The 188,864-nt window shown below is 55.4% G+C and carries 177 protein-coding genes, 3 tRNA genes, 3 rRNA genes and 1 other RNA gene; 88 read left to right on the top strand and 96 right to left on the bottom strand.

Annotated elements, in window-relative coordinates; genetic code table 11:
* The 4 genes from ACMWJS_RS17685 to rrf (ACMWJS_RS17670) all read left to right on the top strand — a co-directional run.
* A 23S ribosomal RNA gene (locus ACMWJS_RS17685) occupies positions 1–87 on the top strand; the annotation flags it as partial.
* A 65-nt stretch (positions 88–152) separates the two neighbouring features.
* Positions 153–268: ribosomal RNA gene (rrf, locus tag ACMWJS_RS17680) — 5S ribosomal RNA — on the top strand.
* A gap of 14 nt (positions 269–282) precedes the next feature.
* Positions 283–358 (top strand) — tRNA-Thr (locus tag ACMWJS_RS17675).
* A 43-nt stretch (positions 359–401) separates the two neighbouring features.
* Positions 402–517 (top strand): 5S ribosomal RNA (rrf, locus tag ACMWJS_RS17670).
* Between the two features lie 106 nt (positions 518–623).
* Here the strand turns inward: rrf (ACMWJS_RS17670) and ACMWJS_RS17665 are convergent.
* The 7 genes from ACMWJS_RS17665 to ACMWJS_RS17635 all read right to left on the bottom strand — a co-directional run bounded on the left by ACMWJS_RS17665 (position 624) and on the right by ACMWJS_RS17635 (position 10,041).
* Positions 624–1,382 carry an amino acid ABC transporter ATP-binding protein gene (locus tag ACMWJS_RS17665; RefSeq protein WP_014171880.1) on the bottom strand — a complete coding sequence of 253 codons (759 nt, stop codon included), beginning with the start codon at positions 1,380–1,382 and terminating at the stop codon, positions 624–626.
* Between the two features lie 7 nt (positions 1,383–1,389).
* Positions 1,390–2,493: an amino acid ABC transporter permease gene (locus tag ACMWJS_RS17660; protein WP_023309439.1), complete on the bottom strand. Its 1,104-nt coding sequence runs from the start codon at positions 2,491–2,493 to the stop codon at positions 1,390–1,392.
* A gap of 9 nt (positions 2,494–2,502) precedes the next feature.
* Positions 2,503–3,684, bottom strand: a complete 1,182-nt coding sequence (locus ACMWJS_RS17655) for an amino acid ABC transporter permease (RefSeq protein ID WP_248222439.1) — start codon at positions 3,682–3,684, stop codon at positions 2,503–2,505.
* Positions 3,685–3,751: 67 nt separating this feature from the next.
* Complete coding sequence (locus tag ACMWJS_RS17650) at positions 3,752–4,777, bottom strand: amino acid ABC transporter substrate-binding protein (protein WP_047071242.1); 1,026 nt, start codon at positions 4,775–4,777, stop codon at positions 3,752–3,754.
* Positions 4,778–5,250: 473 nt separating this feature from the next.
* Positions 5,251–5,472, bottom strand: a complete 222-nt coding sequence (locus tag ACMWJS_RS17645; RefSeq protein ID WP_008502867.1) for a lipoprotein — start codon at positions 5,470–5,472, stop codon at positions 5,251–5,253.
* Between the two features lie 304 nt (positions 5,473–5,776).
* The gene (locus tag ACMWJS_RS17640) at positions 5,777–8,890 is read right to left on the bottom strand and encodes an efflux RND transporter permease subunit (RefSeq protein ID WP_045910145.1); all 3,114 of its coding nucleotides are present in this window, start codon (positions 8,888–8,890) and stop codon (positions 5,777–5,779) included.
* 11 nt (positions 8,891–8,901) lie between these two features.
* Positions 8,902–10,041 (bottom strand): efflux RND transporter periplasmic adaptor subunit, encoded by a 1,140-nt coding sequence (locus ACMWJS_RS17635; protein ID WP_045910144.1) that lies wholly within the window; start codon positions 10,039–10,041, stop codon positions 8,902–8,904.
* Positions 10,042–10,431: 390 nt separating this feature from the next.
* Here ACMWJS_RS17635 and envR point away from each other — a divergent pair, with 390 nt between their 5' ends.
* Positions 10,432–11,151, top strand: coding sequence for an acrEF/envCD operon transcriptional regulator (gene envR, locus ACMWJS_RS17630; protein ID WP_045910143.1), 720 nt, complete (start codon positions 10,432–10,434; stop codon positions 11,149–11,151).
* On the opposite strand, the gene ACMWJS_RS17625 is transcribed toward envR, so the two are convergent.
* The 14 genes from ACMWJS_RS17625 to ACMWJS_RS17560 form a co-directional block, all read right to left on the bottom strand.
* Positions 11,067–13,148, bottom strand: a complete 2,082-nt coding sequence (locus ACMWJS_RS17625) for a putative bifunctional diguanylate cyclase/phosphodiesterase (RefSeq protein ID WP_045910142.1) — start codon at positions 13,146–13,148, stop codon at positions 11,067–11,069. The genes envR and ACMWJS_RS17625 overlap by 85 nt on opposite strands.
* Positions 13,149–13,287: 139 nt before the next feature.
* Positions 13,288–13,452 carry a DUF2556 family protein gene (locus ACMWJS_RS17620; protein WP_008502862.1) on the bottom strand — a complete coding sequence of 55 codons (165 nt, stop codon included), beginning with the start codon at positions 13,450–13,452 and terminating at the stop codon, positions 13,288–13,290.
* Positions 13,453–13,629: 177 nt separating this feature from the next.
* On the bottom strand, positions 13,630–13,926 hold the full coding sequence (gene fis, locus ACMWJS_RS17615) for a DNA-binding transcriptional regulator Fis (protein ID WP_000462905.1): 297 nt from the start codon (positions 13,924–13,926) through the stop codon (positions 13,630–13,632).
* A gap of 23 nt (positions 13,927–13,949) precedes the next feature.
* On the bottom strand, positions 13,950–14,915 hold the full coding sequence (gene dusB, locus ACMWJS_RS17610; RefSeq protein ID WP_008502861.1) for a tRNA dihydrouridine synthase DusB: 966 nt from the start codon (positions 14,913–14,915) through the stop codon (positions 13,950–13,952).
* Positions 14,916–15,245: 330 nt separating this feature from the next.
* Positions 15,246–15,986 carry a carbonic anhydrase gene (locus tag ACMWJS_RS17605; RefSeq protein ID WP_414747358.1) on the bottom strand — a complete coding sequence of 247 codons (741 nt, stop codon included), beginning with the start codon at positions 15,984–15,986 and terminating at the stop codon, positions 15,246–15,248.
* 128 nt (positions 15,987–16,114) lie between these two features.
* Positions 16,115–16,996: a 50S ribosomal protein L11 methyltransferase gene (gene prmA / locus ACMWJS_RS17600; RefSeq protein ID WP_167213204.1), complete on the bottom strand. Its 882-nt coding sequence runs from the start codon at positions 16,994–16,996 to the stop codon at positions 16,115–16,117.
* 11 nt (positions 16,997–17,007) lie between these two features.
* Positions 17,008–18,459: a sodium/pantothenate symporter gene (gene panF, locus ACMWJS_RS17595; protein WP_032650448.1), complete on the bottom strand. Its 1,452-nt coding sequence runs from the start codon at positions 18,457–18,459 to the stop codon at positions 17,008–17,010.
* A complete protein-coding gene (locus ACMWJS_RS17590) occupies positions 18,449–18,691 on the bottom strand; it encodes a YhdT family protein (protein WP_048028794.1) in 243 nt (80 codons plus the stop codon). Before ACMWJS_RS17590 ends, panF begins: the two co-directional genes overlap by 11 nt.
* A 108-nt stretch (positions 18,692–18,799) precedes the next feature.
* Positions 18,800–20,149 carry an acetyl-CoA carboxylase biotin carboxylase subunit gene (gene accC / locus ACMWJS_RS17585; protein ID WP_024906319.1) on the bottom strand — a complete coding sequence of 450 codons (1,350 nt, stop codon included), beginning with the start codon at positions 20,147–20,149 and terminating at the stop codon, positions 18,800–18,802.
* A gap of 10 nt (positions 20,150–20,159) precedes the next feature.
* Positions 20,160–20,624 (bottom strand): acetyl-CoA carboxylase biotin carboxyl carrier protein, encoded by a 465-nt coding sequence (accB, locus tag ACMWJS_RS17580; protein WP_013098992.1) that lies wholly within the window; start codon positions 20,622–20,624, stop codon positions 20,160–20,162.
* Between the two features lie 21 nt (positions 20,625–20,645).
* Positions 20,646–21,098 (bottom strand): type II 3-dehydroquinate dehydratase, encoded by a 453-nt coding sequence (gene aroQ, locus ACMWJS_RS17575; RefSeq protein ID WP_024906320.1) that lies wholly within the window; start codon positions 21,096–21,098, stop codon positions 20,646–20,648.
* A gap of 234 nt (positions 21,099–21,332) precedes the next feature.
* Positions 21,333–21,932 carry a protein-methionine-sulfoxide reductase heme-binding subunit MsrQ gene (gene msrQ, locus ACMWJS_RS17570; protein WP_024906321.1) on the bottom strand — a complete coding sequence of 200 codons (600 nt, stop codon included), beginning with the start codon at positions 21,930–21,932 and terminating at the stop codon, positions 21,333–21,335.
* Complete coding sequence (gene msrP, locus ACMWJS_RS17565; protein ID WP_048028796.1) at positions 21,933–22,934, bottom strand: protein-methionine-sulfoxide reductase catalytic subunit MsrP; 1,002 nt, start codon at positions 22,932–22,934, stop codon at positions 21,933–21,935. It abuts the gene before it with no gap.
* A 77-nt stretch (positions 22,935–23,011) separates the two neighbouring features.
* On the bottom strand, positions 23,012–23,986 hold the full coding sequence (locus ACMWJS_RS17560; RefSeq protein WP_414747357.1) for an MDR family oxidoreductase: 975 nt from the start codon (positions 23,984–23,986) through the stop codon (positions 23,012–23,014).
* Positions 23,987–24,168: 182 nt separating this feature from the next.
* On the opposite strand from ACMWJS_RS17560, the gene csrD reads away from it, so the two are divergent.
* The 8 genes from csrD to tldD all read left to right on the top strand — a co-directional run bounded on the left by csrD (position 24,169) and on the right by tldD (position 36,438).
* Complete coding sequence (gene csrD / locus ACMWJS_RS17555; RefSeq protein ID WP_414747356.1) at positions 24,169–26,109, top strand: RNase E specificity factor CsrD; 1,941 nt, start codon at positions 24,169–24,171, stop codon at positions 26,107–26,109.
* A 281-nt stretch (positions 26,110–26,390) separates the two neighbouring features.
* A complete protein-coding gene (gene mreB / locus ACMWJS_RS17550) occupies positions 26,391–27,434 on the top strand; it encodes a rod shape-determining protein MreB (RefSeq protein ID WP_000913396.1) in 1,044 nt (347 codons plus the stop codon).
* A 62-nt stretch (positions 27,435–27,496) separates the two neighbouring features.
* Entirely contained in the window at positions 27,497–28,513 is a 1,017-nt protein-coding gene (gene mreC / locus ACMWJS_RS17545; RefSeq protein ID WP_032650442.1) for a rod shape-determining protein MreC, read from the top strand.
* Positions 28,513–29,001 carry a rod shape-determining protein MreD gene (mreD, locus tag ACMWJS_RS17540; protein ID WP_023309399.1) on the top strand — a complete coding sequence of 163 codons (489 nt, stop codon included), beginning with the start codon at positions 28,513–28,515 and terminating at the stop codon, positions 28,999–29,001. The genes mreC and mreD overlap by 1 nt, the downstream gene beginning before the upstream one ends.
* Before the next feature lie 9 nt (positions 29,002–29,010).
* Complete coding sequence (locus ACMWJS_RS17535) at positions 29,011–29,604, top strand: Maf family protein (RefSeq protein WP_045910135.1); 594 nt, start codon at positions 29,011–29,013, stop codon at positions 29,602–29,604.
* On the top strand, positions 29,594–31,063 hold the full coding sequence (gene rng, locus ACMWJS_RS17530) for a ribonuclease G (protein ID WP_008502847.1): 1,470 nt from the start codon (positions 29,594–29,596) through the stop codon (positions 31,061–31,063). The genes ACMWJS_RS17535 and rng overlap by 11 nt, the downstream gene beginning before the upstream one ends.
* A 41-nt stretch (positions 31,064–31,104) precedes the next feature.
* A complete protein-coding gene (yhdP, locus tag ACMWJS_RS17525; protein ID WP_414747355.1) occupies positions 31,105–34,908 on the top strand; it encodes an AsmA2 domain-containing protein YhdP in 3,804 nt (1,267 codons plus the stop codon).
* An 84-nt stretch (positions 34,909–34,992) separates the two neighbouring features.
* Positions 34,993–36,438, top strand: coding sequence for a metalloprotease TldD (gene tldD, locus ACMWJS_RS17520; protein WP_045910133.1), 1,446 nt, complete (start codon positions 34,993–34,995; stop codon positions 36,436–36,438).
* 47 nt (positions 36,439–36,485) lie between these two features.
* On the opposite strand, the gene ACMWJS_RS17515 is transcribed toward tldD, so the two are convergent.
* Both ACMWJS_RS17515 and aaeR read right to left on the bottom strand, forming a co-directional pair.
* A complete protein-coding gene (locus ACMWJS_RS17515; protein WP_334761215.1) occupies positions 36,486–37,100 on the bottom strand; it encodes a YagU family protein in 615 nt (204 codons plus the stop codon).
* Between the two features lie 219 nt (positions 37,101–37,319).
* Positions 37,320–38,246, bottom strand: coding sequence for an HTH-type transcriptional activator AaeR (aaeR, locus tag ACMWJS_RS17510; protein WP_023309395.1), 927 nt, complete (start codon positions 38,244–38,246; stop codon positions 37,320–37,322).
* Between the two features lie 179 nt (positions 38,247–38,425).
* Between aaeR and aaeX the strand changes: the two genes are divergently transcribed.
* The 5 genes from aaeX to ACMWJS_RS17485 all read left to right on the top strand — a co-directional run bounded on the left by aaeX (position 38,426) and on the right by ACMWJS_RS17485 (position 43,405).
* Positions 38,426–38,629 (top strand): p-hydroxybenzoic acid efflux pump operon protein AaeX, encoded by a 204-nt coding sequence (gene aaeX / locus ACMWJS_RS17505; RefSeq protein WP_003860416.1) that lies wholly within the window; start codon positions 38,426–38,428, stop codon positions 38,627–38,629.
* Positions 38,630–38,636: 7 nt separating this feature from the next.
* Positions 38,637–39,569, top strand: coding sequence for a p-hydroxybenzoic acid efflux pump subunit AaeA (aaeA, locus tag ACMWJS_RS17500; RefSeq protein WP_023309394.1), 933 nt, complete (start codon positions 38,637–38,639; stop codon positions 39,567–39,569).
* A gap of 5 nt (positions 39,570–39,574) precedes the next feature.
* Entirely contained in the window at positions 39,575–41,542 is a 1,968-nt protein-coding gene (gene aaeB / locus ACMWJS_RS17495) for a p-hydroxybenzoic acid efflux pump subunit AaeB (protein WP_045910132.1), read from the top strand.
* A 90-nt stretch (positions 41,543–41,632) separates the two neighbouring features.
* Positions 41,633–43,087, top strand: a complete 1,455-nt coding sequence (locus tag ACMWJS_RS17490; RefSeq protein ID WP_090392898.1) for an NAD-dependent succinate-semialdehyde dehydrogenase — start codon at positions 41,633–41,635, stop codon at positions 43,085–43,087.
* 45 nt (positions 43,088–43,132) lie between these two features.
* Positions 43,133–43,405 (top strand): barstar family protein, encoded by a 273-nt coding sequence (locus ACMWJS_RS17485; protein ID WP_008502839.1) that lies wholly within the window; start codon positions 43,133–43,135, stop codon positions 43,403–43,405.
* Positions 43,406–43,466: 61 nt separating this feature from the next.
* On the opposite strand, the gene yhcN (ACMWJS_RS17480) is transcribed toward ACMWJS_RS17485, so the two are convergent.
* The 3 genes from yhcN (ACMWJS_RS17480) to argR form a co-directional block, all read right to left on the bottom strand.
* Positions 43,467–43,733, bottom strand: a complete 267-nt coding sequence (gene yhcN / locus ACMWJS_RS17480; protein WP_008502838.1) for a peroxide/acid stress response protein YhcN — start codon at positions 43,731–43,733, stop codon at positions 43,467–43,469.
* Positions 43,734–43,843: 110 nt separating this feature from the next.
* Positions 43,844–44,107, bottom strand: a complete 264-nt coding sequence (yhcN, locus tag ACMWJS_RS17475; RefSeq protein ID WP_045910130.1) for a peroxide/acid stress response protein YhcN — start codon at positions 44,105–44,107, stop codon at positions 43,844–43,846.
* 375 nt (positions 44,108–44,482) lie between these two features.
* Positions 44,483–44,953, bottom strand: a complete 471-nt coding sequence (gene argR, locus ACMWJS_RS17470; RefSeq protein ID WP_008502836.1) for a transcriptional regulator ArgR — start codon at positions 44,951–44,953, stop codon at positions 44,483–44,485.
* Positions 44,954–45,350: 397 nt separating this feature from the next.
* On the opposite strand from argR, the gene mdh reads away from it, so the two are divergent.
* On the top strand, positions 45,351–46,289 hold the full coding sequence (gene mdh, locus ACMWJS_RS17465) for a malate dehydrogenase (protein ID WP_045910129.1): 939 nt from the start codon (positions 45,351–45,353) through the stop codon (positions 46,287–46,289).
* A 56-nt stretch (positions 46,290–46,345) separates the two neighbouring features.
* Here mdh and degS read toward each other — a convergent pair whose 3' ends face one another.
* The 3 genes from degS to zapG form a co-directional block, all read right to left on the bottom strand.
* A complete protein-coding gene (gene degS, locus ACMWJS_RS17460) occupies positions 46,346–47,413 on the bottom strand; it encodes an outer membrane-stress sensor serine endopeptidase DegS (RefSeq protein WP_008502834.1) in 1,068 nt (355 codons plus the stop codon).
* Between the two features lie 91 nt (positions 47,414–47,504).
* Positions 47,505–48,872 carry a serine endoprotease DegQ gene (gene degQ / locus ACMWJS_RS17455; protein ID WP_045910128.1) on the bottom strand — a complete coding sequence of 456 codons (1,368 nt, stop codon included), beginning with the start codon at positions 48,870–48,872 and terminating at the stop codon, positions 47,505–47,507.
* Positions 48,873–49,043: 171 nt separating this feature from the next.
* Positions 49,044–49,442 (bottom strand): Z-ring associated protein ZapG, encoded by a 399-nt coding sequence (gene zapG, locus ACMWJS_RS17450; RefSeq protein WP_008502832.1) that lies wholly within the window; start codon positions 49,440–49,442, stop codon positions 49,044–49,046.
* Positions 49,443–49,631: 189 nt separating this feature from the next.
* On the opposite strand from zapG, the gene zapE reads away from it, so the two are divergent.
* The 10 genes from zapE (at position 49,632) to ACMWJS_RS17400 (ending at position 59,142) form a co-directional block, all read left to right on the top strand.
* On the top strand, positions 49,632–50,756 hold the full coding sequence (gene zapE, locus ACMWJS_RS17445; protein WP_045910127.1) for a cell division protein ZapE: 1,125 nt from the start codon (positions 49,632–49,634) through the stop codon (positions 50,754–50,756).
* A gap of 302 nt (positions 50,757–51,058) precedes the next feature.
* Positions 51,059–51,487, top strand: a complete 429-nt coding sequence (gene rplM / locus ACMWJS_RS17440; RefSeq protein ID WP_003860434.1) for a 50S ribosomal protein L13 — start codon at positions 51,059–51,061, stop codon at positions 51,485–51,487.
* A 15-nt stretch (positions 51,488–51,502) separates the two neighbouring features.
* Positions 51,503–51,895: a 30S ribosomal protein S9 gene (gene rpsI / locus ACMWJS_RS17435; RefSeq protein ID WP_003860436.1), complete on the top strand. Its 393-nt coding sequence runs from the start codon at positions 51,503–51,505 to the stop codon at positions 51,893–51,895.
* 308 nt (positions 51,896–52,203) lie between these two features.
* Entirely contained in the window at positions 52,204–52,842 is a 639-nt protein-coding gene (sspA, locus tag ACMWJS_RS17430) for a stringent starvation protein SspA (protein ID WP_025756674.1), read from the top strand.
* A gap of 5 nt (positions 52,843–52,847) precedes the next feature.
* Positions 52,848–53,345 carry a ClpXP protease specificity-enhancing factor gene (gene sspB, locus ACMWJS_RS17425; protein WP_045355426.1) on the top strand — a complete coding sequence of 166 codons (498 nt, stop codon included), beginning with the start codon at positions 52,848–52,850 and terminating at the stop codon, positions 53,343–53,345.
* Positions 53,346–53,792: 447 nt separating this feature from the next.
* Complete coding sequence (locus ACMWJS_RS17420; RefSeq protein WP_262781341.1) at positions 53,793–54,470, top strand: DUF1120 domain-containing protein; 678 nt, start codon at positions 53,793–53,795, stop codon at positions 54,468–54,470.
* A gap of 120 nt (positions 54,471–54,590) precedes the next feature.
* A complete protein-coding gene (locus ACMWJS_RS17415; protein ID WP_045910125.1) occupies positions 54,591–55,295 on the top strand; it encodes a fimbria/pilus chaperone family protein in 705 nt (234 codons plus the stop codon).
* A 15-nt stretch (positions 55,296–55,310) separates the two neighbouring features.
* Positions 55,311–57,725 (top strand): fimbrial biogenesis outer membrane usher protein, encoded by a 2,415-nt coding sequence (locus tag ACMWJS_RS17410; protein WP_167213225.1) that lies wholly within the window; start codon positions 55,311–55,313, stop codon positions 57,723–57,725.
* Positions 57,722–58,282: a hypothetical protein gene (locus ACMWJS_RS17405; protein ID WP_048028813.1), complete on the top strand. Its 561-nt coding sequence runs from the start codon at positions 57,722–57,724 to the stop codon at positions 58,280–58,282. Before ACMWJS_RS17410 ends, ACMWJS_RS17405 begins: the two co-directional genes overlap by 4 nt.
* Positions 58,283–58,467: 185 nt before the next feature.
* Positions 58,468–59,142: a DUF1120 domain-containing protein gene (locus ACMWJS_RS17400; RefSeq protein WP_262809152.1), complete on the top strand. Its 675-nt coding sequence runs from the start codon at positions 58,468–58,470 to the stop codon at positions 59,140–59,142.
* A gap of 65 nt (positions 59,143–59,207) precedes the next feature.
* Here the strand turns inward: ACMWJS_RS17400 and gltD are convergent, their stop codons facing one another.
* Together gltD and gltB are read right to left on the bottom strand one after the other, a co-directional pair.
* Positions 59,208–60,626 carry a glutamate synthase subunit GltD gene (gene gltD / locus ACMWJS_RS17395; RefSeq protein ID WP_014833470.1) on the bottom strand — a complete coding sequence of 473 codons (1,419 nt, stop codon included), beginning with the start codon at positions 60,624–60,626 and terminating at the stop codon, positions 59,208–59,210.
* A gap of 9 nt (positions 60,627–60,635) precedes the next feature.
* On the bottom strand, positions 60,636–65,096 hold the full coding sequence (gene gltB, locus ACMWJS_RS17390; RefSeq protein ID WP_414747354.1) for a glutamate synthase large subunit: 4,461 nt from the start codon (positions 65,094–65,096) through the stop codon (positions 60,636–60,638).
* Positions 65,097–65,783: 687 nt separating this feature from the next.
* On the opposite strand from gltB, the gene ACMWJS_RS17385 reads away from it, so the two are divergent.
* Positions 65,784–66,725, top strand: a complete 942-nt coding sequence (locus ACMWJS_RS17385) for a TIGR01212 family radical SAM protein (protein WP_414747360.1) — start codon at positions 65,784–65,786, stop codon at positions 66,723–66,725.
* Here the strand turns inward: ACMWJS_RS17385 and ACMWJS_RS17380 are convergent.
* Complete coding sequence (locus tag ACMWJS_RS17380) at positions 66,705–68,207, bottom strand: helicase HerA-like C-terminal domain-containing protein (RefSeq protein ID WP_008502820.1); 1,503 nt, start codon at positions 68,205–68,207, stop codon at positions 66,705–66,707. The genes ACMWJS_RS17385 and ACMWJS_RS17380 overlap by 21 nt on opposite strands.
* Positions 68,208–68,344: 137 nt before the next feature.
* Between ACMWJS_RS17380 and ACMWJS_RS17375 the strand changes: the two genes are divergently transcribed.
* The gene (locus ACMWJS_RS17375; RefSeq protein WP_414747353.1) at positions 68,345–69,985 is read left to right on the top strand and encodes a dihydroxyacetone kinase subunit DhaK; all 1,641 of its coding nucleotides are present in this window, start codon (positions 68,345–68,347) and stop codon (positions 69,983–69,985) included.
* 43 nt (positions 69,986–70,028) lie between these two features.
* On the opposite strand, the gene ahr is transcribed toward ACMWJS_RS17375, so the two are convergent.
* The 5 genes from ahr to pepA all read right to left on the bottom strand — a co-directional run bounded on the left by ahr (position 70,029) and on the right by pepA (position 76,688).
* Positions 70,029–71,048, bottom strand: a complete 1,020-nt coding sequence (gene ahr, locus ACMWJS_RS17370) for an NADPH-dependent aldehyde reductase Ahr (protein ID WP_045403564.1) — start codon at positions 71,046–71,048, stop codon at positions 70,029–70,031.
* An 83-nt stretch (positions 71,049–71,131) separates the two neighbouring features.
* Positions 71,132–71,635, bottom strand: a complete 504-nt coding sequence (locus ACMWJS_RS17365) for a GNAT family N-acetyltransferase (RefSeq protein ID WP_111967955.1) — start codon at positions 71,633–71,635, stop codon at positions 71,132–71,134.
* A gap of 123 nt (positions 71,636–71,758) precedes the next feature.
* Positions 71,759–74,614, bottom strand: a complete 2,856-nt coding sequence (locus ACMWJS_RS17360) for a valine--tRNA ligase (RefSeq protein ID WP_414747352.1) — start codon at positions 74,612–74,614, stop codon at positions 71,759–71,761.
* Complete coding sequence (gene holC, locus ACMWJS_RS17355; RefSeq protein WP_008502815.1) at positions 74,614–75,057, bottom strand: DNA polymerase III subunit chi; 444 nt, start codon at positions 75,055–75,057, stop codon at positions 74,614–74,616. Before holC ends, ACMWJS_RS17360 begins: the two co-directional genes overlap by 1 nt.
* 119 nt (positions 75,058–75,176) lie before the next feature.
* The gene (gene pepA, locus ACMWJS_RS17350; protein ID WP_024906344.1) at positions 75,177–76,688 is read right to left on the bottom strand and encodes a leucyl aminopeptidase; all 1,512 of its coding nucleotides are present in this window, start codon (positions 76,686–76,688) and stop codon (positions 75,177–75,179) included.
* A 266-nt stretch (positions 76,689–76,954) separates the two neighbouring features.
* Between pepA and lptF the strand changes: the two genes are divergently transcribed.
* The 5 genes from lptF to mtgA all read left to right on the top strand — a co-directional run bounded on the left by lptF (position 76,955) and on the right by mtgA (position 83,214).
* The gene (gene lptF, locus ACMWJS_RS17345) at positions 76,955–78,055 is read left to right on the top strand and encodes an LPS export ABC transporter permease LptF (RefSeq protein WP_048028830.1); all 1,101 of its coding nucleotides are present in this window, start codon (positions 76,955–76,957) and stop codon (positions 78,053–78,055) included.
* Positions 78,055–79,137 (top strand): LPS export ABC transporter permease LptG, encoded by a 1,083-nt coding sequence (lptG, locus tag ACMWJS_RS17340; RefSeq protein WP_045910114.1) that lies wholly within the window; start codon positions 78,055–78,057, stop codon positions 79,135–79,137. The genes lptF and lptG overlap by 1 nt, the downstream gene beginning before the upstream one ends.
* 135 nt (positions 79,138–79,272) lie before the next feature.
* Positions 79,273–81,606, top strand: coding sequence for an aerobic respiration two-component sensor histidine kinase ArcB (arcB, locus tag ACMWJS_RS17335; protein ID WP_048225127.1), 2,334 nt, complete (start codon positions 79,273–79,275; stop codon positions 81,604–81,606).
* A 232-nt stretch (positions 81,607–81,838) separates the two neighbouring features.
* Positions 81,839–82,492 carry an isoprenoid biosynthesis glyoxalase ElbB gene (gene elbB, locus ACMWJS_RS17330; protein WP_262790031.1) on the top strand — a complete coding sequence of 218 codons (654 nt, stop codon included), beginning with the start codon at positions 81,839–81,841 and terminating at the stop codon, positions 82,490–82,492.
* On the top strand, positions 82,489–83,214 hold the full coding sequence (gene mtgA, locus ACMWJS_RS17325) for a monofunctional biosynthetic peptidoglycan transglycosylase (protein ID WP_414747351.1): 726 nt from the start codon (positions 82,489–82,491) through the stop codon (positions 83,212–83,214). Before elbB ends, mtgA begins: the two co-directional genes overlap by 4 nt.
* 41 nt (positions 83,215–83,255) lie before the next feature.
* Here the strand turns inward: mtgA and npr are convergent, their stop codons facing one another.
* The 11 genes from npr to ACMWJS_RS17270 all read right to left on the bottom strand — a co-directional run bounded on the left by npr (position 83,256) and on the right by ACMWJS_RS17270 (position 91,175).
* Positions 83,256–83,528 (bottom strand): PTS phosphocarrier protein NPr, encoded by a 273-nt coding sequence (gene npr / locus ACMWJS_RS17320; RefSeq protein ID WP_003861872.1) that lies wholly within the window; start codon positions 83,526–83,528, stop codon positions 83,256–83,258.
* Positions 83,525–84,379: an RNase adapter RapZ gene (gene rapZ / locus ACMWJS_RS17315; protein ID WP_045910110.1), complete on the bottom strand. Its 855-nt coding sequence runs from the start codon at positions 84,377–84,379 to the stop codon at positions 83,525–83,527. Before rapZ ends, npr begins: the two co-directional genes overlap by 4 nt.
* A 45-nt stretch (positions 84,380–84,424) precedes the next feature.
* Positions 84,425–84,916, bottom strand: a complete 492-nt coding sequence (gene ptsN / locus ACMWJS_RS17310; RefSeq protein WP_008501443.1) for a PTS IIA-like nitrogen regulatory protein PtsN — start codon at positions 84,914–84,916, stop codon at positions 84,425–84,427.
* 82 nt (positions 84,917–84,998) lie between these two features.
* Positions 84,999–85,286 (bottom strand): ribosome hibernation promoting factor, encoded by a 288-nt coding sequence (gene hpf, locus ACMWJS_RS17305; RefSeq protein ID WP_013098943.1) that lies wholly within the window; start codon positions 85,284–85,286, stop codon positions 84,999–85,001.
* Between the two features lie 22 nt (positions 85,287–85,308).
* Complete coding sequence (gene rpoN / locus ACMWJS_RS17300; RefSeq protein ID WP_045910109.1) at positions 85,309–86,742, bottom strand: RNA polymerase factor sigma-54; 1,434 nt, start codon at positions 86,740–86,742, stop codon at positions 85,309–85,311.
* A gap of 47 nt (positions 86,743–86,789) precedes the next feature.
* Positions 86,790–87,515 (bottom strand): LPS export ABC transporter ATP-binding protein, encoded by a 726-nt coding sequence (gene lptB, locus ACMWJS_RS17295; RefSeq protein WP_008501446.1) that lies wholly within the window; start codon positions 87,513–87,515, stop codon positions 86,790–86,792.
* A 6-nt stretch (positions 87,516–87,521) separates the two neighbouring features.
* The gene (gene lptA / locus ACMWJS_RS17290; RefSeq protein ID WP_020883526.1) at positions 87,522–88,076 is read right to left on the bottom strand and encodes a lipopolysaccharide ABC transporter substrate-binding protein LptA; all 555 of its coding nucleotides are present in this window, start codon (positions 88,074–88,076) and stop codon (positions 87,522–87,524) included.
* On the bottom strand, positions 88,045–88,620 hold the full coding sequence (gene lptC, locus ACMWJS_RS17285) for an LPS export ABC transporter periplasmic protein LptC (protein ID WP_024906353.1): 576 nt from the start codon (positions 88,618–88,620) through the stop codon (positions 88,045–88,047). Before lptC ends, lptA begins: the two co-directional genes overlap by 32 nt.
* Positions 88,617–89,183 carry a 3-deoxy-manno-octulosonate-8-phosphatase KdsC gene (kdsC, locus tag ACMWJS_RS17280; protein ID WP_048225116.1) on the bottom strand — a complete coding sequence of 189 codons (567 nt, stop codon included), beginning with the start codon at positions 89,181–89,183 and terminating at the stop codon, positions 88,617–88,619. Before kdsC ends, lptC begins: the two co-directional genes overlap by 4 nt.
* A gap of 14 nt (positions 89,184–89,197) precedes the next feature.
* Positions 89,198–90,184, bottom strand: coding sequence for an arabinose-5-phosphate isomerase KdsD (gene kdsD, locus ACMWJS_RS17275; RefSeq protein WP_008501450.1), 987 nt, complete (start codon positions 90,182–90,184; stop codon positions 89,198–89,200).
* 13 nt (positions 90,185–90,197) lie between these two features.
* Positions 90,198–91,175, bottom strand: a complete 978-nt coding sequence (locus ACMWJS_RS17270) for a calcium/sodium antiporter (protein ID WP_045334591.1) — start codon at positions 91,173–91,175, stop codon at positions 90,198–90,200.
* 227 nt (positions 91,176–91,402) lie between these two features.
* On the opposite strand from ACMWJS_RS17270, the gene mlaF reads away from it, so the two are divergent.
* The 7 genes from mlaF (at position 91,403) to murA (ending at position 96,196) form a co-directional block, all read left to right on the top strand.
* Entirely contained in the window at positions 91,403–92,215 is an 813-nt protein-coding gene (gene mlaF, locus ACMWJS_RS17265) for a phospholipid ABC transporter ATP-binding protein MlaF (protein WP_008501452.1), read from the top strand.
* Positions 92,216–92,222: 7 nt separating this feature from the next.
* The gene (gene mlaE / locus ACMWJS_RS17260; RefSeq protein WP_010436044.1) at positions 92,223–93,005 is read left to right on the top strand and encodes a lipid asymmetry maintenance ABC transporter permease subunit MlaE; all 783 of its coding nucleotides are present in this window, start codon (positions 92,223–92,225) and stop codon (positions 93,003–93,005) included.
* A gap of 4 nt (positions 93,006–93,009) precedes the next feature.
* Positions 93,010–93,558 (top strand): outer membrane lipid asymmetry maintenance protein MlaD, encoded by a 549-nt coding sequence (gene mlaD / locus ACMWJS_RS17255; RefSeq protein WP_008501455.1) that lies wholly within the window; start codon positions 93,010–93,012, stop codon positions 93,556–93,558.
* A gap of 18 nt (positions 93,559–93,576) precedes the next feature.
* A complete protein-coding gene (gene mlaC, locus ACMWJS_RS17250; RefSeq protein ID WP_045910107.1) occupies positions 93,577–94,212 on the top strand; it encodes a phospholipid-binding protein MlaC in 636 nt (211 codons plus the stop codon).
* Positions 94,212–94,505, top strand: coding sequence for a lipid asymmetry maintenance protein MlaB (gene mlaB / locus ACMWJS_RS17245; protein ID WP_048028841.1), 294 nt, complete (start codon positions 94,212–94,214; stop codon positions 94,503–94,505). The genes mlaC and mlaB overlap by 1 nt, the downstream gene beginning before the upstream one ends.
* A gap of 126 nt (positions 94,506–94,631) precedes the next feature.
* A complete protein-coding gene (gene ibaG / locus ACMWJS_RS17240; RefSeq protein ID WP_008501458.1) occupies positions 94,632–94,886 on the top strand; it encodes a BolA family iron metabolism protein IbaG in 255 nt (84 codons plus the stop codon).
* A gap of 50 nt (positions 94,887–94,936) precedes the next feature.
* Positions 94,937–96,196: a UDP-N-acetylglucosamine 1-carboxyvinyltransferase gene (gene murA, locus ACMWJS_RS17235; protein WP_045910105.1), complete on the top strand. Its 1,260-nt coding sequence runs from the start codon at positions 94,937–94,939 to the stop codon at positions 96,194–96,196.
* Between the two features lie 61 nt (positions 96,197–96,257).
* Here the strand turns inward: murA and sfsB are convergent, their stop codons facing one another.
* Positions 96,258–96,545 (bottom strand): DNA-binding transcriptional regulator SfsB, encoded by a 288-nt coding sequence (gene sfsB / locus ACMWJS_RS17230; protein ID WP_048028843.1) that lies wholly within the window; start codon positions 96,543–96,545, stop codon positions 96,258–96,260.
* Positions 96,546–96,774: 229 nt separating this feature from the next.
* Positions 96,775–97,746 carry an octaprenyl diphosphate synthase gene (gene ispB, locus ACMWJS_RS17225; protein ID WP_061716415.1) on the bottom strand — a complete coding sequence of 324 codons (972 nt, stop codon included), beginning with the start codon at positions 97,744–97,746 and terminating at the stop codon, positions 96,775–96,777.
* 257 nt (positions 97,747–98,003) lie between these two features.
* On the opposite strand from ispB, the gene rplU reads away from it, so the two are divergent.
* The 4 genes from rplU (at position 98,004) to cgtA (ending at position 100,845) form a co-directional block, all read left to right on the top strand.
* Positions 98,004–98,315, top strand: a complete 312-nt coding sequence (gene rplU / locus ACMWJS_RS17220; RefSeq protein WP_003025032.1) for a 50S ribosomal protein L21 — start codon at positions 98,004–98,006, stop codon at positions 98,313–98,315.
* Positions 98,316–98,334: 19 nt separating this feature from the next.
* Entirely contained in the window at positions 98,335–98,592 is a 258-nt protein-coding gene (gene rpmA / locus ACMWJS_RS17215; protein WP_004385076.1) for a 50S ribosomal protein L27, read from the top strand.
* Positions 98,593–98,688: 96 nt separating this feature from the next.
* Positions 98,689–99,654, top strand: a complete 966-nt coding sequence (locus tag ACMWJS_RS17210; protein ID WP_414747350.1) for a DMT family transporter — start codon at positions 98,689–98,691, stop codon at positions 99,652–99,654.
* Positions 99,655–99,669: 15 nt separating this feature from the next.
* Positions 99,670–100,845, top strand: a complete 1,176-nt coding sequence (cgtA, locus tag ACMWJS_RS17205; RefSeq protein WP_021242261.1) for an Obg family GTPase CgtA — start codon at positions 99,670–99,672, stop codon at positions 100,843–100,845.
* 33 nt (positions 100,846–100,878) lie between these two features.
* Here the strand turns inward: cgtA and pmrB are convergent, their stop codons facing one another.
* The 3 genes from pmrB to dacB are packed head-to-tail and all read right to left on the bottom strand — an operon-like array spanning position 100,879 to position 104,017.
* Positions 100,879–101,922, bottom strand: a complete 1,044-nt coding sequence (gene pmrB / locus ACMWJS_RS17200) for a two-component system sensor histidine kinase PmrB (protein ID WP_334755480.1) — start codon at positions 101,920–101,922, stop codon at positions 100,879–100,881.
* Positions 101,919–102,581, bottom strand: coding sequence for a two-component system response regulator PmrA (gene pmrA / locus ACMWJS_RS17195; RefSeq protein WP_024906362.1), 663 nt, complete (start codon positions 102,579–102,581; stop codon positions 101,919–101,921). The genes pmrB and pmrA overlap by 4 nt, the downstream gene beginning before the upstream one ends.
* Positions 102,582–102,583: 2 nt before the next feature.
* Complete coding sequence (dacB, locus tag ACMWJS_RS17190) at positions 102,584–104,017, bottom strand: serine-type D-Ala-D-Ala carboxypeptidase (protein WP_334755479.1); 1,434 nt, start codon at positions 104,015–104,017, stop codon at positions 102,584–102,586.
* 230 nt (positions 104,018–104,247) lie between these two features.
* On the opposite strand from dacB, the gene greA reads away from it, so the two are divergent.
* The gene (greA, locus tag ACMWJS_RS17185) at positions 104,248–104,724 is read left to right on the top strand and encodes a transcription elongation factor GreA (RefSeq protein WP_014171793.1); all 477 of its coding nucleotides are present in this window, start codon (positions 104,248–104,250) and stop codon (positions 104,722–104,724) included.
* A 151-nt stretch (positions 104,725–104,875) separates the two neighbouring features.
* Here greA and yhbY read toward each other — a convergent pair whose 3' ends face one another.
* A complete protein-coding gene (gene yhbY, locus ACMWJS_RS17180; RefSeq protein WP_003861814.1) occupies positions 104,876–105,169 on the bottom strand; it encodes a ribosome assembly RNA-binding protein YhbY in 294 nt (97 codons plus the stop codon).
* A 127-nt stretch (positions 105,170–105,296) separates the two neighbouring features.
* Here yhbY and rlmE point away from each other — a divergent pair, with 127 nt between their 5' ends.
* The 6 genes from rlmE (at position 105,297) to ACMWJS_RS17150 (ending at position 110,889) form a co-directional block, all read left to right on the top strand.
* Entirely contained in the window at positions 105,297–105,923 is a 627-nt protein-coding gene (rlmE, locus tag ACMWJS_RS17175; protein ID WP_003861812.1) for a 23S rRNA (uridine(2552)-2'-O)-methyltransferase RlmE, read from the top strand.
* A gap of 102 nt (positions 105,924–106,025) precedes the next feature.
* Positions 106,026–107,960, top strand: a complete 1,935-nt coding sequence (gene ftsH, locus ACMWJS_RS17170) for an ATP-dependent zinc metalloprotease FtsH (protein ID WP_032622921.1) — start codon at positions 106,026–106,028, stop codon at positions 107,958–107,960.
* Positions 107,961–108,058: 98 nt separating this feature from the next.
* A complete protein-coding gene (gene folP, locus ACMWJS_RS17165) occupies positions 108,059–108,907 on the top strand; it encodes a dihydropteroate synthase (protein ID WP_262821035.1) in 849 nt (282 codons plus the stop codon).
* A complete protein-coding gene (gene glmM / locus ACMWJS_RS17160; protein WP_021242257.1) occupies positions 108,900–110,237 on the top strand; it encodes a phosphoglucosamine mutase in 1,338 nt (445 codons plus the stop codon). Before folP ends, glmM begins: the two co-directional genes overlap by 8 nt.
* 223 nt (positions 110,238–110,460) lie before the next feature.
* The gene (gene secG, locus ACMWJS_RS17155) at positions 110,461–110,793 is read left to right on the top strand and encodes a preprotein translocase subunit SecG (protein ID WP_023309338.1); all 333 of its coding nucleotides are present in this window, start codon (positions 110,461–110,463) and stop codon (positions 110,791–110,793) included.
* Positions 110,794–110,802: 9 nt separating this feature from the next.
* Positions 110,803–110,889: transfer RNA gene (locus ACMWJS_RS17150), tRNA-Leu, on the top strand.
* Between the two features lie 186 nt (positions 110,890–111,075).
* Here the strand turns inward: ACMWJS_RS17150 and argG are convergent.
* A complete protein-coding gene (gene argG / locus ACMWJS_RS17145) occupies positions 111,076–112,422 on the bottom strand; it encodes an argininosuccinate synthase (protein ID WP_014833433.1) in 1,347 nt (448 codons plus the stop codon).
* 287 nt (positions 112,423–112,709) lie between these two features.
* Here argG and ACMWJS_RS17140 point away from each other — a divergent pair.
* From ACMWJS_RS17140 to mtr, 12 genes are all read left to right on the top strand, one after another.
* Positions 112,710–112,786 (top strand) — tRNA-Met (locus tag ACMWJS_RS17140).
* Between the two features lie 207 nt (positions 112,787–112,993).
* The gene (gene rimP, locus ACMWJS_RS17135; protein ID WP_014833432.1) at positions 112,994–113,446 is read left to right on the top strand and encodes a ribosome maturation factor RimP; all 453 of its coding nucleotides are present in this window, start codon (positions 112,994–112,996) and stop codon (positions 113,444–113,446) included.
* 28 nt (positions 113,447–113,474) lie between these two features.
* Positions 113,475–114,977 (top strand): transcription termination factor NusA, encoded by a 1,503-nt coding sequence (gene nusA / locus ACMWJS_RS17130; protein WP_003861798.1) that lies wholly within the window; start codon positions 113,475–113,477, stop codon positions 114,975–114,977.
* Between the two features lie 24 nt (positions 114,978–115,001).
* Complete coding sequence (gene infB / locus ACMWJS_RS17125; protein WP_274454285.1) at positions 115,002–117,689, top strand: translation initiation factor IF-2; 2,688 nt, start codon at positions 115,002–115,004, stop codon at positions 117,687–117,689.
* An 89-nt stretch (positions 117,690–117,778) separates the two neighbouring features.
* Entirely contained in the window at positions 117,779–118,183 is a 405-nt protein-coding gene (gene rbfA / locus ACMWJS_RS17120) for a 30S ribosome-binding factor RbfA (RefSeq protein WP_003024988.1), read from the top strand.
* Positions 118,183–119,133, top strand: a complete 951-nt coding sequence (gene truB / locus ACMWJS_RS17115) for a tRNA pseudouridine(55) synthase TruB (RefSeq protein WP_069719909.1) — start codon at positions 118,183–118,185, stop codon at positions 119,131–119,133. The genes rbfA and truB overlap by 1 nt, the downstream gene beginning before the upstream one ends.
* A 154-nt stretch (positions 119,134–119,287) precedes the next feature.
* Complete coding sequence (rpsO, locus tag ACMWJS_RS17110) at positions 119,288–119,557, top strand: 30S ribosomal protein S15 (RefSeq protein ID WP_003861789.1); 270 nt, start codon at positions 119,288–119,290, stop codon at positions 119,555–119,557.
* A 242-nt stretch (positions 119,558–119,799) separates the two neighbouring features.
* On the top strand, positions 119,800–121,938 hold the full coding sequence (gene pnp / locus ACMWJS_RS17105; protein ID WP_045910096.1) for a polyribonucleotide nucleotidyltransferase: 2,139 nt from the start codon (positions 119,800–119,802) through the stop codon (positions 121,936–121,938).
* A 108-nt stretch (positions 121,939–122,046) separates the two neighbouring features.
* Positions 122,047–122,931: a lipoprotein NlpI gene (nlpI, locus tag ACMWJS_RS17100; protein ID WP_008501476.1), complete on the top strand. Its 885-nt coding sequence runs from the start codon at positions 122,047–122,049 to the stop codon at positions 122,929–122,931.
* A gap of 107 nt (positions 122,932–123,038) precedes the next feature.
* A complete protein-coding gene (gene yrbN, locus ACMWJS_RS17095) occupies positions 123,039–123,119 on the top strand; it encodes a protein YrbN (RefSeq protein WP_100122156.1) in 81 nt (26 codons plus the stop codon).
* A complete protein-coding gene (locus tag ACMWJS_RS17090; RefSeq protein ID WP_048028855.1) occupies positions 123,112–125,007 on the top strand; it encodes a DEAD/DEAH family ATP-dependent RNA helicase in 1,896 nt (631 codons plus the stop codon). The genes yrbN and ACMWJS_RS17090 overlap by 8 nt, the downstream gene beginning before the upstream one ends.
* Before the next feature lie 142 nt (positions 125,008–125,149).
* On the top strand, positions 125,150–126,394 hold the full coding sequence (gene mtr / locus ACMWJS_RS17085; RefSeq protein ID WP_008501478.1) for a tryptophan permease: 1,245 nt from the start codon (positions 125,150–125,152) through the stop codon (positions 126,392–126,394).
* A gap of 84 nt (positions 126,395–126,478) precedes the next feature.
* On the opposite strand, the gene ACMWJS_RS17080 is transcribed toward mtr, so the two are convergent.
* The 3 genes from ACMWJS_RS17080 to ubiU form a co-directional block, all read right to left on the bottom strand.
* On the bottom strand, positions 126,479–127,486 hold the full coding sequence (locus ACMWJS_RS17080; RefSeq protein ID WP_414747349.1) for a luciferase-like monooxygenase: 1,008 nt from the start codon (positions 127,484–127,486) through the stop codon (positions 126,479–126,481).
* A 78-nt stretch (positions 127,487–127,564) separates the two neighbouring features.
* Positions 127,565–128,443 (bottom strand): U32 family peptidase, encoded by an 879-nt coding sequence (locus ACMWJS_RS17075; protein ID WP_414747348.1) that lies wholly within the window; start codon positions 128,441–128,443, stop codon positions 127,565–127,567.
* A 7-nt stretch (positions 128,444–128,450) separates the two neighbouring features.
* On the bottom strand, positions 128,451–129,446 hold the full coding sequence (ubiU, locus tag ACMWJS_RS17070; RefSeq protein ID WP_021242249.1) for a ubiquinone anaerobic biosynthesis protein UbiU: 996 nt from the start codon (positions 129,444–129,446) through the stop codon (positions 128,451–128,453).
* A gap of 211 nt (positions 129,447–129,657) precedes the next feature.
* On the opposite strand from ubiU, the gene ubiT reads away from it, so the two are divergent.
* Both ubiT and ACMWJS_RS17060 read left to right on the top strand, forming a co-directional pair.
* Positions 129,658–130,182: a ubiquinone anaerobic biosynthesis accessory factor UbiT gene (gene ubiT / locus ACMWJS_RS17065; protein WP_045910093.1), complete on the top strand. Its 525-nt coding sequence runs from the start codon at positions 129,658–129,660 to the stop codon at positions 130,180–130,182.
* On the top strand, positions 130,176–130,679 hold the full coding sequence (locus tag ACMWJS_RS17060; RefSeq protein WP_045910092.1) for a GNAT family N-acetyltransferase: 504 nt from the start codon (positions 130,176–130,178) through the stop codon (positions 130,677–130,679). The genes ubiT and ACMWJS_RS17060 overlap by 7 nt, the downstream gene beginning before the upstream one ends.
* Here the strand turns inward: ACMWJS_RS17060 and ACMWJS_RS17055 are convergent.
* Positions 130,666–130,995, bottom strand: a complete 330-nt coding sequence (locus tag ACMWJS_RS17055) for a GIY-YIG nuclease family protein (protein ID WP_008501484.1) — start codon at positions 130,993–130,995, stop codon at positions 130,666–130,668. The two genes, ACMWJS_RS17060 and ACMWJS_RS17055, sit on opposite strands and share 14 nt — an antisense overlap.
* A gap of 14 nt (positions 130,996–131,009) precedes the next feature.
* On the opposite strand from ACMWJS_RS17055, the gene ACMWJS_RS17050 reads away from it, so the two are divergent.
* Positions 131,010–131,444, top strand: coding sequence for a YhbP family protein (locus ACMWJS_RS17050; RefSeq protein WP_008501485.1), 435 nt, complete (start codon positions 131,010–131,012; stop codon positions 131,442–131,444).
* On the opposite strand, the gene ACMWJS_RS17045 is transcribed toward ACMWJS_RS17050, so the two are convergent.
* Entirely contained in the window at positions 131,424–131,942 is a 519-nt protein-coding gene (locus ACMWJS_RS17045) for a type 1 glutamine amidotransferase domain-containing protein (protein ID WP_023333577.1), read from the bottom strand. The two genes, ACMWJS_RS17050 and ACMWJS_RS17045, sit on opposite strands and share 21 nt — an antisense overlap.
* Before the next feature lie 128 nt (positions 131,943–132,070).
* On the opposite strand from ACMWJS_RS17045, the gene ACMWJS_RS17040 reads away from it, so the two are divergent.
* Together ACMWJS_RS17040 and ACMWJS_RS17035 are read left to right on the top strand one after the other, a co-directional pair.
* Positions 132,071–132,715, top strand: a complete 645-nt coding sequence (locus ACMWJS_RS17040) for an NAD(P)H-binding protein (RefSeq protein ID WP_262790029.1) — start codon at positions 132,071–132,073, stop codon at positions 132,713–132,715.
* 39 nt (positions 132,716–132,754) lie between these two features.
* Positions 132,755–133,792 (top strand): permease, encoded by a 1,038-nt coding sequence (locus ACMWJS_RS17035; RefSeq protein WP_196346512.1) that lies wholly within the window; start codon positions 132,755–132,757, stop codon positions 133,790–133,792.
* 66 nt (positions 133,793–133,858) lie between these two features.
* On the opposite strand, the gene dolP is transcribed toward ACMWJS_RS17035, so the two are convergent.
* Genes dolP through ACMWJS_RS17015 form a run of 4 tightly spaced genes read right to left on the bottom strand, consistent with a single transcriptional unit; the run spans position 133,859 to position 137,583 of the window.
* Positions 133,859–134,434: a division/outer membrane stress-associated lipid-binding lipoprotein gene (dolP, locus tag ACMWJS_RS17030; protein WP_024906379.1), complete on the bottom strand. Its 576-nt coding sequence runs from the start codon at positions 134,432–134,434 to the stop codon at positions 133,859–133,861.
* Positions 134,435–134,443: 9 nt separating this feature from the next.
* Positions 134,444–135,034: a DnaA initiator-associating protein DiaA gene (gene diaA / locus ACMWJS_RS17025; RefSeq protein WP_003861754.1), complete on the bottom strand. Its 591-nt coding sequence runs from the start codon at positions 135,032–135,034 to the stop codon at positions 134,444–134,446.
* A 21-nt stretch (positions 135,035–135,055) separates the two neighbouring features.
* Positions 135,056–135,451, bottom strand: coding sequence for a YraN family protein (locus tag ACMWJS_RS17020; RefSeq protein WP_045910089.1), 396 nt, complete (start codon positions 135,449–135,451; stop codon positions 135,056–135,058).
* Entirely contained in the window at positions 135,409–137,583 is a 2,175-nt protein-coding gene (locus ACMWJS_RS17015) for a penicillin-binding protein activator (RefSeq protein WP_414747347.1), read from the bottom strand. The genes ACMWJS_RS17020 and ACMWJS_RS17015 overlap by 43 nt, the downstream gene beginning before the upstream one ends.
* A 61-nt stretch (positions 137,584–137,644) precedes the next feature.
* Here ACMWJS_RS17015 and rsmI point away from each other — a divergent pair, with 61 nt between their 5' ends.
* On the top strand, positions 137,645–138,508 hold the full coding sequence (gene rsmI / locus ACMWJS_RS17010; protein WP_048028870.1) for a 16S rRNA (cytidine(1402)-2'-O)-methyltransferase: 864 nt from the start codon (positions 137,645–137,647) through the stop codon (positions 138,506–138,508).
* Between the two features lie 68 nt (positions 138,509–138,576).
* Here rsmI and ACMWJS_RS17005 read toward each other — a convergent pair whose 3' ends face one another.
* The 11 genes from ACMWJS_RS17005 to kbaZ all read right to left on the bottom strand — a co-directional run bounded on the left by ACMWJS_RS17005 (position 138,577) and on the right by kbaZ (position 150,670).
* Complete coding sequence (locus ACMWJS_RS17005; protein ID WP_414747346.1) at positions 138,577–140,466, bottom strand: enterotoxin; 1,890 nt, start codon at positions 140,464–140,466, stop codon at positions 138,577–138,579.
* A gap of 16 nt (positions 140,467–140,482) precedes the next feature.
* Positions 140,483–141,655 (bottom strand): MalY/PatB family protein, encoded by a 1,173-nt coding sequence (locus ACMWJS_RS17000; protein ID WP_414747345.1) that lies wholly within the window; start codon positions 141,653–141,655, stop codon positions 140,483–140,485.
* A 12-nt stretch (positions 141,656–141,667) separates the two neighbouring features.
* Complete coding sequence (gene malX / locus ACMWJS_RS16995; protein WP_325818773.1) at positions 141,668–143,239, bottom strand: maltose/glucose-specific PTS transporter subunit IIBC; 1,572 nt, start codon at positions 143,237–143,239, stop codon at positions 141,668–141,670.
* 115 nt (positions 143,240–143,354) lie between these two features.
* On the bottom strand, positions 143,355–144,227 hold the full coding sequence (gene kbaY / locus ACMWJS_RS16990; protein WP_414747344.1) for a tagatose-bisphosphate aldolase subunit KbaY: 873 nt from the start codon (positions 144,225–144,227) through the stop codon (positions 143,355–143,357).
* Positions 144,228–144,239: 12 nt separating this feature from the next.
* Positions 144,240–145,385 carry an SIS domain-containing protein gene (locus tag ACMWJS_RS16985; RefSeq protein ID WP_111967412.1) on the bottom strand — a complete coding sequence of 382 codons (1,146 nt, stop codon included), beginning with the start codon at positions 145,383–145,385 and terminating at the stop codon, positions 144,240–144,242.
* Positions 145,386–145,631: 246 nt separating this feature from the next.
* Positions 145,632–146,765 (bottom strand): N-acetylglucosamine-6-phosphate deacetylase, encoded by a 1,134-nt coding sequence (nagA, locus tag ACMWJS_RS16980; protein WP_414747343.1) that lies wholly within the window; start codon positions 146,763–146,765, stop codon positions 145,632–145,634.
* Positions 146,762–147,196, bottom strand: coding sequence for a PTS galactosamine/N-acetylgalactosamine transporter subunit IIA (agaF, locus tag ACMWJS_RS16975; RefSeq protein WP_325818776.1), 435 nt, complete (start codon positions 147,194–147,196; stop codon positions 146,762–146,764). Before agaF ends, nagA begins: the two co-directional genes overlap by 4 nt.
* A 16-nt stretch (positions 147,197–147,212) precedes the next feature.
* Positions 147,213–148,091 (bottom strand): PTS N-acetylgalactosamine transporter subunit IID, encoded by an 879-nt coding sequence (agaE, locus tag ACMWJS_RS16970; protein ID WP_024906386.1) that lies wholly within the window; start codon positions 148,089–148,091, stop codon positions 147,213–147,215.
* Positions 148,081–148,860, bottom strand: a complete 780-nt coding sequence (gene agaW / locus ACMWJS_RS16965) for a PTS N-acetylgalactosamine transporter subunit IIC (protein WP_024906387.1) — start codon at positions 148,858–148,860, stop codon at positions 148,081–148,083. The genes agaE and agaW overlap by 11 nt, the downstream gene beginning before the upstream one ends.
* 10 nt (positions 148,861–148,870) lie before the next feature.
* Positions 148,871–149,344 carry a PTS N-acetylgalactosamine transporter subunit IIB gene (gene agaV / locus ACMWJS_RS16960; RefSeq protein ID WP_023333561.1) on the bottom strand — a complete coding sequence of 158 codons (474 nt, stop codon included), beginning with the start codon at positions 149,342–149,344 and terminating at the stop codon, positions 148,871–148,873.
* An 18-nt stretch (positions 149,345–149,362) separates the two neighbouring features.
* On the bottom strand, positions 149,363–150,670 hold the full coding sequence (gene kbaZ / locus ACMWJS_RS16955; protein WP_414747342.1) for a tagatose-bisphosphate aldolase subunit KbaZ: 1,308 nt from the start codon (positions 150,668–150,670) through the stop codon (positions 149,363–149,365).
* Positions 150,671–150,909: 239 nt separating this feature from the next.
* Between kbaZ and ACMWJS_RS16950 the strand changes: the two genes are divergently transcribed.
* Positions 150,910–151,713: a DeoR family transcriptional regulator gene (locus ACMWJS_RS16950; protein ID WP_045415290.1), complete on the top strand. Its 804-nt coding sequence runs from the start codon at positions 150,910–150,912 to the stop codon at positions 151,711–151,713.
* A gap of 45 nt (positions 151,714–151,758) precedes the next feature.
* Here the strand turns inward: ACMWJS_RS16950 and garD are convergent, their stop codons facing one another.
* Positions 151,759–153,330, bottom strand: a complete 1,572-nt coding sequence (garD, locus tag ACMWJS_RS16945; RefSeq protein ID WP_414747341.1) for a galactarate dehydratase — start codon at positions 153,328–153,330, stop codon at positions 151,759–151,761.
* 374 nt (positions 153,331–153,704) lie between these two features.
* Here garD and garL point away from each other — a divergent pair, with 374 nt between their 5' ends.
* The 9 genes from garL to ACMWJS_RS16900 all read left to right on the top strand — a co-directional run bounded on the left by garL (position 153,705) and on the right by ACMWJS_RS16900 (position 163,973).
* Positions 153,705–154,475, top strand: a complete 771-nt coding sequence (gene garL / locus ACMWJS_RS16940) for a 2-dehydro-3-deoxyglucarate aldolase (protein WP_048992584.1) — start codon at positions 153,705–153,707, stop codon at positions 154,473–154,475.
* Positions 154,476–154,496: 21 nt separating this feature from the next.
* Positions 154,497–155,387, top strand: coding sequence for a 2-hydroxy-3-oxopropionate reductase (gene garR / locus ACMWJS_RS16935; protein ID WP_069719922.1), 891 nt, complete (start codon positions 154,497–154,499; stop codon positions 155,385–155,387).
* 59 nt (positions 155,388–155,446) lie between these two features.
* Positions 155,447–155,823: RNase P RNA component class A (gene rnpB, locus ACMWJS_RS16930), an RNA gene on the top strand.
* Positions 155,824–156,513: 690 nt separating this feature from the next.
* Complete coding sequence (tdcA, locus tag ACMWJS_RS16925; RefSeq protein ID WP_414747340.1) at positions 156,514–157,434, top strand: transcriptional regulator TdcA; 921 nt, start codon at positions 156,514–156,516, stop codon at positions 157,432–157,434.
* Positions 157,435–157,534: 100 nt separating this feature from the next.
* Positions 157,535–158,524, top strand: a complete 990-nt coding sequence (gene tdcB / locus ACMWJS_RS16920) for a bifunctional threonine ammonia-lyase/L-serine ammonia-lyase TdcB (RefSeq protein ID WP_023326154.1) — start codon at positions 157,535–157,537, stop codon at positions 158,522–158,524.
* Between the two features lie 9 nt (positions 158,525–158,533).
* Entirely contained in the window at positions 158,534–159,865 is a 1,332-nt protein-coding gene (tdcC, locus tag ACMWJS_RS16915; RefSeq protein ID WP_045415282.1) for a threonine/serine transporter TdcC, read from the top strand.
* A gap of 30 nt (positions 159,866–159,895) precedes the next feature.
* Positions 159,896–161,104 carry a propionate kinase gene (gene tdcD / locus ACMWJS_RS16910; RefSeq protein WP_414747359.1) on the top strand — a complete coding sequence of 403 codons (1,209 nt, stop codon included), beginning with the start codon at positions 159,896–159,898 and terminating at the stop codon, positions 161,102–161,104.
* Between the two features lie 15 nt (positions 161,105–161,119).
* The gene (gene pflB, locus ACMWJS_RS16905; RefSeq protein WP_414747339.1) at positions 161,120–163,414 is read left to right on the top strand and encodes a formate C-acetyltransferase; all 2,295 of its coding nucleotides are present in this window, start codon (positions 161,120–161,122) and stop codon (positions 163,412–163,414) included.
* 148 nt (positions 163,415–163,562) lie between these two features.
* Positions 163,563–163,973 carry a Spy/CpxP family protein refolding chaperone gene (locus ACMWJS_RS16900; RefSeq protein WP_045371418.1) on the top strand — a complete coding sequence of 137 codons (411 nt, stop codon included), beginning with the start codon at positions 163,563–163,565 and terminating at the stop codon, positions 163,971–163,973.
* 75 nt (positions 163,974–164,048) lie between these two features.
* Here the strand turns inward: ACMWJS_RS16900 and ACMWJS_RS16895 are convergent, their stop codons facing one another.
* From ACMWJS_RS16895 to ACMWJS_RS16885, 3 genes are read right to left on the bottom strand one after another with little or no spacing between them, the layout of a single operon-like run.
* Entirely contained in the window at positions 164,049–164,534 is a 486-nt protein-coding gene (locus ACMWJS_RS16895) for an Hcp family type VI secretion system effector (RefSeq protein WP_111967420.1), read from the bottom strand.
* A 21-nt stretch (positions 164,535–164,555) separates the two neighbouring features.
* Complete coding sequence (locus tag ACMWJS_RS16890; protein ID WP_223540595.1) at positions 164,556–164,873, bottom strand: DUF1493 family protein; 318 nt, start codon at positions 164,871–164,873, stop codon at positions 164,556–164,558.
* Positions 164,874–164,875: 2 nt separating this feature from the next.
* Complete coding sequence (locus tag ACMWJS_RS16885) at positions 164,876–165,325, bottom strand: STM2901 family protein (protein WP_414747338.1); 450 nt, start codon at positions 165,323–165,325, stop codon at positions 164,876–164,878.
* 350 nt (positions 165,326–165,675) lie between these two features.
* Between ACMWJS_RS16885 and ACMWJS_RS16880 the strand changes: the two genes are divergently transcribed.
* Positions 165,676–167,007, top strand: a complete 1,332-nt coding sequence (locus ACMWJS_RS16880; RefSeq protein ID WP_045910069.1) for an amino acid permease — start codon at positions 165,676–165,678, stop codon at positions 167,005–167,007.
* Positions 167,008–167,027: 20 nt separating this feature from the next.
* On the top strand, positions 167,028–168,332 hold the full coding sequence (locus ACMWJS_RS16875) for a serine dehydratase subunit alpha family protein (protein WP_414747337.1): 1,305 nt from the start codon (positions 167,028–167,030) through the stop codon (positions 168,330–168,332).
* A gap of 80 nt (positions 168,333–168,412) precedes the next feature.
* Here the strand turns inward: ACMWJS_RS16875 and ACMWJS_RS16870 are convergent, their stop codons facing one another.
* On the bottom strand, positions 168,413–169,114 hold the full coding sequence (locus ACMWJS_RS16870; protein WP_023309295.1) for a pirin family protein: 702 nt from the start codon (positions 169,112–169,114) through the stop codon (positions 168,413–168,415).
* A 104-nt stretch (positions 169,115–169,218) separates the two neighbouring features.
* On the opposite strand from ACMWJS_RS16870, the gene yhaJ reads away from it, so the two are divergent.
* Complete coding sequence (gene yhaJ / locus ACMWJS_RS16865) at positions 169,219–170,121, top strand: DNA-binding transcriptional regulator YhaJ (RefSeq protein ID WP_008503135.1); 903 nt, start codon at positions 169,219–169,221, stop codon at positions 170,119–170,121.
* 39 nt (positions 170,122–170,160) lie between these two features.
* On the opposite strand, the gene ACMWJS_RS16860 is transcribed toward yhaJ, so the two are convergent.
* From ACMWJS_RS16860 to ACMWJS_RS16810, 11 genes are all read right to left on the bottom strand, one after another.
* Positions 170,161–170,526: a DUF805 domain-containing protein gene (locus tag ACMWJS_RS16860; RefSeq protein ID WP_023615581.1), complete on the bottom strand. Its 366-nt coding sequence runs from the start codon at positions 170,524–170,526 to the stop codon at positions 170,161–170,163.
* A 106-nt stretch (positions 170,527–170,632) separates the two neighbouring features.
* The gene (locus ACMWJS_RS16855; RefSeq protein WP_262805645.1) at positions 170,633–171,619 is read right to left on the bottom strand and encodes a glutathione S-transferase family protein; all 987 of its coding nucleotides are present in this window, start codon (positions 171,617–171,619) and stop codon (positions 170,633–170,635) included.
* A 71-nt stretch (positions 171,620–171,690) separates the two neighbouring features.
* Positions 171,691–172,083 (bottom strand): DoxX family protein, encoded by a 393-nt coding sequence (locus ACMWJS_RS16850; protein ID WP_014885331.1) that lies wholly within the window; start codon positions 172,081–172,083, stop codon positions 171,691–171,693.
* Positions 172,084–172,336: 253 nt separating this feature from the next.
* Positions 172,337–172,633 (bottom strand): YqjK-like family protein, encoded by a 297-nt coding sequence (locus ACMWJS_RS16845; protein WP_008503139.1) that lies wholly within the window; start codon positions 172,631–172,633, stop codon positions 172,337–172,339.
* Positions 172,630–173,028 carry a phage holin family protein gene (locus ACMWJS_RS16840; protein ID WP_014885329.1) on the bottom strand — a complete coding sequence of 133 codons (399 nt, stop codon included), beginning with the start codon at positions 173,026–173,028 and terminating at the stop codon, positions 172,630–172,632. The genes ACMWJS_RS16845 and ACMWJS_RS16840 overlap by 4 nt, the downstream gene beginning before the upstream one ends.
* Before the next feature lies 1 nt (position 173,029).
* The gene (locus ACMWJS_RS16835; RefSeq protein ID WP_008503141.1) at positions 173,030–173,335 is read right to left on the bottom strand and encodes a DUF883 family protein; all 306 of its coding nucleotides are present in this window, start codon (positions 173,333–173,335) and stop codon (positions 173,030–173,032) included.
* A gap of 29 nt (positions 173,336–173,364) precedes the next feature.
* Positions 173,365–173,733, bottom strand: a complete 369-nt coding sequence (locus ACMWJS_RS16830; RefSeq protein ID WP_262790016.1) for a DUF1090 domain-containing protein — start codon at positions 173,731–173,733, stop codon at positions 173,365–173,367.
* Positions 173,734–173,876: 143 nt separating this feature from the next.
* Positions 173,877–174,260 (bottom strand): EnvZ/OmpR regulon moderator MzrA, encoded by a 384-nt coding sequence (mzrA, locus tag ACMWJS_RS16825; RefSeq protein WP_045910066.1) that lies wholly within the window; start codon positions 174,258–174,260, stop codon positions 173,877–173,879.
* A gap of 2 nt (positions 174,261–174,262) precedes the next feature.
* Complete coding sequence (yqjA, locus tag ACMWJS_RS16820) at positions 174,263–174,925, bottom strand: DedA family general envelope maintenance protein YqjA (RefSeq protein WP_023309289.1); 663 nt, start codon at positions 174,923–174,925, stop codon at positions 174,263–174,265.
* 344 nt (positions 174,926–175,269) lie between these two features.
* Positions 175,270–176,046, bottom strand: a complete 777-nt coding sequence (gene exuR, locus ACMWJS_RS16815) for a transcriptional regulator ExuR (protein ID WP_023615584.1) — start codon at positions 176,044–176,046, stop codon at positions 175,270–175,272.
* A 183-nt stretch (positions 176,047–176,229) separates the two neighbouring features.
* Positions 176,230–177,528, bottom strand: a complete 1,299-nt coding sequence (locus tag ACMWJS_RS16810; RefSeq protein WP_045910065.1) for an MFS transporter — start codon at positions 177,526–177,528, stop codon at positions 176,230–176,232.
* Between the two features lie 476 nt (positions 177,529–178,004).
* On the opposite strand from ACMWJS_RS16810, the gene uxaC reads away from it, so the two are divergent.
* Together uxaC and ACMWJS_RS16800 are read left to right on the top strand one after the other, a co-directional pair.
* The gene (uxaC, locus tag ACMWJS_RS16805; RefSeq protein WP_196346525.1) at positions 178,005–179,417 is read left to right on the top strand and encodes a glucuronate isomerase; all 1,413 of its coding nucleotides are present in this window, start codon (positions 178,005–178,007) and stop codon (positions 179,415–179,417) included.
* Between the two features lie 17 nt (positions 179,418–179,434).
* Complete coding sequence (locus ACMWJS_RS16800) at positions 179,435–180,922, top strand: UxaA family hydrolase (protein ID WP_414747336.1); 1,488 nt, start codon at positions 179,435–179,437, stop codon at positions 180,920–180,922.
* An 86-nt stretch (positions 180,923–181,008) separates the two neighbouring features.
* Here the strand turns inward: ACMWJS_RS16800 and sstT are convergent, their stop codons facing one another.
* The 4 genes from sstT to ACMWJS_RS16780 form a co-directional block, all read right to left on the bottom strand.
* The gene (gene sstT / locus ACMWJS_RS16795; RefSeq protein WP_048028904.1) at positions 181,009–182,250 is read right to left on the bottom strand and encodes a serine/threonine transporter SstT; all 1,242 of its coding nucleotides are present in this window, start codon (positions 182,248–182,250) and stop codon (positions 181,009–181,011) included.
* Between the two features lie 255 nt (positions 182,251–182,505).
* A complete protein-coding gene (locus ACMWJS_RS16790; protein WP_021242367.1) occupies positions 182,506–183,471 on the bottom strand; it encodes a TerC family protein in 966 nt (321 codons plus the stop codon).
* A 251-nt stretch (positions 183,472–183,722) separates the two neighbouring features.
* On the bottom strand, positions 183,723–184,721 hold the full coding sequence (locus ACMWJS_RS16785; RefSeq protein ID WP_414747335.1) for a Gfo/Idh/MocA family protein: 999 nt from the start codon (positions 184,719–184,721) through the stop codon (positions 183,723–183,725).
* A 70-nt stretch (positions 184,722–184,791) separates the two neighbouring features.
* Entirely contained in the window at positions 184,792–185,295 is a 504-nt protein-coding gene (locus ACMWJS_RS16780) for a YgjP-like metallopeptidase domain-containing protein (protein ID WP_196346527.1), read from the bottom strand.
* A gap of 83 nt (positions 185,296–185,378) precedes the next feature.
* Here ACMWJS_RS16780 and rlmG point away from each other — a divergent pair, with 83 nt between their 5' ends.
* Complete coding sequence (gene rlmG / locus ACMWJS_RS16775; RefSeq protein WP_063622490.1) at positions 185,379–186,515, top strand: 23S rRNA (guanine(1835)-N(2))-methyltransferase RlmG; 1,137 nt, start codon at positions 185,379–185,381, stop codon at positions 186,513–186,515.
* Between the two features lie 90 nt (positions 186,516–186,605).
* On the opposite strand, the gene ACMWJS_RS16770 is transcribed toward rlmG, so the two are convergent.
* The gene (locus tag ACMWJS_RS16770) at positions 186,606–188,627 is read right to left on the bottom strand and encodes an NADPH-dependent 2,4-dienoyl-CoA reductase (RefSeq protein WP_235403231.1); all 2,022 of its coding nucleotides are present in this window, start codon (positions 188,625–188,627) and stop codon (positions 186,606–186,608) included.
* Between the last annotated feature and the right edge of the window lie 237 nt (positions 188,628–188,864).

The raw sequence follows: 188,864 nt of genomic DNA, 5'->3' as shown, positions 1-188,864 counted from the left end.
TGAAGACGACGACGTTGATAGGTCGGGTGTGTAAGCGCAGCGATGCGTTGAGCTAACCGATACTAATGAACCGTGAGGCTTAACCTTACAACGCCGAAGATGTTTTGGCGAAGAGACAGATTTTCAGCTTTGATACAGATTAACAGAATTTGCCTGGCGGCTTTAGCGCGGTGGTCCCACCTGACCCCATGCCGAACTCAGAAGTGAAACGCCGTAGCGCCGATGGTAGTGTGGGGTCTCCCCATGTGAGAGTAGGGAACTGCCAGGCATCAAATTTAGCGTGCTGATATGGCTCAGTTGGTAGAGCGCACCCTTGGTAAGGGTGAGGTCCCCAGTTCGACTCTGGGTATCAGCACCACTTTATACTTAGGTTAAAGTTCGGCAAGAAGTAAAAGAATTTGTCTGGCGGCTTTAGCGCGGTGGTCCCACCTGACCCCATGCCGAACTCAGAAGTGAAACGCCGTAGCGCCGATGGTAGTGTGGGGTATCCCCATGTGAGAGTAGGGAACTGCCAGACATCAAACAAGTGAAAAGGCCATCCGAAAGGATGGCCTTTTTGCGTTATGAATCTCGTGAAAACGGTAGGCCCGGTAAGCGCAGCGCCACCGGGCAAAAACAGCAGATTAATGAATCACCTGCGACAGGAATGCTCGCGTACGTTCTGACTTCGGATGTGCAAAGAACTCATCCGGCGGCGCCTGCTCAACAATCTCCCCACGGTCCATAAAGATCACCCGGTCGGCTACAGTTCGCGCAAAACCCATCTCATGCGTCACGCACAGCATGGTCATGCCGGATTGTGCCAGCCCAATCATGGTATCCAGAACCTCCTTCACCATTTCCGGATCGAGAGCTGATGTCGGTTCATCAAACAGCATAATTTTCGGTTTCATACACAGTGAACGGGCGATAGCCACACGCTGCTGCTGGCCACCCGATATCTGGCCAGGGAACTTATTCGCATGCTCTGCGATACGTACGCGCTCCAGGTAGTGCATTGCCAGCGCCTCGGCTTCCTTTTTCGGCATCTTCCGTACCCAAATCGGTGCAAGCGTACAGTTCTGCAGAACGGTCAGGTGCGGAAACAGATTAAAGTGCTGAAAGACCATTCCCACTTCCTGACGCACGCGTTCGATATTGCGGATATCTTCATTCAGCTCGATACCATCAACCACGATGCGTCCTTGCTGATGCTCTTCAAGATGGTTAATGCAGCGAATGGTTGTGGATTTCCCGGACCCGGAAGGGCCGCACAGGACGATGCGTTCGCCCTGCTTGACCTTGAGATTAATGTCCTTCAGGACATGAAACTGTCCGTACCATTTGTTCACGTTTTCCAGCGTAATCATCGCGTCGGCGGGTGTCATAGTTATTTGGCTCATATTTTCCTCAGTGCGGTGTACGCCCGGTGTTAAAGCGCTTTTCCAGATGCTGGCTGTAGCGCGACATGCTAAAACAAAAGATCCAGTAGATCAGGGCAGCAAAGACATATCCTTCGGTGGACATGCCCAGCCAGACAGGGTCAACGGTTGCCTGCTGCACGCTGCTAAAGAGATCGAACAATCCGATGATGATCACCAGGCTGGTATCCTTGAAGAGGGCAATGATCGTGTTGACCAGACCCGGGATGACCAGCTTGAGTGCCTGGGGAAGAATGACCAGCCCCTGCGTTTTCCAGTAGCCGAGCGCCAGTGATTCTGCCGCTTCGTACTGGCCTTTAGGCAACGCCTGCAGACCACCGCGCACAACTTCTGCAACATAGGCGGACTGGAAGAGAATTACCCCGACCAGGGCACGGATCAGTTTGTCGATCGTTGTGCCTTCAGCCATAAACAGCGGCAGCATGACCGACGACATAAACAGGACGGTGATAAGCGGTACGCCGCGCCAGAACTCAATGAAGATAACGGAGAGCACGCGGACGATCGGCATTTTTGAACGTCGCCCCAGAGCAAGTAGAATCCCCCACGGCAGAGCACCGGCTATCCCCACTGATGCGATAATCAACGTCAGCGTCAGCCCGCCCCACTGGCGTGTTTCAACACGTTCCAGCCCCAGAAAACCGCCATACAGCAGCACCCAGACAATAATCGGATAAACCACCGCCCAGACGGCAATATAGCGTCCACGGTGAGGCAGCTTTTTCCAGAACATGACTGCGACAGAGAGCAGACCGATAACCAGCGCCAGATTAATCCGCCAGCGCTGTTCATGCGGATACAACCCATACATGAACTGACCGAAGCGTTCATGGATAAACACCCAGCAGGCGCCGGCTTTTGTACAGTCTGCCCGGGTTGAACCGACCCAGTTGGCCTGTAAAAACGCCCAGTTCAGCAGGGGAGGAATCAACTCCCACATGAGCCACAGGCAGACAATCGTCAGCAGGCTGTTACTCCAGCTGGAGAACAGATTCTTGCGCGCCCAGAGAATGAAACGTCCACCTGTCGAGTTGGCAGGGCGCGAGGAGTGCGACAGTATCGCTTTTGTCATCATAAATCCTTAGCGCTCGACCAGTGCTATACGACGGTTATAGAGGTTCATCAGCAGTGAAATTACCAGGCTGATGATCAGATAGACAGACATGGTGATGGCGATGGTTTCAATGGCTTGTCCGGTCTGGTTAAGCACGGTTCCGGCGAAGAGTGACACCATATCGGGATAACCAATGGCAGCGGCCAGCGACGAGTTTTTGACAATATTAAGATACTGGCTGGTCAGAGGGGGAATGATGACCCGTAAAGCCTGCGGGATGATGACCTGGCGAAGCGTCACGGTATGGGGTAATCCCAGTGAGCGTGCCGCCTCGTGCTGTCCGTAAGGTACGGCCTGGATCCCGGCACGAATAATCTCAGCGATAAAGGCTGAGGTATAAATCGATAGCGCCAATGTCAGAGCTGCCAGCTCAGGAATTAATACCATCCCGCCCTGAAAGTTGAATCCCCGCAGATGGGGAATGTCCCAGTGCAGTGCGGCCCCAAACAGCCAGTGAGCCACCAGCGGCAGGCTAACGATCAGGACGACTGCCGTGGGCCAGGTTCTGCGAAGCTGGCCGGTTTTGATCTGATGCGTGCGGTTAAAGCGGAATATCCCAGTAGTGAGAGCAAGCGCGATCGCAATCGCGCCGATAAAAGCGTACAGACCTTCACCTGGCAGAGGAGAAGGAATGGACAGCCCACGGTTGCTCAGGAAAAAAAGCTCAAACGCGTCGACGGCCTGACGGGGGCCGGGTAGGTTACGCAATACGGCAAAATACCAGAAGAAGATCTGCAGGAGCGGGGGGATATTGCGGAACGTTTCAATATAAACAGTCGACAGCTTCCGCAGGAGCCAGTTTTCAGAAAGACGTGCCAGGCCAATAAAGAAGCCCAGTATCGACGCGAAGACGATACAAAGCGCCGATACCAGCAGCGTATTCAGTAAACCGACCACGAACACGCGTCCATACGTGTCACCTTCCTGGTAATCAATAAGATGCTGAACAATGCCAAACCCCGCGCTGCGATCTAAAAACGCGAAACCGGAGGTAATGCCGCGATTATTCAGGTTGGTGATGGTGTTATGGATGAGATACACGGCGATGAGAACAACCGCAACAATAGCAATAATCTGGAATAGCCAGGCGCGGACCGCGGGATGAGAAAAGGATAGCGATCCTTTTACGGCTGAGCGGCGATGGGACATAAAGAAACCTCAGTAACCATGACTCTGGAGTGGGCACTGCCAGAGCAGTGCCCGTTACAGCTATGACTTAACGTACTGGTGGTGCGTACTGAATACCGCCGTTGTTCCAGAGATTGTTCTGGCCGCGTTTGATCTTCAGCGGGCTTTCCGATCCCACGTTGCGTTCAAAGATCTCAGAGTAGTTGCCCACCTGTTTGATGATGTTGTAGGCCCACTTGTTATCCAGCTTCAGATCCTTGCCGAAATCACCTTCTGTACCCAGCAGGTGTGCCATATCCGGGTTGGATGGTTTAGCCGCTTTCTCATCCACGTTTTTCGAGTTGATGCCCATCTCTTCTGCGTTCAGCATGGCAAACAGCGTCCAGCGAACAATGGAGAACCAGTCTTCATCGCCACGACGTACCACCGGTCCGAGAGGTTCTTTGGAGATCACTTCAGGCAGAACAATCCATTCTGCAGGATTGCTCAGCTTAATGCGTAAGGCATACAGCTGTGACTGGTCAGAGGCCAGCGTGTCGCAACGGCCGGATTCCAGCGCTTTGGCCGACTCATCCGAGCGGTCGAATGTCACTGGCGTGTATTTCATGTTATTTGCTTTGAAATAATCGGCGACGTTCAGCTCGGTATCGGTGCCCGCCTGAATACAAACGGTAGCGCCATCCAGCTCTTTGGCGCTTTTCAGGCCCGCTTTATTGTGGGTCAGGAAGCCGATACCGTCATAATAGGTCACGCCCGTGAATGACATCCCCATCCCCGCGTCGCGGGAGGAAGTCCAGGTGGTATTACGGGAGAGCATGTCAACCTCACCGGACTGCAGCGCCGTAAAGCGTTCTTTCGCCGTCAGCGGGGTATATTTTACTTTGCTGTCATCACCAAAAACGGCGGCAGCAACGCCACGGCAGACGTCCACATCGATACCGGTAAATTTGCCGTTCGCATCGGCATAAGAGAAGCCAGGCAAACCGTCACTGATACCGCATTGAACAAAACCTTTCTTTTTAACGGCATCCAGTGTCGTTCCCGCATGGGCTTGACCGGCTACGGCAAACATCATGCCTGCAGCGGCCAGGCTGGCTATCATCGTCTTTTTCATAATGCATCCTGTGTGGCGAAATTTATCGTTATAGAGGCGTTTTTAAACGCTTTACCTGTCTGTGGCGTTGGCCAACGTTTATAAAGCAAACGTAATGCCAGTTTTGCGTTCGACAAAATAAGAGATGAGTGAACGCTTAATGCTGAGTGTAGACAGGCTTAAATAAAACGAGCGCCCTGAAACGGTGCGAAATTACAACCTGTGCCACAAATTGGAGCAAAAGTTTTGAGTCGCGCCAGGAAAAAGACAAGATAGTTTCCAGCGTGAATATTGGCAGGGTAGTCAATAATATTAATGTGTGAAAATCATCACAATAGAACCGGTAATTTAAATGAGTATACGAAAAAGATGTGACTGGTTTCAGGATGAAATGAACAGCGCGAATAAATACGGGGCTATTTTTTTACTTATATGAAAATAGTGCACTGATTAAAAGCAAAAGCGCGGCCAGAGCCGCGGGTTGTTAACAGCTGTTACTTCGTCAGGGCAACAATACCCAGCGTCAAACCTGCCACTGCGGCAGCACCGCCGGCGATAGCACCCGCAGTTTCCCAGTTATCCTGGGTGGTGCCTTTCATACAGGTATTGGTATGAACCAGTCGGCCCTGGTCGTCGTAAACCGGTACACATGGAGAGTCGTGCGCGCAACCAGCAAGCAGCGCAGCGAGTAGTGCAACGGAAATGAATCTTTTCATGATGTTACCTCAATATTATTTCTCATCCGCTATAAAGCCAGGAGGGCAATTAACGAACTGGAGGTTATTTTACCACCGGGGTAAGTCCGCGTTACACGAGGAATAATCTCAAATTATGTAGTTTGTAAAAATCGTGGAGAAAAATCGATTTCAGGACGAATTAATGGAGACATTTTGAAGCTGCAAGAGAGTATTTTTACTTAATGCAAATCATCGTGTTTTTAACATTAGTTTTGCTTAATGCCTAATTCATTGTTTATGTTAAAAATAAAAAAGGCACCAGAGGTGCCTTTTTAGGGAAATGTTAATCTTTATGGCGGGTAAAGCGTCGACGGACCACCACAAAGAAGACGGGTACGAAGAAAATCGCCAGCAGCGTTGCGGAAAGCATTCCCCCCATCACGCCCGTACCGACGGCGTTTTGCGCACCGCTCCCTGCCCCAGAGCTGATCACCAGCGGCATGACGCCCAGTATAAAGGCCAGAGACGTCATCAGGATTGGTCGAAGGCGCATCCTTGACGCCTCCAGCGTGGCCTCAATGATGCCTTTACCCTCTTTCTCCATCAGGTCCTTAGCAAATTCGACGATCAAAATGGCGTTTTTCGCTGACAGACCAATCGTGGTCAGCAGGCCGACCTGGAAATAGACGTCATTGTTTAACCCGCGCAGTGATGCTGCGAGAAGCGCCCCGATGACCCCCAACGGCACAACCAGCATGACGGAGAACGGAATGGACCAGCTTTCATACAGCGCCGCAAGACACAGGAACACCACGATCAGTGAGATGGCGTACAGTGCAGGCGCCTGGTTACCCGAAAGTCGCTCCTGGTAAGACATTCCTGTCCAGTCATAACCGATGCCGGAAGGCAGTTTTGCCGCGAGGCTTTCCATCATAGCCATGGCTTCGCCGGTACTTTTACCCGGGGCTGATTCACCGAGGATCTCCATAGAGGGCATTCCGTTATAGCGCTCCAGACGAGGTGAACCGTAAACCCAGTGAGCGTTGCTAAAGGCTGAGAACGGCACCATTTCCCCGTTCGCACTGCGCACGTAAAGGTTGTTAATATCTCCTGGCAACATACGGAATTTTGCATCAGCCTGGACGTAGACCTTTTTCACGCGCCCATGATCGATAAAGTCATTCACATAGGTGCCGCCTAAGGCTGTCGAAATCGTCTGGTTGACGTCAGAAAGACTGATGCCCAGCGCCTGGGCTTTCTCCTGGTCGACGTCCAGCTTGAACTGTGGCGTATCCTCCAGACCGTTAGGACGCACGCGTACCAGCAGGTCGGGGTGCTCTTTCACCATGCCGAGCAGCTGGTTACGCGCCTGCGTCAGCTGGGTATGTCCGAGGTTAGCCTGATCGATCAGTTCAAAGTCGAAGCCCGTGGCGGTACCCAGCTCAATAATGGCAGGCAGGTTAAACGGGAAAACAAGGCCGTCTTTAATCTGACTAAAGGCTTTCGTCGCACGACCCACAATCGCCTCGACCCCATTTTGTGCCCCAGGACGCTCCTCCCAGGGCTTCAGGCTGATGAAGGCAATACCGGAGTTCTGGCCCTGGCCACTAAAGCTAAAGCCGTTTACGGTAAAGACGGATTCAACATTCGCCTTCTCTTTATTCAGGTAGTAGTCCTGAACCTGGTCGAGGACCTGCTGAGTACGCGTCTGGGTTGCCCCCGCAGGCAGCTGAACCATCGTCATAAACACCCCCTGATCCTCTTCGGGGAGGAAGGAGGTGGGTAAGCGCAGGAAGAGCACCGCCATCCCACCGACAATAATGACGTATACCACCAGATAGCGCCCGGTTTTGCGCAAGATACCGCTCACGCTGTGACTGTAGTGCTCCACGCTCTTATCAAAAAGCGCATTAAACCAGCCGAAGAAACCCCCTTTTTTCTCATGATGATCGGCGGATACGGGCTTAAGCAACGTTGCACAGAGTGCAGGCGTCAGGATTAGCGCAACCAGTACGGACAACGCCATCGCGGAAACGATAGTCAGCGAGAACTGGCGATAGATCGCCCCCGTCGAGCCGCCAAAAAAGGCCATCGGGATAAAGACCGCCGAGAGCACCATGGCGATCCCCACCAGCGCACCCTGAATCTGCCCCATCGACTTCTGCGTGGCCTCTTTAGGCGGCAGCTTGTCCTCGACCATGACGCGTTCAACGTTCTCGACGACCACAATAGCATCATCAACCAGCAGGCCTATCGCCAGCACCATGCCGAACATTGTCAGGGTATTGATGGAGAAACCGAACGCCGCCAGAACCGCGAAGGTACCCAGCAGAACGACCGGAACCGCAATCGTCGGGATGAGCGTTGCCCGCAGATTTTGCAGGAACAGGTACATGACCAGGAAGACGAGAACGATCGCCTCAAACAGGGTCTTCACCACTTCGTGGATAGAGATTTTCACAAACGGTGTGGTGTCATAGGGGTAGACGACTTTGAGCCCCTGCGGGAAGAACGGCTGCAGTTGTGCCAGCTTGCTCTTGATGGCTGCTGCCGTATCCAGCGCATTGGCCCCGGTTGCCAGCTTAATCCCCAGGCCGGTTGCCGCCTGCCCGTTGATTTTTGTCACCATGTTGTAGTTTTCGCCACCCAGCTCAATGCGAGCCACATCCTTCAGATGCACCATCGAGCCGTCCTGGTTCACCTTGAGCGTCACGCGACCGAACTCTTCCGGTGATTTCAGACGGGTTTGCGCGATGATCGAGGCATTCAGCTGTTGTCCCGGGATGGACGGCGTCCCGCCCAACTGGCCTGCCGCTATCTGGTCGTTCTGCGTTTTCAGCTGGTTGATGATATCCAGCGGTGTCAGCTGGTATTTGTTCATCGCATTGCTGTCGAGCCAGATACGCATCGCATACTGGGCGCCAAACAGCTGCACGTCACCGACGCCAGATGTTCGGCTGATGGCATCTTTGACGTTCGAGGCGACATAGTCGGAGATGTCATCCTGCGTCAGGTTTTTGTTGTCTGATACAAAACCGGCAACCAGCAGGAAGCTGCTGCTGGACTTCTCAACGCCAATCCCCTGCTGCTGCACCTCTTGCGGCAGCAGCGGCATGGCGAGCTGCAGCTTGTTCTGCACCTGCACCTGGGCGATGTCCGGATCGGTTCCGGACTCGAAGGTCAGGGTGATCGTGACGTTACCCGCTGAATCGCTGGTGGAGGACATATACATCAGGTTATCGATACCGTTCATGTTCTGTTCGATAACCTGGGTCACGGTATCCTGTACCGTCTGGGCATCTGCTCCCGGGTAGGTCGCGGATATCGCCACGGCGGGAGGTGCAATGGTCGGATACTGTGCGACGGGAAGTTTGAGAATGGCCAGTCCGCCTGCAATCATCAAAATGATGGCAAGTACCCAGGCGAAAACCGGTCTCTGAATAAAGAAATTAGCCATGTCGTCGTCCCTTAACTGGCCGGAGCGGTGGTGGTATCAGGCGTAGCGACGACGGTTACGCCCGGTCTGACCTTCTGTAGTCCGCTGACAATCACGCGGTCACCGTTTTTCAGCCCTTCCGTTACCAGCCAGCGGTCACCAATCGCCTGTGGCGCAACGACGGTGCGAGACTCAACCTGATTTTTATCGTTCACCACCATCACGGTGGCATCGCCTCGCGGTGTGCGGGTCACGCCTTGCTGGGGAACCAGTATCGCATCCGGCTGTGTACCTTCATCAATGCGGGCGCGAACGAACATACCGGGTAACAGCAGATGTTGAGGATTCGGGAAAATGGCGCGCAGGGTAATCGAGCCGGTACTTTCATCCACCGTGACGTCGGAGAACTGCAATGTGCCTTTCAGCGGATAGGGCTGCCCGTTCTCCATCAGTAGTTCAACGCTGCTGGCGGTATCGCCTTTTTGTAGGCTCGTCTGCTTCAGACGCATAAAATCATTACTGGACTGGGTCACATCAACGTAAATCGGATCAAGCTGCTGGACCGTTGCCAGCGCCGCGGTTTGTCCGTTCGTCACGAGCGCGCCTTCCGTCACGCTGGATTTGCCGATGCGGCCATCGACGGGAGACGTCACTTTGGTATAGGCAAGATTGATGCGTGCACTTTCAACGCCCGCTTTGGCGGCGACGACGCTGGCATCTGCCTGCTGGGCCGTGGCGACGGCCTGGTCATACTCTTGCTTGCTGACATACTGTGTGCCGACCAGCGGGAGATAACGTTTCACCGTCAGGTGTGCAATATTGGCCGCCGCCTGGGCCTTCGCCAGCTCGCCTTTCGCGTTATCGTAAGCCGCCTGATAGGTAGCAGGATCAATCTGATAAAGCGAATCCCCGGCTTTTACATCGCTGCCTTCCGTGAAGTTGCGGCGCAGGATAATACCGCTAACCTGCGGACGAACCTCTGCCACGCGGAACGCATCAGTTCTGCCCGGGAGTTCAGTGGTGACAGCCAGCGGTGCGCTTTTCACAATATGCACGCTGACCTGGGGGGCCTGCGGATGTTGCGGTTGGTTTTCCTGGCCATCGCATCCTGAGAGCAGTGCAGCGCAGACAATGAAACCGGCTAAAGGTAAGCGTCTGAAATGATTCGTCATTACTGGTCCTTTAAATACCCGGAAACCGATATTTGGCGTGAATCGGTAGCAGGGGCAGCGGGATAAAAAAATAAAATGTAGCTGCGTATAATAATGAGGGTATTTAATGTTTTTTAATTTATAAGTGCGGATGACAAGGTCTGAGCAGAAAAATCAGAATCAGGCTCGGTTTATTTCTCCGTCATCTTCCGGCAAGCTAATCAGTTAAATAGCGCTTAACGTGATTTAATTATTCATGTTGTGAATTTAAACTTAAATATGTATTTAGCTAAGCTATAAATTAAGAAGATTGACTTTTTTTGTGCAAAATTAAAACGGAATTTGGTGAATACTTTCTTTCTCCTGACCCCTGTGTTACGTATAAATCTTGTGAGTAGCGAGTAGTTGTCTATGGCGCGTAAAAAGAAAGAAGAAGCTCAACAAACCCGACAGCAGCTGATTGAGGCGGCTATCGGCCAGTTTGCGACGCGTGGCGTAGCCAACACGACGCTGACGGACATCGCGGATGCCGCAAAGGTGACGCGCGGTGCCATTTACTGGCACTTCACCAGTAAAGCCGAAATATTTAATGCCATCTGGGAGCAGCAATTACCGCTTCGCGACATTATTCGCGACCGGCTTTCCCTTTCCGAAGGTGATGATCCATTGTTAATACTTCGTGAGCAATTTATTACTGCGCTGCAGTATATTGCGCGTGAGCCCCGACAATGTGCCCTTTTACAAATTCTGTATCACAAATGTGAATTTAGCAGTGATATGATTTCTGAGAGTGAGATAAGAAAACGGATTGGGTTCAATTATGACACGCTGCGTGCCACGCTGGAGGCGTGTATTTCACGTAACATCATTTCGCCAAAGGTAAATGTTGATCTGACCCTGATCGTATTCCACGGTTTTTTTAGCGGAATCATTAAAAACTGGTTAATGAATAACGACAGTTTCAATCTTTTTCAGCAGGCTCCCGCCCTGGTCGATAGCATTCTGGCGACACTGCCTGTCATTCGCGTATCGCCTCATGATGATGCTTACAGCTCAGCGCCAGGTAACATTTCCCCTCGCGCGCAAAGTGCCTCAATGGTTTGCGCGCTGACGGGTTTACCTAACAGATAACCCTGAAGGGTGTTGCAACCCAGCTCGGTTAAAAAGGCTTGCTGTGCTTCGGTTTCTACACCTTCAGCCACGACTTTCAGGTTGAGTGTTTTGGCGAGGGCCACAATCGCTGAGACAATGGTGGCATCCTCGCTTTCCCCGCTTAGCTCTTTCACGAACGCCCTGTCGATTTTCAATTCACAGGCCGGTAAGCGCTTGAGGTACAGCAGGCTCGAATATCCGGTACCAAAATCATCAATGGAGGCCTTTACGCCCGCTTCCGTCAGCTCTGTCAGCACCCGTACACTTTCATCCGGGTTGCTCATTGCCGTGGTTTCCGTCACTTCCAGGATCAACATTTCTGGTGGCACATGATGAAGTGCCAGACAGTTGAGAACCGTGTTGACCAGCGAAGGCTGTTCAAACTGCAGCGTCGACAGGTTTACCGCCATTGACCAGCTTTGATGTCCCTGAAGATGCCATTCACGCAGCTGGCGACAGGCTTCATTAATTACCCAGTTGCCGATAGGGATAATCAGCCCCGTTTTCTCCGCCAGCGGCAGGAAAAGGTCCGGGGTCAGTAACCCCTGCTTAGGATGCTGCCAGCGCAATAACGCCTCAAATCCAAGGATAGGGCCGGCGGGGGCGTGAAATTTTGGCTGGTACAGCAGGCGTAGCTCATTGCGATCGATCGCCATCCACAGATCGTTCATCAACTGAAGATGGGTCTGCGCCAGCGTATTCATCGAGGGCTGGAAAAAGTGGTAACCGTTCCGGCCCATGTGCTTGGTATGGTACATCGCCGCGTCGGCGTTAAACATGAGCTCACGTTCGGTTTTGCCGTCGTGAGGATACAGCGCGATCCCAATGCTGAGGGTCACCACCAGTTCATAGTGGTCGAGGTTGAACGGGCTATCGATCGCGCGCACCAGCGAATTCGCCAGCGATGCCGCATCGTCCGGGCCTTCTCCCTCAGCCAGCAGAACAAACTCATCACCGCCGATACGTGCCAGGGTGAACTGGCCCTTCAGGAGATGCAGCAGACGCTCCGTAACGGCAATCAGCAGCTTGTCACCAACATCATGGCCGTAAGCGTCATTGATGGCTTTAAAACCGTCGAGATCCATGAACATCAGGGCGAAATGGGTCCCTTCACGATCGGCTTTGCTGATGGCCTGATCGAGTCGGTCTTCCAGCAGGATACGGTTGGGCAGACGCGTCAGGGTATCGTGCAGGGCCAGTTGTGCGAGTTCCCGGTTAGCTTCTGCAAGTGACGAGGCCAGAAGGGCGGTACGTGCCTGAAGGCGGGCATCCAGCATTGATACCAGCAAGGTAATCCCAAGAATAGAGAGCGCGACGACGCTAACCAGCACCGCCAGCCAGCTCCCGTTGATACCCTCATGGTGAACCATTGTGGACATCGGAAACTGTGCGGCTTTCATCCCGGCGTAGTGCATCCCGGCAATGGCAATGCCCATGGTGATGGCGGCACCCGTGCGCATCAGCACGACCTGAGCGGCATCGTGACGCAGGCGGAAGGTCAGCCATAATGCAGCGAGTGAAGCGGCAAGCGCAATGGCGACCGAAATGGCCACCCAGACCTTGTCCCAGATAATCCCGGGCATCACCTCCAGCGCAGCCATGCCGGTGTAATGCATGGCAACAATACCGCTTCCCATCACCAGCGCACCGGGCAGCAGACGGCGCAAGCGTAACCGATCGCAGCTAACGAGCCAGAGCGCAAATAGTGACGACCCCACGGCGATGACCATCGATAACACCGTCAGGGTGGCGTTGTAGCTCATGCTCATGGAGAGGTCCATCGCCAGCATGCCGATAAAATGCATGGCCCACACGCCTATGCCCATTGCAATACCGCCACCAGCCAGCCAGACGCGGGCAGCGACGCCCTGACTCCCGGCGACACGTGCCGCCATATTCAGTGCGGTATATGCGGCAAGAATGGCGACAACAAAGGAGAGGACAACAAGGATATGGTTGTATTGGCTGACCAGCATGGACGGTTCTACTCGAGTGTGAGGTTACGCTAGAGCGGTTGAGAAGGGCGAGACATTATCACCGTCGGGTAATGGCTCAAAGGGATTTAAATCCCCGTTTTTAGTGGGTAATAACGGGGAGATTTGCGCAATCAGGCGATTAGTCGAGCTCTGAGCAGTTCACGAGTTTCAGGGGATTCACGGAGTTCATATTGCGACACTTATCGGTTTCGGTGCTCATCAGTTCAATCCACTGCATCAGGAGTGCATCGAAAATCAGAACGGAGATTGCAAAGACAACCAGCCACCAGTATTTACGAATCATTGTGTCATTCCGCGAGAAGAGCGCCAGTAGAGTGGGGGAAATATACACCAAAAGCAGCGGTTTTAAAGCGGGATAAGCGAAGGTTTACAAAGCGTTGACGGACTGAAGCAGGAAATAAAAAAGGCGCTTCCCCATGCCGAAGAGCGCCTTTTTAAACAAGCATTTAACTGATTAGTATCAGTTCATGCCGTATTTTTTCAGTTTCTTACGCAGAGTACCACGGTTGATACCCATCATCAGCGCAGCGCGGGTTTGGTTACCGCGGGTGTATTGCATCACCATGTCCAACAGTGGCTGTTCAACTTCAGCCAGTACCAGCTCATACAGGTCATTAACATCCTGACCGTTCAGTTGAGCAAAATAGTTCTTCAGTGCCTGTTTAACCGAGTCACGCAGGGGCTTTTGAGTTACCTGGTCCTGAGAGTTAACGGTAGAAACGGTCAGTACGTCAGAATTTACGCGTTGTTCGAACATAGTTCTGTCAGCTCTTTATTTCATTACGCAAGATTTTCGAAGTATGCCTCCAACGCCTCCAGCTGTTCGCTGGCATCCTCTATGGCGTTGAATGTGCGCCGAAACTGGTCATCTGGAGCGTGCTCCTGGAGATACCAGGAAACGTGTTTACGCGCAATTCGGTACCCTTTCGCCTGACCGTAGTGGTCATGCAGTTCCCGAACATGCGAACAAAGCAAGCGCTTAACCTCTGCCAGAGGCAGTGGAGCAAGCAGCTCTCCAGTGTCCAGATAATGCTGGATTTCCCGAAAGATCCAGGGTCTTCCCTGAGCGGCACGTCCTATCATCAGAGCATCAGCTCCCGTATAGTCGAGCACAGCTCTGGCTTTAAGCGGGTCAGTTATGTCGCCATTCGCGATAATCGGAATGGAAACTTTCTGCTTAACTGCCCGAATGCTGTCGTATTCAGCTTCACCGTTGAACAAACAGGCGCGCGTGCGTCCATGAATGGTCAGGGCCTGAATGCCACAGTCTTCGGCCAGTTGGGCAATCTCTACACAGTTACGGTGTTCCGGCGACCAACCCGTGCGAATCTTTAACGTAACAGGAACGTCCACTGCGCTGACAACCGCCGTCAGGATAGCTTTCACCTGGTCGGGGTATTGCAGAAGGGCTGAACCTGCAAGCTTGCGATTCACTTTTTTGGCCGGGCACCCCATATTGATATCAATAATCTGGGCACCACTTTCCACGTTGATACGCGCGGCATCTGCCATCTCTTCAGGCACGCTTCCGGCAATTTGCACGGTGCGAATACCCGGTTCATCAATGTGCACCATCCGAAGGCGGGATTTATCGCTTTCCCAAACCTGCGGGTTAGACGACATCATCTCGGATACGGTTAAACCGGCTCCCATCTCATAGCACAGCGTCCTGAACGGCCGGTCGGTAATACCTGCCATAGGGGCTGCGATCAGGCGATTTCTAAGCTGGTGGTGTCCGATGCGCATGAGTTAAGAAATGACCATACTGTGACTGCAAGGCGGCGTATATTACGCATTTTTTGCACGAGATGAAAGGCCAAACTTTGAACAATCCACTGTTGTAGATCAAGGAATCGCCGCTCAATCTTTCCGTTAAGAATTATTCACTATTTAAATCATTATGTTATGTGGGAATGGCTATTTTATGGGCGCTTACAATTTCCCGTAACTTCTCATCATTTCTGAATAAACGGCTTACCTCAGCGGGATAATCTGCTGTTTTTAGCAGCAGATTTTCCCTCTTCTTTGCGATCTGCGTCGCATTTTAGAACATGATCTTAAGCCTCAGGATGGGCGTTATTCGACCACAACACGCCCATGCAGAGACTGTACCGGACGGTTATTATCGTGATGCATGGTATGAGTAAATTTCTCAAGCTGTTCTGCTGAGACGGTTAACGGCTGTTTGAGCACGATCCAGGTGACCCCTTCAGAACACGGTGGCGTGGTCAACGAGCCACTAAAACGCCAGTAGGTTTTCACCTTTGGCAGCAGTTTGTTCAGGTTGAGATCCTTCTCAAGGGTTACGTTCTGTTCAGCCTGCTGCGGCATCACGCTCCACAGCTTATCCAGCTCCGGATTCGCAGCACCTTTATCAAACATGACGGCCACCACGGCCAGCTCACCCGCGCTGTTTTTATGAACCAGATGCATCTCCATCGCGTACTTTTTGCCGTGCACGGTGTTTTCGCTCGGCGCATGGAAGTGGAACTGCTGTAGCGTCCAGGTTTGCTTGTCCAGGGTGATCGTGTTGCGGGTATCTGCCTTTTCGCTGGCCTGGATGGTATGGCCATTGTTTGTCAGCCCCACTGGGCCATCAATGTAGTGCGTTTTAAGCGGGGAGAGATGGGCGTTAGCGGTTGAATCAATATTAATTGGAGACTGGTTCATTCCGCTTTGACAGGTCTTGTAAGCTTCGTCCAGTTCGCCCCAGTGTTCCGGTGAACCTTCCCCTTCGTAGCTCCAGTGTGACGCAAATGCTGAAGCCGAAACCATGCTCAGCGCCAGCAGCGCTGCCTTGCCTGTAATGTGTTTCATCATATTCTTCCGGTGAATTTTTATAATACAAATCAACATGATTTGTGTGGTTATTTTACCGAAGAATGGCAGAGGGAGAGAGGATTATCAGCGGAAGAAAGGCGTGGTCAGATGACCACGCCAAATGCTTATTTTTTACGACCGGTAATACGACACCACTCTTCTTTCTCCACCACCGGGTCGAGAGTGAAAAGATCGGCGTAGGCTTCGCACACGCTGTCCGCCTGGCTTGCCAGGATACCCGAAAGCCCCAGCAGACCGCCCTCAACGGGCAGCACGCTGATTAACGGGGCCAGCTCACGCAGTGGGCCTGCCAGAATGTTTGCGACCACCACGTCGGCTTTCATGGCTTCTGGCTGCGCATCCGGCAGATACAGCTCCAGACGATCGGAAACGCCGTTACGCTCGGCGTTGTCGCGGCTGGCCTGAATGGCCTGCGGATCGATATCGATCCCGATGGCTTTAGCCGCACCCAATTTCAGGGCGGCAATCGCGAGGATCCCGGATCCACAGCCGAAGTCGATCACCGTCTTACCGTCCAGATCGAGACCATCCAGCCACTGCAGGCACAGGGACGTCGTGGGATGGGTGCCGGTACCAAACGCCAGACCCGGATCGAGCATGACGTTAACCGCGTTTTCATCAGGAACCTCGCGCCAGCTCGGGCAGATCCACAGACGCTTGCCGAACTGCATCGGGTGGAAGTTATCCATCCACTCGCGTTCCCAGTCTTTGTCTTCCAGCTGTTCGATTTTGTGCGCAAACCCAGCGCCCAGCAGAGGGTGGTTTTCCAGAATCGCGACGACCTCTTTCATGTCGGTTTCAGCATCAAACAGGCCGATAACGTCGGTATCGCCCCACAGGCGTGTTTCGCCCGGCAGAGGCTCAAAGACCGGCGTGTCATGCGTGTCCTGGAAGGTGATAGAGACCGAGCCGGCCTCCATCAGCGCATCGCTCAGTTCCTCGGCGTTAGCGCCGGTTGTGTTCAGTTTTAGTTGGATCCACGGCATGGCAAAACTCTTTATTTATCAGTAGAAATCATAGCGGGCTGTGGGACGGGCTGACCAAAACGGTTCCCCACCACAAACGCCAGTAAACTTAGCAGTAACGAAGGCACAATCGGATGGAAGCCCAGGTACTGAATCTTAAACGTTGCGAGGACGGCGTACAGCACGCCGCCGACAATCATGCCGCTCAGCGCGCCCGCCGCGTTTGCACGCTCCCAGTAGAGCCCTAACACCAGCGGCCACAGGAATACCGCTTCAAGCCCACCAAACGCCAGCAGGTTCAGCCAGATGATCATCTCCGGCGGGCGCCATGCGGCTAACATCATCAGAATGCCGAGCACCAGCGTGGTCCAGGTCGAGATGCGTTTCAGCTTTTGCTCATTATGCATTTTAGCCGGACGCGCGCTAAGCCACAGATCTTTGATGATAGTGGCGGAAGCCTGCAGCAGGTGCGCGTTAACGTTAGACATGATGGCCGCCATCGGTGCAGCAAGGAACAAACCTGCGGCCCACGGGGGCAGTACCTGCACCATCAGCGTAGGGATCACCTGATCCGGCACGGTCAGGTGAGGTAATACGGCCCGTCCCAGCGCGCCCGCCAGATGCATACCCAGCATCAGCAGCGCGACAACGACGGTACCAATCACAATTCCCCGATGAACGGCTTTGCTGTCTTTATAGGAGATACAGCGCACGGCGGTGTGCGGCAGACCGATAACCCCGAAGCAGACCAGCACCCAGAAGGAGGTCATAAACGCGGGCGTCAGGATATCATCAGCACCATGAGGGCTGACCAGTTTAGGATCGATCTGCTCCAGCGTTTGCACCGCATTGTGTAATCCACCGGCCGCGTAGATGACGCCGACCAGCAGCACAAGGGTGCCTATCAGCATCACCATGCCCTGCATGGTATCGTTCAGCACGCTGGCGCGGAAGCCGCCAAACGCGGTGTACAGCGCAATCGTGATCCCGAAGATGAGCAGCCCGGTCTCGTACTTAATACCCGCTGCCGTTTCCAGCAGTCGCGCGCCGCCAATAAACTGAACGGCAATGGCGCCGACGAAGGCGACAATCAGGCTGATACTGGCAATCCAGACCACCGCGCGGCTCTGATAACGTGCCTGCAGCATATCGTTTAGCGTAATGGCGTTATAGCGGCGAGCGAGTATGGCAAATTTTTTGCCCAGAATACCCAGTGACAGCCAGATCGTGGGCACCTGGATCATGGCCAGCAGTACCCAGCCCAGCCCGTATTTATACGCCGCGCCCGGCCCGCCAATGAACGAACTGGCGCTCACGTACGTGGCGGTCAACGTCATCGCCAGCACAAACCCGCCCATCGAACGGCTGCCGAGGAAATATTCGCTCAGGAACGATCCGGTACTGCGTTTGCGCATGGCATAGAAAGAGAGGCCAAATACCACGATCAAATAGACAACCAGTACGGTGATGATTTCAGTTTGCATCACGATCCTCCAGCGGGAAATCGCGGAAGATAAAGCGCACCATCAGCCAGCTGAGCAAAATGAAAATCAACGGTACCAGCAGACACGCCATTTCAAACCAGTGCGGCAGGCCGGTGATACCGGAGGCTGAATTCGGTAAGTAAGCAGTTACTAACCATGCGGCGAGATAGAGAAGGGTCAGCCACAGCGCCCAGCGCGCTTCTTTATGGGCCTGAACAAAACGTTTGTCCATTTTTTGTCCCTTGTGGATGAAGAAAGCGGGGATTGTACATGATGAGGCTTTCCAGGCCCCAGAAATAAAAAAGGCCGGATAATCCGGCCTTTTCGTGCGCGCGCAGTCTTACTTCTCGTTAAGACCGAGTTTCTTCTCGAGATAGTGGATGTTGGTTCCACCATTCTGGAAGTGCTCGTCGCTCATGATACGCATCTGCAGATCAACGTTGGTTTTGATACCGTCGATGATCAGCTCCTGCAGGGCGTTCTTCATGCGGGCAATTGCCACGTCACGGTTTTCGCCGTAGCAGATGAGCTTGCCGATCATTGAGTCATAGTACGGCGGTACGGTGTAACCGGCGTAGATATGAGACTCCCAGCGCACACCAAAACCACCCGGCGCGTGGAAACGCGTGATTTTACCCGGGCTTGGCAGGAAGGTGTTCGGGTCTTCGGCGTTGATACGACACTCGATCGCATGGCCTTTCACCACAACTTCTTCCTGCTTGATGGAGAGCGGCTGGCCTGCAGCGATACGCAGCTGTTCTTTGATCAGGTCAACGCCGGTGATCATTTCGGTAACCGGGTGTTCAACCTGAATACGGGTGTTCATTTCGATGAAATAGAACTCGCCGTTTTCGAACAGGAACTCAAAGGTACCCGCCCCGCGATAGCCGATATCGACACACGCTTTGGCGCAACGCTCGCCGATGTAGCGACGCAGTTCCGGGGTAATACCCGGTGCTGGCGCTTCTTCGACCACTTTCTGGTGACGACGCTGCATGGAGCAGTCACGTTCTGCCAGATAGATCGCGTTACCCTGACCGTCAGCCAGCACCTGAATTTCGATGTGGCGTGGGTTTTCCAGGTATTTTTCCATGTATACCATGTCATTGCTGAAAGCGGCTTTCGCTTCAGCTTTGGTCATGGAGATGGACTGCGCCAGGTCGGCATCGCTACGCACAACGCGCATACCGCGACCGCCGCCGCCGCCAGACGCCTTGATGATAACCGGGTAGCCAATGCGTTTAGCATGAGCACGGTTAGCATCCATGTCGTCGGTCAGAGGGCCGTCAGAGCCTGGTACGGTTGGCACACCGGCTTTTTTCATCGCGGTGATTGCAGACACTTTGTCGCCCATCAGGCGGATGGTGTCGGCTTTCGGACCGATGAAGATGAAGCCAGAGCGTTCAACCTGCTCAGCAAAGTTGGCGTTCTCAGAGAGGAAGCCGTAACCCGGATGAATTGCCACCGCGCCGGTGATTTCAGCGGCGCTGATGATAGCCGGGATGTTCAGATAGCTTTTTACGGACGGAGCCGGGCCAATACAGACCGTCTCATCCGCCAGCAATACGTGTTTTAAATCGCGATCCGCGCTTGAGTGCACCGCGACGGTCTTGATGCCCAGTTCTTTACAGGCACGAAGAATACGCAGAGCAATCTCGCCGCGGTTGGCGATAACAATTTTATCCAGCATGTTCGCCTCGTTACTCGATGACGACCAGCGGCTCGTCAAATTCAACCGGCTGACCACTTTCGACCAGAATCGCTTTCACAGTACCTGATTTGTCTGCTTCGATCTGGTTCATCATTTTCATCGCTTCAACGATGCACAGGGTATCGCCTACGTTGACTTTCTGACCCACTTCGATGAACGCCTTCGCGTCCGGGCTCGGGGTGCGGTAGAAAGTACCAACCATTGGGGAACGTACGATGTGACCACTGATTTCTGCTGCAGCGGCAGGTGCGGCTTCAGTTGCTGCTGGCGCAACGGCTGCGGAGAGCGCAGGCTGCTGCACTGGCGCAGCATAAGCCTGCTGCATTACCGGGAAGCTAGCGGCTGGGGCTGCACGGCTGATGCGTACAGACTCTTCGCCTTCAGAAATTTCCAGTTCGGAGATGCCTGATTCTTCAACCAGCTCGATCAGTTTTTTAATCTTACGAATATCCATGAGTGGGTTCCGTACTCTTGTTTAGTGTGATTGTGACAAGCGTTTTACCGCTGTCTGTAAAGCGTATGAATAGCCGTCAGCGCCCAGTCCACAGATAACGCCAGCAGCGATATCTGACAGATAAGAATGGTGGCGGAACGGCTCTCGGGCGTGCACGTTACTCAGGTGGATCTCGATAAACGGGATACTCACCGCGAGCAGTGCGTCGCGGATAGCAACACTGGTGTGCGTAAACGCGGCCGGATTGATCAGGATATAGTCCACATTGTCTTTAGCCTGATGAATACGGTCGATGATTGCGTACTCCGCATTCGACTGAAAATGATCCAAATCCACATTCAGTGACGCTGCTTCCGTTCCCAGACGGTTAACAATTTCACTCAATGTCAGCGTGCCGTACTTCTCTGGCTCACGGGTTCCGAGCATGTTCAGGTTCGGTCCGTTCAAAACTAAGATATGGAACTTATCAGTCATTATGCCGCTATCTCCTGCGATTTTCGGGTAAAAAACAAAATATACCTTCGAAACGCAAATGTCACCTTTTCAGAGGCTTAAAACCGCTGTCAGGCGAACCAAGGTCGCACATTATAACGATTTCGTAGCATTTAGCAGCTAAATACTGGTCTTATCAGGGAAGATTATCAACCGCTATCCGAAAAAGATTTGCGGTTGACGGGGAATATGCGGGAAAACGCACAGTTTCGCGCACTATCGCAACCACTGGCGGAACTTCTTGTAACGCCATGCTAAAAGCGCCACGGCGGCCAGTGCGTACAGGACCGGCTGCGGGGAGAGGATCTTCACCGACCACAGGTAATGAATAGGGGCGAGGATCGCGACAAGATAGACGAAGTTGTGCAGCAGCTGCCAGCGCCTGCCCAGTTTTCGCTGTGCATATTGCGTGGAGGTCAGCGCTAACGCCAGTAAAATCACCCAGCTCACAATACCCAGCGTCAGATAAGGGCGTGTCACCAGTTCGCGGCCAAGCAGTGCCAGATTGTTAATTCCCAACTCCAGCAGGGCATAGCTGGTGAGATGCAGCGTCGCCCAGGCAAAACACCATAGCCCTAACAACCGACGGGTGCGTATCAATAGTGGCTGTTTAGCGTAGCGCGCCAGCGGCGAGACGAGCAAGGTGGCCAGCAAAAATTTCAGAGCCATCCGACCGGTAAAATGCTGGATATCCTTGGCCGGATCGGCGCTAAAGAGCCCCTGGCTGGCGGCCCAGAACAGCCATATAAAAGGAAGCAGCCCGGCCAGATGCAGAAGCACTTTCAGCCAGGTAATCTGTTTTGCCGTTAAACGCACTCAGAAGTTCTCCCGTAAATTGAGGCCACGGTACAGCGAGGCCACTTCATCCGCATAACCGTTAAACAGCAGCGTGGGCTGACGCTTCACGTCCAGCGCACCGCCGGAACCGATAAACCGCTCGGTCGCCTGCGACCAGCGCGGGTGATCCACATGCGGGTTAACGTTGGCGAAGAAACCGTATTCGTCCGGGGCCGCCAGATTCCAGGTGGTTGGCGGGCGCTCGCGGGTGAGCTTAATGCTGACGATGGACTTAATTCCTTTGAAACCGTATTTCCACGGTACGGTTAAACGAATGGGGGCACCGTTCTGCGGCGGAAGCGCCTTGCCGTACACGCCGACGGTCAGCAGGGTAAGCGGGTGCATCGCCTCATCGAGGCGTAACCCTTCCACATACGGATACTCAAGCCCGCCGCCAATAAACCGGTCTTTTTGTCCAGGCATCTCGTCCGGCGCATAGCGCGTCTGGAAGGCGACATATTTTGCGTTGCTGGTGGGCTCAACCATCGCCAGTAATTTATGCAGCGGGAAGCCAATCCAGGGCACCACCATCGACCAGGCTTCCACACAGCGCATACGGTAGATACGCTCTTCGAGCGGGAAACGGGTGGTCAGATCGTGATGATCCAGCGTCAGAGGTTTCGCCACTTCGCCCTCAATCTTCAGCGTCCACGGATCGGTTTTGAGGCTACCGGCGTTGGCGGCAGGATCGGCCTTGTCGAGACCAAATTCGTAGAAGTTGTTGTAGCCGGTGACTTTATCTTCTGGCGTAAGCGCGAGTTTGTTCTGCCATTGGGCGGGTTTCGTAAAGGTGAGCGGGGCGCCGGAAGGGGCCTTCGGCCGATCGTTGCCTTTAAACCAGTCGAGCAGGTCGGCGTGTGCTGCCGGCGAGAGCGAGAGCGCGGTGGCGCTGATGCCAAGCATTTTCAGGATCTGGCGGCGCTGTAACATAAAGACAGACTCAGACGTTACGTCGGCTTCCGTCAGTTTTCGGTTTTTCATGGCATCCTCCGTCATGCGTTTTCCTAAGCATGACGGAGGAGAGGGATTCGCGCGAATATGTCACGAAAATTTGAAGATTAGGCGATTTTCACCAGCGCTCGACCGTGGAACTGATTGTCGATGATCTTACTGGCATACTCCGGTGCCTGGCTGAGCGTGATCTCCGTGGCGCTCTGAGTGTAGAAGGATTCCGGCAGGTCGCGTACCAGACGTTCCCATGCCTGCGTACGGCGAGCCGCTGGAGTCATCACGGAATCCACACCCTGCAGGCGGACGTTACGCAAAATAAATGGCATCACGGTGGTGGGCAGGGCAAATCCGCCCGCCAGTCCGCAGGCGGCCACGCAGCCGCCGTAGTTCATCTGCGCCAGGACTTTTGCCAGCACCTTATCACCGACGGTATCTACCGCGCCTGCCCAGACCTGTTTTTCCAGCGGACGGGTTTCAGCGAATTCGTCACGGCTGAGAATGCGGTTTGCACCGAGCTGGCGCAGGTAATCGTGGGTGCTTTCACGACCGGAAACCGCCGCGACCTGATAGCCCAGTTTGTGCAGTAACGTCACTGCCGTGCTCCCCACGCCCCCGCTGGCACCGGTGACGACAATTTCGCCCGATTCAGGGCGGATACCCGCCTCTTCCAGCGCCATTACGCACAGCATCGCGGTAAAGCCTGCCGTGCCGACGATCATCGCTTTGCGGCCATCCATGCCTTTCGGCATCGGCACCAGCCAGTCGCCCTTCACGCGCGCCTGCGTGGCCAGCCCGCCCCAGTGATTTTCACCTACGCCCCAGCCGGTGAGCAGCACCTGCTGGCCCGGGTGGAAGCGCGGATCCTCGCTGGTATGAACCCGGCCCGCGAAATCAATACCTGGCACCATAGGGAAATTTCGGATGATTTTACCCTTACCGGTAATCGCCAGCGCATCTTTATAATTTAAACTGGACCAGTCGATGTCGACGGTTACTTCGCCTTCCGGCAGGCGACTCTCTTCTACCGCCTGCACTGAGGCAAGCGTTTTGCCGTCCTGCTGTTCTAAGATCAAAGCCTGCATACGGGGTCCTCTCGACTCATATGATTGGAAAATAATTTCTGAAGACTATACTCGCTCAGGGAAACGCAGTGCCGATTTAACGCAATAAATTGCCAGATACACCCGATTTGGTAGTATGCCGCATTCGAAATGCAAGTTAGCGCTTACTCGCTACCCCATCAACCCACGGAGTAATCTCAAGGATGCGATTAACGACGAAGTTCTCAGCTTTTATCACTTTGCTGACGGGGCTTACCATTTTTGTCACCCTTCTGGGCTGCTCTCTGAGCTTTTACAACGCCATTCAGGACAAACTGGTCAACCGGGTGCAGTCCGTCGCGTCGGTGATTGATACGCGTCTGCTGACGACGCCGCTACCGGCGCTCACCCGTGAACTCGATGAGTTGATGGTACCTGTTGATATTGTTCAAATCGACATTCTGCAGGGAAAACATCGTGTGTTAAGCCATGAACGGCCGGGAGGTTATCGGCCTGCGGGCGTGGTGAGCCAGTACCGGGAAGTGACGGTGCATTCCCTGAAAAATCCGGGGATGACCATCCACATGGTCTACCTCGATCCGATGGCCAGCTATTTCCGTTCCATGATGACCACCGCGCCGCTCACCGTGGCGGTGGCGTTTATCGTCCTGCTGATCTTTCTCGCGGTCCGCTGGCTGCGCCGCCAGCTCTCCGGACAGGAGCTGCTGGAGATGCGCTCCGTGCGGATCCTTAACGGTGAGCGCGGCCCGCATGTGCGTGGTTCCGTCCACGAATGGCCGTCACGCGCCAGCAGTGCGCTGGATACGCTGCTCTCGGAAATCCAGTTTGCCAGCGACCAGCGCAGCCGTATGGATTCGCTGATCCGCTCCTATGCCGCCCAGGATAATAAAACTGGCCTGAACAACCGCCTTTTCTTTGATAATCAGCTCGCCACGCTGCTCGACGATTCGGAAAAAGTGGGGACGCACGGGGTGGTGATGATGATTCGCCTACCGGACTTTGATCTCCTGCGCGATACCTGGGGACAGCGGGCCGCGGAAGAAAATCTCTTTACGCTGATCAACCTGCTCTCCACCTTTATTATGCGCTACCCGGGTGCGCTGCTGGCCCGCTATCACCGCAGCGACTTTGCCGTGTTGCTGCCGCACCGAACGCTGAAAGAGTCGGAAAGCATCGCCAGCCAGCTGCTGAAGGCGGTGGATGCGCTGCCGCAGAGCAAAATGCTCGACAGGGACGATATGGTCCACATGGGGATCTGCGCCTGGCGTGGCGGGCAATCGACAGAACAGGTGATGGAACATGCGGAAGCGGCCACCCGCAACGCCGTGTTGCAGGGCGCAAACGGATGGGCGGTGTATGATGACTCCCTGCCGGAAAAAGGGCGCGGCAACGTGCGCTGGCGAACGCTGATTGAGCAAATGCTGAGCCGCGGCGGACCGCGTATTTATCAAAAACCCGCGGTCATGAAAAACGGCAACGTTCATCACCGTGAACTGATGTGTCGTATTTTTGACGGTTCGGAAGAGGTTATCTCGGCGGAATATCTGCCGATGGTCCTGCAATTTGGTCTGTCCGAAGAGTATGACCGCCAGCAAATTACCCGGTTAATTCCGTTTTTATCTTTCTGGCCGGAAGAGAGCCTGGCGCTGCAGGTCACCGTGGAGTCGTTAATACGCCCACGTTTTCAGCGCTGGCTACGTGATACATTAATGCAATGCGAAAAATCGCAACGCAAACACATTATTTTTGAACTTGCTGAGGCCGATGTAGGTCAACACATCAGCCGGTTACGTCCGGTGGTACGTTTGATCAATGCGCTCGGTGCGCGTGTCGCGGTGACGCAGGCAGGTTTAACGCTGGTCAGTACCGACTGGATTAAGGCGCTGGATGTGGAGTTATTAAAGCTACATCCAGGGCTGGTAAGGAATATTGAGAAGCGTACGGAAAACCAGCTGCTGGTACAGAGTCTGGTAGAAGCATGCAAGGGAACGCGAACACAAGTATTTGCTACGGGCGTGCGCTCCAGAGGGGAATGGCAGATGTTAACAGAGCGCGGTGTCATGGGTGGTCAGGGGGATTTTTTTGCTGCCTCTCAACCGCTTGACACCAACGTGAAAAAATATTTGCAAAGATACTCTGTTTGACCTGCCGTTTACGCTGTTTTCACGTAGAATATCGCGCCTGTAGCTTTGAGTATGTCGAGCAAAAAGCCAGTGAACGACCTTAACGGGTTACAAACGTCAGTGGGGAACGCTACTGTTTACTCAGCCCTGAGGGAGTCAGGGGATGATTTTGTAACATCAGGAAACGTACTGCACAAATTTTCACCGTTGCAGATGATTTTTGCGCCTTGTCGCTGCTGCGTGTGGTTGGTAAAGTAAGCGGATTTTGTTTTCCGCCCCAGCTTTCAGGATTATCCCTTAGTATGTTGAAAAAATTTCGTGGCATGTTTTCCAATGACCTGTCCATTGACCTGGGTACTGCGAATACCCTTATTTATGTAAAAGGACAAGGCATCGTATTGAATGAGCCTTCTGTTGTGGCCATTCGTCAGGATCGTGCAGGCTCGCCGAAAAGCGTGGCCGCTGTGGGTCATGACGCGAAGCAGATGCTGGGTCGTACCCCTGGCAACATCGCCGCTATTCGCCCAATGAAAGACGGCGTTATCGCCGACTTCTTCGTGACTGAAAAAATGCTTCAGCACTTCATCAAGCAGGTTCACAGCAACAGCTTTATGCGTCCAAGCCCGCGTGTTCTGGTGTGTGTGCCGGTTGGCGCAACCCAGGTAGAGCGTCGCGCAATTCGTGAATCTGCCCAGGGTGCTGGTGCGCGTGAAGTGTTCCTGATTGAAGAGCCAATGGCGGCGGCAATCGGTGCAGGTCTGCCTGTGTCTGAAGCGACCGGTTCCATGGTGGTGGATATCGGTGGTGGTACCACTGAAGTGGCCGTTATCTCTCTGAACGGCGTGGTGTACTCCTCTTCCGTACGTATCGGTGGTGACCGCTTCGACGAAGCCATCATTAATTATGTACGCCGTAACTACGGCTCTCTGATCGGTGAAGCCACCGCAGAGCGTATCAAACACGAAATCGGCTCTGCGTATCCGGGTGATGAAGTGCGTGAGATCGAAGTGCGTGGCCGTAACCTGGCTGAAGGTGTACCACGCGGTTTCACCCTGAACTCCAACGAAATTCTGGAAGCACTGCAGGAACCACTGACGGGTATCGTGAGCGCGGTAATGGTCGCGCTGGAACAGTGCCCACCAGAGCTGGCGTCCGATATCTCCGAGCGCGGTATGGTTCTGACCGGTGGTGGTGCGCTGCTGCGTAACCTCGACCGCCTGTTGATGGAAGAGACAGGTATTCCTGTCGTAGTTGCAGAAGATCCACTGACTTGCGTCGCCCGTGGTGGTGGCAAGGCGCTGGAAATGATCGACATGCACGGCGGCGATTTGTTCAGCGAAGAGTAGTCGAGTTTGAGAGGGTAGCAATTTGCTACCCTTTCTCTCTGACGCGAGAATACGCATAGCCTATGAAGCCAATTTTTAGCCGTGGCCCATCGCTACAGTTTCGCCTCATTCTGGCGGTTCTGGTTGCGCTTGGGGTCATTATTGCCGATAGCCGCCTCGGTACGTTCAGCCAGATCCGAACGTACATGGATACCGCCGTCAGTCCTTTCTACTTTATATCCAATGGTCCCCGTGAACTGCTCGACTCCGTTTCTCAAACGCTGTCTTCACGTGACCAACTCGAACTCGAAAACCGGGCATTACGTCAGGAACTGTTGCTTAAAAACAGCGAACTGCTGATGCTGGGGCAATACAAGCAGGAAAATGCGCGTCTGCGTGAACTGCTCGGCTCGCCGCTGCGTCAGGATGAGCAGAAAATGGTCACTCAGGTGATCTCCACCGTGAACGACCCTTACAGCGATCAGGTTGTGATCGACAAAGGGAGCGTGAACGGGGTGTATGAAGGTCAGCCTGTTATCAGTGATAAAGGCGTCGTGGGCCAGGTGGTTGCCGTGGCCAAACTGACCAGCCGCGTGCTGCTGATTTGTGATGCCACGCATGCGCTGCCGATCCAGGTGCTGCGCAACGACATCCGCGTGATTGCGGCCGGGAACGGCTGTACGGATGACCTGCAGCTGGAACACCTGCCGGCCAACACGGATATCCGCGTGGGCGACGTGCTGGTGACCTCCGGTCTGGGTGGCCGCTTCCCTGAAGGCTATCCGGTTGCGGTGGTCTCTTCGGTGAAGCTGGATACGCAGCGTGCCTATACCGTGATTCAGGCGCGTCCAACCGCCGGTTTGCAGCGTCTGCGCTATTTGCTGCTGCTGTGGGGCGCCGATCGTAACGGGGCTAACCCGATGACGCCTGAAGAGGTGCATCGTGTGGCAAATGAACGTCTGATGCAGATGATGCCGCAGGTTCTCCCGCCTGCGGACTCCATGGGGCCGCCTGCGCCAGTCCCGGCGCCGGCAACCGGGTTAACGCAGCCGCTGCCGGATGCGCCGCCACCGCCTAAACTCTCTTCGGGAGGGCAGTAGTGGCAAGCTATCGTAGCCAGGGACGCTGGGTCATCTGGCTCTCGTTTCTCATTGCACTGTTGCTGCAAGTGATGCCCTGGCCGGATGACATTCTCGTTTTCCGGCCAAACTGGGTATTGCTCATTTTGCTCTACTGGATCCTTGCCCTGCCGCATCGCGTAAATGTCGGCACAGGTTTTGTGATGGGTGCCATACTGGATCTCATTAGCGGCTCAACGCTTGGCGTACGCGCCTTGTCCATGAGCATTATTGCGTACCTCGTCGCACTCAAATTCCAGCTCTTCCGTAACCTTGCGCTCTGGCAACAGGCCCTGGTTGTGATGTTGTTGTCGCTCGCTGCGGATATCGTTGTTTTCTGGGCAGAGTTTTTAGTGATCAACGTCTCTTTCCGACCGGAAGTGTTCTGGAGTAGTGTAGTAAACGGTGTGCTCTGGCCATGGCTGTTCCTGCTGATGCGTAAGGTTCGCCAGCAGTTTGCTGTGCAATAAAAGGTTTCTATGACGTCTTTGTATCTCGCTTCCGGCTCCCCGCGCCGTCAGGAACTCCTGACGCAGCTAGGGGTCTCTTTTGAACGCATCGTGACCGGCATTGAAGAAAAACGTGCTGAGGGCGAAAGTGCTCAACAGTACGTGTCACGTCTGGCGCGTGAGAAAGCGCAGGCGGGCGTGGCCAGTGTGCCACGCGATCTCCCTGTGCTGGGGGCAGATACCATCGTTATCCTGAACGGTGAAGTGCTGGAGAAACCGCACGACGCCGATCATGCAGCGCGCATGCTGCGCAAGCTGTCCGGACAAACGCATCAGGTGATGACGGCCGTTGCGCTGGCCGATCGCCAGCACGTGCTGGACTGCCTGGTGGTGACGGAAGTGACCTTCAGAGTACTTACCGACGACGACATCGCCGCTTATATTGCCAGCGGTGAACCGATGGATAAAGCAGGTGCATACGGTATTCAGGGGCTGGGTGGCTGTTTTGTCAGGAAGATTCATGGCAGCTATCACGCCGTAGTCGGCTTACCGCTGGTGGAAACGTATGAGTTGCTGAGCAATTTTAACTCACTGCGTGAGGGAAGGGATAATTATGACGGCTGAATTGTTGGTAAACGTAACGCCATCGGAAACCCGTGTGGCCTATATTGATGGTGGCATTCTTCAGGAAATTCATATTGAGCGTGAAGCGCGGCGCGGAATAGTAGGCAATATCTACAAAGGTCGTGTCAGTCGTGTACTACCGGGTATGCAGGCGGCTTTTGTAGATATTGGACTCGATAAGGCGGCATTTTTACATGCCTCCGATATCATGCCGCACACCGAGTGCGTCGCGGGCGAAGAGCAAAAGCAGTTTGCCGTGCGCGATATTTCTGAACTGGTGCGTCAGGGACAGGATCTGATGGTGCAGGTGGTGAAAGATCCCCTCGGCACCAAAGGCGCCCGTCTGACCACCGATATCACCCTGCCTTCCCGCTATCTGGTCTTTATGCCCGGCGCGTCGCACGTGGGCGTCTCACAGCGTATTGAGAGCGAAAGCGAGCGCGAGCGTCTGAAAAAAGTGGTCAGCGCCTACTGCGATGAACAGGGCGGATTTATCATCCGTACCGCCGCAGAGGGGATCAGCGAGGAGGACCTGGCGTCGGATGCGGCTTACCTGAAGCGCGTCTGGACAAAAGTGATGGAGCGTAAAAAACGCAACCAGACCCGCTATCAGCTCTATGGTGAGCTGGCGCTGGCGCAGCGCGTTCTGCGTGACTTTGCCGACGCGCAGCTCGACCGCATCCGCGTGGACTCTCGCCTGACGTATGAAGCGCTGCTGGAGTTTACCGCCGAATATATCCCGGAGATGCCAGGCCTGCTGGAGCACTACACCGGGCGTCAGCCGATCTTCGATCTCTATGATGTCGAAAACGAGATCCAGCGTGCCCTGGAGCGTAAGGTTGAGCTGAAGTCCGGCGGCTATTTGATCATCGATCAGACCGAAGCGATGACCACCGTCGATATCAACACCGGTGCGTTCGTCGGCCATCGCAATCTCGATGACACCATTTTCAACACCAATATTGAAGCGACGCAGGCGATTGCGCGCCAGCTTCGTCTGCGCAATCTGGGCGGCATTATCATCATCGACTTCATCGATATGAGTAATGAAGACCATCGTCGCCGCGTGCTGCACTCGCTTGAGCAGGCCCTGAGTAAAGATCGTGTGAAAACCAGCATCAACGGCTTCTCACAGTTGGGGCTGGTGGAAATGACGCGTAAGCGTACCCGCGAGAGCGTGGAGCATGTGCTGTGTAATGAATGCCCAACCTGCCATGGACGCGGAACGGTAAAGACGGTTGAGACCGTCTGTTACGAGATCATGCGTGAAATTGTGCGTGTGCATCATGCCTACGACTCCGACCGTTTTCTGGTCTATGCTTCCCCTGCGGTGGCTGAAGCGCTGAAAGGCGAAGAGTCACACGCGCTGGCGGAAGTGGAAATCTTTGTCGGCAAACAGGTAAAAGTACAAATTGAACCGCTCTATAACCAGGAGCAGTTTGACGTCGTGATGATGTAAGCGCAGTACGCTGCGTGACGAATGCTGACAAGGAGAGATGCGTGAGGCGATTGCCGGGGATTTTATTGCTTACAGGGGCAACGCTGGTCGTGATTGTCGCGTTGCTCGTGAGCGGGCTACGCCTCGTTTTACCGCATCTGGACAGCTGGCGTCCGCAGCTGCTGGCGAAAATCGAATCCACCACCGGCGTGCCGGTGAACGTCAGCCAGGTCAGCGCTAACTGGCAGAATTTTGGCCCGACGCTCGATGTCCGGGATATCAACGCCAGCCTGAAAGATGGCGGCTACCTGAAAATCAAACGCGTGACCCTGGCGCTGGACGTCTGGCAAAGCCTGCTGCATCTGCGCTGGCAGTTTCGCGATCTCACCTTTTATCAGCTCCAGTTCCTGACCAATACGCCGCTGTCTGGCGGCGATAGCGGTCAGGGTCTTGAAGCCAACCGCTTCAGCGATCTTTTCCTCCGCCAGTTCGATCATTTCGATCTGCGCGACAGCGAAGTGAGCTTTATTACCCTTTCCGGCCAGCGCGCCGAGCTGGCGATCCCGCAGCTGACCTGGCTCAACGGTAAGGATCGGCACCGCGCCGAGGGGCAGGTCAATCTCTCAAGCCTGAACGGCCAGCACGGCGTGATGCAGGTGCGTATGGATCTGCGCGACGATGACGGCCTGTTAAATAACGGCAAAGTCTGGCTGCAGGCCGACGATGTGGACGTCAAGCCGTGGCTGGGCGACTGGCTCCAGCAAAATATGCAGCTGGAAACGGCCCGCTTCAGTCTTGAAGGCTGGTTGACCCTGACTAAAGGCGAATTTGCCAGCGGCGATATCTGGCTCAAGCAGGGAGGCGCGAGCTGGAAAGGTGAAAACCAGCAGCATCAACTTTCCGTCGATAACCTCACCGCGCACGTGACGCAGGAGAAAGAGGGCTGGCAGTTTGCCATTCCCGATACGCGCATCACGATGGACGGCAAGCCGTGGCCGCGCGGTGCGCTGACGCTGGCCTGGATGCCGGAGCAGGACGTTGGCGGCACGGCCAGTAAACGCAGCGACGAGCTGCGTATCCGTGCCAGTAACCTGGATTTGGCCGCTATTGAAGGGCTGCGCTCGATGGCGGCAAAGCTCTCTCCTGACCTGGGCGAGATCTGGCTGGCTACGCAGCCGAGCGGAAAGATTGATTCTCTGGCGCTGGATATTCCGCTTCAGGCGACGGAAAAAACCCGTTTCCAGGCGACATGGAAAGATCTTGCCTGGAAGCAGTGGAAGCTGCTGCCGGGTGCGGAGCACTTTAGCGGCAAGCTGGAAGGCAGCGTGGAGAACGGCAGGCTGACGGTTGATATGCACGACGCCAAAATGCCTTACGAGACGGTCTTCCGCGCGCCGCTGGAAATCGAACAGGGCAACGCAGTGCTTAACTGGCTCCGTAACGACAAGGGTTTCCAGCTCGATGGCCGGCATATCGACGTCAAAGCGAAAGCGGTGCATGCGCGCGGCGATTTCCGCTATTTGCAGCCTGAAGGGGATGAGCCGTGGCTGGGGATTCTGGCCGGGATCAGTACCGATGACGGCTCACAGGCCTGGCGCTATTTCCCGGAAAACCTGATGGGGAAAGCGCTGGTAGACTATCTGAGCGGTGCGATTCAGGGCGGTCAGGCGGATAATGCGACGCTGGTTTACGGCGGTAATCCGCATCTGTTCCCGTATAAACATAATGAAGGTCAGTTCCAGGTTCTGGTGCCGCTGCATGACGCCACTTTCGCGTTCCAGCCGGGCTGGCCCGCGCTGAAAAACCTGGATATCGAACTTAATTTCCTCAATGACGGCCTGTGGATGAAGTCCGACAGCGTGGCGCTGGGCGGCGTGACGGCCAGCAACCTGACGGCCAACATTCCGGACTACTCAAAAGAGAAGCTGCTGATTGATGCCGACATCAACGGTCCCGGCAAGGCGGTGGGACCGTACTTTGAGGAGACCCCTCTTAAAGAGTCGCTGGCCGCGACGCTTCAGCAGCTCCAGCTTGATGGCGATGTGAATGCTCGCTTACATCTTGATATCCCGCTGGACGGTGAGATGACCACCGCGAAAGGCGACGTCCGTCTGAAGAACAACAGTCTGTACATCAAACCCCTTGAGAGCACCCTGAAAAATCTCAACGGGCAGTTCAGCTTTGAGAACGGTAACCTGAAGAGCGAGCCGCTGACCGCCAGTTGGTTTAATCAGCCCGTGAATATCGACTTCACGACCACAGAGGGTGAAAAGGCGTATCAGGTGGCCGTCAATCTCGACGGCAACTGGCAGCCAGCGCGAATGGATGTCCTGCCGAAACCGATTGAGGCGTCCGTGGAGGGTGCGGTCGCCTGGAAAGGTAAAGTGGCAATAGACCTGCCTTATCACGCGGGTGCCCAGTACAAGGTCGACATCGCGGGCGATCTGAAAAACCTTCACAGCCAGCTGCCTGCGCCGCTGGATAAACAGGCCGGACAGCCGCTGCCGGTGAAGCTGAACGTGGATGGCAACCTGAACAGCTTCGCGCTGACCGGCAGCGCGGGCGGGACGAACCATTTCAACAGCCGCTGGTTGCTTAACCGCAAGCTCACCCTCGACAAAGCCATCTGGACGACGGATAGCCGCTCCACGCCACCGCTGCCGGAGCAGGCGGGCATTGAGCTGAATCTTCCGCCGATGGACGGTGCAGAGTGGCTGGCGCTGTTCCAGAAAGGCGTTGGGCAAAACGTCGATGAAACCGCCCAGTTCCCGCAAGCCATTACCGTACGCACGCCGTCGCTAATGCTCGGCGGGCAGCAGTGGAACAACCTGAGCATTGTCTCACAGCCTGGCGCTAACGGTACGAAAGTGGAAGCCCAGGGCAGAGAGATCAACGGTACGCTGACCATGCGCAATCACGCGCCGTGGCAGGCGGCGATCCGCTACCTCTACTACAACCCGGCAAGCGCCGCGAGCGGGAAAGACAAACCGGCTGCGACGTCGCCGCTGAGTCAAATCTCCCGCGTCGATTTTAGCGGCTGGCCCGATCTCCAGCTGCGCTGTGCAGAGTGCTGGCTGTGGGGGCAGAAATATGGCCGCATCGACGGTGATTTTGCCATCCAGGGAAACACGCTTACGCTCTCGGGCGGCCTGGTTGATACCGGCTTCGGCCGCATGACGGCGGGCGGGGAATGGGTGAATAATCCGGGCGAGCAGCGGACGTCCCTCAAGGGCGACATTAAAGGAAACAAACTGGATGCAGCAGCCAATTTCTTTGGCATCAGCACGCCGCTGCGCGGTTCGTCATTTGACGTTAATTACGATCTTCACTGGCGCGACGCACCGTGGAAGCCGGATGAGGCCTCGCTTAATGGCATTTTGAAAACCCACTTCGGCAAAGGTGAGATCGCCGACGTGAGCACGGGGCGCGCCGGCCAGATCCTGCGCCTCCTCAGCTTTGATGCGCTGCTGCGCAAGCTGCGCTTCGATTTCAGCGATACCTTCAGCGAAGGGTTCTACTACGATTCCATCCGCAGTACGGCGTGGATTAAGGACGGCGTTCTGCATACGGACGATACGCTGGTGGATGGCCTGGAAGCGGACATTGCCATGAAAGGCTCCGTTAACCTCGTGCGCCGCGAGCTGGATATGGAAGCCGTGGTGGCACCGGAAATTTCCGCGAGCGTGGGCGTTGCGGCGGCCTTTGTGGTGAACCCGATTGTCGGTGCGGCGGTGTTTGCCGCCAGCAAAGTGCTGGGGCCGCTGTGGAGCAAGGTCTCCATTCTGCGCTACCGCATTACCGGTCCGATCGATAAACCGCAGATTAACGAGGTGCTGCGCCAGCCGCGCAAAGATGCACAGCAATGATTTGACGTGGGCAGGTAATTGCCTCACTCTCAATAAATACGATCTTTATACCGCCACGGGCGGCAACGAACGAGTAGCAATACGATGAGTCTGAACCTGGTAAGTGAACATTTGCTCGCAGCGAACGGCCTGAGCCATCAGGACCTGTTCTCCATTCTTGGTCAACTGACCGAACGCCGTCTCGACTACGGCGACCTTTATTTCCAGTCGAGCTATCACGAATCCTGGGTTTTAGAAGACAGCATCATCAAAGATGGCTCTTACAACATTGACCAGGGCGTCGGCGTCCGCGCCGTCAGCGGCGAGAAAACCGGTTTTGCCTATGCGGATCAGATTAGCCTCGCCGCACTTGAGCAGAGCGCGCAGGCGGCGCGCACCATTGTGCGTGATACCGGTGATGGACGTGTGAAAACGCTGGGAGAAGTGCAGCACTCTGCGCTCTATACCAGCATCGATCCGCTGCAGAGCATGAGCCGTGAAGAGAAGCTGGATATTCTGCGTCGCGTGGACAAAGTCGCCCGCGCGGCGGACAAACGCGTGCAGGAAGTCTCAGCCAGCCTGAGCGGTGTGTATGAACTGATTCTGGTGGCGGCAACCGACGGCACCCTGGCGGCTGATGTCCGTCCGCTGGTGCGTCTCTCCATCAGCGTGCAGGTCGATGAGGACGGCAAACGCGAGCGCGGCTCAAGCGGCGGCGGCGGTCGTTTTGGCTATGACTGGTTCCTGGGCGACGTTGACGGTGAAGCGCGCGCTGACGCGTGGGCAAAAGAAGCCGTGCGTATGGCGCTGGTGAATCTGAATGCCGTCGCGGCACCGGCGGGGTCATTCCCGGTGGTGCTGGGTGCCGGCTGGCCGGGTGTGCTACTTCACGAGGCGGTGGGCCACGGTCTGGAAGGCGATTTTAACCGTCGCGGGACGTCCGTGTTCAGCGGTCAGATCGGGCAACTCGTCTCCTCTGAGCTGTGTACCGTGGTGGATGACGGCACCATGCTTGACCGTCGTGGCTCGGTGGCTATCGACGATGAAGGTACACCAGGTCAGTACAATGTGCTGATTGAAAACGGCGTGCTGAAAGGCTACATGCAGGACAAACTCAACGCGCGCCTGATGGGCGTCGCGCCGACGGGCAACGGACGTCGCGAATCTTACGCGCACCTGCCGATGCCGCGCATGACCAACACGTATATGCTGCCGGGCAAATCCACGCCGCAGGAGATTATCGAATCCGTTGATTACGGTATCTTTGCGCCAAACTTTGGCGGTGGCCAGGTGGACATCACCTCCGGTAAGTTTGTCTTCTCTACCTCAGAAGCGTACCTGATTGAGAAGGGCAAAGTGACCAAAGCGGTGAAAGGTGCGACGCTGATTGGCTCCGGTATTGAAGCCATGCAGCAGATCTCGATGGTCGGTAACGATCTGAAGCTGGATAACGGCGTGGGCGTCTGCGGTAAAGAGGGCCAGAGCCTGCCGGTGGGCGTGGGCCAGCCAACGCTGAAAGTGGACAACCTGACGGTAGGCGGCACAGCCTGACCTGAATCGGCATAAAAAAATGGCGCTACTGATGTAGCGCCTTTTTTTTAACGTAAGTTACTCAGCGGTATCTCCGGATCCGGCTCGTGCGTGATGCGGTTACGCAAGTCACGACGAATAATTTCGATCGACCAGAACCAGACCAGATGGCCTACGATCTCTGAAACGTGTTCATACCACGGCAGCTCAAGCAGCGGTGGCGTCAGCCCCATCAGCGGGAAGGAGATCATATGCACAAAGAGCTGAGCTAACGCACCCGCCAGCAAACCCTGCCAGAGTTTAATTTTCGGGAAGACTTCAGCCACGACACAATAGCCAACAGCGAAGACGATTGAGAAAATAATATGCGTCACGCCAACCCAGTTAAATATATGTCCGGCAAATGTATAAACTGCCGCGTTAGGATCAACAACGCCCAGCCAGTCGCGTAAAAATACATAGGGAGGGTTTAAAAAATTGCGGGAACAGTCAATCTGGCTTGCGGCTCTTATTAATTGCTCGGGTCCACATGCGCCGGTGAATAAGTCGGTGGGGCTGCGTGGCGGAAGCGGTACTTCGGCTCCCCATTTGACAAACGCGGAGACAATCCCTGCAATTAAACCGATGAACGCGGCGAGTCCATAGCGCCTGCGTGAAGGCGGTGTTTGTTCAAATAGATTCATTTCTTTTCCTTGTTTAACGTCATCCTGCGGAATACATTTTATTATTCATATCAGCAACAAATTAATAACAGTCTGACGAGCAGACTGCATATAAAGTAATGGGCTGGTAGCGGCAGTGTCAATTCTCTATTCCTGATAGTGGCGAAGGAATATTCCTGAATCAACAAGGGATTCATCCTGGGAATATTCATTGCTCCTATGCGTTCAGAAATAAATTGATTATTCCTTTCTTCTTCCTCGCATCCCCTGAAACAGCTCCGCCACGTCCACAAAATACTCGGTCAGATAGTTAATACATACCTGGACTTTCAGCGGAAGCTTATCTTTTTCGGTATACAGGGCGTACACCGGACGCGGATCGGACTGGTAGCGCGGGAAGAGGATCTCCAGCACGCCGCTGTTGATCTCGTTGATCACCCACATCAGCGGCACGTAGGCGATCCCGGCACCGGCCACCAGCCAGCGCGAAATGGTCATCGGATCGTTAGTGACAAACCGTCCCTCCGGCAGCAGCCGGGTGGAGATCCCCTCCGGGGCAATCAGCTCAAATTCATTGTCGGGCCGCACGCTGTACTCCAGCCACGAGTGGTTGGTGAGGTCGGCGGGTTTCTCCGGCACACCGTACTGGGCCAGATAGCTCTTCGAAGCGCAGACGACCATCGGCATGCTGCCCAGCCGACGCGAGAACAGGCTGGAATCCTGCAGCGCGCCGACGCGGATCACCACGTCCAGACCGTCGGCTATCAGATCCGGCGCCGGGATACCCGTCACCAGATTAACGGTAAGCCCGGGATACTCTTTCAGCATATCCGCCGTCATGGCAGCGAGAACATTTTGTGCCATAGTTGAAGAACACCCGATGCGCAGCGTGCCGATGGGAGTGTTGTTGAAGGCGTAGAGCTGTTCGTGAACATCCTGCACTTCAAGCAGCATACGGCGACAGCCCTGATAGTAAATTTTGCCCGCTTCCGTCAGCCCAATGCTGCGGGTGCTGCGGTTGAGCAGCTTGACCTGAAGCTCATCTTCCAGTTTAGACACCGTCTGGCTGATGGATGAGACGCTCATCTGAAGCTGGCGTGCAGCGGCGGTAAAGGAGCCCAGTTCAACCACTTTGGCGAAGACTGACATGCGTTTTAAACGTTCCATTGTTCACTCTGGCTTAAAAGTGATTTAGATCACATATTATAGATAACAGCATAACAGTTACGTTAATATATTATTTATTACATAACGGCTGCGCCATTCTCGCCCGGCGTTTCTTGCTCTCCTGCGATGGCGTGCGCTAAAAAATTCTGAAGCCTGCACTCTCTCTAATCAAGGTCAACATGAGTCTGTTTCCCGTTATCGTGGTGTTCGGTTTGTCCTTCCCACCGATATTTTTCGAGCTTCTTTTATCACTGGCGATCTTCTGGCTGGTGCGCAAGGTGCTGGTCCCTACCGGGATCTACGATTTCGTCTGGCACCCTGCATTGTTCAATACCGCGCTGTATTGCTGCCTGTTCTACCTGATATCGCGCATGTTTGTCTGAGGTTGATGTGAAAACGCTAACAAGAAAAATCTCCCGCACTGCCATCACCATGGCGCTGGTTATCCTCGCCTTCATCGCTATTTTCCGCGCCTGGGTCTATTACACCGAATCACCGTGGACGCGTGATGCACGCTTCAGCGCCGATGTGGTGGCGATCGCCCCTGACGTGGCCGGTCTCATCACGGCGGTCAACGTACACGATAACCAACTGGTGAAAAAAGATCAGGTTCTGTTCACCATCGACCAGCCTCGTTACCAGAAAGCACTGGAAGAGGCGGAAGCGGACGTGGCCTATTACCAGGCGCTGGCTGCGGAGAAACGCCGCGAAGCTGGCCGCCGTAACCAGCTTGGTGTTCAGGCAATGTCCCGTGAAGAGATTGATCAGTCCAACAACGTGCTGCAAACCGTGCTGCACCAGCTGGCGAAAGCACAAGCAACGCGCGATCTGGCGAAGCTCGATCTGGAACGTACCGTGATCCGCGCACCGTCTGATGGCTGGGTGACCAACCTTAACGTCTATGCCGGGGAATTTATTACCCGTGGCTCAACCGCCGTGGCGCTGGTGAAACAGAACTCCTTCTACGTACTCGCCTATATGGAAGAGACCAAGCTGGAAGGCGTACGTCCGGGCTACCGGGCAGAAATCACGCCGCTGGGCAGCAACCGCGTCTTTAAAGGTACCGTCGACAGCGTCGCCGCAGGGGTGACCAACTCCAGCAGTTCGAACGATGCAAAAGGGATGGCAACGGTGGATTCCAATCTCGAGTGGGTGCGTCTGGCCCAGCGCGTGCCGGTCCGTATCCATCTGGACGAACAGCAGGGCAACCTGTGGCCTGCGGGTACCACGGCGACGGTGGTGATTACCGGTGAAAAAGATCGGGATGCCAGCCAGGACTCGTTCTTCCGTAAAATCGCCCACCGTCTGCGCGAGTTTGGTTAATCGCTATGGGCATCTTTTCCATCGCCAGCCAGCACATTCGCTTCGCCGTGAAGCTGGCGTGTGCCATTGTGCTGGCGCTGTTTGTTGGCTTTCACTTCCAGCTTGAAACCCCTCGCTGGGCAGTGCTGACGGCTGCGATTGTCGCGGCGGGCCCGGCCTTTGCTGCGGGTGGGGAACCCTATTCAGGCGCGATCCGCTATCGCGGGATGCTGCGTATCATCGGGACGTTTATCGGCTGTTTCGCGGCGCTCACCATTATTATTCTGATGATCCGCACGCCGCTGTTGATGCTGATGGTGTGCTGTATCTGGGCGGGTTTTTGCACCTGGATCTCGTCTCTGGTGAAAGTGGAGAACTCCTACGCCTGGGGGCTGGCGGGCTATACCGCGCTGATTATTATCATCACCATCCAGTCCGAGCCGCTGCTGGCTCCGCAGTTTGCGGTGGAGCGATGCAGCGAAATTGTCATTGGTATCGTGAGTGCGATTGTCGCGGACCTGCTGTTCTCCCCGCGCTCCATCAAGCAGGAAGTCGACCGTGAGCTTGACGCGCTGATTGTTGCTCAGTACCAGCTGATGCAGCTCTGCATCAAGCACGGCGACAGCGAAGAGGTGGATAAAGCCTGGAGCGGGCTGGTTCGCCGCACGCAGGCGCTGGAGGGGATGCGCAGCAATCTTAATATGGAGTCGTCACGCTGGGCCCGCGCTAACCGTCGTCTGAAAGCCCTTAATACGGTCTCGTTAACGCTGATTACCCAGGCGTGTGAAACCTATCTGATTCAGAACACGCGCCCGGAAGCGGTCACCGATACCTTCCGCGAACTGTTCGCCGAGCCGGTGGAAACGGTGCAGGACGTGCACAAGCAGCTGAAGCGTATGCGCAGGGTGATCGCCTGGACAGGGGAGCGCGACACGCCAGTAACCATCTACACCTGGGTCGGCGCCGCGACGCGCTACCTGCTGCTGAAACGCGGCGTGATCGGGAATACCAAAATCAGCGCGGCGGAAGAAGAAGTGCTGCAGGGCGAAGTGGTGATCAAGGCGGAATCCGCCGAGCGCCATCACGCGATGGTTAACTTCTGGCGTACGACGCTTGCCTGTATGCTCGGCACGCTGTTCTGGCTGTGGACGGGCTGGACGTCCGGCAGCGGCGCGATGGTGATGATTGCCGTCGTGACCGCACTGGCGATGCGTCTGCCTAATCCGCGTATGGTCGCCATCGATTTCCTGTACGGCACCATTGCCGCCCTGCCGATAGGCGCGCTCTACTTTCTGGTCATCATCCCGTCGACGCAGCAGAGCATGCTGCTGCTCTGTATTAGCCTGGCGGTAATGGCGTTCTTTATCGGCATTGAAGTGCAAAAGCGACGTCTGGGATCGCTGGGGGCGCTGGCGAGTACGATTAACATCATCGTGCTCGATAACCCGATGACCTTCCATTTCAGCCAGTTCCTCGACAGCGCGTTAGGTCAGCTGGTGGGCTGTTTCCTGGCAATGATGGTGATTCTGCTGGTCCGCGATAATTCGCAGGCAAGAACGGGCCGCGTGCTGTTGAACCAGTTTGTGTCGGCCGCCGTGTCGTCGATGACAACCAACACCGCGCGCCGTAAAGAGAACCATCTGCCCGCGCTCTACCAGCAGCTGTTTTTACTGCTGAACAAGTTCCCGGGCGATATCGGCAAGTTCCGGCTGGCGCTGACCATGATCATTGCACACCAGCGTCTGCGTAACGCACCGGTGCCGATCAACGACGATCTGTCGGCCTGGCACCGCCAGTTGCGTCGTACCGCTGACCACGTGCTTTCTGCCAGCAGTGATGACAAACGACGTCGCTACTTTACGCAACTGCTTGAAGAGCTGGATATCTACCAGGAGAAGCTTAAAACCTGGGAAGCGCCGCCACAGGTGACCGAGCCGGTAGGACGGCTGGTGTTTATGCTGCATCGCTACCAGAATGCCCTCACGGATAGCTGACCGAAGTAAAAAAACCGACGCCAAAAGCGTCGGTTTTTTTGTGGCTATACTTATTCCAGCACGTTCTTACATTTCAGGAAGGGAGGACACATGACGACCCAGGCGCTTCAGGATCACATCCTTTTTCAGACCGGTTATCTGGTCAACGGAATCTGGAAAACGCTGGACACGACCTTCGATGTGCTTAACCCCGCAACCGGGGAAGTCATCGCGAAAGTCGCCAAAGCGGGTAAAGCACAAACCGAAGACGCTATCGCAGCGGCCACCAAAGCCTTCCCGGCCTGGCGTGCCAAAACCGCGAAAGAACGCTCGGCGATTCTTTATCGCTGGTACGAACTGATCATTGAGAATAAAAACTGGCTCGGGCAGTTAATGACCACCGAGCAGGGTAAGCCGCTGAAAGAGGCCGAAGGCGAGGTGGAGTACGCTGCCAGCTTTATCCAGTGGTTTGCCGAAGAGGCCAAGCGCGCGAACGGTGAAATTATTCCGCCGATCAAACCCGGCTCGCGCATTCTGGCGACCCGTGAACCCATTGGCGTGGTCGCGGCGATAACGCCGTGGAACTTCCCGATGGCCATGCTCACCCGCAAGTTAGGCCCGGCGCTGGCTGCAGGGTGTACCGGTGTGATCAAACCGGCCAATAACACGCCGCTCAGTGCCTTTGCGCTGCTTACCCTGGCAAAACAGGCTGGCGTGCCCGACGGCGTGCTCAACGCCGTGGCCGGGAATACGCATGAAATCAGCGATGCGATCATGGCAAGCCGCGACGTGCGTAAAATCTCCTTTACCGGCTCGACCTCCGTCGGCAAAACGCTGGTGCGTAATGCTGCCGAAACCATGAAGAAAGTCTCGATGGAGCTGGGGGGAAATGCCCCGTATATCGTTTTTGAGGATGCAGACATCGACGCGGCGGTGAAGGGGGCGATTGCCAACAAGTTCCGCAATGCCGGGCAGGTCTGCGTCAGCGTGAACCGTTTTTATATTCAGGAAACCGTCTACGACAAGTTTGTGAATAAACTGGCCGATGCCGTGAAGGCGCTCAAGGTGGGGAATGGCCTTGACGAGGGCGTTGTCGTTGGGCCGCTGATTGAATCTGCTGCGGTCGACAAGGTGCGTGAGCATGTCGACGATGCCGTCTCACGGGGGGCAACCGTACTGGCAGGGGGTAAGCCCCATCCGCTTGGCGGGAACTTCTGGATGCCAACCGTGCTGGGCGACTGCCATGAAGGCATGAAGCTGGCAGAAGAAGAGACGTTTGGCCCGGTTGCGGCATGTTTCCGTTTCACCTCGGAAGATGAAGTTATCCAGCGCGCCAACAACACGCCCTATGGGCTGGCGGCTTACTTCTACACCCAGAATCTCTCACGTGTTTTCCGCGTTTCCCAGGCCATCGAGAGTGGGATGATCGGCATTAACGAGTGTGCCGTCTCCACGGAACTGGGGCCCTTTGGCGGCGTAAAAGAGTCAGGCCTGGGTCGTGAGGGCTCCGTGCTGGGCCTGGAAGAGTACCTGGAAGTGAAAACCCTTCACATCGGGGGATTATAATAGACAGGGCGGCATCTGCCGCTCGCCTGGACTGGGTGGCTGGCAATGAAAACCTATACTTTTGATTTTGACGAGATCGACAGTCAGGAAGACTTCTACCGCGAATTTATCCGGGTGTTTGATCTTGAACGGGAAAGCGTGACGAATCTGGATACGCTGTGGGACGTGGTGACCGGGAGTTTGCTGCCGCTACCGCTGGAAATTGAGTTCATCCATTTGCCCGATAAGCTGCGCAGACGCTTTGGCGCACTGATATTACTGTTCGATGAAGCGGAAGAAGAGCTGGAAGGGCAGTTGCGTTTTAACGCGCGGCACTGAATGAAAAAAGCCCCTGACCATGAGGCCAGGGGCAAGTCGTATGATGAGATACGACGAGGGTTTATTTATACAGTTCTGCAGTTGCATGCCAGTGGTCACCCTGATTCAGTTCGGTGACGCGATAGCTGCTGGCACCTGCTTTTTCAGCTTTGGCAGCCAGTTCGTGACGGATATCCATCGGAGAGCCGGTAACAGACGTCACGGAGATGCTGCCCATAGGCTGCAGATTTTGTGCCTGGTCGGCATTCACCTGCTGTACGGCTGCGCTTGCGCCGAAAGAGAGAACAGATGCCAGACCGAGGGTTGCGATGATCAATTTGGTTTTCATAGTCTTTACTCCTGAATAGGGTTTTTGCTCAACGGCGAGAAGGGTTGAACCGCTATTTTTATGCCTGGTGCCGTTGAGTGGAGATTTACGTTTTCAGTTATTGCTCAAACTTATTTGTACAGCTCAGCGGTGGCGTGCCAGTGGGCACCAGAACGCGCTTCGATGATGCGGTAGGATGACGCACCCTTTTCTTCCGCTTTTTTGTTCAGCATCTCACGCATGTCCATTGGCGATGTGCCGACCGCGCCGACAGAAACCGTACCGATGGTCTCGCGTGATTGCGCCTGATCAGCATTGATAGCGTCAGCCGCGAAAGCACCGAATGACAGGACAGACAGGACGCTCAGCGCCGCTACAGTTGATTTGATTTTCATGATTTTTACCTCGTCGAATTTTTTAGTGGGGTCTTGTTTCGTGACCCTCATCACAAAATCAAGTATACACTAATAACGGTAAAAATTAATACCAGACTAATGGTTTCTATTGTTATTACGTGTTAACCACTCATTTTTTTATAACCAAATTGCATAATATTGGGCATTTTTTGCGCATTTGTGTTGGTTATATCTAATAAAATCATATGGATATCAGCTTTTGATTTTTTGTGCGATTTTTTGATTTAGCATTCACCAGATGAATGTTAATGGGCGGTAAAAAGCACTATTTGTCAAAGTCAGGGGCAGTGGAAAAGAGGGGGAAACGGCGTGGGGGCAGAACGATCCCCGCAGCGGCGCTACGGGGAAAGGGGATTAGAGTTCCTGTTCGAACAGAACCAGAATCGCTTCGTGGAGATCTTTAACGGAGAAACCGCTAGCCGGCGTGGTAAAGATGGTGTCATCGCCGGCGATAGTCCCGAGGATGCCTTCTGTTTTACCCAACGAGTCCAGCATGCGGGCAATCAGCTGTGCGGCTCCAGGGCTTGTGTGGATCACCACAACGGCGTCGTTGTAGTCGATATCCAGAACCAGATTCTTCAGCGGGCTGGAGGTGGTCGGCACGCCAAGTTCAGCCGGCAGGCAATAGACCATCTCCATCTTGGCGTTACGGGTACGCACCGCGCCAAATTTCGTTAACATGCGGGAGACTTTCGACTGATTGATGTTATCGAAGCCTTGTTCCTGCAGCGCCTGAACAATTTCTCCCTGAGAACTGAATTTCTCTTCTTTAAGTAGCGCTTTAAACGCCTTGACTAATTCTTCTTGCTTAGACGAGCTTCGCATAAGTCACCCGGAATATGACGATAGAAACAACATTATTATGCATGTGGATGAATTTTTATGCAAATTATCTACTCAGCGCCAGGCTGAAATAATGTTATGAAAGGGAGTGATTTTATCAGAATTCGTTATCAGAAAACATGCCTGGGTCACGCCGCGCAAATAAGCTTAAAAGTAAATTAAATGTTATCAAAATGATGTTGTTTTGGTGGCGGGGCAGGGTGTATTGTAACCACCTCTTAATTCGTCGCCGTCTGTCGTCAGAGCGTCTTCTGAAGAGAGATAAAGTCGCGTGACCTCAAATTCTTTAGCTACGAAAATTGTAATTATTTACTTGCTGAATTATGGTCGCCGCAACGGATTTACAGATACTTAAGTTAACCATAATAAGGAGTTTAGGATGAAAGTCGCAGTCCTCGGCGCTGCTGGTGGTATCGGCCAGGCGCTTGCCCTACTACTGAAAACCCAACTGCCTTCAGGCTCAGAACTCTCCCTGTACGATATTGCTCCGGTAACCCCAGGTGTGGCGGTTGACCTGAGCCACATCCCAACTGCTGTAAAAATCAAAGGCTTCTCCGGTGAAGATGCGCGTCCTGCACTGCAGGGTGCCGACGTGGTGCTGATTTCTGCAGGCGTGGCGCGTAAGCCAGGCATGGATCGTTCAGACCTGTTCAACGTCAACGCGGGCATCGTGAAAAACCTGGTGCAGCAGATTGCAGAAATCTGCCCGAAAGCATGCATCGGTATCATCACTAACCCGGTGAACACCACCGTTGCTATCGCGGCAGAAGTGCTGAAGAAAGCGGGCGTTTACGACAAAAACAAACTGTTCGGCGTAACCACGCTGGATATCATCCGCTCCAACACCTTCGTTGCTGAGCTGAAGGGCAAACAACCAACAGAAGTGGAAGTGCCGGTCATCGGCGGTCACTCTGGCGTTACCATCCTGCCTCTGCTGTCGCAGATCCCAGGCGTAAGCTTCACCGAGCAGGAAGTGGCTGACCTGACCAAACGCATCCAGAACGCGGGCACCGAAGTGGTGGAAGCGAAGGCGGGTGGCGGTTCTGCAACCCTGTCTATGGGCCAGGCGGCTGCACGTTTCGGTCTGTCACTGGTTCGCGCGCTGCAGGGCGAGAAAGGCGTTGTTGAATGCGCTTACGTTGAAGGCGATGGCGAACACGCTCGCTTCTTCTCTCAGCCGCTGCTGCTGGGTAAAAATGGTATCGAAGAGCGTAAATCCATTGGCAAGCTGAGCGCGTTTGAACAACACGCGATGGAAGGCATGCTGGATACGCTGAAGAAAGATATCACCCTGGGTGAAGAGTTCGTTAACAAGTAATACGAACCGTCCCCCGGCAAAAAAACGGAGCTTATCGCTCCGTTTTTTTATGCCTGTCAGTTCGTTGCCGGGTATTCCTGAATGGTGACTTGCAGCGTCAGTTTCTTATCGTTGCGCATGACTTCAACTGGAATGATAGAGCCCGGGCGAATTTCTGCCACCTGGTCCATCGTCTCCAGCGCAGAAACCGCCGGCGTGCCGTTGACCGACACAATGACGTCATTGACCTGAATCCCCGCGTTGGCCGCCGGACCCCCTGGCGCCACCTCGTTCACCACGATGCCCTGGATCTGATCGATACCGCCGCCCTGGGTATGCATCGGCGCAATTTCGCGGCCACCGATACCGATATAGCCGCGGATCACGCGTCCGTCGCGGATCAGCTTATCCATAATTTTGGTCGCCAGCTGGAACGGAATGGCAAAGCCGATCCCTTCCGGCGTCTCACCGTCGTTACTCTTATCGAACGACAGGGTGTTGATGCCCATCAGTTCGCCCAGCGAGTTAACCAGCGCACCGCCGGAGTTACCGTGGTTGATGGAGGCATCGGTTTGCAGGAAGTTCTGCCGCCCGGAGGGGTTCAGACCAATGCGGCCGGTCGCGCTGATGATCCCCTGAGTGATGGTCTGGCCCAGGTTGTAAGGGTTACCAATCGCCAGGACGACGTCGCCTATATGCGGGGTACGTTTACGGTTGATCGGGATGACCGGCAAACCGCCCGTGGCGTTAATCTTCAGGACGGCGAGGTCGGTCAGGCTGTCAGAGCCAACGAGTAATGCCTCAAACACGCGGCCATCCTGCAGGGCGACGATGATCTGGTCGGCATCGTTTATCACGTGCTTGTTGGTAATAATGTAGCCGCGCTCGTCCATGATCACGCCGGAGCCGAGGGTGCGGATCTCCAGCTGGTTGTGGGCTGAGGTATTCAGGCCACGGTTATAGACGTTAACCACGGCAGGTGCGGCTCGGCGGACGGCCTGATTATAGGTGGCCGGTGTTTCATCCGTGCTATCGAACTGGGGAGCCGACAGTTTATTGAACTGACGTAAAGACGGCAGCGCCAGCAGCAGCAGGCCAGCGACAATCAAACCGATGACAATAGAACGTAAGAGCTTTAAAAGCATGATGCGCGTGTCGTTAAAAAAGGAACGATTTGCAGCATAACATGAGTTATCCGGACATCACACGCAGCGGTGATGTCCGGGTCGCAAATGCTTAGCGCAACAGAATATAGATAGACTCATTGCCGCGCATGACCTGCAGGGCAATAACCGCCGGTTTACTCTCCAGCACCTTGCGCAGTTCGGCAATGGACTGCACGCGATTGCGGTTTACGCCAATGATCACATCTTCCTGATGCAATCCGGCCTGAGCGGCAGGGCTGCTCTTTTCAACGGTGTCGATGCGAATGCCTTTCGTACCATCTTTCAACTGTCCATCGCTCAGCGTCGCACCCTGCAGCGCCGGGGCGATCAGCTCCGCACTGGCAGAGGAGGAGGTGCTCTTATCCAGCGTCACTTCAACGTTCAGCGGTTTACCGTCACGAATCAGACCCAGCTTCACTTTGGCGCCGGGTTCGGTGGTGGCTATCCGCGAGCGCAGCTCGGCAAAGCTGCTCAGCGGCTTGTCGTTGAGGCTGACGATCACATCGCCCGATTTGATACCTGCTTTTGCCGAGCCGGAGTTAGGCAGCACTTCACTGACAAACGCCCCGCGCTGTACGTTGATGTTGAACGCTTTTGCGATATCCGCGCTCATCTCCATACCTTTAATACCCAGCAGCCCTCGTTTGATTTCACCGAACTGAATGAGCTGCTGTGCCAGCGTTTTGGCCATATTGCTGGGAATCGCAAAACCGATCCCAATGCTGCCGCCGCCTGGGGCCAGAATCGCCGTGTTGATCCCAATCAGCTCACCGTTAAGGTTGAGCAATGCCCCGCCGGAGTTCCCGCGGTTGATTGAGGCATCGGTCTGGATAAAGTTTTCCAGCCCTTCCAGATTGAGGCCGCTACGTCCCAGCGCGGAGACGATCCCGGAGGTGGCGGTTTGCCCTAAGCCAAAGGGGTTGCCTACGGCGACGGCAAAGTCGCCGACGCGTAGTTTGTCGGAATCCGCGATGGCAATCTGGGTCAGGTTGCTCGGGTTTTGCACCTGCAGCAGCGCGATGTCGCTCTGATCATCGCCGCCAATCAGTTTGGCATCAAATTCGCGGCCATCGTTCAGTTGGACGCTGATTTTATCGGCCTGGCTGATGACATGATTGTTAGTCAGAATATAGCCTTTTGCCGCATCGATAATGACGCCAGACCCCAGGCCTTCAAAAGGCTGGGCCTGCTGGTCGGGAGACTCATCGCCAAAATACTTCTTCAATTCTTCAGGGACGCGTTGGCTTTGTACCGCCGTGCCTTCAACCTGAACGCTGACGACCGCAGGCAACACTTTTTCCAGCATGGGTGCAAGGCTTGGAATGGCCGCCTGGCCAGGCACCTGGGAGGGAATGGCGGCAAATACAGGAACGGACGCCGAGAGAGATAACCCGACACTTAACGCGATAGCGCTCAACAGCTGGTTTTTTTTCTTCATCGATGTTGACTCTCGTAACCTGGAATAAAGGAAAAACGGCCCCAAAAACACGTTGATGTTATTGAATTTTAAACCGCTGAACAATGAGGTGTTTAACTAAATGATAGCTGGGGTCATGAAGAAAGGACGGGCGCAATCGCTGCGCCCGTAAAATAAATTCAGGTTGTGCGATTAATCGCGTTTTACACCGCCGCGCAGCAGGCCGGACGCGCCGTCTGAATAGTCGCGAGGCATCTGAACGGGCGCCTGATCGTTACCGGCCTCAGAGTCTGCCAGACGGTTGCGGAACGGGTTGGTTTCCGCCGTCATTTCCGGCAGCAGGCTGCTGGAGCTTTTTGCCATATGCTGATACAGCTGACGATAGTCGGTCGCCATGTTGTCCAGCAGCTCGGCGCTACGGGCAAAATGGCTGACCAGCTCTTCACGATACTCTTCCAGCTCGGCTTTGTTCTTTTCCAGTTCGTACTGCAGTGACTGCTGCTGACGCAATTTGCGATTACCGAAACGCATGGCCACAGCACCAATGACGATGCCGACGACTAAACCGATTAGCGCATATTCCCAGGTCATGAACTTCTCCCGTTGTCTTGTTGTTCCGTAGGGTGTTGGCTCGGCTCCTGCCTGTGCCTGATAATGCCACTATAACCGCTATTTCCGTAGAAGTGGAATCCTGACGTATCATCGCGTAGTGTAGAACGGCCTTTTTTTCATCAGTCACGTCTGCTGGTGAGCGTTAATTGAAGGAATAACAATAAGATTATGCAAAACCTGTCCCCTGCATCGCGATATCAACTGGCCCTAAACGAGGGTACCCATCAGCCGGATGACGTTCAACGTGAGGCGGTAAGCCGTCTGGAGATGATTTATCAGGAACTCACGGCCAAACCCGCTGAAACCGAACAGAATGGCGGGCTAAAGGCGGCATTTGGGCGGTTGCTCGGAAAAAAAGCGCCACAGGCTCACGCGCCGGTGCGCGGTTTATATATGTGGGGCGGGGTCGGTCGCGGAAAAACCTGGCTGATGGACATGTTCTACCAGAGCCTGCCGGGGGAGCGTAAACAGCGTCTGCACTTCCACCGCTTTATGCTGCGGGTGCATGAAGAGTTGACTGCGCTGCAGGGTAAAAGCGATCCGCTGGAGATTGTGGCCGACCGGTTCAAGGCGGAAACGGACGTGCTCTGCTTCGATGAATTTTTTGTGTCTGACATCACCGATGCCATGCTGTTAGGCGGCCTGATGAAGGCGTTATTTGCCCGCGGGATTACGCTGGTGGCCACGTCGAATATCCCGCCGGACGAGTTGTACCGCAACGGCCTGCAGCGGGCACGCTTCCTGCCCGCCATCGACGCCATTAAGCAGCACTGCGACATTATGAATGTTGATGCCGGTGTCGATTATCGTCTGCGCACGTTAACCCAGGCGCACCTGTGGCTCTCGCCGTTAAATGCAGAGACCACCCGCGAGATGGATACACTCTGGCTGGCGCTGGCGGGGGCAAAACGCGAGCACGCCCCGGAACTTGAGATTAACCATCGTCCGTTGCCTACGCTCGGCGTTGAAAACCAAACGCTGGCGGTCTCCTTTACGACGCTCTGTGTCGATGCTCGTAGCCAGCACGACTACATTGCGCTTTCGCGTCTGTTCCACACCGTGATGGTGCTGGATGTACCGGTGATGACGCGGCTGATGGAGAGCGAGGCGCGGCGCTTCATTGCGCTGGTGGACGAGTTTTATGAGCGCCACGTCAAGCTGGTGGTCAGCGCCGAGGTTCCTTTATATGAGATCTACCAGGGCGAGCGGCTAAAGTTTGAGTTCCAGCGCTGCCTGTCTCGTCTGCAGGAGATGCAGAGCGAGGAATACCTGAAGCTGGAGCATATGCCATAATAAATGCCACCCTCTCCCTGAGAAGGGAGCCTTGTAGGCCGGGTAAGGCGCAGCCGCCACCCGGCATTTTCAGCCCCCTCGAAAAACCCATTCCAAATCACATTTAAGGGTCGATCTTTGACCTCAACTTCTCTATAATCTTGCGACCCCACGTTACGAGAAGGTTTTTTTCCCGAAACTTTCTATGTGTCGGCATGAGCTATTCGAAGGGGTAGGTTTGCCGGACTTTGTCGTGTGAACCTCAACTGACTAAACGTTTGGGTGTTCACCAACGTGTAACTTATTATTTGGGTAAGCTTTTAATGAAAACTTTTACAGCTAAACCAGAAACCGTACAGCGCGACTGGTATGTTGTTGACGCGACCGGTAAAACTCTGGGCCGTCTGGCTACTGAACTGGCTCGTCGCCTGCGCGGTAAGCACAAAGCGGAATACACTCCGCACGTTGATACCGGTGATTACATCATCGTTCTGAACGCTGATAAAGTTGCTGTTACCGGCAACAAGCGTACTGACAAAATGTACTACCACCACACCGGCCACATCGGTGGTATCAAAGAAGCGACCTTTGAAGAGATGATTGCTCGCCGTCCTGAGCGTGTGATTGAAATCGCGGTTAAAGGCATGCTGCCAAAAGGCCCGCTGGGTCGTGCTATGTTCCGTAAACTGAAAGTTTACGCAGGCAACGAGCACAACCACGCGGCACAGCAACCGCAAGTTCTTGACATCTAATCGGGATTATAGGCAATGGCTGAAAATCAATACTACGGCACTGGTCGCCGCAAAAGTTCCGCAGCTCGCGTTTTCATCAAACCGGGCAGTGGTAAAATCGTAATCAACCAGCGTTCTCTGGAACAGTACTTCGGTCGCGAAACTGCCCGCATGGTAGTTCGCCAGCCGCTGGAACTGGTTGATATGGTAGAAAAACTGGATCTGTACATCACCGTTAAAGGTGGTGGTATCTCCGGTCAGGCAGGTGCGATCCGTCACGGTATCACCCGCGCTCTGATGGAGTACGACGAATCCCTGCGTTCTGAACTGCGTAAAGCTGGCTTCGTTACTCGTGACGCGCGTCAGGTTGAACGTAAGAAAGTGGGTCTGCGTAAAGCACGTCGTCGTCCACAGTTCTCCAAACGTTAATCCATTCTGCTTACGCAGAACGATTGGCGAAAAACCCGCTTCGGCGGGTTTTTTTATGGATAATGCGCAGGTTATCCACAATATCCATGCATATATCTTCTCTTTTTCCACATTTCCAGAATCCCCTCACCACAAAGCCATCAAAATCTGGTAAACTATCATCCAATTTTCTGCCCAAATATCGGTGAATACTCGATTTTTGTTCGATTCTTGAACAATGTGTCTTCTCTGGGATGGGCGATACAACATCTGGCTGGCCCCTGTTGGGCTGGTAGCAGTAAAAATTCTGAATATACCTGGAGGTTTTCATGGCTGTCGCTGCCAACAAACGTTCGGTAATGACGCTGTTTTCTGGTCCTACTGACATTTATAGCCATCAGGTTCGTATCGTGCTGGCCGAGAAGGGTGTCAGTTTTGAGATCGAGCATGTGGAAAAGGATAACCCGCCTCAGGATCTGATCGATCTCAACCCGAGCCAAAGCGTGCCGACGCTGGTGGATCGCGAGCTGACCCTGTGGGAATCCCGTATCATTATGGAATATCTGGATGAGCGTTTCCCACATCCGCCGCTGATGCCTGTTTACCCTGTTGCGCGTGGTGAAAGCCGCCTGTACATGCAGCGTATCGAGAAAGACTGGTATTCGCTGATGAACGTGATTACCAGCGGATCTGCTGCCGAAGCCGACGCTGCGCGTAAGCAACTGCGTGAAGAGCTGCTGGCAATCGCCCCGGTGTTTGGTCAGAAGCCGTTCTTCCTGAGCGATGAGTTCAGCCTGGTAGACTGCTACCTGGCACCGCTGCTGTGGCGTCTGCCAACCCTGGGCGTAGAATTCAGCGGTCCTGGCGCGAAAGAGCTGAAAGGCTACATGACTCGCGTATTCGAACGCGACTCTTTCCTGGCATCTTTAACTGAACCGGAACGTGAAATGCGTCTCGGCCGAGGCTAATGACTGTGGAAATGTCACAACTTACCCCACGCCGTCCGTATCTGCTGCGCGCCTTCTATGAATGGCTGCTGGATAACCAGCTCACGCCGCACCTGGTTGTGGATGTGACGTTGCCGGGCGTGCTGGTTCCAATGGAATATGCACGTGACGGACAGATCGTACTGAACATCGCCCCGCGCGCGGTGGGTAACCTGGAACTGGCGAACGATGAAGTGCGCTTCAACGCGCGTTTCGGCGGTGTACCGCGTCAGGTTTCCGTGCCGCTGGCCGCTGTGCTGGCTATCTACGCCCGCGAAAACGGGGCGGGTACCATGTTCGAGCCGGAAGCGGCGTATGATGAAGAGGTTGCCAGCCTGAATGATGACAATGCATCTGATGAGCGCGAAAGCGACACGGTGATGTCACTTATCGATGGCGACAAACCCGATCATCACGACGACAATGACCCTGATGACGATCCGCCTCCGCGCGGTGGCCGCCCGGCGCTGCGCGTCGTCAAATAAATCCCTTTGTCGTCCGTTTATAAAAGCCAGTGATTCACTGGCTTTTTTCTTTATATCCATCAACAGCTGCAACATTTTTAAATAAGCATTGTTTATATCTCTTATTTCTTTATTGTCTGGTTAATAATTGGCTGGATTTATAAATGCCGTGAATTAATGGGGTTTAAAGTGATATTAATATGATGAGAAAAGTAAAGGTTAATTTTGAGTAATATTCTTTTTTTGATGGTAATCTCTTTTTTGAATGGGTAATTCCTTAATAAATTAAGGAAAAGATCATTTTGTGGTTATCCTTAATCGAATCGTTAATTTTGCTAAATTGCATGTATTTATAAAAACAATACTATGTGCACATGCTGACAAGCATGACGACAATCAGTAACTGGTAAAGGTATTTATCATTACTGGATTAAATATTGCAATTACTCATATGTTAAGGATTAACAAGTGAAAAAAGTTTTACTCGCAACTGCGCTTTCTCTGTGTGTGACATCAGCATTTGCTGCAGACCCTTCAGCGGTACTGAAGGTTAAAGGTACGCTGACCAATGCAGCATGTACACCCGTTCTGAGCAACGGCGGTACTGTTGACTACGGTACAATTAACCTGGGCGATCTGAGTGCGACTGCTACCAACCAGTTGGGCCAGAAAAATATCGACCTGACCATTAATTGCACCGCGGCAACAAAAGTGTCCTGGAATATGGTTGATGACCGCTCTGATTCTAATGCGAACCTGACCGTTGCAAACGCGCTGGTTGGTGGCGGATCTCTTAGCGGCGCTGGTCAAACTTACGGTGTGGGCAAAACTGCGGGTGGCGTTAACATCGGTACTTACGCTCTGATGGTTAAAGTTGACAGCGTAACGGCTGATGGTGCTGCGGTAGATCCAATCTATCAGCAGAACGCAACGGGCAACTGGACCAAGTCTACCAACGGTTCTAGTCAGGGCAGCCATATTCGTGATTTCACCGTCGCGTCTACGGGCACTCTGGACCCGCTGGCTTTCCAGACCGCGACCTTCCCGCTGGCAACCTCACTGGCTGTTCAGAACACCGCAACTCTGGCGATTACCGACGATACTCAGCTTGACGGTCAGTTGACCATCAGCCTGCGTTATCTGTAAGACTTTATTGAGTAAAAGTAATTTTAAAATAATCCAGAGAGTGAATGTTCTGCATTTACTCTCTTTTTAACAGCGCGATAAACATGGAATGTTCTGTTGGGCTATCAAGGAGATAATATTATGCAATGCGTAAAATCGAATATATTTAAAACACTTTTCACCCTCGCTTTATTTTCTACCCATTTTGCGGTTCATGCAGAAGGTATGGTGCCGGAAACCAGCCTGCTGATTATTGATGAAGCCACGCACAGCGGTACCATCAACGTAAAAAATACGGATTCACACCCATCCCTTTTATATACGAACGTGGTTGACCTGCCGGATGATCAGGGGCTTAAGCTGATCGTCACGCAGCCTGTAGTTCGCCTTGAACCCGGTCAAACGCAGCAGCTTCGTTTTATTTTGCAAAGCAAGCAACCGCTGGACGTTGAGCATTTCAAACGCGTAACGTTTGACGGCATTCCGCCAAAAAATGACGATAAAAAAATTAAAATTGGTATTAACATCCGCCAGGATATTCCAGTGCTAATACGCCCGGCTACGCTGGGGGTGGTGACGGACGCATGGAAATACCTCAAATGGTCAACCGTCGGGTCGTCTGTAAAAGTCACCAACCCAAGTAAGTACGTTGTCCGTCTGGCACAAAAAGTCGTATTACAGCCTTCAGGCGCAAACGCCACGCTTTCCAAAACTTACCTTCTGCCAGGTGAGACGATGACGGCTGCGTTGAATAAAACAACCAGTGGTGACAGCCACGTTAAATTTTTCCCGGCCAGCCGCTATGGCGTTGAAGTGCCGAGCTTTACCTCTGAATTAAATAAATAAAATAGGGATAAAACGGTGAATAAAAAAAGCCGTATTGCACTTTGTGTCCGCGCAGTTCTCTGCGGCACCTTGCCTCTGATGATGTTTGACTCCGCTTCCGTACTCGCAAGGGAAGTGACGTTTGATACGGGAGTCATGAAAACGCTGGGGTTAACGAGCGATTTGAACCATTACTTCGCTGAAGCACCGCGTTTTCTGCCCGGAACCCATTCCGTGAACGTCAAAGTGAATGGTGAAGATCGCGGCATGGCCGCCGTCCGTTTCGATAAGGACGGCGTGCTGTGTTTTGATAACGATCTGCTTGATTTCGCCGGTCTTATGCCGGTTCCGCTGAAGGCAGGCGAGGCGTGCCATGACATCCGTGACGATTACCCGAAAGCGCTAATCAACGCGTTGCCAAACCAGGAAGCCGTTGAGTTATACCTGCCGCCTGAAGCGGTAAACAGCCTGTCGTCGGATATCCGAAACTTCCAGCACGGCGGTGCCGCCGGGATGCTCAACTATTCGCTGTTCAGCACTCGTAACGAATATGGCGGTAGCGACAATTCCCGCTACTCGCAGGCTAATCTGGAAGCGGGTTTCAACGCTTTTGACTGGTCGCTTCGCAGTAATTACATCCTGACGGATGACAATGGCAAGAAAAATGCCGACAGCATTTACACCTATGCGGAGCATGTTTTTGTCCCGCAGAAGTTAACCATGCAGGTCGGTGAAATTAACGCCATGTCTAATGTGCTGAGCGGCATACCCATTACCGGCATCCAGCTTATGCCGACCAACGGGCTGACAAGAGACGGTAGCGGCGTCAGCGTGTCCGGCATTGCCCGTTCTTCCCAGGCTCGCGTGGAGATTCGCCAGAATAATCAGCTGATTTTCAGTACGCTCGTGCCCGCGGGGCCATTTACGCTGGATGACGTCCCGATTGCGCGTAACAACGTCGATTTGGACGTTTCCGTCGTGGAGTCTGACGGCTCAACGAATCACTTTATTGTTCCTGCAGCCGCCGTGAAGCAGCGCAACCTTTCACGCCCGCAGGGGCTTACCGTGTCAGCGGGTCAGGTGCGCAGCATCGACAGCGACTACAGCGATCCGCTGGTGATGAACGTGTCCGACGGCTGGCGCATTTTCCCGTGGATGAACCTTCTGGCCTCCGGTACTGCGGCTCAGGATTACCAGGCGGCTGGCGGTCGCACCGATTTTCTGATCAACGACCTCTGGTCTGTTTCCACGACGGTTGCGGCAAGTCAGGAATCGTTTGGTGACAGCAACAGTGGCCTTAAAACCGAGCTGGGAAGCGACCTTACGCTTTCCTCCCATGTCTCGCTTTCCACCAGCGCGACGCACTACAGCGGCGGCTATCGTGAGATGGCAGAAGCAATGGACGACGATTACCAGGGATACGATAACGCCTATTCCGGCAGCGTACATTTTTCATCCGATCTGGCAGGCGTTTTCTCAGCAGGCTTCAACTACAACCAGAGCAGCGGGGACTATGAGGATTCCCGCTATCTGCTGCTGTCGTGGGGTAAGACGTTCAAATATGCCAGCGTGACTGCCAACTGGCAAAGCGCTGTGGGCAACGTCGATGACGATCAGGACGATGAAATGCTGTACATCAACGTCAGCATTCCGTTGAGTCCAGGGCAATCTGTGAGCACCTACATGCGCAAGCAGGGCGACAATACCACTTACGGTGTCGCCAACAGCGGCTCGCTGGGCGACAACACGCACTACTACATCGCCGCCGATCGTGACCAGTCCTCCAGTGATAATAGCTTCAACGGTAACATTAACACCAACCTACACTATACCCAGCTGAGCGTGGGTGGCGGCACCAGCGGTGATAATCAGCGTAACTATAACGCCACCCTGGCGGGCGGCATCGCTATGCACAAAAATGGCGTGACGTTCTCGCCGTATGCGATTCGCGATACCTTTGCCATTGCCAGACTGAGCGAGAAGAAAAGCGGGGTAGAAATCGCCACGCCACAGGGTACGGTCTGGACCGATGCCTGGGGGCAGGCGGTCGTACCTTCGCTTAACGAGTGGCGCAATTCGCGTATTGAAGTGGATGCCAACAAGCTGCCGCAGAATATGACGCTGGCAAACGGCACCCGATATATCGCCGCAGGTCACGCTTCAGTCAGCGAGCTTGACTTCAGGGTGCTAAACAGCCGTCGTGTGATGCTGCGTATGAAGCAAGCCGATGGTCAGCCGCTGAAAAAAGGGCTGACGGTCGTGGATGAGAAGGGCAACTACATTGTTACGGTCGTTGATGATGGTCATGTCTTTATCAACGATGCGGATCAGCTATCGGCGCTCTACGCCATGGATGCCAACAACAATCGTCTGTGCAAACTCGATTTCGCTCTTCCAGAGAAACGCGATGAAGATGCCTTCTATGAAGAAGTAAACGGAGTATGCCGATGAATTATCAACAAACAGTTGGATTAACCGCGCTGGGGATACTTTTCTTCGCGGCGACTGCACATGCGGAAGATTGCCAAATAACGCTCTCGCAGCCGGTGGTGGATTACCACGAAATGCGTCGAGATAATATCGATAAAACCCAGCAGAACTGGCACAAAATGGCGGACCGGACCCTCAACGTTAACGTTTACTGTCCGCAGCCGCAGCAAATGGCGGTGTTGCTGCAGGGGACGGCAGGCGATAAAGGGCGCTTCACATTCGGCCAGTCTGGCGGAATGGCGGTGAAAATCGATGAGATGACCGTCGACGGTAAAAATTATACCGTCGGTAAAACGGTCGACCAGCTCAATTTTACTCCGCAAAGCGGCACGCCTTCGCCGTTTTATGTGCGTAATAATGAAGCGGTTATTGCGGTTGATAATAATCAGGTGCCTTCAGGTCAGCAGATGAATTTCCGGGTGACGCTATCACCCGTGCTGGATGACAATGCGTTTAGCCGCATCACCGATCAAACCGCACTGGAAAGTGATTTAACCTGGACCCTGCTGACGAAGTAGCGGTTCGGGCAATAAATAAAAATCATGAAGAGAAAATAAGCTTCATTATTTTTATCGTCGATGAAATGAATATTTTTATCCTTTCTGATAAGTGAATGCGTTGGGAGGAAAGATATATATTCATTTAACGGCATGAATGCCGTAATTGGTTTGTTATAAATAGATTAAACGTTAAGGATTAACGAATGAAAAAAGTATGGCTTGCAACTGTTCTGTCTCTTTGTGTCTCTTCTGCATTTGCAGCTGACCCGAGCGCCGTTTTGAAGTTAAAAGGTACGTTAACTAATGCGTCCTGTACCCCAACGCTGAGCGGCGGCGGCACCATTGACTACGGCACCGTCAATCTGGGCTCGCTGAGCGCCACCGCAGTTAACCAACTGGGACAAAAAGATTTCTCCCTGACGATTACCTGCCAGGCGCCTATCAAAGTGGGCTTTAGCGTGAATGATGACCGTAGCGGCACGGCGGCGAATGTGGTCGTTAAAAACGGTACCGTAGCCGGTGTTGACGTCCTCCAGCCAGTAAACCTGTTTGGCGTGAATACCACGGCAGGCAATGTGAAGATTGGCAACTACAGTATGTTTGTTAAAACCGACAGCGTAACGGCAGATGGTAAAGCAGTAGGGGCGACCTACAGCTCTGATAATGGGTCGTCCTGGTCTAACGTAGGTTCGCTGATGCAGAACAACGCCAGTGAAATTGTGACTGTCGCAACCACCGGAGAAACTGCGCCACTGGCCTTTACTCAGGCCGTTGTGCCAATGGCTATTTCACTTGCGATTCAGGACACCACGACGTTGGCAATTACTGATGATACCAGCATTGATGGGCAGGCAACTTTCACGCTGAAATATCTGTAATTTATTTTTTAATTACGCTTTATTTAGCAAAGGGAATAAACCGGAAGGTTTATTCCCTTTTTTTCTTACACTTCCAGGTAATTCAGTATCCCGTCAGCCGCCTTGCGGCCTTCGGCAATCGCCGTCACCACCAGGTCGGAACCGCGAACGATATCGCCACCGGCGAAGATTTTCGGGTTGCTGGTCTGGAACGCGTTATCGCTACCTTCTGGCGCAATAATACGACCCTGTGAATCCAGCTCAACGCTGTGCTTCGCCAGCCATTCCATGCTGTGAGGACGGAAACCGAACGCCATCACCACGGCGTCGGCCGGAATGACATGTTCAGAACCGGCCACGATCTCGGCGCGACGACGGCCTTTCGCATCCGGTGCGCCCATCTCGGTACGCGCCATCTTCACGCCGCTCACTTTGCCGTTGGCATTCACTTCAATACCCAGAGGCTGGATGTTGAACTGGAACTCCACGCCCTCTTCACGCGCGTTTTTCACTTCGCGCTTGGAGCCCGGCATGTTCTCTTCGTCACGACGGTAGGCGCAGATTACGTGTGCCGCATTCTGACGAATGGAGGTACGCACGCAGTCCATCGCGGTATCACCGCCGCCCAGCACCACCACGCGTTTGCCTTCCATGCTGACGAAAGGCTCATCGGCGGTTTCGCCGTAGCCCATGATCTGCTTGGTGTTGGCAATCAGGAACGGCAGCGCGTCGTACACGCCCGGCGCGTCTTCGTTCTCCAGACCGCCGCGCATGGACTGATAGGTGCCCACGCCCAGGAACACGGCGTCGTAATCCTTCAGCAGGTCGTCGAGCTGCACGTCGCGGCCCACTTCCACGTTCAGTTTGAACTCAATGCCCATGCCGGTGAAGATTTCGCGGCGACGGGTCATGACCTCTTTTTCCAGCTTGAATGCCGGGATACCGAAGGTGAGCAGGCCGCCGATCTCCGGATGACGGTCAAAGACCACCGCCTTCACGCCGTTGCGGGTCAGCACGTCCGCACAGGCCAGGCCCGCCGGACCCGCGCCGATGATCGCCACGCGCTTGTCGGTTTGCTTCACGCCGGTCATGTCCGGACGCCAGCCCATCTCAAACGCTTTATCGTTGATGTAGCGCTCGATGTTGCCGATGGTCACCGCGCCGAACTCGTCATTCAGCGTACAGGAACCTTCGCACAGACGGTCCTGAGGACACACGCGGCCGCACACTTCCGGCAGGGTGTTGGTCTGGTGAGAGAGCTCGGCGGCTTCAAAAATACGTCCCTCGTTGGCCAGCTTCAGCCAGTTCGGGATGTAGTTGTGTACCGGACATTTCCATTCGCAGTAAGGGTTACCGCAGGACAGGCAGCGGTCTGCCTGTGCTTTGGCCTGGCCTTCTGAAAACGGCTCGTAGATTTCAACAAATTCAATTTTACGGATCTTCAGCGGTTTCTTTGGCGGATCAACACGCTGCAGGTCGATAAACTGGTATACGTTCTGGCTCATCTGAATTCCTTACTGCGCCTGCACGCGCAGCTCTGCTGCGCTACGACTACGGTGACCCAACAGTGCTTTAACATCGCTGGACTTCGGCTTAACCAGCGCGAATTTCGCAGAGAACGCTGGCCAGTTCGCCAGGATCTCTTCGCCGCGCGAAGAACCGGTATGCTGCACGTGTTCGGTAATCAAACCGCGCAGGTGTTCTTCGTGGATAGCCAGCGTGTCAACGTCCAGCACTTCCACCAGCTCCGGGTTCACGCGTTTGCGGAACTCACCGTCTTCATCCAGGACGTAGGCAAAACCACCCGTCATGCCTGCGCCGAAGTTCACGCCGGTTTTACCCAGAACGCAAACAATCCCGCCCGTCATGTATTCACAACCGTTATCGCCAATGCCTTCCACCACGGTGATGGCACCGGAGTTACGCACCGCAAAACGCTCGCCCGCACGACCTGCTGCGAACAGACGACCGCCGGTCGCGCCGTACAGGCAGGTGTTACCGATAATGCTGGCTTCATGGCTGCGGAAGGCTGAGCCGACCGGAGGACGCACCGCCAGCAGACCACCCGCCATGCCTTTGCCGACGTAGTCGTTGGCATCGCCGGTCAGATACAGCTCAACGCCGCCTGCGTTCCACACGCCGAAGCTCTGACCCGCGGTACCGCTGAAGTGCGCGGTAATAGGATCGGCCGCCAGCCCCTGGTCACCGTGCGTCTGCGCGATGTAACCGGAGAGGGAGGCACCCACGGAACGGTCGGTGTTGCGGATATCAAACCAGAACGTTTTGCTCTGCTTGTCGTCCACATACGGCTTCGCCTGCTGCAACAGCTGCGCGTTCAGCACGCCGTTATCGAACGGCGGGTTGTTCTCGGTGCAGTAGACCGCTTTGCCAGGATGCGGCTGCGAGGTTTCCAGCAGCTTGCTCAACTCCAGCTTCTGCTGCTTGGCGGTGAAGCCTTCCAGCTCTTTCAGCAGGTCGGTACGGCCAATCAGGTCCACCAGACGCTTCACGCCCAGCTGCGCCATCAGCTCGCGGGTTTCGCGGGCGATGAACTCAAAGTAGTTGGTCACTTTGAACGGCAGGCCGTGATAGTGGTTCTTACGCAGCTTCTCGTCCTGGGTTGCAACGCCGGTTGCGCAGTTGTTCAGGTGGCAAATACGCAGGTATTTACAGCCCAGCGCGACCATTGGACCGGTACCGAAACCGAAGCTTTCCGCACCGAGGATCGCCGCCTTGATGATGTCGAGGCCAGTTTTCAGACCGCCATCCACCTGCAGGCGGATCTTATGACGCAGACCGTTAGCCACCAGCGCCTGCTGGGTTTCCACCAGGCCAAGCTCCCACGGACAGCCTGCATATTTCACGGAGGAGAGCGGGCTTGCACCGGTACCACCGTCATAACCGGCGATGGTGATAAGGTCCGCATAGGCCTTCGCCACGCCGGTCGCGATAGTGCCGACGCCCGGTTCGGAAACCAGCTTCACGGAGATCATCGCCTTCGGGTTGACCTGCTTCAGGTCGAAAATCAGCTGCGCCAGATCCTCGATAGAGTAGATATCGTGGTGCGGTGGCGGGGAGATCAGCGTCACGCCCGGTACCGAGTAGCGCAGTTTGGCGATGTACGGCGTGACTTTATCACCCGGTAACTGACCGCCTTCGCCCGGTTTCGCACCCTGAGCGACCTTAATCTGAATCACGTCGGCGTTGACCAGGTACGCTGGCGTCACGCCAAAGCGGCCGGATGCCACCTGCTTGATACGGGACACCTTGTTGGTGCCGTAACGGGCCGGATCTTCACCGCCTTCGCCGGAGTTAGAGTTGCCGCCGATGCTGTTCATGGCTTCCGCCAGCGCTTCGTGGGCTTCCGGGCTCAGGGCGCCGATGGACATCGCCGCGGTATCGAAGCGTTTAAACAGTTCGGATGCCGGCTCAACGTCGTCAATGCTGACCGCTTCATCACCCGGATTCAGGGCAATGAGATCGCGCAGCGTTGCCGCCGGACGGTTGTTCACCAGCTCAGCGTACTGCTGATAATCACGGTATTCGCCGCTCTGAACCGCCTGCTGCAGCGTGCGCACCACGTCCGGGTTGTAGGCGTGGTATTCGCCGCCGTGAACGTATTTCAGCAGACCGCCCTGATCCAGCGGCTTACGTGCCAGCCAGGCGCGTTTGGACAGGTTCACCAGATCCTGCTGGAAGTCAGCAAAACCGGCGCCGCCGATGCGGCTGACCACGCCCTGGAAGCAGAGGTTGGCGACCTCGTCATGCAGGCCGACCGCTTCAAACAGCTTCGAGCAGCGGTAGGAGGCAATGGTCGAGATGCCCATTTTGGACATGATCTTGTACAGACCTTTGTTGATACCGTTACGGTAGTTCAGCATCACCGCGCGATAATCTTTGTCGATCGCGCGGGTATCCACCAGACGGGCCAGCGTTTCGTAGGCCAGATACGGATAGATCGCCGTCGCGCCAAAGCCCAGCAGCACGGCAAAGTGGTGCGGATCGCGCGCGCTGGCGGTTTCAACAATAATGTTGGCGTCGCAGCGCAGGCTTTTATCGACCAGACGCGTCTGGATAGCGCCTACCGCCATCGGGGCCGGTACCGGCAGACGGTTTTTCGCGATGTTGCGGTCGGACAATACCAGCAGCACGGTACCGTTACGCACCATCTGTTCGGCTTTGTCACACAGCGCATTCACCGTCTCTTCGAGGCTCGCCTCGTTCACGTCGAAGGTAATGTCGAGCGTGTCGGCGCGGTAGTGCTCCTCTTTCATGGTGGTGAGCTGTTTGAAATCGGAGTACAGCAGGATCGGCGATTTAAAGGTCAGACGGTGCGCCTGGCCTTCGGCCTCGCAGAAGACGTTCATCTCGCGACCGATGCTGGTGGCCAGCGACATCACATGTGCTTCACGCAGCGGATCGATTGGCGGGTTAGTCACCTGCGCGAACTGCTGACGGAAGTAGTCATAGATGATGCGCGGCTGGCTGGAGAGCACGGCAAACGGGGTATCGTCACCCATCGAGCCGACCGCTTCCTGGCCGTTTTCACCGAGCACGCGGATGACGGAGTCCAGCTCTTCCGCGCTGTAGTTAAATTGCTTCTGGTAGCTGGCGAGGGTGTCATCGTCCAGCTCGCGGCTGCCCACTTCTTCGTCCGACAGATCTTCAAACGGCACCAGACGACGCACGTTTTTCTCCATCCACTCTTTGTACGGGTGGCGGCTCTTCAGATCGTTGTCGGTTTCGGCAGAGTGCAGGATGCGCCCACCGCGGGTGTCGATCACCATCAGCTCGCCCGGACCGACGCGGCCTTTCTCAACCACTTCGTCTGGCTGGTAATCCCAGATGCCGACTTCAGAGGCACAGGTGATGAGCTTGTCTTTGGTGATGACGTAGCGCGCCGGACGCAGACCGTTACGGTCCAGGTTACAGGCGGCAAAACGACCGTCGGACATGACGATGCCCGCGGGACCATCCCACGGCTCCATGTGCATGGAGTTAAAGTCGAAGAACGCGCGCAGCTCAGGATCCATATCCGGGTTGTTCTGCCAGGCCGGCGGCACGAGCAGACGCATAGCACGCACGATATCCATCCCGCCTGCCAGCAGCAGTTCCAGCATGTTATCCATCGAGCTGGAGTCCGAGCCGGTTTCGTTCACGAACGGCGCGGCATCGTGCAGATCGGGGATCAGCGGCGTCTGGAATTTATAGGTACGGGCGCGGGCCCACTGGCGGTTACCAGTGATGGTGTTGATCTCGCCGTTGTGCGCCAGGTAGCGGAACGGCTGAGCCAGCGGCCAGCGTGGTACGGTGTTGGTGGAGAAGCGCTGGTGGAACAGGCAAATGGCCGATTCCAGACGCAGGTCCGCCAGGTCCAGGTAGAAGCGCGGCAGGTCAGCCGGCATACACAGACCTTTATAGATGTTCACCAGGTTAGAGAGGCTACAGACGTAGAACTCTTTATCGTCCTGAAGACGTTTTTCAATGCGGCGACGGGCAATAAACAGACGGCGTTCCATATCACGCGGACGCCAGCCCGCAGGCGCGTTGACGAAAATCTGTTCAATACGAGGCAGCGAGGAGAGGGCGATTTCACCGAGCACCCCTTCGTTGGTTGGCACATCGCGCCAGCCGACAATCGACAGGGTTTCACGCTGAAGTTCTTCTTCGACGATGCGGCGTGAGGCGGCAGCCTTTTCAGGATCCTGATTCAGGAACAGCATGCCGACAGCGTAGTTTTTGGCTAAACGCCAGCCGCGCTCTTCCGCCACGATGCGGAAGAAACGATCCGGTTTTTGCAGCAGCAGGCCGCAACCGTCGCCGGTTTTACCATCGGCAAGGATGGCGCCACGGTGCTGCATACGGGCCAGTGCGTGAATAGCAGTACGCACTACCTTGTGGCTAGGTTCGCCTTCTATGTGGGCGATCAGGCCGAAACCACAGTTATCCTTCTCAAGGGATTTATCGTACAACATATCAGTGAACCTCCCCAGGCTCGTCGGGCTTCCCACTGAACTTTACCGTGGCGCACAGGCACAGAAAGAGCATGGCGACGGGGTTTGCGTTTCATACGCGGACCTCGCATTCGCCCTCTTTTTCATCCTTTCGCGCAGGTAAACAAGTTTGAGGACTTGCTTCAGAGGGAATCTCAATTACTGCATAAATATGATGAGCAGGCCGCTCATCCAGAAAGCTTCCAGCGGATTTCCAACTTATCGGGAATTGGTACACAGGTCAAATGGCAATCTTATTTATACAAAAATGTGCTAAAGAGAGATTATCTGTTTGTATTTAAAGGTTATTTAACTAATTTTACATTGATTGAATGCCCTGAAAGAGCGCAGCGGAGTGTGATCTGACTCACTATATGAAAGCGGTATTATCAATGTAGCGTGCTGAATAGCGGTTTTATAGCAGAACAAAAATCTGGCATTGTCTCCAAACCCGCATAAACACACTGTTTTTCAGTGCTGGCGCTATAAATGAAAAAAACAATCAGAACATAAGGAAAAGTAATCACGCACGGCGTGAATGAAACTGCAGTAATCCTGAGTATTTATTCATATAGATAAAGGCCGTCCAGGGCGATTGATCCAGGTCATCGCCGACAGAGGCTAAAAATGGCAGGCTTGTCCCCTTTCTCCGGGACGGTCTATCAGATTATGCAGTTACAGAAATTAGTCAATATGTTTGGTGGGGATCTTTTGCAGCGGTACGGGCAAAAGGTTCATAAGCTGACGCTGCACGGCGGGTTTAGCTGCCCGAATCGCGACGGCACCATCGGGCGCGGCGGCTGCACCTTCTGTAACGTCGCGTCGTTTGCCGATGAGGAGCAGCAGCACCATTCTATCGCTGAGCAGCTTGCCCACCAGGCCAGCCTGGTGAACCGCGCGAAGCAGTATCTGGCCTATTTTCAGGCTTATACCAGCACGTGGGCGGAGGTGCAGGTATTGCGTTCGATGTATCAGCAGGCCGTCAGCCAGGCCAGTATCGTTGGGCTGTGCGTGGGAACGCGCCCGGACTGCGTACCGGACGCGGTGCTGGACCTGCTCAGCGAGTACAAAGATCAAGGCTACGAGATCTGGCTGGAGCTGGGCTTGCAAACGGCACATGACAAAACGCTGCACCGTATTAACCGTGGGCATGATTTTGCCTGCTACCAACGCACCACGCGGCTGGCCCGCGAGCGCGGGCTGAAGGTCTGTTCGCACCTGATTGTTGGGTTACCCGGCGAAGGTCAACAGCATGGCCTTGAAACGCTGAAAAGGGTCGTTGAAACCGGCGTGGACGGCATCAAGCTGCATCCGCTGCATATCGTGAAGGGCAGCATTATGGCGAAAGCCTGGGAGGCCGGGCGGTTAAGCGGTATCGAGCTTGAGGACTATACGGTGACGGCGGGGGAGATGATTCGCCACACGCCACCGGAGATTGTCTACCACCGCATCTCGGCCAGCGCCCGCCGCCCAACGCTTCTGGCACCGCTGTGGTGTGAGAACCGCTGGACGGGGATGGTGGAAATAGACCGCTACCTGCAGGAGAACGGCGTACAGGGTTCGGCGCTGGGCCGCCCGTGGGTTCCCCGTTTACCTGCGACGGCCGCCTAACAAACTCCCCAGCATGCCGCGCACGATCTGATTGGTGACCTGTCGGGCTGCGCTTTTCGCCATGGTCTGCACTACGCCATCGCGCTTGCCGCCGCGCGGCCCGGTGCTGCCGAACAGAATGTCTTTGAGCCCACCGAGAATGCCGTCATCCACGGCGACTGATTGCCCTTTAGCGGCAGGTGCATCCTGCGATTCCGTTGTCGCCTGGACCCCTTTTTGCAGCATTTCGAACGCGGACTCGCGATCCACCTCGTCTTCATATTTCCCGTAAACCGGAGAGTGGTTAATCAGGCCGTTGCGCTCATCGTCGGTCACCGGCCCCATGCGCGAGCAAGGTGCAATGACCATGGCGCGTTCCACTACGGACGGGCTGCCCTTCGCATCGAGGAACGAGATCAGCGCTTCACCGGTGCCTAACGCCTGAATCGCCGCTTCGGTATCAAAGGCAGGATTGGCGCGCATAGTTTGCGCGGCGGCTTTCACCGCTTTCTGATCTTTCGGCGTAAAGGCGCGCAGGGCATGCTGCACGCGGTTGCCGAGCTGCCCGAGCACGTTGTCGGGGATATCCGACGGGTTTTGCGAGACAAACCAGACGCCGACGCCTTTGGAGCGGATCAGGCGAATAACCTGTTCGATCTTATCCAGCAGGACCTGAGGTGCATCGTTAAACAGCAGATGCGCTTCGTCAAAGAAGAAGACCAGCTTCGGTTTTTCCAGATCGCCTGCTTCAGGTAATTGTTCATAGAGTTCGGAGAGCATCCACAGCAGGCTGGCGGCGTAAAGTTTCGGCATCTGGTAGAGCTTCTCTGAGCTCAGGATGTTAATAATGCCTTTGCCACTGCTGTCGGTGCGCATCCAGTCTTTGATATCCAGCATGGGTTCACCAAAGAAATGTTCAGCGCCCTGTTGCTCAAGCGTCAGTAGCCCACGCTGAATAGCGCCCACCGAGGCGCTGCTGATGTTGCCGTACTGGTTCTGGAAGGATTTGGCGTTATCGCCGATGTACTGCGTAATGGCGCGCAGATCTTTGAAATCAAGCAGCAGTAGCCCCTGGTCATCGGCAATGCGGAAGATAATATTCAGCACGCCGGACTGCACGTCGTTGAGGTTAAGCAGACGGGCCAGCAGCAGCGGGCCAAGATCGGAGACGGTGGCGCGTACCGGGTGGCCTTTTTCACCGAAGATGTCCCACACCACCACCGGGTTACCGTGCGGCGTCCAGTCCGTGATGCCAATATTTTTCAGCCGTTCGAGCAGTTTTTCAGAGGCCGTGCCTTCCTGAGCCACACCGGTTAAATCGCCTTTTACGTCAGCCATAAAGACCGGTACGCCAATCTCCGAAAGCGACTCCGCCAGCTTTTGCAGGGTGACGGTTTTCCCCGTCCCGGTCGCGCCGGTGATCAGACCGTGGCGGTTCGCCATCGCGGGCAGTAAATAGAGCTCTTTTTCCAGCGTCCGGGCAATTAACAATGGTGTACTCATGATGCGCTTCCTCTCTTAGTCCTGGGTGGAGTATAGGCAACCTGATAGCAATTTGGTTGAGTAAATTCCTGACTTTGCGGCGCATTATCCAGCGCGGGCTATGCTTTTGCATACGGTTCACAAAATAGTGGGAAACTATGTCCAGATTCTTCTTTAACGATCGCAAACAGCTGGTCAACGATGCCATTGAAGGCATACTGCTTTCTGCGTCACATGCCAATCTCGTCAAGCTTGATATCGATCCGGCCATCAGGATCGTCGCACGCGGCGACTGGGACAAAAGCCGCGTGGCGGTGATCTCCGGCGGCGGCTCAGGCCACGAACCCGCACACGCCGGGTTTGTCGGCAAAGGGATGCTGACGGCGGCAGTGTGCGGCGATCTGTTTGCCTCGCCGAGCGTGGATGCGGTGCTGAATGCCATTGTCGCGGTCACGGGCGATCGCGGCTGTCTGCTGATCGTCAAAAACTACACCGGCGACCGCCTGAACTTTGGCCTGGCGGCCGAGAAGGCCAAACGCTACGGCCTGAAGGTGGAGATGGTGATTGTGGCAGACGATATCGCGCTGCCGGATAACAAGCAGCCGCGCGGTATTGCCGGTACGGCACTGGTGCACAAGATTGCGGGCTACGCGGCGGAGCAGGGGAAATCGCTGAGCGAGGTGCGGGATATTGCGCAACTGGCCTGCGATAACCTCTGGAGCCTGGGCGTGGCGATGCAAACCTGCAACCTGCCGGGCAGCGACGATGAAGAGGGGCGGATTAAACAAGGCCATGTCGAGCTGGGCCTGGGCATTCACGGCGAGCCCGGGGCTTCCGTGGTAGATACGCAAAACAGCAAAGCCATTATCGACACCCTGGTGACGCCGTTAAGCGCGCAGGCGGGTGAGGGGCGTTTTGCGGTGCTGATTAACAATCTTGGCGGCGTATCGGCGCTGGAGATGGCGCTGCTGACCAAAGAGCTGGCGCATTCGGCGCTGAAAGAGAGTATCGCGTACCTGATTGGCCCTGCGCCGCTGGTCAGCGCGCTGGATATGAAAGGCTTTTCTCTGACGCTGCTGAAGCTCAACGATTTCTTCGAAAAGGCGATTCACGCCGACGTCGAGACGCTGGGCTGGCAGAAGCCCGTCGCGTTTGCGCCACTGCGTACCGTGGCGCATAGCGCCATTCATGACCGTGTGGAGTATACCCCCTCTGACAATACGCAGGTGCGTGCGTTTGTCTCCTCCGTGTCGACAACGCTGATCCAGCTGGAAAACCGCCTGAACGCGCTGGATGCCAAGGTGGGGGATGGCGATACCGGCTCTACCTTTGCGCAAGGGGCGCGGGATATTGCGCAGCGCCTGGAGGAGAACACGCTCCCGCTTAATGACGTGTCTAAGCTGCTACTGCTGGTTGGCGAGCGGCTGGCTACGGTGATGGGCGGGTCGAGCGGGGTGCTGATGTCGATCTTCTTCACCGCGGCCGGGCAAAAGCTTCACGATGGTCGGACGCTCCCGGAGGCCTTGCTCAGTGGACTTGCGCAGATGAAGCAGTACGGCGGAGCGGATCTTGGCGATCGCACGCTGATCGATGCGCTGCAACCGGCGCTGGAAGCGTTACAGAAAGGCAATATTCAGGCGGCAGCGCAGGCCGCGCAGCAGGGCGCAGAAGCAACGTCGAAAATGGCGAAAGCCGGCGCGGGACGCTCGTCGTATGTCAATAAAGAGAACCTGGATGGGGTGATGGATCCGGGAGCGGTCGCGGTAGCGGAAGTATTTAACGTATTGGCGCAGCAGTGAAAGTAGGCCGGGTAAGGCGAAGCCATTACCCGGCACTGTCGCATCAGAAATCTGCTTTCAACACCACGCGGTAACGGGCTTTGCCGTCGCGCACGTGCTGGATCGCTTCGTTGATTTTCGACATCGGATACAGTTCGGTGGTCGGCGCCACTTTGGTGCGTCCGGCGAATTTCATCAGTTTGCGCAACTCGTACGGCGTACCGGTTGCAGAACCGGAGATGCTGCGATCCCCACCGATCAGGGTAAAGGCCGGAACCGGCAGCGGCTTCATCACCGCACCCACGGTGTGGAAGTTACCGCCGTAGGCCAGCGCTTCAAAGTACGGCTGCCAGTCGAGATCGACGTTAACGGTGTTGATGATCAGGTCAAACTGGCCCGCCAGCGCGTTAAGCGCTTGCGGATCGCGGCTGTTCACCACTTTATCCGCCCCCATCGCCAGCACTTCTTTCTCTTTCGCCGGGTTCGAGCTGAACGCCGTGACTTCACAGCCCATCGCGTGCAGCAGCTTAATGGCAATATGCCCCAGTCCGCCGATACCGATGACGCCGACGCGGCTGGTGGCGGTGATATGGTGCATCAGCAGCGGTTTGAAGACGGTGATACCACCACACAGCAGCGGACCGGCGGATTCGATATCAATGCTTTCCGGCAGCGGGATAACCCATTGCCAGTCGGCGCGCAGTTTATCGGCAAAACCGCCTTTGTTCAGAATGGTGGGAACGGCGCCTTCGAGGCAGTTGATCTGATTGCCGCTGATACAGGCATCGCAGTGACCACAGCTGCGCGCAGTCCAGCCAATGCCTACGCGCTGGCCCACTTTCAGCCCTTTGTCCTGCGCGGCGCTACCGAGCGCCACGACGCGGCCAATGACTTCGTGTCCGGCAACCAGCGGATAGCTGGAGAAGCCCCATTCGTTGTCGATCATCGAGAGATCCGAGTGGCAGATCCCGCAGTAATCAACCTGTACTTCGACGTCTTCTGCTTTTAGTTCGCCCGCATCGTACTCGTACAGCTCAAGTTCTGCACCCGCCTGCGGTGCGGCGTAGCTTTTTATCTTCGACATCGTGTTTCCCCCGTTGTGGTGTGAACTGAGAGTGTAGAGCATTCAGTTTACAGCCGCTTAACAGAAGAGGGCAGGAACGAAAGTTACAGACTTTTCAGCATCCTGACTTCGCAATCAACGTGGCCGGTACAGCCCAGCGGCGCATCGATATGCTCAAAGCCCAGATGTTCATACAGGCCGATGGCCTCTTTGAGGAAGGCGGTCGTTTCCAGGTAGCAGCGGGTAAAGCCCTGCTTGCGCGCGTGGTCCAGCGCCATCAGCGCCAGCTTTTTGGCCAGTCCTTGTCCGCGTGCCGTTGGCAGGAAATACATTTTTTGCAGTTCGCAGATATCCGGCTCGCTGCAGCTGAGAGGCGCCACGCCGCCGCCGCCGACTACCTGGCCGTTCTGCTCGATTACCCAGTAGGCATGTCCTGGCTGGCTGTAAAGCTGAAAAAGCGCGTCCAGATTCGGGTCGGCAACCGTGTAGCCTTTGTCAGCCGTCAGGCCATATTCGGCAGAAACGGTGCGAATAACGGCGGCGATAGCTGGGTTATCCTGCTCAGTGATCCGACGCATCGTCGTCGCGACGGGGGTAATCACGCTCATAGCATTACTCATTACAAAAATTGACACATAACTGCTGTTAATAGCACCGCAGAAAGGGGAGTGCAAGCGAGGAGTTTTCAGGAAGGTTACCCCTTACGCCCTGAAGCGTAAGGGGTAAAAGCATTACAGGGCAGCGATAACCGCCTGCTGCTCAATCAGCTTGGTCTTCGCATCGGCGAAGGCAACCAGACGCTCACGCTCTTTCGCGATGACCGCTTCCGGCGCGCGGGCAACAAAGCCTTCGTTCGCCAGTTTGCTTTCGATTTTGCCAATTTCCACGTCGACTTTCGCCACTTCTTTCGCCAGACGAGCCAGCTCGGCGTCTTTGTCGATCAGACCTGCCATCGGGATCAGCAGCTCGGCACCGTCGATGATTTTGGTCACGGAAACCGGACCTTTATCATCCGCAGGCAGCACGGTGATGCTTTCCAGACGCGCCATGGTTTTCAGGAAGGTGTTGTTCTCAGTGACGCGACGAACGGCCGCTTCGCTGCACCCGCGCAGCAACAGCTCCAGCGGTTTGCCCGGGGCGATGTTCATTTCAGCACGAATGTTACGTACCGCCACGATCGCCTGCTTCAGCCACTCGGTATCCGCAGACGCCGCTTCATCGACTTTCGCCGCATCGAATGCCGGGAACGGCTGCAGCATGATGGTGTCGGCGTTGATGCCTGCAATCACCTTCACGCGCTGCCAGATGGTCTCGGTGATGAATGGAATAACCGGGTGCGCCAGGCGCAGCAGGCCTTCCAGAACGGTAATCAGCGTGTTGCGCGTGCCGCGCAGCTCTGCCTCAGTGCCGCCGTTCATGACCGGCTTCGCCAGCTCCAGATACCAGTCACAGAACTGGTTCCAGGTGAATTCATACAGAATGCCCGCCGCGATGTCGAAGCGGTAGCTGTCCAGCGCCTCGCGGAACGCTTTCACCGTCTGGTTGAATTCCGCCAGGATCCAGCGGTCAGCCAGGGAGAGGGTCATCTCGCCGCCGTTGAAGCCGCAATCCTGATCTTCGGTGTTCATCAGCACGAAGCGGCTGGCGTTCCACAGCTTGTTACAGAAGTTACGGTAACCTTCCAGACGCTTCATGTCCCAGTTGATGTCACGACCGGTCGAGGCCAGCGCCGCCAGGGTGAAACGCAGGGCGTCGGTACCGTGAGCCTCAATCCCGTTCGGGAACTGCTTCTCGGTGCGCTTGCGGATTTTCTCCGCCAGCTGCGGCTGCATCATGTTGCCGGTGCGTTTTTCCAGCAGCTCTTCCAGAGAGATACCATCAACCATATCCAGCGGGTCGATGACGTTACCCTTGGATTTGGACATCTTCTGGCCTTCGTCGTCGCGGATCAGACCGGTCATGTAGACGGTATGGAACGGAACCTGCGGCTTGCCGTCTTCGTCTTTGATGAAGTGCATGGTCATCATGATCATGCGGGCAATCCAGAAGAAGATAATGTCGAAGCCGGACACCATCACGCTGGTTGGGTGGAACTGACGCAGCGCGTCGGTGTTTTCTGGCCAGCCGAGGGTGGAGAAGGTCCACAGCGCGGAGGAGAACCAGGTATCCAGCACGTCTTCGTCCTGACGCAGGGCTACGTCAGCGCTCAGGTTGTTTTCCTGACGCACTTCATCTTCGCTGCGGCCAACGTAAACGTTGCCGTCGTTGTCGTACCATGCCGGGATACGGTGACCCCACCACAGCTGACGGGAGATACACCAGTCCTGAATATCGCGCATCCAGGAGAAGTACATGTTTTCATACTGCTTCGGTACGAACTGAATGCTGCCGTTTTCAACCGCTTCCACAGCCGGTTTCGCCAGCACGTCGGCACGTACGTACCACTGGTCGGTCAGCATTGGCTCGATAACCACGCCACCACGGTCGCCGTACGGCACGGTCAGGTCGTGAGGCTTGATCTCTTTCAGCAGGCCCAGTGCGTCAACGGCAGCCACAATCGCTTTACGCGCAGCAAAGCGTTCCAGCTTCTGGAACTCGGCCGGGATGTCGCTGGAATAAACGTCGGATTCGTTGCCTTTGGTGTCGTACACTTCTGCGCTTTCGCGGATATCGCCGTCGAAGGTCAGAATGTTGATCATCGGCAGGGCGTGACGACGACCCACTTCATAGTCGTTGAAGTCGTGCGCCGGGGTGATTTTCACGCAGCCGGTGCCTTTTTCCATGTCGGCGTGTTCGTCGCCCACAATCGGAATACGGCGGTTTACCAGCGGCAGCACCACGAATTTGCCAATCAGATCTTTATAACGTGGATCTTCCGGGTTAACGGCCACGCCGGTATCGCCCAGCAGGGTTTCCGGACGGGTGGTCGCGACCACCAGGTAATCTTTACCGTCGGCGGTTTTTGCGCCGTCGGCCAGTGGATAGCGGATATGCCACATGGAGCCCTTGGACTCGCGGTTTTCCACTTCCAGGTCCGAAATTGCGGTGCGCAGTTTCGGATCCCAGTTGACCAGGCGTTTGCCACGGTAAATCAGGTCTTCTTTGTACAGACGGACGAAGACTTCTTTCACGGCGTTGGAGAGGCCTTCATCCATGGTGAAGCGCTCGCGCTCCCAGTCCACGGAGTTGCCGAGGCGGCGCATCTGACGGGTAATCGTGCCGCCGGATTCCGCTTTCCACTGCCAGATTTTGTCGATGAACGCGTCGCGACCGTAGTCGTGGCGGGTTTTCCCTTCTTCAGCGGCAATTTTACGCTCAACCACCATCTGGGTCGCGATACCCGCGTGGTCAGTCCCCGCCTGCCACAGGGTGTTTTTCCCCTGCATGCGCTGGTAGCGGATCATGGTGTCCATGATGGTCTGCTGGAAAGCATGACCCATATGCAAACTGCCGGTGACGTTCGGCGGCGGGATCATGATGCAGAAGGACTCTTTGCTTTCGTCGCCGTTAGGCTTGAAATAGCCCTGCTGTTCCCAGTGCTCGTAAAGCGGCTGTTCGATATCGCGTGGGTTATATGTCTTTTCCATTATTTCCAGGTTGCCGTATTCAGGTTAAAACCAGCCAGGCGGTACGCTTTATAGCGTTCGCGCGCCAGTTGTTTCAAAGATTCTTCGTAAGGGACAAAGTCTACCACTTCTGTGAAAGCGGTGGCAAAATCTGCAAAATCTATCCGCAGGCTAATCAGAATGTCGCGCGCGCTGCTGTTGCGCTTTTGCGGCCAGGCAATTTCAACCGGCGCCCCGCCGCGTGGCCCTTCGCCTGACAGGTTATGCGGAACAAAACTCTCCGGCGGGCGAGCCCACAGCGCTTCATCGAGACGAATCGCCTGCTGCTCATCTTCACAGGCGATCAACACGCGTTTGCCTGCGCGCCAACGTTCTGCGGCAATTTCACACACCAGCTGTTCGACGGCGCTGAGACCGTCCTGATGGGTGTCGTTGTCCAGAAGGTAGAACGTTGCATTCTTCATATATGGGGCTTCTTAGTTTTGGATTCAAATGCAAAGCCGGGTGGCGCTACGCTTACCCGGCCTACGGTTGAATGACGTTGTAGGCCGGGTAAGGCGAAGCCGCCACCCGGCATTTTATATCATTCGTCGCCGTTAAAACCCGCGCGATTGAGCAGGAACTGCGACAGCAGCGCTACCGGACGACCGGTTGCGCCTTTGGCCTTGCCGGAGCGCCATGCGGTACCCGCGATATCCAGGTGCGCCCAGTTGTACTTACGGGTGAAGCGCGCCAGGAAGCAGCCCGCGGTGATCGCCCCGCCAGGACGTCCGCCGATGTTCGCCATATCCGCGAAGTTAGACTCCAGCTGCTCCTGATATTCGTCACCCAGCGGCAGACGCCATGCGCGGTCACCGGCCTGCTCCGAGGCACCAATCAGCTCGTGCGCCAGTGGATTGTGGTTCGACATCAGGCCGGTGATGTGGTGGCCCAGCGCAATCACACAGGCGCCGGTGAGCGTGGCGACGTCAATGACCGCTTCCGGTTCGAAGCGCTCAACGTAGGTCAGCACGTCACAGAGTACCAGACGGCCTTCGGCGTCGGTGTTCAGTACTTCAACGGTCTGGCCGGACATGGTGGTCAGGACGTCACCCGGACGATAAGCGCGACCGCCAGGCATGTTTTCGCAGCCCGCCAGAACGCCGATCACGTTGATGGGCAACTGAAGTTCCGCGACCATGCGCATGACGCCGTAAACCGCCGCCGCGCCGCACATGTCATACTTCATCTCGTCCATGCCTTCGGCAGGCTTGATGGAGATACCGCCGGAATCGAAGGTCAGGCCTTTACCGACCAGCACGACAGGGCGCGCGTCTTCGGCCGGGTTGCCCTTGTACTCGATGACGGACATCAGGGATTCGTTCTGCGAGCCGTTACCGACTGCCAGGTAAGAGTGCATTCCCAGCTCTTTCATCTGCTGTTCGCCGATGACGCGGGTAATGACGTTTTTACTGTAGGCGTCGGCCAACTGACGTGCCTGAGAGGCCAGGTACGCCGCGTTACAGATGTTGGGTGGCATGTTGCCGAGATCTTTAGCCGCTTTAATGCCGGCAGCAATTGCCAGACCGTGCTGGATCGCGCGTTCGCCGCTGGTCAGTTCGCGGCGGGTTGGCACGTTGAAGACCATTTTACGCAACGGACGACGTGGCTCGCTTTTATTGGTCTTCAGCTGATCGAAGCTGTACAGGCTCTCTTTTGCCGTTTCGACCGCCTGACGCACTTTCCAGTAGGTGTTACGCCCTTTAACGTGCAGCTCGGTCAGGAAGCAGACGGCTTCCATTGAACCGGTATCATTCAGCGTATTGATTGTTTTCTGAATCACCTGCTTATACTGACGTTCATCCAGCTCGCGTTCTTTGCCGCAGCCAATCAGCAGAATGCGCTCTGAGAGTACGTTCGGAACATGGTGCAGTAACAGCGTCTGCCCAGGTTTGCCTTCCAGTTCGCCACGGCGCAGCAGGGCGCTAATATAGCCGTCACTGATTTTATCGAGTTGCTCGGCGATCGGGGAGAGTCGGCGTGGTTCAAAGACGCCCACAACGATGCAGGCACTCCGCTGTTTCTCCGGGCTACCGCTTTTTACACTGAACTCCATGCACTACGCTCCTGAATCTTAAAGACAACGGCGGCTGCTACGGATAGAATTGAAACCTTTCGTAACTCATGTCCGCTGTTGTGGTGACTTCGTGTTAATCTTACGTTACTACGGTTTCGACACGTCAGAAAAAGTCCTGAAGCGTGAATCCGCCGGATGTTTTAATCTTAGCGATGATTTCGACGACTCAAGAGAATAAATGACGTTTAAGCCATGAAACAAGCGATTTTCCAGCAAAGAGACGGGTTTTTACGGGCGTATTTAAAGTGATAATCATAAGATATCTGGTGCGGGAGACGCTCAAAAGCCAACTGGCGATCCTCTTCATCCTGCTGCTGATTTTTTTCTGTCAGAAGCTGGTTAAGATCCTCGGTGCGGCCGTTGACGGCGAAATTCCAACAAATCTGGTGCTTTCCCTGCTTGGTTTAGGGATCCCGGAAATGGCGCAGCTTATCCTGCCGCTAAGTCTTTTCCTTGGCCTGCTCATGACGCTTGGGAAACTCTATACCGAGAGTGAAATCACGGTGATGCATGCCTGTGGCCTGAGCAAAGCGGTCCTGGTGAAAGCCGCCATGATACTGGCGCTGTTCACGGGTATCGTTGCGGCGGTGAATGTGATGTGGGCGGGCCCCATGTCTTCCCGCCATCAGGACGAAGTGCTGGCCGAAGCGAAAGCCAACCCCGGCATGGCGGCGTTAGCCCAGGGGCAGTTCCAGCAGGCAACCGACGGAAACTCCGTGCTGTTTATTGAGAGCGTTGACGGCAGTAAATTCAACGATGTCTTCCTGGCGCAGCTGCGTCCTAAAGGTAACGCGCGTCCTTCCGTGGTGGTGGCAGATTCCGGTCAGCTGGCTCAGCGCAAAGATGGTTCTCAGGTCGTGACGCTGAACAAAGGCACCCGTTTCGAAGGCACCGCGATGTTGCGTGACTTCCGCATTACGGATTTCCAGAACTATCAGGCCATTATCGGCCATCAGACGGTGTCGCTCGATCCAACGGATACCGAGCAAATGGACATGCGTACCCTCTGGAATACCGATACCAACCGCGCGCGCGCTGAGTTCCACTGGCGTATTACGCTCGTCTTCACCGTGTTTATGATGGCGCTGATTGTCGTTCCGCTGAGCGTGGTGAACCCGCGTCAGGGACGCGTGCTCTCTATGCTGCCGGCGATGCTGCTTTACCTGATCTATTTCCTGCTGCAAACCTCGATTCGTTCCAACGGCGCGAAGGGCAAGCTGGATCCCATGATCTGGACGTGGTTCGTCAACAGCCTGTACATCTTACTGGCGCTGGGGTTAAACCTGTGGGATACGGTGCCTGTGCGGCGCATACGTGCCCGATTCTCGCGTAAAGGAGCCATCTAATGCAGGCGTTTGGCGTTCTTGATCGCTATATCGGTAAAACCATTTTTACCACCATCATGATGACATTGTTCATGCTGGTGTCGCTCTCCGGCATTATCAAATTTGTCGATCAGCTGAAAAAAGCCGGGCAGGGGAGCTATGACGCGCTGGGCGCGGGGATGTATACCCTGCTCAGCGTGCCGAAAGATGTGCAGATCTTCTTCCCGATGGCGGCCCTGCTGGGGGCGCTGCTGGGGCTGGGTATGCTGGCGCAGCGCAGCGAGCTGGTCGTTATGCAGGCCTCGGGTTTTACCCGCATGCAGGTCGCGCTGTCGGTAATGAAAACCGCCATCCCACTGGTGCTGTTGACCATGGCGATTGGCGAGTGGGTCGCGCCGCAGGGCGAACAGATGGCGCGTAACTATCGTGCTCAGGCGATGTACGGCGGCTCACTGCTCTCGACTCAGCAAGGTTTATGGGCGAAAGACGGTAAAAACTTCGTCTACATCGAACGGGTGAAGGGGAATGATGAACTGGGCGGAGTGAGCATCTACGCTTTCGATGACCAGCGCCGTCTGCAGTCCGTTCGCCACGCCTCTTCGGCGAAGTTTGACGCTGAACATAAGCAGTGGCGGTTGTCCCAGGTTGATGAATCTAACCTGACCGATCCGAAACAGATTACGGGTTCTCAGACGGTAACCGGTACGTGGAAAACCAACCTGACGCCCGATAAGCTCGGTGTCGTGGCGCTGGATCCTGACGCGCTCTCCATCAGCGGTTTGCACAACTATGTGAAATACCTGAAGTCGAGCGGACAGGATGCGGGACGCTATCAGCTCAACATGTGGAGCAAAATCTTCCAGCCGATGTCCGTGGCGGTAATGATGCTGATGGCGCTGTCGTTTATCTTCGGTCCGTTGCGCAGCGTGCCGATGGGGGTTCGCGTCGTGACCGGTATCAGCTTCGGCTTTGTGTTCTACGTGCTCGATCAGATCTTCGGTCCGCTGACGCTGGTTTATGGCATTCCGCCGATTATCGGTGCGCTGCTGCCAAGCGCCAGCTTCCTCCTGATCAGTCTCTGGCTGCTGTTGAAACGCTCCTGATTGACCTCTCCTCGCTTCCGGTTGCCCGGGAGCGAGGCTAATCTCCTGTTTCACCCCGCATTTTTTCTCACAACCTTCAACGTCCCGCCGCGAATTTGAGTATTATTGAGCGATAACGTCGTGAAGGGATCCTCTATGAAGCAAATTCGAATGCTTGCCCAGTATTACGTCGACCTGATGATGAAGCTTGGGCTGGTGCGTTTTTCCATGCTGCTTGCGCTGGCGCTGGTCGTTCTGGCCATTGTCGTGCAAATGGCGGTTACCATGGTTCTGCATGGTCAGGTCGAGAGTATCGACGTCATCCGCTCCATCTTCTTTGGCTTGCTTATTACTCCCTGGGCGGTCTATTTCCTTTCCGTAGTGGTTGAACAGCTGGAAGAGTCCCGTCAGCGTCTGTCTAAGCTGGTGGATAAACTGGAAGAGATGCGCGAGCGTGACCTGAAGCTCAACGTCCAGCTCAAAGACAACATTGCGCAGCTGAATCAGGAGATTTCAGATCGTGAGAAGGCGGAGGCCGAGCGTCAGGCCACCCTGGAGCAGCTGAAAATTGAAATGAAAGAGCGCGAGGTCACGCAGATCCAGCTTGAGCAGCAATCCTCTTTCCTGCGGTCGTTCCTGGATGCGTCGCCGGATCTGGTGTTCTACCGTAATGAAGATAAAGAATTTTCCGGCTGTAACCGGGCGATGGAGTTGCTTACCGGGAAAAGCGAGAAGCAGCTGATTCACCTGAAGCCGCAGGACGTTTACTCTGAAGAGGCGGCGGCCAAGGTCATGGAGACCGACGAAAAAGTCTTCCGTCATAACGTCTCGCTGACCTATGAACAGTGGCTGGATTACCCGGACGGGCGCAAAGCCTGCTTTGAGATCCGTAAGGTGCCCTACTATGACCGCGTGGGCAAACGCCACGGGCTGATGGGCTTTGGCCGCGACATTACCGAGCGTAAGCGCTACCAGGATGCCCTGGAGCGTGCCAGCCGCGACAAGACCACCTTTATCTCCACCATCAGCCACGAGCTGCGTACACCGCTTAACGGCATCGTCGGGCTGAGTCGTATTCTGCTGGATACCGACCTGACCGCAGAGCAGGAAAAATACCTCAAGACTATCCATGTCTCAGCGGTCACGCTGGGTAATATCTTCAATGATATTATTGATATGGATAAGATGGAGCGCCGTAAAGTTCAGCTTGATAACCAGCCGGTTGATTTCACCAGCTTCCTTGCCGATCTGGAAAACCTGTCCGGCTTGCAGGCGCAGCAGAAGGGCCTGAGCTTTGTTATGGAGCCCACCCTGCCGCTGCCGCATAAGGTGGTGACTGACGGCACGCGACTGCGCCAGATCCTGTGGAACCTGATCAGCAACGCGGTGAAATTCACCCAGAAGGGGCAGGTGGCGGTGCGTATCCGCTATGACGAAGGCGACATGCTGCACTTCGAGGTAGAGGACTCCGGAATTGGTATTCCGCAGGAGGAGCAGGACAAGATCTTTGCTATGTACTACCAGGTGAAAGACAGCAACGGCGGGAAACCGGCGACCGGAACAGGCATTGGCCTGGCGGTCTCCAAACGTCTGGCGAAGAGCATGGGCGGTGATATCACCGTAGCCAGCCAGCCGGGCAAAGGGTCAACCTTCACGCTGACGGTCCATGCGCCAGCGGTGGCGGAAGAGGTAGAAGATACCTTTGAAAATGACGATATGCCGCTGCCAGCCCTGCACGTCCTGCTGGTGGAAGATATTGAGCTGAACGTTATCGTGGCGCGCTCGGTGCTGGAAAAACTGGGCAACAGCGTGGATGTCGCGATGACCGGCAAAGCCGCGCTGGAGATGTTTAAACCCGGCGAATACGATCTTGTTCTGCTGGATATTCAATTACCGGATATGACCGGGCTGGATATCTCGCGCGAGTTGACGCGTCAGTACGCGGCCGACGAACTGCCGCCGCTGGTTGCCCTGACGGCGAACGTGCTGAAAGATAAAAAAGAGTATCTCGATGCCGGTATGGACGATGTACTCAGCAAGCCGCTGGCGGTGCCTGCTCTGACCGCTATGATCAAAAAGTTCTGGGATACCCATGATGAAGAGGAGAGCACCATGACGTCTGTTGATAGCGCAAAAGCCCAAACGATACTCGATACCGCGATGCTGGAGCAGTATATCGATCTGGTGGGGCCGAAACTGATTACCGACGGTCTGGCCGTGTTCGAAAAAATGATGCCGGGCTATCTGAGCGTGCTGGAATCCAACCTGACGGCGCGTGACCAGAAGGGTATCGTGGAAGAAGGACATAAAATCAAAGGTGCAGCCGGCTCGGTTGGTTTACGCCACCTGCAGCAGCTGGGACAACAGATTCAGTCGCCTGATTTACCTGCATGGGAAGATAACGTGGGTGATTGGGTTGAAGAGATGAAGCAAGAGTGGCAAAACGATGTGGCGGTGCTTAAAGCCTGGGTTGACGCCAGAAAAAAATGACCCCGGATTAACCGGGGTGCGCGAATACTGCGCCAACACCAGGGAAATCGTGGCTGCGCCTGTTTTTAAACGTTATTTTCGAAAGGGCGCTGCCTGAAAAATTTAGGCCGCACGCAGATAAGATAGCAAATCTTAAATGGTTTGTTACATGAATCAGTGAAATGTGTGAAGCATAGCGTTTTAATCAAAATTATTAATGTGCTTCAGCAAGTTGCAGAAAAGGATTGTCATGATGAAAAAGATTGGTGTCGTGCTCAGCGGATGTGGTGTTTACGATGGTTCTGAGATACACGAAGCCGTCATTACGCTGCTGGCCCTGGCAAAGCAGGGAGCAGAGGTGATTTGTTTTGCGCCAGACAAAAATCAGGCGGATGTGATTAACCATCTGACCGGTGAACCAATGGCGGAAACCCGTAACGTGCTGATTGAAGCCGCACGTATTGCGCGAGGTGACATCCATCCTCTTATTCAGGCAGACGCCGAAGAGCTTGATGCGCTCATTGTGCCGGGTGGATTTGGTGCGGCCAAAAATCTCAGTACCTTTGCCGCGCAGGGCGCGGAGTGTCAGATCGATCCTCATCTCAAAGCGCTGTCGCAGGCCATGCATGCGGCAGGGAAACCGCTGGGCTTTATCTGTATCGCACCGGCGATGTTGCCTAAGATTTTTGATTTCCCGCTGCGCCTGACCATCGGGACGGATATTGATACCGCGGAAATCGTCGAGGAAATGGGGGGCGAACACGTTCCGTGCCCGGTGGATGACATTGTGGTTGATGAAGATAATAAAATTGTCACCACGCCGGCCTATATGCTGGCGCAGAATATTGCAGAAGCGGCTACGGGAATCGAAAAGCTGGTCGCCCGCGTGCTGGTGTTGGCTGAATGAGTCGTCAATCCGGCGCAGGTGCGTGGGTAAAACGTACTTTATTGCGCATCGTTCTGGTGCTGGCGGTGTTTTGGGGCGGTGGACTCGCCCTGTTCAGCATTATGCCGGTCCCGTTCTCCGCCGTGATGGTTGAGCGTCAGCTCGGTGCGTGGCTCAGCGGTGATTTCGGCTATGTCGCCCATTCTGACTGGGTAAGCATGGACGAGATCTCGCCGTTCATGGGGCTGGCGGTCATCGCAGCGGAGGATCAGAAATTCCCGGAGCACTGGGGATTCGATGTGGCCGCGATTGAGAAGGCACTGGCGCATAACGAACGTCATGAAAACCGCGTGCGTGGCGCGTCAACGTTGTCGCAGCAGACGGCCAAAAATCTGTTTCTGTGGGACGGCCGCAGCTGGGTGCGAAAGGGGCTGGAAGCAGGATTAACCCTGGGCATGGAAACGGTCTGGAGCAAAAAGCGCATTCTGACCGTGTATCTCAACGTTGCCGAGTTTGGCGACGGGGTATATGGTGTCGAAGCTGCATCACAACGCTATTTTAATAAACCCGCCAGCAAGCTGAGCATGTCTGAGGCGGCGCTGCTCGCGGCTGTTCTGCCTAATCCCATTCGTTTTAAAGCCAGTGCCCCGTCAGGGTACGTGCGAAGCCGTCAGGCGTGGATCATGCGCCAGATGCGTCAGTTGGGAGGAGAAGGGTTTATGGAGAGCAACAAACTTATGTAGGGCGGGTAAGCGCAGCGCCACCCGCCTGAAGGGGAGAGACCTTAATCTTCGTCGAACCCCGCGTTAAACAGCGCAATCACCGCCGCCAGCGCTTCCTCTTCCTGAGGGCCGGTGGCTTCGACTTCAATCTGACGCCCTTTGGCGGAATCCAGCATCAGCAGCGCGATCACGCTGTTCGCTTCCGCTTCGGTACCTTCGTCATTCCTCAGCAGAACTTCTGCATCGAAACCCTGCATCAGCTCAAACAGCTTCATCGCCGGGCGCGCATGCATGCCCAGCTTATTGGTGATCTCAACGGTCTGTTTTACGGTCATGTTTTACGTTTTTCCAGCGTGCGATGACGGGACTGAACGTTCTTCCCGCGCGAGCGGAAATAGTCGGCCAGCTGTTCGGCGATATAAACCGAACGATGTTTACCGCCGGTACAGCCAATCGCTACCGTCAGGTAGCTACGATTGTTTGTCTCCAGCATAGGTAACCATAGCTCAAGGTAGCTTCGCGTCTGGTAGATAAAATTGTGAACTTCTGTGTGCCTGTCGAGGAAGGCCGCGACGGGTTTATCCAGACCGGTCATAGGACGCAGTTTCGGATCCCAGTGCGGGTTCGGCAGGAAGCGCACGTCGAAAACATAATCCGCATCGATCGGGATACCGTGCTTGAAGCCAAAGGATTCGAACACCATCGTCAGTTCGCGCTCGCGTTTACCCAACAACCGGGTACGCAGCATTTCAGCCAGCTCGTGGACGGACATCTCAGAGGTGTCGACAATCAGGTCGGCACGAGAACGCAGCGGCTCCAGCAGATCGCTCTCTTCATCGATAGCACTCTCCAGAGAGAGGTTCTTACTGGAAAGCGGGTGCAAACGACGGGTATCGCTGTAGCGGCGGATCAGGGTATTACGGTCTGCATCAAGGAACAGCAACTGCGGCGAGAACGCATCGGGCAGGTTACTCATGGCCTGTTCGAAGATCTCTGGCGATTCAGGCATGTTACGAACGTCGATACTGACGGCGGCCGAGGTTTGTCTCTCCGCCAGCGTACGGGCCAGTTCGGGCAACAACACGACCGGCAGGTTATCGACGCAGTAAAAACCCATGTCTTCCAGCGCGCGCAGAGCAACGGATTTCCCCGACCCTGAACGGCCACTGACAATCATCAGCACCATGTTCCGTTTCTCCTCAGGACAACAGATGTGAAGGCCATCTCCTGGTTATGCATCATCCTGATTGCCTTCTGCTTCAGTGATAATTTGATAGAGCTCTTCATCACTTTGAGCCGAGCGCAGTCGACGGCAAATGGTTTTGTCAGCCAGACGCTTGGCGACCAGCGACAGCGTATGCAGATGGGTTTTCGTCTGGTCAGCAGGCACCAGCAGCGCGAAGAGGAGATCGACGGGCTGGTTATCAATGGCATCGAAGGCGATCGGTGTTTCAAGCTGCACAAACACACCGACGGCACGCAGGGTATCCTCTTCCAGTTTGCCATGCGGGATCGCGATGCCGTTGCCGATACCGGTACTGCCCATCTTTTCACGGGTCAGAATCGCTTCGAACACCACCTGCGGCGGCAGGCCCAGCTGTTTTGCGGCCAGTTCACTGATGATCTCCAGCGCACGTTTTTTGCTCTGGCAGTGAACCGCACTGCGGGTACATTCCTGGTTAAGGACATTGCTCAGTTGAAGAGCGGAATCGTTGTTCATCATAATTTCACCTAAGCGCTAACTGTACAAATGGCCTGTTGTGCTTCACAACAGGCCGTCCTGCACCCGTTAACTGCCCGGACAATTAGTGTTGTTTCAGTTTATCTTTATGTTTATTGAGCTGTCGCGCAAGCTTATCAATCAAGCCGTCGATAGCAGCGTACATGTCTTGCCCTTCCGCACTGGCATGCAGTTCACCCCCGTTAACATGCAGGGTGGCATCCGAGATATGAGTCACTTTCTCCACTTTCAACACAATATAGACCTGATTGATCCTTTCGAAATACTGCTCGAGTTTTGCAAACTTCGTGTTCACAAAGTCGCGTAAAGCCTCAGTAATTTCGACGTTTTGTCCAGTGATGTTGAGCTGCATAGTGTCTTCCTTATCGGTTGTGTCAGACCAGCTGTTTACGCTGGTTGGACGGCGGAATGGATAAAGACTCTCGATACTTCGCAACAGTACGACGTGCCACCATAATACCCTGATCGGACAGCATGGTGGTTAACTTACTGTCGCTTAGCGGCTTCGCGGGGTTCTCCGCGGCGATCAACTTCTTCACCAGGGCACGGATGGCCGTGGACGACGCTTCGCCGCCGCCCTCGGTATTCACATGGCTGGAGAAGAAATACTTAAGCTCAAAAATACCGCGTGGACTGTGCAGATACTTCTGCGTGGTGACACGGGAAATGGTTGATTCATGCATCTCGACGGCCTGGGCGATATCCGCCAGCACCATCGGTTTCATATACTCTTCACCCTGCTCAAAGAACGCCTGCTGCTGTTCCACAATGCAGCGGCTGACGCGTAGCAGCGTATCATTTCGGCTCTCCAGACTTTTGATCAGCCATCGCGCTTCCTGCAAATTGCTACGAATATATTGATTGTCGGAGTCGTTACGCACGCTGGTGCACATGGAGGCATACTGCTGGTTGATTTGCAGGCGAGGGATACTGTCAGAGTTCAGTTCAACGACCCAGCGGCCGTTATTTTTTCTGACCAGCACATCCGGGATCACGTACTCGGGTTCGCTGGTCTGGATCGACTGACCGGGGCGCGGATCGAGCGACTGGATCAGATTCACCGCTTCTTTCAGCACCTCTTCTTTCAGGCGCGTGACGCGCATCAGGGTGCGGAAATCGTGGTTCGCCAGCAGATCAAGATGATCGCTGATGATTACGCGTGCCTCGTCGAGCCATGGCGTCTCTTTGCTGAACTGAGAAAGCTGGATCAGCAGGCAGTCGCGCAGATCTTTTGCGGCTACGCCTACCGGATCGAAACGCTGGATGCGCTTCAGAACGGCTTCAACTTCCTCAAGCTCAATTTCGTCGTCGCCCATGCTTTCCAGAATATCGTCCAGCGTGACGGTCAAATAGCCGGTGTCGTCAACGGCATCGACAATTGACGTGGCAATCGCGCGGTCGGTATCGGAGAAGGGGGTGAGTTCCACCTGCCACATCAGGTAATCCTGCAGCGACTGGGTGGTTTCTCCCTGATAGACCGGTAGCTCATCGTCCTGGTAGTCTGCACGCGTACCGGAAGGGGTGCCGGCGGTGTAGATTTCATCCCAGCTGGCATCCAGCGGAAGCTCGTCGGGCATCTCTTTTTGTTCGAGTGCATCCGCGGTATCGAGCGCTTCTGTATCCTGCGATTGCTGGGTATCTACCTCGTCATGAAGATCGGTTTGTTCCAGCAGGGGGTTGCTGTCCAGCGCCTGCTGGAGCTCCTGCTGAAGTTCTAACGTGGACAGTTGCAACAGGCGAATTGCCTGCTGTAGCTGCGGCGTCATCGCCAGTTGTTGGCTGAGCCTTAATTGCAAACCTTGCTTCATGTTCAGAGCATTTTTCTCCGGTTCGGCGTTACGTTACCTCTACCCTATCAGAGTCTGAAGTCTTCCCCAAGATAGACGCGCTTAACATGATCGTCTTCGAGGATCTGCTGCGGCGTACCGTGGGCGATCAGATTGCCCTGGCTCACAATATAGGCGCGTTCACACACGGCCAGCGTTTCACGCACGTTGTGGTCGGTGATCAGTACGCCAAGCCCGCTGTCGCGCAGGTGTTCAATGATACGTTTGATGTCGATAACGGAGATCGGGTCAACGCCCGCAAACGGTTCATCCAGCAGGATAAATTTCGGGTTTGCGGCCAGCGCACGCGCAATCTCAACACGACGGCGTTCGCCCCCGGAGAGTGCCTGACCGAGGCTGTCGCGCAGATGCTCGATGTGGAACTCTTCCATCAGCTCGTTGGCACGATCCTGACGCTGTTCGTTGGTCAGATCGTTACGAATTTGCAGGACCGCCATCAGGTTGTCGTAAACGCTGAGACGACGGAAAATGGAGGCTTCCTGCGGCAGATAGCCGATCCCGCGACGCGCGCGCGCGTGGAGCGGCAGAAGGCTGATGTCTTCATCGTCAATGATAATGTTGCCGGCATCGCGCGGCACAATACCCACAACCATGTAGAAGGTTGTCGTTTTACCCGCACCGTTCGGGCCAAGCAGCCCGACGATTTCGCCGGAGTTAACGGTCAGACTGACATCTTCTACGACACGGCGGCCCTTATAGGCCTTCGCGAGATTTTTTGCAGTTAATGTTGCCATAACGAATTAGTTACTCTTCTTCTGTGCCGGGGCCTGGCCCTTGCCTTTATCCTGCAGCTGCGACGGAACCAGAACGGTGGTGACGCGTTTGCCTTTCTCGCTGGAGGCCTGCATTTTTTGCTCTTTAACCAGATAGGTAATCTGGTCGCCGGTAATGTTGCTGTCCAGCTGTTCCAGATAGGCATTGCCGGTCAGGATGACCAGGTCCTTCGCCAGCTCATAGTGCATGTGCGTGGCGCGGCCTTTCACCGGCTTGCCGTTGTCCTGCATCTGGTAGAAGGTCGCCGGATTACCATAGCCATCGATAATCTCTTTGCCCTGCTCGCCACCTGGACGGGTCACGACCACTTTGTCGGCGTTGATTTTGATGGTGCCCTGGGTCATGACGACGTTACCCGTGAAGGTGACGACGTTACCCTGCATATCGAGAGACTGGGTGTCGGACTCGATATGAATCGGCTGGTCGGTATCGCCCGTTACAGCAAGCGCGGGGAGACTGGTCGCCAGCATCGCGCTGGCGATAATTACTTTAAGGCTGAGTTTGTTTGTTTTGAATTTCATAGGAGGTTCTAACCTTTTCAATCAGCTCGGCGTTCTTGCTGCGTAAGTTCCCGCGCATTCTCAAACCGCTGGAATTAAATGTTGTGCCATACAGTGTGACCAGATCCTGCGACGTCACGTCCTGGGTTACCAGGTTGATCTGGGCATTATCCGTCGTAATTTTTCGCAGTTGCGAGTCGGCGGTCAGGGCGTTGACTTCAACGTGACCATACAGATAAAGCATACGGTCATTTGTCAGTTTTGCCCGATCTGACTTAATTGACCACGTCGGCACTTTGTCCTTATCAAAGGTGGTCATGACAGGCTGGGTAAACCACGAAATACCGTCATCTGAAAAATATTCAACATGCTGGGCAATCAGGCGATAGTTCAGCGCGCCTTCCGGGCTGTAGACCACGGTGTCGCTGTGATCGCTTTTATAGGTTGGATCGTTATTGTTGATCACTTCCGTTTGCGTATCGTCGCGATCGGCAAGGTTCACGCCAATCAATACCAGTGCGACAAGCGAAAGCAAAATGATAATCCAACGTCTGGTTTTACTCATATCGATTGCCCTTTGGCCTCATCAAGCTTGCCCTGCGCCAGCAGAAGCAGATCGCAGACTTCACGGACAGCGCCGCGGCCACCGTTGATGTGGGTAACGTAGTCGGCACGCGGAATCAGCAGCGGATGCGCATCGGCAACGGCGATGCTCAGCCCAACTTCAGCCATCACGGGCCAGTCAATCAGGTCGTCCCCGACGTAAGCCACGTTTTCCGGCGCGATAGCCAGTTTACCCAGTAAATCATTGAACGCCGCCATCTTATCGGACTGGCCCTGATACAGATGGGTAATACCTAAGGTTTCACAGCGGTCTTCTACCAGTTTAGCGTTTCGCCCGGTGATGATCGCCACCTCAATCCCCGAGGTGAGCGCACAGCGGATACCGTAGCCATCGCGAACGTTAAACGCCTTCAGCTCTTCACCATTATTGCCCATGTAAATCAGGCCATCGGAGAGGACCCCATCCACATCCAGGATCAGCAGACGAATGTTTTTAGCCTTTGCCATCATCTGTGTACTGACCGGCCCATAACAGGTTGCAAGGGATGCACCCGCATTACTCATTGTCTTATCCTTCATTACACTACGCCTGCGCGCAGCAGATCATGCATATGTACCACACCCAGCAACTGGTCGCCATCGGCAACCATAACGGAGGTGATATGGCGGGACTGCATCAGGTTCAGCACGTCCACGGCCAGCGTACCCGGACGCACGCGGATGCCGCCGGGCGTCATCACATCGGCAATACCGAGCGTGCGGACATCGACACCCATATCGAACACGCGACGCAGGTCGCCATCGGTGAAGATCCCCTGAATTTTCATCAGATCGTCGCACACGACCGTCATCCCCAGATTCTTGCGGGTGATTTCCAGCAGCGCATCACGCAGGGAGGCTTCTTTACTGACGTGAGGGATCTCATCCCCGGTGTGCATAATATCGTTTACCCGCAGCAGGAGCTTGCGCCCCAGCGCGCCGCCCGGGTGGGACAGCGCGAAATCTTCCGGCGTAAAGCCACGGGCTTCCAGCAGCGCCACGGCAAGCGCATCGCCCATAACCAGTGCCGCGGTGGTGCTGGAGGTCGGCGCCAGGCCGAGTGGACAGGCCTCCTTGGGAACCTTCACGCACAGGTGAATATCGGCTGCGCGCGCCATGCTGCTTTCCGGACGGCTGGTCATGCAAATCAGCGGCACCTGCAGTCGCTTCAGTACCGGGATCAGCGCCAGGATTTCATTGGACTCACCGGAGTTGGAGAGCGCGATGACGATATCCTGCGGCGTGACCATACCCAGGTCCCCGTGCGCGGCTTCCCCCGGGTGGACAAAGAAGGACGAGGTGCCGGTACTGGCAAACGTTGCCGCCATTTTGCGTCCAATGTGGCCGGACTTGCCCATCCCCATCACCACGACTTTGCCGGCACAGTAGAATATCTTCTCACATGCCAGACTAAAATCCTGATTTATGTACTGATCTAACTGCGCCAGACCTTCACGTTCAATCTCCAGAACGTCTTTGCCTGCTTTCTGAAAGTCAAAACCCGGCTGCAATTCTATTTGCGACATAATGCGTTTCCGTTTACCCAGAGAGAAGAGGCGAGAGCCAGTACAGCATCGCCATCCATACGATAAATCCACCCGTCAGCAGCGCGCCTGCGCCTTTACCGATCTGTCGTTGCCGCCGCCAGCAGAGCAGGGCAAAAATCACGCTGACCAGCAACATCACGCCGTAATCACGTGAGAACGCCAGGGGATTAAAGGGCCCTGGCGAAATCAGGGCTGGCAGGCCCATCACAATGGCGATATTAAAAATGTTAGAGCCGATGATATTACCAATGGCAATGTCATCCTCACCTTTACGGGCCCCCGCAATGGCGGTGGCCAGCTCCGGCAGGCTGGTGCCGATGGCAATCACCGTCAGGCCAATGGTCAGCTCGCTGATGGCAAAATAGTTCGCCAGCACCGTCGCGTTATCCACGACCATGCGCGTTGCCATCGGCATGATGATCAGCGCGACGCCCAGCCAGAGCAGGGCAACAGGCAGCGTGCCTTCTCGTGGAAGCTCGGCGACCTGCTCACGCGTGAGGCTATCCTGACCCTGCTTTTCAGCCTGACGGGCGATTTTAACACTATACAGCAGCCAAATAACGGCCAGCGCCAGCAAGAAAATGCCGTCGCTGTAGCTCAGTACGCCATCGTAAAATACGCACCCTGCCAGCAGGCTTACGAGTAACATTAGCGGCAATTCACGGCGCAGAACATCAGAATGCACGCGAAATGGATGGAGCAGCGCGGCCAGGCCCAAAATCAATAAAATATTGACGATGTTAGAGCCAATCGCGGTGCCGACTGCCAGGTCTACCTGGCCATGCAGCGATGCCGAGACAGAGACGATGATTTCAGGAAGTGACGTTCCTACGCTGACCACGGTCATCCCGATGACGACAGGCGGTACGCCACTCAGGCGACACAGGATAGATGCAGCAAACACTAAACGGTCAGCACTGTAGACCACCAACAGTAAACCAATTATTAACAGTGCTGTTGCTAAAAGCATCAAAAGTCCTTTCTTCAGGTATACTCGTCGGTCCATTGCTCGGGAATGGCTGGACTGCATACAGTCTGAGGCGTAACGAATTCCTAATTTTGACTTTATGCGCCGGAAAAGTAAAACAAATGCCAGCTTTCGCTAACCTCTACGGTTATTATTCTGTAAAAATGCTGAGTTTAGGGCTGATTCAGGCTACATGCCTTAACGTGAGCAGGATAAGAAAGGAACCATAAATGAGCCAAACTATGGCGAATTTAGTCGATGTCCGCGGGGTGAGTTTTTCTCGCGCCAACAGATTGATATTTGATGATATTTCGTTGACCGTGCCGCGTGGCAAGATCACTGCCATCATGGGGCCGTCCGGGATCGGTAAAACGACCCTGCTTCGCCTTATTGGCGGGCAGATCCCACCGGATAGCGGTGAGATCCTCTTTGATGGCGAAAACATCCCGGAGATGTCACGCTCGCGCCTGTATACTGTTCGCAAACGCATGAGCATGCTCTTTCAGTCGGGGGCCTTGTTCACCGACATGAACGTCTTTGATAACGTGGCCTATCCGCTGCGCGAGCATACCAGCCTGCCGCCTGCGCTGCTGAAAAGCACGGTGATGATGAAGCTTGAAGCCGTCGGGCTGCGGGGCGCCGCGAAACTGATGCCTTCGGAGCTGTCCGGCGGGATGGCGCGTCGTGCCGCGCTGGCGCGCGCCATCGCACTAGAACCTGATTTAATCATGTTCGACGAACCGTTTGTCGGGCAGGATCCCATCACGATGGGCGTGCTGGTGAAGCTCATCTCTGAACTGAATAGCGCGCTTGGCGTCACCTGCATTGTGGTGTCTCACGATGTACCTGAAGTGCTGAGCATTGCCGATTACGCCTACATCGTAGCGGACAAAAAGATCGTCGCACACGGTAGCGCCCAGGCGCTGCAGGAAAATTGCGATCCACGCGTGCGGCAGTTCCTTGACGGTATTGCCGATGGCCCTGTGCCGTTCCGCTACCCGGCGGGCGACTATCGTGACGATTTACTGGGAATAGGGAGTTAAGCCACTCATGCTGTTAAATGCGTTGGCCGCTCTCGGACACCGTGGCATAAAAACCATCAGGACGTTCGGGCGTGCCGGATTGATGTTATTCAACGCGCTGGTCGGCAAACCGGAATTCCGTAAGCACGCGCCGCTATTGGTGCGGCAGCTTTATAATGTCGGCGTGCTGTCGATGCTCATCATCATTGTCTCCGGTCTGTTTATCGGGATGGTGCTGGGTCTGCAGGGCTACCTGGTGCTGACAACCTACAGTGCGGAAACCAGCCTCGGGATGCTGGTGGCGCTCTCGCTGCTGCGTGAACTGGGGCCCGTTGTGGCGGCGCTGTTGTTCGCCGGGCGCGCGGGGTCAGCCTTAACCGCTGAAATTGGCCTGATGCGCGCGACTGAGCAGCTCTCCAGCATGGAGATGATGGCGGTCGATCCGCTGCGTCGCGTGATCTCGCCGCGTTTCTGGGCGGGGGTTATCTCTTTACCGCTGCTGACGATACTGTTTGTCGCCGTGGGTATCTGGGGCGGTTCGCTGGTTGGCGTGCACTGGAAAGGCATTGACGCCGGTTTCTTCTGGTCTGCCATGCAGGACGCCATTGACCTGCGAATGGATCTGGTTAACTGCCTGATTAAGAGCGTGGTATTTGCCATTACGGTTACCTGGATTGCATTGTTTAATGGTTACGATGCGATTCCGACGTCGGCGGGCATTAGCCGCGCTACTACACGTACAGTCGTTCATTCGTCGCTGGCCGTACTGGGTCTGGATTTTGTGCTCACCGCACTGATGTTTGGGAATTGAGTTCATGCAAACGAGAAAAAATGAAATTTGGGTCGGTGTATTCCTGCTGCTGGCGCTGCTGGCCGCGCTGTTTATCTGCCTGAGAGCGGCAGATATCACGTCTGTACGCACCGAGCCGACGTATCGCATCTATGCCACCTTCGATAACATCGGCGGGCTGAAGGCGCGTTCACCGGTCCGTATTGGCGGCGTGGTGATCGGCCGCGTATCTGACATTACGCTGGATGAGAAGACCTATCTGCCGCGCGTCGCGATGGATATCGAAGAGCGTTACAACCACATTCCGGACACCAGCTCCCTGTCTATCCGGACTTCCGGTCTGCTGGGCGAACAATATCTGGCGCTTAACGTCGGTTTTGAAGACCCCGAGCTGGGAACGACTATCCTTAAGGACGGGAGCGTGATCCAGGACACCAAGTCCGCCATGGTGCTGGAAGATATGATTGGTCAGTTCCTTTACAACAGTAAAGGGGATGATAAAAAGTCTGACAATGCCCCTGCGCAGAGTGAAGACCATACCAATGCCGCGCCGACCCCAGGTGCTGCGAATTAATATCAGGAGAAGTCATTCATGTTTAAACGACTGTTAATGGTTGCCATGCTGGTCATCGCCCCTCTCACCGCGGTCCACGCGGCGGATCAGAGTAACCCGTACAAACTGATGGACGAGGCCGCGAAGAAAACCTTCGATCGTCTTAAAAACGAGCAGCCTAAGATTCGTGCTAATCCTGATTACCTGCGTGACGTGGTTGACCAGGAGCTGCTGCCGTACGTGCAGATTAAATATGCGGGAGCGCTGGTGCTGGGCCGCTATTACAAAGACGCGACCCCGGCGCAGCGTGAAGCCTATTTTGCCGCTTTCCGTGAATACCTGAAGCAGGCTTATGGTCAGGCGCTGGCGATGTACCACGGTCAGACCTATCAGATCGCCCCGGAGCAGCCGCTGGGTGATGCGACCATCGTCCCTATTCGCGTAACGATCAACGATCCTAACGGCCGTCCGCCGGTGCGTCTGGATTTCCAGTGGCGTAAAAACAGCCAGACCGGCCACTGGCAGGCGTATGACATGATCGCCGAAGGCGTAAGCATGATCACCACCAAACAGAACGAGTGGAGCGACCTGCTGCGCACCAAGGGGATTGATGGCTTGACCGCGCAGCTGCAGTCCATTGCTCGTCAGAAAATCACGCTGGACGAGAAGAAGTAATGTCACAGCAACTCAGCTGGTCGCGTGAAGGCGAGACATTAAAGCTGTCCGGAGAGCTGGATCAGGATCTGCTGAACCCCTTATGGGATAAACGCCATGAGGCCATGCAGGGCGTGACGCTCATTGACTTAACTGACGTCACGCGGGTGGATACGGCAGGCGTTGCGCTGCTTGCCCATCTGGTTGCGGTAGGGAAAAAGCAGGGGGCGAGCGTCACGCTTCGCGGCGCGAGCGAGAATGTCGTGACCCTTGCGCAGCTCTACAATCTCCCTCAGGACGTATTGCCTCGTTAATATTTTCAGTGCGTTACTTCCGAAAGCCCTGACAGTTTCATCGTCGGGGCTTTTTGCTTGTTTAAGACGACGCCACTTTGCTCTAAGATGTTGGGCTTGTTTTCACTATCAGATGATTAAGAACCCATGGAAAATCATGAAATCCAGACAGTGCTGATGAATGCACTCTCCCTTCAGGAAGCCCACGTCACTGGCGATGGCAGTCACTTCCAGGTTATTGCTGTGGGTGAGATGTTCGACGGTATGAGCCGTGTGAAGAAACAGCAGGCTGTGTACGCGCCGCTGATGGAATATATTGCGGATAACCGCATCCACGCCCTGTCGATTAAAGCGTTCACCCCGCAAGAGTGGGCACGCGATCGCAAACTAAACGGTTTTTGAGCTGAGGGCGACAGGCCCGCAGCACGGTTGAATTTATAAGAGAGCACACAATGGATAAATTTCGTGTACAGGGGCCAACGCGTCTCCAGGGCGAAGTCACAATTTCTGGCGCGAAAAACGCCGCGCTGCCCATCCTCTTTGCTGCGCTGCTCGCGGAAGAGCCGGTAGAGATTCAGAACGTACCGAAGCTGAAAGATATCGACACCACCATGAAGCTGCTCACCCAGTTGGGCACGAAAGTCGAGCGTAATGGTTCCGTCTGGATCGATGCCAGCAAGGTGAACAACTTCTCTGCCCCTTACGATCTGGTGAAAACCATGCGTGCTTCCATCTGGGCGCTTGGCCCGCTGGTGGCGCGTTTCGGTCAGGGGCAGGTTTCGCTGCCGGGCGGCTGCGCCATCGGTGCGCGTCCGGTTGACCTGCACATCTTTGGTCTGGAAAAACTGGGCGCAGAGATCAAGCTGGAAGAAGGCTACGTTAAAGCGTCCGTCAATGGTCGTCTGAAGGGCGCGCACATTGTTATGGACAAAGTGAGCGTAGGCGCAACGGTAACCATTATGTCTGCGGCAACGCTGGCAGAAGGGACCACTATCATCGAAAACGCCGCGCGCGAACCGGAAATTGTGGATACCGCTAACTTCCTCGTGGCGCTGGGCGCGAAGATCTCCGGTCAGGGTACCGACCGTATCACCATTGAAGGCGTTGAGCGTCTGGGCGGGGGCGTCTATCGCGTACTGCCGGACCGTATCGAAACCGGTACCTTCCTGGTCGCTGCCGCGATCTCTGGCGGGAAGATTGTTTGTCGCAACGCACAGCCTGATACGCTGGATGCGGTGCTGGCGAAACTGCGTGATGCCGGAGCGGATATCGAAATCGGTGAAGACTGGATCAGCCTCGATATGCATGGACAGCGTCCAAAAGCGGTCAATGTGCGTACGGCGCCACACCCGGCGTTCCCAACGGACATGCAGGCGCAGTTCACCTTGTTGAACCTGGTCGCCGAAGGGACTGGCTTCATCACTGAAACCATTTTCGAGAACCGCTTTATGCACGTACCGGAGCTGATCCGTATGGGTGCACGTGCTGAGATCGAAAGTAATACCGTGATTTGCCATGGCGTTGAGACACTGTCCGGCGCTCAGGTGATGGCAACCGATCTGCGTGCGTCTGCCAGCCTGGTGTTGGCGGGTTGTATCGCGGAAGGTACAACGATCGTGGATCGTATTTATCACATCGATCGTGGCTATGAGCGTATCGAAGATAAACTGCGCGCGCTGGGTGCCAATATCGAGCGTGTGAAGGGCGAGTAATCGTTCCGGCAGCCCCCTGCCAGACATGACCGGGGGGTTGCTGTTCCTGTCAAAAAACGCGTTATTCCTGCGGTTCTTTTTTTACTTTTCTCTGGCGAATCATGCGCGATCTGTCGATAAATTCATGAGTAACGGGATCGTGGTAGCGCGAAGGCCAAATCACCCACGGATGCGTATCCAGCGCCGTCGCGATAATTAATTCTCCTTTTGGCCAGGGGCGGGTGAGGGCGTTTGCCAGAGTTGAAGAACTCAGTCCATGGCGGCGGGACTCTGCTGCCAGTGAAGTGCCTCTTTTGCGCAGTGCGGCAATAATATCAGCCGTGTGCCAGTCGATAAATTTCGTATCCATAACGCCGTCCTTAAGTTCGGATTCACCTACGCCGTTTCTTCTGAAACGACGGGTTTACTATACCCATTTCGAACTCTTGTTCTAAAAAGTTCGCGTTACTTGAAGGAATATTCAGAATAAGACACGGCTTTATTCATGCGGTCTCTAAACCGATGAATTTACGTGAATGCGGAATTTACGGGTGTGTACTGGAATCTCCCCGCCAGGAACGCGGGGAGAGAAAGCAAGATTAACGGTCGCGCTGAACGGCGATGTGGGCAAGACCAATCAGTGCCTCGCGCCATGGGCTGTCGGGAATGACCTGGAGTGCTTCGATGGCTTTGTCGGCTTCTTCTTCCGCACGCTGACGCGTCCATTCCAGCGAGCCGCAGATCGCCATGGTTTCCAGCACAGGTTCCAGAAGATGGCGGCCATTTCCCTGCTCAATCGCTTCACGGATCATTTTCGCCTGTTCGGCCGTTCCGTTACGCATGGCGTGGAGCAGCGGCAGGGTCGGTTTGCCTTCGTTCAGGTCATCGCCAACGTTTTTGCCGAGCGTCTCGCCGTCCGCACTGTAGTCCAGCAGATCGTCAATCAGCTGGAAGGCTGTGCCCAGATAGCGGCCATAGTCCTGCAGGCCTTTTTCCTGTGCTTCGGTACAGCCAGCCAAAATGCCGGAACACTGGGCCGCCGCTTCAAACAGACGCGCGGTTTTGCTGTAGATGACGCGCATGTAGTTTTCTTCGGTGATGTCCGGGTCGTTGACGTTCATCAACTGCAGCACTTCGCCTTCAGCGATGACGTTAACGGCTTCAGACATTACTTCCAGCACTTTCAGGGAACCCAGGCTGGTCATCATCTGGAAGGCGCGGGTATAGATAAAATCCCCCACCAGGACGCTGGCTGCGTTTCCGAACGCCGCGTTAGCCGTGGCTTTGCCACGACGCATATCCGATTCATCCACCACATCGTCGTGCAGAAGCGTCGCCGTGTGGATAAATTCGATGAGCGCTGCGATAGTGATGTGAGCATTTCCCTGATAACCAACGGCTCTGGCAGCCAGAATGGCAATCATCGGACGAATGCGTTTACCGCCGCCGCTGACAATGTAATAGCCCAACTGATTGATCAGCTGAACGTCAGAGTTGAGTTGCTCCAGGATTGCTGCATTCACACCCGCCATATCTTGCGCGGTTAACTCGTTGATTTTTTCTAAATTCATCGCAAAAGCCGGGCTTTTTATCCTGTTGATCCCATCTACAATGGGGTAACGAAGGGTTTCGGTTTATCAATAGTAGTGCTGATTGTACTGAAAAAACGGCTCAGATAAACGTTACCGTACGTGTTGTGTTTTTTTTCTTCATGTATTGACGGTAGCACTTGTCAAAGGCTCGCGTTTTGCGTAATATTCGCGCCCTATTGTGAATATTTATAGCGCACTCTGATTCATACGAGGACGTGCGCGGAAGCGGAGTTTATATGTACGCGGTTTTCCAAAGTGGTGGTAAACAACACCGAGTAAGCGAAGGTCAGACCGTTCGCCTGGAAAAGCTGGACATCGCAACTGGCGAATCTGTTGAGTTCGCAGAAGTTCTGATGATCGCAAACGGTGAAGAAGTCAAAATCGGCGTTCCTTTCGTTGATGGCGGCGTTATCAAAGCTGAAGTTGTTGCACACGGTCGTGGCGAGAAAGTTAAAATCGTTAAGTTTCGTCGTCGTAAGCACTACCGTAAGCAGCAGGGCCACCGTCAGTGGTTCACTGATGTGAAAATTACTGGCATCAGCGCCTAAGACCTGAGGAGAGATTTAAATGGCACATAAAAAGGCTGGCGGCTCCACACGTAACGGTCGCGATTCAGAAGCTAAACGCCTGGGCGTTAAGCGTTTCGGTGGCGAGTCCGTTCTGGCGGGTAGCATCATCGTTCGTCAACGTGGTACCAAATTCCACGCTGGCAACAACGTAGGTTGCGGTCGTGACCACACTCTGTTTGCTAAAGCAGACGGTAAAGTGAAATTTGAAGTTAAAGGCCCGAACAACCGTAAATACATCAGCATCGTTGCTGAGTAAGGTTTTCTCGGTCCGGTAACGGATTAAAGCCCCGCAACCTGTTGCGGGGCTTTTTACATTGGAAACCCGGTAATTTTTTCTGTAGGGAAAACGGGCATGAAGCAGCAGGCCGGCATAGGAATTCTTTTGGCGCTCACAACCGCAATGTGCTGGGGTGCGCTGCCAATTGCAATGAAGCAGGTACTGGAAGTGATGGAGCCGCCTACGGTGGTCTTTTATCGCTTTCTGATGGCAAGCATCGGCCTTGGGGCGATTCTGGCCATCAAAGGTAAGCTTCCACCCTTGAGGCTCTTCCGTAAACCGCGCTGGCTGGTGCTGCTGGCTATTGCGACGGGCGGTCTGTTCGGTAACTTCATCCTGTTCAGCTCTTCCCTGCAATATCTCAGCCCCACGGCGTCGCAGGTGATTGGTCAGCTTTCGCCGGTGGGCATGATGGTCGCCAGCGTCTTTATCCTCAAGGAGAAGATGCGCGGTACGCAGATTATCGGGGCGAGCATGCTGTTGTGCGGTCTGGTGATGTTCTTCAACACCAGTCTGATCGAGATTTTTACCCGCCTGACGGATTACACATGGGGTGTCATTTTCGGTGTGGGGGCAGCAACGGTCTGGGTGAGCTATGGTGTCGCGCAAAAGGTGTTATTGCGTCGGCTTGCCTCACAGCAGATCCTCTTTTTGCTGTACGCTTTGTGTACAATAGCATTGCTGCCATTAGCGAAGCCGGGCGTAATTTCCCAGCTTAGCGACTGGCAACTGGCGTGCCTCATTTTTTGTGGGCTGAACACGCTGGTCGGTTATGGCGCGCTGGCCGAAGCGATGGCGCGCTGGCAGGCAGCACAGGTGAGTGCGTTGATCACGCTTACCCCGCTGTTTACGCTGTTATTTTCAGATTTGTTATCAATGGCCTGGCCCGATGTCTTCGTCAGACCGATGCTCAACCTGTTGGGTTATCTCGGTGCGTTTGTCGTGGTTGCGGGCGCGATGTATTCCGCCATTGGTCATCGTCTCTGGGGACGTTGGCGCAAAAATGAAGCGGTTGTAGTAGTCCCCCGCTCAGGCGAATGAGTTACGGAGAGTAAAATGAAGTTTGTTGATGAAGCGACGATCCTGGTCGTGGCTGGTGATGGCGGCAACGGTTGCGTGAGCTTCCGCCGTGAAAAGTATATCCCTCGTGGCGGTCCTGATGGCGGCGACGGTGGGGATGGTGGTGACGTGTGGCTGGAGGCGGATGAGAACCTCAACACGCTGATCGACTACCGTTTCGAAAAATCCTTCCGCGCTGAACGTGGCCAGAACGGCCAGAGCCGTGACTGTACCGGGAAACGCGGTAAAGACGTCACCATTAAAGTGCCGGTCGGTACGCGTGTGATTGACCAGGGGACGGGCGAAACCATGGGTGACATGACCAAACACGGTCAGCGCCTGATGGTGGCGAAAGGCGGCTGGCACGGTCTGGGTAACAGCCGTTTCAAATCTTCCGTTAACCGTACGCCGCGTCAGAAAACGATGGGTACGCCGGGCGATAAGCGCGACCTGCAGCTGGAGCTGATGCTTCTGGCTGACGTGGGCATGCTGGGTATGCCAAACGCAGGTAAATCGACGTTTATTCGCGCCGTCTCTGCAGCCAAGCCAAAAGTGGCGGACTATCCGTTTACCACGCTGGTACCAAGCCTGGGCGTTGTCCGTATGGATAACGAGAAGAGCTTCGTGGTCGCCGATATTCCGGGCCTGATTGAAGGCGCCGCGGAAGGGGCGGGTCTGGGTATTCGCTTCCTGAAACACCTTGAGCGCTGCCGCGTGCTGCTGCACCTTATCGATATCGATCCTATCGACGGTTCCGATCCGGTTGAAAACGCCCGCATCATCGTTGGCGAGCTGGAAAAATACAGCGAAAAACTGGCGAATAAACCACGCTGGCTGGTCTTCAACAAGATCGACCTGATGGACAAAGCCGAAGCGGAAGCAAAAGCGAAAGCCATTGCTGAAGCGATGGGTTGGGAAGATAAATACTACCTGATCTCTGCGGCAAGCCAGGTCGGCGTGAAAGATCTGTGCTGGGATGTGATGACCTTCATCATTGAGAACCCAATTGTTCAGGCGGAAGAAGTCAAACAGCCTGAAAAAGTCGAATTCATGTGGGATGACTACCACCGCCAGCAGCTCGAAGAGCTGGAAGCGGAAGAAGACGATGAAGACTGGGACGATGACTGGGATGAAGACGACGAAGAAGGCGTCGAGTTCATCTACAAGCACTAATTGCTGTTCAAAGCCCCCATTATGGGGGCTTTTTTATTCCAGCGTTGCGGGCAGCCAGCAGCTGGCGATTAAACCGCCTTCAGCGCCATTCTCAAGCGTCAGCCTGCCGTGGTGGAGCTGGACGATGCGCTGTACGATACTCAGGCCCAGACCGCTGCCTCCGTAGCGCTGGTCAAGACGGCGGAATGGCTCGGTAATGGACTGCCGGTGCGCTTCATCAATCCCCGGGCCCTGATCGATAACGCTGATCTGCGTCCCGCCGTCGACCTCGGTTAATGTCACTGTAATCGTTGTCCCTGTCGGGCTGTAGCGCCCGGCATTCTCCAGCAGGTTGCGCAGCATCAGGCGCAGGAGAACGGCGTCTCCCTGAACCGTGAGCGCGCTTTTAGCGGGCCAAATCACCGTATGCTCTTTGGCTTCATGCCCAAGGCCGAGCGGTTCGATGATATTTTCCGTCCAGTTCACGGTTTCGTAGTGGCCGCTCGCCATGGCCTGTCCGGCACGGGCCAGCATCAGCAGTTGTTCAACGGTATGCATGAGCTGATCGATACGACTAACCAGCGTGGCGGCCTGAGGCGTACCTGACTGCGACATCAGCTCCAGATGGAGCCGGATACCGGCCAGAGGCGTTCTCAGCTCGTGTGCGGCGTCTGCGGTGAAGAGACGCTCCTGCTGGATGGTGCTATCCAGTCGGGCCAGCAGCTGGTTCAGGGAGGTCGTCACCGCGCCAATTTCTTCCATGTCGGAATACATAGGAAGCGGGGTTAAGTTATCGGCTGAGCGGTTAGCAAGGCTGTCGCGGAGCTTATTCAGCGGCCGGGTTATCCAGGTGACGGCCCAGAAGGAGAAGAGCAGGGTAAAGCCGACCATCACCAGGGAAGGGACCAGCAGCGAGGCAATCGCTTCGCGGATCTCTTTCTCAACGTGATTATTGCGTGCTTTCGCTGACAGCGTTTCGTTGACCAGAAAACCAATCTGTTCACGGCTTTCATGCCACAGCCAGATGACGCTTATCAGCTGGAAAAATAACAGAATGACCGCCAGCAGCACCATCAAACGCCGACGCATGCTGTTCATTTCTGGCTCTCCAGACGGTAGCCGACGCCGCGAACGGTTTTGATCCTGTCTTTGCCGAGCTTCCGCCGCAGGTTATGAATATGGACCTCAAGGGTATTTGACCCGGGATCGTCCTGCCAGGAGTAGATATCCTGCTGGAGCGTTTCTCGGTGTACCGTTTGCCCGCTGCGCATGATCAGACGCGTAAGCAAGGCGAACTCTTTTGGCGTCACCTCTACGGCCTGATCCTGACGCAGCACCTGCTGGGTTTGCAAATTCAGCGTTATATCGCCGTCGGTCAGTAAGTTATCACTGTGGCCCTGATAGCGGCGAATCAACGCTCTTACACGAGCCTGCAGCTCCGCGAGCGCAAAAGGCTTCACCAGATAATCGTCTGCGCCTGCATCGAGGCCGGTGATACGGTCTTCAATGGCATCACGTGCCGTCAGGATCAATACCGGGTTGGCGATGCCGCGACGTCGCCACTGGCTGAGCAGCGTGGCGCCGTCTTTATCCGGCAAGCCCAAATCGAGGATCACCAGGCTGTATTCGCCGCTCTGGATCAGGGCATCCGCCTCTGCTGCGGTGCCTGCACAGTCGAGAGCATACCCTTCATTGGCCAGCCCCAGCGCCAGCCCTTCCTGCAATAACAGATCGTCTTCAACTATAAGTAGTTTCATCGCTAGTTATTCTGGTAGATGTCCTTATAAAGCCTGCTTTCGAAGCGAACCAGCGGAATACGACGATTGCGCTGGTCGGTCGGTTCGACGGCATAGCCGGAAAGATACTGCACGAATGCCATGCGCTGTCCGCTGGCGGTAGTGATGAAGCCTGCAAGGTTATAAACCCCCTGCAGTGAGCCTGTTTTCGCGGAGACTTTGCCATCCACGCCCGCAGCGTGAAGCCCTGCGCGGTACTGCAGTGAACCGTCATGCCCGGCCAGCGGCAGCATTGAAATAAAGTTTAGCTCAGTGTCATGTTGTGCAATGTACTGAAGCACCTGCATCATCGTGGCCGGAGAGATCAAATTATGGCGCGATAGTCCGGAGCCATCGACGGCGATGGTATTACCCAGATCGATCCCCGCCTGCTGGCGCAGGATCTGCCGAACCGCGTCTGAACCCGCGCGCCAGGTTCCCGGCACGCCGAAACGGGCGTGACCAATCATGCGAAACACCGTATCGGCAATCATGTTGTCCGACTTTTTCAGCATAATTCGCAGTAAATCGTGCAACGGCGCAGATTGTTTGCTGGCGATGACCGTGCCGGGCTGGTTGACCTGCGTCTGACGAAGCAGGGTGCCGGAATAGGTTATTCCCGCTTGTTTCAGCTCATCTTTCAGAATGGCGCCTGCATAGCTTGCGCCATCCTGTATCGCAAAGGCCAGCGGCAACGGATCGGCGCGCTGCGTCAGGCAGCCGGTCAGCGTGAAGCGGTTAAGATCGCCTGGCACCACATCCAGTTCGCAGTACTGTGCATCAGGAGAGCCCTTGGCCAGCGTGCGGACCTGACTAAACATGGTGATCGGGTAGTAGGACGCTATGCGGATAAACGCTAAATCATCCGGCTTTGGCGCACTGTAAAGCGAAACCGAGAAGCAGTTGCGGTCAACAATCGCGGCGGCGGGCGGGGCGCTAAAGCACTGCGTCATGTCGTTCCACGGCCAGCCGGGGGCTTTATCGTGACTGGCAAAGATGGAGGTATCGATCAGCACATTGCCGTCAATTTTCTGCACGCCGGTTTTTTTCAGCACCGCAACCATATTGCGGATATCCTGGCGTTTAAAGGTCGGATCGCCGCCAAAACGGGCGATAAGATCGCCTTTCAGTTCGCCACCCTCGACGTTACCTTTGGTTTCAAGGGTGGTCGTAAAACGGAAGTCAGGCCCGAGCTGGAGCAGGGCGGCGAGGGCGGTGATCACCTTTTGGGTACTGGCAGGCAGCGCCATCTGTTGACTGTGATAGTCAATCTCGGGAGCCTGTGCGCCAACCTTCTGCACCATCAGGGCGAGGTTCGCGCCTGCGGGAAGCTGATTAATGTACTCATCAACATTCGCGGCCTGAGCGGTGAACGTTATACTGGTAGTCAATCCGATGATAAAACTGGAAAATCGCATAATCTCGCGCTAACAACCCGAAAACAAACCGTCATACTACGGTGCATGGCACTGCAAAGTAAACGATGACCCATAGTGAACTTCGCGGTAAAATGCGTATCAAATTGAAAAATTGCTGCTGACCTGGGGCATCGCTCCCGGGTCGGTTTTCTTTTTGCTTCTTGCCCGCTTAAAGGGGGGCAGGAGCAGGGAACACTGCTCCCAACAGGAATGTTTAAGAGGTATAACAAATGCAAGCTATTCCGATGACCTTACGTGGTGCCGAAAAACTGCGCGAAGAGCTGGATTTCCTGAAATCCGTGCGTCGTCCTGAAATCATCGCCGCTATCGCGGATGCGCGCGAGCATGGCGACCTGAAAGAGAATGCTGAATACCACGCCGCGCGTGAGCAGCAGGGCTTCTGTGAAGGGCGTATTAAAGATATCGAAGCAAAGCTGTCCAATGCACAGGTTATCGATATCACTAAGATGCCGAATAATGGCCGTGTGATCTTTGGTTCTACCGTTACCGTGCTGAACCTGGACAACGACGAAGAGCAGACCTATCGCATCGTGGGTGATGATGAAGCTGACTTCAAACAGAACCTGATTTCGGTGAACTCGCCGATTGCTCGCGGCCTGATTGGCAAAGAGCAGGACGATGTTGTCACCATCCGCACCCCTGGCGGTGAAGTAGAATACGAAATTATTAAGGTTGAATACCTGTAATTCGCTTCTCGACTAAGATGTTGATACATTGTAAAGAAAAGAAAAAGGCCGCGTAGCGGCCTTTTATCAACTCAAGGAGCATGGCATTTTGCTCGCCTGCTGACAGAAATCCCTCGTTTCACACAGAAAATGTGTTTAATTCAGGATATCCTTAACGTGGCAGCGAGATTTTACGCTCTTTAGACGGGCGGTAGAGCACCAGCGTTTTACCGATGACCTGTACATTACAGGCGCCGGTTTCGCGCACGATGGCTTCCACGATCAGGTTTTTAGTGTCTCTGTCTTCAGAGGCGATTTTCACCTTGATCAGCTCGTGGTGTTCCAGCGCTTGTTCAATCTCGGCAAGCACCCCTTCGGTCAAACCATTGTTGCCAAGCATCACTACAGGCTTGAGCGGATGTGCCAGACCTTTAAGGTGCTGTTTTTGTTTAGTACTCAGATTCATCGTATATTTTTGCTTACGTTGGGATTGAAAACGGTTCATTCTACCGCCATCTCCCTTATATCGCCAAATAGCTGCGTAGAAATTTACGTCACAGGCAAGCAACGATGAACCAGGACGGAAATGTTAAATGACAGGTAAAAAGCGTTCTGCCAGCTCCAGCCGCTGGCTCCAGGAACACTTTAGCGATAAATATGTTCAACAGGCACAGAAAAAGGGGTTGCGTTCCCGTGCCTGGTTTAAACTTGATGAAATACAGCAAAGTGACAAACTTTTTAAGCCGGGGATGACGGTTGTTGACCTCGGTGCGGCACCTGGCGGATGGTCTCAGTATGCGGTAACGCAGATCGGCGGAACGGGCCGAATCATCGCGTGCGATCTTTTACCAATGGATCCCATCGTCGGTGTCGACTTCCTTCAGGGCGACTTTCGTGATGAATTAGTGCTGAAAGCGTTACTTGATCGTGTAGGTGACAGTAAGGTCCAGGTTGTCATGTCAGATATGGCACCAAATATGTGCGGAACACCGGCGGTGGATATCCCCCGCGCCATGTATCTGGTGGAGCTAGCGTTAGAAATGTGTCGTGATGTACTAGCGCCTGGTGGTAGTTTTGTTGTGAAGGTGTTTCAGGGCGAAGGTTTCGAGGAGTATCTTAAGGAAATTCGCTCCCTGTTTGCGAAGGTCAAAGTTCGTAAGCCGGACTCTTCCCGGGCCCGTTCCCGTGAAGTGTATATTGTAGCGACCGGGCGAAAATGATAACCGGGAGATTTCAGACGAAAGTTTGAATGAAACTGGATATAGAGTATCCTGACGCTGTTTTTAACACAGTTGTAATATGAGGTTAATCCCTTGAGTGACATGGCGAAAAACCTAATACTCTGGCTGGTCATTGCCGTTGTGCTGATGTCAGTATTCCAGAGCTTTGGGCCCAGCGAGTCGAATGGCCGCAAGGTGGATTATTCTACCTTCCTGCAGGAGGTCAATCAGGACCAGGTTCGCGAAGCGCGTATCAACGGACGTGAGATCAACGTTACCAAGAAAGATAGTAACCGTTACACGACTTACATCCCGGTGAACGATCCTAAGCTGCTTGATAACCTTCTGACTAAAAACGTCAAGGTGGTAGGTGAACCGCCAGAAGAACAAAGCCTGCTGGCTACTATCTTCATTTCCTGGTTCCCGATGCTGCTTCTTATCGGCGTCTGGATCTTCTTTATGCGCCAGATGCAGGGCGGCGGTGGCAAAGGTGCCATGTCGTTCGGTAAGAGCAAGGCGCGTATGTTGACGGAAGATCAGATCAAGACCACTTTTGCGGACGTTGCCGGGTGTGACGAAGCGAAAGAAGAGGTCGGTGAACTGGTTGAATACCTGCGTGAGCCGAGCCGTTTCCAGAAACTGGGCGGTAAAATCCCGAAAGGCGTGCTGATGGTTGGCCCTCCGGGTACCGGTAAAACCCTGCTGGCGAAAGCCATCGCGGGTGAAGCGAAGGTGCCGTTCTTTACTATTTCAGGTTCTGACTTCGTCGAAATGTTCGTGGGTGTTGGTGCATCTCGTGTGCGTGACATGTTCGAGCAGGCCAAGAAGGCAGCACCGTGCATTATCTTCATCGATGAAATCGACGCCGTAGGCCGCCAGCGTGGCGCAGGCCTGGGTGGTGGTCACGATGAACGTGAACAGACGCTGAACCAGATGCTGGTTGAGATGGACGGCTTCGAAGGTAACGAAGGTATCATCGTTATCGCGGCGACTAACCGTCCGGACGTTCTTGACCCGGCGCTGCTGCGTCCAGGCCGTTTCGACCGTCAGGTTGTTGTCGGTCTGCCGGATGTTCGCGGTCGTGAACAGATTCTGAAAGTTCACATGCGTCGCGTACCGCTGGCACCCGACATCGACGCGGCAATCATTGCGCGCGGTACTCCGGGCTTCTCCGGTGCGGATCTCGCTAACCTGGTCAACGAAGCTGCACTGTTTGCCGCTCGCGGTAACAAGCGCGTCGTGTCGATGGTGGAGTTCGAGAAAGCGAAAGACAAGATCATGATGGGTGCGGAACGTCGCTCCATGGTGATGACGGAAGCGCAGAAAGAGTCCACGGCTTACCACGAAGCCGGTCACGCGATTATTGGTCGTCTGGTGCCGGAACACGATCCGGTGCATAAAGTGACGATTATTCCGCGCGGTCGTGCGCTGGGTGTGACCTTCTTCCTGCCTGAGGGCGACGCGATCAGCGCCAGCCGTCAGAAGCTGGAAAGCCAGATCTCAACCCTGTACGGCGGTCGTCTGGCCGAAGAGATTATCTACGGTCCGGAACATGTTTCTACCGGTGCGTCGAACGACATTAAAGTGGCGACAAACCTGGCGCGTAACATGGTGACTCAGTGGGGCTTCTCCGACAAACTCGGTCCACTGCTCTATGCAGAGGAAGAAGGCGAAGTGTTCCTGGGCCGCTCCGTGGCAAAAGCGAAACATATGTCCGATGAAACGGCTCGTATCATCGACCAGGAAGTGAAAGCGCTGATTGAACGTAACTACGGTCGCGCGCGTCAGATCCTGAATGACAACATGGACATTCTGCATTCCATGAAAGATGCGCTCATGAAATATGAGACCATCGATGCACCGCAGATTGACGACCTGATGGCGCGCCGCGAAGTGCGTCCGCCAGCAGGCTGGGAAGACCCAGGCGCTTCCAATAACTCTGACAACAATGGCACCCCGCGTGCGCCGCGTCCGGTTGATGAACCGCGTACGCCAAACCCGGGCAACACCATGTCAGAACAGTTGGGCGATAAGTAAGTCACTGCTGTTGAAGCGTTTGTCTGTAACTCAAACCCTGGAGCTTGCTCCGGGGTTTTTCATTTCTGTTTAACCATTTAGATATCAGGGATTTCGCCATGAAATTATTCGCTCAGGACTCGCATCTCGATCTTTCACATCCCCATGTGATGGGGATCCTGAATGTTACCCCTGACTCCTTCTCTGACGGTGGCACGCATAACACGCTTATCGAGGCGGTTAAGCACGCGAATTTAATGATCAATGCGGGTGCCACCATCATTGATGTTGGCGGCGAATCGACGCGTCCCGGTGCGGCGGACGTGTCTGTGGAAGAAGAGCTGGCGCGCGTGGTGCCGGTCGTTGAAGCTATCGCGCAGCGGTTTGAAGTGTGGATCTCCGTTGATACTTCCAAACCGGAAGTGATCCGTGAAGTAGCGAGAGTGGGCGCTCACATTATCAATGATATTCGTTCACTTACCGAACCGGGGGCGATTGAGGCGGCTGCGGAAACCGGGCTGCCGGTTTGCCTGATGCATATGCAGGGGCAGCCGAAAACCATGCAGGACGCGCCGAAGTATGACGATGTCTTCGCCGACGTAAACCGCTTCTTTATTGAGCATATCGAACGCTGTGAACATGCAGGTATCCCAAAAGAGAAATTGCTGCTCGACCCGGGGTTCGGTTTCGGTAAAAATCTCTCCCACAACTATGCGCTGCTTGCGCGCTTATCGGAATTTCATCACTTTGGCCTGCCGCTGCTGGTGGGGATGTCGAGGAAATCGATGATTGGCCAGTTGCTGAATGTAGGCCCGAGCGAACGCCTGAGCGGCAGCCTGGCCTGCGCGGTGATTGCGGCGATGCAGGGTGCGCACATCATTCGTGTCCATGACGTCAAAGAAACAGTAGAAGCCATGCGTGTGGTGGAAGCCACACTGGCAGCGAAGGAAAACAAACGCTATGAGTAATCGTAAGTATTTTGGTACCGACGGTATCCGCGGGCGCGTAGGCGATGCTCCCATCACCCCTGATTTTGTCCTGAAGCTCGGCTGGGCTGCTGGCAAGGTTCTGGCGCGTCATGGCTCACGTAAAATTATCATCGGTAAAGACACCCGTATTTCCGGCTATATGCTGGAATCCGCGCTGGAAGCGGGTCTGGCGGCGGCTGGACTGTCCGCCTCTTTTACAGGCCCAATGCCAACGCCTGCGGTCGCGTATCTGACGCGCACCTTCCGTGCGGAAGCGGGGATTGTCATCTCGGCCTCTCACAACCCGTTCTACGACAACGGCATTAAATTCTTCTCTATTGATGGCACCAAGCTGCCGGATGAGGTGGAAGAAGCCATTGAAGCTGAAATGGAAAAAGAGATCACCTGTGTTGATTCCGCCGAGCTGGGTAAAGCGAACCGTATCGTTGATGCGGCGGGTCGCTATATCGAATTCTGTAAAGGCACCTTCCCGAATGAGCTGAGCCTGGCGCACCTTAAAATTGTGGTGGACTGCGCAAATGGCGCGACCTACCACATTGCCCCGAATGTCTTCCGCGAGCTCGGTGCGAAAGTGATCGCCATTGGCTGTGAGCCGGATGGTCTGAACATCAACGAGCAGGTCGGCGCGACGGACGTTCGTGCCCTGCAGGCGCGCGTTCTGGCAGAAAAAGCCGATCTGGGCATTGCGCTGGACGGCGACGGTGACCGCGTGATCATGGTTGATCACGAAGGTAACAAGGTCGACGGCGACCAGATCCTCTACATTATTGCGCGTGAAGGTCTGCGTCAGGGTCAGCTGCGCGGCGGTGCGGTCGGGACGCTGATGAGTAACATGGGCCTGGAACTGGCGCTGAAACAGCTCGGTATTCCGTTCGTTCGCGCGAAAGTGGGTGACCGCTATGTGCTGGAAAAATTGCAGGAGAAGGGCTGGCGTATCGGCGCGGAGAACTCAGGTCACGTGATCCTGCTCGACAAAACCACCACCGGTGACGGTATTGTGGCCGCGTTGCAGGTGGTTGCCGCGATGGCGCGCAACCATATGAGCCTGCACGATCTGTGCAGCGGCATGAAAATGTTCCCACAGATTCTGGTCAACGTACGTTTCACTGCCGGCAAAGGCGACCCGCTGGAAAATGAGAACGTGAAAGCGGTGATGGCTGACGTTGAAGCGGCCCTCGGCAGCCGTGGACGCGTGCTGCTGCGTAAGTCTGGTACCGAACCGCTGATCCGCGTAATGGTGGAAGGCGAAGACGAAGCGCAGGTAACCGAATTTGCGCACCGTATTGCGGATGCCGTAAAAGCTGCATAATCTTGCACGCTAAATGTTTAAAAAGGCGGCGTTTGCCGCCTTTGTTTTAAGCAATTAATGGCTTTTTGCTGTTTTTTTCCGCAGTTGATACAATGCGTCGAAAATGCCCTTGCGAAGGTGATTCGCTTTGGTTAGTATTCACACCCGCTTCAGTGGGAAACAAAAATCCTGCTAATTGGTCGAAGCATTGGTATGCGGCAAATCCGCAAGGAACAGGTTGATTATGTACGAAGCTCTTTTAGTTGTTTTCCTTATTGTAGCCATCGCTCTCGTAGCGCTGATTATGCTGCAGCAAGGTAAAGGCGCTGATATGGGAGCCTCCTTCGGAGCAGGCGCTTCCGGTACGCTGTTTGGTTCAAGTGGTTCTGCGAACTTCATGACCCGCACTACGGCGATTCTGGCTACGCTGTTCTTCATCATCAGTCTGGTGCTTGGCAATATCAACAGCAACAAGACCAGCAAAGGAAGCGAGTGGGAAAACCTGAGCGCGCCAGCAAAAACTGAGCAGACTCAGCCAGCTGCACCGGCTAAGCCAACCAGCGATATCCCGCACTAAGTATTCTGTACCGAGGTGGTGGAATTGGTAGACACGCTACCTTGAGGTGGTAGTGCCCTAACGGGCTTGTGGGTTCGAGTCCCATCCTCGGTACCAATATTCCAGAAGAAAGACGTCGAAAGACGTCTTTTTTTTCGTCTGTAGATTATGTGTTGTTTTTCGTAGGCCCGGTAAGCGCAGCGCCACCGGGCAAAATGGCGGGTGGCGCTTCGCTTACCCGGCCTACGATTGCCCAAATAAAAAAGGCGTCCTAGGGACGCCTTTTGCATGCTACATCAGCGATTATTTCTTATCGCTGTGCTCCAGGTTTTCAACCTGCGGCAGGCCGTTACCTGAACTGGCTGACAGCAAACCGTTCTCAACATAGTTGAACAGCTTCTCACGGGTATCGGTGATGTCCAGGTTACGCATGGTCAGCTGGCCAATACGATCGTCCGGTGAGAACACGGATTCACCTTTCTCCATGGTCAGACGCTCTGCTTTATAGGTCAGGTTGTCAGACACGGTGTTCAGAATGGAGTAGTCGTTACCGCGACGCAGTTCCAGGGTCACTTCACCGGTGATTGCACTCGCCACCCAACGCTGCAGCGCATCACGCAGCATCAGCGCCTGCGGATCGAACCAGCGGCCCTGATACAGCAGTTTGCCCAGCTGACGGCCATGAGAGTGATACTGCTCAATGGTGTCTTCGTTGTGAATGCCGGTCAGCAGACGCTCGTAAGCGATGTGCAGCAGCGCCATCCCCGGGGCTTCATAGATACCACGGCTTTTCGCTTCGATGATACGGTTTTCAATCTGATCGCTCATGCCCAGACCATGACGACCGCCGATGCGGTTTGCTTCCAGCATCAGCTCCACATCGTCAGAGAAGGTTTTGCCGTTCAGCGCAACCGGATGACCGCGTTCGAAACGAACGGTCACTTCTTCTGCCGGGATCTTCACGTTCTCGTCCCAGAACTTCACGCCCATGATTGGGTTGACGATCTTCACGCTGGAGTTCAGGAATTCCAGGTCTTTCGCTTCGTGCGTCGCACCCAGCATGTTGGAGTCGGTGGAGTAAGCTTTCTCGACTGACATCTTATAGTCAAAACCGCAGGCGATCATAAACTCGGACATCTCATGACGACCACCCAGCTCGTCGATGAAGTCGGTATCCAGCCACGGTTTATAAATCTGCAGTTCGGCGTTGGTCAGCAGGCCATAACGATAGAAACGTTCGATATCGTTTCCTTTATAGGTGCTGCCGTCACCCCAGATGTTAACGCCGTCTTCTTTCATGGCGGCAACCAGCATGGTGCCGGTCACCGCACGGCCCAGCGGAGTGGTGTTGAAATAGGTCAGGCCGCCGGTGGTGTTATGGAATGCACCACACTGAATCGCCGCGATACCTTCCGCGACCAGTTGCTTACGGCAGTCAATCAGGCGCGCGTTTTCAGCACCATACTCTTTCGCGCGACGAGGAATGGCATCATAATCGTCCTCATCCGGCTGACCCAGGTTCGCAGTATAGGCATACGGAACCGCTCCCTTCTGGCGCATCCACAGCAGTGCAGCGCTGGTATCCAGGCCACCTGAGAAAGCGATGCCAATACGTTGTCCTACCGGAAGATGCTTGAGAATCGTCGTCATAGAATAAAACCCTGCTTGATTGACTGATTAGAGACCGCTTTCGCTCTCTTGTGCATTTTTATGCAAAATAAGTGAGTATTCATTTAATCATCTTTTGGCGAAGACCGGAAGAGACTCGTGCATTTTTTGTAAAAATTTTGGTCTGATCGATCTGGCGGAAGTCGCCTTGACAGGTGGGGTCAACTATCAATATACTAAACGCCGATTTTACGTCCCGTCTTCGGTACCAAATCCCAGCATTATTTGCAAATTCTGTCCAAAACGCGTAGAATTTGCCACGTTTCAGGCGCGGGGTGGAGCAGCCTGGTAGCTCGTCGGGCTCATAACCCGAAGGTCGTCGGTTCAAATCCGGCCCCCGCAACCACTTTCCCATAAAGTTCTTTTTCAAATATACTGTGAAGACTTAGAGCCTTCGTAGCTGGATTTGAAAAAATTCTTTAGGAAAGTGCTCCAGGCCACAGTTGTGGCTATAGGGTTCAGTTATCTAAAGCCCCGATTTATCGGGGTTTTTTGTTATCTGACTACAGAATAACTGGGCTTTACGCCCTTTTTTTATGTCTTGGGGGTGGGCTTGTCCACATTAGAGCAAAAATTAACAGAGATGATTACTGCACCGGTCGAAGCACTGGGCTACGAACTGGTCGGCATCGAATTCGTTCGCGGCCGTACATCGACGCTGCGCATCTATATTGATAGTGAAGATGGCATCAATGTTGATGATTGTGCTGATGTCAGCCACCAGGTGAGTGCGGTTCTTGATGTTGAAGACCCAATTACCGTTGCGTACAACCTGGAAGTTTCCTCACCTGGCCTCGATCGCCCGATGTTCACGGCCGAGCACTATGTGCGCTTTACCGGTGAAGAAGTGGCTCTCGTTCTGCGTATGGCCGTACAGAACCGCCGTAAATGGCAGGGAATTATCAAAGCCGTTGATGGTGAAATGATCACGGTGACAGTCGAAGGCAAAGATGAAGTGTTCGCGCTGAGTAATATCCAGAAGGCGAACCTGGTTCCCCACTTTTAACAGTCTGGATTGAGGTGAAAAGCCCGCGATGAACAAAGAAATTTTGGCTGTTGTTGAAGCCGTCTCCAACGAGAAATCACTGCCGCGTGAGAAGATTTTTGAAGCGCTGGAAAGTGCACTGGCTACAGCAACCAAGAAAAAATACGAACAAGAGATCGATGTTCGCGTAGAAATCGATCGTAAAAGCGGTGACTTCGATACATTCCGTCGTTGGGTAATCGTTGAAGAAGTGACCCAGCCGACCAAAGAGATCACGCTGGAAGCCGCCCGTTTTGAAGACGAAAGTCTGAACGTGGGTGACTACGTTGAAGATCAGATTGAATCTGTGACCTTCGACCGTATCACCACCCAGACCGCTAAACAGGTTATCGTGCAGAAAGTGCGCGAAGCCGAGCGCGCGCTGGTTGTCGATCAGTTCCGCGATCAGGAAGGCGAAATCATCACCGGCGTGGTGAAGAAAGTGAACCGCGACAACATCTCCCTGGAGATCAAATCCGAAGGGTTGCCGGGTAACGCTGAAGCCGTGATCCTGCGTGAAGATATGCTGCCGCGTGAAAACTTCCGCCCAGGCGACCGTATTCGCGGTGTTCTGTACGCCGTTCGTCCTGAAGCGCGTGGTGCACAGCTCTTCGTGACCCGTTCTAAACCAGAAATGCTGGTAGAACTGTTCCGTATCGAAGTACCGGAAATCGGTGAAGAAGTTATTGAGATTAAAGCGGCGGCTCGCGATCCGGGCTCCCGTGCGAAAATTGCGGTGAAAACCAACGACAAGCGTATCGACCCGGTCGGTGCTTGCGTCGGTATGCGTGGTGCGCGTGTCCAGGCAGTTTCTACTGAGCTGGGCGGCGAACGTATTGATATCGTTCTGTGGGATGACAACCCGGCGCAGTTCGTGATCAACGCAATGGCTCCGGCTGATGTGGCGTCTATCGTTGTTGACGAAGACAAACACACCATGGATATCGCTGTTGAAGCGGGCAACCTGGCGCAGGCAATCGGCCGTAACGGTCAGAACGTACGCCTGGCGTCACAGCTGAGCGGCTGGGAACTCAACGTCATGACCGTTGATGACCTGCAGGCTAAGCATCAGGCTGAAGCCCATGCGGCGATCGATACCTTCACGAAATACCTGGATATTGACGAAGACTTCGCCACTGTTCTGGTTGAAGAAGGTTTCTCTACGCTGGAAGAACTGGCCTATGTGCCAATGAAAGAGCTGCTGGAAATTGACGGTCTGGATGAACCAACCGTTGAAGCCCTGCGTGAACGCGCTAAAAACGCACTGACCACCCTGGCACTGGCTCAGGAAGAAAGCCTTGGCGATAAGAAGCCGGCTGATGACCTGCTGAATCTGGAAGGTCTTGATCGTGCGATTGCGTTCAAGCTGGCTGCCCGTGGTGTTTGTACGCTGGAAGATCTCGCTGAGCAAGGCGTTGATGACCTGGCTGATATCGAAGGTTTAACCGACGAGAAAGCCGGCGAGCTCATCATGGCCGCACGTAATATTTGCTGGTTCGGCGACGAAGCGTAATAAACTGTAGCAGGAAGGAACAGCATGACTGATGTAACTGTAAAATCGCTGGCTGCTGAGATTCAGACCTCCGTGGACCGCCTGGTACAGCAATTTGCTGATGCAGGGATCCCGAAGTCCGCTGATGACTCGGTGACCGCGCAAGAAAAACAAACCTTGTTAACGCACCTGAACCGTGAACACGGCTCTACGCCTGACAAGTTAACGCTGCAGCGCAAAACGCGTAGCACGTTAAACATCCCTGGTACCGGTGGCAAAAGCAAATCGGTACAAATTGAAGTCCGCAAGACGCGCACCTTTGTAAAACGTGATCCGCAAGAGGCAGAACGCCTTGCCGCGGAAGAGCAGGCACAGCGTGAAGCGGAAGAACAAGCTCAGCGTGAGGCGGAAGCAGCCGCCAAACGTGAAGCAGAATTAAAAGCTGAACGTGAGGCCGCAGAAAAAGCGAAACGCGACACAAGTGATAAAGTGAAGCGTGACGCTGCGGAAAAAGACAAAGTGAGCAATCAACAGACAGACGAAATGACCAAAACCGCCCAGGCTGAAAAAGCCCGCCGTGAAAATGAAGCTGCCGAGCTGAAGCGTAAAGCGGAAGAAGAAGCCCGCCGTAAGCTGGAAGAAGAAGCTCGCCGCGTCGCCGAAGAAGCGCGTCGTATGGCTGAAGAAAATGAGAAGAACGGTGTTGATACCGCTGAGCAGTCTGAAGACACCAGCGACTATCACGTGACCACTTCTCAGCACGCACGTCAGGCTGAAGATGATAACGACCGTGAAGTAGAAGGCGGCCGTGGCCGTGGTCGTAATGCAAAAGCAGCGCGTCCGGCGAAAAAAGGTAACAAGCACGCTGAATCCAAAGCTGACCGTGAAGAAGCACGCGCGGCTGTTCGCGGTGGTAAAGGCGGCAAGCGTAAAGGTTCCGCTCTGCAGCAGGGCTTCCAGAAGCCGGCTCAGGCCGTTAACCGTGACGTTGTGATCGGCGAAACCATTACCGTTGGCGAACTGGCGAACAAGATGGCGGTTAAAGGCTCTCAGGTCATCAAAGCGATGATGAAGCTGGGCGCGATGGCAACCATCAACCAGGTGATCGATCAGGAAACTGCACAGCTGGTTGCGGAAGAGATGGGCCACAAAGTTATCCTGCGTCGTGAAAACGAGCTGGAAGAAGCAGTAATGAGCGACCGTGACACAGGTGCTGCGGCAGAACCGCGCGCACCGGTAGTGACCATCATGGGTCACGTTGACCACGGTAAAACCTCTCTGCTTGACTACATTCGCTCTACCAAGGTTGCCTCTGGCGAAGCGGGTGGTATTACCCAGCACATCGGTGCATACCACGTAGAAACTGACAACGGTATGATCACCTTCCTGGATACCCCGGGCCACGCCGCGTTTACCTCTATGCGTGCTCGTGGTGCTCAGGCGACGGATATTGTTGTTCTGGTTGTTGCGGCGGACGACGGCGTCATGCCGCAGACCATCGAAGCTATCCAGCACGCGAAAGCAGCCGGTGTGCCGGTTGTGGTTGCCGTGAACAAGATCGATAAGCCAGAAGCGGATCCCGATCGTGTTAAAAACGAACTCTCCCAGTACGGTATCCTGCCGGAAGAGTGGGGCGGCGAAAGCCAGTTCGTACACGTGTCTGCGAAAGCGGGTACCGGTATCGACGAACTGCTGGACGCGATCCTGCTGCAGGCCGAAGTTCTGGAGCTGAAAGCCATCCGTAACGGTATGGCGAGCGGTGCGGTTATCGAATCCTTCCTGGATAAAGGACGTGGCCCGGTTGCTACCGTTCTGGTTCGTGAAGGTACGCTGCATAAAGGCGATATCGTTCTGTGCGGTTTCGAATACGGTCGCGTTCGTGCGATGCGTAACGAACTGGGTCAGGAAGTGCTGGAAGCGGGTCCGTCCATTCCAGTGGAAATCCTGGGTCTGTCCGGTGTTCCGGCTGCCGGTGACGAAGTGACCGTTGTGCGTGACGAGAAGAAAGCGCGTGAAGTGGCACTGTATCGTCAGGGCAAATTCCGTGAAGTTAAACTGGCTCGTCAGCAGAAATCTAAACTCGAGAACATGTTTGCCAACATGACCGAGGGCGAAGTTCACGAAGTGAACATCGTGCTGAAAGCCGACGTTCAGGGCTCTGTGGAAGCGATCTCCGACTCCTTGCTGAAACTGTCTACCGACGAAGTGAAAGTGAAGATCATCGGTTCTGGCGTAGGTGGTATCACCGAAACCGACGCAACCCTGGCTGCTGCGTCCAACGCTATCCTGGTTGGCTTCAACGTTCGTGCGGATGCGTCTGCGCGTAAAGTGATTGAATCCGAAAGTCTGGATCTGCGTTACTACTCCGTCATCTATAACCTGATCGACGAAGTGAAAGCAGCGATGAGCGGCATGCTGTCTCCTGAGCTGAAACAGCAGATCATCGGTCTGGCTGAAGTACGTGACGTGTTCAAATCACCGAAATTCGGAGCGATCGCGGGCTGTATGGTTACCGAAGGTAACATCAAGCGTCACAACCCAATCCGCGTACTGCGTGACAACGTGGTTATCTACGAAGGCGAGCTGGAATCCCTGCGCCGCTTCAAAGATGACGTTAACGAAGTCCGTAACGGCATGGAATGTGGTATCGGCGTGAAGAACTACAACGACGTTCGCGTTGGCGATATGATCGAAGTGTTCGAGATCATCGAAATTCAGCGTACCATCGCTTAATTACCGATTGTAAGCCGGGATAGCCTCGCGCCACCCGGCAATAATTTCAAAAAGGGGCTTTAGCCCCTTTTTTGTCTGGAGAATTTATTATGGCGAAAGAATTTGGTCGCCCTCAGCGCGTAGCGCAGGAAATGCAGAAAGAGATCGCACTCATTCTGCAACGTGAAATTAAAGACCCACGCGTCGGCATGATGACCACCGTTTCCGGTGTGGAAATGTCCCGTGACCTGGCCTATGCCAAAGTGTTCGTCACCTTCCTGAACGATCAGGACGAAGCCGCAGTGAAAAACGGCATCAAAGCGCTGCAGGAAGCGTCTGGTTTCATCCGCTCTCTGCTCGGCAAGGCGATGCGCCTGCGTATCGTGCCTGAACTGACCTTCTTCTACGACAACTCGCTGGTCGAAGGTATGCGTATGTCCAACCTGGTGACCAGCGTGGTTAAACATGACGATGAGCGTCGTGTTAACCCGGCGGACGACAGCAAGGAGGACTGATGAGTCGTCCTCGTCGTCGTGGTCGCGACGTGCATGGTGTGCTGCTGCTGGATAAACCCCAGGGCGCTTCCAGCAACGACGTGCTGCAGAAAGTTAAGCGTATTTATAACGCCAACCGTGCGGGCCACACCGGCGCGCTCGACCCGCTGGCAACCGGCATGCTGCCGGTCTGTCTGGGAGAGGCGACAAAGTTTTCCCAGTACCTGCTCGACTCCGATAAGCGTTACCGCGTTATCGCTAAGCTGGGCCAGCGCACGGATACCTCCGACGCGGATGGTCAGGTCGTGGAGGAGCGTCCGGTGACGTTCAGCGCGGAGCAGCTTGATGCGGCGCTGGAGAGCTTCCGTGGGGATACGATGCAGGTACCGTCGATGTATTCGGCACTGAAGTATCAGGGGAAAAAACTCTACGAATATGCGCGCCAGGGCATTGAGGTCCCGCGTGAAGCCCGTCCGATTACCGTGTATGAGCTGCTCTTTATTCGCCATGAAGGCGATGAGCTGGAGCTGGAAGTGCACTGTTCGAAAGGGACCTATATTCGCACCATCATCGACGACCTCGGTGAAAAACTGGGCTGCGGCGCGCATGTGATTTACCTGCGTCGTCTGGCGGTGAGCAAGTATCCGGTGGAGCGGATGGTGACCCTGGAACATTTGCGCGAGCTGGTTGAACAGGCGGAAGCGCAGGGGATCGCGCCGGCAGATTTGCTGGATCCGCTGCTGATGCCGATGGACAGTCCGGCTGCGGACTTCCCGGTTGTTAATCTTCCTTTAACATCGTCCGTTTACTTTAAGAACGGCAACCCGGTTCGTACGGCGGAAGCGCCGCTGGAAGGCCTGGTGCGCGTGACCGAAGGTGACGAAGGGAAATTCATCGGGATGGGCGAAATGGATGGCGAAGGGCGCGTTGCGCCGCGTCGTCTGGTCGTCGAATATCCGGTCGACGCGTGACGGTGATAACGGCTCACCTTGCGATAAGCAGGGGAGACGAGTAGAATATCGCCGCTTAACGCCTGGTAAATTGTTTAACAATCTGCGGGGCGTACATGGGATTGCTGAATTAGAGATCGGCATCCTTACATTCTTTATACTTTGGAGTTTGAAAATGTCTCTAAGCGTTGAAGCTAAAGCTAAAATCGTTTCTGAGTTTGGTCGTGGTACTAACGACAGCGGTTCTACCGAAGTTCAGGTTGCACTGCTGACTGCACAGATTAACCACCTGCAGGGTCACTTTGCAGAGCACAAAAAAGATCACCACAGCCGTCGTGGTCTGCTGCGTATGGTTTCTCAGCGTCGTAAACTGCTCGACTACCTGAAACGTAAAGATGTTGCACGCTACACCGCGCTGATCGAGCGTCTGGGTCTGCGTCGCTAATTCTTGCGAGTTTCAGAAAAGGGGGCCTGATGGCCCCTTTTTTCAAGCAGACGGCAGCAATTCACTGGAAACTATTGTATTGTTGCTATAAATGATCTTCATTGCAGAGGTTCGCGCGGCTAATGAGAGGCTTCACCCAGGGGGGTGTTGGTTGTCATTAGTCGCGAGGATGCGAAGAAGGTCGGGTCAAATCGACAGCACACCGGTGGTGTGCTGTCAAACATTTAAGAAAGGACAGAACTTTGTTGAATCCGATCGTTCGTAAATTCCAGTATGGTCAACATACCGTCACGCTGGAAACCGGCATGATGGCACGTCAGGCTACTGCTGCCGTTATGGTAAGCATGGATGACACCGCGGTATTCGTTACCGTTGTGGGCCAGAAAAAAGCTAAACCAGGTCAGGACTTCTTCCCGCTGACCGTTAACTACCAGGAGCGTACCTACGCTGCCGGTAAAATCCCGGGTGGCTTCTTCCGTCGTGAAGGCCGTCCAAGCGAAGGCGAAACCCTGATCGCGCGTCTGATTGACCGCCCGGTTCGTCCGCTGTTCCCGGAAGGCTTCGTTAACGAAGTACAGGTTATCGCGACCGTTGTTTCCGTTAACCCACAGGTTAACCCGGACATCGTGGCGATGATCGGTGCGTCCGCAGCCCTGTCACTGTCTGGTATTCCATTCAATGGCCCAATCGGTGCCGCGCGCGTCGGTTACATCAACGACCAGTACGTACTGAACCCAACTCAGGAAGAGCTGAAAGAAAGTAAGCTGGACCTGGTGGTTGCGGGTACTGAAGCCGCTGTGCTGATGGTTGAATCCGAAGCTGAACTGCTGAGCGAAGACCAGATGCTGGGTGCTGTGGTCTTTGGCCATGACCAGCAGCAGGTTGTTATCCAGAACATCAACGATCTGGTGAAAGAAGCCGGTAAGCCACGTTGGGACTGGCAGCCAGAAGCAGCAAACGACGCGCTGAATGCACGCGTTGCAGCTCTGGCAGAATCTCGTCTGAGCGATGCGTACCGCATCACTGACAAACAGGAGCGTTACGCTCAGGTTGACGTGATCAAGTCTGAAACTATCGCAACGCTGGTTGCTGAAGACGAAACGCTGGATGCTAACGAGCTGAGCGAAATTCTGCATGCTATCGAGAAAAACGTTGTTCGTAGCCGCGTTCTGGCAGGCGAGCCGCGTATCGATGGCCGTGAAAAAGACATGATCCGTGGTCTGGATGTGCGTACTGGCGTGCTGCCACGTACTCACGGTTCCGCGCTGTTCACCCGTGGCGAAACGCAGGCGCTGGTTACCGCGACCCTGGGTACGGCACGTGACGCACAGATCATCGACGAACTGATGGGCGAGCGTACTGACAGCTTCCTGTTCCACTACAACTTCCCTCCGTACTCCGTAGGCGAAACCGGTATGGTTGGCTCGCCGAAGCGTCGTGAAATTGGTCACGGTCGTCTGGCGAAGCGCGGCGTGCTGGCAGTCATGCCAGAAGCAGACAAATTCCCGTACACCGTACGTGTGGTGTCTGAAATCACCGAATCCAACGGTTCTTCTTCTATGGCTTCCGTGTGTGGTGCCTCTCTGGCGCTGATGGATGCAGGCGTGCCAATCAAAGCCGCCGTTGCGGGTATCGCAATGGGCCTGGTGAAAGAAGGCGACAACTATGTTGTTCTGTCTGACATTCTGGGCGACGAAGACCACCTGGGCGATATGGACTTCAAAGTGGCGGGTTCCCGCGACGGTATCTCTGCGCTGCAGATGGATATCAAAATTGAAGGTATCACCAAAGAGATCATGCAGGTTGCTCTGAACCAGGCTAAAGGTGCGCGTCTGCACATCCTGGGCGTGATGGAACAGGCTATCAACGCGCCACGCGGTGATATCTCTGAATTCGCACCGCGTATTCACACCATCAAGATCAATCCAGACAAGATCAAAGATGTTATCGGTAAGGGCGGTTCCGTAATCCGTGCGCTGACCGAAGAGACTGGCACCACCATCGAAATCGAAGATGACGGTACTGTGAAGATCGCAGCAACCGACGGCGAGAAAGCGAAATTCGCGATCCGTCGCATCGAAGAAATCACTGCAGAAATCGAAGTGGGCCGCGTCTATGCAGGTAAAGTGACCCGTATCGTTGACTTTGGCGCGTTCGTTGCCATCGGTGGCGGTAAAGAAGGTCTGGTTCACATCTCTCAGATCGCTGACAAGCGCGTTGAGAAAGTGACCGATTACCTGCAGATGGGTCAGGAAGTACCGGTTAAAGTTCTGGAAGTTGATCGCCAGGGCCGTATCCGTCTGAGCATTAAAGAAGCAACCGAGCAGTCTCAGCCAGCTGCTGCGCCAGAAGCACAGGCCGCAGAACAGCAAGGCGAGTAAGTTGCCATTTGCCCTCCGCTTTGCGGAGGGCCTATTATCAGGCAGGACGCCTTGTTAAGCCGCCGGGGGACAGGACGTTCATCCAATAGTTGTCTTCGGGAGTGGGAAATGAAGCCTTTTTTGCGCTGGTGTTTCGTTGCGACAGCTTTAACGCTGGCAGGATGCAGCAACTCTGCCTGGCGTAAGAGCGAAGTCCTCGCAGTGCCATTGCAACCGACTTTGCAGCAGGAAGTGATCCTGGCACGCATGGAACAAATACTTGCCAGTCGGGCTTTAACCGATGACGAACGCGCACAGCTTTTATATGAGCGCGGAGTGTTGTATGATAGTCTCGGTCTGAGGGCATTGGCGCGAAATGATTTTTCACAAGCGCTGGCTATCCGACCTGATATGCCTGAAGTATTCAATTACTTAGGCATTTATTTAACGCAGGCAGGCAATTTTGATGCTGCCTATGAAGCGTTTGATTCTGTACTTGAGCTTGATCCAACTTACAACTACGCGCACTTGAATCGCGGTATCGCTTTGTATTACGGCGGTCGTGACAAGTTAGCGCAAGATGATCTGCTGGCGTTTTATCAAGACGATCCTAATGATCCTTTCCGTAGCCTGTGGCTTTACATCGTTGAGCGGAAGCTCGATGAGAAGCAGGCAAAAGAGGCACTGAAACAGCGCTTCGATAAATCGGACAAGGAACAGTGGGGATGGAACATTGTCGAGTTCTACCTGGGCAACATTAGCGAAGCAACGCTGATGGAACGCCTCAAGGCGGACGCAACGGATAACACCTCGCTCGCTGAGCATCTCAGTGAAACCAACTTCTATTTAGGTAAGTACTACCTAAGTCTGGGGGATAAGGACAGCGCTACGGCACTGTTCAAATTAGCGGTTGCTAACAACGTACACAACTTCGTTGAGCACCGTTATGCATTGTTGGAATTATCGCTCTTGGGCCAGGAGCAAGACGACCTGGCAGAATCGGACCAGCAATAGCTGACGACATAAACATCAGCCCGTAATCTTTTGATTGCCATCACCTTAACTGGTGAGGGCGTTGTTGTTCGTCAATACACCTACTTTGAGCCGGTTCACACTTTTCAATGAAAATTGCTAATCATTTTCACGATGAGCTAAGTAGACTGGCCGCCATTGACATTGAGGCACTCGTACTACATGGCTGAATTCGAAACCACTTTTGCAGATCTGGGCCTGAAGGCTCCTATCCTTGAAGCCCTTAACGATCTGGGTTACGAAAAACCATCTCCGATCCAGGCTGAGTGTATCCCACACCTGCTTTCTGGTCGTGACGTGCTGGGCATGGCCCAGACTGGTAGCGGTAAAACTGCAGCGTTCTCGCTGCCGCTGCTGAACAACATTGATCCGGACCTGCGTGCACCGCAGATCCTCGTTCTGGCTCCAACCCGTGAACTGGCTGTTCAGGTTGCAGAAGCCATGACGGAATTCTCTAAACATATGCGCGGCGTAAACGTGGTTGCCCTGTACGGCGGCCAGCGTTATGACGTGCAGTTACGCGCCCTGCGCCAGGGCCCACAGATTGTTGTCGGTACGCCGGGCCGTCTGCTGGATCACCTGAAGCGCGGTACCCTGGACCTCTCTAAACTGAGCGGTCTGGTACTGGATGAAGCAGATGAAATGCTGCGTATGGGCTTCATCGAAGACGTTGAAACCATTATGGCGCAGATCCCGGACGGTCATCAGACCGCGCTGTTCTCTGCAACCATGCCGGAAGCTATCCGTCGCATTACCCGCCGCTTCATGAAAGAGCCGCAGGAAGTGCGTATTCAGTCCAGCGTAACCACTCGCCCGGACATCAGCCAGAGCTACTGGTCTGTGTACGGCATGCGTAAAAACGAAGCGCTGGTACGTTTCCTGGAAGCGGAAGATTTTGATGCGGCGATTATCTTCGTTCGTACCAAAAATGCGACCCTGGAAGTGGCTGAAGCCCTGGAGCGTAGCGGCTATAACAGCGCAGCGCTGAACGGTGACATGAACCAGGCCCTGCGTGAGCAGACTCTGGAGCGTCTGAAAGACGGTCGTCTGGATATCCTGATTGCAACCGACGTGGCAGCACGTGGTCTGGACGTTGAGCGTATCAGCCTGGTTGTTAACTACGACATCCCGATGGATTCCGAGTCTTACGTTCACCGTATCGGCCGTACCGGTCGTGCGGGTCGTGCTGGCCGCGCGCTGCTGTTCGTTGAGAACCGCGAGCGTCGTCTGCTGCGCAACATCGAACGTACCATGAAGCTGACCATTCCAGAAGCGGACCTGCCAAACGCAGAGCTGCTGGGCAAACGCCGTCTGGAAAAATTCGCCGCCAAAGTACAGCAGCAGCTGGAAAGCAGCGATCTGGATCAGTACCGTGCGCTGCTGTCGCAGATTCAGCCTGTTGCTGAAGGCGAAGAGCTGGACATGGAAACCCTGGCTGCAGCACTGCTGAAAATGGCTCAGGGCGAACGTAGCCTGATCGTGCCACCAGATGCGCCGATGCGTCCTAAGCGTGAATTCCGTGACCGTGACGATCGCTTCGAACGTCGTGGCGACCGTAACGATCGTGGCCCACGTGGTGACCGTCCAGAGCGTGGTGGTGAAGACCGTCCACGTCGTGAACGTCGCGACGCAGGTGACATGGAACTGTACCGCATTGAAGTGGGTCGTGATGATGGCGTTGAAGTTCGTCACATCGTTGGCGCGATCGCTAACGAAGGCGACATCAGCAGCCGTTACATCGGTAACATCAAGCTGTTCGCATCCCACTCTACCATCGAGCTGCCAAAAGGCATGCCGGGTGAAGTACTGCAGCACTTTACGCGTACCCGCATCCTGAACAAGCCGATGAACATGCAGCTGCTGGGCGATGCACAGCCACGTCCTGACCGTGGCGGCGAACGCCGTGGTGGTGGTCGCGGTTTCGGCGGCGAGCGTCGTGAAGGCGGCCGCAGCGAAGGTCGCGGTGGTGAAGGCCGTCGTTTCTCCGGCGAGCGCCGCGAAAGCCGTGGTCCACGTCGTGAAGAAGGCACCAGCCGTCGTCGTTTCGGTGACGCGTAAGCCTTACGCTTCTGACGTAAAGTAAAATATACAGCCCCGATACATGCTATCGGGGCTTTTTTTATTCCCTTTGTACTCTTGTACTGGTACAGTGCGTCACATTAAAATGCAGAACCGCATGATTGACTGGAGAAAAGGCTGTATGGCGACACTAACCACCACCCAAACGTCACCTTCGCTGCTTGGCGGCGTGGTGATCATCGGCGGAACCATTATAGGTGCCGGGATGTTCTCCCTGCCCGTGGTCATGTCCGGTGCGTGGTTCTTCTGGTCGCTGGCCGCGCTGGTCTTTACCTGGTTCTGTATGCTCCATTCCGGGCTGATGATCCTCGAAGCCAACCTGAACTACCGCATTGGCGCGAGCTTCGACACCATCACCAAAGACCTGCTGGGCAAAGGCTGGAACCTGGTGAACGGTCTGTCCATTGCCTTTGTGCTCTATATCCTGACCTACGCATATATTTCGGCGAGCGGTTCGATTCTGCATCACACCTTCTCTGAGATGTCGCTGAACGTTCCAGCGCGTCTGGCCGGGCTGTGCTTTGCGCTGGGCGTGGCGTTTATCGTCTGGATGAGTACCAAAGCGGTAAGCCGGATGACGGCAATCGTACTGGGCGCGAAGGTCATCACCTTCTTCCTGACCTTCGGCAGCCTGCTGGGGCACGTGACGCCCGCCACGCTGTTTAACGTTGCCGAAGTGAATACCTCCTATACGCCGTACCTGCTGATGACGCTGCCATTCTGTCTGGCATCGTTCGGCTACCACGGCAACGTGCCGAGCCTGATGAAGTACTACGGCAAAGATCCGCGCACCATTGTGAAGTGTCTGGTCTACGGCACGCTGCTGGCGCTGGCGCTGTACGTCATCTGGCTGCTCGGAACGATGGGCAACATCCCGCGCCCGGAATTTATCGGTATTGCGCAGAAGGGCGGTAACATTGACGTGCTGGTGCAGGCGCTGAGCGGCGTGCTGAACAGCCGCAGCCTGGATCTGCTGCTGGTTATCTTCTCTAACTTTGCGGTGGCGAGCTCTTTCCTCGGCGTGACGTTGGGCCTGTTTGACTACCTGGCGGATCTGTTCGGCTTTGATGATTCTGCGATGGGGCGCTTCAAAACCGCGCTGCTGACCTTCCTGCCGCCGATTGTGGGCGGCCTGCTGTGGCCGAACGGCTTCCTGTACGCCATCGGCTATGCAGGGCTGGCGGCAACCATCTGGGCGGCGATTGTGCCGGCGCTGCTGGCGCGTAAATCACGTAAACGCTTCGGTAGCCCGAAATTCCGCGTCTGGGGCGGTAAGCCGATGATTGCGCTGATCCTGGTGTTCGGCGCGGGCAATGCCCTGGTACACGTGCTGTCGAGTTTTAATCTGTTGCCTGTCTATCAGTAAATGCAAAGCCCGGTGGCGCTACGCTTACCGGGCCTACAGGGATCGCGTAGGCCGGATAAGGCGTAGCCGCCATCCGGCAAAAAACTACTCCACCAACTCCTCTTTCACCTGCATGGCCAAATCAAACGAGTGCAAACGCGCCTGGTGATCGAAAATCTGGCCGTTAACCATAATTTCATCCGCCTGCGTTTCACGCAGCACCGCCTCCAGCCCGTGACGCACTTTCGCTTTATCGCCAACTAGCGACATGCTCAGCGCCTGTTGAACGCCATACTGCTCTGAAGCTGACCACAGCTGATGCATATTCTCCACCGGTGGCGGAAGCTGGCCCGTCTCCCCGCGACGCAGCTTCACAAACGCCTGCTGCATGGAGGTGAACAGGAATTCCGCGTCGCGATTGCTGTCGGCAGCAATGATGTTGATACACACCATCGCGTACGGTTTCTCCAGACGCTCGGACGGTTTGAAGTGCGTACGGTAAAGATGCAGCGCCTGATGCAACATATCCGGCGCGAAATGGGAGGCAAACGCAAACGGCAGCCCCAGCTGTGCGGCGAGCTGCGCGCTGTAGAGGCTTGAGCCCAACAGCCATACCGGGATCTTCTCGCCGTAACCAGGTACCGGGCGCACGTGCGGGTTCGGGTCACGTGCGTCGAACCAGTCCACCAGTTCGGCCACGTCGCGCGAGAAGTTATCAATATCGCCGCTCATATGGCGACGCAGGGCGCGCATGGTCGGCTGATCGCTGCCCGGCGCACGGCCAAGCCCCAAATCGATACGGCCCGGATAGATGGTATTCAGCGTGCCGAACTGCTCGGCGATCACCAGCGGGGCGTGATTCGGCAACATCACGCCGCCGGAGCCCAGGTGCAGCGTGGTGGTATTTGCCGCCAGATAACCAATCAGTACCGAGGTGGCGGCGCTGGCAATGCCCACCATGTTGTGGTGTTCGGCCAGCCAGTAGCGGTGATAGCCACGCTTTTCGGCCAGCTGAGCCAGATCCAGAGAGTGCGAAAAGGCTTCTCTCGCCGAGGAGCCTTGTGGGATCGGCGCCAGATCCAGCACCGAAAACGGAAGGGTTTTGTCAGTCATAACAGCTCACTTTGTCGACGGTGAATCTTTAATACTGCATTAAAAAATGATAACCGTTGTTAACAAAGTGAGCCTTTTTTAGGCCTGAAGTTCCAGCCCGGCCAGACGCTTCCAGTAGCCGTTACAGTCGCTGTTCGCCGTCAGCGGCAGCGGAGCGGCACCGTTTTCGTTAGCGCGGAAGGCGTCCAGCATCGTGAACACGCCGGTATCGAGCGGCGACAGGCGCACCATATCCACCAGCCCGTCCATCGACGCCAGCTCGTTGCCGAGGTTATAGACATAGCCGCTCATGGTCTGAATACCGTTGAGAACAAACACCTGCTGGTTCTCCTGCGACAGCATGCTGCGCCCGTTCGGGTACTTAATGCAGCAGGTTTCGCACTCGTCTTTCGGACGGTCTTCCGAGCGCGCGGTAAAGCAGCGGGCGGAATAGGCCAGCGGCAGATGCCCGTAGCTCAGCACTTCCACTTCAAACTTGTTGCGAATGCCCAGCTCTTCGCACTGCGTGAGCAGGTTTGCCAGCCAGTCGCGGGAGAGTTCAACCGGCATGCACCAGCGCGTCATGCCCTGTTTGAGCAGCAGGCGCAGGGTCACGGCGTTGTAGCAGTTCAGGGCATGACCCGCGACAAACGGCAGCCTGCGTTCGGCGCACATGTTCACCACGCCGAGATCGCTCGCTTCCAGCAGGAACTCGCCGTTCTCTACGTAGCGTTTCAGCTCGCCCAGTTCGGAAGACGCCTGCACCAGCGCAAGGGTGGAGAGCACGACCTGCTTGCCGCTTCCGGCCAGGCTTTTCGCCATCTCCAGCCAGTCGCCCACTTTGGTGGCGCGGCGCTTGCTGCACACCGCTTCACCGAGGTAAATCACATCGGCGCTGCTGGTGGCGGCCTGTTGGTAAAAATCTTCCAGCGTCTCTTTTGGCCAGTAGTAAAGCACCGGTCCTAATGAATATTTCATGATTTTCTCACTGCCATTTACGGTGATACGCGCCCAGCGTGGTTTGCGTGCCTTCGGACATCGATCCGAGCGTCTCCATCCAGGCCTGCTGCGGAGCGTAGTTCTGCGGGTCCGCCATGCAGCGGTCGATGGCCTGACGCCACACTTTCGCCACCTGGCTCACGTAGGCCGGGCTACGCTGGCGACCTTCGATTTTCACCGAGGCAATATTGGCCGCCAGCAGTTCCGGCAGCAGCTCCAGCGTGTTGAGGCTGGTGGGCTCTTCCAGGGCGTGGTAACGCTCGCCGTCGACCAGATAGCGGCCTTTACACAGGGTGGGATAACCGGCGTTTTCACCGTCCTGATAGCGGTCGATCAGCACCTCATTCAGGCGGGATTCCAGCCCCTGCGGCGTTTGCTGCCAGCGGACAAAGCGGGCAGGGGAGCAGGCCCCGACGGTATTTGGCGACTCGCCGGTCAGATACGAGGAAAGATAGCAACGGCCTTCGGCCATAATGCACAGGCTGCCAAAGGCAAAAACTTCCAGCGGCACTGGCGTGACGCGTGCGAGTTGCTTAACCTGATGGATAGAGAGCACGCGCGGCAGCACCACGCGGGCCACGTCAAAGTTTCGGTGATAAAAACGCACGGCCTCTTCGTTGGTGGCAGATGCCTGAACAGAGACGTGGCGCTCAATATGGGGATAGCGTTCTGCCGCATACTCAAGCATGGCGAGGTCGGCCAGAATCAGCGCATCGGCACCCAGTTGTGCCGCCATATCCACCGCGCGCTGCCAGCGGGCGTACCCGTCAGGATGAGCAAAGGTATTGATGGCGATATGCAGCTTGCGGCGGTGCTGGTGAACGAAGTTAACGGCTTCCTGAAGCTTTTTCTCCGTAAAGTTAAGGCCAGCGAAATGGCGGGCATTGGTGTCATCTTTTAGCCCGATATAGACCGCATCGGCCCCATTTTCGATGGCCGCCTTAAGCGCCGGAAGGTTTCCGGCAGGGCAGAGCAGCTCCATAATTTATCCTGATGTTGTCGATCGCAAAAATGTTAACGAGCTGGGATTTTAATTAACCCATACGCGACAATTTTTGATTTAAGGCAGCTAATGGCGTATTGATGGCACCAATAATGAGGTTGTCCGGACGACGGTTTGTTGATTTACGCCGCTATGTTGTGCGTCGGATATGGCAAAATAGCAGGACTATAGATATCAGGGAGTAAAGCTCGTGCTGGATAAACTGCGTTCACGTCTCGTACAATTTGGCCCATCAATGCTGAGCGTGCCGGTCAAGCTGGCGCCGTTCGCGCTTAAACGTCAGGTGCTGGAGCAGGTCCTGAGCTGGCAGTTCCGCCAGGCGCTGCAGGATGGCGAGCTGGAATTCCTGGAAGGCCGCTGGTTGAGCATTGAGGTGCGTGACATCGGGCTGCGCTGGTTTACCTCCGTTGAGAATGACCAGCTGATCGTCCGCGAAACCGCCGAGGCGGACGTGAGCTTTAGCGCCAACGCCAGCGATCTGCTGATGATCGCCGCGCGTAAACAGGATCCGGATACGCTCTTCTTCCAGCGCCGTCTGGTGATTGAAGGCGACACGGAGCTGGGCCTGTACGTGAAGAATTTAATGGATGCCATTGAGCTGGAGCAGATGCCGAAAGCGCTGCGCGTGATGTTGATGCAAATGGCAGATTTCGTTGAGGCCGGGCTGAAAGCCCCGCCGGACAGTAAACACACTTCAGTAGGTGAGCCATGCTGATTCGAGTCGAAATAGGGATTGATGCGCCGGGGATCGATGCGCTGCTGCGCCGTGCTTTCGCGAGCGATGCCGAAGCCCAGCTGGTCCACGATCTCCGCGAAGACGGTCTGATTACGCTGGGGCTGGTCGCCACCGATGACGAAGGTCAGGTGGTGGGCTATGTTGCCTTCAGTCCGGTCACCGTTCAGGGCGAAGAGCTGCAGTGGGTCGGTATGGCACCGCTGGCGGTGGATGAAAACTATCGCGGGCAGGGGCTGGCGCGTCAGCTGGTCTATGAAGGACTGGATTCGCTCAATGAGTTCGGTTATGCGGCCGTTGTTGCGCTGGGCGATCCGGCGTTCTATGGCCGTTTAGGCTTCGAGCAGGCCGCGCATTACGATCTGCGCTGCCGCTGGCCGGGTACGGAATCCGCATTCCAGGTGCACCGTCTGGCGGACGACGCGCTCAACGGCGTCAATGGCCTGGTCGAGTACCACGACCATTTCAATCGCTTTTAATCAGGCTCTCGCGTAGCGCCTCAAAGGAGCCGTCTCCGGTCACGAGGCGCTCTTTCTGGCGCTTCGTCAGCTGTTTGATGCGGTATTCCAGCCTGAGCGCCAGCGATCGGTCACCGACGGGCGCCGAAAAGGCAAGCTGTAACTCCCCTTTCCCCCGCAGCGCTTTTGCCCCTTTCCCCGTTTGATGTTGTAAAAAACGCCGCGCCACATCGGTGGTTATCCCGGTGTAGAGTGCGTTATCAGCGGTTCGGACAAGATAGAGAAACCAGCACACGGTAAACAGATTCAGTATGTTAAGGTGAACGCACCATAGCATGAGAGAGAACGAAAATGGAAACACTGGCAGCCATCAACCGCTGGCTGGCGAAGCAGCACGTCGTCACCTGGTGCGTCTACAGCGAGGGTGAGATGTGGTGCGCAAACGCGTTTTACTACTACGATCCGGAGCGCGTCGCGTTTTATGTCATGAGTGAAGACAAAACGCGTCATGCGCAGATGACCGGCCAGCAGGCGAAGGTCGCGGGCACGGTGAATGGCCAGCCGAAAACGGTCGCGCTGATCCGTGGGGTACAGTTTAAAGGGGAAATCCGTCGTCTGGACGGAGAAGAGAGCGACGCGCGTCGTAAGCACTACACGCGCCGCTTTCCGGTTGCCGCTGCGCTAAAAGCCCCTGTGTGGGAAATCCGCCTCGATGAGCTGAAATTTACCGACAACACCCTGGGCTTTGGCAAGAAGCTGCACTGGCTACGCGCCGAGCAGGCGTAGCGCTTCGCGGTTAAACGCCGGAAGATCGTCCGGGGTGCGGCTGGTGATCAGCTGGTCTTTGTCGTTGACCACCTCCTGATCGTAAAATTCGGCGCCCGCATTTTTCAGATCGATAACGATCGGTTTCACCGCCGTGAGCTTACGCCCGCGGACAACCTCCGCGCTGATGAGCAGCTGCGGGCCGTGACAGATGGCAAAGACCGGTTTGCCGGTAGAGACAAAGTCCCGGGTGAAGGTCACGAAGCGCTCGTCTCCGCGCAGGGAATCCGGTGAATGGCCGCCGGGTAACAGCAGTGCGTCAAAATCGGAGGGGCTAACGTTATCGATGGTCTCATCAATGGTTACGGTCGCCTCGCCCTTATGACCTGTCACCGTTTTGCCCGCTTCTTTCTCGATGGTGATGACCTCATGTCCCGCCTTGCGGAACGCCTCTGCAGGAGAGGTGAATTCTGAATCTTCAAACTCGTCGGTAATCAAGACTGCGATTTTCTTGCCCATGCTTCCTCCGTTGTTTTGGCTTCAGACTGATTTTTCTCCGCTTGTGGTAAATACTTACCTGTAACAGACTTCTAAGTGTGGTCGACGACGCTGAGTTCGCAAACGGACAATTCTGTAAAGGGGATACGATGAGTCAGGTACTGATTACCGGGGCTACCGGGCTAGTGGGCGATCATCTGCTGCGGCTGCTGATTCAGGATCGTCGCGTGAACTACATCGCTGCCCCGACGCGTCGACCGCTGACGGACATCTCCGGCGTCTTTAATCCGCACGATCCTCAACTGACGGATGCGCTGGCGCAGGTGCAGGATCCCATTGATATCGCGTTTTGCTGTCTGGGCACTACACGGCGGGAGGCGGGGAGCAAAGAGGCATTTATCCACGCCGACTATACGCTGGTGGTGGACACCGCGCTTACGGCGAAAAAGCTGGGGGCCAGACATTTTCTGGTGGTCAGTGCGCTGGGCGCCAGTGCCGGATCGCCTTTCTTCTACAACAAGGTGAAGGGCAAGATGGAGGATGCACTGATTGCGCAGAAATGGGAGCAGCTGACGATTGTGCGCCCCTCGATGCTGATCGGCCATCGCGACGAGCGCCGCTTTAACGAGTCGATCCTGGCCCCGCTGTTTCGGATCCTTCCCGGCAACTGGAAAGCCATAGAGGCGCGGGACGTCGCGCGGGCGATGTTAAAAGAGGGGCTGGCCCCGTCAAAAGCGGGCGTAAACATTATCCCTTCGGCAAAACTGCGTGAAATCGCGCAGGGCGAGGCGTAAACTCCCCCGGCTAATTACTCATACTCTCCGGGGAATGCTATGACTGGTCAGTCTTCATCTCAGGCGGCAACACCTGTTCAATGGTGGAAGCCCGCACTCTTCTTTCTCGTGGTCATTATTGGCCTCTGGTACGTGAAATGGCAGCCGTACTACGGCAAAGCCTTCACCGCCGCCGAAACGCACAGCATCGGTAAATCTATTCTCGCTCAGGCGGATGCCAGCCCGCTTCAGGCAGCGTGGGACTATGCCATGGTCTACTTCCTTGCCGTCTGGAAGGCTGCCGTCCTGGGCGTGATCCTGGGCTCTCTGATTCAGGTGCTGATCCCGCGCAACTGGCTGGTGAAAACCCTCGGGCAGCCGCGCTTTCAGGGTACGTTGCTGGGAACGATCTTCTCCCTGCCGGGCATGATGTGCTCCTGCTGTGCTGCACCCGTGGCGGCAGGCATGCGCCGCCAGCGCGTATCAATGGGCGGCGCACTGGCGTTCTGGATGGGCAACCCGCTGCTCAACCCGGCGACGCTGGTGTTTATGGGCTTTGTCCTGGGCTGGCATTTCGCGTTCATTCGTCTGGTGGCAGGACTGCTGACCGTGCTGGTGGTGGCGACGCTGGTGCAAAATCTGGTGAAGGATAAGACGCCAGAGTCCGCGTCTGTTGAGCTGGACGTCAGCGAGCCGCAGGGCGGGTTCTTTGCCCGCTGGGGCAGGGCGCTATGGCAGCTTTTCTGGAGCACCATCCCGGTCTATATCCTGGCGGTGCTGGTTCTCGGCGCGGCGCGCGTCTGGCTCTTCCCGCATGCGGATGGCGCTATCGACAACACGCTGTTGTGGGTCATTGCGATGGCCGTTGCAGGCTGCCTGTTTGTGATCCCTACCGCCGCAGAAATTCCCATTGTTCAGACCATGATGTTGGCCGGCATGGGCACCGCACCGGCGCTGGCATTGCTCATCACGCTGCCTGCCATCAGCCTGCCGTCGCTGATTATGCTGCGTAAGTCATTCCCGGCGAAAGCGCTGTGGCTGACCGCAGGGCTGGTGGCGTTGAGTGGGGTGCTGGTGGGGAGTATTGCGCTTCTGTGAAAAACGCCCGGTGGCGCTACGCTTGCCGGGCCTACAAAAAAAATCCCCTCACTTGAGGGGATTTTTTTATTTAATGTAAGTAAACGCGGTGGTGACGTGCTTCACGCCGCTCACCCGGCTGGCGATATCGGCCGCCGCTTTCCCTTCACGGTCGGTCACCAGACCCAGCAGGAACACTTCACCGTTTTCCGTCGTCACCTTCACGTTGGAGGATTTCACCTGGTCCGAACCCAGCAGTTGGGAACGCACTTTGGTGGTGATCCAGGTATCGGAAGAAGCATCACCCAGGCCAATTGGCTTGCCCTGACGCACTTCGTTAAACACCTCTGTGGTCCCTTCAACGCCCATCGCAATCTGTTTCGCACGCGAGGCGAGTTCCATATTCGGCGCCTGGCCTGCCAGCAGCACTTTGCCCTGGTAAGCCGTCACGTTGATACGCGCCTCTTTCTTGATCTGTTCGTCTTTCGACAGCGCACTGTTGACGCGCAGCTCCAGCGTACCGTCATCCACCTGTGTCCCCACAGAGCGCGGATCGGTTGCCGCTTTGGTGCCTACTGCTGCGGTACCCACAACGGCCGCAGCGATACATCCCTGAAGCAGTAATGCAGACATAAGGACTGCGAGGGTCGATAAAGCCTTCATAAGAACTCCTTAATCATCCTGGTGAGGGAAAAGCGTGTTATCGATCAAGTCACATAAGCAGTTCACCGTGAGCATATGCATTTCCTGAATACGTGCGCTCCGGTGAGACGGAATGCGGATTTCCACATCCTGCGGCCCAAGCAGACCCGCCAGCTCACCCCCGTCATAGCCGGTTAAGGCCACGATAGTCATGTCGCGGGTGACGGCGGCTTCAACGGCTTTGACAATATCCCGGCTATTGCCGCGCGTGGAGATGGCCAGCAGCACATCTCCGGCATGACCCAAGGCTCGCACCTGCTTTGCGTAAATTTCGTCATGCAGACGATCGTTAGCAATCGCCGTTAAGACCACATTATCGGTATTAAGTGCAATGGCAGGTAAACTTGGGCGTTCTGTTTCAAAACGATTGATCATGCTGGCAGCAAAATGCTGTGCGTTGGCGGCTGACGTGCCGTTGCCACAACAGAGGATTTTGTTGCCGTTTAGCAGGGATTGCACCAGCGTCATTGCGGCACGCGAGATAGCATCCGGAAGGGCTTCCGCCGCGGCAATCTGAGTCTGGATGCTTTCTGTGAAGCACACTTTAATTCTTTCGAGCACGTTATCCCTTTTAAATCTTAATTATGCGTCTTCGCCAAAAGCGTTTTTAAGCCATTCGATCTCATTTCCGGTGAAGGCTATCACATCGAACCGGCAATCCACAGTATCAAAACTCCCATTATGGCGGGCAAGCCACAAGTGGGCAGTCTGTAATAATTTATGTTGTTTGGCGAGCGTCACGCTGGCGGCAGCACCGCCAAAACGGGAGGACTGTCGAAAGCGCACTTCTACAAACACGATGACCTGACCGTCTTTCATGATCAGGTCGATTTCGCCGCCACGCCCGCGGACGTTGGCGGCGATGAAATGCAGTCCTTTGCCTTCAAGCCAGCGACGTGCCTTTAACTCCCACGCATCGCCGGTCTGTTTGCGGCTTAACTGGCCGGGACGATCTGCCCCTGCTGGTATTTGAGCCATGATAACTTCCTGTTAATCACACAATCCTGAGTGGCGGTCAGATCGCCGGTGTTGCCGTTAAGCTCGAAGCCCGGCACCTGACGCATCTGGGTAAAGTGGTTCGCCAGCGCCCACGCATCAACCCCCATCGCATACAGACGCGCCAGAGAGTAATCGTTACGCACCGCGCTCAGCGCCTGCTGCATCAGGGATGGATTGCTGCCGGCCAGCATCGGGATTTCGCTGTACTGCAGACCGTCCATTTCCAGACGGAAATCCGGGCCTGCGGTGCCCTGTGCGCTGCGGGAGCTGGCGTAGAGCGTTGCGCCGCTCTGGCTGCCATTACGCATTGCAATCATCGGTTTGATAAAGGCGATCTCCTGCGGTGTGGCAACGATATAGGCCGCATCCACTTTACCGCCACCGCTAATCTGCGCGTCGGTTGGCGGCGCAGGGATCGTCAGGCCGCCAATCGTCACGCCCTGCTGCTGTGGCAGGCTCGCGGTGACCGGGCTACCGTTAAGCGCGATACCCGCCCCGCCGTTGACGCCCGCGCGCAGTTCAGAGACGGAACCGAATTTCTGCTGCAGTACCACGCCGCCGCCCAGCTTCTGCCACTCATCGGCAAAGGCATTGGCCACGCGATCACCCAGTGCGCTGCGTGGGATGAGCAACAGCGGCGCCTGCTTACCCTGCTCGTGAATATGACGCGCCGCATCGCGGGCTTCATCTTCCGGAGAGAGTGCGAAGTAGCAGATATTGGCCCGGTTCTGAACCTGCTCTGGCTGGTTGAGCGCCAGCACGTTCAGCGTGGTATTGCTCTTCATCAGCTCTTCTACGTTGTTTTTCAGCAGCGGACCGACAACGATGCTCGCGCCATCCTGTTGAACCTGCGCCAGAACCTGGTCCAGCGGCTGCGAACTGGTATCGTAGATTTTCAATTCAGCGCCCGGGTTGGCGCTGGTGGTTGCCACGGACTGCGGCTGCGCGGCAGGTTGAGCAGTCGGCTGTGCAGGCGGCTGTTGAGGCTGTTCTGCTGTTGTGGCAGGCGCTGGAGCAGATGCTGGCGCCGCTTGCGTCTCGGCCGGAGCCTGGGTCGCAGGTGCTGTAGTAGGTGGAGCTGTTGTCGCTGGCGGTGTCGTCGGGGCCGTCACCGGGTTTTGCATCGTGCCCTGCGCTGGCGCTTGCGCCGTGGTCAGGTCGCTGGTCTCTGCGGCGGATGGGCTGACAACATCATTCACGTTAGCCGCCTGGGCCGCCTGTGCGGGAACGGCGCTGCCGGTGACCGCCGTCGTGCCGTTTTTCGCCGCTTCAAAGCCCTGCTGAATGGTGCGTCCAAACACCGCCGCCTGGCCGTTGAGTGGCAGAAGGAGGGCGATTTTGCTGGTCGAGGCAGGCTTAAAGTTCTGCACGTTCACCAGCTGGGTTGGCAGCATTTTCGCGCCCGGGTTTTGCGGGTAGCGCGTCTGCCAGTCCGTAATACCGGCTTTTAACATCTTAGGATCGCTGCGGTTGTTAAACCACATCTGCTGCAGATCCAGCCAGCCCTGCAGGACGTTTTCATCCGCGTTGATGACCAGCGCCTGCGCCTGTTCCTGCGTCATCGACGCCAGCGCTTGCCAGGTGGCATCAATATTTTTCTGCTTATCAGCACCGCCAAGCAGCGGCTCTTGCGCGATGAGCGCACGGAGCAAGGTCAGGGAAGGGCGTCCCTGCTCAGCGGTAATGCCCGCCTGCCAGAAGCGCGCCTGCTGGTTTTTATCCAGCGCGCTCACGTCGATATCACCGAGGATCTTCTTCGCGGCGGCGTAATCTTTCAGCGCAACTTTCAGCTCGGCAGAGAGCAGGCTCTGCTCACGACGCTGGGCGTCGTTAAGATCTTTTGGCAACTGGTTAAACAGTTCGGCTGCCCGCTGGGTTTTACCCTCTTTCAGCAGTGCACGAATGGCGAGTAATTGCCAGTTGGTCTTGGTATCATTTGAACTCTGCGACATTTGTTGCAGATAAAAGCCAGAATCAGCCTGAGCAGAACCCTGGAGATGGGCGGTGCTCTGGTCAGGTGCCTGGGTGCCACAGCCTGCAAAGATCAGGGCTGCCAGCAGAAGCGGCACGCTGCGCGTGGCTTTTTTTCGAAGAAACGTTAACGGTACCATACTGTATCCAGTGATTTTTTTACGCAATGCTCAATATTAAATCGGCAATACGGACGAAACAATGAAACAACACGAAACGGCAGATAATTCTCAAGGCCAGCTTTATATTGTACCTACTCCTATCGGGAATTTGTCTGATATTACCCAACGTGCGCTGACCGTACTGCAAGCTGTTGATTTAATTGCCGCTGAAGACACCCGCCATACCGGCTTACTGCTGCAACATTTCGCGATTAACGCCCGTTTGTTTGCTCTGCACGATCACAATGAGCAACAAAAAGCCGAAACGCTGGTGGCCAAACTGAAAGAGGGGCAAAACATTGCCCTGGTCTCCGATGCCGGTACGCCGCTGATCAACGATCCGGGCTATCACCTGGTGCGTACCTGTCGCGAAGCCGGTATTCGCGTTGTACCCCTGCCGGGACCGTGCGCCGCGATTGCTGCGTTAAGCGCCGCAGGTCTGCCGTCTGACCGTTTCTGCTATGAAGGCTTCCTGCCCGCTAAATCCAAAGGCCGCCGCGACGTCTTAAAAGACCTGGAAGCGGAACCGCGTACCCTGATTTTCTACGAATCCACGCACCGTCTGCTGGAGAGCCTGGAAGATATGGTGACCGTCTGGGGGGAAGGCCGCTACGTGGTGCTGGCGCGCGAGCTGACCAAAACCTGGGAAACCATCCACGGAGCACCGGTAGGTGAACTGCTGGCGTGGGTGAAGGAAGACGAAAACCGCCGCAAGGGTGAAATGGTGCTGATTGTCGAAGGGCACAAGGCGGAAGAAGACGCGCTTCCTGCCGACGCGCTGCGTACGCTGGCGCTGCTGCAGGCGGAACTGCCACTGAAGAAAGCCGCTGCGCTGGCGGCAGAAATTCACGGTGTGAAGAAAAATGCGCTGTATAAGTATGCGCTGGAGCAGCAGGGGGAGTAAGGCATCTCCTGCCCGTTTTGCCGGGTGGCGGCTACGCCTTACCCGGCCTACAGATCTTTAAGCGTCTTTTAGCTAGCAGGTATCGCCTCAAATACCAGCGTTTCCAGCGGTTGCAGCGTAATCACCACGGCGTTTTTGTACGCCTCCGGTACGGTTGAATTACGGCCATACACCGCCTTCAGACTAAACTGCGCCGCGTTTCCTGTCGGGACTTCGAAATCTCTCGTCAAATCCAGGTAGTAGCTTTGCGGCTTATCCGACGGGTTACGCAAGCCGAGAATCGCTTTGTCCTTGCTCCATGATGCCCAGCCGTAAACCTGCAGCGCCGTTGGGTCGCCGCCTATCCAGTGGGTGTCCACCAGCACGCTGGCGTTTTCCCGGGACCATTTCGCGGCCTGCGCCAGGGTGTCCCACTTCGCCTTATTCAGCATTGACGGGGTGATATACAGCTCCTGCAGCTGCGTACCGGTCGCGAAATAGCTCCAGACCTGGTCGGCAAAATCGCTGTCCGTTTGTACCTTCTCCAGACCGTAGTAGGCATTCTCCGCGCTGACGATCCCGTGGTACATCAAGGAGTTCAGCGGGAACAGCGGGCCCTTGCGCACAATCGAGCGGTACGTTTCCGCATCGCGGTAGGTCATCCACTGCTGCACCGGCGTGCCGGGGCCGTACAGGTTGATGTCGTCCCCCTGGCGCCAGATCGAATCAGCGTAGAACAGCCAGGACGGGCTGGCGTTGGTCCCGGTGGTCAGGTTGATAAACAGGTTTGGGTTAGCGCTGCGCATGTTATGCAGCAGGGCGATAGAGGCGTCAAAATCCGAGGCGAACGGGCTGCCCTTAATATGCGAATTGGCGTTTCCCATCCCATCAAGTTTGAACGAGGTAATGTGTTCGTTTTTGATCAGCTTAACGATCTGCTCATTGAAGTTCTTAAAGTAGTTCGGCCCTGACAGCGCCAGCTTCCCGTCGACGGTTTCGAATCCATACTCTTTTGCATGCGAGACGCGAATGTCGCGGGGCTTGTTGTAGCCTCCCCACGGTGAGAGCCACAGCCCGACCGAGCTGTGCAGGCTGTCGGCTTTTTCCCGTACCTTGCCAAAACCGTTGCTAAATGCCGGACCAAACAGCCAGCGCCCGGTAAGGTCGTCCCAGCCGTCGTCCAGCAGGAACGCGTCCAGCGCCACGCCGCGTCCGGTGATAAATTCCTTATTCCACTCGTCCATCCGCCCCAGCACATCCTGCTCGGAGTAAGGTGTAAAGAAGCCGATGTCCATCCAGCTGTTGTAGTGCAGGTAAGGCCTATACGGACGGGGGCGCACGGCATCGATAAACTGGTTCACGCTGCGGCGCAGTTGGCTGGTTTCCGGGAAGGTGCCGAAATACATCGTGTAGCTGACCGGCGTTTCAGGCTGAATGGGGGTTTTCAGCTCGACGTTGAGGTTGGTCGTCGCTTCATAGGCGTAAGTATTCACGATCGGTTTATCCGGCAGAATAAAGAACGAATCAGCTACGATCGGCGAACTGTTAATGGCCCCGTCAACATACGGTGCCTGTGACTGCTTTTTCGTCGGGAAGAAGGTGATTTTCGCCACGTCTCGCAGCTGACCAACAGCCGCGAGGGTGTAATCGATACTGGCATACTTATCCTTCACCAGATTCAGCTTCACCGTTACGTTAAAATCCGGGCGCGTAAAGTCGATGACAATCGCGTTGTCCCGCTTTTCGACATGCTTGATGGAGAAATCAGCGGCGTGGATTTTTGTCTCATCCGGCAGCGTCAGAAAGAACAGCTCCTGGGGCGTGAGCGGATGGTTAGCCTTGCTGTCCTTCACTACTACCGTTGCGTTTGCATCATCAAACGAAAGGGCAATATTGTCGTTATTGAGCGCGTAGTTGGCGGCCGCCGCGCCATGAGAAACAGAGAGAGCCAGCAGCGAAAGAGTGAGCACTTTTTTCATCGGGTTTAGATCCTTATCAGTAATGCTTCAGCATTTGGGTGATGGACTGCTCCAGCCAGTAGCGCTGGGTGCCGAAGTTAATCCGCAGGTAGTTTTCGCCGTTTTGCACGTAGTGGCTGCCGTCTTCAATGACCACGCCCGCCTGCCGGGCAAAATGTTGGGTTAACTGGGTGGCGCTGCGCTCGTCGGCGCTCACGTCTATCCAGGCCAGATACGACGATTCCGGGTTCATCATCTTCCACGCCGGGAAGTGGGTCTGAATCGCGTCCGCAAGGTAGCGCGCGTTGCCTTGCAGATACCCGTTCAGCGCGTCGAGCCACGGCAGACCGTGCTGATAGGCGAGGATAATCCCCCATACGCCGAACATATTGGGGGAAGTAATCGAGTTCTTCTCAAGCTGCTGGCGGAAGCGCTGGCGCAGCGAATCGTCCGGGATCATTGAATAAGACGTTTTCAGCCCGCCCAGGTTGAAGGCTTTATTGGGCGATGTCAGCACGATCAGGTTGTCCTGCGCGGCACAGCCCGAAGTCAGACAGCTGACGAATGTACCGTCCAGAATGTGCTCGGCGTGAACCTCATCGACCACCAGAATCGTGCCGTAGCGTTTACAGAGATCGGACACCTGCCGTATCTCATCTGCGCGCCAGATTCGGCCCGAGGGGTTATGCGGCGAGCAGAAGAACCACAGTTTTGGACGGTGGGTTTTGAGCTGATCTTCAATCAGATGAAAATCCAGCTGATAGCGGTTTTCCTCCACGCGAAGCGGGTTAACGAGGACCTTAACGCCCTGGCGCTGTGCCGCCATTGCAAACGGGTCGTAGACCGGGGTGTTCATCATCACGCTGTCGCCAGCCCTGCAGAACGCCTGAACCGTGTAGTGCAGTGTGGACACGGTGCCGTAGGTTAGCGTGATCCACGACCTGTCTACCTCAACCTGATGACGCGTGCGCTGAAAGGCGATCGTCGCATCGTAGAATTCGTCGAAACACCACGTATAGCCAAAGGTGCCGTGCTCCACGATGCGCTGGAAGCCTTCAATAACGGCGGGCGGTGAGGTGAAATCCATATCTGCGATCCACAGCGGAATAAACCCCTCCGGAACATCACCAAAGCGTGAGCAGACAAACGCATGGTCCCATTTACGGCACTTATCGCTTTTACGCTCGATGATTTTGTCGAAATCAAACACAACGACCCCCTGTTAAATTAAGGCTTCAATGCCGGTTTTGACGCTCTGCACCTGCGGGCCGATGATCACCTGTACGCTGTGAGCATCCAGCACCACCACCGACAGGGCGCCCGCTGCTTTCAGCGCCTGCTGATCGATAAGGCCCATCTCTTTCACCACCAGACGCAAGCGGGTGATGCAGTTGTCGAGCGACTCGATGTTCTCTTTGCCACCGAGCGCCTGCAGGATAAGACCATGATCGTATTTCGATTTTCCACGCGCGCGGGTGTTGGCTTCGACGGCCTGCTGTGCAGCCTTTACATCCACTTCACGTCCCGGCGTCTTGATATCGTGTTTGAGGATGTACCAGCGGAAGACGACGAAGTAGATAGCAAACCAGGCGATACCGACCGGGAACAGCAGATACCATTTGGTCGACATCCCCTGCATCACGCCAAAGATCAGCAGATCCAGAATCCCACCGTCGGTGTTGCCGATGGTCACCCCCAGCAGGGCCATCACCATCAGCGCCAGGCCCGACATCACGATATGGAAGGCGTAAAGCGCAGGCGCGATAAACAGGAACAGGAACTCAATCGGCTCTGAAATACCGGTAACGACGGACACCAGCACGCCGGAAAGCAGCAGTCCCTTAATCACCGGGCGGTTTTCCGGACGCGCGGTGCGGTAGATGGCGTAGGCCACGGCAGGTAAGCCAAAGATAAAGGTCGGCATAAACCCTTGTGACAGAAACGCGGTAACGTGCGGGCTAAACGGCAGTCCGGCTTTCAGCTCGGCGTAGAAGATATTCAGCGCGCCGGCCACTTCATGGCCGTTGACCATCTCAATCCCGCCTGCTGGCGTGAAGCGCACCATCGCCAGCAGAATGTGGTGCAGGCCGAAGGGTTTAAGCAGCAGCACGCCCACGCCGTAAAGGAAGGGGCCGAAAACGCTGGTGCTCTGGATAATATGGCCAATCCCGGCAATCCCCAGCGCCACGTATTCCCACAGTAGGGGAATGAACAGCCCGACCAGCGAAAGGGTAAGGGCAGTGATAATCGGTACAAAACGGATGCCGCTAAAGAAGGCAAAGGCGTCGTGGAGGACCGTGTCCTGAAAACGCTCGTGCAGGAAATAGGTAATCACCCCCACCACGATGCCGCCCAGCACGCCCATCTCCAGGGTCTGGATCCCCAGCACGATCGATTGTCCCACCTGTCTCATGGTCGCGGCATCGGCAAGCTGGTGGGTGGCGGTCAGGTAGTAGTTGATGCTCATGTTCATCAGCATGTAGCCAACGAACCCGGCAAAAGCGCCCACGGCCTTGTTGCGTTTCGCGAGGCCCATCGGGATCGCCATGGCGAACATCAGCGGCAGATAGGTAAAGGCGAAGCCGCCCACCATGGCGATAAAGCCAAAGGTTAACTGCGTTAACTCGCCGCCCAGAAAGGGAAAGCTTTTAATGGTGGAAGGGCTGGTGACGGAGCTACCGATCCCCAGCAGCAACCCCATAAAGGCCAGCAGGGAGACCGGGAACATAAAGGTCTTTCCAAGGCTTTGGAAAAATTCCCACGCTTTCGATTTAAACGACTTTTCCTGTGTCATGTAGGGACTCCTCGGATTTTTAGGATAATGGAAGGCGCTGTCCGGCTTAAGGACGCGCCTTCATATTTGCGAGGCTTATAGTTATTTTTAGGTACTGACGTAATGCGCGATGGGATCAGGCTTCCGCTGGAAGCAGCAGCCGGTTTGCGGAGCCGCAAATGGTGATTTTGCTTCTGACCACCTCTTTCATGGCGTCCATGCCGACCCGCATATAGAAGCGCGGATCGTTGCCCTGCGGGTTGTCGGCAAACCAGGCTTTCACCGCGTCAGAGAAGGCGATTTTCAGCTCGGTTGCCACGTTAACTTTGCACACGCCCAGTTCGATGGTGCGACGCACATCCTCATCCGGCACATCGCTCGCGCCGTGCAGCACCAGCGGCACGGTGACCACTTCACGGATCTCGGCCAGCCGCTGGAAGTCGATTTTTGGGCGCTTGGTATACAGGCCGTGTGCGGTGCCGATGGCGACGGCAAGGCTGTCGACGCCGGTCAGTTCGACAAAGCGTTTCGCTTCCTGTGGATCGGTGAGAAACGCGCTTTCCGCATCAACACTCATGTCATCTTCCACACCGCCCAGGCGGCCCAGTTCGGCTTCGACGCTGCAGTCGTTGAGGTGGCAGAAATCGACCACCGACTTCACCAGCTTCACGTTCTGTTCAAACGGATAGTGGCTGCCGTCGATCATCGCGCTGCGCACACCCGCGTTGACCTTGCGGCGAATATCGTCCAGCGATTCGTGGTGATCGAGGTGTAGCGCCAGCGGCATGTCGTAGGTGAGGGAGTAGGCGCTGCACAGGGCGTAAATCTCTTCCAGCGCAATATGCTTAAAGGTGCCCGGCGTGCCCGCGAGGATCACTGGCGATCGCATTTCGCTGCACACTTCGAGGATCGCCTGGATCGTCTCCGCGTTGTGGATGTTGAACGCCGGAACGGCATAGCCTTTTGTCTGCGCGTCCTGGAGAAGATATTTCGTCGAGATAATACTCATAATCAGATCCTCTTAAGCCTGCCACGGATGAATAACAACGCCCTGCACCACGCGGTTGACCGTCCCGCTGGCGGATGGCGTATCGGGCGTATTGCCTACGCTGAGCGACTGGGTAAGGGCAAAGACCTGCGCATACATCAGGAAGCAGAACGCCTGTTCCATATCGCTAAACGGACGGGAAGGCGGGAGGAGAATGTGCGGCCCCGCTTCAATGGCCGGATCGTTTTCAGCGGCGATGGCGACGACGCGCAGGGCCTGGCGATCGCGGCGCAGTTCGGCCAGCAGATCCAGATCGTACTGGCGCGTATACGGATGGCTGGAGATGAACACCACCACCAGCGTTTCGTCATCCACCAGCGACTTCGGCCCGTGACGGAAACCGGTGGGGGAATCGTAGAATGCCGCCAGCTTGCCCGCCGTCAGCTCCAGCACCTTCAGCGCCGATTCGCGCGCCGCGCCCTGCAGACCGCCGCTTCCCAGATACACGATCCGTTTCCACGGTTCGCTGCCAAAGACGCCATGGCTGAAATCGCCGAGCGAGGTGAGGATCGCCTGACAGCGATCGGCCACGTCGCGGAAGGTGTGACTGTTGATCGTTTCCGGGGCGAATACGGCCAGACAGCTCGCCATCATGGTGGTGATGCTGCTGGTCATCGCGAACCCGCGATCGTGCGTTTCGGCAGGCATCAGCAGGGCATAAGCGTTATCGCTGTCGACGGCGGTCTGGTACAGGCTTCCGGCCTCGTTACAGGTGATCGACAGGTGGTAGCACTCCGGTACGAACTGATTGGCCAGTTCAACGGCTGCGACGCTTTCCGGACTGTTGCCGGATCGGGCAAACGAAACCAGCAGCAGCGGATGCGCAGGGCTGAAGTAATCCATCGGGTTTGTGACCAGGTCAGTGGTCGGGACGGCGGAGATAGTTTTCCCGGTGTGGCTCGCAAGCCATGGCGCAATGATATCGCCGATAAACGCGGACGTGCCCGCGCCGGTCAGGACGATCCGCAGATCGTGCTTGCGCAGCAGCGGCGTAAGGAAGCTGTCGATCGAAGAGCGCAGGCTATCGATATTGTTGAGCGAGCGGATCCAGCTGGCAGGCTGCTGGCGGATCTCTTCCTCGGTCCAGGTGCCGGTTGCGGCGGTGGTAGTTTGTGGCATAACTCAGTCCTTAGTCGTGTGAATTCCACATCAGACGCTGGCAATCGTGTCGCTATCTTTCGTTTCGTTTCACTTGTTCACTTTAGCAGTTAAATAAAATCTATAGAAAAGAAATCGAAACTTCAATGAAAGAAAAGAAATAAAACGAAAAGTGTGATCGGGAAAGGAAGAGGCAGATTAAAGGAAAGGAAAAGAAAGGCCTTACGGTTTCAGGCCGTAAAGCCAAAAGGAGACACAATGAAAGGGCTAAAGGGGGAGAGCCTGGCCCTGAATCCAGATCTGCTGGAGGTGTAAACCCCCGTTCAGCGCGTTGAGATTCGCGCGTTTACCCGGCGCTAACGAACCGAGTTGACTATCCATGCCCAGCAGGCGGGCGGGATGCAGCGAGGCCATATGAATGGCGTCTTCGGCAGTGATACCTGTATGTTCCACCATATTGCGTACAGCGGCATCCAGCGAGAGCGTGCTCCCGGCCAGCCCGCCGGAGCCGGTTCGAACCACGCCGTTTTGCATCGTGACCGTTTCACCACAGAGCGTATACCGACCGTCCGGCATACCGGCTGCCTGCATGGCATCGGTGATCAGCACCAGGCGTTCTTTTGCGCAGCAACGGCATAACCGCATGGCTCCCGGATGGACATGGTGGCCGTCGGCAATCAGCTCCAGCCACGCCCGTTTGTCCGTCAGCCCTGCGCCGACCATGCCGGGTTCCCTGTGGTGCAGTCCCGTCATGCCGTTATAGCAGTGCACCAGCCCATCAGCACCCGCGTCAAACGCGGCGAGGGTTTGATCAAACGTAGCGGCGCTGTGGCCCAGCATCACGCGTATTCCGCGCTGTTTGAGATGGCGGATCGCCAGCAACGCGCCAGGTTTTTCCGGCGCCAGCGCCACCACCCGTAACGTGCTCAGTGAAACGTCAATCAGGCTGTCCAGCTCGGCGACATCCAGTTCCCGGAACAGATCCGGCGGATGCGCCCCTTTGTTCTGCGGCGTAAAGTACGGTCCTTCCAGGTAGCTGCCCAGGATCTGCGCGCCGGGGCCGCCCGACTGACAGCGACGGGCGATTCGCGCGAGCGCGCCGTGGATAGCCTCCAGCGGCGCGGTAACGGTGGTGAGTAAAAAGGCGCCCACGCCTTCGCGCGCTTTATGCATCGCGAGAATATCCAGCACGTCAGGCGCATCATCCATCACGTCCACGCCCGCGCCGCCGTGGACGTGCGTATCGATATACGCCGGGCAGAGCAGTTCCGCATCGCGCGACGTCACGCCCGCCGGGACAGGCTCAATAGCCGCAATCACGCCGTTTTCAATGCGTAGCTGGTGGTCATCCAGCCAGCCCTGTTCGGTAAGCACCCGCCTCGCGCGCAGCAGCTGCCTCATATCCCTTCCTCGGCAGGGGCTTCCTCGCGACAACGTCCCAGTTCGTCTACGAGGCTCGTCAGGCCGCGGTGCCCGCACTCCAGCGCCTGCAGACGAAACGCTTCGCTGCTTAATCCGTCGCGCTCCAGCACCATCTCCAGCAGCAGCTGCAGGTTGGTCCCGGTGATCACTTCGCTCCCCGGCCGTTGCATGGCGAGCGTCGATGCTACGCGAAACGGCGTGCCGCCGAGCAAATCGGTGAGAAACACAATATCGTGCTCTGCATCGAGTTCACTCACCGCCTGCTCAAGCTGAGCGGTCAGCCGCGTGGTGGTGGACGTTTCAGGAAAATCGATGGCGATAAACTGCGGCTGTTCGCCGAGGATCTGCTTCATCGCCTGCTCAAGCCCGCTGGCAAAACCGCCGTGACCCGTCAAAATAATGCCTAACATCGCAACCTCTTTGCTTTTACAGGAAGTGACAGAATTTACCGACAACGCCCAGCAGCACGGTGATACCGATCAGCCGCAGCGGGCTCCAGCCGCGGCGCACCAGCCAGAACATGGTCAGGGTGTAGACCAGCGGCAGGAACGCGGGCATCAGCTTGTCGATAACGTCGGCCTGCAGTTTGACAACGGCATCACCCGCCTTGATTTCAAGCGTCGTATTGAGTCGGACATAGGTTGCCACCAGCGCGCCAATTACCGTCATCCCGACGATAGACGCCGCGTGACCGACCTTTTTGGTGTTGGCTTTGATCAGCGGAATGGCCGCCACGCCCATCCGGTATGCGTAGTGCGCCAGACCAAAACGCAGGCCGAGGTGCACCACGTTAAACAGCACGATAAAGACCACGGCCCCCAGAATCGACCCTTGCAGCGCCAGGCTGGCGCCGATACCGCCGCAGATGGGCAGCAGGGTTAGCCAGAACATGGCGTCGCCAATACCGCCAAGCGGGGCGCCGACGGCAATTTTGGTGCTCTGGATGCTGTTCACATCCTGCTTGGAGCGCTCCATCGCCAGAATGATGCCGATAACAAAGGTCACCAGGAACGGGTGGGTGTTAAAGAAGCCCATATGGCCTTTCATCGCCCGCGCCAGGTCTCGCTTGTTGGTGTGGATCTTTTTCAGCGCGGGCAGCAGCCCGTACAGCCAGCCGGAGGCCTGCATACGTTCATAGTTAAACGAGGCCTGCAGCAGCATTGAACGCCAGGCCACGCGGTTAATATCTTTTTTCGTCAGTTCGGCACCGATGCTCTGGTCTTCGTAGACGTTTTCGTTGACGCCGGTCAGCAGCGTCTCTTCGGATTCAGACACGCCCGGTAACGTTGTTTGATTAGATGCCATCTTCGAATTCCTCTTTCTGGGCCGCTGGAGCCGTCGGTTCAGGTGATTTACGCATCAGGTCGATCAGCGCCATGGCCAGCGCGGCGGCCGCAATCGCCAACACCGGAAGCTTGAGCCAGGCGGCGGCGACAAAACCGATAATGAAGTAAGGGATGTAGACGTTTTTCATCATGATCTTCAGCAGCACGGCGAAGCCGATGGCAGGCATGATGCCGCCCGCGACGCCGAGGCCGTCAATCAACCGTGCCGGCAGAACATCAATGGCGGTTTTCGCATGTTCCGCACCGAAGTAGATCGGCAGGAAGGCGCACAGAAAATAGAAGATGCCGAGCGCCAGCAGCGCAAGATAGTTCACCCGTTCAATACCGTGAGTATCTGCATTGGCCGCCATGCGATCGCAGCGTGACATCACGCCGGACATTACCGAGAAGAGGAACGTGATTCCCATCTGTACCGCGACAGCAAACGGGACGGCGACGCCCACGGCAACTTCTGGCTTCACCCCGGTGCTGATGGCAAATGCGGTACCCACAATGGTGCCGATAATGACGTTCGGCGGCTGGGCACCGGCGAGCGGGGCCAGCCCCATCCAGACCAGCTCTAACGTGCCGCCGGTCAAAATACCGGTATGCAGGTCGCCCAGAATCAGGCCGACCAGCGGCCCGAGCACCACCGGGCGGTGCATGTGCGTTAACCCGTTAAACATATCCAGACCGGCGATAAAGGCGAGTATGCCCAACCCCAGTGCCTGCAACAGACTGATTTCCATTGTGAATCCCTCAGAGCAGTTTAAAGAGATCCAAAGCAGTTTCTGTTGGAACGCCCTGAACGAAGCATTCCACCCCAGCCGCTTTCAGGCCGTTGAACGCGGCGATATCGTTCGCGTCGACAGAGACCGTTTTGGCAATTTGTTGTTTGCCACTGGCGTAGTGCATGTTTCCTACGTTGATACGGGTGATGGGCACGCCGCCCTCAACCAGCTTCAGAAAATCAGCGGGTGATTTGCAGACCAGCAGGATTTTCTGGCGGTCAGCGGCGCGGTGAATGTTGTCGATCACTTTTTGCAGTGACCAGAAGCGCACGGCGATCCCTTCCGCGAGCACCATCTCCATCAGGTTCTGTTGAACCGGATCTTCAGCCACCTCATCGTTGGCGACGAGTACCAGGTTTGCCCCCGCAAACCCCACCCACTGCACGCCTACCTGACCGTGGATCAGGCGTTCATCAATGCGGCATAAGACAATGTTTGGCATAGCGCTTTCCTCTTTTTATTATGCGTTTTGCGTTGTTACGCCTTCGCAGGCGGCGTGGTACTGCTGGAGTATGTCCTGAATGTGGTCGATGATGAGTTCCCGTGGCGTTGACTTGAGAGCGCCCTCGCGAACTTTGCCGTACTGCAGCGGCAGGTACTGGCTGATCAGCGGCAGCGGAATGGGCTCGTCTGCCAGGTTGCGCACCAGCCGTTCAAAAGCGTCGTCAATCTGGCTGTCCGGCCAGTAATAGCGCACGCGGTCAGAGTAGCTGTAGCCGCGGGCCAGGCGACGCGCGTTGCCGTCACCGTGGTAATGGCTTTGCCAGTATTCCGGGCGATCGAGCATGACGTTTTCCAGCACGTGACGCAGGCCAGAAACGGCTTTCGCTGGCAGCAGTTCCTCTTCGATGGCTGCCAGCGCGAAGAGCGCTTCGCGCAGGGCGAAGGTCAGGGCAGGGCCAACCTTCAGAATCGCAAAGTGATCGTTGACCAGCTTTCGCAGCGCCTGCGGCGTCTGGTAGTCGGTGGAGTGGGCTTCAAACACCAGCGTGTCGTAGGCTTCAACCATTTTGCTCAGGGCGACGGCTTTCTGCGGCTGATAGTCGCAGACGTGCGCATGGTCGAACTCCACGCCGGGCTGGACGACCAGACCAATAATTCGCGGCCAGATGTCGGTTAAGCCTTCCTTTTCGAACGCGTGGCGGTGCGCTTCAAGCGTGGCGCGGGCCGCATCCGGCGTGGTGACGGCAAGTTCGGTGAGCGTCTCGTGCGCGCCACCGGGAACCGGTACTTCCGTGCCGATAACGTAGACCAGATCGGCTACACCAAACTGCTCGCGACAGGTCGCTTCGGCAATCTTCGCCAGGCGTGCGGCGCGTCCGGCGACGATCGCATCGGTCAGGGGAACCGGATCGTCCTCACAGGACATGCTGCAGTCGAGGTGGATCTTTTTGAATCCGGCAGAAACATAGCTTTTGATCAGATCGTCTGCGTTGGCCATCGCCCGTTCCGCAGGGAGATTTTGCCAGCGGTTGGGGCCTAAATGATCGCCGCCGAGGATCAGCTGTGACGTCGGGAAACCGAGCGACTCGGCAAGCTTGCAGACAAACCCGTGAAAATCAGCGGGCGTCATGCCGGTATAGCCACCAAATTGATCCACCTGGTTGGAGGTGGCCTCTATCAGCAACGGGGATCGATGCGAATGCGCATAACGAATGGCCGCTTCCAGTACCAGCGGATGCGCGGAGCAGACGGCGTAAATCCCGTTTGAATTCCCCCGTTTATGGTGTTCCACCATTTCTGTCAGATGTTTCACTTTCCTCTCCATTTCGGATGGTAATGATATTTATCTTTCGTTTTGTTTCATTTAATCCTGCATCATGGTGATATAAAAATAAAACGAAAGATAATAGTTTTCCGATCTGTTTCACAAAAGAAACATAATGAAAGGTTTCAGCGCGATGCCAGCTTGCGTATCGTCACCATACAGGGCTTGCATTCCCTTAAAGGAAAGGCCTTAATAGGCAAAACGAAATGAAACGAAAGAATATTGATTAAGGAGCTCGTATGAGCAGCACCGATTCATCCGCAGAAAAGCGCATCACCGGCACCAGTGAAAGGCGAGAGCAGATCATTCAGCGGTTGCGGGCGCAGGGAAGCGTGCAGGTTAACGATCTGTCTCATCTGTACGGCGTTTCGACGGTGACGATCCGCAATGACCTCGCCTTTCTTGAGAAGCAGGGCATTGCCGTTCGCGCCTACGGCGGGGCACTGATTTGCGAAGGTAATGTGCCGGGCGCTGAGCCTTCCGTGGAAGATAAAAGCTCGCTGAATACGGCGGTTAAGCGCAGCATTGCTCAGGCCGCTGCCGCGCTGGTCAAACCCGGGCACCGCATCATTCTGGATTCGGGTACCACGACGTTTGAAATCGCCCGCATGCTGCGCCAGCACACGGACGTGATTGCGATGACTAACGGCATGAACGTAGCGAATGCGCTGCTGGAAGCTGATGGGGTGGAGTTGCTGATGACCGGCGGGCATTTGCGTCGTCAGTCGCAATCCTTCTACGGTGACCAGGCCGAGCAGTCGCTACAGAATTACCATTTTGACCTGCTGTTCCTGGGCGTCGATGCCATCGATCTCGATCGGGGCGTGAGTACGCATAACGAAGACGAAGCCCGTCTGAATCGCAAAATGTGCGAGGTGGCGGAGCGTATTATCGTTGTTACTGACTCCAGCAAATTTAATCGCTCAAGCCTGCATAAAATCATTGATACGCAACGGATTGATATGATTATTGTCGATGAAGGTATTCCGGCGGAAAGTCTTGAAGGATTACGGAAAAGCGGGATTGAGGTGGTGTTGGTTTAAATTTTTTTACCCTCTCCCTGGGGGAGAGGGTAGAGTGAGGGGAAATCACGTCACCGGTGCCGGGTTAAACACCGCCAGCTGGTTGTGTAATCCCCACTGATCCGAAAAGGTTTTCTTCCGCCCGCTGGCGACATCGAGAATGAAGTGGAACAGCTTCCAGCCCACGTCCTCAATACTCTCTTCTCCGGTGGCGATGGTGCCCGCGTTGATATCCATTAAGTCATACCAGCGGTTCGCCAGCGCGGTGCGGGTCGCCATTTTGATCACCGGTACCGCCATCAGGCCGTACGGCGTGCCGCGCCCGGTGGTAAAGACCTGCACCGTAATGCCGGATGCGACCTGCTGCGTGCCGCACACAAAATCGCTGGCCGGCGTTGCCGCGTAGATCAGGCCGCGTTTCGTCGGGCGCTGTCCCGGAGAGAGCACCTCTGCAATGGCGCTCTGCCCGGATTTGGCAATAGAGCCGAGGGCTTTTTCCACCACGTTTGCCAGGCCGCCTTTCTTGTTCCCGGGGGAGGGATTGGCGCTGCGGTCGGTTTTGCCCATATCGAGATAGTTATCGTACCAGGCCATCTCCTCAAGCAGGCGCTTGCCGACCTCTTCATTAACCGTGCGCGGCGTCAGTAGATGGATGGCGTCTCGCACTTCGGTCACCTCGGAGAACATCACCGTGGCGCCGCAGCGAACAAGCAGATCGGATGCAAAGCCCACCGCCGGGTTGGCCGTCACGCCGGAGAAGGCATCGCTGCCGCCGCACTGGGTACCCACAACCAGCTCAGAGGCCGGGCACGTTTCGCGCTGGCGGCGGTTGAGCTTGTCCAGATGGCGTTCTGCTACCTGTAAAATATCGTCGACCATTGAGCGGAAACCGACGTGGCGTTCGTCCTGCAGGCGCACGATGCTGGCCTCGTCTGCCGGGATGGCTTTGACATCCTCGGTCCCCTGCAGCAAACGTTCTGGCTGCAATTTTTCACAGCCGAGGCCAATGACCATCACCTCGCCGCCAAAGTTCGGGTTCAGGGCGATATTGTGGATGGTCCGGATAGGCACCACGGCAGCGGGCGCGTTAATCGCCACGCCGCAGCCGTAGAGGTGGTTCAGGCCCACCACGCCGTCGACGTTCGGGTATTTTGGCAGCAGATCGCGTTCGATGATTTTCACCACGTAATCCACTACGCCCGCCACGCAGTGCACGCTGGTGGTAATGCCGAGCAGATTTTTGGTGCCGACGCTGCCGTCCGCATTGCGATAGCCTTCAAAGGTATAGCCTTCCAGTGGGGGAAGCGGTTCCGGCACGCGGGTTGCCAGCGGAAGCGTATTCAGCGGCGGCGCTTCTGGCAGCGCCACCAGCGACTCCTCCACCCAGCTTCCCTGCGGTATCGAACGAACGGCATAGCCGATGACTTCACCGTAACGCACGATTTCGCTGTTAACAGGGATATCCACCAGGGCGACTTTATGTCCCTGCGGAACATGCTCAATCAGTTCCAGCCCGTCCGGAAAGCGGGTTCCCGCTTTTAAGCCATTGTCGTTGACGATAATCGCCACGTTATCGGCGTCGTGCACTTTTATATAAAACGCCGTCGGCGGTGCCTGTCGAATTTCAATGTCGGCCATTGTTCAGTATTCTCCAGCAAAAACTCTGATAATAAATTCAGCCATTTTTCTAATGGTAGAAATAAATACGCGGCTTTCAGAAATAAAGCATGTCAGCAGAATGAATAGCAAAATGTGATCCCGATCGCTTCAGAACCCGTAATCCTTGATTCTGTGCATTAGCGCCCAGTGCTTTGTGCATATGCAAAAAATTTTATCAAAATATACCGTAATACCTGAGCATTAAAACAATGTGCGGTCGCGGATAGCGTCTTATACTGAATGACGTTTTTATCACGCCAGAATACGGCAGAATAATAAATATCATGCTGGCGCGGTGTCTGAATAAATAAAATGATGCTGAAAAAGGCTGCTGAATTAAAAAGGTAAATACGATGAATAACGCGATCTTCCCGAATAAATTTAAAGCGGCTCTCGCGGCGCACCAGATTCAGATTGGCTGCTGGTCCGCGCTGGCAAACCCTATCAGCACCGAAGTGCTGGGCCTGGCCGGTTTCGACTGGCTGGTACTGGACGGCGAGCATGCGCCGAACGATATCAGCACCTTTATTCCGCAGCTGATGGCGCTTAAAGGCAGCCACAGCGCTCCGGTGGTGCGTGTCCCCACCAACGAACCAGTGATTATCAAGCGTCTGCTGGATATCGGCTTCTACAACTTCCTGATCCCGTTTGTGGAGACGGAAGAACAAGCGGCACTGGCCGTTGCGTCTACGCGCTACCCTCCCGAAGGGATCCGCGGCGTCTCCGTTTCACACCGCGCCAATATGTTTGGCACCGTCCCGGACTATTTCGCGCAGTCCAACAGCAACATCACCATTCTGGTTCAGATCGAGAGCCAGCAGGGCGTTGATAACGTCGACGCGATTGCCGCCACAAACGGCGTGGACGGGATCTTCGTCGGTCCAAGCGATCTGGCTGCCGCCTTTGGCCATCTGGGCAACGCCAGCCACCCTGACGTGCAGCGCGCGATCCAGCACATCTTTGCCCGCGCCAAAGCACACGGTAAACCGTGCGGCATTCTGGCGCCGGTTGAGGCTGACGCACGCCGCTATCTGGAGTGGGGAGCCACGTTTGTTGCCGTCGGCAGCGACCTCGGCGTTTTCCGCTCGGCTACGCAGAAATTAGCGGACGCTTTTAAAAAATAACCATCATTGAGGAAACAGATTATGACGCTGAAAGTGGGCTTTATTGGCCTGGGGATCATGGGTAAACCAATGAGTAAGAACCTCATCAAAGCGGGTTACTCACTGGTGGTATCCGATCATAATCCACAGGCCGTGGCTGAGGTGATGGCGGCGGGAGCAGAAACGGCCACCACCGCGAAAGCCATTGCTGAGCAGTGCGATGTCATCATCACCATGCTGCCAAACTCCCCGCATGTTAAAGAGGTTGCGCTGGGTGAAAACGGCATTATCGACGGCGCGAAACCGGGCCTGGTGCTGATCGATATGAGCTCTATCGCACCGCTTGCAAGCCGTGAAATCAGCGAGGCGCTAAAAGCAAAGGGCGTCGATATGCTGGATGCGCCGGTCAGCGGCGGTGAGCCGAAAGCGATCGATGGCACGCTGTCAGTGATGGTCGGCGGTGATAAAGCGGTTTTCGATAAATTTTACGACCTGATGAAAGCCATGGCGGGGTCCGTGGTGCACACCGGAGAGATTGGGGCGGGTAACGTGACCAAGCTGGCAAACCAGGTGATTGTGGCGCTCAACATTGCCGCCATGTCTGAAGCGCTGACGCTGGCAACCAAAGCGGGCGTCAATCCGGACCTGGTCTATCAGGCCATTCGCGGTGGTCTGGCGGGCAGTACCGTGCTGGATGCCAAAGCGCCCATGGTCATGGATCGCAATTTCAAACCCGGTTTCCGCATCGACCTGCATATCAAAGATCTGGCCAACGCGCTGGATACCTCCCACGGCGTGGGCGCACAGCTGCCGCTGACCGCAGCGGTCATGGAGATGATGCAGGCGCTGCGTGCCGATGGCCTGGGCACGGCCGATCACAGCGCAATTGCATGCTACTACGAAAAACTGGCGAAGGTGGAAGTGGCGCGTTAATCACGCCTTACCTATACCTGAGGGTGACAGCGGCGCGCAAACCCTCTATACTGCGCGCCGAAGCTGACCAGACAGTCGCCGCTTCGTCGTCGTCCCTTTCGGGGGAGACGGGCGGAGGGGAGGAAAGTCCGGGCTCCATAGGGCAGGGTGCCAGGTAACGCCTGGGGGGGAAACCCACGACCAGTGCAACAGAGAGCAAACCGCCGATGGCCCGCGCAAGCGGGATCAGGTAAGGGTGAAAGGGTGCGGTAAGAGCGCACCGCGCGGCTGGTAACAGTCCGTGGCACGGTAAACTCCACCCGGAGCAAGGCCAAATAGGGGTTCACATGGTACGGCCCGTACTGAACCCGGGTAGGCTGCTTGAGCCAGTGAGCGATTGCTGGCCTAGATGAATGACTGTCCACGACAGAACCCGGCTTATCGGTCAGCTTCAACTTCTTAGAGAACCCCGCTTCGGCGGGGTTTTTGCTTTCTGAGTGTTGTAGGCTGGGTAAGCGCTGCGCCACCCGACAACCACACAAACGACATCAATTCTCATATTTGCGACATTAAGCACATTTCACTGTTTTTCCCTTATCAACTCCACCTCGGTATCTGCATACGATCGACATCACAAAATTTAAATCCAAAAAACCGACGATCTGTAGTATTGATAATTTGTTATGATTGTTAGCTTAATGATCGCAAATCTTTTCTCGTTTGATATGCACATATTGAAATCAAATACATTTCTCCCATGAATATGTGACGTATTCCACTCTTTTTCTGAAGTCTGAAAATTCACGCCGTAAAAAAAATTGATAAATTGAAAGAATGTTTCAAACAAATAACGGTTATTTATTGGTCTTTAATTGCCTGAAATATCGTCTTTATTGGTTTTTTAGGAACGGTGAAATTTATCGGGGTTATCGCCATAAAATAAATTTATTACCGCTATTTTTGTTGATCAATATCAGCGTTGTAGCGTATTTTTATGTTTCTATTTTGTTGATTTTTAAGGTTTTTAATGGGTTGTTGAGAGGTGGGTTAAAAGGGCTGGAAAGCAAATTGTGAGTAACAGCACATACCCCTTTAAACATTATTGAGTAGAATTCACCCCGTCATAGGGAAATAAGCGCAGAATATTATGAACACTATTATTCTACCGAAAACACAGCACCTCGTGGTATTTCAGGAAGTCATTAAAAGTGGCTCCATAGGTTCTGCAGCAAGGCAGCTGGGCCTGACGCAACCCGCCGTCAGCAAAATTATCAGCGATATTGAGTCCTACTTCGGCGTGGAAGTGATGGTGCGCAAAAACACCGGCGTGAAACTGACCGCCGCGGGCCAGGTTCTGCTCTCGTACTCAGAGTCGATCACCCGCGAAATGAAAAACATGGTGAGCGAAATCAACAGCCTGAGCTTCAGCACCGTTATGGATGTCTCCTTTGGCTACCCGTCACTGATCGGCTTTACCTTCCTGTCCGGGATGATCAAAAAATTTAAGGAAGTGTTCCCGAAAGCGCGCGTCTCAATGTATGAAGCCCAGCTCTCCTCTTTCCTCCCGGCCATTCGCGACGGTCGTCTGGATTTTGCCATCGGGACGCTGAGCGACGAAATGCTGCTGCAGGATCTGCACGTCGAACCGCTGTTTGAGTCCGAGTTTGTGCTTGTTGCCAGCAAAACGCGAACGTGCACCGGCCCGACGACACTGGCATCGCTCACGCATGAGCAATGGGTGATGCCGCAAACCGATATGGGCTACTACAAAGAACTCCTGACTACTCTGCAAGACAACCACATCAGCATCGAAAACATCGTCCAGACCGATTCGGTCGTCACCATTTATAACCTTGTCCTGAATGCCGATTATCTGACGGTGATTCCCCGCGACATGATCGCCCCATTCGGTTCGGATCAATTTATTGTGCTGCCTGTGGAAGATGAATTACCCGTGGCGCGTTATGCCGCCGTGTGGTCTAAAAATTACAGAATTAAAAAATCGGCGTCCGTATTAGTTGGGCTGGCAAAACAATATTCGTCGATGAATGTCGAAAGACGACGATAAATAATAAGTTTCTATTTTAAAAATACCCAGAGCTTAACGCATTAACGCTCTGATACCCTGACTTTGCCTGAAAAGAATGAATTATTATAACGAGGATATTATGCATATTACTTACGATCTCCCGGTAACCATTGAAGATATTCAGGATGCCAGAAAACGCCTGGCAGGCAAGATATATAAAACCGGTATGCCACGCTCGAATTATCTGAGCGAACGTTGCAAGGGCGAAATATTCCTGAAGTTTGAGAACATGCAACGTACCGGCTCGTTCAAAATTCGCGGCGCGTTTAATAAATTAAGCTCGCTGACCGATGCTGAAAAACGCAAAGGCGTGGTCGCCTGCTCAGCCGGAAACCACGCGCAGGGGGTTTCCCTTTCCTGCGCCATGCTCGGCATCGATGGCAAAGTGGTGATGCCAATGGGCGCACCAAAATCCAAGGTGGCCGCGACGCGCGACTACTCGGCGGAAGTGGTGCTGCACGGTGAGAATTTTAACGACACCATCGCCAAAGTCAGCGAAATCGTCGAGATGGAAGGGCGCATTTTTATCCCGCCTTACGATGACGCCAAAGTGATTGCCGGTCAGGGCACCATCGGCCTGGAAATTCTCGAAGATTTATATGACGTGGATAACGTGATTGTTCCTATCGGTGGCGGCGGTTTAATTGCCGGGATTGCGACGGCGATTAAATCCATCAACCCGACCATTAATATTATCGGCGTACAGTCTGAAAACGTGCACGGAATGGCAGCCTCCTGGCAGGCAGGAGAAATAACCAACCATCGCGTCACCGGCACGTTAGCCGACGGCTGCGACGTCTCTCGCCCGGGCAAATTAACCTTCGAAATCGTTCGTGAACTGGTCGATGACATTGTGCTGGTGAGCGAAGACGATATTCGCAACAGCATGATTGCCCTTATTCAGCGAAATAAAGTGGTGACGGAAGGCGCTGGCGCACTGGCCTGCGCGGCGTTATTAAGCGGCAAACTGGACCACTATATTCAGGGCCGCAAAACCGTTTGCATTATTTCCGGCGGCAATATCGATCTCTCCCGTGTTTCCCAAATTACCGGCTTCGTTGACGCATAAAGGTGACCTATGAGCAACACAGAAAGCATTATCGTTGGCCAGACAAAAACGTCCTCCTGGCGTAAGTCTGATACCACCTGGACGCTTGGCCTGTTTGGTACCGCCATTGGCGCAGGCGTGCTGTTCTTCCCCATTCGCGCAGGCTTTGGCGGATTAATCCCTATCCTGCTGATGCTGGTTCTCGCGTTCCCGATTGCGTTCTACTGCCACCGCGCGCTGGCGCGCCTCTGCCTGTCAGGCAGCAACGTCTCCGGCAACATTACCGAAACGGTGGAAGAGCATTTCGGTAAAACCGGCGGGGTGGTGATCACGTTCCTCTACTTCTTTGCCATTTGCCCGCTGCTGTGGATTTACGGCGTCACCATTACTAACACCTTCATGACCTTCTGGGAAAACCAGCTCCAGCTGCCTGCGCTGAACCGCGGCGTGGTGGCGCTGTTCCTGCTGCTGCTGATGGCTTTTGTCATCTGGTTCGGTAAGGACCTGATGGTGAAGGTGATGAGCTTCCTGGTATTCCCGTTTATTGCCAGTCTGGTGCTGATTTCGCTGTCGCTGATCCCTTACTGGAACTCCGCAGTGATCGACCAGGTCAACCTGAGCGATATCGCCTTCACCGGCCATGACGGCATCCTGGTCACGGTGTGGCTGGGGATCTCCATCATGGTCTTCTCCTTTAACTTCTCGCCTATCGTCTCCTCGTTTGTGGTTTCCAAGCGCGAAGAGTACGAGCCGGAGTTCGGTAAAGAATTCACCGAGCAGAAATGTTCCAAAATCATCGGTCGCGCCAGCATGCTGATGGTCGCCGTGGTGATGTTCTTCGCCTTTAGCTGCCTGTTTACGCTCTCTCCGCAGAACATGGCGGATGCCAAAGCGCAGAACATCCCGGTGCTCTCTTACCTGGCGAACCACTTTGCCTCGATGTCCGGTACCAAATCGACGTTTGCGACGGTACTGGAATACGGCGCTTCCATTATTGCTTTAGTCGCTATTTTCAAATCCTTCTTTGGCCACTACCTGGGCACGCTGGAAGGGCTGAATGGCCTGATCCTCAAGTTCGGCTACAAAGGCGATAAGAAGAAGGTCTCTGTCGGCAAACTGAACACCATCAGCATGGTCTTCATCATGGGCTCCACCTGGATTGTGGCGTACGCCAACCCGAATATTCTCGACCTTATCGAAGCCATGGGCGCGCCAATTATCGCCTCTCTGCTGTGCCTGCTGCCGATGTACGCCATCCGCAAAGCGCCAGCCATGGCGAAATATAAGGGCAAACCCGAGAACATCTTCGTCACGGTTGTGGGCCTGCTGACCATTCTGAATATCGTTTACAAACTGTTCTAAACCATTGCTCAGGAAGAGCGGAGTCACATGATGATTGAGTTTCCGGTTGTACTGGTAATTAACTGCGGTTCGTCCTCTGTTAAGTTTTCGGTGCTCGACGCCAGCAGTTGCGACGCCCTGATGACGGGCATTGCTGACGGCATCAACACTGAAAAGGCCTTTATTTCCGTGAACGGGGGTGAGCCAGCCAGACTGGCTCACCAGGACTACGAAGGGGCGCTGGCTGCCATCGCCCTGGAGCTGGAGAAGCGTGACCTGATGAGCAGCGTGGCGTTAATTGGCCACCGCATTGCGCACGGCGGCGACCTCTTCAGCGAGTCGACCCTGATTACGGAAGAGGTGATTGAGCAGATCCGCCAGGTCTCTCCGCTGGCGCCGCTGCATAACTACGCCAACCTGAGCGGTGTGGAAGCCGCAGAGCGTCTGTTCCCGGGCGTGCAGCAGGTCGCGGTATTTGATACCAGCTTCCACCAGACGCTGCCGCCGCAGGCGTATCTGTACGGTTTGCCGTACCGCTATTTTGAAGCGCTGGGCGTGCGCCGCTACGGCTTCCACGGCACCTCTCACCGCTATGTGGCCGCGCAGGCACATTCGCTTCTCGGGCTGTCCCCCGATGACAGCGGCCTGGTGATCGCCCATCTTGGCAACGGGGCGTCCATCTGCGCGGTGCGCAACGGCCAAAGCGTGGATACTTCCATGGGGATGACCCCCCTGGAAGGACTGATGATGGGTACGCGCTGCGGCGACGTGGATTTTGGCGCGATGGCGTGGATTGCTCAGCAGACCGGTCAGTCGTTTGAGGATCTGGAGCGCGTGGTCAACAAAGAGTCCGGGTTGCTGGGGATCTCCGGCATCTCTTCTGACCTGCGGGTGCTGGAGAAAGCCTGGCATGAAGGTAACGAGCGGGCTGTGCTTGCGATCCAGACCTTCGTTCACCGCATTGCGCGACACATTGCCGGGCACGCGGCGTCGCTGCACCGCCTGGATGCGGTGATCTTTACCGGCGGCATCGGCGAAAACTCAACGCTGATTCGCGCCCTGGTGGCTGAACGCCTGAAGGTGTTTGGCGTCATCCTCGACGACGCCAAAAATGCCCTGCCGGGTAGCGCGGGTGAGCGCGTCATCAGCACCGATTCGTCCCGCGTGGTCTGCGCGGTGATCCCTACCAACGAAGAAAAAATGATCGCGCTGGACGCCCTCCGTCTTGGGAAGGTTACCCCGGCTGCGGCTTACGCCTGATAAAGCGAGAAACACATGAACGTAACAATCGATACGGGCGTCGCCCCCTACAGCGACGCATGGGCCGGGTTTCGCGGTGAAGAATGGAAAAACGCCGTCAACGTGCGCGATTTTATTCAGCATAACTACACCCCTTACGACGGCGATGAAGCTTTCCTCGCGCAGGCGACGCCAGCAACGACGGCGCTGTGGCAGAAGGTGATGGTCGGCATTCGTCAGGAGAATGCCACCCACGCCCCGGTGGATTTTGACACCAACATTGCCACCACCATTACGGCCCACGGGCCGGGCTACATCGATCAGGATCTGGAGACGATCGTCGGCCTGCAAACCGACAGGCCGCTCAAGCGCGCACTGCATCCGTACGGCGGGATCAACATGATCCGCAGCTCGTTTGAGGCCTACGGGCGGGAGATGGATCCGCAGTTTGAATATCTCTTTACCGAGCTGCGCAAAACCCACAACCAGGGGGTGTTTGACGTCTATTCGCCGGAGATGATGCGCTGCCGTAAATCCGGCGTGCTGACCGGTTTGCCGGACGGCTACGGGCGCGGGCGCATCATTGGCGACTATCGCCGCGTGGCGCTGTACGGCATCCGCTATCTGGTGCGCGAGCGTGAACTTCAGTTCGCCGATCTGCAGGGCAGGCTGGAGCGCGGCGAAGATCTGGAGGCGACGATCCGCCTGCGCGAAGAGCTGGCGGAGCACAAGCGCGCGCTGCTGCAGATCCAGCAGATGGCGGCGAACTATGGCTTTGATATCTCACGCCCGGCGATGAACGCCCAGGAAGCGGTGCAGTGGCTCTATTTTGCCTACCTGGCGGCGGTGAAATCCCAGAACGGCGGAGCCATGTCGCTGGGGCGCACGGCCTCGTTCCTCGATATCTACATCGAACGCGACATGCAGGCGGGACGCCTGAATGAGGTGCAGGCGCAGGAGTTGATCGACCACTTCATCATGAAGATCCGCATGGTGCGTTTCCTGCGCACGCCGGAATTCGACACGCTCTTCTCCGGCGATCCGATCTGGGCCACGGAAGTGATCGGCGGCATGGGGCTGGACGGCCGCACGCTGGTGACCAAAAACAGCTTCCGCTATCTGCACACGCTGCACACCATGGGACCCGCGCCGGAGCCGAACCTGACGATCCTCTGGTCAGAACAGCTGCCGATCGCGTTCAAGAAATACGCCGCGCAGGTGTCGATTGTCACCTCGTCGCTGCAGTATGAAAACGACGACCTGATGCGTGCCGACTTCAACAGCGACGACTACGCGATTGCCTGCTGCGTCAGCCCGATGGTGATCGGCAAGCAGATGCAGTTCTTTGGCGCGCGCGCCAACCTCGCCAAAACGCTGCTGTACGCGATCAACGGTGGGGTGGACGAGAAACTGAAGATCCAGGTCGGCCCGAAAACCGAGCCGCTGCTGGACGACGTGCTGGATTACGACACCGTGATGGCGAGCCTCGATCACTTTATGGACTGGCTGGCGGTGCAGTACATCAGCGCGCTGAATCTCATTCACTACATGCATGATAAGTACAGCTACGAAGCCTCGCTGATGGCGCTACACGACCGGGACGTTTACCGTACCATGGCCTGCGGCATTGCCGGGTTGTCGGTAGCGGCGGACTCTCTGTCCGCCATTAAATACGCCACGGTGAAGCCGGTGCGCGACCATACCGGTCTGGCGGTCGATTTCGTGATAGAAGGGGACTATCCGCAGTACGGCAACAACGACGATCGCGTGGACAGCATCGCCTGCGATCTGGTGGAGCGCTTTATGAAGAAAATTCAGGCGCTGCCAACCTACCGCAACGCGGTACCGACTCAGTCGATCCTGACCATTACCTCCAACGTGGTTTACGGGCAGAAGACCGGGAACACGCCGGACGGACGACGCGGCGGCACGCCGTTTGCCCCAGGCGCGAACCCAATGCACGGCCGCGACAGAAAAGGGGCGGTGGCCTCGTTAACGTCGGTCGCCAAGCTGCCGTTCACCTATGCCAAAGATGGCATCTCCTACACCTTCTCCATCGTGCCGCAGGCGCTGGGCAAAGATGAGCTGGTGCGCAAAACCAACCTGGTAGGGCTGCTGGACGGGTACTTCCATCACGAAGCGTCTATTGAGGGCGGGCAGCACCTGAACGTTAACGTGATGAACCGGGAGATGCTCCTCGATGCCATTGCGCATCCCGAGAACTACCCGAACCTGACGATCCGCGTTTCGGGCTATGCGGTGCGGTTTAATGCGCTGACGCGCGAGCAGCAGCAGGATGTGATTTCGCGAACGTTTACCCAATCTATCTAAATGTGAGTTCTCATGCCCCCTCAACGCAGGGGGCTTTTTTTGCCCGCTAAACATACAAAATTGTTTATATAATTACTCACACATATTCATCCGCTCTTGAAAAACAATACGCCTGCTTTCCCCTATAACAGAATGTAAGGACAGTAAGATGATGAAAATGACCCGTATTGCGTTGGCCGCCGCCGCGCTGGCCGTGTGCAGTTTTACGGCGCAGGCCGCTAACGTTGAGGCTGCTCCGTCTCCATCGCAGGATCCGCTGGTTCAGCACCTGAAGCTCAGTAATGAGCAGGTTAAGAAGATTGAAGATCTGCATAAGCAGCTGGAACAAAATGTCAGCAAGATCCCAATGACGGGCGTGAAGGACGGCGCGCTTATCGACATGTTCCAGGCGGGTAAATGGGACGAAAGCACGGTGAAAAGCCAGCTTAGTGCATTCAGCAAAATTGAAGAACAGACCCGCTATTACCGCGTGAAATATTACTTCGACGTCAGCCAGGTGTTAACGCCGGAACAGCGCAAACAGATTAGAACGGATATGGCTAACGCGCTGGCTGAGTAATCCTGAAATCATTCATTAGAAATGAGACCTCACAGAATCGCTTTAAATAGATTCTGTGAGGAATGATCCTGACTTTCATGCTGATGCCCGTTCATTCCATGCATCTGAGAATTGAATGTTCCCGTCGCAATAGGTCCAGGTCGCTTTTTCGTAGCGCAATTGAATAGATTCAAGGTGGCCAGTACCAGGACAGTGACGAGTATCGTTAACAATTGGGGAGATAGAGACAACTTTTACACTGTCCAGCTCAGTTTTAAAATATTCTACCTCCAGACCTGCGTCATTAATTCGGTAATATCTAATCTCAACTTTCTTAAGGTTTTGTCCTGTCGCTACCGCCTTATAAAGATAGGGAGATGAGCTATCAATTTCCTTCTCGAAAAGAAAAGGAGCGTGTTTCCTCGTGCCGGTTAATCTTCCGGAGAGTGGATCGGTTGGAATACTCACATTATGGGTTAAACCTCTAATTTCAACACTCCCTTCACGATCCTGAACATCACATGAACCTTTAATGAGTGAGCCACCATCGTCATAGAACCAAATGTGAACAGGTACGGCCATTATAAATACTCCTTCTAAATATCAATCGTGTATCCATTTACCTGCTTTAACCGCTTCGGCAAACATTCTTACCGTCAATGGCTTTGATATTTGCTTAACCGGTTCTTTAGTAAACCATTTCCTGAAAAACCAGGTTTGAGTCCAGGGGAAATAATTTTCAGTGTTAACGTCGATAAGGTACACTTTTTCAAATCTCTCAATGGCATATACAACATCATCCAGATCGGTGTAATCCTGTAGAACATCATCCATCTCAAGTGGGATTCGCTTGCCAGTAAATGTTCCTTGTTCTGGTAAAATATCTCTGAAGAATTTCAAAACATCCGTTTCACTAGTCATATTCACCAAATCCGATCTTTAGGATGAGCAATTGTATTATAGCGTGAGAGCGTTTTGTAACTTATCATTGCAACATCTGCAGTAAGTATGGTTATTCCTAATGCCGGTATCCATCTACCGATGAATGCACCTAAGTTTTTTGTATACATTGGTTTTCGGTATCTGAAGCTTGCAAGTGTAATTGTAGGTAGTCGGTGTGGTTGCTGTACATTCAGTAGATCTCGCAGGTATTTAGATGCTACAGATGTGCCTATTGTAGCCGTTTCTGGCTTTGTTCTGGTTTCAAGTATCGGTAAACCAAGAACCATAGTGGCCATCATTACGACATCCTTTAATCCGCCGAACTGTTCATCGGTGGCATCCAGAAAAATCCAAAAAAATAACTCAGATGCTGAGATGTTACATACACCTTTATAAAAGTATGTTCCATTGAGTTCTTCAACGCTGTCCATAGTAACCGTAATCATCCGGTGGTTTGTTGAAATATCATCCTATAAAAAAGAAAAGGCGGAGAGTAGGGCTTTCATCTTTATAAATTCTGAAATATTGTCGTTTTAATGATGATATGATTTTTTTTGAGCTGTATCACTTTTAGAAAATACTATCTGTTTTTTATGGTTTAATGGAATACTTTACTCTCAATGTATAAAAACCACATAAAACTTGTGACTTTTTTCTCCCTCGCTCCGGTTAAGATTTTCTCACACCAATAACAAGCACCTGCTGCCATCTGAATCGCAATCGCTGGCGATCGGAACCCTATAAAAACAACTGTTTACCCTACAAAATAAGCGAGTGCCCCATGGATACGGCAACAAACAGCAGTGTCATTGTGAATGATTCCCCCGCGGCAAGGCGGGCGGGAATGAGTGAAAGCGAATGGCGAGAGGCGATTAAATTCGACAGCACCGACACGGGTTGGGTCATCATGAGTATTGGGATGGCTATCGGCGCGGGGATTGTTTTTCTCCCCGTGCAGGTCGGATTAATGGGGCTGTGGGTATTTTTGCTCTCCTCCATTATTGGTTATCCCGCCATGTATTTATTCCAGCGATTGTTTATTAACACGCTGGCGGAATCCCCGGAATGTAAAGACTACCCGAGCGTGATTAGCGGGTATTTGGGCAAAAACTGGGGCATTTTATTAGGTGCGCTCTATTTCGTCATGCTGGTGATCTGGATGTTCGTCTATTCTACGGCCATTACCAACGACAGCGCCTCGTATTTGCACACCTTCGGCGTGACCGACGGTTTGCTCTCGGAAAATCCGTTCTACGGTTTATTTCTGATTTGCATTCTGGTCGCGATTTCGTCACGCGGTGAAAAGCTGCTGTTTAAAGTGTCCAGCCTGATGGTGCTTACCAAGCTGTTTGTCGTTGCGGCGCTGGGGCTGTCAATGATTGGCCTCTGGCATTTAGCCAACGTGGGCATGCTGCCGCCGCTGGGGCTGCTGATTAAAAATGCCATCATTACGCTGCCCTTTACCTTAACCTCCATTCTCTTTATTCAGACCCTGAGCCCGATGGTGATCTCGTATCGTTCACGTGAAAAATCGGTGGAGGTGGCGCGTCATAAGGCACTGCGGGCGATGAACATTGCTTTTGGCATCCTGTTTGTGACGGTCTTCTTCTACGCCGTCTCCTTCACCCTGGCGATGGGGCACGATGAGGCGGTCAAAGCCTACGAGCAGAATATCTCTGCCCTGGCGATTGCGGCGCAGTTCATCAGCGGCGACGGCGCGGGCTGGGTCAAAATCGTCAGCGTGATCCTCAATATCTTCGCCGTGATGACTGCGTTCTTCGGCGTCTACCTCGGCTTCCGCGAGGCTACGCAGGGTATCGTCATGAACATCCTGCGCCGCAAAATGCCGGCAGAAAGAATCAATGAAAACGCCGTCCAGCGCGGGATTATGCTGTTCGCCATTCTGCTGGCCTGGAGCGCGATAGTCCTGAACGCGCCGGTGCTGAGCTTCACCTCCATTTGCAGCCCCATCTTCGGCATGGTGGGCTGTCTGATCCCGGCATGGCTGGTCTACAAGGTACCGGCGCTGCATAAATATAAAGGCGTATCGCTGGTGATAATCATCATCACCGGACTGCTGCTTTGTGTTTCTCCTTTCCTCGCATTCTCCTGAGGGTCATTAAGGTCGTAACGATGTCTGAGCAAACTCATCCTTTATGGAATCAATTTATTCGCGCGGTGCAGGAAGAAGTGAAGCCTGCCCTTGGGTGTACCGAACCCGTCTCTCTGGCACTGGCCTGTGCGATTGCCGCAGACTTTCTGCCGGGGGAGGTCACACGGATTGAGGCGTGGGTCTCGCCGAACCTGATGAAAAACGGACTGGGCGTGACGGTGCCGGGTACCGGCATGGTCGGGTTACCGATTGCGGCGGCGCTGGGTGCAATTGGCGGTAACGCGCACGCCGGACTGGAGGTGTTGAAAGATGCCACCGCCGATGCACTGGTCCGCGCCAAAGCCCTGCTTGAGGCAGGGCACGTGCAGGTAAAACTGCAGCAGCCGTGTGATGAGATCCTCTATTCCCGGGCCTGCGTTCATGCCGGGGATGTCTCGGCGATGGTGACCATCGCGGGCGGGCATACCCGGGTGGTGGAAGTGGTTTGCCAGGGGGAAACGCGCTTTACGCTGGATAAGCCCGTGACCGAGGCGGATGACGACCCGCTGGCGGTACTGTCGCACGCTACGCTGTCGCAGATCCTGGAATTTGTCGAGCAGGTGCCGTTTGAAGCCATCCGCTTCATCCTGGAAGCAGGACAACTGAACGATGCGCTCTCCCGGGAAGGGCTCAGCGGGAAGTGGGGGCTGCATATTGGCGCAACGCTTGATAAGCAGCGCTCGCGCGGATGGCTGGCGCAGGATCTGGGTTCAGACATTGTTATTCGCACCAGCGCCGCCTCGGATGCCAGGATGGGCGGCGCGACGCTGCCGGCGATGAGCAATTCGGGCTCTGGTAACCAGGGGATCACCGCCACCATGCCCGTCGTTGTCGTGGCTGAGCATCTTCAGGCCGGTGATGAACGGCTGGCGCGGGCGCTGATGCTGTCGCATCTGTCGGCGATCTATATCCATTATCAGCTTCCACGCCTGTCCGCACTGTGTGCGGCGACAACGGCGGCGATGGGCGCTGCGGCGGGAATGGCGTGGTTGATGGGGGGCCGTTATCAGACCATCGCGATGGCGATCGGCAGTATGATCGGCGACGTCAGCGGGATGATTTGCGACGGCGCGTCAAACAGCTGCGCCATGAAGGTCTCTACCAGCGTCAGTAGCGCCTGGAAAGCGGTGATGATGGCGCTGGATGAGTCGGGCGTAACGGGCAACGAGGGGATTGTCGCGCACGATGTGGAGCAGTCGATCGCGAACCTGTGCGCGTTGGCGTGCCGCTCGATGCAGGCAACGGACCGGCAGATTATTGAGATTATGGCGAGTAAGGTGTCGTGATTTAATCCAACCCGTTACCCCTCACCCTAACCCTCTCCCACAGGGAGAGGGAACCGATCGAGCGAGGGAGCGTGTTTATCTTAAACCGGCAAATCAATCAGCAGCGCGCGCAGTGGCGTATCCGCCACCAGGGTGATATTCGCTTCATCACGAATAAACGCCCCGTCGCCGCAGGTGAGGGCTTCTTTCTCTTCCGTGTGCGTCACCGCATGCACCGTACCGTGAATGGACTGCAGATAGGCGCGCGGACCATGAAGCTGGAAGCTTGCCTGTTCACCTTTTTTCAGCTCGATATGATGCAGCCACACCTGCTGACGCAGCTGCAGGCTCCCTTTGCTGCCATCCGGCGATGCAATCAACTGCTGCTTATCGCCCGTTAAATCTAACTTCTGTACCAGCGGATTTTCCCGCTCAGGGCAGGCGTCGAGCCACAGCTGCATGCGCGTCAGCGTTTTGTCTTTGCTGAGGTTATGCTCGCTGTAGCTGATGCCCGGCTGCGTGGAAATTAACAACGCTTCGCCAGCCTTTGCCTGGACATGATTGCCCTCGCTATCGCGGTATTCTGCCTCGCCTTCCAGGATCAGGTTCAGGATATCGACTTTCGGGTACGTACGCGGCTGGAAGGAGGCACCCGGGGCGAGCACTTCCTGGTTCAACACGCGCAGTGAAGCGTAACCGAGGAGTTTAGGGTCAAAGTAGTGTCCAAAGGAAAAGGTGTAGCGGGCCTGCAGCCAACCGAAATCGGCTTGTCCGCACTGTTTAGCTGTTCTTGTCGTAATCATAAACTTGACCTCTCTTTACACTAAAACAATGGTAAAGGTATGGACGCTTCATTGTTAGCCAGATATTCTGCCTGGTATGTTCAAATTTCCTGAATGAGAACGAGATGGCTAAAGAGAGAGCATTGACGCTTGAGGCGCTTCGCGTCATGGACGCGATTGACCGGCGCGGCAGTTTTGCGGCGGCGGCCGATGAACTGGGGCGCGTTCCGTCTGCGCTGAGCTACACCATGCAGAAGCTGGAAGAAGAGCTGGACGTGGTGCTGTTTGACCGCTCCGGTCATCGAACAAAATTCACCAACGTGGGCCGAATGCTGCTGGAGCGCGGCCGCGTGCTGCTGGAAGCGGCGGATAAGCTGACGACAGACGCCGAAGCGCTCGCGCGCGGCTGGGAAACGCATCTGACGTTAGTTACCGAAGCGCTGGTCCCGACCGAAGCGCTGTTCCCGCTGGTGGATCGCCTGGCGGCGAAGGCCAATACGCAGTTGTCCATCATCACCGAGGTGCTGGCAGGGGCGTGGGAACGTCTGGAGACGGGCAGGGCAGATATCGTTATTGCGCCGGACATGCACTTCCGCTCATCGTCAGAAATCAACTCGCGCAAGCTCTACAGCGTCATGAACGTCTACGTTGCCGCCCCCAACCACCCGATTCACCAGGAGCCGGAGCCGCTCTCTGAAGTCACACGCGTGAAGTATCGCGGCGTGGCGGTCGCGGATACCGCGCGCGAGCGTCCGGTGCTGACGGTGCAGCTGCTGGATAAACAGCCTCGTCTGACGGTGACCTCACTGGAAGACAAACGGCAGGCGCTGCTGGCCGGTCTGGGCGTGGCAACGATGCCGTACCCGTTTGTGGAAAAAGATATTGCGGAAGGGCGGCTGCGGGTCGTGAGTCCGGAGTACACCAGCGAAGTGGATATCATTATGGCATGGCGTCGCGACAGCATGGGCGAAGCCAAATCGTGGTGCCTGCGTGAAATTCCAAAGCTGTTTGCGCACCACAACAAATAAGCGAGTAGGCCCGGTAAGCGAAGCGCCACCGGGCTTTTTTTATGCGCCGATCTTAGGATCCGGACCAAAGCGGTTTTCGCCCGGCGTCCCACTCTGACAGTTGAAGATCAAAATCACGATCCAGCCCACGATCGGAATCAGCAGCAGCAGTAACCACCACGCCGAACGATCGGTATCGTGCAGCCGACGGAACAGTACCGCCCATGATGGCAGCAGGACTAACAGGCCATAGATGGTGGTCAGTACGCCTTCACCGCCAGCCCGCTCCCAGCCGAGAATTTTATCCACGATGCCCAGCACCATAATCAGGACGAAGTTCACCAAAACAAACATCCAGTACTCTTTGCGGCGGGCGCGGCCACCAAATCCAATGTAGTTGCGCAGTACTTTTAAATACCAGTCCATTTTCCTTGCCTCATTAGTCAGTCAATCACTTGTTTTCTAAGCGATCGAGGTAAGGATAGATGGAGATTGTGAATTAAAAAAGGGCATCTGGTGATGCCCTTACTATTTATCCAAAACGGACGTCGCGCCCGTGCGGTTCATCCAGGTCCTGCCAAGGGCCGATGGAGATAATACCCGTCGGGTTGATGGTCTTGTGGCTGCGGAAATAGTGGGTGCGAATATGGTCGAAGTCGACCGTCTCCGCGATGCCCGGCATCTGGTAGATGTCGCGCAGGAAACCATACAGGTTCAGGTAGTCGCTGATGCGGTGTTTATCGCACTTAAAGTGGGTGACATAGACCGCATCAAAGCGAACCAGCGTGGTCCACAGGCGAATGTCCGCTTCCGTCAGGCGATCGCCCGTCAGGTAGCGATGCTGGCCCAGGATCTGCTCCAGGCGTTCCAGTGATTCAAACACCTTCCCGACCGCTTCGTCATACGCTTCCTGGCTGGTGGCAAAACCGGCCTTATAAACACCGTTGTTGACGTTGTCGTAAATCCAGCTGTTCAGCTCATCAATCTTATCGCGCAGTTCAACCGGGTAGTAATCCCCGGCGCGGGCACCGTGGGCATCAAATGCGGTATTGAACATGCGGATGATTTCCGCAGACTCATTGCTGACAATCGTCTGGTTTTTCTTGTCCCACAGCACCGGCACGGTCACGCGACCGGTGTAATGCGGATCGGCGCGCAGATAGAGCTGGTACAGGAAATCGTGGTGATAGAGTTCGTCGCCGGTTGCCGCAGGGAAATCACTGTCAAACGTCCAGCCATTTTCCAGCATCAGCGGGTTGACGACGGAAACCGGAATGAAGGATTCGAGACCTTTCAGCTTGCGCACGATCAGCGTGCGGTGGGCCCACGGGCAGGCGAGGGAAACATAAAGATGATAACGATCTTTCTCAGCCGCGAAGCCGCCTTCGCCGCTTGGGCCTGGTGCACCGTCGGCGGTCAGCCAGTTACGGAAGGCCGAAACAGAGCGCTTAAAGCGACCTCCGGTGGATTTGGTGTCATACCAGACATCCTGCCAGACGCCGTCTACGAGTTGTCCCATTTTTTCTCCTCCGTCAGATAGCAAAAGCGAGGAGATGTCTCCTCGCTTTGTGTTTATTCAGTATAGCGTGCTTACCATTTCTTATTCAGAAGACGGTCGATGCTGTATGCGCCCGGGCCAGTAACGGCCAGCAGCAGGAAGCCACCCGCGATGGTCAGGTTTTTCATGAACATCAGAGAGTTCACGCCTTCCGCAAAGTTGCTGTGGAAGATGAACGCTGTCAGCACGGTGAAGCCTGCAGTAAACAGCGCGGTGGTGCGGGTCAGGAAGCCGAACAGGACTGCCAGGCCGCCGCCGAACTCAAGAAGAATGGTCAGTGGCAACAGGAACCCCGGAACGCCCATGGCTTCCATATACTGCTGGGTACCTGCATAACCGGTGATTTTTCCCCAACCTGCCACGATGAACAGAATTGGCATCAGAATACGCGCTACCAGTACACCAACATCTTCTAATTTTTTCATTTTACTCTCCAGGAAACCACATCAGCGGCTGAACGTTATTTGTCTGCAATTCCGGGTAGATACCGCGTCGTTGCTGTCGATGGAGAGCATCATAAACGTGACGGTGGGCGATTGTTAGCAAGGAAAACTGTCAATCTTCTTCAAAGATATTGAGTAAGGGAGGGGGAGAGGATTTTGCCGGGTGGCGCTGCGCTTACCCGGCATAAGAGTGCAAGTAGGCCGGGTAAGGCGTAGCCGCCACCCGGCGAGAAGGCTACCGCAACTGCTGCTGACGAATCGTGGCTTTCACCAGACGCCAGGCGCTCCAGGCACCAAATCCACGGCGCGCCCAGCGGATCAGCATATTTGGATGACGAACCGTCCAGATAGCCATCACGCTGCTGCCGACCAGCGCCCATGAACGCAGGCTCAGGAAGGTGTTCCAGCCCCGGTCAAACCGTCGCGTCGCGTCAATCCAGTCGCGGCGGCTCGCCGACAGATCCAGCCGTTGCTGCTGGATCTGGCTTAGCAGGTACGCTTTTCGCTTTTGACGTTCGGCTTTACCGCTCACGGCTTGTCATCCTCCAGCAGGGCGCGATCGTTAGCCAGCTCCTGACGCGTATGGCGCAGGAACGTGGATTTACGCGCTTTCCGAAGCGTCCAGATACCGCCAATCAACGCGGCGACCAGCAGAACAACGGTGGTGGCAATCATTGCGTTAAGACGATACTGCGGGTCAATGGCCCAGATGATTAACACCATCAGGCTCATCAGACCAAACGCGGCGAAGAGCATGGTAAGTCCGAGCATCAGCAGCATCTGGAAGAGGTTGGCTTTCTCCTCTTCCAGCTCGACCACTGCCAGCCGGACGCGCGTTTCGGCAATCCCGACCAGCGTCGTTAAAATACGCTGGCCGATGCCGAGGACGTTGTTAGCAGGCCCTTGTGCGTGACGAGGATCTTCCATATCAACGACGCGTCAGCAGGACACCCAGTACCACACCGACTGCGGCACCAATCCCTACGCCCGTCCATGGATTATCACGCACGTATTCGTCCGCACGCGCGGCCGCTTCGCGGGTCTGTTTTGCCAGTGCATCACCGGTTTCACCCAGGCGATAGCGGCTCTCCTTGAGTGCCTGCTCCGCCTTGCTGCGCAGCTTGCTGACCTCTTCTTTTGACTTGTCAGCAGAGGAGTTCAGCACCTCTTCAAGGGTATCGGCCAGGGATTTCAGTTCAGCGCGCAGATGTTCAGACGTCGTATCTTTTGACATGATTCTCTCCTGTTGAGATTTCCGTTAACTCAATAATCGCGAGCTTCCAGCGCTTTCAGGTCGTCCTGTGCTTCTTTCAGCTTCTTCTCGCGCTTAGCAATTTTATCCGCATCCCCTTTCTCTTTCGCTTCCTGCAGGTCGCGACGGCGCTCGGCTATCTCGTCCTTCTGTTCAGCGATTTTCTTCTGGTGGTCGGCACGAAGCTTGCTGTCTGAACAGTTCGCTTTCACTTCGCTCAGCGCTTTTTTGAGACCATCAACACGGTGCTGATTGTTATGCTTTTCGGCATAACCGATCTCACGCTGAATATCCTGTTCTTTCTCCTGACAGAGAGAATTGGCGAAGGATGCTGTGCTTAAAGAAAAAAGGGCCAGAGCCAGAGTCATGCGGAATTTCATTATCGAAACCTTCCATTGTGTTGCGGCGTAAGCCGCTATCCAAAGTTATGCGGAGTACAGTCGAGGGGTGCTCCGCGTACTTAAGCATAGTAAGTAAACGGGGGATTCACCAAAGTGAGTGAAAAGATTCGGAATCCTGGTAATTATCCAAATCGATGCGACGTATCGCGAATCAGCGACAGCCAGGCTGCTGGCTGGCTGTCATCTTCCTGCTGAGCAATGATATACCCCTGCGGCAGCGTACGGTCGAGAACCACTTTTGCGGCGGCACTTTGCGCACGGGAATCAAACTTGATCAGTAAAACATCGTCCTGCGGGGTGATGCTCTTAAAACGTATCCCGTTCGCATCCAGATGATGCCAGACAGAAAAACCGTCAGGCACGCTGGCACCCTGGTTCACCGGGCGAATGGCCAGCGTGGATTCCTGGTGCGAAAGCGCGCTCCATACCAGCAGCATGGCGCTGAGCACCACCAGCGTCATCACGGCACAGGCAAAACGGCGCAGGGCGAGCGGTGAGATAGCCATCGTTAGCCTCTGGCTCCGTATTTCTTTTTCCACAGCACGACCAGAGAGCCGATCAGGCCGAAGACCAGCAGCACAACGGGCAGCAGCATCAGGCAGGACATCAGCTGGTCTTCATATTTCATAAAGACCGGCGTTTTACCCAGGGCATAGCCGAGCGTTGTCAGAATAAGCACCCATAACAGACCGCTCATCCAGTTAAAGAACTGGAAGCGCGCGCTGCTCAGCCCCGACAGACCGGCAATGGTCGGCAACAGGGTACGTACAAACGCGATAAAGCGACCAATCAGCAGAGCGGAAAGCCCGTGCTTATGGAAAAGGTGGTGCGCCCGCTGATGATAATGTGCAGGCAGGTGCGAGAGCCAGTTCTGGACGATCCGGGTATTGCCCAGCCATCTTCCCTGGATGTAACTCACCCAGCAGCCGAGGCTGGCCGCGACGGTCAGTAATAAAATGGTGTGCGGAAACGCCATCGCCCCTTTGGCACACAGCACGCCGACGAGCACCAGCAAACTGTCACCGGGCAGGAAGGCTGCAGGCAGCAAACCGTTCTCAAGGAACAGGATCATAAACAAGACGAAATAGAGCATGCCAATCATGGAAGGGTTGGCCAGCGTTTCAAAGTCCTGCGCCCAGAGGGCATGCAGTAGTTGGGTCAAAAGTTCCATTCAGTGTTCCTGGAAATCGGTTAACGTCACGCCTGTTATCCGGGGCAAACAGCACGGCGACATTGTTGTGATTTCATTATGGTCGCTCGCGGACACATTGCGGTGTGGCCAACACGATTCCCTGTTAATTGGCTGGTTAGCAAGCACTAACTTACAAAATAACGAAGTGAATCCAATTGTAACAAAGCCCAACGTTCTGCGTCACAGAATTTGCAGGCGTGAGTTGATTTTGGCGTAAGCCCAGGAAGTGAGCGAGGGGATTTACAAAGGCTGACACTATATATGTTTTGCTTACCCACTGAAGCCAGAAGGCGCAGCGAGGCGCCTGCCAGCGGGAAGGTCATCTATTTTGCGGCACTGGGGGCCGTATCGAGATGAACAACGGGATTATCGGCGAAAAGATAGCGGTCAGCGTTAAATTCGAAGTCGTCACTGGTTTCATTGAACAGCATCTGCTTGGTGTTTTCCAGGTGCTGCCACATCGCCAGCTTAGCGGCATGCGGGTCTTTGCGAATCAGCGCCTTAAGGATTTGGTCGTGATCGTCACACCAGTTGTCGACGGTACGGGAATCGATATGGTCGTGCAGTTTTTTCCAGTACGGGTTGTGAACGCGCTGAGTCCACATTTTCTCAACGATTGCCGCCAGCGCCGTATTCTGGGTTGCCAGGGCGACCTGGACGTGGAACTGCAGATCCCACTCTGAATCGCGGAAACATTTTTCCTTACGGGCATTCTCCTGGATTTCCATCAGCTTCATGATGTCCTGCTTGGTCACCTGCGTCGCCGCAAATTCGGCAATGTTGCTTTCAATCAGCTGGCGAGCCTGGAGCAGCTCAAACGGACCATAGCTGGCAAATTCCAGACTTTCGTCCGCTACGGGCGAGTGTTTCGGCAGATTGGAAATGACGTGAATGCCGGAGCCTTTGCGTACCTCAACGTAGCCTTCCACTTCCAGCATGATGATCGCTTCGCGCACCACGGTGCGGCTGACGCTTTTTTCATCCGCGATGAAGCGCTCGGCGGGCAGTTTATCACCGACAAGATAGACCCCTTGCTCGATGCGATCTTTCAGCTCCGCAGCAAGTTGTTGATATAAACGACGTGGTTCGGTGATTTCCATATGCGCTCCAGGCAGGGTACGGCAGATGATTTGTTATACCACTTTTGCGTGCCACTCTCCAGATTTGCCATTAAAAAAGCCGCTACTGAGCGGCCTTTAAATGCCCGGCGGCGCTTCGCTTGCACGGGCCTGCGGGTTTTGTAGGCCGGGTAAGCGTAGCGCCACCCGGCGGAAAAATGGTTGCTAACTCTGCGTCGCCGGTTTCCCGAGTGACTCTTTCGCCAGCTCCTCTGCCGATTTGCTCTTCAGCACCGTCCAGATCACCACCGCGCCCAGCAGGTCGAAGATAGCCAGCACGGCGAACAGCGGGCTGAAGCCGATGGTATCTGCCAGCGCGCCGACGACCAGCGCAAACATCGTACTCGCGGTCCAGGCGGCCATCCCGGTCAGGCCGTTGGCGGTGGCCACTTCGTTACGACCAAAGACGTCAGACGAGAGCGTAATCAGCGCGCCGGACAGGGACTGGTGCGCAAAGCCACCGATGCACAGTAGGGCAATCGCGACGTACGGGCTGGTGAACAGGCCGATCATGCCCGGGCCAATCATCAGCAGGGCACCCATGGTGACTACCATCTTACGGGAAACAATCAGGTTCACCCCAAACCAGCGCTGGAACAGCGGTGGCAGGTAGCCGCCCACGATACAGCCCAGGTCAGCGAACAGCATGGGCATCCAGGCGAACATCGCGATCTCTTTCAGGTTAAAGCCGTAGACTTTAAACATGAACAGCGGGATCCAAGCGTTAAAGGTCCCCCAGGCCGGTTCTGCCAGGAAGCGCGGCAGGGCGATACCCCAGAACTGACGGGTGCCCAGGATCTGCCAGACGGTCATTTTCTTGCCGTTGTTGGTCTGATGCTGTGCTTCCTGACCACCAATGATGTACTCGCGTTCTTCTTCGGAGAGTTTTTTCTGATCGCGCGGGTGCTTATAGAAAACCAGCCACGCGATTGCCCAGGCGAAGCTCAGCACGCCGGAGATGATGAAGGCCATCTGCCAGCTGTGCATCACGATAGCCCACACCACCAGCGGTGGCGCAATCATTGCCCCGATGGACGAGCCCACGTTGAAGTAGCCAACAGCGATAGAGCGCTCTTTTGCCGGGAACCACTCGGAGCTGGCTTTCAGGCCCGCCGGGATCATCGCAGCTTCTGCCGCACCGACCGCACCGCGCGCCAGCGCCAGGCCGCCCCAGCTTCCCGCCAGCGCGGTGGCTCCGCAGAACACCGCCCAGGCGATGGCGAAGAAGGCATAACCGATTTTGGTACCGAGGATATCCAGCACATAGCCTGCAACTGGCTGCATGATGGTATACGCCGCGGAATAGGCGGCAATGATGTAGGAGTATTGCTGTGTGGAGATATGCAGCTCTTCCATTAACGTCGGCGCTGCGGCTGCCACGGTGTTACGTGTCAGGTAGCCCAGCACGGTGCCTAACGTCACCAGTGCGATCATATACCAACGTAACCCTTTAATTTTACGCATCTAAAACCTCATCGTTATGTTATGTCCGCGCCAGAGCACGGCAACTTCTCAACCGTTTCCGGGAGCAGTTGTGTAACGGGAGGGGCGTAGCCGGAAGCATGTCCCGGAACGGCCCGAACCTTGCCATAAGTAAGCGTGCATAAGTCGGTATCCGTACCGTTAAACCCGATGCCTCTCACACCGGTAATGCATTCCGTCGGCTTAGCGTTTGCGACGGCGAAAAGATAACTTGTCATACAACTTTAAAAGGTGAGTGACATCACAAATGTATGATTCTTTGTAGGGACATTAATCGCTGCGCGCAAAGCCAGTAATGGCGCGGTCTGTAGAAGGGTTTACGCCTTAGAGGGTAATTTATTTGTTAGCGTTTATTGATCTCACTCACGAAAAAAGCTTCGGTGGCTGGAAATTGGTGTGATAACTTTGCAGCATATGAACATACGCTTTCTGACGCTCCCGTAATGAGGAAGACGATAATGACGCCGTTTATGACCGACGATTTTCTGTTAGATACCGAATTTGCTCGCCGCCTGTACCACGACTACGCAAAAGACCAGCCAATTTTCGACTACCACTGCCATCTGCCGCCGCAGCAGGTTGCCGAAAATTATCGTTTCAAAAACCTGTATGATATCTGGCTGAAGGGTGACCACTACAAATGGCGTGCCATGCGCACCAACGGTGTGGCGGAACGCCTGTGTACCGGTGACGCCACCGACCGCGAGAAGTTTGACGCCTGGGCGGCGACCGTCCCGCATACCATCGGTAACCCGCTCTACCACTGGACGCACCTTGAGCTGCGTCGCCCGTTTGGCATCACCGGCAAACTGCTCTCCCCAACGACCGCCGATGAAATCTGGGAGCGGTGCAATGCGCTGCTGGCTGAGGAGAACTTCTCCGCGCGCGGCATCATGAAGCAGATGAACGTGAAGATGGTAGGCACCACCGACGACCCGATCGACTCCCTGGAGCATCATGCCGTTGTCGCCAAAGACACTTCTTTTGATATCAAAGTGCTGCCAAGCTGGCGCCCGGACAAAGCCTTTAACATTGAGCAGGCCACGTTTAATGACTATATGGCGAAGCTGGCGGAAGTGTCCGATACCGACATCCGTCGTTTCACCGATCTCCAGGCCGCGCTGACCAAACGTCTGGATCACTTCGCGGCGCACGGCTGTAAAGTTTCTGACCACGCGCTGGACGTCGTGCTGTTCGCGGAATCAAACGAGGCCGAGCTGGACAGCATTCTGGCGCGTCGCCTGTCCGGTGAATCGCTTAGCGAGCACGAAGTGGCGCAGTTCAAAACGGCGGTGCTGGTGTTCCTCGGCGCGGAATACGCGCGTCGCGGCTGGGTACAGCAGTACCACATCGGTGCGCTGCGCAATAACAACCAGCGCCAGTTCAAACTGATTGGTGCGGACGTGGGCTTTGACTCCATCAACGACCGTCCGCTGGCGGAAGAGCTGTCAAAACTGCTGAGCAAACAGAACGAACAAAACCTGCTGCCGAAAACCATTCTCTACTGCCTGAACCCGCGCGATAACGAAGTGCTGGGCACCATGGTGGGCAACTTCCAGGGCGAAGGGATGCCGGGCAAGATGCAGTTCGGCTCCGGCTGGTGGTTCAACGATCAGAAAGACGGCATGGAACGTCAAATGACGCAGCTGGCGCAGCTTGGTCTGTTGAGCCGCTTTGTCGGCATGCTGACCGACAGCCGCAGCTTCCTGTCCTATACCCGTCATGAATATTTCCGCCGCATTCTGTGCCAGATGATTGGCCGCTGGGTGCACGCAGGCGAAGCGCCGGCGGATATCCAGCTGCTGGGCGACATGGTGAGAAACATCTGCTTTAACAATGCGCGTGACTACTTCGGCATTGAACTGAACTAAGGCCGTTTGAGGTTGATATGCAATACATCAAAATCCATTCGCTGGATAACGTGGCCGTCGCGCTGACGGATCTCGCTGAAGGCGACGTGGTGACCGTTGATAACCAGAGCGTCACCCTGCGTCAGGCGATTGCTCGCGGACACAAGTTTGCCGTGAAGCCTCTCGCGAAAGGGGACAACGTCATTAAGTACGGTCTTCCGATTGGGCATGCGCTGGCGGATATCGTGCCGGGTGAACATCTTCATTCCCATAATACCCGCACCAATCTGAGCGATCTGGACGAGTACAGCTATCAACCTGATTTACCTGGGGCACAAGAGCAGGCGCCGGATCGTGACGTGCAGATCTACCGCCGCGCCAGCGGCGACGTGGGGATCCGCAACGAGCTGTGGATCCTCCCGACCGTCGGCTGCGTGAACGGGATTGCGCGTCAGATCCAGACGCGCTTCCTGAAAGAGACCAACAATGCCGAAGGCACCGACGGCGTGCATCTGTTCAGCCACACCTACGGCTGCTCCCAGCTGGGGGATGACCACATTAACACCCGCACCATGCTGCAAAACATGGTGCGTCACCCGAACGCGGGCGCGGTGCTGGTGATTGGCCTGGGCTGCGAGAACAACCAGGTTGATGCCTTCCGCGACACGCTGGGCGAGTTTGACCCTGAGCGTGTGCATTTTATGGTGTGTCAGCACCAGGATGACGAAGTGGAGGCGGGCGTTGAACAGCTTCACCAGCTGTATAACGTGATGCGCCATGACAAGCGCGAGCCGGGCAAACTGAGCGAGCTGAAATTTGGGCTGGAGTGTGGCGGGTCTGACGGCCTGTCCGGTATCACCGCCAACCCGATGCTGGGTCGCTTCTCGGACTATGTGATCGCTAACGGCGGCACGACGGTGTTGACCGAGGTGCCGGAGATGTTCGGCGCGGAACGTATTCTGATGAGCCACTGCCGCGACGAGGAGACGTTTGAAAAAACCGTCACCATGGTGAACGACTTCAAACAGTACTTCATTGCCCACAATCAGCCCATTTATGAGAACCCGTCTCCAGGTAACAAAGCGGGTGGGATCACCACGCTGGAAGAGAAATCCCTTGGCTGCACCCAGAAAGCGGGCGCGAGCCAGGTGGTTGACGTTCTGCGTTACGGCGAGCGCCTGAAAACGCACGGTCTGAACCTGCTGAGCGCGCCGGGTAACGATGCGGTCGCCACCAGCGCGCTGGCGGGAGCCGGCTGCCATATGGTGCTGTTCAGCACCGGTCGCGGCACGCCGTACGGCGGTTTTGTGCCGACGGTTAAAATCGCCACCAACAGCGAGCTGGCGGCGAAGAAAAAGCATTGGATCGACTTCGATGCCGGTCAGCTTATCCACGGCAAGGCGATGCCGCAGCTGCTGACGGAATTCGTGGACGCGATTGTGGAATTTGCCAACGGCAGGCAGACCTGCAACGAGAAGAACGATTTCCGCGAGCTGGCGATCTTTAAGAGCGGTGTGACGCTTTAAGTACTTTGTCGGGTGGCGCTGGCGCTTACCCGACCTACTGACCCCTGTAGGCCCGGTAAGGCGTAGCCGCCACCGGGCTTTTCTTTTTAACTGCGCAGGGCGTTCTTCGCTAAACGCGCGTCTTCCGCCTGGCACACGGCGGCGGTAAACATCACGTCGGTGGAGGAGTTGATCGCGGTTTCGCAGGAATCCTGCAGCACGCCGATGATAAAGCCTACCGCAACCACCTGCATGGCGATCTCGTTCGGGATGCCGAACATATTACATGCCAGCGGGATCAGCAGCAGGGAACCGCCCGCCACGCCGGATGCGCCGCAGGCACACAGCGAGGCTACCACGCTCAGCAGCAGCGCAGTTGGCAGATCCACCGGAATACCCAGCGTATGCACCGCGGCCAGCGTCAGCACCGTAATGGTGATGGCCGCTCCCGCCATATTGACGGTCGCACCCAGCGGAATGGATACGGAGTAGGTATCGCGGTCCAGATTCAGCTTCTCACACAGGGACATGTTGACCGGAATGTTTGCCGCCGAGCTGCGGGTGAAGAAGGCGGTCACGCCGCTTTCGCGCAGGCACATCAGCACCAGCGGGTACGGGTTACGACGGGTCTGCAGAAACACCAGCAACGGATTAATCACCAGTGCCACGACAGCCATACAGCCAATCAGCACCAGCAGCAGTTGCGCATAGCCCCACAGCGCGCCGAAACCGGTGGTTGCCAGCGTGGATGCCACGAGGCCAAAAATACCAATCGGCGCAAAGCGGATGACCACCGTCACGATGAAGGTCACGGCGTGAGAAAGGTCGTTAACCAGGTTTTTAGTCGTGTCGTTGCTGTGGCGCAGAGCGAAGCCCAGACCGACGGCCCATACCAGGATCCCGATGTAGTTCGCGTTAATCAGCGCATGGATCGGGTTGGCGACAATGCTCATCAGCAGGCCGTGCATCACCTCAACAATACCCGCGGGCGGCGTAATGTCGGTCGCGCCGGTGGTCAGTTGCAGCGTGGACGGGAAGATAAAGCTCACGACAACCGCCGTCAGCGCAGCCGAGAACGTCCCCAGCAGATACATCCACAGAATCGGGCGAATATTAGTTTTCTGCCCCTGCTGGTGGTTGGCGATTGAGGCCATCACCAGCGTCAAAACCAGAACCGGCGCGACCGCTTTCAGTGCGCCGACGAACAGTGTGCCGAGCAGACCAGTGGCCTCGGCGGCAGGTTTTGAGATCAGTGCCAGCGCGACGCCGAGCACCAGTCCAACCAGTATTTGCTTAACAAGGCTGCCGCGCGACAGGCGCGCAAGCAGGCCCGATGAGGTTGTCGTCATGAATGTTCCTTAAGTGAAATTGCGTTCCATCCCGGATGTGCTCTTAGTCACATTTATGTCCGGATGTAAGTAAATGTTTGCCTGGTCGAGTATAGGGAAAGCGTCTGCGGAGGGAAGCGTAAAATGCTGGATTTTACGTGTTGCGTCATGTTTTTTAACTATTGATTAACGAAAGTGCCGGGTGGCGTCGCGCTTACCCGGCCCACGAGGTGTCGTTGTTGGCCCGGTAAGCGCAGCGCCACCGGGCAAAAAGCACTAAGCCTGTTGCTTCTTATCGTGCTGGCGGTTAACCCAGGTATTGATAATCAACGTCACGATCAGAATGCCAAACACCACGCCGAGCGAAATGGCGATCGGGATATGGTAGAAATCGACGATCAGCATTTTGATACCGATAAACACCAGGATCACCGACAGGCCGTACTTCAGCATTGAGAAGCGCTCCGCCGCGCCTGCCAGCAGGAAGTACATGGCGCGCAGGCCGAGGATGGCGAACAGGTTAGAGGTCAGGACGATGAACGGGTCGGTGGTCACCGCAAAAATGGCCGGAATGCTGTCCACGGCGAAAATCACGTCGCTCAGCTCAACCAGGATCAGCACCAGCAGCAGCGGGGTGGCAAACAGCAGGCCGTTCTTGCGCACGAAGAAGTGCTCGCTCTCGATCTTGTCGGTCATGCGCAGATGGCCGCGGATCCACTTCACCAGCGGGCGATCGCCTATCGCAGAGCCGTCCTCTTTCGCCAGCGCCATTTTGACCCCGGTGAACAGCAGGAACGCGCCGAAGACGTACAGCAGCCATTCGAACTGGGTTATCAGCCAGCTGCCAGCGAAGATCATGATGGTACGCAGGATAATCGCGCCCAGCACGCCGTAGACCAGCACGCGGCGCTGCAGGGCCGCAGGTACGGCGAAGTAGCTGAACAGCATCAGCCAGACGAAGACGTTATCGACCGCCAGGGCTTTTTCAATCAGATAGCCAGTGAGGAAGGCGAGGGCCTGAGGATCGGCCACCGCGCGGCCTTCGGTCGAAGCCAGATACCACCAGAAGGCGGCACAGAAGAGCAGGGAGAGGGTGACCCACACCAGCGACCAGGCCGCAGCCTGTTTCATGGTCATGCCGTGCGCGCCGCGACGCCCCTGTAAAAAGAGGTCGATCGCCAGCATGATGAGCACGACAACCGCGAATCCGCCCCACAACATGGGAGTGCCGACAGAATGCATACTATTTTCCTTACACATAAAAAACAAAAACGGCCATGGTCAGAAGACGATAGCCGTTAGCTTTTTATGCATAGACCTCGCCTTCCGGCAAGGTCTCACTTACAACCACGAGGGTTGCCCGGCGACCGGATGCGCTATTGCACGCATCGTAATGACGATCCACCGACGAAGAAGTTACTCCCCTTTGCAGGTAACAAAATATGTCAGACCATTGGTTTCGTCAATGGTCTGCGCCGTTTCATTACACAGCTTTACGCGATAATTTCCGCGCTCACGCCGTCTGCCGGGAATACCACGCCGGTCTGACGGCGGATCTCCGTTTGCAGCTTCGCCGTGGTGCGGCTCACCGCAAGGCCTGGGTGATTCACTTCGTTGTCTTCCACCAGACGGGCGAAGACCTCTGCCTCATAGAGCATAGTGTTTATATGCTGAGGCTGCGTCAGCTCCTGGGCTTTGCCGCCGCGCGGCACAAAGCTCACCTTCTGGCACTCGGAGATCTTCTCGATGACCAGCGAGCCCGCTTCGCCCTGAATTTCGCTCGGCAGGACAGAGTCGCTCACCTTGGAGTGCTGCAGCGTCACGCTGAAATCACCGTAATCCAGCACCGCGACACCGTGCGCATCCACGCCACTCTCCAGCAGGCTGGCGGTGGCCGTCACGCCGTGCGGCTCGCCCCACAGGGCCACGGCAGAGGCCAGGCAATAGAAACCGATATCCATAATCGAGCCGTTAGAGAAGGCCGGATTAAAGGTGTTCGGGTTCTCGCCGTCGAGATAGCGCTGGTAGCGCGACGAGTACTGGCAGTAGTTGATAAAGGCTTTACGCACTTTGCCCACCTTCGGCAGGGACTGCTGCAGCAGCAGGAAGTTCGGCAGGCTGGCGGTTTTGAAGGCTTCGAACAGCACCACCTGGTTTTCGCGGGCAAGCGCAATGGCGGCTTCGACTTCTTCGATGTTCGACGCCAGCGGCTTCTCGCAAATCACATGCTTTTTATGGCTGAGGAACAGCTTCGTTTGCGGGAAGTGCAGGGAGTTCGGGCTGGCGATATAGACCGCGTCAATGGCGTCGCTTTGCGCCATCTCATCAAGCGAGGTGAAGAGATGCTCAACAAGGTAATCGTTGGCAAAACTCTGCGCCTGCTCAAGGCTGCGGGAATAGACTGCGGTAAGTTTCAGTTTGCCGGTTTCGTGGGCGGCGTCGACGAACTGGCGCGTGATCCAGTTCGTTCCAATGACTGCGAAACGTATCATAAACGTTTACGTACTCCGTAGCGGGGAACCTTTAGCCACTGTAGCACGTCATCATGACAATTCGCGTGCGCTATTCCGCATTACCTTTTAACGATAAATGCGTAAGCCACAGACGGGTATCAAACTCCAGCTGGTGGTATTGCGGCTCCATGTGGCAGCACAGGGAATAGAACGCTTTGTCGTGCTCTTTCTCTTTCAGGTGTGCCAGCTCATGGACGACGATCATCCGCAGAAAGGCTTCCGGCGCGTTGCGGAAAACCGTCGCGACGCGGATTTCGGCCTTCGCCTTCAGCTTACCGCCCTGCACGCGGGAGACGGCGGTGTGCAGGCCGAGCGCGTTTTTCAGCACGTGGATCTTGTTGTCGTACATCACCTTGTTGATCGGCGGGGCGCTCTTCAGATACCGGTTTTTCAGATCCTGCGTATACTGCCAGAGGGCCTTATCGGTCGCGAAATCGTGGGTGCCGGGGTAGCGTTTTTCCAGCACCGCGCCCAGCTTCTGCTCGGCAATCAGGCTGTGAACCTGAGTCAGTAAATGCTCCGGGTAGCCCTGGAGATAAGTAAGTTGGTTCATCAACGCCCCAAATCGACAATAAAACGGGTATACTCACGCACCCTTTTCAGGGATACGCCAAATTTTACCATTCAGGAGGGCCGATGAGCCACTTAGACAACGGTTTCCGTTCACTCAACCTTAAACGTTTCCCGGAGACGGACGACGTTAACCCGCTTCAGGCGTGGGAAGCGGCGGATGAATATCTGCTGCAGCAGTTGGATGACACTGAAATCCGCGGCCCGGTTTTGATCCTGAATGACGCCTTCGGCGCGCTGGGCTGCGCCCTGGCGGAGCACACGCCGTACAGTATCGGCGACTCCTACCTGAGCGAGCTGGCGACGCGTGAAAACCTTCGCCATAACGACATCGAAGAGTCCAGCGTGAAGTTCCTCGACAGCACCGCAGACTACCCGCAGGCGCCGGGCGTGGTGCTGATCAAAGTGCCAAAAACCATGGCGCTGCTGGAGCAGCAGCTGCGCGCGTTGCGTAAGGTCGTCACGCCAGAAACCCGCATCATCGCGGGTGCCAAAGCGCGCGATATTCATACTTCGACGCTGGAGCTGTTCGAGAAAGTCCTTGGCCCGACCACCACCACGCTGGCCTGGAAAAAAGCGCGCCTGATCAACTGTACGTTCGCCGCCCCTGAGCTGGCCGACGCGCCAGAAACGCTGAGCTGGAAGCTGGAAGGGACCGACTGGACCATCCATAACCACGCGAACGTCTTCTCCCGCACCGGTCTGGATATCGGCGCGCGCTTCTTTATGGAACATTTGCCGGAAAATCTGGAAGGTGAGATTGTCGATCTTGGCTGCGGCAACGGCGTGATTGGCCTGACGCTGCTGGCGAAGAACCCGGAAGCCAGCGTGGTGTTCAGCGACGAATCGCCGATGGCGGTGGCCTCCAGCCGTCTGAACGTAGAAACCAACCTGCCGGACGCGCTGGACCGCTGCGAGTTTATGATCAACAACGCGCTGTCGGGGGTAGAGCCGTTCCGCTTCAACGCTGTGTTCTGCAACCCGCCGTTCCACCAGAAGCACGCCCTGACGGATAACGTTGCGTGGGAGATGTTCCACCACGCGCGCCGCTGCCTGAAAATCAACGGCGAGTTGTACATCGTGGCGAACCGCCACCTGGACTACTTCCACAAGCTGAAGAAGATTTTCGGTAACTGCGTCACCATTGCGACGAACAATAAGTTTGTGGTGCTGAAGTCGGTGAAGCTGGGACGTCGTCGTTAAGATTGTTTTGCCCGGTGGCGCTTCGCTTACCGGGCCTACAATGGCCTCGGACCCGTAGGCCGGGCAAGCGCAGCGCCGCCCGGCAATGTTCTAGATCATCAGAGCTAATTTCGTCCCCTGCGCAATCGCGCGCCGCGCATCCAGCTCCATCGCCACGTCACACCCGCCAATCAGATGCACCGTTTTACCGGCCTCGCGCAGCGGATCGGCCAGATCGCGCTTTGGCTCCTGCCCGGCACATAAAATGACATGATCCACGCGCAGCAGCTGCGGCTCGCCGCCGATCGTGACGTGCAGCCCTTCGTCGTCGATCTTCTGGTAGCTGACCGCCGGGATCATCTTCACCCCGCGTGAGAGCAGGGTAGCGCGGTGGATCCAGCCGGTGGTTTTGCCCAGCCCTTCGCCCGGCTTGCTGGCCTTACGCTGCAGCATCACGATCTGGCGCGGGCTTTTCGGCAGTTGCGGCCCTTCGGGGCGCAGGCCGCCGGACTGGCTGAGGCTGGTATCAATGCCCCATTCTACGCAAAACTCAGCAATGTTCTGGCTGGTCGCCTCGCCCGGCTGGCTCAAATACATGGCGGTATCAAAGCCGATCCCGCCGCAGCCGATAATCGCCACCTTCTCGCCAACCGGTACTTTGTCACGCAGCACGTCGAGATAGCTCAGCACTTTTGGATGATCGATACCCTCGATCGCAGGCGTGCGCGGTACGATCCCGCTCGCCAGGATCACCTCATCGAAATCAGTCAGATCCGCCGCGTGGACAAATTGGTTAAGCCGCAGCTCGACGCCCGTCAGCTCGATCATCCGGCGGTAGTAGCGCAGCGTTTCGTAGAACTCCTCTTTGCCGGGGATCTGTTTGGCGATATTAAACTGCCCGCCAATCTCCCCCAGCGCATCAAACAGCGTCACGCTGTGCCCGCGCGAGGCGGCATTGACCGCAAACGCCAGGCCCGCAGGTCCTGCACCGACAACCGCCAGGCGTTTTTTCGCTGTCGCCGGGATCACCGGCATTTTGGTCTCGTGGCAGGCGCGCGGGTTGACGAGGCAGGAGGTCACTTTCCCGACGAAGATCTGATCCAGGCACGCCTGATTACAGCCGATGCAGGTGTTGATCTCATCCGCACGGCCGCTTTGTGCTTTGGACAGCAGCTCGGCATCGGCCAGGAACGGGCGCGCCATCGAGACCATGTCGGCATCGCCGCGTGAAATCACATCGTCCGCCACCTGCGGATCGTTAATGCGGTTGGTGGTGACCAGCGGAACAGACACTTTCCCTTTTAGCCTGCGCGTTACCCAGCTGAACGCCGCGCGCGGCACCGGCGTAGCGATGGTCGGGATGCGCGCCTCGTGCCAGCCGATGCCGGTGTTGATAATGGTGGCCCCCGCGGCTTCTATCGCCTGCGCCAGCTGCACGGTTTCGTCAAACGTGCCGCCGCCCTCCACCAGATCGAGCATCGACAGGCGGAAGATGATAATAAAATCCGCGCCCGCACGTTCGCGCACGGCGCGCACGACTTCTACAGCAAAGCGCATCCGGCGGGCATAGTCGCCGCCCCATTCGTCGTCGCGCTGGTTGGTGCGGGCGGCCAGAAACTCGTTAATCAGATAGCCTTCAGACCCCATCACCTCAACGCCGTCGTAGCCCGCTTCGCGCGCCAGCGCCGCGCAGCGGGCGAAGTCGTCAATCAGCGCCAGGATCTCGTCGTGGCTCAGGGCATGCGGAGTGAAGCGGTTAATTGGCGCCTGAATGGCCGATGGCGCGACCAGATTCGGCTGATAGCTGTAGCGTCCGGTGTGCAGAATTTGCAGGGCGATTTTACCGCCCTCGTTGTGTACCGCGTCGGTCACAATGCGATGGTGCGGCAGCTGTGACGCATCGTTCAGCACCGCGCCGCCCTCCATGCCGACGCCGGAAGGGGCAGGGGCCACGCCGCCGGTGACGATCAGCGCTACCCCATGGCGGGCGCGTTCGGCATAGAAGGCTGCCAGACGCTCGGCCCCGTCCGGATGCTCCTCCAGCCCGGTGTGCATCGAGCCCATCAACACGCGGTTTTTGAGTGTGGTGAACCCCAGATCGAGAGGGGCGAATAACGACGGGTAGCGGCTCATAGTCTCTTCCAGTGTAAAATTATTGTTATGTGGTCGGATGAGTTACTAATTTAGCCAGCGGCAGCGGAAAGGTAAAAGCGGGATCGAATGATTGTGATAGATCTCAAAGAACTTCCCCTCACCCTAACCCTCTCCCCATGTACAGTCCGGGGACATAGTGAACACTTGTTCGGGGACATGGTAGACACTTACAACTAAGGCATAAGAACCCGTTTATGGAGTCGCTTATGCCCTGGG

Origin of the sequence: Enterobacter sp. HK-058-C-ECC (assembly GCF_047531125.1) — a bacterium.
In the GTDB taxonomy this organism is placed as follows: domain Bacteria; phylum Pseudomonadota; class Gammaproteobacteria; order Enterobacterales; family Enterobacteriaceae; genus Enterobacter; species Enterobacter quasiroggenkampii.
Note: the sequence above shows the minus strand (reverse complement) of the source record. Positions and strands in the feature narration are given on the sequence as shown.

Coding starts and splice junctions, on each gene's coding strand:
- envR (WP_045910143.1), top strand. CDS start 10,432: ATGGCGCGTAAAAAGAAAGAAGAAGCTCAACAAACCCGACAGCAGCTG.
- malX (WP_325818773.1), bottom strand. CDS start 143,239: ATGACACAGGAAAAGTCGTTTAAATCGAAAGCGTGGGAATTTTTCCAA.
- agaF (WP_325818776.1), bottom strand. CDS start 147,196: ATGTTAGGCATTATTTTGACGGGTCACGGCGGTTTTGCCAGCGGGCTT.
- ahr (WP_045403564.1), bottom strand. CDS start 71,048: ATGTCGAAGATAAAAAGCTACGCCGCACCGCAGGCGGGTGCAGAACTT.
- ACMWJS_RS16785 (WP_414747335.1), bottom strand. CDS start 184,721: ATGATACGTTTCGCAGTCATTGGAACGAACTGGATCACGCGCCAGTTC.
- lptB (WP_008501446.1), bottom strand. CDS start 87,515: ATGGCAACATTAACTGCAAAAAATCTCGCGAAGGCCTATAAGGGCCGC.
- ACMWJS_RS16870 (WP_023309295.1), bottom strand. CDS start 169,114: ATGATTACGACAAGAACAGCTAAACAGTGCGGACAAGCCGATTTCGGT.
- ACMWJS_RS16950 (WP_045415290.1), top strand. CDS start 150,910: ATGAGCAGCACCGATTCATCCGCAGAAAAGCGCATCACCGGCACCAGT.
- ACMWJS_RS17005 (WP_414747346.1), bottom strand. CDS start 140,466: ATGAAAAAAGTGCTCACTCTTTCGCTGCTGGCTCTCTCTGTTTCTCAT.
- ACMWJS_RS16830 (WP_262790016.1), bottom strand. CDS start 173,733: ATGAAATTCCGCATGACTCTGGCTCTGGCCCTTTTTTCTTTAAGCACA.
- rbfA (WP_003024988.1), top strand. CDS start 117,779: ATGGCGAAAGAATTTGGTCGCCCTCAGCGCGTAGCGCAGGAAATGCAG.
- ACMWJS_RS17050 (WP_008501485.1), top strand. CDS start 131,010: ATGGAAACACTGGCAGCCATCAACCGCTGGCTGGCGAAGCAGCACGTC.
- ACMWJS_RS16840 (WP_014885329.1), bottom strand. CDS start 173,028: ATGGAAGATCCTCGTCACGCACAAGGGCCTGCTAACAACGTCCTCGGC.
- tdcA (WP_414747340.1), top strand. CDS start 156,514: ATGAACACTATTATTCTACCGAAAACACAGCACCTCGTGGTATTTCAG.
- ACMWJS_RS16880 (WP_045910069.1), top strand. CDS start 165,676: ATGGATACGGCAACAAACAGCAGTGTCATTGTGAATGATTCCCCCGCG.
- elbB (WP_262790031.1), top strand. CDS start 81,839: ATGAAAAAGATTGGTGTCGTGCTCAGCGGATGTGGTGTTTACGATGGT.
- yqjA (WP_023309289.1), bottom strand. CDS start 174,925: ATGGAACTTTTGACCCAACTACTGCATGCCCTCTGGGCGCAGGACTTT.
- ACMWJS_RS17535 (WP_045910135.1), top strand. CDS start 29,011: ATGACGTCTTTGTATCTCGCTTCCGGCTCCCCGCGCCGTCAGGAACTC.
- ACMWJS_RS16835 (WP_008503141.1), bottom strand. CDS start 173,335: ATGTCAAAAGATACGACGTCTGAACATCTGCGCGCTGAACTGAAATCC.
- ACMWJS_RS17270 (WP_045334591.1), bottom strand. CDS start 91,175: ATGCTTTTAGCAACAGCACTGTTAATAATTGGTTTACTGTTGGTGGTC.
- lptA (WP_020883526.1), bottom strand. CDS start 88,076: ATGAAATTCAAAACAAACAAACTCAGCCTTAAAGTAATTATCGCCAGC.
- ACMWJS_RS16890 (WP_223540595.1), bottom strand. CDS start 164,873: ATGACTAGTGAAACGGATGTTTTGAAATTCTTCAGAGATATTTTACCA.
- rpsI (WP_003860436.1), top strand. CDS start 51,503: ATGGCTGAAAATCAATACTACGGCACTGGTCGCCGCAAAAGTTCCGCA.
- dusB (WP_008502861.1), bottom strand. CDS start 14,915: ATGCGCATCGGACACCACCAGCTTAGAAATCGCCTGATCGCAGCCCCT.
- arcB (WP_048225127.1), top strand. CDS start 79,273: ATGAAGCAAATTCGAATGCTTGCCCAGTATTACGTCGACCTGATGATG.
- agaE (WP_024906386.1), bottom strand. CDS start 148,091: ATGGCATCTAATCAAACAACGTTACCGGGCGTGTCTGAATCCGAAGAG.
- yrbN (WP_100122156.1), top strand. CDS start 123,039: ATGAAAATTGCTAATCATTTTCACGATGAGCTAAGTAGACTGGCCGCC.
- gltB (WP_414747354.1), bottom strand. CDS start 65,096: ATGTTGTACGATAAATCCCTTGAGAAGGATAACTGTGGTTTCGGCCTG.
- ACMWJS_RS17060 (WP_045910092.1), top strand. CDS start 130,176: ATGCTGATTCGAGTCGAAATAGGGATTGATGCGCCGGGGATCGATGCG.
- msrP (WP_048028796.1), bottom strand. CDS start 22,934: ATGAAAAACCGAAAACTGACGGAAGCCGACGTAACGTCTGAGTCTGTC.
- nusA (WP_003861798.1), top strand. CDS start 113,475: ATGAACAAAGAAATTTTGGCTGTTGTTGAAGCCGTCTCCAACGAGAAA.
- ACMWJS_RS17055 (WP_008501484.1), bottom strand. CDS start 130,995: ATGCTATGGTGCGTTCACCTTAACATACTGAATCTGTTTACCGTGTGC.
- infB (WP_274454285.1), top strand. CDS start 115,002: ATGACTGATGTAACTGTAAAATCGCTGGCTGCTGAGATTCAGACCTCC.
- ACMWJS_RS17040 (WP_262790029.1), top strand. CDS start 132,071: ATGAGTCAGGTACTGATTACCGGGGCTACCGGGCTAGTGGGCGATCAT.
- lptG (WP_045910114.1), top strand. CDS start 78,055: ATGCAGGCGTTTGGCGTTCTTGATCGCTATATCGGTAAAACCATTTTT.
- rlmE (WP_003861812.1), top strand. CDS start 105,297: ATGACAGGTAAAAAGCGTTCTGCCAGCTCCAGCCGCTGGCTCCAGGAA.
- tdcD (WP_414747359.1), top strand. CDS start 159,896: ATGATTGAGTTTCCGGTTGTACTGGTAATTAACTGCGGTTCGTCCTCT.
- ACMWJS_RS16895 (WP_111967420.1), bottom strand. CDS start 164,534: ATGGCCGTACCTGTTCACATTTGGTTCTATGACGATGGTGGCTCACTC.
- aaeX (WP_003860416.1), top strand. CDS start 38,426: ATGAGTCTGTTTCCCGTTATCGTGGTGTTCGGTTTGTCCTTCCCACCG.
- ftsH (WP_032622921.1), top strand. CDS start 106,026: ATGGCGAAAAACCTAATACTCTGGCTGGTCATTGCCGTTGTGCTGATG.
- kbaZ (WP_414747342.1), bottom strand. CDS start 150,670: ATGGAGAGGAAAGTGAAACATCTGACAGAAATGGTGGAACACCATAAA.
- ACMWJS_RS16900 (WP_045371418.1), top strand. CDS start 163,563: ATGATGAAAATGACCCGTATTGCGTTGGCCGCCGCCGCGCTGGCCGTG.
- rapZ (WP_045910110.1), bottom strand. CDS start 84,379: ATGGTGCTGATGATTGTCAGTGGCCGTTCAGGGTCGGGGAAATCCGTT.
- mlaE (WP_010436044.1), top strand. CDS start 92,223: ATGCTGTTAAATGCGTTGGCCGCTCTCGGACACCGTGGCATAAAAACC.
- kbaY (WP_414747344.1), bottom strand. CDS start 144,227: ATGAGTATTATCTCGACGAAATATCTTCTCCAGGACGCGCAGACAAAA.
- rpmA (WP_004385076.1), top strand. CDS start 98,335: ATGGCACATAAAAAGGCTGGCGGCTCCACACGTAACGGTCGCGATTCA.
- argG (WP_014833433.1), bottom strand. CDS start 112,422: ATGACGACGATTCTCAAGCATCTTCCGGTAGGACAACGTATTGGCATC.
- zapE (WP_045910127.1), top strand. CDS start 49,632: ATGCAAAACCTGTCCCCTGCATCGCGATATCAACTGGCCCTAAACGAG.
- ACMWJS_RS17360 (WP_414747352.1), bottom strand. CDS start 74,614: ATGGAAAAGACATATAACCCACGCGATATCGAACAGCCGCTTTACGAG.
- argR (WP_008502836.1), bottom strand. CDS start 44,953: ATGCGAAGCTCGTCTAAGCAAGAAGAATTAGTCAAGGCGTTTAAAGCG.
- ACMWJS_RS16790 (WP_021242367.1), bottom strand. CDS start 183,471: ATGCATTCTGTCGGCACTCCCATGTTGTGGGGCGGATTCGCGGTTGTC.
- rpoN (WP_045910109.1), bottom strand. CDS start 86,742: ATGAAGCAAGGTTTGCAATTAAGGCTCAGCCAACAACTGGCGATGACG.
- sfsB (WP_048028843.1), bottom strand. CDS start 96,545: ATGGATACGAAATTTATCGACTGGCACACGGCTGATATTATTGCCGCA.
- ACMWJS_RS16800 (WP_414747336.1), top strand. CDS start 179,435: ATGCAATACATCAAAATCCATTCGCTGGATAACGTGGCCGTCGCGCTG.
- tdcC (WP_045415282.1), top strand. CDS start 158,534: ATGAGCAACACAGAAAGCATTATCGTTGGCCAGACAAAAACGTCCTCC.
- ACMWJS_RS16860 (WP_023615581.1), bottom strand. CDS start 170,526: ATGGACTGGTATTTAAAAGTACTGCGCAACTACATTGGATTTGGTGGC.
- tdcB (WP_023326154.1), top strand. CDS start 157,535: ATGCATATTACTTACGATCTCCCGGTAACCATTGAAGATATTCAGGAT.
- ACMWJS_RS17640 (WP_045910145.1), bottom strand. CDS start 8,890: ATGGCTAATTTCTTTATTCAGAGACCGGTTTTCGCCTGGGTACTTGCC.
- garL (WP_048992584.1), top strand. CDS start 153,705: ATGAATAACGCGATCTTCCCGAATAAATTTAAAGCGGCTCTCGCGGCG.
- ACMWJS_RS17075 (WP_414747348.1), bottom strand. CDS start 128,443: ATGAAATATTCATTAGGACCGGTGCTTTACTACTGGCCAAAAGAGACG.
- aroQ (WP_024906320.1), bottom strand. CDS start 21,098: ATGACTGATAAGTTCCATATCTTAGTTTTGAACGGACCGAACCTGAAC.
- ACMWJS_RS17590 (WP_048028794.1), bottom strand. CDS start 18,691: ATGGACAAACGTTTTGTTCAGGCCCATAAAGAAGCGCGCTGGGCGCTG.
- dolP (WP_024906379.1), bottom strand. CDS start 134,434: ATGAAGGCTTTATCGACCCTCGCAGTCCTTATGTCTGCATTACTGCTT.
- mlaD (WP_008501455.1), top strand. CDS start 93,010: ATGCAAACGAGAAAAAATGAAATTTGGGTCGGTGTATTCCTGCTGCTG.
- secG (WP_023309338.1), top strand. CDS start 110,461: ATGTACGAAGCTCTTTTAGTTGTTTTCCTTATTGTAGCCATCGCTCTC.
- ACMWJS_RS17625 (WP_045910142.1), bottom strand. CDS start 13,148: ATGCTGGTCAGCCAATACAACCATATCCTTGTTGTCCTCTCCTTTGTT.
- rng (WP_008502847.1), top strand. CDS start 29,594: ATGACGGCTGAATTGTTGGTAAACGTAACGCCATCGGAAACCCGTGTG.
- yhcN (WP_008502838.1), bottom strand. CDS start 43,733: ATGAAAACCAAATTGATCATCGCAACCCTCGGTCTGGCATCTGTTCTC.
- rsmI (WP_048028870.1), top strand. CDS start 137,645: ATGAAACAACACGAAACGGCAGATAATTCTCAAGGCCAGCTTTATATT.
- nagA (WP_414747343.1), bottom strand. CDS start 146,765: ATGAGGCAGCTGCTGCGCGCGAGGCGGGTGCTTACCGAACAGGGCTGG.
- panF (WP_032650448.1), bottom strand. CDS start 18,459: ATGCAAACTGAAATCATCACCGTACTGGTTGTCTATTTGATCGTGGTA.
- ACMWJS_RS16810 (WP_045910065.1), bottom strand. CDS start 177,528: ATGCGTAAAATTAAAGGGTTACGTTGGTATATGATCGCACTGGTGACG.
- murA (WP_045910105.1), top strand. CDS start 94,937: ATGGATAAATTTCGTGTACAGGGGCCAACGCGTCTCCAGGGCGAAGTC.
- pflB (WP_414747339.1), top strand. CDS start 161,120: ATGAACGTAACAATCGATACGGGCGTCGCCCCCTACAGCGACGCATGG.
- mlaB (WP_048028841.1), top strand. CDS start 94,212: ATGTCACAGCAACTCAGCTGGTCGCGTGAAGGCGAGACATTAAAGCTG.
- ACMWJS_RS17210 (WP_414747350.1), top strand. CDS start 98,689: ATGAAGCAGCAGGCCGGCATAGGAATTCTTTTGGCGCTCACAACCGCA.
- lptC (WP_024906353.1), bottom strand. CDS start 88,620: ATGAGTAAAACCAGACGTTGGATTATCATTTTGCTTTCGCTTGTCGCA.
- ACMWJS_RS17620 (WP_008502862.1), bottom strand. CDS start 13,452: ATGATTCGTAAATACTGGTGGCTGGTTGTCTTTGCAATCTCCGTTCTG.
- ACMWJS_RS17080 (WP_414747349.1), bottom strand. CDS start 127,486: ATGACTGACAAAACCCTTCCGTTTTCGGTGCTGGATCTGGCGCCGATC.
- ptsN (WP_008501443.1), bottom strand. CDS start 84,916: ATGATGAACAACGATTCCGCTCTTCAACTGAGCAATGTCCTTAACCAG.
- ACMWJS_RS16885 (WP_414747338.1), bottom strand. CDS start 165,325: ATGGACAGCGTTGAAGAACTCAATGGAACATACTTTTATAAAGGTGTA.
- mzrA (WP_045910066.1), bottom strand. CDS start 174,260: ATGGCTATCTCACCGCTCGCCCTGCGCCGTTTTGCCTGTGCCGTGATG.
- folP (WP_262821035.1), top strand. CDS start 108,059: ATGAAATTATTCGCTCAGGACTCGCATCTCGATCTTTCACATCCCCAT.
- ACMWJS_RS17380 (WP_008502820.1), bottom strand. CDS start 68,207: ATGAGTACACCATTGTTAATTGCCCGGACGCTGGAAAAAGAGCTCTAT.
- ACMWJS_RS16875 (WP_414747337.1), top strand. CDS start 167,028: ATGTCTGAGCAAACTCATCCTTTATGGAATCAATTTATTCGCGCGGTG.
- zapG (WP_008502832.1), bottom strand. CDS start 49,442: ATGACCTGGGAATATGCGCTAATCGGTTTAGTCGTCGGCATCGTCATT.
- hpf (WP_013098943.1), bottom strand. CDS start 85,286: ATGCAGCTCAACATCACTGGACAAAACGTCGAAATTACTGAGGCTTTA.
- sstT (WP_048028904.1), bottom strand. CDS start 182,250: ATGACGACAACCTCATCGGGCCTGCTTGCGCGCCTGTCGCGCGGCAGC.
- kdsD (WP_008501450.1), bottom strand. CDS start 90,184: ATGTCGCAAATAGAATTGCAGCCGGGTTTTGACTTTCAGAAAGCAGGC.
- greA (WP_014171793.1), top strand. CDS start 104,248: ATGCAAGCTATTCCGATGACCTTACGTGGTGCCGAAAAACTGCGCGAA.
- aaeR (WP_023309395.1), bottom strand. CDS start 38,246: ATGGAACGTTTAAAACGCATGTCAGTCTTCGCCAAAGTGGTTGAACTG.
- ACMWJS_RS16855 (WP_262805645.1), bottom strand. CDS start 171,619: ATGGGACAACTCGTAGACGGCGTCTGGCAGGATGTCTGGTATGACACC.
- garR (WP_069719922.1), top strand. CDS start 154,497: ATGACGCTGAAAGTGGGCTTTATTGGCCTGGGGATCATGGGTAAACCA.
- truB (WP_069719909.1), top strand. CDS start 118,183: ATGAGTCGTCCTCGTCGTCGTGGTCGCGACGTGCATGGTGTGCTGCTG.
- ACMWJS_RS16850 (WP_014885331.1), bottom strand. CDS start 172,083: ATGAAAAAATTAGAAGATGTTGGTGTACTGGTAGCGCGTATTCTGATG.
- yhbY (WP_003861814.1), bottom strand. CDS start 105,169: ATGAATCTGAGTACTAAACAAAAACAGCACCTTAAAGGTCTGGCACAT.
- mreC (WP_032650442.1), top strand. CDS start 27,497: ATGAAGCCAATTTTTAGCCGTGGCCCATCGCTACAGTTTCGCCTCATT.
- accC (WP_024906319.1), bottom strand. CDS start 20,149: ATGCTGGATAAAATTGTTATCGCCAACCGCGGCGAGATTGCTCTGCGT.
- glmM (WP_021242257.1), top strand. CDS start 108,900: ATGAGTAATCGTAAGTATTTTGGTACCGACGGTATCCGCGGGCGCGTA.
- ACMWJS_RS17045 (WP_023333577.1), bottom strand. CDS start 131,942: ATGGGCAAGAAAATCGCAGTCTTGATTACCGACGAGTTTGAAGATTCA.
- agaV (WP_023333561.1), bottom strand. CDS start 149,344: ATGCCAAACATTGTCTTATGCCGCATTGATGAACGCCTGATCCACGGT.
- pepA (WP_024906344.1), bottom strand. CDS start 76,688: ATGGAGTTCAGTGTAAAAAGCGGTAGCCCGGAGAAACAGCGGAGTGCC.
- ACMWJS_RS17635 (WP_045910144.1), bottom strand. CDS start 10,041: ATGACGAATCATTTCAGACGCTTACCTTTAGCCGGTTTCATTGTCTGC.
- ACMWJS_RS17385 (WP_414747360.1), top strand. CDS start 65,784: ATGCAGTTACAGAAATTAGTCAATATGTTTGGTGGGGATCTTTTGCAG.
- exuR (WP_023615584.1), bottom strand. CDS start 176,046: ATGGAAATCACCGAACCACGTCGTTTATATCAACAACTTGCTGCGGAG.
- prmA (WP_167213204.1), bottom strand. CDS start 16,996: ATGCCGTGGATCCAACTAAAACTGAACACAACCGGCGCTAACGCCGAG.
- ACMWJS_RS17645 (WP_008502867.1), bottom strand. CDS start 5,472: ATGAAAAGATTCATTTCCGTTGCACTACTCGCTGCGCTGCTTGCTGGT.
- ACMWJS_RS17665 (WP_014171880.1), bottom strand. CDS start 1,382: ATGAGCCAAATAACTATGACACCCGCCGACGCGATGATTACGCTGGAA.
- ACMWJS_RS17660 (WP_023309439.1), bottom strand. CDS start 2,493: ATGACAAAAGCGATACTGTCGCACTCCTCGCGCCCTGCCAACTCGACA.
- ACMWJS_RS16780 (WP_196346527.1), bottom strand. CDS start 185,295: ATGAACCAACTTACTTATCTCCAGGGCTACCCGGAGCATTTACTGACT.
- mlaC (WP_045910107.1), top strand. CDS start 93,577: ATGTTTAAACGACTGTTAATGGTTGCCATGCTGGTCATCGCCCCTCTC.
- pmrA (WP_024906362.1), bottom strand. CDS start 102,581: ATGAAACTACTTATAGTTGAAGACGATCTGTTATTGCAGGAAGGGCTG.
- ispB (WP_061716415.1), bottom strand. CDS start 97,746: ATGAATTTAGAAAAAATCAACGAGTTAACCGCGCAAGATATGGCGGGT.
- cgtA (WP_021242261.1), top strand. CDS start 99,670: ATGAAGTTTGTTGATGAAGCGACGATCCTGGTCGTGGCTGGTGATGGC.
- pmrB (WP_334755480.1), bottom strand. CDS start 101,922: ATGAACAGCATGCGTCGGCGTTTGATGGTGCTGCTGGCGGTCATTCTG.
- ACMWJS_RS17400 (WP_262809152.1), top strand. CDS start 58,468: ATGAAAAAAGTATGGCTTGCAACTGTTCTGTCTCTTTGTGTCTCTTCT.
- ACMWJS_RS17415 (WP_045910125.1), top strand. CDS start 54,591: ATGCAATGCGTAAAATCGAATATATTTAAAACACTTTTCACCCTCGCT.
- ubiU (WP_021242249.1), bottom strand. CDS start 129,446: ATGGAGCTGCTCTGCCCTGCCGGAAACCTTCCGGCGCTTAAGGCGGCC.
- ACMWJS_RS17035 (WP_196346512.1), top strand. CDS start 132,755: ATGACTGGTCAGTCTTCATCTCAGGCGGCAACACCTGTTCAATGGTGG.
- ACMWJS_RS17405 (WP_048028813.1), top strand. CDS start 57,722: ATGAATTATCAACAAACAGTTGGATTAACCGCGCTGGGGATACTTTTC.
- mdh (WP_045910129.1), top strand. CDS start 45,351: ATGAAAGTCGCAGTCCTCGGCGCTGCTGGTGGTATCGGCCAGGCGCTT.
- mlaF (WP_008501452.1), top strand. CDS start 91,403: ATGAGCCAAACTATGGCGAATTTAGTCGATGTCCGCGGGGTGAGTTTT.
- accB (WP_013098992.1), bottom strand. CDS start 20,624: ATGGATATTCGTAAGATTAAAAAACTGATCGAGCTGGTTGAAGAATCA.
- ACMWJS_RS17020 (WP_045910089.1), bottom strand. CDS start 135,451: ATGGCTCAAATACCAGCAGGGGCAGATCGTCCCGGCCAGTTAAGCCGC.
- ACMWJS_RS17365 (WP_111967955.1), bottom strand. CDS start 71,635: ATGAGCGTGATTACCCCCGTCGCGACGACGATGCGTCGGATCACTGAG.
- kdsC (WP_048225116.1), bottom strand. CDS start 89,183: ATGAGTAATGCGGGTGCATCCCTTGCAACCTGTTATGGGCCGGTCAGT.
- holC (WP_008502815.1), bottom strand. CDS start 75,057: ATGAAGAATGCAACGTTCTACCTTCTGGACAACGACACCCATCAGGAC.
- fis (WP_000462905.1), bottom strand. CDS start 13,926: ATGTTCGAACAACGCGTAAATTCTGACGTACTGACCGTTTCTACCGTT.
- ACMWJS_RS17560 (WP_414747357.1), bottom strand. CDS start 23,986: ATGCAGGCTTTGATCTTAGAACAGCAGGACGGCAAAACGCTTGCCTCA.
- ACMWJS_RS17375 (WP_414747353.1), top strand. CDS start 68,345: ATGTCCAGATTCTTCTTTAACGATCGCAAACAGCTGGTCAACGATGCC.
- yhaJ (WP_008503135.1), top strand. CDS start 169,219: ATGGCTAAAGAGAGAGCATTGACGCTTGAGGCGCTTCGCGTCATGGAC.
- agaW (WP_024906387.1), bottom strand. CDS start 148,860: ATGGAAATCAGTCTGTTGCAGGCACTGGGGTTGGGCATACTCGCCTTT.
- ACMWJS_RS17605 (WP_414747358.1), bottom strand. CDS start 15,986: ATGAAACACATTACAGGCAAGGCAGCGCTGCTGGCGCTGAGCATGGTT.
- ACMWJS_RS17490 (WP_090392898.1), top strand. CDS start 41,633: ATGACGACCCAGGCGCTTCAGGATCACATCCTTTTTCAGACCGGTTAT.
- rplU (WP_003025032.1), top strand. CDS start 98,004: ATGTACGCGGTTTTCCAAAGTGGTGGTAAACAACACCGAGTAAGCGAA.
- ACMWJS_RS17515 (WP_334761215.1), bottom strand. CDS start 37,100: ATGAATCTATTTGAACAAACACCGCCTTCACGCAGGCGCTATGGACTC.
- garD (WP_414747341.1), bottom strand. CDS start 153,330: ATGGCCGACATTGAAATTCGACAGGCACCGCCGACGGCGTTTTATATA.
- ACMWJS_RS17650 (WP_047071242.1), bottom strand. CDS start 4,777: ATGAAAAAGACGATGATAGCCAGCCTGGCCGCTGCAGGCATGATGTTT.
- rlmG (WP_063622490.1), top strand. CDS start 185,379: ATGAGCCACTTAGACAACGGTTTCCGTTCACTCAACCTTAAACGTTTC.
- rpsO (WP_003861789.1), top strand. CDS start 119,288: ATGTCTCTAAGCGTTGAAGCTAAAGCTAAAATCGTTTCTGAGTTTGGT.
- csrD (WP_414747356.1), top strand. CDS start 24,169: ATGCGATTAACGACGAAGTTCTCAGCTTTTATCACTTTGCTGACGGGG.
- mreB (WP_000913396.1), top strand. CDS start 26,391: ATGTTGAAAAAATTTCGTGGCATGTTTTCCAATGACCTGTCCATTGAC.
- mtr (WP_008501478.1), top strand. CDS start 125,150: ATGGCGACACTAACCACCACCCAAACGTCACCTTCGCTGCTTGGCGGC.
- ACMWJS_RS17090 (WP_048028855.1), top strand. CDS start 123,112: ATGGCTGAATTCGAAACCACTTTTGCAGATCTGGGCCTGAAGGCTCCT.
- ACMWJS_RS16985 (WP_111967412.1), bottom strand. CDS start 145,385: ATGCCACAAACTACCACCGCCGCAACCGGCACCTGGACCGAGGAAGAG.
- rplM (WP_003860434.1), top strand. CDS start 51,059: ATGAAAACTTTTACAGCTAAACCAGAAACCGTACAGCGCGACTGGTAT.
- ACMWJS_RS17015 (WP_414747347.1), bottom strand. CDS start 137,583: ATGGTACCGTTAACGTTTCTTCGAAAAAAAGCCACGCGCAGCGTGCCG.
- ACMWJS_RS17485 (WP_008502839.1), top strand. CDS start 43,133: ATGAAAACCTATACTTTTGATTTTGACGAGATCGACAGTCAGGAAGAC.
- degS (WP_008502834.1), bottom strand. CDS start 47,413: ATGCTTTTAAAGCTCTTACGTTCTATTGTCATCGGTTTGATTGTCGCT.
- ACMWJS_RS17655 (WP_248222439.1), bottom strand. CDS start 3,684: ATGTCCCATCGCCGCTCAGCCGTAAAAGGATCGCTATCCTTTTCTCAT.
- degQ (WP_045910128.1), bottom strand. CDS start 48,872: ATGAAGAAAAAAAACCAGCTGTTGAGCGCTATCGCGTTAAGTGTCGGG.
- sspA (WP_025756674.1), top strand. CDS start 52,204: ATGGCTGTCGCTGCCAACAAACGTTCGGTAATGACGCTGTTTTCTGGT.
- tldD (WP_045910133.1), top strand. CDS start 34,993: ATGAGTCTGAACCTGGTAAGTGAACATTTGCTCGCAGCGAACGGCCTG.
- mtgA (WP_414747351.1), top strand. CDS start 82,489: ATGAGTCGTCAATCCGGCGCAGGTGCGTGGGTAAAACGTACTTTATTG.
- npr (WP_003861872.1), bottom strand. CDS start 83,528: ATGACCGTAAAACAGACCGTTGAGATCACCAATAAGCTGGGCATGCAT.
- ACMWJS_RS16770 (WP_235403231.1), bottom strand. CDS start 188,627: ATGAGCCGCTACCCGTCGTTATTCGCCCCTCTCGATCTGGGGTTCACC.
- uxaC (WP_196346525.1), top strand. CDS start 178,005: ATGACGCCGTTTATGACCGACGATTTTCTGTTAGATACCGAATTTGCT.
- yhcN (WP_045910130.1), bottom strand. CDS start 44,107: ATGAAAATCAAATCAACTGTAGCGGCGCTGAGCGTCCTGTCTGTCCTG.
- aaeB (WP_045910132.1), top strand. CDS start 39,575: ATGGGCATCTTTTCCATCGCCAGCCAGCACATTCGCTTCGCCGTGAAG.
- ibaG (WP_008501458.1), top strand. CDS start 94,632: ATGGAAAATCATGAAATCCAGACAGTGCTGATGAATGCACTCTCCCTT.
- nlpI (WP_008501476.1), top strand. CDS start 122,047: ATGAAGCCTTTTTTGCGCTGGTGTTTCGTTGCGACAGCTTTAACGCTG.
- dacB (WP_334755479.1), bottom strand. CDS start 104,017: ATGCGATTTTCCAGTTTTATCATCGGATTGACTACCAGTATAACGTTC.
- gltD (WP_014833470.1), bottom strand. CDS start 60,626: ATGAGCCAGAACGTATACCAGTTTATCGACCTGCAGCGTGTTGATCCG.